At 66.7% G+C, this 226,375-nt stretch carries 213 protein-coding genes, 4 tRNA genes and 10 pseudogenes (2 of these 227 running past the window's edge); 122 read left to right on the forward strand and 105 right to left on the reverse strand.

Annotated features, from left to right (window positions below; all coding sequences use genetic code 11):
• The 4 genes in view from OVA31_RS11750 to OVA31_RS11765 are tightly spaced (at most 25 nt apart) and all read right to left on the reverse strand, a layout consistent with a single transcriptional unit that may run on beyond the window.
• Positions 1–214, reverse strand: partial view of a glycosyltransferase gene (locus tag OVA31_RS11750; RefSeq protein ID WP_267631256.1) — the beginning only. 800 nt of this gene lie to the left of the window's left edge; 214 of the gene's 1,014 nt are visible here — the first part of the coding sequence; it begins with the start codon at positions 212–214; its stop codon lies beyond the left edge, outside the window.
• Positions 211–1,020: an ABC transporter ATP-binding protein gene (locus OVA31_RS11755; protein WP_164309553.1), complete on the reverse strand. Its 810-nt coding sequence runs from the start codon at positions 1,018–1,020 to the stop codon at positions 211–213. The genes OVA31_RS11750 and OVA31_RS11755 overlap by 4 nt, the downstream gene beginning before the upstream one ends.
• 12 nt (positions 1,021–1,032) lie before the next feature.
• Positions 1,033–1,896, reverse strand: coding sequence for an ABC transporter permease (locus tag OVA31_RS11760; RefSeq protein ID WP_164309554.1), 864 nt, complete (start codon positions 1,894–1,896; stop codon positions 1,033–1,035).
• A 25-nt stretch (positions 1,897–1,921) separates the two neighbouring features.
• A complete protein-coding gene (locus tag OVA31_RS11765; RefSeq protein ID WP_267631257.1) occupies positions 1,922–2,461 on the reverse strand; it encodes a bacterial proteasome activator family protein in 540 nt (179 codons plus the stop codon).
• A 63-nt stretch (positions 2,462–2,524) separates the two neighbouring features.
• On the opposite strand from OVA31_RS11765, the pseudogene OVA31_RS11770 reads away from it, so the two are divergent.
• Positions 2,525–3,722 (forward strand): annotated as a pseudogene (locus tag OVA31_RS11770) (aminotransferase class V-fold PLP-dependent enzyme).
• A gap of 111 nt (positions 3,723–3,833) precedes the next feature.
• Complete coding sequence (locus OVA31_RS11775; RefSeq protein ID WP_267631258.1) at positions 3,834–4,304, forward strand: MarR family winged helix-turn-helix transcriptional regulator; 471 nt, start codon at positions 3,834–3,836, stop codon at positions 4,302–4,304.
• Positions 4,305–4,341: 37 nt separating this feature from the next.
• Here the strand turns inward: OVA31_RS11775 and OVA31_RS11780 are convergent, their stop codons facing one another.
• Positions 4,342–5,307: an NAD(P)H-quinone oxidoreductase gene (locus tag OVA31_RS11780; protein ID WP_267631259.1), complete on the reverse strand. Its 966-nt coding sequence runs from the start codon at positions 5,305–5,307 to the stop codon at positions 4,342–4,344.
• A 52-nt stretch (positions 5,308–5,359) separates the two neighbouring features.
• Here OVA31_RS11780 and OVA31_RS11785 point away from each other — a divergent pair, with 52 nt between their 5' ends.
• The 3 genes from OVA31_RS11785 (at position 5,360) to OVA31_RS11795 (ending at position 7,307) form a co-directional block, all read left to right on the forward strand.
• A complete protein-coding gene (locus OVA31_RS11785) occupies positions 5,360–5,818 on the forward strand; it encodes a MarR family winged helix-turn-helix transcriptional regulator (protein WP_267631260.1) in 459 nt (152 codons plus the stop codon).
• A gap of 12 nt (positions 5,819–5,830) precedes the next feature.
• Positions 5,831–5,915 (forward strand) — tRNA-Ser (locus OVA31_RS11790).
• Positions 5,916–6,086: 171 nt separating this feature from the next.
• Positions 6,087–7,307 (forward strand): multidrug effflux MFS transporter, encoded by a 1,221-nt coding sequence (locus OVA31_RS11795; protein WP_267631261.1) that lies wholly within the window; start codon positions 6,087–6,089, stop codon positions 7,305–7,307.
• Here OVA31_RS11795 and OVA31_RS11800 read toward each other — a convergent pair.
• Both OVA31_RS11800 and OVA31_RS11805 read right to left on the reverse strand, forming a co-directional pair.
• On the reverse strand, positions 7,300–7,947 hold the full coding sequence (locus OVA31_RS11800; protein ID WP_267631262.1) for a DUF5701 family protein: 648 nt from the start codon (positions 7,945–7,947) through the stop codon (positions 7,300–7,302). The two genes, OVA31_RS11795 and OVA31_RS11800, sit on opposite strands and share 8 nt — an antisense overlap.
• A gap of 56 nt (positions 7,948–8,003) precedes the next feature.
• Positions 8,004–8,819 (reverse strand): class I SAM-dependent methyltransferase, encoded by an 816-nt coding sequence (locus OVA31_RS11805; RefSeq protein ID WP_267631263.1) that lies wholly within the window; start codon positions 8,817–8,819, stop codon positions 8,004–8,006.
• Between the two features lie 154 nt (positions 8,820–8,973).
• Here OVA31_RS11805 and OVA31_RS11810 point away from each other — a divergent pair, with 154 nt between their 5' ends.
• Positions 8,974–9,648: a winged helix-turn-helix transcriptional regulator gene (locus OVA31_RS11810; RefSeq protein WP_267631264.1), complete on the forward strand. Its 675-nt coding sequence runs from the start codon at positions 8,974–8,976 to the stop codon at positions 9,646–9,648.
• A 24-nt stretch (positions 9,649–9,672) separates the two neighbouring features.
• Here OVA31_RS11810 and OVA31_RS11815 read toward each other — a convergent pair whose 3' ends face one another.
• Positions 9,673–10,695, reverse strand: coding sequence for a magnesium transporter CorA family protein (locus OVA31_RS11815; protein ID WP_267631265.1), 1,023 nt, complete (start codon positions 10,693–10,695; stop codon positions 9,673–9,675).
• 42 nt (positions 10,696–10,737) lie between these two features.
• Between OVA31_RS11815 and OVA31_RS11820 the strand changes: the two genes are divergently transcribed.
• Together OVA31_RS11820 and OVA31_RS11825 are read left to right on the forward strand one after the other, a co-directional pair.
• Positions 10,738–11,856: an acyltransferase family protein gene (locus tag OVA31_RS11820; RefSeq protein WP_267631266.1), complete on the forward strand. Its 1,119-nt coding sequence runs from the start codon at positions 10,738–10,740 to the stop codon at positions 11,854–11,856.
• A 54-nt stretch (positions 11,857–11,910) separates the two neighbouring features.
• Positions 11,911–13,152 carry a hypothetical protein gene (locus OVA31_RS11825; protein ID WP_267631267.1) on the forward strand — a complete coding sequence of 414 codons (1,242 nt, stop codon included), beginning with the start codon at positions 11,911–11,913 and terminating at the stop codon, positions 13,150–13,152.
• 27 nt (positions 13,153–13,179) lie between these two features.
• Here OVA31_RS11825 and OVA31_RS24685 read toward each other — a convergent pair.
• Both OVA31_RS24685 and OVA31_RS24690 read right to left on the reverse strand, forming a co-directional pair.
• A pseudogene (locus OVA31_RS24685) lies at positions 13,180–13,473 on the reverse strand (acyl-CoA thioesterase); the annotation flags it as partial.
• A gap of 282 nt (positions 13,474–13,755) precedes the next feature.
• Positions 13,756–13,947: pseudogene (locus tag OVA31_RS24690) on the reverse strand (acyl-CoA thioesterase); the annotation flags it as partial.
• Between the two features lie 205 nt (positions 13,948–14,152).
• On the opposite strand from OVA31_RS24690, the gene OVA31_RS11835 reads away from it, so the two are divergent.
• Positions 14,153–15,136, forward strand: a complete 984-nt coding sequence (locus OVA31_RS11835; RefSeq protein ID WP_420714175.1) for an alpha/beta hydrolase — start codon at positions 14,153–14,155, stop codon at positions 15,134–15,136.
• 25 nt (positions 15,137–15,161) lie between these two features.
• On the opposite strand, the gene hisC is transcribed toward OVA31_RS11835, so the two are convergent.
• Positions 15,162–16,226 (reverse strand): histidinol-phosphate transaminase, encoded by a 1,065-nt coding sequence (hisC, locus tag OVA31_RS11840; RefSeq protein WP_267631269.1) that lies wholly within the window; start codon positions 16,224–16,226, stop codon positions 15,162–15,164.
• A 109-nt stretch (positions 16,227–16,335) separates the two neighbouring features.
• On the opposite strand from hisC, the gene OVA31_RS11845 reads away from it, so the two are divergent.
• Both OVA31_RS11845 and OVA31_RS11850 read left to right on the forward strand, forming a co-directional pair.
• Positions 16,336–16,424 (forward strand) — tRNA-Ser (locus tag OVA31_RS11845).
• A 100-nt stretch (positions 16,425–16,524) separates the two neighbouring features.
• Positions 16,525–16,597, forward strand: a tRNA-Arg gene (locus tag OVA31_RS11850).
• A 39-nt stretch (positions 16,598–16,636) separates the two neighbouring features.
• Here OVA31_RS11850 and OVA31_RS11855 read toward each other — a convergent pair.
• On the reverse strand, positions 16,637–17,512 hold the full coding sequence (locus OVA31_RS11855; RefSeq protein ID WP_267631270.1) for a bile acid:sodium symporter family protein: 876 nt from the start codon (positions 17,510–17,512) through the stop codon (positions 16,637–16,639).
• Positions 17,513–17,658: 146 nt separating this feature from the next.
• On the opposite strand from OVA31_RS11855, the gene OVA31_RS11860 reads away from it, so the two are divergent.
• The 5 genes from OVA31_RS11860 (at position 17,659) to OVA31_RS11880 (ending at position 22,301) form a co-directional block, all read left to right on the forward strand.
• The gene (locus tag OVA31_RS11860; protein WP_267631271.1) at positions 17,659–18,081 is read left to right on the forward strand and encodes an NUDIX hydrolase; all 423 of its coding nucleotides are present in this window, start codon (positions 17,659–17,661) and stop codon (positions 18,079–18,081) included.
• 101 nt (positions 18,082–18,182) lie between these two features.
• Entirely contained in the window at positions 18,183–18,983 is an 801-nt protein-coding gene (gene aqpZ, locus OVA31_RS11865) for an aquaporin Z (protein ID WP_267631272.1), read from the forward strand.
• Between the two features lie 72 nt (positions 18,984–19,055).
• Positions 19,056–20,753 (forward strand): cation:proton antiporter, encoded by a 1,698-nt coding sequence (locus OVA31_RS11870; protein ID WP_267631273.1) that lies wholly within the window; start codon positions 19,056–19,058, stop codon positions 20,751–20,753.
• A gap of 110 nt (positions 20,754–20,863) precedes the next feature.
• Positions 20,864–21,598, forward strand: a complete 735-nt coding sequence (locus OVA31_RS11875) for a hypothetical protein (protein WP_267631274.1) — start codon at positions 20,864–20,866, stop codon at positions 21,596–21,598.
• Positions 21,599–21,677: 79 nt separating this feature from the next.
• Complete coding sequence (locus OVA31_RS11880) at positions 21,678–22,301, forward strand: putative glycolipid-binding domain-containing protein (protein ID WP_420714176.1); 624 nt, start codon at positions 21,678–21,680, stop codon at positions 22,299–22,301.
• A gap of 1 nt (position 22,302) precedes the next feature.
• Here the strand turns inward: OVA31_RS11880 and OVA31_RS11885 are convergent, their stop codons facing one another.
• Positions 22,303–23,277, reverse strand: coding sequence for a prephenate dehydrogenase (locus OVA31_RS11885; RefSeq protein WP_267631275.1), 975 nt, complete (start codon positions 23,275–23,277; stop codon positions 22,303–22,305).
• 91 nt (positions 23,278–23,368) lie between these two features.
• Between OVA31_RS11885 and OVA31_RS11890 the strand changes: the two genes are divergently transcribed.
• The 5 genes from OVA31_RS11890 to OVA31_RS11910 all read left to right on the forward strand — a co-directional run bounded on the left by OVA31_RS11890 (position 23,369) and on the right by OVA31_RS11910 (position 25,263).
• Positions 23,369–23,914 carry a tRNA adenosine deaminase-associated protein gene (locus tag OVA31_RS11890; RefSeq protein WP_267631276.1) on the forward strand — a complete coding sequence of 182 codons (546 nt, stop codon included), beginning with the start codon at positions 23,369–23,371 and terminating at the stop codon, positions 23,912–23,914.
• A gap of 41 nt (positions 23,915–23,955) precedes the next feature.
• Positions 23,956–24,396 carry a nucleoside deaminase gene (locus OVA31_RS11895; protein WP_267631277.1) on the forward strand — a complete coding sequence of 147 codons (441 nt, stop codon included), beginning with the start codon at positions 23,956–23,958 and terminating at the stop codon, positions 24,394–24,396.
• A gap of 123 nt (positions 24,397–24,519) precedes the next feature.
• Positions 24,520–24,789, forward strand: coding sequence for a hypothetical protein (locus tag OVA31_RS11900; protein ID WP_267631278.1), 270 nt, complete (start codon positions 24,520–24,522; stop codon positions 24,787–24,789).
• Positions 24,790–24,899: 110 nt separating this feature from the next.
• A complete protein-coding gene (locus OVA31_RS11905) occupies positions 24,900–25,109 on the forward strand; it encodes a CsbD family protein (RefSeq protein WP_267631279.1) in 210 nt (69 codons plus the stop codon).
• 66 nt (positions 25,110–25,175) lie between these two features.
• Positions 25,176–25,263 (forward strand) — tRNA-Ser (locus OVA31_RS11910).
• Between the two features lie 152 nt (positions 25,264–25,415).
• On the opposite strand, the gene nuoN is transcribed toward OVA31_RS11910, so the two are convergent.
• From nuoN to OVA31_RS11985, 15 genes and pseudogenes are all read right to left on the reverse strand, one after another.
• Entirely contained in the window at positions 25,416–27,092 is a 1,677-nt protein-coding gene (nuoN, locus tag OVA31_RS11915) for an NADH-quinone oxidoreductase subunit NuoN (protein WP_267631280.1), read from the reverse strand.
• Positions 27,089–28,714 (reverse strand): NADH-quinone oxidoreductase subunit M, encoded by a 1,626-nt coding sequence (locus tag OVA31_RS11920; RefSeq protein WP_267631281.1) that lies wholly within the window; start codon positions 28,712–28,714, stop codon positions 27,089–27,091. The genes nuoN and OVA31_RS11920 overlap by 4 nt, the downstream gene beginning before the upstream one ends.
• Positions 28,715–28,716: 2 nt before the next feature.
• Positions 28,717–30,615: an NADH-quinone oxidoreductase subunit L gene (gene nuoL / locus OVA31_RS11925; protein WP_267631282.1), complete on the reverse strand. Its 1,899-nt coding sequence runs from the start codon at positions 30,613–30,615 to the stop codon at positions 28,717–28,719.
• Positions 30,616–30,625: 10 nt separating this feature from the next.
• Complete coding sequence (gene nuoK, locus OVA31_RS11930) at positions 30,626–30,925, reverse strand: NADH-quinone oxidoreductase subunit NuoK (RefSeq protein ID WP_267631283.1); 300 nt, start codon at positions 30,923–30,925, stop codon at positions 30,626–30,628.
• Positions 30,922–31,767 carry an NADH-quinone oxidoreductase subunit J gene (locus OVA31_RS11935; RefSeq protein ID WP_420714177.1) on the reverse strand — a complete coding sequence of 282 codons (846 nt, stop codon included), beginning with the start codon at positions 31,765–31,767 and terminating at the stop codon, positions 30,922–30,924. Before OVA31_RS11935 ends, nuoK begins: the two co-directional genes overlap by 4 nt.
• Positions 31,764–32,300: an NADH-quinone oxidoreductase subunit NuoI gene (gene nuoI, locus OVA31_RS11940; RefSeq protein WP_267631284.1), complete on the reverse strand. Its 537-nt coding sequence runs from the start codon at positions 32,298–32,300 to the stop codon at positions 31,764–31,766. The genes OVA31_RS11935 and nuoI overlap by 4 nt, the downstream gene beginning before the upstream one ends.
• Complete coding sequence (gene nuoH / locus OVA31_RS11945) at positions 32,293–33,663, reverse strand: NADH-quinone oxidoreductase subunit NuoH (RefSeq protein WP_267631285.1); 1,371 nt, start codon at positions 33,661–33,663, stop codon at positions 32,293–32,295. The genes nuoI and nuoH overlap by 8 nt, the downstream gene beginning before the upstream one ends.
• Positions 33,660–36,080, reverse strand: coding sequence for an NADH-quinone oxidoreductase subunit G (locus OVA31_RS11950; RefSeq protein ID WP_267631286.1), 2,421 nt, complete (start codon positions 36,078–36,080; stop codon positions 33,660–33,662). The genes nuoH and OVA31_RS11950 overlap by 4 nt, the downstream gene beginning before the upstream one ends.
• Positions 36,077–38,100 (reverse strand): annotated as a pseudogene (gene nuoF / locus OVA31_RS11955) (NADH-quinone oxidoreductase subunit NuoF). Before nuoF ends, OVA31_RS11950 begins: the two are co-directional and overlap by 4 nt.
• Positions 38,097–39,452 carry an NADH dehydrogenase (quinone) subunit D gene (gene nuoD / locus OVA31_RS11960; RefSeq protein ID WP_267631287.1) on the reverse strand — a complete coding sequence of 452 codons (1,356 nt, stop codon included), beginning with the start codon at positions 39,450–39,452 and terminating at the stop codon, positions 38,097–38,099. The pseudogene nuoF and the gene nuoD overlap by 4 nt, the downstream one beginning before the upstream one ends.
• The gene (locus OVA31_RS11965; protein WP_267631288.1) at positions 39,452–40,195 is read right to left on the reverse strand and encodes an NADH-quinone oxidoreductase subunit C; all 744 of its coding nucleotides are present in this window, start codon (positions 40,193–40,195) and stop codon (positions 39,452–39,454) included. Before OVA31_RS11965 ends, nuoD begins: the two co-directional genes overlap by 1 nt.
• On the reverse strand, positions 40,192–40,746 hold the full coding sequence (locus OVA31_RS11970) for a NuoB/complex I 20 kDa subunit family protein (RefSeq protein ID WP_267631289.1): 555 nt from the start codon (positions 40,744–40,746) through the stop codon (positions 40,192–40,194). The genes OVA31_RS11965 and OVA31_RS11970 overlap by 4 nt, the downstream gene beginning before the upstream one ends.
• Before the next feature lie 70 nt (positions 40,747–40,816).
• Complete coding sequence (locus OVA31_RS11975; protein WP_267631290.1) at positions 40,817–41,230, reverse strand: NADH-quinone oxidoreductase subunit A; 414 nt, start codon at positions 41,228–41,230, stop codon at positions 40,817–40,819.
• A gap of 83 nt (positions 41,231–41,313) precedes the next feature.
• Positions 41,314–41,727, reverse strand: a complete 414-nt coding sequence (locus tag OVA31_RS11980; protein WP_267631291.1) for a hypothetical protein — start codon at positions 41,725–41,727, stop codon at positions 41,314–41,316.
• Positions 41,728–41,871: 144 nt separating this feature from the next.
• A complete protein-coding gene (locus OVA31_RS11985; protein ID WP_267631292.1) occupies positions 41,872–42,951 on the reverse strand; it encodes a D-alanine--D-alanine ligase family protein in 1,080 nt (359 codons plus the stop codon).
• 61 nt (positions 42,952–43,012) lie between these two features.
• On the opposite strand from OVA31_RS11985, the gene OVA31_RS11990 reads away from it, so the two are divergent.
• Positions 43,013–44,332, forward strand: coding sequence for a UDP-N-acetylmuramoyl-tripeptide--D-alanyl-D-alanine ligase (locus OVA31_RS11990; RefSeq protein ID WP_267631293.1), 1,320 nt, complete (start codon positions 43,013–43,015; stop codon positions 44,330–44,332).
• Positions 44,333–44,488: 156 nt separating this feature from the next.
• Here OVA31_RS11990 and OVA31_RS11995 read toward each other — a convergent pair whose 3' ends face one another.
• Together OVA31_RS11995 and OVA31_RS12000 are read right to left on the reverse strand one after the other, a co-directional pair.
• Positions 44,489–45,265 (reverse strand): MerR family transcriptional regulator, encoded by a 777-nt coding sequence (locus OVA31_RS11995; RefSeq protein WP_267631294.1) that lies wholly within the window; start codon positions 45,263–45,265, stop codon positions 44,489–44,491.
• A 43-nt stretch (positions 45,266–45,308) separates the two neighbouring features.
• The gene (locus OVA31_RS12000) at positions 45,309–45,740 is read right to left on the reverse strand and encodes a hypothetical protein (RefSeq protein ID WP_267631295.1); all 432 of its coding nucleotides are present in this window, start codon (positions 45,738–45,740) and stop codon (positions 45,309–45,311) included.
• Positions 45,741–45,814: 74 nt separating this feature from the next.
• Between OVA31_RS12000 and tgt the strand changes: the two genes are divergently transcribed.
• Positions 45,815–47,086 (forward strand): tRNA guanosine(34) transglycosylase Tgt, encoded by a 1,272-nt coding sequence (tgt, locus tag OVA31_RS12005; RefSeq protein ID WP_267631296.1) that lies wholly within the window; start codon positions 45,815–45,817, stop codon positions 47,084–47,086.
• Positions 47,087–47,102: 16 nt separating this feature from the next.
• Here tgt and OVA31_RS12010 read toward each other — a convergent pair whose 3' ends face one another.
• Positions 47,103–47,963: an LLM class F420-dependent oxidoreductase gene (locus tag OVA31_RS12010; protein WP_267631297.1), complete on the reverse strand. Its 861-nt coding sequence runs from the start codon at positions 47,961–47,963 to the stop codon at positions 47,103–47,105.
• A gap of 278 nt (positions 47,964–48,241) precedes the next feature.
• On the opposite strand from OVA31_RS12010, the gene OVA31_RS12015 reads away from it, so the two are divergent.
• Both OVA31_RS12015 and OVA31_RS12020 read left to right on the forward strand, forming a co-directional pair.
• A complete protein-coding gene (locus OVA31_RS12015; protein WP_267631298.1) occupies positions 48,242–49,624 on the forward strand; it encodes a hemolysin family protein in 1,383 nt (460 codons plus the stop codon).
• Positions 49,621–50,661, forward strand: a complete 1,041-nt coding sequence (locus tag OVA31_RS12020; protein ID WP_267631299.1) for a hemolysin family protein — start codon at positions 49,621–49,623, stop codon at positions 50,659–50,661. Before OVA31_RS12015 ends, OVA31_RS12020 begins: the two co-directional genes overlap by 4 nt.
• An 82-nt stretch (positions 50,662–50,743) precedes the next feature.
• Here the strand turns inward: OVA31_RS12020 and gluQRS are convergent, their stop codons facing one another.
• Positions 50,744–51,667, reverse strand: a complete 924-nt coding sequence (gene gluQRS, locus OVA31_RS12025; protein ID WP_267631300.1) for a tRNA glutamyl-Q(34) synthetase GluQRS — start codon at positions 51,665–51,667, stop codon at positions 50,744–50,746.
• A 92-nt stretch (positions 51,668–51,759) separates the two neighbouring features.
• On the opposite strand from gluQRS, the gene OVA31_RS12030 reads away from it, so the two are divergent.
• Together OVA31_RS12030 and OVA31_RS12035 are read left to right on the forward strand one after the other, a co-directional pair.
• Positions 51,760–52,815 carry an ATP-dependent DNA ligase gene (locus OVA31_RS12030; protein WP_267631301.1) on the forward strand — a complete coding sequence of 352 codons (1,056 nt, stop codon included), beginning with the start codon at positions 51,760–51,762 and terminating at the stop codon, positions 52,813–52,815.
• Between the two features lies 1 nt (position 52,816).
• Complete coding sequence (locus OVA31_RS12035) at positions 52,817–53,881, forward strand: DNA polymerase domain-containing protein (RefSeq protein ID WP_267631302.1); 1,065 nt, start codon at positions 52,817–52,819, stop codon at positions 53,879–53,881.
• A gap of 90 nt (positions 53,882–53,971) precedes the next feature.
• Here OVA31_RS12035 and OVA31_RS12040 read toward each other — a convergent pair.
• The 3 genes and pseudogenes from OVA31_RS12040 to OVA31_RS12050 form a co-directional block, all read right to left on the reverse strand.
• A pseudogene (locus tag OVA31_RS12040) lies at positions 53,972–54,718 on the reverse strand (sodium:calcium antiporter).
• Between the two features lie 28 nt (positions 54,719–54,746).
• On the reverse strand, positions 54,747–55,379 hold the full coding sequence (locus OVA31_RS12045) for an SRPBCC family protein (RefSeq protein WP_267631303.1): 633 nt from the start codon (positions 55,377–55,379) through the stop codon (positions 54,747–54,749).
• 63 nt (positions 55,380–55,442) lie between these two features.
• Positions 55,443–55,661, reverse strand: coding sequence for an alkyl sulfatase C-terminal domain-containing protein (locus tag OVA31_RS12050; protein WP_324290234.1), 219 nt, complete (start codon positions 55,659–55,661; stop codon positions 55,443–55,445).
• A 294-nt stretch (positions 55,662–55,955) separates the two neighbouring features.
• Here OVA31_RS12050 and OVA31_RS12055 point away from each other — a divergent pair, with 294 nt between their 5' ends.
• Positions 55,956–57,962 (forward strand): aconitate hydratase, encoded by a 2,007-nt coding sequence (locus tag OVA31_RS12055; RefSeq protein ID WP_267631304.1) that lies wholly within the window; start codon positions 55,956–55,958, stop codon positions 57,960–57,962.
• Between the two features lie 9 nt (positions 57,963–57,971).
• Here the strand turns inward: OVA31_RS12055 and OVA31_RS12060 are convergent.
• From OVA31_RS12060 to OVA31_RS12070, 3 genes and pseudogenes are all read right to left on the reverse strand, one after another.
• Positions 57,972–58,887, reverse strand: a pseudogene (locus OVA31_RS12060) (NADP-dependent oxidoreductase).
• 129 nt (positions 58,888–59,016) lie between these two features.
• Positions 59,017–60,105, reverse strand: a complete 1,089-nt coding sequence (locus tag OVA31_RS12065) for an inositol-3-phosphate synthase (protein ID WP_267631305.1) — start codon at positions 60,103–60,105, stop codon at positions 59,017–59,019.
• Positions 60,098–60,796: a PadR family transcriptional regulator gene (locus OVA31_RS12070; RefSeq protein WP_267631306.1), complete on the reverse strand. Its 699-nt coding sequence runs from the start codon at positions 60,794–60,796 to the stop codon at positions 60,098–60,100. The genes OVA31_RS12065 and OVA31_RS12070 overlap by 8 nt, the downstream gene beginning before the upstream one ends.
• Positions 60,797–60,968: 172 nt before the next feature.
• On the opposite strand from OVA31_RS12070, the gene OVA31_RS12075 reads away from it, so the two are divergent.
• From OVA31_RS12075 to OVA31_RS12090, 4 genes and pseudogenes are all read left to right on the forward strand, one after another.
• Complete coding sequence (locus OVA31_RS12075; protein WP_164309611.1) at positions 60,969–61,358, forward strand: DUF5318 family protein; 390 nt, start codon at positions 60,969–60,971, stop codon at positions 61,356–61,358.
• 159 nt (positions 61,359–61,517) lie between these two features.
• On the forward strand, positions 61,518–63,824 hold the full coding sequence (locus tag OVA31_RS12080) for a transglycosylase domain-containing protein (RefSeq protein WP_267631307.1): 2,307 nt from the start codon (positions 61,518–61,520) through the stop codon (positions 63,822–63,824).
• A gap of 61 nt (positions 63,825–63,885) precedes the next feature.
• A pseudogene (locus OVA31_RS12085) lies at positions 63,886–65,503 on the forward strand (glycosyltransferase family 87 protein).
• Positions 65,504–65,635: 132 nt separating this feature from the next.
• Positions 65,636–66,031 (forward strand): HNH endonuclease, encoded by a 396-nt coding sequence (locus OVA31_RS12090; protein WP_267631308.1) that lies wholly within the window; start codon positions 65,636–65,638, stop codon positions 66,029–66,031.
• A 16-nt stretch (positions 66,032–66,047) separates the two neighbouring features.
• Here the strand turns inward: OVA31_RS12090 and OVA31_RS12095 are convergent, their stop codons facing one another.
• Both OVA31_RS12095 and OVA31_RS12100 read right to left on the reverse strand, forming a co-directional pair.
• Positions 66,048–66,635, reverse strand: a complete 588-nt coding sequence (locus OVA31_RS12095) for a GNAT family N-acetyltransferase (RefSeq protein WP_267631309.1) — start codon at positions 66,633–66,635, stop codon at positions 66,048–66,050.
• A complete protein-coding gene (locus tag OVA31_RS12100; RefSeq protein WP_267631310.1) occupies positions 66,632–68,080 on the reverse strand; it encodes a hypothetical protein in 1,449 nt (482 codons plus the stop codon). The genes OVA31_RS12095 and OVA31_RS12100 overlap by 4 nt, the downstream gene beginning before the upstream one ends.
• A 238-nt stretch (positions 68,081–68,318) precedes the next feature.
• Between OVA31_RS12100 and rpsF the strand changes: the two genes are divergently transcribed.
• The 5 genes from rpsF to OVA31_RS12125 all read left to right on the forward strand — a co-directional run bounded on the left by rpsF (position 68,319) and on the right by OVA31_RS12125 (position 70,521).
• Entirely contained in the window at positions 68,319–68,600 is a 282-nt protein-coding gene (rpsF, locus tag OVA31_RS12105) for a 30S ribosomal protein S6 (protein ID WP_161060865.1), read from the forward strand.
• 125 nt (positions 68,601–68,725) lie between these two features.
• The gene (locus tag OVA31_RS12110) at positions 68,726–69,235 is read left to right on the forward strand and encodes a single-stranded DNA-binding protein (protein WP_267631311.1); all 510 of its coding nucleotides are present in this window, start codon (positions 68,726–68,728) and stop codon (positions 69,233–69,235) included.
• A gap of 18 nt (positions 69,236–69,253) precedes the next feature.
• The gene (gene rpsR / locus OVA31_RS12115) at positions 69,254–69,511 is read left to right on the forward strand and encodes a 30S ribosomal protein S18 (RefSeq protein WP_267631312.1); all 258 of its coding nucleotides are present in this window, start codon (positions 69,254–69,256) and stop codon (positions 69,509–69,511) included.
• Positions 69,512–69,528: 17 nt separating this feature from the next.
• Positions 69,529–69,981: a 50S ribosomal protein L9 gene (gene rplI, locus OVA31_RS12120; protein WP_267631313.1), complete on the forward strand. Its 453-nt coding sequence runs from the start codon at positions 69,529–69,531 to the stop codon at positions 69,979–69,981.
• Between the two features lie 282 nt (positions 69,982–70,263).
• Positions 70,264–70,521, forward strand: a complete 258-nt coding sequence (locus OVA31_RS12125; protein ID WP_267631314.1) for a hypothetical protein — start codon at positions 70,264–70,266, stop codon at positions 70,519–70,521.
• 55 nt (positions 70,522–70,576) lie between these two features.
• On the opposite strand, the gene OVA31_RS12130 is transcribed toward OVA31_RS12125, so the two are convergent.
• Positions 70,577–71,224: a hypothetical protein gene (locus OVA31_RS12130; RefSeq protein WP_420714178.1), complete on the reverse strand. Its 648-nt coding sequence runs from the start codon at positions 71,222–71,224 to the stop codon at positions 70,577–70,579.
• Positions 71,225–71,793: 569 nt separating this feature from the next.
• Here OVA31_RS12130 and OVA31_RS12135 point away from each other — a divergent pair.
• Together OVA31_RS12135 and OVA31_RS12140 are read left to right on the forward strand one after the other, a co-directional pair.
• Positions 71,794–75,318 carry a replicative DNA helicase gene (locus tag OVA31_RS12135; protein WP_420714179.1) on the forward strand — a complete coding sequence of 1,175 codons (3,525 nt, stop codon included), beginning with the start codon at positions 71,794–71,796 and terminating at the stop codon, positions 75,316–75,318.
• Positions 75,319–75,600: 282 nt separating this feature from the next.
• Entirely contained in the window at positions 75,601–76,536 is a 936-nt protein-coding gene (locus OVA31_RS12140) for an NADP-dependent oxidoreductase (RefSeq protein ID WP_267631316.1), read from the forward strand.
• Positions 76,537–76,655: 119 nt separating this feature from the next.
• Here OVA31_RS12140 and OVA31_RS12145 read toward each other — a convergent pair whose 3' ends face one another.
• The 3 genes from OVA31_RS12145 to OVA31_RS12155 form a co-directional block, all read right to left on the reverse strand.
• Positions 76,656–76,892 (reverse strand): CsbD family protein, encoded by a 237-nt coding sequence (locus OVA31_RS12145; protein WP_267631317.1) that lies wholly within the window; start codon positions 76,890–76,892, stop codon positions 76,656–76,658.
• Positions 76,893–77,246: 354 nt separating this feature from the next.
• Positions 77,247–77,630, reverse strand: coding sequence for a histone-like nucleoid-structuring protein Lsr2 (locus OVA31_RS12150; protein WP_267631318.1), 384 nt, complete (start codon positions 77,628–77,630; stop codon positions 77,247–77,249).
• A gap of 121 nt (positions 77,631–77,751) precedes the next feature.
• Positions 77,752–78,633, reverse strand: a complete 882-nt coding sequence (locus OVA31_RS12155; RefSeq protein WP_267631319.1) for an alpha/beta fold hydrolase — start codon at positions 78,631–78,633, stop codon at positions 77,752–77,754.
• 62 nt (positions 78,634–78,695) lie between these two features.
• Between OVA31_RS12155 and OVA31_RS12160 the strand changes: the two genes are divergently transcribed.
• Positions 78,696–79,163, forward strand: a complete 468-nt coding sequence (locus tag OVA31_RS12160) for an SRPBCC family protein (protein WP_267631320.1) — start codon at positions 78,696–78,698, stop codon at positions 79,161–79,163.
• A 13-nt stretch (positions 79,164–79,176) separates the two neighbouring features.
• On the opposite strand, the gene OVA31_RS12165 is transcribed toward OVA31_RS12160, so the two are convergent.
• The 3 genes from OVA31_RS12165 to OVA31_RS12175 form a co-directional block, all read right to left on the reverse strand.
• Positions 79,177–79,968 (reverse strand): SHOCT domain-containing protein, encoded by a 792-nt coding sequence (locus OVA31_RS12165; RefSeq protein WP_267631321.1) that lies wholly within the window; start codon positions 79,966–79,968, stop codon positions 79,177–79,179.
• A 68-nt stretch (positions 79,969–80,036) separates the two neighbouring features.
• Complete coding sequence (locus OVA31_RS12170) at positions 80,037–81,146, reverse strand: alpha/beta hydrolase (protein WP_267631322.1); 1,110 nt, start codon at positions 81,144–81,146, stop codon at positions 80,037–80,039.
• A gap of 78 nt (positions 81,147–81,224) precedes the next feature.
• Positions 81,225–81,866 carry a TetR/AcrR family transcriptional regulator gene (locus OVA31_RS12175; protein ID WP_267631323.1) on the reverse strand — a complete coding sequence of 214 codons (642 nt, stop codon included), beginning with the start codon at positions 81,864–81,866 and terminating at the stop codon, positions 81,225–81,227.
• Positions 81,867–81,952: 86 nt separating this feature from the next.
• Between OVA31_RS12175 and OVA31_RS12180 the strand changes: the two genes are divergently transcribed.
• The 6 genes from OVA31_RS12180 (at position 81,953) to OVA31_RS12205 (ending at position 89,161) form a co-directional block, all read left to right on the forward strand.
• Positions 81,953–82,516: a VOC family protein gene (locus tag OVA31_RS12180; protein WP_267631324.1), complete on the forward strand. Its 564-nt coding sequence runs from the start codon at positions 81,953–81,955 to the stop codon at positions 82,514–82,516.
• 16 nt (positions 82,517–82,532) lie between these two features.
• A complete protein-coding gene (locus OVA31_RS12185) occupies positions 82,533–84,080 on the forward strand; it encodes an AMP-binding protein (protein WP_267631325.1) in 1,548 nt (515 codons plus the stop codon).
• 7 nt (positions 84,081–84,087) lie between these two features.
• Complete coding sequence (locus OVA31_RS12190; RefSeq protein ID WP_267631326.1) at positions 84,088–85,254, forward strand: enolase C-terminal domain-like protein; 1,167 nt, start codon at positions 84,088–84,090, stop codon at positions 85,252–85,254.
• Positions 85,255–85,258: 4 nt separating this feature from the next.
• Positions 85,259–86,197 carry a ketopantoate reductase family protein gene (locus OVA31_RS12195; protein ID WP_267631327.1) on the forward strand — a complete coding sequence of 313 codons (939 nt, stop codon included), beginning with the start codon at positions 85,259–85,261 and terminating at the stop codon, positions 86,195–86,197.
• Between the two features lie 66 nt (positions 86,198–86,263).
• Complete coding sequence (locus OVA31_RS12200; protein ID WP_267631328.1) at positions 86,264–87,823, forward strand: class I adenylate-forming enzyme family protein; 1,560 nt, start codon at positions 86,264–86,266, stop codon at positions 87,821–87,823.
• Between the two features lie 21 nt (positions 87,824–87,844).
• A complete protein-coding gene (locus OVA31_RS12205) occupies positions 87,845–89,161 on the forward strand; it encodes a DUF1254 domain-containing protein (protein ID WP_267631329.1) in 1,317 nt (438 codons plus the stop codon).
• A 16-nt stretch (positions 89,162–89,177) separates the two neighbouring features.
• Here OVA31_RS12205 and OVA31_RS12210 read toward each other — a convergent pair whose 3' ends face one another.
• Complete coding sequence (locus OVA31_RS12210; RefSeq protein ID WP_267631330.1) at positions 89,178–89,951, reverse strand: class I SAM-dependent methyltransferase; 774 nt, start codon at positions 89,949–89,951, stop codon at positions 89,178–89,180.
• Between the two features lie 143 nt (positions 89,952–90,094).
• On the opposite strand from OVA31_RS12210, the gene OVA31_RS12215 reads away from it, so the two are divergent.
• The 3 genes from OVA31_RS12215 (at position 90,095) to OVA31_RS12225 (ending at position 93,163) form a co-directional block, all read left to right on the forward strand.
• Positions 90,095–91,003, forward strand: a complete 909-nt coding sequence (locus tag OVA31_RS12215) for a LysR family transcriptional regulator (RefSeq protein ID WP_267631331.1) — start codon at positions 90,095–90,097, stop codon at positions 91,001–91,003.
• Positions 91,004–91,112: 109 nt separating this feature from the next.
• Positions 91,113–92,093 (forward strand): alpha/beta hydrolase, encoded by a 981-nt coding sequence (locus OVA31_RS12220; protein ID WP_267631332.1) that lies wholly within the window; start codon positions 91,113–91,115, stop codon positions 92,091–92,093.
• The gene (locus OVA31_RS12225; RefSeq protein WP_267631333.1) at positions 92,090–93,163 is read left to right on the forward strand and encodes a quercetin 2,3-dioxygenase; all 1,074 of its coding nucleotides are present in this window, start codon (positions 92,090–92,092) and stop codon (positions 93,161–93,163) included. Before OVA31_RS12220 ends, OVA31_RS12225 begins: the two co-directional genes overlap by 4 nt.
• 19 nt (positions 93,164–93,182) lie before the next feature.
• Here the strand turns inward: OVA31_RS12225 and OVA31_RS12230 are convergent, their stop codons facing one another.
• Genes OVA31_RS12230 through OVA31_RS12255 form a run of 6 tightly spaced genes read right to left on the reverse strand, consistent with a single transcriptional unit; the run spans position 93,183 to position 99,424 of the window.
• Entirely contained in the window at positions 93,183–93,620 is a 438-nt protein-coding gene (locus OVA31_RS12230; protein ID WP_267631334.1) for a HEAT repeat domain-containing protein, read from the reverse strand.
• Positions 93,621–93,675: 55 nt separating this feature from the next.
• Positions 93,676–95,352 carry a class I adenylate-forming enzyme family protein gene (locus OVA31_RS12235; RefSeq protein WP_267631335.1) on the reverse strand — a complete coding sequence of 559 codons (1,677 nt, stop codon included), beginning with the start codon at positions 95,350–95,352 and terminating at the stop codon, positions 93,676–93,678.
• Positions 95,353–95,410: 58 nt separating this feature from the next.
• Positions 95,411–96,757, reverse strand: a complete 1,347-nt coding sequence (locus OVA31_RS12240) for an MFS transporter (protein ID WP_267631336.1) — start codon at positions 96,755–96,757, stop codon at positions 95,411–95,413.
• Positions 96,754–97,290 carry a 3-isopropylmalate dehydratase gene (locus tag OVA31_RS12245; RefSeq protein ID WP_267626931.1) on the reverse strand — a complete coding sequence of 179 codons (537 nt, stop codon included), beginning with the start codon at positions 97,288–97,290 and terminating at the stop codon, positions 96,754–96,756. The genes OVA31_RS12240 and OVA31_RS12245 overlap by 4 nt, the downstream gene beginning before the upstream one ends.
• Positions 97,287–98,543, reverse strand: a complete 1,257-nt coding sequence (locus OVA31_RS12250) for a 3-isopropylmalate dehydratase large subunit (protein ID WP_267626932.1) — start codon at positions 98,541–98,543, stop codon at positions 97,287–97,289. Before OVA31_RS12250 ends, OVA31_RS12245 begins: the two co-directional genes overlap by 4 nt.
• A gap of 5 nt (positions 98,544–98,548) precedes the next feature.
• Entirely contained in the window at positions 98,549–99,424 is an 876-nt protein-coding gene (locus OVA31_RS12255; protein WP_267631498.1) for an isocitrate lyase/PEP mutase family protein, read from the reverse strand.
• 189 nt (positions 99,425–99,613) lie between these two features.
• On the opposite strand from OVA31_RS12255, the gene OVA31_RS12260 reads away from it, so the two are divergent.
• Together OVA31_RS12260 and OVA31_RS12265 are read left to right on the forward strand one after the other, a co-directional pair.
• A complete protein-coding gene (locus OVA31_RS12260; RefSeq protein WP_324290087.1) occupies positions 99,614–100,366 on the forward strand; it encodes an IclR family transcriptional regulator in 753 nt (250 codons plus the stop codon).
• Positions 100,367–100,908: 542 nt separating this feature from the next.
• A complete protein-coding gene (locus OVA31_RS12265) occupies positions 100,909–101,535 on the forward strand; it encodes a transglycosylase SLT domain-containing protein (protein ID WP_267626934.1) in 627 nt (208 codons plus the stop codon).
• 103 nt (positions 101,536–101,638) lie between these two features.
• Here the strand turns inward: OVA31_RS12265 and OVA31_RS12270 are convergent, their stop codons facing one another.
• The 3 genes from OVA31_RS12270 to OVA31_RS12280 form a co-directional block, all read right to left on the reverse strand.
• On the reverse strand, positions 101,639–102,424 hold the full coding sequence (locus tag OVA31_RS12270; protein WP_267626935.1) for an SDR family NAD(P)-dependent oxidoreductase: 786 nt from the start codon (positions 102,422–102,424) through the stop codon (positions 101,639–101,641).
• On the reverse strand, positions 102,421–103,158 hold the full coding sequence (locus OVA31_RS12275; RefSeq protein ID WP_267626936.1) for an SDR family NAD(P)-dependent oxidoreductase: 738 nt from the start codon (positions 103,156–103,158) through the stop codon (positions 102,421–102,423). Before OVA31_RS12275 ends, OVA31_RS12270 begins: the two co-directional genes overlap by 4 nt.
• Before the next feature lie 103 nt (positions 103,159–103,261).
• Complete coding sequence (locus OVA31_RS12280) at positions 103,262–104,197, reverse strand: LysR family transcriptional regulator (RefSeq protein WP_267626937.1); 936 nt, start codon at positions 104,195–104,197, stop codon at positions 103,262–103,264.
• Positions 104,198–104,285: 88 nt separating this feature from the next.
• Between OVA31_RS12280 and OVA31_RS12285 the strand changes: the two genes are divergently transcribed.
• The 6 genes from OVA31_RS12285 to OVA31_RS12310 all read left to right on the forward strand — a co-directional run bounded on the left by OVA31_RS12285 (position 104,286) and on the right by OVA31_RS12310 (position 111,596).
• A complete protein-coding gene (locus tag OVA31_RS12285) occupies positions 104,286–105,407 on the forward strand; it encodes an FAD-dependent monooxygenase (RefSeq protein ID WP_267626938.1) in 1,122 nt (373 codons plus the stop codon).
• A gap of 33 nt (positions 105,408–105,440) precedes the next feature.
• Positions 105,441–106,418: a VOC family protein gene (locus tag OVA31_RS12290; protein ID WP_267626939.1), complete on the forward strand. Its 978-nt coding sequence runs from the start codon at positions 105,441–105,443 to the stop codon at positions 106,416–106,418.
• Between the two features lie 40 nt (positions 106,419–106,458).
• On the forward strand, positions 106,459–107,481 hold the full coding sequence (locus tag OVA31_RS12295; protein WP_267626940.1) for a fumarylacetoacetate hydrolase family protein: 1,023 nt from the start codon (positions 106,459–106,461) through the stop codon (positions 107,479–107,481).
• Positions 107,471–108,469, forward strand: a complete 999-nt coding sequence (locus tag OVA31_RS12300; RefSeq protein WP_267626942.1) for a cyclase family protein — start codon at positions 107,471–107,473, stop codon at positions 108,467–108,469. Before OVA31_RS12295 ends, OVA31_RS12300 begins: the two co-directional genes overlap by 11 nt.
• A gap of 95 nt (positions 108,470–108,564) precedes the next feature.
• The gene (locus OVA31_RS12305; protein ID WP_267626944.1) at positions 108,565–109,737 is read left to right on the forward strand and encodes an alpha/beta hydrolase family protein; all 1,173 of its coding nucleotides are present in this window, start codon (positions 108,565–108,567) and stop codon (positions 109,735–109,737) included.
• 116 nt (positions 109,738–109,853) lie between these two features.
• On the forward strand, positions 109,854–111,596 hold the full coding sequence (locus tag OVA31_RS12310; RefSeq protein ID WP_267626945.1) for an HNH endonuclease signature motif containing protein: 1,743 nt from the start codon (positions 109,854–109,856) through the stop codon (positions 111,594–111,596).
• Between the two features lie 43 nt (positions 111,597–111,639).
• On the opposite strand, the gene helR is transcribed toward OVA31_RS12310, so the two are convergent.
• From helR to OVA31_RS12360, 10 genes are all read right to left on the reverse strand, one after another.
• Positions 111,640–113,793 carry an RNA polymerase recycling motor ATPase HelR gene (gene helR, locus OVA31_RS12315; protein WP_267626946.1) on the reverse strand — a complete coding sequence of 718 codons (2,154 nt, stop codon included), beginning with the start codon at positions 113,791–113,793 and terminating at the stop codon, positions 111,640–111,642.
• A 253-nt stretch (positions 113,794–114,046) separates the two neighbouring features.
• Entirely contained in the window at positions 114,047–115,630 is a 1,584-nt protein-coding gene (locus OVA31_RS12320) for a GMC oxidoreductase (RefSeq protein ID WP_267626947.1), read from the reverse strand.
• Positions 115,631–116,001: 371 nt separating this feature from the next.
• A complete protein-coding gene (locus OVA31_RS12325) occupies positions 116,002–116,658 on the reverse strand; it encodes a TetR/AcrR family transcriptional regulator (protein ID WP_267626949.1) in 657 nt (218 codons plus the stop codon).
• 9 nt (positions 116,659–116,667) lie between these two features.
• Positions 116,668–117,987 carry a competence/damage-inducible protein A gene (locus OVA31_RS12330; RefSeq protein ID WP_267626950.1) on the reverse strand — a complete coding sequence of 440 codons (1,320 nt, stop codon included), beginning with the start codon at positions 117,985–117,987 and terminating at the stop codon, positions 116,668–116,670.
• Positions 117,988–118,046: 59 nt separating this feature from the next.
• Positions 118,047–118,859, reverse strand: a complete 813-nt coding sequence (locus OVA31_RS12335) for an IclR family transcriptional regulator (RefSeq protein ID WP_267626951.1) — start codon at positions 118,857–118,859, stop codon at positions 118,047–118,049.
• 68 nt (positions 118,860–118,927) lie between these two features.
• Positions 118,928–120,100 (reverse strand): aromatic ring-hydroxylating oxygenase subunit alpha, encoded by a 1,173-nt coding sequence (locus OVA31_RS12340; RefSeq protein WP_267626952.1) that lies wholly within the window; start codon positions 120,098–120,100, stop codon positions 118,928–118,930.
• A complete protein-coding gene (solA, locus tag OVA31_RS12345) occupies positions 120,097–121,239 on the reverse strand; it encodes an N-methyl-L-tryptophan oxidase (protein ID WP_267626954.1) in 1,143 nt (380 codons plus the stop codon). Before solA ends, OVA31_RS12340 begins: the two co-directional genes overlap by 4 nt.
• A 2-nt stretch (positions 121,240–121,241) precedes the next feature.
• The gene (locus OVA31_RS12350; RefSeq protein WP_267626955.1) at positions 121,242–123,704 is read right to left on the reverse strand and encodes a GcvT family protein; all 2,463 of its coding nucleotides are present in this window, start codon (positions 123,702–123,704) and stop codon (positions 121,242–121,244) included.
• A 120-nt stretch (positions 123,705–123,824) separates the two neighbouring features.
• Complete coding sequence (locus OVA31_RS12355; protein ID WP_267626956.1) at positions 123,825–124,079, reverse strand: acyl carrier protein; 255 nt, start codon at positions 124,077–124,079, stop codon at positions 123,825–123,827.
• A gap of 134 nt (positions 124,080–124,213) precedes the next feature.
• Positions 124,214–125,071, reverse strand: coding sequence for an LLM class flavin-dependent oxidoreductase (locus OVA31_RS12360; RefSeq protein ID WP_267626957.1), 858 nt, complete (start codon positions 125,069–125,071; stop codon positions 124,214–124,216).
• Positions 125,072–125,166: 95 nt separating this feature from the next.
• On the opposite strand from OVA31_RS12360, the gene OVA31_RS12365 reads away from it, so the two are divergent.
• The 4 genes from OVA31_RS12365 to OVA31_RS12380 are packed head-to-tail and all read left to right on the forward strand — an operon-like array spanning position 125,167 to position 128,353.
• Positions 125,167–125,892 carry a hypothetical protein gene (locus OVA31_RS12365; protein ID WP_267626958.1) on the forward strand — a complete coding sequence of 242 codons (726 nt, stop codon included), beginning with the start codon at positions 125,167–125,169 and terminating at the stop codon, positions 125,890–125,892.
• 42 nt (positions 125,893–125,934) lie between these two features.
• Positions 125,935–126,411: a glutathione peroxidase gene (locus tag OVA31_RS12370; RefSeq protein WP_267626959.1), complete on the forward strand. Its 477-nt coding sequence runs from the start codon at positions 125,935–125,937 to the stop codon at positions 126,409–126,411.
• Between the two features lie 47 nt (positions 126,412–126,458).
• Positions 126,459–127,100 (forward strand): GntR family transcriptional regulator, encoded by a 642-nt coding sequence (locus OVA31_RS12375; RefSeq protein ID WP_267626960.1) that lies wholly within the window; start codon positions 126,459–126,461, stop codon positions 127,098–127,100.
• The gene (locus OVA31_RS12380; protein WP_267626961.1) at positions 127,097–128,353 is read left to right on the forward strand and encodes an MFS transporter; all 1,257 of its coding nucleotides are present in this window, start codon (positions 127,097–127,099) and stop codon (positions 128,351–128,353) included. The genes OVA31_RS12375 and OVA31_RS12380 overlap by 4 nt, the downstream gene beginning before the upstream one ends.
• Here the strand turns inward: OVA31_RS12380 and OVA31_RS12385 are convergent.
• A complete protein-coding gene (locus OVA31_RS12385) occupies positions 128,310–128,906 on the reverse strand; it encodes a TetR/AcrR family transcriptional regulator (protein WP_267626962.1) in 597 nt (198 codons plus the stop codon). The genes OVA31_RS12380 and OVA31_RS12385 overlap by 44 nt on opposite strands.
• A 93-nt stretch (positions 128,907–128,999) precedes the next feature.
• Between OVA31_RS12385 and OVA31_RS12390 the strand changes: the two genes are divergently transcribed.
• The gene (locus OVA31_RS12390) at positions 129,000–130,010 is read left to right on the forward strand and encodes a hypothetical protein (protein WP_267626963.1); all 1,011 of its coding nucleotides are present in this window, start codon (positions 129,000–129,002) and stop codon (positions 130,008–130,010) included.
• Positions 130,011–130,062: 52 nt separating this feature from the next.
• On the opposite strand, the gene OVA31_RS12395 is transcribed toward OVA31_RS12390, so the two are convergent.
• Positions 130,063–131,286, reverse strand: a complete 1,224-nt coding sequence (locus OVA31_RS12395) for an NAD(P)/FAD-dependent oxidoreductase (RefSeq protein WP_267626964.1) — start codon at positions 131,284–131,286, stop codon at positions 130,063–130,065.
• Between the two features lie 113 nt (positions 131,287–131,399).
• Positions 131,400–132,590 (reverse strand): ROK family transcriptional regulator, encoded by a 1,191-nt coding sequence (locus OVA31_RS12400; protein WP_267626965.1) that lies wholly within the window; start codon positions 132,588–132,590, stop codon positions 131,400–131,402.
• Positions 132,591–132,641: 51 nt separating this feature from the next.
• Here OVA31_RS12400 and OVA31_RS12405 point away from each other — a divergent pair, with 51 nt between their 5' ends.
• The 6 genes and pseudogenes from OVA31_RS12405 to OVA31_RS12430 all read left to right on the forward strand — a co-directional run bounded on the left by OVA31_RS12405 (position 132,642) and on the right by OVA31_RS12430 (position 139,206).
• On the forward strand, positions 132,642–133,826 hold the full coding sequence (locus OVA31_RS12405) for an MFS transporter (protein WP_267626966.1): 1,185 nt from the start codon (positions 132,642–132,644) through the stop codon (positions 133,824–133,826).
• Between the two features lie 170 nt (positions 133,827–133,996).
• Entirely contained in the window at positions 133,997–135,019 is a 1,023-nt protein-coding gene (locus tag OVA31_RS12410) for a polyprenyl synthetase family protein (protein WP_267626967.1), read from the forward strand.
• A gap of 61 nt (positions 135,020–135,080) precedes the next feature.
• Entirely contained in the window at positions 135,081–135,749 is a 669-nt protein-coding gene (locus OVA31_RS12415; RefSeq protein WP_267631499.1) for a monooxygenase, read from the forward strand.
• 92 nt (positions 135,750–135,841) lie between these two features.
• Positions 135,842–136,584, forward strand: a pseudogene (locus OVA31_RS12420) (carotenoid biosynthesis protein).
• Positions 136,574–137,707 carry a glycosyltransferase gene (locus OVA31_RS12425; protein ID WP_267626968.1) on the forward strand — a complete coding sequence of 378 codons (1,134 nt, stop codon included), beginning with the start codon at positions 136,574–136,576 and terminating at the stop codon, positions 137,705–137,707. Before OVA31_RS12420 ends, OVA31_RS12425 begins: the two are co-directional and overlap by 11 nt.
• Positions 137,704–139,206, forward strand: a complete 1,503-nt coding sequence (locus tag OVA31_RS12430; protein WP_267626970.1) for a phytoene desaturase family protein — start codon at positions 137,704–137,706, stop codon at positions 139,204–139,206. Before OVA31_RS12425 ends, OVA31_RS12430 begins: the two co-directional genes overlap by 4 nt.
• Positions 139,207–139,256: 50 nt before the next feature.
• Here OVA31_RS12430 and crtI read toward each other — a convergent pair whose 3' ends face one another.
• The 5 genes from crtI to OVA31_RS12455 form a co-directional block, all read right to left on the reverse strand.
• Positions 139,257–140,840: a phytoene desaturase family protein gene (crtI, locus tag OVA31_RS12435; protein ID WP_267626972.1), complete on the reverse strand. Its 1,584-nt coding sequence runs from the start codon at positions 140,838–140,840 to the stop codon at positions 139,257–139,259.
• Positions 140,837–141,745, reverse strand: coding sequence for a phytoene/squalene synthase family protein (locus tag OVA31_RS12440; protein WP_267631500.1), 909 nt, complete (start codon positions 141,743–141,745; stop codon positions 140,837–140,839). Before OVA31_RS12440 ends, crtI begins: the two co-directional genes overlap by 4 nt.
• Positions 141,746–141,753: 8 nt before the next feature.
• On the reverse strand, positions 141,754–142,293 hold the full coding sequence (idi, locus tag OVA31_RS12445; protein WP_267626974.1) for an isopentenyl-diphosphate Delta-isomerase: 540 nt from the start codon (positions 142,291–142,293) through the stop codon (positions 141,754–141,756).
• Between the two features lie 139 nt (positions 142,294–142,432).
• Positions 142,433–143,470 carry an acyl-CoA dehydrogenase family protein gene (locus OVA31_RS12450; protein ID WP_420714014.1) on the reverse strand — a complete coding sequence of 346 codons (1,038 nt, stop codon included), beginning with the start codon at positions 143,468–143,470 and terminating at the stop codon, positions 142,433–142,435.
• Positions 143,470–144,621 (reverse strand): acyl-CoA dehydrogenase family protein, encoded by a 1,152-nt coding sequence (locus OVA31_RS12455; protein ID WP_267626975.1) that lies wholly within the window; start codon positions 144,619–144,621, stop codon positions 143,470–143,472. Before OVA31_RS12455 ends, OVA31_RS12450 begins: the two co-directional genes overlap by 1 nt.
• Positions 144,622–144,741: 120 nt before the next feature.
• Here OVA31_RS12455 and OVA31_RS12460 point away from each other — a divergent pair, with 120 nt between their 5' ends.
• On the forward strand, positions 144,742–145,929 hold the full coding sequence (locus tag OVA31_RS12460; protein ID WP_267626976.1) for a hypothetical protein: 1,188 nt from the start codon (positions 144,742–144,744) through the stop codon (positions 145,927–145,929).
• A 20-nt stretch (positions 145,930–145,949) separates the two neighbouring features.
• Positions 145,950–147,176 carry a sulfotransferase family protein gene (locus OVA31_RS12465; protein ID WP_267626977.1) on the forward strand — a complete coding sequence of 409 codons (1,227 nt, stop codon included), beginning with the start codon at positions 145,950–145,952 and terminating at the stop codon, positions 147,174–147,176.
• A 109-nt stretch (positions 147,177–147,285) separates the two neighbouring features.
• Here OVA31_RS12465 and OVA31_RS12470 read toward each other — a convergent pair whose 3' ends face one another.
• Complete coding sequence (locus OVA31_RS12470) at positions 147,286–148,155, reverse strand: SDR family NAD(P)-dependent oxidoreductase (protein WP_267626979.1); 870 nt, start codon at positions 148,153–148,155, stop codon at positions 147,286–147,288.
• A 60-nt stretch (positions 148,156–148,215) separates the two neighbouring features.
• Between OVA31_RS12470 and OVA31_RS12475 the strand changes: the two genes are divergently transcribed.
• The gene (locus OVA31_RS12475; RefSeq protein WP_267626980.1) at positions 148,216–149,457 is read left to right on the forward strand and encodes an oxygenase MpaB family protein; all 1,242 of its coding nucleotides are present in this window, start codon (positions 148,216–148,218) and stop codon (positions 149,455–149,457) included.
• An 8-nt stretch (positions 149,458–149,465) separates the two neighbouring features.
• Here OVA31_RS12475 and OVA31_RS12480 read toward each other — a convergent pair whose 3' ends face one another.
• Both OVA31_RS12480 and OVA31_RS12485 read right to left on the reverse strand, forming a co-directional pair.
• Complete coding sequence (locus tag OVA31_RS12480) at positions 149,466–149,969, reverse strand: methylated-DNA--[protein]-cysteine S-methyltransferase (protein WP_267626981.1); 504 nt, start codon at positions 149,967–149,969, stop codon at positions 149,466–149,468.
• A gap of 398 nt (positions 149,970–150,367) precedes the next feature.
• Positions 150,368–150,799 carry a MarR family winged helix-turn-helix transcriptional regulator gene (locus OVA31_RS12485; protein ID WP_267626982.1) on the reverse strand — a complete coding sequence of 144 codons (432 nt, stop codon included), beginning with the start codon at positions 150,797–150,799 and terminating at the stop codon, positions 150,368–150,370.
• 213 nt (positions 150,800–151,012) lie between these two features.
• On the opposite strand from OVA31_RS12485, the gene OVA31_RS12490 reads away from it, so the two are divergent.
• A complete protein-coding gene (locus OVA31_RS12490) occupies positions 151,013–151,762 on the forward strand; it encodes a DsbA family oxidoreductase (RefSeq protein ID WP_267626983.1) in 750 nt (249 codons plus the stop codon).
• Between the two features lie 153 nt (positions 151,763–151,915).
• The gene (locus tag OVA31_RS12495; protein ID WP_267626984.1) at positions 151,916–153,934 is read left to right on the forward strand and encodes an OPT family oligopeptide transporter; all 2,019 of its coding nucleotides are present in this window, start codon (positions 151,916–151,918) and stop codon (positions 153,932–153,934) included.
• Positions 153,935–153,954: 20 nt separating this feature from the next.
• Here the strand turns inward: OVA31_RS12495 and OVA31_RS12500 are convergent, their stop codons facing one another.
• Positions 153,955–155,280: an aspartate aminotransferase family protein gene (locus OVA31_RS12500; RefSeq protein WP_267626985.1), complete on the reverse strand. Its 1,326-nt coding sequence runs from the start codon at positions 155,278–155,280 to the stop codon at positions 153,955–153,957.
• Between the two features lie 105 nt (positions 155,281–155,385).
• Here OVA31_RS12500 and OVA31_RS12505 point away from each other — a divergent pair, with 105 nt between their 5' ends.
• The gene (locus OVA31_RS12505; protein ID WP_267626986.1) at positions 155,386–156,162 is read left to right on the forward strand and encodes a crotonase/enoyl-CoA hydratase family protein; all 777 of its coding nucleotides are present in this window, start codon (positions 155,386–155,388) and stop codon (positions 156,160–156,162) included.
• A gap of 88 nt (positions 156,163–156,250) precedes the next feature.
• A complete protein-coding gene (locus OVA31_RS12510) occupies positions 156,251–156,754 on the forward strand; it encodes a dihydrofolate reductase family protein (RefSeq protein ID WP_267626987.1) in 504 nt (167 codons plus the stop codon).
• On the opposite strand, the gene OVA31_RS12515 is transcribed toward OVA31_RS12510, so the two are convergent.
• On the reverse strand, positions 156,751–157,617 hold the full coding sequence (locus tag OVA31_RS12515; protein ID WP_267626988.1) for a ribokinase: 867 nt from the start codon (positions 157,615–157,617) through the stop codon (positions 156,751–156,753). The genes OVA31_RS12510 and OVA31_RS12515 overlap by 4 nt on opposite strands.
• A gap of 203 nt (positions 157,618–157,820) precedes the next feature.
• On the opposite strand from OVA31_RS12515, the gene OVA31_RS12520 reads away from it, so the two are divergent.
• From OVA31_RS12520 to OVA31_RS12610, 19 genes are all read left to right on the forward strand, one after another.
• Complete coding sequence (locus tag OVA31_RS12520) at positions 157,821–158,207, forward strand: cupin domain-containing protein (protein ID WP_267626989.1); 387 nt, start codon at positions 157,821–157,823, stop codon at positions 158,205–158,207.
• A gap of 6 nt (positions 158,208–158,213) precedes the next feature.
• Entirely contained in the window at positions 158,214–158,762 is a 549-nt protein-coding gene (locus OVA31_RS12525; protein WP_267626990.1) for a dimethylamine monooxygenase subunit DmmA family protein, read from the forward strand.
• On the forward strand, positions 158,759–159,691 hold the full coding sequence (locus tag OVA31_RS12530) for a PDR/VanB family oxidoreductase (RefSeq protein ID WP_267626991.1): 933 nt from the start codon (positions 158,759–158,761) through the stop codon (positions 159,689–159,691). Before OVA31_RS12525 ends, OVA31_RS12530 begins: the two co-directional genes overlap by 4 nt.
• On the forward strand, positions 159,688–161,208 hold the full coding sequence (locus OVA31_RS12535) for a heme-dependent oxidative N-demethylase family protein (RefSeq protein WP_267626992.1): 1,521 nt from the start codon (positions 159,688–159,690) through the stop codon (positions 161,206–161,208). Before OVA31_RS12530 ends, OVA31_RS12535 begins: the two co-directional genes overlap by 4 nt.
• Complete coding sequence (locus tag OVA31_RS12540) at positions 161,205–162,197, forward strand: PDR/VanB family oxidoreductase (protein ID WP_420714015.1); 993 nt, start codon at positions 161,205–161,207, stop codon at positions 162,195–162,197. The genes OVA31_RS12535 and OVA31_RS12540 overlap by 4 nt, the downstream gene beginning before the upstream one ends.
• On the forward strand, positions 162,194–163,222 hold the full coding sequence (locus OVA31_RS12545) for a heme-dependent oxidative N-demethylase family protein (protein ID WP_267626993.1): 1,029 nt from the start codon (positions 162,194–162,196) through the stop codon (positions 163,220–163,222). The genes OVA31_RS12540 and OVA31_RS12545 overlap by 4 nt, the downstream gene beginning before the upstream one ends.
• A 66-nt stretch (positions 163,223–163,288) precedes the next feature.
• On the forward strand, positions 163,289–164,647 hold the full coding sequence (locus OVA31_RS12550) for an ammonium transporter (RefSeq protein ID WP_267626994.1): 1,359 nt from the start codon (positions 163,289–163,291) through the stop codon (positions 164,645–164,647).
• 196 nt (positions 164,648–164,843) lie between these two features.
• A complete protein-coding gene (gene glnT, locus OVA31_RS12555) occupies positions 164,844–166,190 on the forward strand; it encodes a type III glutamate--ammonia ligase (protein WP_267631503.1) in 1,347 nt (448 codons plus the stop codon).
• A gap of 19 nt (positions 166,191–166,209) precedes the next feature.
• Positions 166,210–167,109: a glutamine amidotransferase gene (locus tag OVA31_RS12560; protein ID WP_267626995.1), complete on the forward strand. Its 900-nt coding sequence runs from the start codon at positions 166,210–166,212 to the stop codon at positions 167,107–167,109.
• On the forward strand, positions 167,097–167,792 hold the full coding sequence (locus OVA31_RS12565) for a protein glxC (RefSeq protein WP_267626996.1): 696 nt from the start codon (positions 167,097–167,099) through the stop codon (positions 167,790–167,792). Before OVA31_RS12560 ends, OVA31_RS12565 begins: the two co-directional genes overlap by 13 nt.
• A gap of 168 nt (positions 167,793–167,960) precedes the next feature.
• On the forward strand, positions 167,961–169,313 hold the full coding sequence (locus tag OVA31_RS12570; protein WP_267626997.1) for an FMN-binding glutamate synthase family protein: 1,353 nt from the start codon (positions 167,961–167,963) through the stop codon (positions 169,311–169,313).
• Positions 169,310–170,509, forward strand: coding sequence for an NAD(P)/FAD-dependent oxidoreductase (locus tag OVA31_RS12575; RefSeq protein ID WP_267626998.1), 1,200 nt, complete (start codon positions 169,310–169,312; stop codon positions 170,507–170,509). Before OVA31_RS12570 ends, OVA31_RS12575 begins: the two co-directional genes overlap by 4 nt.
• Before the next feature lie 284 nt (positions 170,510–170,793).
• The gene (locus tag OVA31_RS12580) at positions 170,794–171,630 is read left to right on the forward strand and encodes a type IV toxin-antitoxin system AbiEi family antitoxin domain-containing protein (RefSeq protein ID WP_267626999.1); all 837 of its coding nucleotides are present in this window, start codon (positions 170,794–170,796) and stop codon (positions 171,628–171,630) included.
• 277 nt (positions 171,631–171,907) lie between these two features.
• Entirely contained in the window at positions 171,908–173,086 is a 1,179-nt protein-coding gene (locus OVA31_RS12585; RefSeq protein WP_267627000.1) for a 4-hydroxybenzoate 3-monooxygenase, read from the forward strand.
• Positions 173,071–173,910 carry a protocatechuate 3,4-dioxygenase subunit beta gene (gene pcaH / locus OVA31_RS12590; protein WP_267627001.1) on the forward strand — a complete coding sequence of 280 codons (840 nt, stop codon included), beginning with the start codon at positions 173,071–173,073 and terminating at the stop codon, positions 173,908–173,910. The genes OVA31_RS12585 and pcaH overlap by 16 nt, the downstream gene beginning before the upstream one ends.
• Complete coding sequence (gene pcaG, locus OVA31_RS12595) at positions 173,907–174,461, forward strand: protocatechuate 3,4-dioxygenase subunit alpha (RefSeq protein WP_267627002.1); 555 nt, start codon at positions 173,907–173,909, stop codon at positions 174,459–174,461. Before pcaH ends, pcaG begins: the two co-directional genes overlap by 4 nt.
• A gap of 3 nt (positions 174,462–174,464) precedes the next feature.
• Positions 174,465–175,691, forward strand: coding sequence for a lyase family protein (locus OVA31_RS12600; RefSeq protein WP_267627003.1), 1,227 nt, complete (start codon positions 174,465–174,467; stop codon positions 175,689–175,691).
• Positions 175,691–176,071 (forward strand): 4-carboxymuconolactone decarboxylase, encoded by a 381-nt coding sequence (gene pcaC / locus OVA31_RS12605; protein ID WP_267627004.1) that lies wholly within the window; start codon positions 175,691–175,693, stop codon positions 176,069–176,071. Before OVA31_RS12600 ends, pcaC begins: the two co-directional genes overlap by 1 nt.
• A gap of 46 nt (positions 176,072–176,117) precedes the next feature.
• Complete coding sequence (locus tag OVA31_RS12610; RefSeq protein WP_267627005.1) at positions 176,118–176,876, forward strand: IclR family transcriptional regulator; 759 nt, start codon at positions 176,118–176,120, stop codon at positions 176,874–176,876.
• A gap of 125 nt (positions 176,877–177,001) precedes the next feature.
• Here OVA31_RS12610 and OVA31_RS12615 read toward each other — a convergent pair whose 3' ends face one another.
• Positions 177,002–178,066, reverse strand: coding sequence for an alpha/beta hydrolase (locus OVA31_RS12615; RefSeq protein ID WP_267627006.1), 1,065 nt, complete (start codon positions 178,064–178,066; stop codon positions 177,002–177,004).
• A 92-nt stretch (positions 178,067–178,158) separates the two neighbouring features.
• Here OVA31_RS12615 and OVA31_RS12620 point away from each other — a divergent pair, with 92 nt between their 5' ends.
• Positions 178,159–178,509 (forward strand): DUF2568 domain-containing protein, encoded by a 351-nt coding sequence (locus tag OVA31_RS12620; protein WP_267627007.1) that lies wholly within the window; start codon positions 178,159–178,161, stop codon positions 178,507–178,509.
• Between the two features lie 18 nt (positions 178,510–178,527).
• Here OVA31_RS12620 and OVA31_RS12625 read toward each other — a convergent pair whose 3' ends face one another.
• Positions 178,528–179,679 carry a serine hydrolase domain-containing protein gene (locus tag OVA31_RS12625; RefSeq protein WP_267627008.1) on the reverse strand — a complete coding sequence of 384 codons (1,152 nt, stop codon included), beginning with the start codon at positions 179,677–179,679 and terminating at the stop codon, positions 178,528–178,530.
• A gap of 190 nt (positions 179,680–179,869) precedes the next feature.
• Between OVA31_RS12625 and OVA31_RS12630 the strand changes: the two genes are divergently transcribed.
• The 4 genes from OVA31_RS12630 (at position 179,870) to OVA31_RS12645 (ending at position 182,961) form a co-directional block, all read left to right on the forward strand.
• Positions 179,870–180,673: an SDR family NAD(P)-dependent oxidoreductase gene (locus OVA31_RS12630; protein ID WP_267627009.1), complete on the forward strand. Its 804-nt coding sequence runs from the start codon at positions 179,870–179,872 to the stop codon at positions 180,671–180,673.
• A complete protein-coding gene (locus OVA31_RS12635) occupies positions 180,670–181,527 on the forward strand; it encodes an LLM class F420-dependent oxidoreductase (protein ID WP_267627010.1) in 858 nt (285 codons plus the stop codon). Before OVA31_RS12630 ends, OVA31_RS12635 begins: the two co-directional genes overlap by 4 nt.
• Before the next feature lie 10 nt (positions 181,528–181,537).
• On the forward strand, positions 181,538–182,065 hold the full coding sequence (locus OVA31_RS12640; RefSeq protein ID WP_267627011.1) for a nuclear transport factor 2 family protein: 528 nt from the start codon (positions 181,538–181,540) through the stop codon (positions 182,063–182,065).
• Positions 182,066–182,238: 173 nt separating this feature from the next.
• On the forward strand, positions 182,239–182,961 hold the full coding sequence (locus OVA31_RS12645) for a dienelactone hydrolase family protein (protein WP_267627012.1): 723 nt from the start codon (positions 182,239–182,241) through the stop codon (positions 182,959–182,961).
• Between the two features lie 16 nt (positions 182,962–182,977).
• Here OVA31_RS12645 and OVA31_RS12650 read toward each other — a convergent pair whose 3' ends face one another.
• From OVA31_RS12650 to OVA31_RS12670, 5 genes are all read right to left on the reverse strand, one after another.
• Positions 182,978–184,126 carry an acyl-CoA dehydrogenase family protein gene (locus OVA31_RS12650; RefSeq protein WP_267627013.1) on the reverse strand — a complete coding sequence of 383 codons (1,149 nt, stop codon included), beginning with the start codon at positions 184,124–184,126 and terminating at the stop codon, positions 182,978–182,980.
• A gap of 40 nt (positions 184,127–184,166) precedes the next feature.
• A complete protein-coding gene (locus OVA31_RS12655) occupies positions 184,167–184,829 on the reverse strand; it encodes a TetR/AcrR family transcriptional regulator (protein WP_420714017.1) in 663 nt (220 codons plus the stop codon).
• Positions 184,804–185,997 carry a thiolase family protein gene (locus OVA31_RS12660; RefSeq protein WP_267627015.1) on the reverse strand — a complete coding sequence of 398 codons (1,194 nt, stop codon included), beginning with the start codon at positions 185,995–185,997 and terminating at the stop codon, positions 184,804–184,806. Before OVA31_RS12660 ends, OVA31_RS12655 begins: the two co-directional genes overlap by 26 nt.
• Positions 185,998–186,167: 170 nt before the next feature.
• Positions 186,168–186,488 carry a putative quinol monooxygenase gene (locus OVA31_RS12665; protein ID WP_164308087.1) on the reverse strand — a complete coding sequence of 107 codons (321 nt, stop codon included), beginning with the start codon at positions 186,486–186,488 and terminating at the stop codon, positions 186,168–186,170.
• Positions 186,489–186,598: 110 nt separating this feature from the next.
• Complete coding sequence (locus OVA31_RS12670) at positions 186,599–187,234, reverse strand: TetR/AcrR family transcriptional regulator (RefSeq protein ID WP_267627016.1); 636 nt, start codon at positions 187,232–187,234, stop codon at positions 186,599–186,601.
• A gap of 117 nt (positions 187,235–187,351) precedes the next feature.
• On the opposite strand from OVA31_RS12670, the gene OVA31_RS12675 reads away from it, so the two are divergent.
• From OVA31_RS12675 to OVA31_RS12685, 3 genes are read left to right on the forward strand one after another with little or no spacing between them, the layout of a single operon-like run.
• A complete protein-coding gene (locus OVA31_RS12675) occupies positions 187,352–188,419 on the forward strand; it encodes a Rieske 2Fe-2S domain-containing protein (protein WP_267627017.1) in 1,068 nt (355 codons plus the stop codon).
• Positions 188,416–189,501, forward strand: coding sequence for a dihydrodipicolinate reductase (locus OVA31_RS12680; RefSeq protein WP_267627018.1), 1,086 nt, complete (start codon positions 188,416–188,418; stop codon positions 189,499–189,501). Before OVA31_RS12675 ends, OVA31_RS12680 begins: the two co-directional genes overlap by 4 nt.
• A gap of 29 nt (positions 189,502–189,530) precedes the next feature.
• The gene (locus tag OVA31_RS12685; protein ID WP_267627019.1) at positions 189,531–190,016 is read left to right on the forward strand and encodes a PPOX class F420-dependent oxidoreductase; all 486 of its coding nucleotides are present in this window, start codon (positions 189,531–189,533) and stop codon (positions 190,014–190,016) included.
• A 30-nt stretch (positions 190,017–190,046) separates the two neighbouring features.
• Here the strand turns inward: OVA31_RS12685 and OVA31_RS12690 are convergent, their stop codons facing one another.
• A complete protein-coding gene (locus tag OVA31_RS12690; protein ID WP_267627020.1) occupies positions 190,047–190,610 on the reverse strand; it encodes a type 1 glutamine amidotransferase domain-containing protein in 564 nt (187 codons plus the stop codon).
• 135 nt (positions 190,611–190,745) lie between these two features.
• Here OVA31_RS12690 and OVA31_RS12695 point away from each other — a divergent pair.
• Positions 190,746–191,837, forward strand: a pseudogene (locus OVA31_RS12695) (NAD(P)/FAD-dependent oxidoreductase).
• A gap of 93 nt (positions 191,838–191,930) precedes the next feature.
• Here OVA31_RS12695 and OVA31_RS12700 read toward each other — a convergent pair.
• Positions 191,931–193,160 (reverse strand): PucR family transcriptional regulator, encoded by a 1,230-nt coding sequence (locus OVA31_RS12700; RefSeq protein ID WP_267627021.1) that lies wholly within the window; start codon positions 193,158–193,160, stop codon positions 191,931–191,933.
• A 119-nt stretch (positions 193,161–193,279) separates the two neighbouring features.
• On the opposite strand from OVA31_RS12700, the gene OVA31_RS12705 reads away from it, so the two are divergent.
• Positions 193,280–194,773 carry a flavin-containing monooxygenase gene (locus OVA31_RS12705; RefSeq protein ID WP_267627022.1) on the forward strand — a complete coding sequence of 498 codons (1,494 nt, stop codon included), beginning with the start codon at positions 193,280–193,282 and terminating at the stop codon, positions 194,771–194,773.
• A 27-nt stretch (positions 194,774–194,800) separates the two neighbouring features.
• Here the strand turns inward: OVA31_RS12705 and OVA31_RS12710 are convergent, their stop codons facing one another.
• Positions 194,801–195,343, reverse strand: coding sequence for a hypothetical protein (locus OVA31_RS12710; protein ID WP_267627023.1), 543 nt, complete (start codon positions 195,341–195,343; stop codon positions 194,801–194,803).
• 29 nt (positions 195,344–195,372) lie between these two features.
• Between OVA31_RS12710 and OVA31_RS12715 the strand changes: the two genes are divergently transcribed.
• The 3 genes from OVA31_RS12715 to OVA31_RS12725 all read left to right on the forward strand — a co-directional run bounded on the left by OVA31_RS12715 (position 195,373) and on the right by OVA31_RS12725 (position 197,610).
• The gene (locus OVA31_RS12715; RefSeq protein WP_267627024.1) at positions 195,373–195,669 is read left to right on the forward strand and encodes a hypothetical protein; all 297 of its coding nucleotides are present in this window, start codon (positions 195,373–195,375) and stop codon (positions 195,667–195,669) included.
• Between the two features lie 56 nt (positions 195,670–195,725).
• Positions 195,726–197,048 carry an NAD(P)/FAD-dependent oxidoreductase gene (locus tag OVA31_RS12720; RefSeq protein ID WP_267627025.1) on the forward strand — a complete coding sequence of 441 codons (1,323 nt, stop codon included), beginning with the start codon at positions 195,726–195,728 and terminating at the stop codon, positions 197,046–197,048.
• 217 nt (positions 197,049–197,265) lie between these two features.
• Positions 197,266–197,610: a hypothetical protein gene (locus tag OVA31_RS12725; protein ID WP_267627026.1), complete on the forward strand. Its 345-nt coding sequence runs from the start codon at positions 197,266–197,268 to the stop codon at positions 197,608–197,610.
• Between the two features lie 10 nt (positions 197,611–197,620).
• Here OVA31_RS12725 and OVA31_RS12730 read toward each other — a convergent pair whose 3' ends face one another.
• The 3 genes from OVA31_RS12730 to OVA31_RS12740 form a co-directional block, all read right to left on the reverse strand.
• Positions 197,621–197,806: a hypothetical protein gene (locus OVA31_RS12730; RefSeq protein ID WP_267627027.1), complete on the reverse strand. Its 186-nt coding sequence runs from the start codon at positions 197,804–197,806 to the stop codon at positions 197,621–197,623.
• Between the two features lie 56 nt (positions 197,807–197,862).
• Complete coding sequence (locus OVA31_RS12735; protein WP_267627028.1) at positions 197,863–199,131, reverse strand: HNH endonuclease; 1,269 nt, start codon at positions 199,129–199,131, stop codon at positions 197,863–197,865.
• A 252-nt stretch (positions 199,132–199,383) separates the two neighbouring features.
• Entirely contained in the window at positions 199,384–200,166 is a 783-nt protein-coding gene (locus OVA31_RS12740) for a sulfite exporter TauE/SafE family protein (protein ID WP_267627029.1), read from the reverse strand.
• Positions 200,167–200,238: 72 nt separating this feature from the next.
• Here OVA31_RS12740 and OVA31_RS12745 point away from each other — a divergent pair, with 72 nt between their 5' ends.
• Together OVA31_RS12745 and OVA31_RS12750 are read left to right on the forward strand one after the other, a co-directional pair.
• Positions 200,239–200,661, forward strand: a complete 423-nt coding sequence (locus tag OVA31_RS12745) for a CoA-binding protein (protein ID WP_267627030.1) — start codon at positions 200,239–200,241, stop codon at positions 200,659–200,661.
• A gap of 34 nt (positions 200,662–200,695) precedes the next feature.
• A complete protein-coding gene (locus OVA31_RS12750) occupies positions 200,696–201,466 on the forward strand; it encodes a hypothetical protein (protein WP_420714019.1) in 771 nt (256 codons plus the stop codon).
• Here the strand turns inward: OVA31_RS12750 and OVA31_RS12755 are convergent.
• Positions 201,451–202,338, reverse strand: coding sequence for a LysR family transcriptional regulator (locus OVA31_RS12755; RefSeq protein WP_267627032.1), 888 nt, complete (start codon positions 202,336–202,338; stop codon positions 201,451–201,453). The two genes, OVA31_RS12750 and OVA31_RS12755, sit on opposite strands and share 16 nt — an antisense overlap.
• Before the next feature lie 98 nt (positions 202,339–202,436).
• On the opposite strand from OVA31_RS12755, the gene OVA31_RS12760 reads away from it, so the two are divergent.
• From OVA31_RS12760 to OVA31_RS24755, 5 genes and pseudogenes are all read left to right on the forward strand, one after another.
• Positions 202,437–202,814, forward strand: coding sequence for a YybH family protein (locus tag OVA31_RS12760; protein ID WP_267627033.1), 378 nt, complete (start codon positions 202,437–202,439; stop codon positions 202,812–202,814).
• A 78-nt stretch (positions 202,815–202,892) separates the two neighbouring features.
• Entirely contained in the window at positions 202,893–203,357 is a 465-nt protein-coding gene (locus OVA31_RS12765) for a MarR family winged helix-turn-helix transcriptional regulator (protein WP_267627034.1), read from the forward strand.
• Positions 203,358–203,458: 101 nt separating this feature from the next.
• Complete coding sequence (locus OVA31_RS12770; protein WP_267627035.1) at positions 203,459–203,995, forward strand: hypothetical protein; 537 nt, start codon at positions 203,459–203,461, stop codon at positions 203,993–203,995.
• 71 nt (positions 203,996–204,066) lie between these two features.
• Complete coding sequence (locus OVA31_RS12775) at positions 204,067–204,546, forward strand: hypothetical protein (RefSeq protein ID WP_267627036.1); 480 nt, start codon at positions 204,067–204,069, stop codon at positions 204,544–204,546.
• A pseudogene (locus OVA31_RS24755) lies at positions 204,543–205,929 on the forward strand (chloride channel protein). Before OVA31_RS12775 ends, OVA31_RS24755 begins: the two are co-directional and overlap by 4 nt.
• 20 nt (positions 205,930–205,949) lie before the next feature.
• On the opposite strand, the gene OVA31_RS12785 reads toward OVA31_RS24755, so the two are convergent.
• From OVA31_RS12785 to OVA31_RS12795, 3 genes are all read right to left on the reverse strand, one after another.
• On the reverse strand, positions 205,950–206,480 hold the full coding sequence (locus tag OVA31_RS12785) for a DUF1697 domain-containing protein (protein ID WP_267627037.1): 531 nt from the start codon (positions 206,478–206,480) through the stop codon (positions 205,950–205,952).
• 366 nt (positions 206,481–206,846) lie between these two features.
• Positions 206,847–208,109: a DUF4185 domain-containing protein gene (locus OVA31_RS12790; protein WP_267627038.1), complete on the reverse strand. Its 1,263-nt coding sequence runs from the start codon at positions 208,107–208,109 to the stop codon at positions 206,847–206,849.
• A 153-nt stretch (positions 208,110–208,262) separates the two neighbouring features.
• Entirely contained in the window at positions 208,263–209,387 is a 1,125-nt protein-coding gene (locus tag OVA31_RS12795) for a citrate/2-methylcitrate synthase (protein ID WP_267627039.1), read from the reverse strand.
• A gap of 99 nt (positions 209,388–209,486) precedes the next feature.
• On the opposite strand from OVA31_RS12795, the gene OVA31_RS12800 reads away from it, so the two are divergent.
• Positions 209,487–210,707: a citrate synthase gene (locus OVA31_RS12800; protein ID WP_267627040.1), complete on the forward strand. Its 1,221-nt coding sequence runs from the start codon at positions 209,487–209,489 to the stop codon at positions 210,705–210,707.
• Between the two features lie 25 nt (positions 210,708–210,732).
• Here OVA31_RS12800 and OVA31_RS12805 read toward each other — a convergent pair whose 3' ends face one another.
• Positions 210,733–211,503 carry a methyltransferase domain-containing protein gene (locus OVA31_RS12805; protein ID WP_267627041.1) on the reverse strand — a complete coding sequence of 257 codons (771 nt, stop codon included), beginning with the start codon at positions 211,501–211,503 and terminating at the stop codon, positions 210,733–210,735.
• Positions 211,504–211,652: 149 nt separating this feature from the next.
• Between OVA31_RS12805 and rnhA the strand changes: the two genes are divergently transcribed.
• From rnhA to OVA31_RS12830, 5 genes are all read left to right on the forward strand, one after another.
• On the forward strand, positions 211,653–212,114 hold the full coding sequence (rnhA, locus tag OVA31_RS12810) for a ribonuclease HI (protein WP_420714210.1): 462 nt from the start codon (positions 211,653–211,655) through the stop codon (positions 212,112–212,114).
• Entirely contained in the window at positions 212,111–213,025 is a 915-nt protein-coding gene (locus OVA31_RS12815) for a D-isomer specific 2-hydroxyacid dehydrogenase family protein (RefSeq protein WP_267627042.1), read from the forward strand. Before rnhA ends, OVA31_RS12815 begins: the two co-directional genes overlap by 4 nt.
• A 63-nt stretch (positions 213,026–213,088) precedes the next feature.
• Entirely contained in the window at positions 213,089–213,556 is a 468-nt protein-coding gene (locus OVA31_RS12820; protein ID WP_267627043.1) for a MerR family transcriptional regulator, read from the forward strand.
• The gene (locus OVA31_RS12825; protein WP_267627044.1) at positions 213,553–214,599 is read left to right on the forward strand and encodes an aldo/keto reductase; all 1,047 of its coding nucleotides are present in this window, start codon (positions 213,553–213,555) and stop codon (positions 214,597–214,599) included. Before OVA31_RS12820 ends, OVA31_RS12825 begins: the two co-directional genes overlap by 4 nt.
• A gap of 54 nt (positions 214,600–214,653) precedes the next feature.
• On the forward strand, positions 214,654–215,445 hold the full coding sequence (locus tag OVA31_RS12830) for an SDR family oxidoreductase (protein ID WP_267627045.1): 792 nt from the start codon (positions 214,654–214,656) through the stop codon (positions 215,443–215,445).
• A 139-nt stretch (positions 215,446–215,584) separates the two neighbouring features.
• Here OVA31_RS12830 and OVA31_RS12835 read toward each other — a convergent pair whose 3' ends face one another.
• Positions 215,585–216,154, reverse strand: coding sequence for a YdeI/OmpD-associated family protein (locus OVA31_RS12835; RefSeq protein WP_267627046.1), 570 nt, complete (start codon positions 216,152–216,154; stop codon positions 215,585–215,587).
• An 89-nt stretch (positions 216,155–216,243) separates the two neighbouring features.
• On the opposite strand from OVA31_RS12835, the gene OVA31_RS12840 reads away from it, so the two are divergent.
• Positions 216,244–216,870, forward strand: a complete 627-nt coding sequence (locus OVA31_RS12840) for a hypothetical protein (protein ID WP_267631505.1) — start codon at positions 216,244–216,246, stop codon at positions 216,868–216,870.
• 48 nt (positions 216,871–216,918) lie between these two features.
• Here the strand turns inward: OVA31_RS12840 and OVA31_RS12845 are convergent, their stop codons facing one another.
• From OVA31_RS12845 to OVA31_RS12870, 6 genes are all read right to left on the reverse strand, one after another.
• A complete protein-coding gene (locus OVA31_RS12845) occupies positions 216,919–218,859 on the reverse strand; it encodes an ABC transporter ATP-binding protein (protein WP_267627047.1) in 1,941 nt (646 codons plus the stop codon).
• On the reverse strand, positions 218,856–220,589 hold the full coding sequence (locus tag OVA31_RS12850; protein ID WP_267627048.1) for an ABC transporter ATP-binding protein: 1,734 nt from the start codon (positions 220,587–220,589) through the stop codon (positions 218,856–218,858). The genes OVA31_RS12845 and OVA31_RS12850 overlap by 4 nt, the downstream gene beginning before the upstream one ends.
• Positions 220,590–220,682: 93 nt before the next feature.
• Positions 220,683–221,492: a family 1 encapsulin nanocompartment shell protein gene (locus OVA31_RS12855; protein ID WP_164308118.1), complete on the reverse strand. Its 810-nt coding sequence runs from the start codon at positions 221,490–221,492 to the stop codon at positions 220,683–220,685.
• A 43-nt stretch (positions 221,493–221,535) separates the two neighbouring features.
• Complete coding sequence (locus OVA31_RS12860) at positions 221,536–222,570, reverse strand: Dyp-type peroxidase (RefSeq protein ID WP_267627049.1); 1,035 nt, start codon at positions 222,568–222,570, stop codon at positions 221,536–221,538.
• A 93-nt stretch (positions 222,571–222,663) separates the two neighbouring features.
• Positions 222,664–224,325, reverse strand: a complete 1,662-nt coding sequence (locus OVA31_RS12865; protein WP_267627050.1) for an FAD-binding dehydrogenase — start codon at positions 224,323–224,325, stop codon at positions 222,664–222,666.
• Positions 224,326–224,415: 90 nt separating this feature from the next.
• Entirely contained in the window at positions 224,416–225,903 is a 1,488-nt protein-coding gene (locus tag OVA31_RS12870) for an amidase (protein ID WP_267627051.1), read from the reverse strand.
• Positions 225,904–226,265: 362 nt separating this feature from the next.
• Between OVA31_RS12870 and OVA31_RS12875 the strand changes: the two genes are divergently transcribed.
• Positions 226,266–226,375, forward strand: partial view of an alpha/beta hydrolase gene (locus OVA31_RS12875; protein WP_267627052.1) — the beginning only. Its footprint extends 847 nt past the window's final position; 110 of the gene's 957 nt are visible here — the first part of the coding sequence; it begins with the start codon at positions 226,266–226,268; its stop codon lies beyond the right edge, outside the window.

A 226,375-nucleotide genomic window follows, 5' to 3' on the forward strand; every position in this document is an offset into this window, starting at 1 on the left:
AGCCCCCCGCACCGCCGAGGTTGCGTTGCGAACCGAGATAGGTCGTCGGAATCGGTTGTCCGGCCACGAGTTCCGCGACCTCCGGTTCGTCGGCGTTGTCCACCACGATCAGGTGGTCGACGGGACGGTCCTGGTTGGCGACCACGGCCAGCGAACCGGCGAGGAGTCCGACCCGGCGGTGGGTGACGACCACCGCGATCACGCGGTCGGTCATGCGCCCGGTGCCTCGAGCTCGGCGAGAACCTTGCGGACGTGAGCTGCTGCGGCCGGGCCCTCGTAGGCGCCGACGACGTCTTCGATGCCGCCCTCCATCCGGACCTGACCATGGTCGATCCAGAGCGCGCGGTCGCAGAGCTGCGCGAGGAACTCGTTGGAGTGGCTGGCGAACACGAGGATCCCGGATCGTTCGACCAGCGCCTGCAGACGAGTGCGTGCCTTTTTCATGAAGTCCGCGTCCACCGCGCCGATGCCTTCGTCGAGGATGAGGATCTCCGGGTCGATGCTGGTGACCACGCCAAGCGCCACGCGCACCCGCATGCCGGTGGAGTATGTCCGCAGCGGCATCTGCAGATAGTCACCGAGCTCGGTGAACTCGGCGATGTCGTCGATCTTCTTCAGCATCGCCTTGCGGGTCATCCCGAGGAACATGCCGCGGATGATGATGTTCTCGTAGCCGGAGATCTCGGGGTCCATGCCGACGCCGAGGTCGAAGACCGGGGCCACCCGCCCGCTCACCCGGCACGATCCGCGGGTGGGCTCGTAGATGCCCGACAGCAGGCGCAGCAGTGTCGACTTACCCGCACCGTTGTGCCCGACGAGCCCGACCCGGTCGCCGTGCTGCAGGTGCAGATCGATGTTCTTGAGCGCCTCCACCACCACGACGTTCGACTCGGTGGAACCGATCACGCCGCCGGCCGCGCCCATCACGGACTTCTTCAGTGAACGGGTCTTGGCGTCGAAGATCGGGAAGTCGACGCACGCCCCCCACGTGTCAACGCGAACTCTGTCCTCAGGTGCCATCTCTCGCCCGTCCTAAACCCAATACGCCACGCGGGCTCGATAATTGCGCATCACCAGCATGGCCAACAGCCAGCCGACCGCGGTACAGCCGATCACGATCGCCCAGTGGTAGAACGCCACCGACTGGCCCAGCAGTGGGCCGCGGGAGATCTCGAGGTAGTGGAACATCGGGTTGAGCTCGACGAGCTTCAATCGCGGCGACTTGTCGCCGGCCGCGGTGTTCCCGAGACTCTGGGTGCTCCAGATGATCGGCGTCATGAAGAACACCAGCTGCACGACGGTGGTGAGGAGCTGGCCGATGTCGCGGAATCGGGTGGAGAGGATGCCGAAGACGATGGACACCCACACCGAATTGAGCACGAAGAGGACGATGGCCGGGAACACCAGCAGCACCGACCAATGGATCGGCGGCGGAAAGATCACGAAGATCAGCACGATGATCACGACGTTGTGCGCGAAGATGATCAGCTGCCGCCACACCACGCGATAGACGTGCACGCTCACCGGTGCGGGTATCTGCTTGATCAGCCCCTCGTTCTTGGAGAACACCTCGGCACCCTCGAGGATCGAACTCTGGATGAAGTTCCAGAAGATGAAGCCGAGCGCCACGTAGGGCAGGAAGACCTTGATGTCCATCCCGAAGAGCTCGCCGTAGAGCAGACCCATGGCAACCGCGGTGACGCCGGTCGCGATGGTGATCCACAACGGACCGAGCACCGACCGCCGATACCGCTGCTTGATGTCCTGCCACCCGAGATGAAGCCACAGCTCGGAGGTGGTCAGGCCGTCGCGGAGATCCTTCACCGCCCGACGGAGCGTGCGGGAATCGGACACCGCCGGTGCTGGGGGTACCTCGCTGTTGACTACCGATGACACGGGGACTCAGCATACAAGCGGGGCATCAGAGGTATTGCCCCGTGCTGGGTCCGTGCGGTCCGCCGCCGGTCACGACGCCGGGAGGGAGCGCTCCCTGCCGCATTTGTTCGAGTTGTGCGCGGGCCGCCATCTGCTGGGCGAAAAGCGCGGTCTGGATACCGTGGAACAGGCCCTCCAGCCAGCCCACGAGCTGGGCCTGGGCGATCCGTAGCTCCGCGTCCGAGGGCGTCCCGTTGTCGGTGAAGGGCAGCGCCAGCCGCTCGAGTTCCTCGCGCAGCTCGGGGGCGAGACCGTCCTCGAGTTCCCGGATCGACGATTCGTGGATCTCGCGGAGCCGGTTGCGGCTGGCCTCGTCGAGTGGAGCCGCCCGCACCTCCTCGAGCAGTTGCTTGATCATGGTGCCGATCCGCATCACCTTGGCCGGCTGTTCCACCATGTCGGCGACGCTGCTGCCGTCACCGTCGGCGTCGCCGCCGGACTGCCCCCCGACGACGATCACGTTCTCCGGCTCCTCGCCGGGAACGCCGGTGCGTGGGTCGCTGCCTCCGAACGGTCCAGATGTCATGCCACCATTGTGCCGAAGGACGTGTGTCGGTGGTCGTGCTACCCCATGTCTATCGTGAGAGCCATGGCCTTCGACGTCGCACACGTGCGTGGATTGTTTCCCTCGCTCGGTGACGGCTGGATTCATCTCGATCCGCAGGCCGGTCTGCAGATACCGGACTCGGTCGCGTCCGCCGTGTCGAAAGGATTTCGGCAGCTCGGGGCGGCACCCGGTGGCGTGTACCCGGCTGCTCGGGCATCCGCCGAGGTGGTCGACGGTGCCCGCAGGGCGATCGCGGACCTGATGGCCGCCGATTCCGCGGCGGTGGTCCTCGGTCCGTCGAGGTCGGCGTTGGTGAGCGGCCTCGCGGATGCGATGCCGGTCTCGTCCTGGCTGGGCGGCAACGTGGTGCTCAGCCGCCAGGACGACGAACCCAACATCGTGCCCTGGCTGCGCGTCGCCGACCGGCACGGCGCCCGGACCCGGTGGGCGGAGGTGGACGGTCGAGACCGGCGCCCTGCCGACCTGGCAGTACCGGGATCTGATCGACGAGCGGACCAACGTCGTCGCGGTGACCCTGGCGTCGTCGACCGTCGGTGCGATCACCGACGTCGGCGCGATCGCGACCAGTACGCGTGCCGCCGGTGCGCTCCTGGTGGTCGACGCGACCAGCGCTGCGCCCTATCTTCCGCTCGACATCAGCGAATTGGGTGCCGACGTGCTGATCGTCTCCGCCGAACGCTGGGGTGGGCCGCGTGTGGCCGCGATGGGATTCCGCAGCGCCGCCGCCATGGATCGCCTGCGTTCCCTGGCGATGGATCCGCGCGCCGTCGGGCCGGCACGGTTGGAGCCCGAGCCGCATCAGGGAGCCCTGCTGGCCGGACTCGTCGCGTCCGTGGAACACCTCGCCGCCCTCGACGACGATGCGATCGGAAAGCGTCGCCGCCGGCTCGTGACCGCGCTCGACGGCGTGAACGAATACCTGCGGCGGCTCACTTTCTATCTGACCACCACCCTGCAGCACCTCAACCAGGTCAGCCTGGTGGGCACCGTGGAGGATCGTGTCCCGGCAGTGAGCTTCACCTTCGACGGCGTCAGTGCGGACAAGGTGGTGAGGCGGCTCGCCGACAACGGGATCTGTGCCCTCGCGGACGTGCCGAGTCGTGCGCTGACCCGCCTGGGGGCTGGTGATTTCGGCGGCGCGGTCACGGTGGGTCTCGGGCCCTACTCCACCCCCTATGAGGTGGATCACCTCGCGCGTGCGCTGGGGTCGCTCGGCTGAACGACGCGAGTTGGTCAATTGTCTGAGAAGTGGGTCACCTGACTCGCAATTCGGCATCGCGGCCATTAAGTTTACGACAATGAAGGTTGTCGCGATTTCGGCTGTGCACTGATGCGCGCCGATTCCGGAGCGGCCGATCAGGCCTTGAGTTCCACGGAGCTGGATATCTGGCGGGCCGTGGTCAAGGGTGGCTGGGGTCTGCTGGCGGAGATCAACACTGCGATGTCGGCCGAGGGGATGTCCCAGGCCGATCTGCGCGTGCTCGAGGCGCTCGGCGATTCCCACACGCGTGGCATCAGTGAGCTCGCCGCAGACGTGCACATGACGGTGAGTACCGTGTCGCGGCAGATCGCGCGGCTCATCGCCGACGGCCTGGTCGAGCGGGTCGAATGCGGGACCGACGCCCGGCATCGGTACGTCCGCATCACCGAATGCGGTCTGGCTGCGCGGGATCGGCATGTGTCGGTACGCAACGACCTGATCCGGCGGCTCGTGGTCGACCGGGTGACGGCCGACGAGTACCAGACTCTCGGAGAGGTGTTCCGCAAGATCAACGGTGGGCTGTCGGACCTGCCGGAGTGATCGCCGCGTGCTCGCCCACATTGTGCGACGACGCGCGTCACTCCATCGTCAGCAGCACCTTGCCGATCGCGTCGCCACTGTCGAGGCGTGCATGTGCGGCCTCGACGTCGTCGAGCGGGAACGTCGAGTCGACGATCGGACGAACCGTCCCCTCGTCGATGAGCGGCCAGGTGACCCGTCGGGTCGTCGCGACCACCTCCGCCTTGGAGCCCGCGCCCTCGACGGGGCGGGACCGCAGCATCGTGCCGTGGACGGCGGCGCGTTTGGAGAGCAGTGTGCCGATCGGCAATTCGGCCTTGATCCCGCCCTGCATCCCGATGATCACCAGCCGTCCACCGGTTCGCAGCGCCTTGACGTTCCGCTCGAGATAGGCCGCACCCATGATGTCGAGGATGACGTCGGCGCCGCCGCTGTCGCGGACGACCCGGACGAAGTCGTCGGTCGAGTAGTTGATCAGGATGTCGGCGCCGAGATCCTGGCAGCGGGCGAGCTTGTCGGAGGTGCGAGCGGTGACCGCGACCCTGATCCCCAGCGCATGGGCGACCTGGGTCGCGTGGGTGCCGATGCCGCTCGATCCGCCGTGGATCAGCAGCAACTCACCGGTGTCCAGGTGCGCGGTGTCGAACAGGTTCGACGCCACGGTGCAGGCGACCTCGGGCAATGCGGCAGCGGAGGTCAGGTCGACGCCCAGGGGCTTCGGCAGCACCTGCACGGCAGGCACGGCCACCTTCTCGGCGTAGCCACCACCGGCCAGCAGGGCGCACACCTCGTCGCCGATCGACCAGTTCGAGACGTTCCGTCCGACCGCGGAGATCCGCCCCGACACCTCGAGGCCGAGCGTGTCGACCGCACCGGGCGGTGGCGGATAGTGACCGGCTCGCTGGAGGAGATCGGCCCGATTGACTCCCGCGGCGACGACGTCGATGACCACTTCGGTCGGCTCGGGCTCCGGGTCGGGCAGGGCGGTCACGGAGAGCTGGTCGGTTCCGGCTATGGCGCGCACGTGCCGATGCTGTCACAATCTGCGAGATCGGGTCGGGGAGACAGGGGAGGACATGCCCGCACCTGAGGGGTTGTCGGAGGAGGAGATGCGCGCCTGGCTGGCCGTTCTGGTCGGCACGATGCGGCTGATCAATCACCTCGACGAACGGCTGACCGCCGACAACGGGATCAGCTATGCGGAGTATCGGACGATGGTCTCCATCGCGCGGGAGGGGCCGCAGCGGATGTCGGAGCTCGCCCAAGAGGGAATGGTCTCCCGCAGCGGTATCAGCCGCTTGGTCGCGCGGCTGGTGGCTCTCGGCTACGTCGAACAGTTCACCGAGGACTCCGATGGACGCAGTCGGCTCGTCCGGCTGACCGACTCCGGACGCGGCCTGGCGGCGGCAGCGACCACCGATCACATCGCGCGGATTCGCAGGCACCTTTTCGACCGGATCGACGAGGGTGAAGTGCGTACGCTCGAGTCGGTGTTCGGCAAGGTCGATGCGAGTCTGACGGGCCCGTTCCAGTAGCCTCGTCGTCAGGGAAGCGTGGCAGAGCGGCCGAATGCACTCGCCTTGAAAGCGAGCGTGGGTAAAACCACCGGGGGTTCAAATCCCTCCGCTTCCGCGTCAAGCGTCGGGACCGAGCTCATCCGCGAATCAGCCACCTCGACTCGACGAATCCACCTTCATTCGCAACGAAGGTGGATTCACCGACCCGAGGTGTCTCGCCGGGCGGATGAGCGTGACTGCCGGGTACGCATCACCTACGACTGATCGCCGACACTATCGTTTCCGCGTGACCACGACCACGACCCGCGACGGCCTGGGGCCGCGGCTGCTCCTGGCCCTGGCGCTGCTCTCGGCAACCGCGCCGATAGCGACGGATCTCTACCTCCCGTCCTTCCTGGAGGTCAAGGAATCGCTCCACACCGACGCCACGTCCGTGCAGCTGACACTCACGGCGTTCCTGGTGGGGGTCGCGGTCGGGCAGGTGCTGTGGGGTCCGGTCTCGGACCGCTACGGCAGGCGTCGCCCGCTGCTGATCGGCTCGGCCGCCGCGGTTCTCGCGGGCATCGTGGTGGTGGCGGCACCGACCATCGAGGTTCTCATCGCCGCCCGCTTCATCCAGGCCGTTGCGGCGGCGGCGGGCATGGTCATCGCCCGGGCCATCATCGCCGACCTCTTGGTCGGGTTCGCCGGCGCACGATCGATGACGCTGATGATGACCATCCAGAGTCTCGCCCCGGTGATCGCACCCGTTGTCGGGGGTGTCCTGGCCGGGCATGTCTCGTGGCGTGGCGTCCTCGCGGTGATCCTGGCGGCCACCGTGGTGCAGCTCATCATGGCGGTGACGTCCGTTCCGGAGACCCTCGCCGCGACGGACCGCGCGCCACGCCTCGGCTACCGCGACCTGCTCGGCCGGTTCCGGCGGCCGGCATTCCTCGCCTACGTCTTCACCCAGGCCTTCGCGTTCGGCTCGCTCATGGCCTACATCTCGAGCTCGTCGTTCGTCTATCAGCGGGTACTGGGCACGTCATCGGTGGTCTACGGACTGTGTTTCGCGGTGAACGCGCTGGGGATGACCATCGCGGGTCTGGTGGCCGCCCGACTGTCCCGCAGGCGCGTGCACCCGGCTCACACGATCCGGATCGCGGTGCCGGTGTTGCTTGTCGCGTCGGGGTGCGTGCTCGGTGCGGCACTCTCACCGGTGCCGGTCCTGCTCGTCGTGCCGCTTTTCGTGGCAGTGACGTCCGTCGGCTTCGTGATGGGCAACAGCGCGGCGCTCGCGATGGAACACACCCGCGATGCAGCAGGCGCCGGGAGCGCCGTGCTGGGCGGTCTGATGTTTCTCGTCGGCGGTGTGGTCTCGCCCCTCGGCGGTCTCGCAGGCGACGACACCGCCGTCCCGATGGCCTGCGTGATGGTCTGCTCCGCCGTGGTGGCGCAGATCTGTTTTGTCGCTGCCCGACGACACGCGGCCCGTCATCCGGAGGGGGAGGCGGCCTTCGTCAGCTGATGGCCCGACGATCCGCTGCCGAGGCGAACCCCAGCCACGTGTGGCGATTACCCGCCCAGCACCAGCCGACCTTCGGCGCGCCCTTGCGCTCGCGTCCGTCCCTGCCGGTGCCCCCGGAGATCCAGATCGCCGGGGTGCGGGCGTCGAGGCGTCCGTCCCGCTTCCGCAGCCGAGAGCCGATGGTCATGAAGCACCGATTCGGCTCGAGCTGTCTGGGCTGCTGCAGGAGCCAGGCGATCCCTTCGCCGATCGTCAGCGGGGTGCGGGCAGCGCCGGTGATCGCCGGGAGCGCCTCGTCGGGACTCCAGTTCGCCATCTCGTCGCCGCGATCGATGCCGGTGACCAGGTAGAACGGGCCCATCGGTGGATCGATGCCCGTGATCGGTGTGAACTCGTCGAGGTCGGTCATGTCGACGACGACGAATCCGGGTTTGTCGGCACGGGTGAGCAGTGTTGCGGCCGCCGATGGCGCGAGGAGTTCCGGGTGTGGGACGAGCAGAGCGTTGCCGGTGTCGGCCGCGGCTGCCGCGGCGTCGATGATCGATGCGTCGTCGATGCCGGCGAGTCGCGCGACGCCGAGGTCGACGAGGCGACGGGCCTGTGTCGGGAGGTCGGGCAGGTGAACGGTCGTCGTATCCACCTGCCCGATCATAGCCGCAGTGTGGGAATTGTTGTCCCTCAGCGTAATCTGGTCGTCTAGCCGGCGACGGTGCCGGTGACCAGCAGGTACTCCCAGGCCATCTGTCCGTCGGCGATGTGGTCGTCGGCCAAGGCTGCCATCGCGGCGTCGAGTTCCGCAACCCGTGTCGGATCGTCGCCGATCGCCTTGTAGGTCGCGATGGTCGGTCCGTATGTCGCCTTGAAGAAGTCCCGGAATGCGGCACCGTCGGCGAATCGACTGATCGGGACCGTCTCGGTGGTGGCGGTGACGTCGTGGATGCGATCGCCGAACAGGGTGCGGACATGGTCGGCGTCTCCCCACAGCACACCGGGGCTCGCGCCGGGAGGTGGCGGCGGTGCGTAGGGCTTCATGACGGAGAACAACTGGCCGATGAAGCCGGTGGGCGTCCAGTTGATCAGGCCGATCCGACCACCGGGCCGACAGACCCGGATCAGTTCGTCGGCGCAGCGCTGATGATGCGGCGCGAACATCACGCCGACACACGAGACGGCGACGTCGAAGGTGCCCTGGTCGAATGGCAGGTCCTCGGCGTCGGCAGTGCGCCAGATGATTCCGAGATCGGGTGCCCGAGACTCGCCGATCTCCAGCAGTTCGGGGGTGAGGTCGGTCGCGACGACGTGTGCCCCGGTCCGCGCGGCCGGGATGGCCACATTGCCTGCGCCCGCGGCGATGTCGACCACTCGGTCGTCGGGGCCGATCGCGGCGGCATCGGCGAGGCGCGGGCCCAGCGCCGCGATCACATCGGCGACGGCCGGGTAATCGCCGGACGCCCAGAGTGCGCGGTGCTTGTTCTTCAGCGCCTGGTCGGTGGTGATGTTGTCGATGGACATGGTGTCTCCTCGATCGGAATGAATGACGCAGTCAGCATCGCGCTGCGGCGTCTGTCGATCCAGGCCAGGAAATGAACCGGTGGTGGTACTGAATCTGTACTGGTCATCGTCGCGGTCCGGGTGTGTACTTGATGCACCGAGGGAAGGGGTCCCGATGACCTCCTATGGACAATTCTGCCCGGTCGCCAAGGCGATGGAGCTGCTCGATGAGCGCTGGACGATCCTTGTCGTTCGTGAACTCCTCTTGGGCAGTAGGCATTTCAACGAACTCCGGCGGGGCGTGCCCAAGATGTCGCCTGCGTTGCTGACCAAGCGGCTGCGCGGGCTCGAACGCGCGGGAGTGGTGCGACGATCCGAGGTCGGCGGTCGGTCGGTATACACATTGACCGACAAGGGCGAGGAACTCACCGAGGTGGTGACCGCCCTGAGCGCCTGGGGTACGCGCTGGATCGGGGAGCTCGGCGACGCCGACCTGGACCCGCATCTGTTGATGTGGGACATCCACCGCACCGTGCCCATCGACCGCTGGCCCCGACGGCGCACCATGGTGGAGTTCAACTTTCGCGATGTCATCGGCAAGGAGGGCTCGTGGTGGCTGGTGGTCAGCGACGGCGAGGCCCAGGTCTGCGATTTCAATCCCGGCTATGACGTCGACGCCACCGTCGTCACCGATCTGCGCACCCTCACCGAGGTGTGGCGCGGTGACATCGACTGGCGAACCGGCCTGCGCGACGACCGGATAACGGTTCTGGCGCCGTCGGACGTGCGGCGCGACGTGCCGGACTGGATCGGTCAGAGCATGGCGTCGGCGATCCCGCGTCCCGCCTGACATCCACTCGGATATGGTTGCGGCTCAGAGGTAGTCGCGCCGGCGGAAGCTGAGGTAGAGACCTACCACGATTGCCACGATCAGCACGGTGCTGGTGACGAATCCGATGGTGTGGTCGTAGCCCGGGTACGGCACGTTCTGGCCGTAGAACCCGGTGATCGCCGTCGGTACGGCGATGATCGCGGCCCACGCCGTCAGCTTCTTCATCACCGTGTTGAGCCGTGCGTCCGCGAGTGACAGGTTGGTCTCGAAGATCGTGGTGACCATGTCGCGCAACGACTCCGTCCACTCCGCCGCGCGCAGCGCGTGGTCGTAGAGGTCGGAGAAGTGTGGATCGAGCTCGGGAGGAGCCTTGTTCTCGAATCGCCGACGCTGGATACCTCCGATGACCTCCCGCATCGGCAGGACCACCCGCCGCAGCAGCACCAGATCCTTGCGGAGATCGTAGGTCTGACGCTGGAGTGCGCGACCCGCGACCCGCTCGTCGAAGAGCAGTCCCTCGAGGTCTTCCATCGCGTCGTCGAGTTGCTGGACCGCATCGAAATGACCGTCGACGACGACGTCGAGAAGTCCGTGCAGCAACGCCCCGATCCCGTATTGCTCGCCACCGATGTCGTCCCACCGCTGCACCACCGTGTCGATGTCGAAATCGGCGGTCCGTCGAACGGTGATCAGCGCATTACCTTTGACGAACACCGAGATGCGATGCAGATCAAATGCTTTGGCCTGTTCGGCCGGTGACTTCTGGGCTTCGGGCCGCTGGTCGGTGTCCGCGCCCTTCAGTACGACGGCATAGACCATCAGGAAGGTGTGGTGGGCGTACGCGACGGTCTTGACCCGTTCCGCGGTGGCCGTGGTGTCCTCGATCGCGAAGGGGTCGAGGTCGAGTTCGTCGGCGAGGGTCGCCATCGTCTCGCTGGTGGGGCATTCCAGGTCGGCCCAGACGAGCAGATCGGAATCCTCGAGGCAGTCGGAGACCTTGCTCAGCTCGAATCCGTCGACCTTTTCGCCGTCGCGCCAGATCTGTCCGCGGATTCGTTCCGACATGGCCCGCATTCTGCCACCGGGGCCGGATGGCAGGATCGCAGCATGGCCGCGCGGATCCCATCTCTCACCGGAATCCGGACCGTGGCGGCGCTCTCGGTCTGCCTCACCCACGCCGCTTTCTGGACGGGCCACTACACCGATGACTTCCTCGGCAGACTCATGTCGCGCTTCGAGGTCGGCGTCGCCATCTTCTTCGTGTTGTCCGGATACCTGCTGTTCTCGCCGTGGGTGACCGCGCTCGCCGAGGGGCGCGGCGCACCGTCGGCCGGGCGCTACTTCTGGCACCGGGCGCGACGCATCCTGCCGGCCTACTGGATCACGGTCGTGGTGGTGTATGCCCTCTACCTCTTCTACGAACCCGCCGACGCGTCGCCGACCGGCACCGGGTGGTCCGGCTTCCTGCGCAACATGACGCTCACCCAGGTCTATGGGTTCGGCCACCTGCACTCCGGTCTCACGCAGATGTGGAGTCTGGCCGCGGAGGTGGTCTTCTACCTGGTGCTGCCACCGATCGCGTGGCTCGTCGTATCAGTGGTCTGTCGTCGACGATGGCGTCCGGATCTGCTGATCGTCGGGTTGCTGGCGCTGCTGCTGGTGTCGCCGATCTGGTCGGTGGTGGTCGCCGGCAGCGCCGGGGTCGATGTGACCGCGCGACTGTGGGCACCGGCGTTCTTCGGCTGGTTCGTCGCGGGGATGCTGCTCGCGGTGTGCGTGTACCTGATCCGACGCTGGGATGCGACGGTGTCGGTGGCGATCGCGGTGGGAGCGTTCGTGCTGTCGGCGACCTCGATCGCCGGTGAACCCACCATCACCCCGACCACCGCGTCGGCGACGGTCGTCAAGCACCTGCTCTACCTGGTGATCGCCGTCGGCCTGATCGGCCCGCTGACCGTTCGCGATCAGTCGGACTGGTGGGCCCGGGTGTGCGGGAGTCGTCCGATGGTGTGGCTCGGCGAGATCTCGTACGAGTTCTTCCTCGTGCATGTCGTGGTGCTGGAGATCGTCATGGACGTGCTCGGCTTCGGTGTGTTCAGCGGGTCGATGCCGATCGCGTTCCTCGCCGCGACCGCGGTCAGCATTCCGGTCGCCTGGCTGCTGCACCGCCTCACCGCACCGCTGTGGCGTGCTCGTACGCCCGGGCTGTCCCACAGTCGCGGGTAGCATCGACGGTGACGTCCGGACGGTGACCGGACGGGGAAATCGAGGGACATTCGTATGGTCGACAACCGGCGTCGTGGTCTCCCGGCCACGGGCACGACGAGTGACGAGATCCGGTCGTGGTGCGACCAGTCGCGCCTGCCCGGTGATCGCCCCGAATTGTCCGACACCGCAGCGATTCTCGTCGCCTCCGGTTTCCTGACACCATCCGGCCGGGCCATCCTGGTGCGCCGCATCTCCACGGGCCTGCCGGTGCCGGTGCTCCACAGCGGGTTCGGCGACCTCCGGCGGTTGGGGAGAGCGATCGCGCAGAGCGAGCATCAGCTGGCCAACCCGATGATGCCGAGCGTGGTGGCAGCGGTGATGCGCAATCGAGTGAACGGTCTGCATCGTCGGCGCGACGACGCCCGGAAACTGATCGTGACCGCCAAGGGCGTGTTCGCCGGTGGGACCCGGGCCATCCGCCGCGAGCGCCGCGAGAACGTGTACCTCGAGATCGAGGAGCGCGAACGACTCTTCGCCGGGCTGATGTGCACCCCGACTCCCGACGCGAACACGTCGGGCTACATGCGGCGGGCCGGTACCGCGGCCATGGATCGCCTCGCGGGCGTCGTCGGCCAGGTCGCTGCGAAGTCGGGCTACCCGCAGGCGGGCGAGTGGGCCAACCAGATCCTGGTGCCCGACCAGGAGGGCGCCTCGACGGCACCGCTGGGCACCCCGGGGTCGGTGACCTTTGTCGACGGCTACGAGACCCTGTTGTTCGTCGCGGGACATTTCTACGACCGGATCGTGCGAAATCCCGCCTGGCTGTCCGACCATTTCGAGATCCAGCGCACGCAGGTGAATCTCCATGCCGAGCTGGCGGAGATCGCCGCCGACGTGATCGCGCTGCGCGCCGTGCGGATCGACCTCGATCGCGCCAAGCGCAACGGCGGGTTCGATCGGTCCTTCGCCGAGCACATCGACCGCCGGGAGGCGGCGCTGCGTCCTGTGTGGACCGAACTGATCGACCGGGTTCAGGCGCTCGGCGAGGTGGCCGCCGTCGTGGAATCGGCCGCGGTGGAACTGCGGGTGCTCGCCGAGTACGACCGCGCCAGCACGATCGACGACCGGATCGACGATCTCATCGCGCGTTCGGGTGACCGGGAGATCTCGGTGGACAACGCCAAGCGACTCACCGAACAGGTGCGCAGCGGCGAAGAGCAACTCCGGATCTATCGGGACGTGTTGCAGGGCAACATCGCTCGGATATCCCCGGCGGTACCGCGGGAACTCCCGGCCCGCTACGAGCCGTCCTGAGTCCGGCCCGCGCCCGGTACCGGGGCTTCACCGCGACCAGGACCGCAGGTACTCCTTCTCCGTCGGCGTGAGGCGCCGCAGGGTGTGCGCCTCGATGTCGACGACAGCCATCTGTGTACTCGCGACGCAGGCCGCCTTCGCCGACGGCTCGTCGCCGGACGCGCGGATCTCGTAGCCGATGGTGAAGTCGACCGACCGCGACCCCTTGATCCACATGCCGACCCGTAGCGGTGAGTCGTCGTGGCGCAGCTGACGCTGATAGCGGATCTCGACGTGCACGATCATCGCACTCATGATCAGCGAGGCGTACTCCCCGCTCGCGATATTCGGCCCGCTCGCTTCGCTCCCGGCGCTCGCACTATTCGGCCCGCTCGCTTCGCTCCCGGCGCTCGCACTATTCGGCCCGCTCGCTTCGCTCCCGGCGCTCGCACTATTCGGCCCGCTCGCTTCGCTCCCGGCGCTCGCACTATTCGGCCCGCTCGCTTCGCTCCCGGCGCTCGCACTATTCGGCCCGCTCGCTTCGCTCCCGGCGCTCGCACTATTCGGCCCGCTCGCTTCGCTCCCGGCGCTCGCACTATTCGGCCCGCTCGCTTCGCTCCCGGCGCCGGCCGACAGCAGCCATTCGATGCGCGCCTCCTCCATGAGCGTCACCATGCGGGCATGGTTGATGTGACCGAACGCGTCCATGTCCGACCAGCGAACGCCCACCTCGGCGACGAATGCGAAGCCGCCGGGGCCGAGTCCTGCACCGGTCTCGGCTGCGGTGCCATCGGGGTCGTCGGGGGCCGGAGTCATCGCATCCGCCTTTCGGGAAGTCGTCGAACAGTGGTCGTATCCGCACCGAACCCCGCTTTGGGGTTACGCGAGACGGTTACTCATCAGTACTCTGTCAGGAGGAGGATGCGGTGCCAGGGGGAAACCGCACTATCGATGTTTGCGATGCCCGCGACGACGATGTCGGCGGGTGGATGCAGCCGTGGTGTGTGCAGTGAGGGAGAAGATGCGGAAGTCGAGCCGTTGGGCGGCGGTGGTCGCCTCACTGATGGTCGCTGTGGTCGGTACCTCGGGGGTGGCGCACGCCGACGACCTCAAGGCAGCGCAGATCTCGAAGTCGTCGAAGCTGAGCCCGGAGCGCACCGACATCTGGGTGAATTCACCGGCCATGGGCGGCAAGGTCAAGGTGTCGGTGCTGACCCCTCGCTACGGCAGCGGTCCGCGCTCCACCGTGTACTTGCTCGACGGGGCAGACGCCGGCGAGGACGTCAGTGACTGGATCACCAAGGGCCGGGCGGGCAAGTTCTTCGCCGACAAGAACGTCAACGTTGTCCTGCCCACCGGCGGTGCCGGCAGTTTCTACACCAATTGGGTGCATCGCGACGCCAAGATCGGCAAGCCCCAGTGGGAGACCTTTCTCGCCAAGGAGTTGCCGCCGCTGATCGACGCCAAGTTCGACGGCACCGGCCGCAACGCCGTCATCGGGCTCTCGATGGGTGGCCAGTCGGCCTTCACGCTGGCGTTCCGGCATCCGAGTCTCTACTCGGGGATCGCGTCGCTGAGCGGATGCCCGCCGGTGTCCGGCCCGGTGAACGAGAGCTATGTGCGCACCACCGTCGCGAAGTCCGGTGGTGACGCCACCAACATGTGGGGCCCGTTCGGCTCCGCCAACTGGGACGCGCACGACCCCAGCAGGCACCTCGACAAGCTGCGCGGCAAGAACATCTTCATCTCCGCGGGCTCGGGGGCGGTCGGCCCGCTGGACCTCACCGCGCCCTACGACCCGAAGGACGGCCCACGGTCGGCCGTCACCGCCGCCGGCTCGGCGCTGGAACTCGGTGCATGGCGCTGCTCGCTCGAGTTCGCCGCGACCCTGCGCGCGAACAACGTCCCCTTCACCGACGGATTCCGGGTGATCGGTACCCACAACTGGGTCTACTGGGAGCGGGATCTGCCGGTGGCCTGGCCGACCATCTCGCAGGGCCTCTAGCCGGCCGGGAACATCCGCCTGCGGGTCACGCCTTCTGGCGCCACTGCTCCGCGAAGCGCAGGAAGATGTCGTCCTCGGCGGGATTGGTGACCGTGACCCGGACGCCGTCCTCGGCGAACGGCCGCACCACCACTCCGGCCTCGACGGCTGCCCCGGCGAAATCCATCGTCGCGTCGCCGAGTTCGAGCCAGACGAAATTGGCCTGCGAATCGGGCACGCGATAGCCGAGGTCCCGCAGTCGCCCGGTCACCCGGGTGCGTTCGGACACCACGGCGTCGGTCCGCGCCAGCAACTCGTCCCCGGCCTCGAGGCACGCCAACGCGGCGTGCTGGGCCAGGCTGTTCACCGAGAACGGGACGTGCACCTTGCCGAGTGCGGTGATCACCTCGGGATCGCCGATCGCGTAGCCGACCCGCAGTCCGGCCAGCCCATAGGCCTTGGAGAACGTCCGCAGCACCACCAGGTTGCCGAACTCGCGGCAGAGCTCCACGGCGTCGTAGGCCTGTGTGGGGCCGAGCCGCAGGTATTCGAAATACGCCTCGTCGAGCGCCACGATGATGTCGGAGGGGACAGCGCGCAGGAACTCCCGCAATGCGTCCGCCTCGACGACGGTGCCGGTCGGATTGTTCGGGTTGCAGACGAAGATCAGTCGCGTGCGGTCGGTGATCGCCGCGGCCATCGCCGGGAGGTCGTAGGTGAGATCGGCGGTCAGCGGCACCTGGACCGGGGTCGCGCCCGTCACCCGTGTCGCGAGCGGATACGTCTCGAAGGACCGCCACCCGAACAACACCTCGTCACCGGGCCCACTGGTGATGGTGATCAGGTTCTGGCAGAGGATCACCGAGCCGCAGCCCACCTGCACCTGATCTTCGGTCACCCCGAGGTTCTTCGCCAGGTTGGCGGTCAGCTCGACCATGCCGTTGTCGGGATAGCGGTTCGCCGACCCGGCGGCCGCGACGATCGCGTCGAGGACGCTGGGCAGCGGCCCTTCGGTGACCTCGTTGCTCGCCAGCTTCACGGCGCCGGGAAAGGTCTTGCCGGGCACGTAGACGGGCAGATCGTCGAGGTCTGGACGGATGCGCAGGGTCACCCGTCAAATGTAGGTGCACCGCACGTGAACGGCCAAAATGGTCGCGGTTTGCTTACCGCTGCGACGAGTGTGTAATCTTTCGCTTCGGCAGTTCGAAAGGACTCCGCGAGGAGGCGTGCCAGAGCGGCCGAATGGGACTCACTGCTAATGAGTTGTCTCGCTAACACGGGACCGGAGGTTCAAATCCTCTCGCCTCCGCCGAACCGCAGTCGCGCCGACTGTGGAAAGGCTCTGCTGTCTCCGACAGTGGAGAATGCCTCTGCTGTCTCCGACAGCGGGAGTTACAACTGAAGACCACGCGCCCGTAGCTCAACGGATAGAGCATCTGACTACGGATCAGAAGGTTTGGGGTTCGAATCCCTACGGGCGCACAGAACGAGAACCCCGGCTCCGGCCGGGGTTCTCGCGTTTCAGGGGGCCTCGGCGGTCGTCCGAATCCGCCCGATCCTCGTGACCACCACGCCGAAGAGGATCGCGAGGGGGAACATCACGATCCCGTAGACGGCCGGGGCCACCGACATCTCCGAGCTGTCGAGCACGGTGAGCGTGACGGCGAGCGCGAGGGTCGCGTTGTGCAATCCGATCTCGAACCCGCCTGCGATGCACTGCGCGGCGGACAGACCCGCAAGTCTGGGGACCACGTATCCGATCGTGAGCGACAGGGCACAGAAGATCGCGGTCACCGCGCCGGCCTCGGCGGCGTACTCCAACGCCCGGTCCTCGCCGAGCAGTGCGCCGAGGACCACCACCACGATCAGGACCACCGAGGCGATCCGTACCGGACGGTCGGCGCGGGCGGCGACGGTCGAGGCACGGGCGCGCACGAACATGCCCAGCGCCACCGGGATCAGCACCAGGGCGAAGACCTGGAGCATCTTGGTCGGCTGCACACCGAGGTTGTCGGCGGAATCGAGAAACCAGGCCACCGAGAGATTGACCACGATCGGCAATGTGACGAGCGCGAGGATCGAGTTGAGGGCCGTCAGGGTGATGTTGAGGGCAACGTCTCCGTGGAACAGATGACTGTAGAGGTTCGCGACGGTGCCACCCGGTGCGGCGGCGAGGGTCATCAGGCCGACGGCGAGCAGGGGTTGCAGACCGAAGGCGATCGCGAGGCCGAAGCCGATCAGCGGGAGCAGCACGACCTGGCAGCCGAGGATGATCGCGACCGCGCGGGGATTCTTCGCGACGCGCCCGAAGTCGGCGACCGAGAGCGACAGACCCAGCCCGAACATGATGACGGCCAGGGCGATCGGCAGCCCGACTGTCGCGAACGACGATTCCATCCCGGCCCCCTCGCGTACGCCGATGCGCGCTGTTCCGTGCCCGGTCGCCCCGTGTGCGACTCTGCCATACCGATTGTCGGAAATGGGTGTTCCCGATGGAACCGCCCGCTGCCCGACTCGGGGCACGGCGCAGTAACATCTCCGGGGTGCCGGGCCCATCCACCATCGTCGTGAGTGGAGTCGTCGTCCGTGATGCCCGCGGCCTTTTGCTCACCGTGCGCAAACGCGGGACGCAGCGGTTCATGCTGCCCGGAGGTAAGCCCGAACAGGGTGAATCGGCGGCTGCGGCGGCAGTTCGGGAGTGTGCCGAGGAGATCGGGCTCGGAGTCGACTTGTTTCGATTGCGTGAATGGGGACGGTTTCGGTCGGCAGCCGCCAACGAGGCCGGATGGGACGTGGTGGCAACGATTTTCGAAGCCGATGTGATCGATCAGGAGATCATCCCGACGGCCGAGATCGACGAGATCCGGTGGCTGGACGTCGATGCCGACATCGTGGCCGATGATCTCGCGCCATTGCTTGTCGACCACGTGATTCCGGCGTTGCGTCGTGCCGGTCACGATTCCTGAACAGATAACAGAGTTTTCGCAGCATTCACCGAAAATCGGGCGGTTTCGGTTACCGTGTGCACGCGGGGGGACCTATGCGCGGACCTAGTGAAAGGATCAGCATGACCTCTCCATCGCCTGCGGCGAAACTCGCAGCGGAGTTCTTCGGTACCTTCTGGCTGGTGTTCGGTGGTTGTGGTAGCGCGATTTACGCCGCAAAGCAGATAGCGCAATCCGACGATGGACAGAGCACTTTTCAGGTCGGTATCGGATTCCTCGGTGTTGCACTTGCATTCGGCCTCACCGTGGTGACCATGGCATATGCGGTCGGGCATATCTCGGGTGCGCATTTCAATCCCGCGATCACTCTCGGTGCAGCTGTGGGTGGACGCCTCCCCTGGAAGGAATTGCCCGGATACTGGATTTCCCAGGTTGTCGGCGGCCTGGTCGCCGGTTTGCTGCTGTTCGTCATCGCGAAAGGGCAACCCGGATTCGAAGCCACCGGGAACATGGCCGCAAACGGTTATGGCGAACATTCGCCGAGCAATTACAACCTCACCTCGGTGTTCATCGCGGAAGTCCTTCTGACGGCGTTCTTCCTCATCGTGGTGCTCGGCGCCACCGACGGGCGTGCCCCCGGGGGCTTCGGACCGCTGGCGATCGGCCTGAGCCTCACCCTGATCCACCTCATCTCCATCCCGATCAGCAACACCTCGGTCAACCCGGCCCGGTCGACGGGTGTCGCCTTCTTCAACGGCAACGGGGCGCCCGGGCAGTTGTGGGTGTTCTGGGTCGCGCCACTGATAGGCGGCATCATCGGCGGTCTGCTCTATCCGTTGCTGTTCGAGAACGGGAAGTTCGCGTTCGGCAACCGCGCCGCCGCCGCCGCTGAGCGGACGGACGTCGACCGCACCACGGCATAGCGAACGGGTGGGGCGGCCCGTCCGCGTCGCCCCACCCGACCACATCGCCCGTGGCCTGGGAGAATCCCGGCCATGGAACTGCTCATCCTGGTCCTCGTCGGCGCGATCATCGTCACCGCGATCGCCGATCGCCGGGGGATGCAGCCGGCGCTGATCATCATCGTGATCGCGCTCGCGGTCTCGTTCATCCCCGGAATGCCGCGCGTCGAACTCGATTCGCACATCCTGCTGACGGTGGTGCTGCCGCCGCTGCTGTACTCGGCGGCGCTGGGTTTCTCGTTCCCGAATTTTCTGCGCAAGCTGAAGCCCATCCTGGGGCTCGGCGTCGCGATGGTCGTCATCACGGCGCTGGCGGTGGGGTGGGTGGCCTCGCTGGTCATCCCCGAGTTCACCTTCATGCTGGCCCTGCTGCTGGGCGCGATCGTCGCGCCACCGGATGCGGTGACCGCGGTGGCCATCGGCCGCAAGCTGGGCCTGCCGAAGCGGCTGATGACCATCCTGACCGGCGAGAGTCTGGTCAACGACGCCGCGGCCCTCTCGCTGTTCGCGATCGCCATCTCGCAGATCGCCGACACCCACTCGTTCATCGGGAACCCGCTGGTCCTGTTCGGTTACAACGCGATACTCGGGCCGATCGTCGGCGCCGTTCTCGGCATACTGACGCTGTGGATCCGCCGGCACCTGCAGAATCCGGCGCTCGAGACGGTGCAGGGTTTCGTGGTGCCGTTCGCCGCGTTCCTGGCGGCCGAGCACCTGCACGCGTCGGGCGTGCTGGCCGTCGTGATCGCCGGTTTCGTGGTGGGCTCCGGCTCGGTTCATGCGGGCTATCAGACCCGGTTGCAGGAGCGGTATGTGTGGAACTCGGTGGACGTGCTGCTCGAGGCCTTCGTGTTCGCCTACATCGGGCTCCAGATGCGATTCATCATCACCGACCTCCGCGACGCGCGGGAGTCGTTGGTGCACATCGCGATGGCGTCGTTGCTGGTGCTGGTGGTGGTCCTGGCGATCCGTCCCATCTGCGTGTTCGCGATGTTCGGCCGAGGTGCGCTGAGTCGTCGGATCGACAGTGCCGTCAACGTCGAGGTACCTGCCAACCCGCGTCGCTCGGTCCGGCGCACGCGTGATCCGGACCGACCGCCCGGGCGCCGTCGACGATGGTCCGAGCGGATCGATCACCGTCCGCTGACCTGGCAGGAGTCCACCGTCGTCGCGTGGACCGGGATGCGTGGCGTGGTCACCCTGGCGGCCGCCTCGGGTATCCCGGTCACCGTCGCCTCGGGTGAGCCGTTCCCGGAGCGATCGGCGATCCAGGCGATCGCCTTCGTCGTCGCCGTCGGGACCATCCTGATCCAGGGGGCGACGCTGCCGTGGATCATCGCGCGACTACACCTCCGCAACGAGGACGAGGAACGCTACGACCACGACCAGACCGTGCGGACGGAGGAGGTGGTGCACGCCGCCGCCGATCAGGTCATCACGGATTTCGTCGACAGCCCGCCCGGTGGACTCGATGCAGCGACCGTCGCCTTCATCATGGAGACGGTGGCCCGCCAGTCCCGCGACGCCGAGGAGATGCCCGACCCGGAAGCGCACACCGCCCGCAACGACGCCTTCGCCACGCTCTATCGCTCGGTGCTGAACGCGCAGCGGGAGGCGCTGGTCGCCGACCGCGACGCCGGCAATCTCGAGGACGAAGCCGTCCGCGCGATGCTGGAACGCCTCGACCTGCAGGAAGCCGGTCTGTCGGCGCGTCTGGAGAGCCGCCTGTAGATCTCGCGGCAGACGCCGTCACGCGGTCGTCGTACTGTCGAAGGTGCGGGTGCGCGCACCCGCTTCCGGCGAGAGTCGGAGTGGGCGACGCGACGGAACGGGAGGCGAGGATGGGACAACCCAGCGGGCCGCCGCCGCGTGCGGGTGACCGCCCGCCGCCCGACGATCTCTACCGGATCCCGCTCTACCCCCATCTCTACCCGCCGCTCGGTTATGCACCGGACGGGCGACCGATCTTCGTGCCCGGTGAGCCGGAACGGCCGTCGGCGCCCCCCGACGGCACGTCGAACGGCCCCGACTCCGGTATCCCGGCCACCGACGCCCCGACCCCCGCTGCGGGCGCCCGGTCCTCCGATCGCCGTCTCGTCGGTGTGCTGGCGATCGTCGCGGTGGCGGCGCTCGGGCTCTTGGCCATGACAGTGGGCCGCGCCGCGCTGCGCGACGACCCTCAGCCCGCGGCGGACCAGCAACTCCCCGTGGTCATCACACAACTTCCCACCGAGCTGCCCACGCAGATGCCCACCGCTCCACCTGGTGGAAACCCCGACGAGGTACCCGGAGACCCGAACTCGCCTGCATCGCCGGTCGGCAAGGAGATCGTCTACGAGGTGACCGCGTCGAGCCCGACCACGATCCTCTACGTCGACGCCGATGGGCTGCGTACGACGATCGGCGCACCGACCACCTGGACGGTCCGTTTCACCGGGACGGGCAATCCGCTGCGGGTCCTGGTCCTCGCCGGAGACGGCGACGCGCAGTGCCTGATCAAGGTCGGCGGCCGGCCGGTGGCCGCGGATCGCATCACCGCGCAGTCGCCCCGCCGAACTGTTTCCTGCCGTGCCTGAGTGACCGACGTCACCGGTCGACGTCCCCATCGCGCGCATCGACTGTGTGCCGAGGCACTCGGGTCGCTACCGTAGATCTGTGAGTTCTTCCCAGACAGCCTCAGACGGCACCACTCCACCGGACGTCATCACGCCGTCGGCCGATCTCAAGACGGTGATCACGTGGCGCGGCGAGTCCTCTGACCGGCTCGAACAGGTGCGCCTGCACGTGACCGGCGCGCGCATCAAGGCGTACGGCCGGATCATCGCAGCCGCCTCGGACGAGCACGAGGCGTTCTCGGCATCGTATGAACTCGTCACCAACGACAGCGGCGTGACCAGGCGTCTGTCGGTTCACCTGCTCCGTGCGAGTGGCGAAACACAACTGGGCATCACCCGTGACGGACAGAACAACTGGCTCGTGCAGACGCCCGAGGGCACCATCAGCAGCGACTTCAACGGTGCCGAGGATGTCGATCTGGCGCTGTCACCGATGTTCAACGCCCTGCCGATCCGTCGTCACGGGTTGCACAACGGCACCGGCGAGATCGACGTGCCGGTTGCCTACCTCTATCTACCGGCAGGCACGGTCGAACCCGCCACGCTGCACTACACCGCGAGCAAGGACTCCATCGCGGTGGTCTCGCCCGTCGTCACCTCGACGTTGACCGTCGACGACAACGGATTCGTGGTGGATTACGCCGGGCTGGCCACCCGGGTCTGAATCACCCGACCCAGACCTTCGCCTGGTGCGCCTGTCGGCGCAGTTCCTGCGCCCAGCCGGGCTCGCCGACCGTGACGCCGGTGATCGGTGCCGGTGCCGCGCCGGCGATCGCCTCGTAGGCGGATCGCGCGCGGTGGCCGTCGTCGACGACGATCTCGACGGTGCCCTTGTCCCGCAGCTCGTCCCGTGCCGCGATCAAACGGTCGATGGTCTCGCTCAGCACGTTCAGCAGGGCGATGCCGTTGGCCTCCAACATGGCTCGCTGCAGCGCTGGTGCGCTGCCCGCCACCCGCGTGCCGTCGCGGAAGCTGCCGGCCGCCAGGCGCAGCGCCAGATCACTTTCCCCCGCCCCGACCGCGGCGGTGACCGCGGCGGTCAGATGCGGCAGATGGGAGATCGCGGCGACCGCGCGATCGTGTGCCCCGGCGGCCGCCGGCACCACGAATGCGCCGGCTGACCGAGCGATGGCGGCCACCGCCAGCCAGTCGTCGGGGTCGGTGTGGTCTTCGGTGGTCACCATCCACATCGCATCGCGGAACAACTCGGGATCTGTTGCGATCCAACCGGATTGGCTGGTGCCCGCCATCGGGTGACCGCCCACGTGACGCACGCCGGGAGCCAGTCGCGCCACCGACTCGGCGACGGCCTGCTTGACGCTGATGACGTCGGTGAGCAGACAGTTCGCGGCGTACTCGGCGATGGCAGGCAGTAGGTCGTCGATGGTGGTCACCGGCGTCGCCAGCACCACGATCGCGTCGTCGGCGGAGGCCTGCCGCAGCGTCGCGGCGAGGTCGGTGGAGGCGCGATAGCCGGCCGCCGTCGCGGCGGACACGGTCTCACCGGACCGGTTGTAACCGTAAGCCGATCGACCAGCGTCGTGCAGTGTGCGCAGCAGTGAACCGCCGATGAGTCCGAGTCCGAGCACACAGACCGGGGGACCGGTGGACGGGTCGGGGTGGGTCGACGCGGCAGTCACCCGTTCAGATTCCCATATGGCCTGATCCGGTGAACAGCGAGCCGGGGACCGAGACTTGGGTGACCCGCGGATTACGGCTACGGTGACCTGCATGGCAGGTGCCGGCGCAGGTGTATCGGGTGGTTCGAACAAGCAGGACGTCACCGACGAGATCGAGGGTTTCGCGGTGGCGGTGGTACGCGACGACGGTGCGTGGAAGGTGAGTGCGCTCAAGCCGTCGGCGTTGCTGACCCTCGACGACGCCGAACGCCAGCTCCGTGAGCTGCGCGCCGCAGGTGCGGTGTTCGGTCTGCTCGACGTCGACGACGAGTTCTTCATCGTGGTGCGGCCCGGGCCGTCGGGCGCACAGCTGCTGATCTCGGACGCCACGGCGGGCATCGATTACGACGTCGCGGCCGACGCCCTCGACGCCATGAACATCGACGTCCCGGATCTCGATCCCGACGAGCTCGACGACATCGACCCCTGGGAAGAGGGCGATCTGGGCATCCTGGCCGATCTGGGGCTGCCGGATGCCGTGATGAGCGTGATCGTCGGGGACACCGACCTCTACGCGGACGAGCAGCTCGGCATGATCGCCGCGCGACTCGGATTCGCCGACGAGCTGTCCAAGGTGCTCGACTCGCTGGGGCATTGACACCTGCCGACGTAGGACCTCCGCGCGCGCTGTGGGAGACCATGATGCGTTCGGCGCTGGCTGCCGCCCGCGACGGCGGGAACGACGACGTGCCGATCGGCGCAGTCGTCTTCGACCCCGATGGCATCGAGCTCGCGCGCGCCGCGAATCGGCGCGAGGCGGACGGCGACCCGACCGCGCATGCCGAGATCCTCGCATTGCGTGCGGCCGCACAGCGTTTCGGTGATGGGTGGCGGTTGCCCGGCTGCACCATCGTGGTGACCGTCGAGCCGTGCACGATGTGCGCCGGGGCGATCACGCTGGCCCGGGTGGGTGCGCTCCTCTTCGGCGCGTGGGAGCCCAAGACGGGCGCTGTGGGCTCGCTCTGGGATGTGGTCCGCGATCCGCGGCTGTCTCACCGGCCACAGGTCGTCGGCGGCATCCTCGAGCCGGACTGTCAGGCCCTGATGATCGATTTCTTCACCGCGCGCCGGACGGACTGACCCCGGGGCGGCTGCGGGGTCAGAATCAGGGTGGAAATCAGGGTTCGCCTGCGACGATGCTCTGGCAGATTGGACATATGGGCGCGACACCCGCCGCGTTCGGAGAATCCATAGGAGACTGACATGTCCGATCCCAGCGACAAGGTCAACGAGGCACTCGAGACCGTCAAGGGCAAAATCAACGATTTCGCCGAGAGCGGCAAGGTCCAGGACGCGGTCGGTACGGCCAAGGACAAGATCAACGAGTTCGCGGCGAGCGACACCGTGCAGGGAGCTGTCGGCACTGCCAAGGAGAAGCTCGGTGAGTTCGCCGAGAACGAGAAGGTCCAGGACGCCCTCTCGACCGCCAAAGACAAGTTCGACGAGATCAAAACCAAGATCACGGATCGCTGACGAGGCTTTGACCAGCAGACCTGGCCCGTCCGGGCCATCCGTGGCACGGTGGGAAGTGCCTTGCAACCGGTGACAACCATGTCCCGGTCACATCAACGAGGAGGCAGTTCATGGGAGTTGCAGACGACGCCAAGAACAAGGCCGAAGAGTTGAAGGGTCGCGGTAAAGAAGCTGCCGGCGACCTCACCGACAATAAAGATCTCAAGGACGAAGGCCGCGGCGACCAAGGTGTCGCGCAAGGCAAGCAGAAGGTCACCGAGGCCGCTGACAAGGTCAAGGGCAAGGTCGATGACGTCAAGGACAAGCTGACCGGGAATTAGCGCACCCGTTCCCCGCTCTGACCAGCCAATTTAGGGCTGAGCGCGTCCTGCGGTACAGTCTTCCGCGGTGGCGTGTCCGAGCGGCCGAAGGTGCAGCACTCGAAATGCTGTGTGCGGTAACCCCGTACCGAGGGTTCAAATCCCTCCGCCACCGCAGCGAACGGCCCCTCATCTGACCAGATGAGGGGCCGTTTTCGTGTGTGTGAGCCCTTCCGCTCTCCAGATACCTCGGTCCGGTCGCATCGCCTTGGTTCCACATGAAGGTGGCTTCCGCGAACAGAGGATGGGTGCGCTGCGGCGACCGGGTCACACGAGGAACTGCGCCGCGTCCCGCGCCAAGTCCAGCAGCGGCTGCGGGAAGATTCCCAGCACGATGGTCACGACGGTGCAGACCGCGATCGACGACGTGGTCAGCACACTCGGCTTCACGACATGCGGCGCGTCGACCGGCACGTCGGCGAAGAACATCGCGACGATGATCCGGATGTAGAAGTAGGCGGCGATCGCGCTGCTGATCACGCCGATCACGACCAGCACGCCGCCTCCGGCGCCGGCGGCCGCCGCGAAGACGTCGAACTTCGCGATGAAGCCGCTCGTCAGCGGGATGCCGGCAAAGGCGAGCAGGAACATCGAGAACATCGCGCCGACAAGCGGATATCTTCTGCCCAGCCCCGCCCATTGGGCGATCTCGGTGGCCTCCCGACCCGACAGATGCGGTCCGGACACCCGATCCGGCTCGCGTACCACCGCGACCGTCGCGAAGGCGCCGAAGGTCGAGAACGCATACGCGGCCAGGTAGAACATCGTCGCCGCGAGGCCCGCGTCGTCGAAGGCGACGAGGCCCAGCAGGATGAACCCGGCATGCGTGATCGACGAGTACGCGAGCATCCGTTTGACGTCGGTTTGCGTGACCGCCATCATCGCCCCGGCCAGCATCGTGGCGATGGCGACCGCCCAGAGTGCCGGTTCCCAATCGTTTTTCAGGTCGGGGAATCCGACGTAGAACACCCGGAGCAGTGCGCCGAAGGCGGCGATCTTGGTGGCCGCGGCCATGAACGCGGTGACCGTCGTCGGCGCGCCTTGGTACACATCGGGAATCCACGAATGGAACGGCACGGCACCGATCTTGAACAACAGGCCGACCGAGAGCAGTCCCAAGGCGATCAGCGGGAGCGTGGTGTCGGTGCCCGGTGCGCCGACGGCCCTGCCGATCGCCCCGAGTTGCAGCGACCCGGTGGCACCGTAGGCGAAGGCGGCGCCGAAGAGGAAGAAGGCCGACGAGAACGCGCCGAGGAGAAAGTACTTGAGCGAAGCCTCCTGCGAGATCAATCGCCGACGACGTGCGAGGCCGCACAGCAGATACAGCGGCAGCGAGAAGACCTCCAGCGCGATGAACATCGTGAGCAGGTCACCGCACGCGGGGAACAGCATCATGCCGCCGACGGCCAACAAGGTGAGGGGGAAGACCTCGGTGGTGATGGCACCGGCCCGGGTCGCCTCGAACTCGGCGTCGGTGTTGGGGACCGATGCGCCCGACGGTGTGAACATGTCGGCGTCGACCGAGTCCAGGGCCGCCTGGGCGGCGGCGCCGGGTCCGTCGCTCACTCGTAGCGTGATCGCCGGTGCCGCGACGACCCGTTCGAGTCGTCGTTCGGCCATGAACGCGATGGCCAGGATCGAGACGAGCAGCAGGAGGCCCTGCAGAAAAAGAGTCGGCCGGTCGATGACGACCGAGCCCGCCATCGCGAACTGGCCGTGGCCGCCGTCCCGTGCCTCCGCGACGGCGACGGCCACCAGCGCGGCAAACGCTGCCACCAGACCGCCGAGCGCGAGAGTGAGTTGGGTGGGATAGCGGAACCTGCGGGGCGCGAATGCCTCCACCAGCACACCGACGACGGCCACCCCGAACACGATCAGCATCGGCGACAACAGGCCGTACTCGATGCTGGGCGGATCGATGGCGGCGAGATACTCGGAGGTCACTTCGGCACCCCTTCCGTCGGTACCCGATCCGTCGGGGCAGTCACCGTGGGACGCGGATCCGGTTCGTGGATGGTGCTCATCGTGTGCGAAACCGCCGGATCGATCAGATCCAGCAACGGTTTCGGATACACCCCGAACACCAGCAGCAGCGCGATCAGCGGGGTCACCACGACGAGTTCCCGGCCGTGCAGGTCACGCATCGACCGGGTCGCCGCTCCCGGCCCCTCGACCTGTCGTGCCGGACCACCCATCATCCGCTGGTACAGCCACAACACATAGATCGCGGACAGCACCAGCGCGCTCGTCGCCACCACCGCGGCGACCGGATATCGGGTGAATGTGCCGATCAGGACCAGGAACTCGCTGATGAACGGAGCGAGCCCGGGCAGGGATAGGGTGGCGAGACCGGCGACGAGGAACGTTCCCGCCAGCATCGGGGCGATCTTCTGCACCCCTCCGTAGTCGGCGATGAGCCGACTGCCACGGCGCGACACCAGGAACCCGGCGATCAGAAACATTGCGGCGGTGGAGATCCCGTGGTTGACCATGTACAGCGTGGAGCCGGTCTGCCCCTGCGTGGTGAGTGCGAAGATGCCCAGGATGATGAATCCGAAGTGGGAGATGGAGGTATAGGCGATGAGCCGCATCACATCGGTCTGCCCGATCGCCAGGATCGCGCCGTACACGATGCCGATGACCGCGAGCGCCGTGATCAGAGGTGCGAAATACCGTGCGGCATCGGGGAATAGCTGCAGACAATAGCGCAGCATCGCGAAGGTGCCGACCTTGTCGACCACCGCCATCATCAGTACGGCGCTGGTCGGGGTGGCGGCAACCGCGGCATCGGGCAGCCACGAATGGAAAGGCCACAGTGGTGCTTTGACCGCGAAGGCGAACATGAAACCGAGGAAGAGGAGCTTCAGCAGGCCGCCCCCGGCGTCGAGCTGTCCCGACGACACGGCATCGACCACCGTCCGCAGGTCGAACGTGCCGCCGCCGTCGGCCCCGAGGCCCGACCGCGCGGTCACCACGTAGAGCCCGATCACCGCGGCCAGCATGATCAGCCCGCCGAAGAGGTTGTACAGCAGGAACTTCACCGCTGCGGCGGACCGGCCCGCGCCGGCACCGAAGCCGCCGATCAGGAAGTACATCGGGATCAGCATCGCCTCGAAGAAGATGTAGAACAGCAGGATGTCGAGGGCGACGAAACTCATCAGCACCATCGCCTCGACCGCCAGGGTCAGCGCGAGATAGGTGTGCGGGCCCTTCTGGCGGCGCCCGGCCGAATGGTCCAGTGAACCGGCGTGATCGGCGTCGTTCCAGCCCGCCAGGATCAGCAGCGGGAGCAGCACCGCGGTGAGGAGTACCAGCACCAGACCGATGCCGTCGAGGCCGAGGGCATACCGGGTGCCGAAGGCGGGAATCCAACTGTGATCCTCGACGAACTGGTAGCGAGCGCCGGTGGTGTCGAAGCCGGTGGCCAGACCCAGCGCGACCGCCAGCGCAGCGACGGAGATGCCCAGCCCGAGCCACTTCGCAACATCCGGCCGGCTACTCGGGATCGCCAGCACCGCAACGGACCCGACCGCCGGTAACAGCCACAAGATGGTCAACCAGGGCATGCTCACAGGACGTTCACCACCATCACCATCGCGACGATCAGGACTGCGCCGGCGAACATCGACAACGCGTATGACCGGACGTAACCGTTCTGCCAGCCACGTATTCGCTGCGACAATGCGCCGACGGTGCGACCGATCCCGGTGGTGAGGCCGTCCACGCCATCATTCTCGACGAGCACGAGCTCCCGGGTCAGTTCTTGTCCCGGCCGCATCAGCAGGTTCTCGTTGACCGCGTCGCCGTACAGGTCGCGGCGCGCGGCCACGGTGAGTGCGGACACGTCCTCCGGTGCGACCTCGGGGACCGGGCGCGTGGCGTACTGCCGCCACGCGAGGCCGATCCCGATCGCGACGACGGCCAGGATCGTCACCGTGACCACCCAAGTCGGCACCGCCAGCTCGTGATGTTCCTCGCCGACAACGGGTTCGAGCCAGTGCACCAGCGAATCCCCCCACGCCAGCAGTGCGCCGGAGACCACCGAACCGATCGCGATGAGGATCATCGGTGCGGTCATCGACCCCGACGACTCGTGCGGGTGAGCGTCTTCACGCCAGCGACGTTCACCGAAGAATGTCAAGAGCATGACCCGCGTCATGTAGAACGCGGTGATCCCGGCGCCCAGCAGCGCGGCACCGCCGAGAAGCCATCCCCCGGCGCCGCCGGAGGCAAAGGCGGCCTCGATGATCGGGTCCTTGGAGAAGAACCCGGCGAACGGCGGCACACCGATGATGGCGAGGTAGCCGAGGCCGAAGGTGACGAACGTGATCGGCATGACCGTGCGCAGTCCTCCGAAGCGTCGCATGTCGGTCTCGTCGTTCATCCCGTGCATCACCGAACCGGCACCGAGGAACAGTCCCGCCTTGAAGAACCCGTGGGTGAGCAGGTGCATGATCGCGAATGCGTAACCGGCGGGACCCAATCCGGTGGCCAGGATCATGTAGCCGATCTGGCTCATCGTCGATGCGGCCAGTGCCTTCTTGATGTCGTCCTTCGCGCAGCCGATGATGGCGCCGAACAACAGGGTGACCGCGCCCACGACGGTGACCCCGACCTGTGCGGCCGGTGCGAGATCGAAGATCGGGTTAGAGCGTGCGATCAGATAGACGCCCGCGGTCACCATCGTCGCGGCATGGATGAGCGCGGACACCGGGGTCGGGCCCTCCATCGCGTCGCCGAGCCATGACTGCAGCGGCACCTGCGCCGATTTGCCGCACGCCGCGAGCAGCAACACGAAACCCAGTGCGGTGAGCACACTCTGGCCTGCCTGGTCGGCGCCGGCGAACACGGTCTCGAAGGAGACCGCCCCGAAGGTGGCGAACATGATCATCAGCGCGACGGCCAGACCGATGTCGCCGACCCGATTCACCACGAACGCCTTCTTCGCGGCGGTCGCCGCCGTCGGCTTGTACTGCCAGAAGCCGATCAGCAGATACGAGGCGAGGCCGACGCCTTCCCATCCGAGGTACAGGCCGAGGTAGTTGTCGGCGAGCACCAGGATCAGCATGGCCGCCAGGAAGAGATTGAGATAGGCGAAGAATCGACGACGGTCGGGGTCGTCGGCCATATAGCCGATCGAGTAGATGTGGATCAGGGACCCGACACCCGTGATCAGCAGGACGAAGCACATCGACAACTGGTCGAGTTGCAGCCCGAAGTCGATCTGCAGCTCGCCCACAGGCACCCAGGAGAACAGGATGTGGTGGACGGCGCGGTCATCGGCGGACCGGCCGAGCATGCCGATGAACATCGCCAGTCCGAGCGCGAAGGATGCGAGAGCCAGAGCGGTGCCGAGGAGATGACCCCACTTGTCGGTCCGACGGGCACCCAGCAGAAGGATCGCCGCGCCGATCAACGGAAGTGCTGGTACCAGCCAGAGGAGATCTGCGGTCGATTCGGTGCTCACCGGTGGTCTCCTACCGTTTCAGCAGATCTGTGCCGTCGACCGAAGCCGACCTGCGGGAGCGGAAGATGGTCATGATGATCGCCAGTCCCACCACCACCTCGGCCGCCGCGACCACCATCGTGAAGAACGCGATCACCTGACCGTCGAAGGAACCGTGCATCCGGGCGAAGGTCACGAAGGCCAGGTTCGCCGCGTTGAGCATCAGCTCGATACACATGAAGACCACGATCGCGTTGCGGCGCAGGAGCACCCCGGCGGCGCCGATCGTGAACAGCAGCGCCGAGAGGTACAGGTAGTTCTCGGGATTCATCGGCCGGCCTTTCCGAGGGCTCGACGGATGCCGTCCGGCTCCGACGTCGGCGGCGCGGCCGCCGGTCGTGGACGCAGAGTCGCGTTCACCGAGAGCTCCGACGGCGTACCGTCGGGCAGCAGTGCGGGGACGTCGACCGCGTTGTGGCGGGCATAGACGCCGGGACTCGGCATCGGCGTCATGTCCACGCCGTTTCGGAACCTCTCCTCCGACAGCTCACGCTGACTTCGCCGTGGCCCGAACCGTTCCCGATGCGCCAGGACCATCGCGCCGAGGGTGGCGGCGATCAGCAGAGCGCCGGTCAGCTCGAACGCCCACAGATATTGGACGAAGATCAGCCGCGCGATCGCCTCGATGTTGCCGTCGGAGCCGGTGCCGGAGACATTCGGCCCGGCCGCCGTCGGCGCACCTGCGAACACCGCCAGCGATGCGTTCGCGATCGCCGCGATCAGCAGGACACCGAAACCGATTCCGAGAACCACTGCGGCGATCCGCTGTCCGCGAAGGGTTTCCACCAGGGAATCCGACGAGTCGACACCGATCAGCATCAGCACGAACAAGAACAGCATCATCACCGCACCGGTGTAGACGACGACTTGGACGACGCCGAGGAACAGCGCGCCCTGCGCGACGTAGAAGACCGCGAGGATGATCATGGTGGTGGCCAGGAAGATGGCCGAGTAGACCGCCTTGGTCGCGAACACCACGCCCAGCGCGCCGGCCACCGCGACCACACCGAGGACCCAGAACTGCACGGCTTCGCCCGTGCTGGTCGCCGGGAGCGCAGCGAGCGGGACCGATGTCGACGTCCGAACCAACTCTGCGGCGAGTGTCGCTGTCACGACTCGTCCTTCGCGATCAGTCGCCCGTCCTTCGACACCTCGCCCCGGTAGTAGCTCTCCTCGGTGGAACCCGGTGCCATGTCGTGGGGTGCCGGGGTCACTCCGGGCTCGAGCGGCGCGAGTAGGCGGTCCTTCTCGTAGATGAGGTCGGCGCGGTTGTCGTCGGCCATCTCGTAGTCGTTGGTCATCGTGAGCGCGAGAGTCGGGCACGCCTCGATACACAGGCCGCAGCCGATGCAGCGCAGGTAGTTGATCTGGTAGACGCGCCCGTAACGCTCACCGGGCGAATACCGCTCCTCGTCGGTGTTGTCGGCACCTTCGACATAGATGGCGTCGGCCGGGCAGGCCCAGGCGCACAGCTCGCAGCCGATGCACTTCTCCAATCCGTCGGGATGCCGGTTGAGCTGGTGCCGCCCGTGATAGCGCGGCGCCGTGGGGGTCTTCTCCTCGGGATACTGCTCGGTGATGGTCGGGGAGAACATCGACGAGAAGGTCACCCCGAGACCGCTCATCGGTTTGAGGAACTCAGGCATCGGTCGTCTCCTTCTCGGGGTCGGATGGAGGTCTGTGGGCGGGTCCGCCCGGAAGTACCTGACCCGGCATCGGAGGCACCGGGAATCCGCCTGCCATCGGGTCGAACGTTTCCCCTGCTGGTCGATCTCGATACGCCGACACGCTTCGCGCGCCGGCTACTCGATCCGGCGGAGTAGCGGCGACGGAGGAGCCGCGTGTTGAGACCTCCGGCGCAGCAGGCAGTTTCATCAGCCGCCAGATGGCGTAGCCGATCAGGGCGGTCACCACGAGTCCGGCGCCCGCCGAGACCAGCGAGCGGACGAGGTCGTCGTCGGAGGAACTGCCGATCGCCGCGCGGATCAGGGCGACCACCATCACCCAGCTCAGGGAGATCGGGATCAGGACCTTCCAGCCCAGGTTCATGAACTGGTCGTAGCGCAGGCGGGGCAGACTGGTTCGCAGCCAGATGAACACGAACAGGAACACCCAGACCTTGATGGTGAACCACACGATCGGCCACCAGCCGGAGTTCGCCCAGTCGAACATGCTGACCGGCCAGGGCGCCTGCCAGCCACCGAGGAACAGGGTGGTGGCGAGTGCCGAGACGGTGACCATGTTGATGTACTCGGCGAGCATGAACATGGCGAACTTGAGCGACGAGTACTCGGTGTGGAATCCGCCGACGAGTTCGCCCTCGGCCTCGGGCAGGTCGAAGGGTGCGCGATTGGTCTCGCCGACCATCGAGATGGCATAGATCACGAACGACGGCAACAGCAGCAGGACATACCAATGATGTTCTTGTGCAGCCACGATGCCCGATGTCGACATGGTGGTCGCATCGAGGAACACCGCGGCGAAGGTGAGCCCCATCGCGATCTCGTAGGAGATCACCTGGGCTGTCGAGCGCAGCCCGCCGAGCAGCGGATAGGTCGAGCCCGACGACCACCCGGCCAGCACGATGCCGTACACGCCCACCGAGGTGATGGCGAGGACGTAGAGCACACCGACCGGGAGGTCGGTGAGTTGCAGCGGGGTCTGGTGCCCGAACACCGACACCATCGGACCGAACGGGATGACCGCGAACGCCATGATCGCCGGCACCACCGCGATGATCGGGGCGAGAAGGTAGATCGGCTTGTCGACGCTCGACGGGATGATGCCCTCTTTGAGCGCCAGCTTCACGCCGTCGGCCAGACTCTGCAGCAGACCGTGCGGGCCGACCCGGTTGGGTCCGATGCGGGTCTGCATCCGCGCCATGATCTTTCGCTCGATCAGGATGGCGGCGAGTGGATTGGCGACCAGGAACGCGAAGACCGCCACCGCCTTGATCAGGATCAGCCACCAGGGATCATGGCCGAAGTCGGCGAGTGTCGGGAAGGTCATCGCACCTCCCGCGTCGCCGCCGGTGCGATGGCCACGACGTCACCGGCCCCGGCCCGCAGGTGCGTGTACACGCCCGCACCTGGTGCGTTCATCGGCACCCAGACGACGCCGTCGGCCATGGGAACGATCTCGAGGGGCAGGATGATCGCGCCGCGATCGGTGCCCACCTCGACGTCGGTGCCCGCCCCGGCCCCGATACCCGCCGCAGTGGTCGGGGACATGCGGGCGACGGGCGCCCGGGCCGTGCCCGCGAGATGTGGTTCACCGTCCTGCATCCGGCCGGCGTCGAGCAGCATCCGCCAGGTGGCGAGCACCGCGCGCCGGGTCTCCGTGCCGCTGCTCGGGCGGTTGGACCTCGGTTCCACCTCGGGCATCGCGGTCCGCGCACCGCGCCACGCACCGATGCGTTCGAGGTCACCACGAATGGCGGTCGTGTCGTCGCAGTGCAGCGTCACCCCCATCTGCTTGGCGAGCGCGTCGAGAACCCGGTGGTCCGAAATGGTCCCGACCTCGGGTAGCGCCGTCGCGAACGGACGGGCGCGCCCTTCCCAGTCGACGAACATGCCGGGTTTCTCCGCTGCCGCGGCGACGGGGAACACCACATCCGCGTATTCGGTGACCGCGCTGCGGCGCATCTCCAGGCTCACCACGAAGTCGGCATCGGCCAGCGCGGCGGTGGCCGACGCCGGATCGGGAAGATCGTCGAGTTCCACTCCGCCGACCACCAGCGCGGAGATCTCCTGACGCAGTGTCGCGTCGAGGATCGCGGCGGTGTCCCGCCCCGGGGTGCTCGGCAGATCGGCGATCTGCCAGGCCATCGCGAGTTCGGTGCGCGCCGACAGATCCGCCACCGGGCGACCGCCCGGCAGGAGGTTCGGCGCCGCTCCCACCTCGACGGCGCCACGTTCGCCTGCGCGGCGCGGAATCCAGGCGAGGCGTGCACCGGTGCGTCGGGCGAGCCGGACTGCGGCGCTGAGACCGCCGGGGACCGCGGCCAACCGTTCACCGACCACGATGACCGACCCCTCGGCGGCGACCGCGTCAGCGGCGGCATCCGAATCGAGCACGGCCGGTTCGTCTCCGGGCGCCGTCGGCACGAGTGTGCCGTTCAACTTCGCCACCCCGGCGCTGCGCAAGGCGGCGACAGCCGTGACCTGCTGGCGGGCGGTGCGCACTGCCCGCCGCATCCGGAGGAAGACGATCGGCGATTCCTCTTCCGGTTCGAAGGCGACGAGCAAGACCGCCGGGGCGACGCCGAGCTCACGGTAGGTCACGTCGTCGGGCCGAGCCGCGATGTGCGTCGCGAGGAAGTCGGTCTCCTCGGCGCTGTGGGCGCGGGCCCGGAAGTCGATGTCGTTGGTGTCGAGAACCGTACGGGCGAAACGCGAATACGCGTAGGCGTCCTCGGCGGTCAGCCGGCCGCCGGTCAGCACCGCGGTCCGTCCACGTGCGGCGGTGAGTCCCTCGGCGGCATGCCGCAGGGCATGCGCCCACGACACCTCCACGAGGGTGCCGTCGGGCCTGCGGATCATCGGCCCGGTCAGCCGGTCGTCGGCGGAGGCGTACGCGAACGCCCACCGGCCCTTGTCGCAGTTCCATTCCTGGTTGACGTCGGGGTCGTCGCCGGCGAGGCGCCGCAACACCTTGCCGCGGCGGTGGTCGGTACGTTGTGCGCATCCGCTCGCACAGTGCTCGCAGACGCTCGGCGACGACACCAGGTCGAACGGACGGGCGCGAAAGCGGTACGCGGTGCTGGTCAGTGCGCCGACCGGGCAGATCTGCACCGTGTTGCCGGAGAAGTACGACTCGAACGGGTCGTCCTGATAGATCGTGACCTGTTGCAGTGCACCACGATCGCCGAAGCCGATGAGCGGGTCACCGGCGATCTGCTCGGAGAAGCGGGTACACCGGGCGCACAGGACACATCGCTCCCGGTCTAGCAGCACCTCCGACGACAACGGCACCGGTTTGGTGAAGGTACGTTTCGCACCGGTGAAGCGTGAATCCCCGCGCCCCGACGACATCGCCTGGTTCTGCAGCGGACATTCACCACCCTTGTCGCACACCGGGCAGTCGAGGGGATGATTGATCAGCAGGAGTTCCATCACGCCGCGCTGGGCCTTCTCGGCCACCTCGGAGCTGCGTTGGGTGTGGACCACCATCCCGTCGGTCACCACCGTGGTGCACGAGGCCAGCGGTTTGCGTTGTCCCTCGACCTCGACCAGACACTGGCGGCAGGCGCCCACCGGATCGAGCAGTGGGTGGTCGCAGAACCGCGGAATCTGTGTCCCGATCATCTCGGCCGCCCGGATCACCAGAGTGCCCGGCGGCACCGAGATCTCGATCCCGTCGATGGTCACCGACACGAGGTCGGGCTTTTTCTGCCCGGTGGCGGTGGAGTCGTCGACGGCGGTCATCGCGCACCTCCTGCGGCGGATACTGATTCGGCGAACAGCGTGGACCGGTGATGATCGAACGGGCAGCCGCCCTCGAAATGTGCCAGGTATTCGTCCCGGAAGTACTCGAGCGAGGAGACGATCGGACTGCCGGCACCGTCACCCAACGCGCAGAACGACTTTCCGACGATGGTATTGGTGATGTCGGTGAGGGTGTCGAGGTCCTCGGGTCGTCCGTCGCCCGCCTCGAGACGCCGCAACAACTGCACCAGCCAGTAGGTGCCCTCCCGGCAGGGTGTGCATTTCCCGCAGGATTCGTGCGCGTAGAACTCGGTCCACCGCAGCACGGCGCGCACCACGCACGTCGTCTCGTCGAAGATCTGCAAGGCCTTGGTGCCGAGCATCGAACCGGCCTCGCCGACCCCCTCGTAGTCGAGGGGCACATCGAGGTGTTCGGCGGTGAGGATGGGTGTCGACGACCCGCCGGGTGTCCAGAACTTCAGCTGATGGCCGGACCGCACACCGCCGGCCCGATCGAGCAACTCCCGCAGCGTGATTCCCAACGGAGCCTCGTACTGACCGGGTCGCGCGACGTGGCCCGACAGCGAGTACAGCGTGAAGCCGGGCGACTTCTCGGTGCCCATCGCCCGGAACCAGTCGACGCCGTTGCGGATGATCGGCGGCACACTCGCGATGGACTCGACGTTGTTGACCACGGTCGGACTCGCGTACAGCCCCGCGACGGCAGGGAACGGGGGACGCAGGCGTGGCTGCCCGCGGCGGCCCTCCAGGGAGTCCAGGAGCGCGGTCTCCTCCCCACAGATGTACGCACCGGCACCGGCGTGGACCACGAGATCGAGATCGAAACCGGACCCCAGGATGTCGGTGCCGAGATAGCCTGCCGCCCTGGCCTCGTCGACGGCGTCGCGCAGCCGCCGCAGCACCGAGGCGACCTCACCGCGCAGATAGATGAAGGCGTGCTCGGCGCGGATCGCGTAGGCGGCGATGATCGCACCTTCGATCAGGGAGTGCGGGGAAGCGAGGATCAACGGGATGTCCTTGCAGGTACCCGGCTCGGACTCATCTGCGTTGACCACCAGGTAGTGCGGTGGTGCCGCCGGATCTGCGGGCGCGTCGGGGTCCTGTTGCGGGATGAACGACCATTTCATGCCGACCGGGAATCCTGCGCCGCCGCGGCCGCGGAGCCCGGATGCCTTGACCAACGCGATGATCTCGTCCGGCGGGGTCGTGAGCGCGGACCGCAGCGCTGCGTAGCCGTTGTGCGATTCGTAGTTCCGCAATGTCCAGGACTCCGGCTCGGACCAGAATCGGCTGAGTACGGGGGTCTCCGCGGGGTCGGTCATACCCTGTCCTCCGTCTCGGGAAGGCCGGCGAGCAGCCGGGCGGTCTGCCGGAACGTGCACACGGTGCCGGTCCCGCGGGCCGGGGTGAGGGGGACGCCTGCGCGGAGATCCTCGACGAGTTCCACGCTGCTGGTCGGGGTCTGGTTGTCGAAGAACTCCCAGTTGACCATCACGACCGGGGCGAAATCGCATGCGGCGTTGCATTCGACGTGTTCGAGGGTGATGCGCCCGTCGGCCGACGTCTCGCCCGCGTCGATGCCGAGGTGGTCCCGGAGCGCGGCGAGGATCTCGTCACCGCCCATGATCGCGCACAGCGTGTTGGTGCAGACGCCGACGAGATACTCGCCGGTCGGCGAGCGGCGGTACATCGAATAGAAGGTGGCGACCGCGGACACCTCGGCCGTGGTCAGTTCCAGTTGGTCTGCGCAGAAGGTCACGCCGGCCCGGGTGATCTGGCCGTCCTCGGATTGCACCAGGTGCAGCAGGGGTAGCAGGGCCGAACGGGACCGGGGGTAGCGGGCGATGATGCCTGCGGCGTCGGCCGAGAGTCGTTCGGCCACTTCGTCGGGGTAGTCGGCGGGGCCGCCGAAGCGGATCGTCGGGTGCGGTGCCGGTATCTCCACCGGAACGCCCTCCGCGGGTGGCGCCGTCAGGTCCACGAACACCGGGTCGGTCATCGGTCAACCCCTCCCATCACCGGGTCGATGCTGGCGACGGCGGTGATCACGTCGGCGACCATGCCGCCCTCGCACATCGCCGCCACCGCCTGCAGATTCGTGAACGACGGATCCCGGTAGTGCACCCGGTACGGTCGTGTGCCGCCGTCGCTCACCATGTGGACCCCCAGTTCGCCGCGTGGGGATTCGACCGCGACGTAGCACTGCCCGGCGGGCACCCGCATCCCCTCGGTCACCAGCTTGAAGTGGTGGATGAGGGCTTCCATGGAGGTGCCCATGATCTTCGCGATGTGTTCGGGCGAGTTGCCGAGGCCGTCGGGTCCGAGGGCGAGGTCGGCCGGCCAGGCGAGCTTCCGGTCGGACACCATCACCGGACCGGGGCGCAGGCGGTCGAGGCATTGCCGGACGATCTTCACCGACTCCTGCATCTCCTTGACCCGGATCAGGTAGCGACCGTAGGAGTCGCAGGTGGTGTCGGTGATGACATCGAACTCGTAATGTTCGTAGCCGCAGTAGGGTTGGGATTTTCGCAGGTCGTGCGGCAGTCCGGTGGACCGGAGCACCGGGCCGGTGATGCCGAGCGCCATGCATCCGGTGAGGTCGAGGTAGCCGACGCTCTGGGTGCGGGCCTTCCAGATGTAGTTCTCGTTGAGCAGGTCCTCGAGTTCGCCCAGTCTCGAGGGCAGGACGTCGAGCAGCGCGGCGACCTTGTCGGCCGCGTCGTCGGGGAGATCCTGTGACACCCCGCCCGGCCGGATGTAGGCGTGGTTCATCCGCAACCCGGTGATGTGCTCGAAGACGTCGAGGATCATCTCCCGTTCGCGGAATCCGAGGAACATCGCCGTCACCGCCCCGAGTTCCATTCCGCCGGTTGCCAACGCGACCAGATGCGATGAGATGCGGTTGAGTTCCATCAGCATCACGCGGATCACGCTCGCGCGCTCCGGGACATCGTCGGTGATGCCGAGCAGGCGTTCGACGCCGAGACAGTAGGCGGTCTCGTTGAAGAACGGCGCGAGATAATCCATCCGCGTGACGAAGGTGACGCCCTGCGTCCAGTTGCGGTACTCCAGGTTCTTCTCGATCCCGGTGTGCAGGTAGCCGATTCCGCAGCGGGCTTCGGTGACGGTCTCGCCCTCGATCTCCAGGATCAGTCGTAGCACGCCGTGGGTTGAGGGGTGCTGCGGACCCATGTTGACCACGATGCGCTCGTCACCGGGTTGCTCGGCGGCCCGTTCCCGCACCGCTGTGACGATCTCGTCCCAGTCCTGGCCGGAGACGGTGTAGGTCTGCGTTGGGTGCACATCCGCGGAACGATGAGAGCCGGTGTTGCCGTGGTCGGTGGTGGTCATCAGTTGTAGGACCTCCGTTGATCGGGCGGTGCGATCCGGGTCCCCTTGTACTCCACGGGAACCCCGCCGAGTGGGTAGTCTTTTCGCTGCGGGTGCCCCTGCCAGTCGTCGGGCATCTGGATTCGGGTCAGGGAGCGGTGACCGTCGAAGACGATGCCGAAGAAGTCGTAGGTCTCGCGTTCGTGCCAGTCATTGGTCGGGTAGATGTCGGTCAGACTCGGTATGTGCGGATCGGCATCGGCGACCGACACCTCGAGCCGCAGGCGGCGATTGTGAGTGATCGAGGCCAGCGGGTACACCGCGTGGAGTTCGCGGTCGCGGTCGTCCGGGTAGTGAACCCCATTGACGCCCAAGCACAATTCGAAACGGAGCGTGTCGCGATTGCGGACCGTCAATGCCACCGCCCGCAGATGATCTCGGTGGACGTGCAGGGTCATCTCGTCGCGGAAGATCACCACTTTGTCGATGGCCTGGCGGTAGTCGGTTCCGGGTAGTTCGTCCAATCCGGCGGCGAGTTCGTCTGCCACGTCGTCGAAGTAGCCGCCGTACGGGCGGTCGGAACTCCCCGGAAGGGTGACGGCCTGCACCAGCCCGCCGTATCCGGAGGTGTCACCGCTGCCCTGCACGCCGAACAGGCCACGGCGTACACCGATCTGCTCGGGTCCGGTCTGCTCGTCTCTCGTCATCTCGCCTGCGGTCCCGGTGGTCGCGGGGGCGGGGTCCTCGGGCCGTTCGGTGTTCATCGGAGCAGCCCCTTCATCTCGATGGTCGGCTTCGCCTGCAGCGCGGCCTGTTCGGCCGCCCAGATCGCCTGCTCGCGGTTGACCCCGAGTGGCATCTCGGCGATCTGCTCATGCAGTTTGAGGATCGCGTTGAGGAGCATCTCGGGCCGGGGCGGACAGCCGGGCAGGTAGATGTCGACCGGGACGACGTGGTCGACACCCTGCACGATCGCGTAGTTGTTGAACATGCCCCCCGACGACGCGCAAACACCCATGGCCAGTACCCATTTGGGTTCGACCATCTGGTCGTAGATCTGGCGCAGCACCGGGGCCATCTTCTGGCTGACGCGGCCGGCGACGATCATCAGGTCGGCCTGCCTCGGCGATGCCCGGAATGCCTCCATCCCGAATCGTGCGAGGTCGTAGCGGCCGGAGGTGGTCGCCATCATCTCGATGGCGCAGCAGGCCAGGCCGAAGGTGGCAGGCCACAACGATCCCTTGCGCATGAACCCGGCCAGATCTTCGACAGTGCTCAGCAGGAAGCCGCTGGGCAGTTTCTCCTCCAGTCCCATGTCGCGAACCTCCTTGCGTGTGCCGGGCAGTCGCTGCGTGCGCCCGACGGGGCGCACGCAGCGGCCATGGTCATTCCCAGGTCAGTCCTCCGCGTCGCCACTCGTAGGCGTAGGCCACCGACACGTTGACGATGAACAGGGCCATGGCGGCGAGTCCGAACCATCCGAGGGAGTCGAAGGCGACGGCCCACGGATAGAGGAAGACGATCTCGATGTCGAAAATGATGAAGAGCATCGCCGTGAGGTAGTACTTCACGGGGATGCGCTGGACCACGCGGTCGGTGATGCGTGGCGTGGTGGTCACCGACGCGCCGCCGGGGGCCAGACTGTGCGATTCGGTGAGCGGTTCGATGCCGCATTCGTACGGTTCCAATTTGGCGCGGTTGTACCGCTTCGGACCGATCAGGATTGCGATGCCGACCGAGAACACCGCAAATCCCATGGCAATTGCCCCGAGAACCATGATCGGGACGTAGGCGTTCATAGGGTGGCTGCTCCCCACATTTGCGGCCTGATGTGAGCTGTGCCACAAGCCTACTAGCGGGGGAGGGGCCGTTGTCGAGCTTTCTACAGTTCGGCGTTTCGGAGCATCTCGACCACCGTGGTCGACAAGGTGATCGGGTCAACCGGCAGCGTCGCGGTGGCGTCGGCCCGTGACCAGTCCGCCAGCCAGCGGTCGTCGGCCCGGCCGAGCAGCACGAGCGTCGGCGGGCACGGATCGATCTCGTCCTTCATCTGCTTCGCCAGCCCCATCCCGCCCGCGGGTGTCGCCTCGCCGTCGAGGATGACCACGTCGATCACGCCGGCATCGAGTTGCGCGAACACCATGGGGGCGGTGGCGACCTCGACGAAACTCAGCTCGGGGAGGCGGGGATCGGGACTGCGGCCGAGTGCGCGGATGACCGCCGCGCGGGTGTCCGAATGATCCGAATAGACCAACACGCGCAGCGCCGAGACGGCATCGCGGGCGGGGTCGGTCACGTCGAGCACATTACCGTCAGATCTCCGCCGACCGTGCGCAGAATCGCGCCGAGCGGGCCCACTTTCCCGCCGAGCGGGTACAGAATCTCGCCGACTGTGCCCGGTTTCCCGCCGAGCGGGTACGGAATCTCGCCGACCGTGCGCTCAGTGCTCCGTGGAGAAGCCGACCCGTCGACGATGGTTGTCGAGCGCCAAGGTGACCAGACGATCGATGAGGTCGGGGTAGCTCAGACCCGAGGCCTCCCACAGCTTGGGATACATGGATGCCGGGGTGAATCCGGGAATCGTGTTGACCTCGTTCAACAGCCAGCCGCGGCCGCCTGCCTCGTAGAAGAAGTCCACGCGGGCCATGCCTGCGCAGCGCAGCGCGGTGAACGACTTGGCCGCGAGTTCGCGGACCTCCCCGGTGACCTCCGCAGGCAGATCGGCAGGGATGACGAGGGCGGCCGCGCCGGTGACGTACTTGTCCTCGTAGTCGTAGAACTCGCTGCCGGGCAGGATCTCGCCGGGGACCGATGCCTCCGGCGCGGTGTTCCCGAGTACGGCCACCTCCACCTCGCGTGCGGTCACGCTCTCCTCGATGATCACCACGTCGTCGTAGCGCAGTGCGAGGTCGATGGACTTGTCCAGTTCGGACGCGTCGTGCGCCTTGGTGATGCCCACCGACGACCCCAGGTTGGCCGGTTTGACGAACAGCGGCAGTCCGAGCTCGTCGATCGCTCGGCCGACGATGGTGTTCGGGTCGTCGATGCCGTCGCGGAACTCGATCCACCGGCACTGCGGGATACCCGCCTGCTCGGCGACGATCTTGGCCATCGCCTTGTCCATGCACAGCGCCGACGACAGCACTCCGGCTCCCACGTACGGCACCTTGAAGAGCTCGAGCATCCCCTGGATGGTGCCGTCCTCGCCGTGCGGTCCGTGTAGGAGCGGCAGTACGACGGTGATCGTCGAGGCATCGAGGTCGCCGCGGATCGCGGCCAGCGGTTCCACCTCGGTGCCGGCGGTCTCCAGCCGATCGGGCAGTTCGCCGCCCTCGGCGAGCGTCGCGATCGCCTTGTCGTTGCGCAGCCACATCCCGTTCTTCGCGATACCGATCGGCACCAGCTCGTACTTGTCGCGATCGGCGGCTGCGAGCACATGGGCCGCGGTGACGCATGAGACGTCGTGTTCTGCGGACACGCCACCGAAGAGGACGACCAGACGCAGCAGGGGTGAAGCCATGGCTGACACGATACGGCCACCACAACCGGCTTACCGGACGTGGTGCTTGTAGCGTTGCGGTGTGCATTTCAGGGCAAGTGAGGTCGCTGCAGCCGTCGCCGGACGGCTCGTCGGCGACGACGTGCAGATCGACGGTGCAGGCATCGACTCCCGGAGCATGCGTCCCGGGCAGCTGTTCGTACCGATCGTCGCGACGCGCGACGGCCACGAGTTCGTGGCGGCCGCAGCGGACGGAGGTGCCTCGGCATATCTGACGTCCCAGGGCACCGATCCCGACATCACGCTCCCCGCGATCACCGTCACCGACACCGCCGCGGCGCTCGCCGACCTCGGCGGGGCGGCGCGCGATCGATTGCCGGAGAGAGTCGTCGGCGTGACCGGCTCGGTGGGCAAGACGTCGACGAAGGATCTGCTCGCGGGAGTTCTCACGACGACGTACCGCACCACTGCCAGCGAGAAATCGTTCAACAACGAGCTCGGGCTGCCCCTCACGCTCGCCGGCGCCCCCGACGACACCGAGGCCGTCGTGGTCGAGATGGGCGCGCGCGGCATCGGGCACATCGACCTGCTGTGCGGCATCGCCCGCCCGACCGTTGGCATCATCACGCGCGTCGAGGGTGTGCATCTGGAACTGTTCGGCGACATCGAGTCCGTCGCCCGCGCCAAGGGCGAGTTGGTGGAGGCGCTGCCGGTGGACGGTCTCGCCGTGCTGAATGCCGACGACGAGCGTGTCGCGGCGATGGCGAACCGGACCGATGCGGGTGTGCTGAGCTTCGGTCTGAGCCCGTCGTCGGACGTGTACGCATCCGACGTCACCCTCGACGATCAGTTGCGCGCCTCGTTCCGCCTGCACACCCCGTGGGGCGAGACCGACGTCCGGCTCGGTGCCCGGGGCGAACACCAGGTGCCGAACGCGCTGGCCGCGGCCGCCGCGGCCGGATGGCTGGGCGTCCCGGTCGACGAGATCCCGAACGGTCTGCTCGGGGCCGCGTTGTCGGGACTGCGGATGGAACTCGTGACCACGCCGGCAGGCGTCACCGTCCTCAACGATGCCTACAACGCCAATCCGACCTCGATGACCGCCGCCCTGCAGTCACTGGCCGCACTCGACGCCCGTCGTCGAGTCGCCGTGCTCGGCACGATGGCCGAACTCGGATCGGATTCCGCTGCCCAGCACGCTGCCATCGCCAAGCGTGCCTACGACCTCGGCATCGAGGTGATCGCCGTCGACGAGTCGCATTACGGCAATGTGGCGCGCCATGTGGCGAACGTCGACGGCGCGCTCGCCGAGCTCTCCGACCTCGCCGCGGGTGATGCGGTGCTCGTGAAGGGCAGTCGGGTCGCGGCCCTCGAACGGGTGGCCACTGCGCTGGGTGCGTGAGCGTTCCTGAAAAGTGCCCCTGAAAAGCGCCCCAGGAAAGCACCCCGGGGCGAGCCGTCATCGACCATGGGTCGTTGCCTCCCCTGAGGAGGGCGCATTTCGGGGGCGCATTTCCGTTTCAGGGAGTCGAGAAAGAGGACGCTGTCGCAGTCGAGATCAGCTTCGCTGCTGCTCGGCATTCGCGACGATGACGTCCCGGACATAGTGCGCGAGCCCCGGCGCCACATCGTCGTAATGCTTGGTGAACCGCGGATCGGCGACGTACATGTTCGCGAGATTCACGTGCATCTCGTGGCCGCAGTCATAGAACTGGTTGATGCCCGCACGATGCTCCTCGGCGAGGGCGTTGGCCTCGGGTGACCCGGGCGCCACACCGGACCGCAGTGCGTCGGCGAGTTTTGCTTCGAGGGCGTCCCCCTCGGCCTTGATCCGGCGCCAGTCATCCTTGCCGAATCGGGCGGTGCGCTTGCCGCTCTGCTCCCAGGCCTCGGAGTCACCCCAGCGTTCCTCGGCTTCGGCGGCGTAGTCGTCGCCGGGCCAGTCCTGCCCGAAGATCTCCGCCTGTTCCTCGGCGGTGAGCTGGATTCCGTTGTCCTTCGCGTCCATCATGTCCTCCACAGCTGCGACCATCCGGTGCAAGCGATTGATCCGGTCGATCAGCCGATCGTGCTGATCACGCAGCTGAGCCGAAGCGTCCACCAACGGATCGTCTAGCAGGGTCGCTATCTGCTCCAGCGAAAAGCCCAGTTCACGGTAGGTCAGGACCCGATGCAGCCGCTCGATGTCGGCGTCGTCGTACACGCGGTAGCCGACGGACGTCCGGTCCGACGGCACCACCAGACCGATCTGGTCGTAATGGTGCAGCGTGCGGACACTGACGCCGGTGAGACGTGCTACCGCGCCGACCGTCCGAGAGGGTTCTGACTCACTCACACCGGACACTGTCGGGCCTCACGTCACGTCAGGGTCAAGTCCGCTACGGCGCGAGCCCGAACTCCTGGTCACCCTTGCTGCACGAGGCCAGGATCCCCGCGGTCTCCGACGGCCCGCATTGCCAGCCGGACACCCGCTGCGGCTGCCCGGTCGCGATCTTCGGGCTGTATTGCGTGGCGACCTGCTGCGCGGTGTCGCAGGAGAGGTCGCCCTGCAGGATCAGGATCCGCAGCGAGCCGTCGGGCCCCTTGGTGGTGCCACATTGGGTGTGGCCGGCGTGGTCGTCGGCGACAGACGTGGTCGGCGAGACCGGCTTCGGTCCGCCCACCACGGATGCGTTCGGGTTCTCCGAGATGGTGGCCGCCGAGGTCTCCGACGACGACGTGGCCTCCTGCTCGCCACCACATGCGGCGAGCACGACACCGGCGAATCCGGCCAGGACAGCGAGTGAGATGCGATGCAGGCTGCTCGACATGTGATCACCGTACCGGGTTCCGGTGGCGCCCCGAATGCCTGCTGGGTTTGGGTTACACCCGCCCACCTGCAAGGATGCATCGGGTGAGTTCCAGCGACACAGCTCTTCCCCCCGACCATTCCTTCACCGTCGGCACGTCGCTGCCCGGCACGATGGGCCGCACCGGTGTCATCGACACCCCGCACGGCCGCATCCACACACCAGCGTTCGTGCCGGTCGGGACCAAGGCCACGGTCAAGACGGTGCTGCCCGAGTCCGTCGAGGCGCTCGGCGCGCAGGCCGTGCTCGCCAACGCCTATCACCTCTATCTGCAGCCGGGGCCCGACATCCTCGACGAGGCCGGCGGGCTCGGCGCCTTCATGAACTGGCGGGGTCCCACCTACACCGACAGTGGCGGATTCCAGGTCATGTCGCTCGGCGTCGGGTTCAAGAAGGTCATCTCGATGGATGCCGCGGGCGAGCAGAACGACGATGCCGTCGCACCCGGCAAGGAACGACTGTCCGCCGTCGACGACGACGGGGTCACCTTCAAATCGCACCTCGACGGCTCGGCGCACCGCTTCACCCCCGAGGTGTCGATGCAGATCCAGCATCAGCTCGGCGCCGACATCATCTTCGCCTTCGACGAGCTGACCACGTTGATGAACACCCGTGCATACCAAGAGAATTCGCTGGAGCGAACCCGGCTGTGGGCGATCCGCTGCCTTGCCGAACACAACCGGCTGTCGCGAGAGCGTGTGCACCGGCCGCAGCAGTCGCTCTGGGGGGTCATCCAGGGCGCCCAGTACGAGGACCTGCGCCGCAAGGCTGCTCGGGATCTCGTGACGATGAGCAAGATGGACCAGGCCGATGGCGGACGGGGCTTCGGCGGGTACGGGATCGGCGGTGCGTTGACGAAAGACGACCTCGGCACCATCGTCGGCTGGGTCAACGAGGAGCTGCCCGAGGACTCGGCAAAGCACCTGCTGGGCATCAGCGAGCCCGACGACATCTTCACCGCCATCGAGAACGGCGCCGACACCTTCGACTGCGTCTCGCCGACCCGGGTCGCCCGCAACGGCGCGATCTACTCGCTCGACGGCCGCTACAACATCACCAATGCGCGGTATCGCAGGGACTTTCGACCGCTCGATCCCGAAGTCGAGAACTACACATCGCAATACAGTCGTGCCTACCTGCACCATCTGTTCAAGGCCAAGGAAGGGCTCGCCGCGACACTCGCGACGCTGCACAACGTGTCGTTCATCGTGACGATGGTCGACCGGGCACGCCAGGCCATCGAGGACGGCAATTACACCGAGTATCGCGACGAGTTCCTGGGGCGGTACTACGCGGGTTCGCGGTAGTCGCGGGACCTGACGATCAGCGGAACCACTTGTCGGCGAGTCCGTCCACCCAGGCGGGCGCGTCACTCGCGTCCTCGGGTGGCGAGGCGACCACGACGAGCTCGTTCACGCCGAGCGCCTCGACCGCCACGAGGTCGTCGACCGAGGGATCACGCAGCGCGACGGCCAGATAGAGCTCATCTCGCGGGCGACCGGATGAGGAGCACAGCTCGGTGACCCGTGCCACGCGCTCGGCAACGGCTTCGACACCGTCGAGATTGAAGCCGTACCACCCGTCGCCCCAGCCGACGACGCGCTCGAGGGCGGTGTCGCTGTTCCCGCCGACGATGATCGGGATGCTCTCCTGCGCGGGAGCGGGTTTGACCCGGATGTCGGTGAACGCGACGAACTCGGAAGTGTACGAGGCGGGTTCATCACGCCAGATGGTGCGCATGGCGTCGACGTAGCTCGCGGTGCGTGCCGCTCGGCGTTCGAAGGGCACACCCAACGCGTCGAACTCCTCGCGCGACCACCCGATGCCGATGCCTGCGGTCAACCGTCCCCCACTGAGGCGGTCCAGCGATGCGAGCTGCTTGGCCATGATCACCGGATTGTGTTCGGGCAGAAGGGCCACGCCGGTCGCCAGCCGGATGGTCGTGGTGGCTGCCGCCGCGAACGACAACGTGATCGTCGGGTCGAGCCAGTCGGCCGCGGCCGGCACGGCGATCTTCCCGTCGGACGTGTAGGGATAGCGGGAGGCCTGATCGTCGACCATCACGACGTGTTCGCCGGACCACAGCGTCGCGAATCCCCGACGTTCGGCCTGTCGCGCGACGGTGTCGATGACCTCGCGGCGAGCGCCTGTTCCGATCCCCAGCGCGTGCAGACCGATGTCCATGGTCTACCCCGCAGTCACCGCGACCAGTGCCGCGCGGGTAGCACGGCCGAAAGCGGATGGGAGCACATCGGAATGATATTTCACGGGAACAGATCTCCCACCCCGATCGTTCGGTTTGCGTAGACCCATCCGACTCGGCACCCTGGGAAGGGTCCAGCCGAGCCCGAACCGAGAGAGACAATGCGACGCGCAAAGCGCCGAAAACGCCGACGACGATCCGGCCACCCCTGCTCGACCCTGCCTGACGACCACCCGGTCGGGGCTGCCCGGAGGTCGTCGTGCTGACCCTTCTCGGCATCGCCGCCGGCATTCTCGTCGTCATCCTCATCACTGCCCTGACCGGCTATTTCGTCGCTCAGGAGTTCGCCTACATGGCGGTCGACCGCTCCCGGCTGAAGGCGCGTGCAGAAGCCGGTGACCCCGCCGCCGCCCGTGCTCTCACGGTCACTCGCCGCACCTCGTTCATGTTGTCCGGCGCCCAGCTCGGCATCACCGTCACCGGCCTGCTGGTCGGCTACGTCGCCGAACCGCTCATCGGCAGTGGGGTCGGCGACCTGCTCGACGACGTCGGCATCCCGGTCGCCGTCGGTGTCGCGATAGGCACCGTGTTCGCCATCCTGTTCTCCACCGTGGTCCAGATGGTGCTCGGCGAACTGTTCCCGAAGAACCTGGCCATCGCACGGCCGGAGCCGGTCGCGCGTCGGCTCGCCGCGTCCACCACCGCCTATCTTGCGGTATTCGGCTGGTTGATTGCGCTGTTCGACAAGTCGTCGAACCTCCTGCTGAAGTTGCTGCGCATCGAGCCGGTCCATGACGTCGAGCATTCGGCCACGCCGCGCGATCTCGAGCACATCGTCGCCGAATCGCGCGACGCCGGGGAACTCCCCGCCGATTTGTCCACCCTGCTCGACCGCGTTCTCGACTTCCCCACGCGCACAGCCGGGCACGCGATGATCCCACGCACCCGAGTGGACAGCATCCGAGCCGACGAGACGGCGTCGACGGTGCTGACCAGGATGAGCTCGGGGCACACCCGGTACCCGGTCGTCGACGACGACGCCGAGGTCATCGGCGTGATCAGGCTGCACGATCTGCTCGACTGGCAGGCCTCCTCGGACGCGGATTCCGCCGCCACCGCGGCGACGCTGTGCCGTCTGGCGGTGATCGTTCCCACGTCCCTGCCGCTGACGGAGGTGCTGACCCGCATTCACGACGCGTCCGACGAGATGGCCGTGGTGATCGACGAGTACGGCGGCTTCGACGGCGTGGTGACGGTCGAGGACATCGCCGAGGAGCTCGTCGGCGAGATCGACGACGAGCACGATCCCGACCTGCCCGACGCTATCGAGCGCACCGACGACGGGTGGCGCATCCGCGGAGACGCACACCTCGACGAGGTGTCGCGAGAGATCGGGCACGAGTTGCCCGACGGCGATCACGAGACGGTCGCGGGCCTGGTCATCAGCGAATTCGGTGACCTGCCCGACGTCGGCGACACGGTGTCGCTGGAGCTGGCGCCCGAGCCCGGGCTGCCGGCCGACGAGGAATCGAGTCCGCGCACGATGACCATCCACGTCCTCGAGGTGGAGCGGCATGTGCCGTCGTCGGTGCTGGTCACCGTCGCGCACTTGCAGGTCGCCGGTAATGGAGGCACCCGATGAGCAACCCGTGGATCGTGGCCGTAGCGACGTTCGCGCTGATCGCGGCGAGTGCCTTCTTCGTCGCCGTCGAGTTCGCGTTGATCGCCGCCCGCCGGCACCGCCTCGAGGATGCGGCCCCGAACAGTCGTTCGGCGCGTGCAGCCCTGCGCAGTGCGTCGGAACTGTCGGTGCTGCTCGCGGGTTCGCAGCTCGGCATCACAGTCTGCACCCTGGCGCTCGGCGCCATCACCAAGCCTGCGGTGCACCACTGGCTGACCCCGGCCTTCGAGACTTGGGGATTGCCGACGTGGTCGGCCGACGTCGCCGGTTTCGTCCTCGCGTTGGTGATCGTGACGTTCCTGCATCTCGTCGTCGGCGAGATGGCCCCGAAGTCGTGGGCCATCGCGCATCCGGAACGTTCGGCCACGCTGTTGGCGATCCCGATGCGGGCGTTCATGTGGCTGACCCGTCCGATCATCGTTCGCCTCAACCGGCTCGCCAACTGGTGTCTGCTCCGGGTCGGTGTCGAGCCGGTGGACCAGCTCGGCGCTGGTCAGGATTCGGAGGCGTTGCGGCATCTCGTCGAGCACTCGGCGACTGTCGGAACGCTGGACGAGCGCTATCACGCGCATCTGACCAGTGCACTCGAACTCGAATCGCTGACCGTCGCCGACGTGACCGGCCACGGCGAGGTCACCGGGGTGCCGCGGGACGCGTCGGCCGAGCAGATCCGTGACGCCTCCCGCCACAGCGGGCGCCGACGACTCCTGGTGCGCGGCAACGGCTCCGCCGACTCGATGATCGATGGTGTCGTGCACGTCCGAGACAGCCTGGCGGCGCCACCCGACGCCATCGCGGCTGATCTCATGCGGCCGGTGCTCTCGCTGGCGTCGACCGTGCCCGTATACGAGGCACTGGCCACGATGCGCGAGACCCGGCAGCACATCGCGACGGTCGTCGACGATGACCGCGTGATCGGCCTGCTCACCCTCGACGACGTACTCGAGCGGCTGCTGGCCACCACGGGTGGATCGGAGCGTGTCCCAGATGACACCTGAGCGAGCAGCGACGTCTCCCGAGGCCGTGACCTCCCGCTGAGGTGTCGTCTGGGACACGCTCCGGCCTTCCTGCTTGTCGAAATCACTCCCACTCGTCAGCCGTCAGAATCCACGGGTCGTGGGGTAGTGCATCGGGGCGGAATCGCTCGACGAGCGTCGCGAGGTCGACCACCTCGCCAGGATCGGCAAGCCACAGCGACTGTGCGATGTGCGAGAGCACCTGTGCCACGGTCACTCCGCGTGCGGCGAGGTCGGTGAGGGTCACCGCGCCGTCGCGTTTGCTCAAGCGAATCCGCTTGGCGTTCAGCACCATCGGCACGTGCGCGTACACCGGGGGGAGATGTCCGAGCAGTGTCGCGAGGTATGCCTGCCGCGGTGCCGACGACAACAGGTCGGCGCCGCGCACCACCTGATCGATCCCCTGAGCAGCGTCATCGACGACGACGGCGAGGTTGTAGGCGGGTGTGCCGTCGTTGCGCTGGACGACGAAGTCGTCGACCATGCCGGTGTAGCGACCGTGCAGGAGGTCGGAGACGGTGAATTCGGGAGTGTCACTGCGAAGTCGGATCGCCGGCGGTCGACCGGCGGCTCGGCGGTCGGCTCGCTCGGCATCGGTGAGCTCGCGACACGTACCCGGGTACGCGCCCTCCGGAGCGTGCGGGGCCGACGGCGCCTCCTGGATCTCCCGCCTCGTGCAGAAGCACTCGAAGGTGCGTCCTGCGTCTCGTAGGCCATCGATCGCGGACTGATACGCGGCCAGGCGCGTCGACTGGTAGACCACCGGTGGGACCCAGTCCATCCCCAGCGCCGTGAGATCCCCGAGTTGCCGACGATCCGCGCCGACGGCGGTCCGGTCCAGATCCTCCATCCGGATGACGAACGAGCGGTCGGTGGTGCGGGCGAACAACCAGGCCAGCACGGCGGTTCGGAGATTGCCGACGTGCAGTTCACCGGACGGCGACGGCGCGTACCGTCCCGCCGGCGGCAAGGTTTCTCCCAGGACCATTGCGCATGACACTAGCGGCCCGCTGGTCGAGCGGTTTGGCGAGCGTAGCGAGTCAGGCGTGTCGAGACTGCTCCGCACGTACCATGAGACGCGTGGACCTCCCGGTAATGCCACCGATCGCGCCGATGCTCGCCAAAGCCGTGACGACGGTTCCCGACCAGCCAGACGGCGATCCGGCGTGGTCGTACGAGCCCAAGTGGGATGGCTTTCGTGCGTTGATCTTTCGTGACGGCGAAGAGGTGGCCATCGGATCGCGCGGCGGCAAGGATCTGGCCCGCTACTTCCCGGAACTCGTCGCCGCGGCCAAGGCGGAGCTACCGGAGAAGGCCGTGGTCGACGGGGAGATCGGGGTACCCGCTCTGATCGGCGAGACCCACCGTCTGGACTGGGACTCGCTCGCCCAACGCATCCACCCAGCCGAATCACGGGTCACCATGCTCGCGGAGAAGACGCCGGCGATCTTCATCGGCTTCGATGCGCTCGCGCTGGGTAGGGCGAGCGTCCTCGATGAGCCGTTTCCGGTCCGTCGCGAGGCGTTGTTGCAGGCAATCGCGCCGGGAGCCGGTGGAGATCGGCGATTGCACGTCAGCCGCGTGACCGCTGATCCGGCGTTGGCGACCGACTGGTTCACCGCCTTCGAGGGCGCAGGCCTCGACGGCGTGGTGGGCAAGAAACTCGACGGCCGATATGTCGAAGGCAAGCGCGAGATGGTCAAGATCAAGCACAAGCGCACTGCCGACTGCGTCGTCTTCGGCTATCGCGTACACAAGAGCGGCACCGGGCTCGGTTCCATGCTTCTCGGTCTCTACGCCGATGGCGAGCTGCGGATGGTCGGCGGCGCCGGGGCGTTCTCCGACGTGAAGCGGATCGAACTGCAGGAGATGTTCGAGCCGATGCGGACCGACCCGGACAAACCGAGCCCGGGCGAACCGACGCGGTGGCGATCGGAGAAGTCGGGCGAGTGGATTCCGATCCGGCCCGAGCTCGTCGTCGAGGTCGCCTACGACCAGATGGAGAACCACCGCTTCCGGCACACCGTGAAGTTCGTGCGGTGGCGCCCCGACCGTGAGCCGGAGAGCTGCACCTACGACCAGCTCGAGGTCCCGCTCACCTATGACCTGCACGATGTGCTGGAAGGAGCTTCCTGACATGCCATCTCGTTCTCCCGCAGAGGAACTCGACGTCGACGGCGTCGCTGTCCGGATGAGCAATCCGGACAAGATCTACTTCCCGGAACTCGGCGAGAACGGTGGTCGCAAACGGGATCTCGTCGCCTACTACCGGGAGATCGCCCTGCAGGGTGCCATCATGACCGCTGTGCGCGACCGTCCGACCTTCCTCCAGCGTTTCCCCGACGGCGTCGAGGGGGAGGAGATCTACCAGAAGCACATCGCGAAGAAGCGGCCCGACCACGTCGAGTCCACACGCATCGTGTTCCCTTCGGGCAGAACAGGTGACGCGATCAAGCCGACCATTCCCGCCGACATCGTGTGGTGCGCCAACCTGGGCACGTTCACCTTCCACAGCTGGCCGACCATCGACCCGGACAACGATCACCCCGACCAGTTGCGCATCGACCTCGATCCGCAACCCGGCACCGACTTCGACGATGTCCGCCGGGTCGCGACCGATGTCCTGGCGCCGCTATTGAATGAGTTGGGCTACACCGGCTTCCCGAAGACATCGGGCGGTCGAGGCATCCACGTGTACGTACCCATCGAGCCGAAATGGGACTTCATCGCCGGTCGCCGAGCGGTGATCGCCCTCGCCCGCGAGATGGAACGTCGCGATCCCGACGGGGTCACCCCGTCATGGTGGAAGGAAGAGCGCGGTGAGCGGATCTTCATCGACTACAACCAGAACGCCCGCGACCGCACCATGGCATCGCCGTACTCGGCCCGCCGCAGTCCCAACGCACGCGTGTCCACGCCGGTCACGTGGGATGAGCTCGCCGACGTGAATCCCGACGACTGCACCATCGCGACGGTTCCGGATCTCGTTGCCCGACGCGGAGATCCGATGGCCGACATCGCCGACCACCGCCGCGGGCTGGAGCCGCTCCTGGAGATGGTGCAGCGCGACGACGGCAACGGACTCGGCGACATGCCCTACCCGCCGAGCTACCCGAAGATGCCCGGCGAGCCACCCCGTGTGCAACCGAGCAAGAAGGTTGCGGCCCACTGGGACGACAAGGGCAACCGCGTCGAGGACTGACTGTCTGATCCCTGAGGAGCGAGCGTGCGAGCGTCTCCTGTTCCCTGAGGAGCGAGCGTCTCGAAGGGTCCGCCCCACACCTGCCCGTTCTCAGGTCCGCAACACCACCACCAACACCAGATACACCACATAGCCCGCCACGAACGCGATCCCTTCGACCCGTGTGATCCGTCGCCCGGTGATGAACACCGGCACACAGATCAGCGCGACGGCCACCATCAGCGGCAGCTCGATACGGATCAGTTCGTCGGTGACGTCGAGCGGCCGGAACAGCGACGTCGCGCCGAGGATGAAGGTCAGGTTGTAGATGCTCGACCCGATGAGATTGCCGATGGCAAGGTCACGTTCGCCGCGGATGGTCGACATCACGGTGGTGACCAGTTCGGGTGCCGACGTCCCGATCGCCACCACCGACGGTGATCGTGTACGCGATGGCGAGTAGGAGCAACACGGCACCATCGAGTCGCGACAGCACGCCGTTTGCTGCCAGCCCCCACAGGAGCAGCGCACTGGCGACCATGACCGGCAGATCGAGCCGGATGGTCTGCGGGCGCAACGCCAACGGCACCATGGCCGCCGAAAGGCCGAGGATCAGAAGGAGGTTGACGATGTTGGTGCCTGCGATGTTGCCGACGGCCAGCGGACCGGCGCCATGTACCGCGGCGTCCATCCCGACGGCGAGTTGGGCAGGCTGGTGCCGATCGACACCACCGTGACGCCCACCAGCATCGGCGAGATGCCGAGACGGGAAGCGATCGCGGACCCGCCCCGGACGAGTCCTTCCGCGCCGGCGACGAGCGCGGCGAGTCCCACGATGACCAGCACGTAGGAGTTCATGCGCTGATTATGCTGCCCGCCGGGCCGTTCAGGTGGTGGCCGTGGCCTCTTGTGTCAGTGTCTCGGCGCGCTCCTTGATGCCGTACAGCATCTTGCGTTCCATGATCAGCGAGCCCGGTTCCATCGGCAGCATGCCGATCCGATCCGTCAGGCGAGGCAGCCGGAATCGGTTACGGCTGATCAGGCGCGTGGTGCTGTCGCCGCACTCGACGAGCGTGAACGCCCACACCCAGTTGCCGTCTTCGGAGCGCGTGGCGAACGCGCGCCCCGGTTCGACGAGCGCCACCCGCATGCGATTGGGGCCGAGTGCGATCACCTCGCCGAGCATCGGATGCTGGAACTCCTCGAGTACGTGATCGGTGCTGTGCATGTGCAGACCGAGGAGGTTCTCGATCCAGTCGTAGGTGTAGGCGCCGCCCCGCGGGTCGGGGCCCATCTGGGCGAGCCACGGGTAGACGTGCTCCGGCCGGGCGGAGATCGTGATCGCTCTCGTCGAGACGCCGTCGGCCTCGGGCAGAAGGTCGTCGCCGGGCAACGTCGCCGCGACCTCGTCATCGGTGGCGCCCCAGGTCAGGATCGGCTGCCGAAGAAGCCGTCCGTAGCCGACCGCTGTAGCACCCACTGCCAATGTCGCGGCCAGGAGGACCCGTGCGGTGTTCATGACCTCAGCATGCGCCGATCGACGTCCGATGTCCTGGGTCCAAGGGCCCTGAAACCTCAGGCTTCACGGCGTGACGATCGGGAACGACGGGTCGAACTCGTCGAGTACTCCGCCGAAGGCGGTCAATATCGAGGAGTCCCCCGACACGTCGATCGTTCCCTCGGCGAGCGCATCGGCCGAGGCAGGCTGCAACAGCACGGAGACGAGCGCGGCCTTGGGGCCACTGATCGTCAGCTGTGTGTCGGCGCTCGTGCCCCGGATCCCAGTGTCGACCGACGAGATTGTCGGGCCGAGTCATTGGCACCGTGCAGAACTCACCGGCGCGCGGTTTTCACTTTTTCGTCGGCATTCATTGATTCGTCTCTGCTGCCGCCGATCGAGGCGCCCCGGCACCGTGGTGGCGCGAACGCCGCCCGGCTGCAACCATGGATGGCAGTCCGAGCGCAACGTCAGATCGCGTCGCAGTGGCCGGGCCCGAGGCGGGCCCCACCGACGGTTCGACGACAGCCCATCTGCTCGGACCCGAGCTGTCGGTAGACGTCGCTGCTGTGCACGACCTGCGGCGAGGAGTGCCTGATGCCCGACAACGTCGCCCGCAAACTCATCGGATCGCATCTCGAGCGTGGCGAGATGACGGCCGGTGAGGAGATCGCGATCCGGATCGATCAGACCCTCACCCAGGACGCCACCGGCACGCTAGTCATGCAGGAACTCGAGGCACTAGGTCTCGACCGGGCCCAGACCGAGGTCAGCGTGCAGTACGTGGATCACAACCTGCTGCAGACCGACGAGAAGAACGCCGAAGATCACGAGTATCTCCGCACGGCCTGCCAACGATTCGGGCTCTGGTTCTCCAAACCCGGAAACGGGGTCTCGCACCCGACCCACATGCAACGGTTCGGTGCGCCGGGCAAGACGATGGTCGGATCCGACTCGCACACCCCGGCGGCCGGGTCGCTCGGGATGCTGGCGATCGGCGTGGGCGGACTCGAGGTCGCGCTGGCGATCGCGGGACACCCGCTCAACATCCGGATGCCGGAGATCTGGGGTGTCCGGCTGGAAGGCGAGTTGCCGCAGTGGTGTTCGGCCAAGGACGTGATCCTCGAGATGCTGCGTCGCCACGACGTGAAGGGCGGCGTCAATCGGATCATCGAGTACCACGGACCGGGTCTGGCGTCGTTGACCGCGATGGACCGCCACGTCATCGCCAACATGGGCGCCGAACTCGGCGCCACCACGACGGTCTTCCCGAGCGACGACGAGGTGCGCGACTTCCTGCGTGCCGAGGGCCGCGAGGACGACTGGACCGAACTGACGGCCGACGACGACGCCGAGTACGACATCTCCGACACCATCGACCTGTCCGGGATCGAACCGCTGATCGCGAAACCGTCGTCACCCGGCAACGTCGTGCCGGTGCGGGAGGTCGCGGGGGAGGAGGTCTCCCAGGTGGTCATCGGTTCGAGCGCGAACCCGGGGCTGCGGGACTTCGCCATCGCCGCAGCCATGATCGATGGCCGACAGACGTCGCCGGAGGTGAGCTTCGACGTGAATCCGACCTCGCGCGAGATCCTCACCGATCTCACCAAGATGGGTTCGACCACACAGCTCGTGATCGGTGGTGCACGCATCCACCAGGCCGGTTGTATGGGATGTATCGGGATGGGGCAGGCGCCGGCGACCGGCCGGAACTCGTTGCGCACCATGCCGCGCAACTTTCCCGGGCGCTCGGGCACCCGGGAGGACTCGGTGTGGCTGTGTTCGCCCGAGACCGCGGCGGCATCGGCGCTCACCGGTCGGATCACCGATCCCCGGGACTGGGCAGCCGACGTCGGCATGACGTACCCGCAGCTCGACTTCCCACGCGAACACTCGATCAACACCGCCATGCTGGTGTCGCCGATCGACGCCGAGGCCGCCGCGAAGGTCGAACCGATCAAGGGCCCGAACATCTCCAGCCTGCCCGAACTCGACGCGCTGCCCGATGTCATCGAGGCGCCCGTCCTGCTGACCGTCGGCGACAACATCTCCACCGACGAGATCTCGCCTGCCGGTGCCCGGGCGCTGCCGTTCCGGTCGAACATCCCGAAGCTGGCCCAGTTCAGCTTCACTCAGGTCGACGAGACCTACCCGAAGCGCGCGGAAGCGGCCGAGAACGGACACATCATCGTCGGCGGCGAGAACTACGGTCAGGGTTCGTCGCGCGAGCACGCGGCCATCGCCCCGCGACATCTCGGCCTGCGGATGGTGATCGCGAAATCCTTTGCGCGCATCCATTGGCAGAACCTGGCGAACTTCGGTGTGCTGGCGGTCGAGTTCGGCGATCCCGCCGACCACGATGCGATCGATCAGGACGACGTCCTGAAGGTGACCGGCCTTCGGGACAGTCTGGGGTCGACGGACGAGCTGACGATCGAGAACGTCACGAAGGGAACGACATTCCCGGTTCGGCACCGCTTGTCGCCTCGGCAGGTCGCCGACGTCCTCGCGGGCGGACTCATCCCGCGGCTGGCCGCCGAGGGGGAGTCCGATGTGCAGGAGGCGAAGGAGACCGTCCTGCAGCACAGTGGCGAGATCAGCTGACGGAGTCGATCAGGGGATCAGCGCGACCTTTCCGCCCGGATGGCCATCACTGACGAACTCGAGCGCAGCACGCGCGTCCGCGAGTGGGAAGGTGCGCGCCACGGGTACGACGAGATCGCCCGCGGCGGCGAGACGTATGAGGCTCGAGCGCACCGCGTCGCGGAACTCGAGGCTCTCCGGCTGCCCTCCGCCCAGCGCGATGAAACCTTCGGCGGAGGCGCGCTGCGCAGACACGACCGTGACGATCCGGGAGCGATCGGCCACCAGCTCGAGCGAGGTGTCGACGGCTTCATCGGTGCCTGCGGCGTGGCGTGGCGGCGCGCACCCGATCGGCCAGTCCGGGGCCGTATTGGACGGGGACACCGCCGAATTCGCGGATCCTTTCGAAGTTCTCCGGCCGCGCGGTGCCGATCACCGTGATTCCGCGCAGTCTGGCGAGCTGTAGAACCGCGACTCCGACCGCGCCGGACGCGGCGTGCAGGAGGACTGTCTCGTCGCGCTCCACGCGCGCCGCGCGGAGCATGTCGGCGGCGGTGCAGCCGGCGAGTAGCAGATTGGCGGCAGACGGTTCATCGAGCGATGCCGGTTTGGCGAACACTTTTTCCGCAGGCACGGTGAGAGCGGTGGCGTAGCCACCCTGGACTCGGAAGGCCAAGACCGCATCGCCGACGGCGCCGCCACCCGAGGCAATCTCGGTGTCGGGGCCGATCTCGAGGATCTGACCGGACACCTCGTAGCCGATGGGGAGCGGGAGCTGTGACGGGTCGGTGCCGCGCTGTGCGTGTTTGAGATCGGCGGGGTTGACGCCTGCCGCCCGCACGCCGATGGTCACCTCACCAGGCCCCGGCGGACCGAGATCGTCGTCGATGAACGCGAAATCGTCGAGACCGCCGAACCCGGTCGCCACCCAGCGTTGAACGCGCATGCTCCCAGGCTAGCGCCGGCCGACCTGGGGCACCGACGAAAATCGTCCCCGTGAGCTTCGTCCGGGGGATATGCCCCCGAACCCCGCTCACGGGGACGATCTCAGTGACTCAGTGACTCAGTGCAGTGATCAGCCCTGGATGAACGTCTCGAGCTGCTGGCGAGCGATATCGTCGGCGAGCTGCTCCGGCGGGCTCTTCATCAGGTAGGCCGAAGCCGGGAGGATCGGGCCGCCGATGCCACGGTCCTTGGCGATCTTCGCGGCGCGCACGGCGTCGATGATGATGCCGGCCGAGTTGGGGGAGTCCCAGACCTCGAGCTTGTACTCGAGGTTCAGCGGCACGTCACCGAAGGCACGACCCTCGAGGCGGACGTAGGCCCACTTGCGGTCGTCGAGCCACGCGACGTGATCCGACGGTCCGATGTGGACGTTCTTGTCCTCGACCTTGCCGGCGAGCGAGCCGGTGAGGTTGGAGGTCACGGCCTGGGTCTTGGAGACCTTCTTGGACTCCAGACGCTCACGCTCGAGCATGTTCTTGAAGTCCATGTTGCCGCCGACGTTGAGCTGGTAGGTGCGGTCCAGCGTCACGCCGCGATCCTCGAACAGCTTCGCCATCACGCGGTGGGTGATGGTGGCACCGACCTGGCTCTTGATGTCGTCGCCGACGATCGGGACACCGGCGTCGGTGAACTTCTGGGCCCACTCGGGGTCGGAGGCGATGAACACCGGCAGGGCGTTGACGAACGCGACGTTCGCATCGATGGCGCACTGCGCATAGAACTTGTCGGCCTGATCCGATCCCACCGGGAGGTAGGAGACCAGCACGTCGACCTCGGCGTCCTTGAGCGTCTGCACGACGTCGACGCCGCTGCCCTCGGCCTCGGTGATGGTCTCGCGGTAGTACTTGCCGAGACCGTCGAGGGTCTGACCGCGCTGCACGGTCACGCCGGTCGGCGGGACGTCGGCGATCTTGATGGTGTTGTTCTCGCTCGCGAAGATCGCGTCGGAGAGGTCGAAACCGACCTTCTTGGCATCGACGTCGAAGGCGGCGACGAACTCGACGTCGCGGACGTGATACTGCCCGAACTTCACGTGCATCAGGCCGGGCACCGAGGCATTCTCGTCGGCGTCCTTGTAGTACTGCACGCCCTGGACCAAGGATGAAGCGCAGTTTCCTACGCCCACAATGGCCACGCGCACCTTATTTGGCTCACCCATGGTCGGGTTCTCCTTCTACTCGGGGCGTCGCAGATCGCTGCGCCACCGGTGTTCTCTGGTGTTCGGTTTCTTCTTGCCCCACGTCGCGGCTCTGCTCTGAGCCGGCAACGTGGAAGTCACTGTCGACGGGGTCCGTGAGCGGATCCCGTCGGTTTTCGGCGTCGGCCTCGTTCTCCGATGCCTCGGCCGCGATCAGCTCGTTCAGCCACCGCACCTCACGCTCACTGGATTCGAGGCTGAGCTGATGGAGCTGGCGGGTGTAGCGGTCGACGGCGCGATTGGAACGGCCGACGATCTCCCGGAGGCCTTCGCGACGCTCTTCCACCTGGCGACGGCGACCTTCCAGGATCCGCATTCTCGCGACGGCCGGTGTTCGGCTGAAGAATGCGAGATGCACTCCGAATCCGTCGTCGGTGTAGTTCTGCGGCCCGGTGTCGGCGACCAGCTCGCTGAAGCGTTCCCGGCCGACGTCGGTGAGCTGATAGACGCGACGACCGCGTCGCACCTTCACCCCGGTCGGCGCTGTTGCCTCGTCGATGATGCCGTCGGCCTGCATACGACGCAGCGTCGGGTAGAGCGACCCGTAGGAGAACGCACGAAACGCGCCGAGCAGGCCGGTGAGGCGTTTTCGCAGCTCATAGCCGTGCATCGGGGATTCGAGGAGTAATCCGAGAATCGCGAGCTCCAACATCGGTGCTCACTCCTTCCCGTTCGACACGTCGCTCTGATGTGATCACCAATGTATCGCAGCGATATAACTCGCGTCTACAGCGGGTGCACCGTGTGGGCGATCAGTTCGACACGCTCTGTCGGGATGACCGTCACACCGACAGCTGCCGGATCGACCACGTACCCTTGAACTCGTGCAACGCCAGATCGTCGACTACGCCCTGCAGAGGAGGTCACGGCTGTCCGATGTCCATTCCGGACGGACCGCCATGGCCGACGTCTGCGATGCGAGTCCGTATCTGCTGCGTGCGGCCAAGTTCCACGGCCGCCCCTCTGATGCGCTCTGCCCGATCTGCCGGAAAGAGCAGGTCACCCTCGTTTCCTGGGTATTCGGCGAGAAGCTCGGGCAGGTGTCGGGTTCGGCCCGCACCAACGACGAGATCGCCGGTCTGGCCACCACCGCCGAAGAGTTCTCGGTGCACGTGGTCGAGGTGTGCCGGACGTGCAGTTGGAACCATCTCGTGCAGTCGTACGTTACGGGTTTGCCACCACGTTCCACGCGCACGCGACGGGTGGCGAAGTAACTGCCCGGGTGCCCGCCCCGCCGCGGATCACCCATCGACCCCGGACGTCCTTTTTGCTTGGATACGTCTGCGTGGGTCACAGTGGGATAACGAATAACGACGGAGAAGGTCTGTGAAAAGCGCTGAATTGGTCGGTCGCGACGATAGGAAGGTGGGTCGATGAGCAGCACACGCGGAACGTCGTCCGCCCCACGCGGCGGCGGCCGGACGCCGCGCGCACAGGCCGACGACCCTGTGCGCCGACGTCACAAGCGGCTCGCCTGGGGCTTCGGGATCATTGGCGCCGTCGTCCCGGCCATCGCGCTGGTGGGCATTTTGGCGTTCATGCTGACGTACTTCGGTGCGTCGGTGCCCGCGCCCGGAGACATCAAGCAGAACCAGGTCGCGACGATCACCTATGACAACGGCAAGACCCTTGCCCGAGTGGTCCCGCCCGAGGGCAACCGCAGCGACGTCAAGATCTCCGACGTCCCCAAATCGATGCAGGATGCGGTGATCGCTGCCGAGGACCGCGAGTTCCGCAGCAATTCGGGCTTCTCGGTCCGCGGCCTGTCCCGCGCCGCGATCGGTCAGGTGACCGGCAACGGTGGTGAGGCCGGTGGCGGTTCGACGATCACCCAGCAGTACGTGAAGAACGCGCTCGTCGGTGACGAGCACAGCTATGAGCGCAAGTTCAAGGAACTCGCGCTCGCGACCAAGATGTCGAACGAGTGGTCCAAAGAAGACATCATGGCCGCCTACCTCAACACGATCTACTTCGGTCGTGGCGCCTACGGCGTGTCCGCGGCGTCGCAGGCCTACTTCCGCAAGGACGTCAAGAACCTCACGCCGGAGGAATCCGCGGTTCTCGCCGCGGCCATCCGCTCGCCCTCGTACTACGACCCTGAGGTCAATCCCGAGGCCGCCGAGGCGCGCTGGAACTACGTGCTCGACGGCATGGTGGCGATCGGATCGATCACCCCGAGTGATCGCGCCGCGATGAAATACCCGAAGGTGCCCAACGCCCGGGCCCAGTCCGACGACACCCCCGGGTCGAACGGTCTCATCAAGCAGCAGGTCCTCGCCGAGCTGGGCCGACTGAACATCTCCGAGCAGCAAGTCCGCACCGAGGGTCTGAAGATCACCACGACCATCAATCCGCAGGCGCAGAAGTCCGCCGTCGAGGCCGCGAACGATCAGCTCAAGGGTGAACCGTCGGACCTGCGGACCTCCGTGGTGTCGGTCGATCCGCGTAGCGGTGGTATCCGTGGCTATTTCGGCGGCAACGATGCCAACGGCTGGGACTACGCCCAGGCCGGATTGCAGACCGGCTCGTCGTTCAAGGTCTTCGCGCTGGTCGCCGCCCTCGAGCAGGGCATCCCGCTCTCGAAGGTCTACAGCTCGGCGCCTTACGACGCGCCCGGAGGGCTGACCGTCGAGAACTCCGACGGCGAGAGCTGTGGATCGTGCAACCTCGCCACCGCGATGAAGATGTCGCTCAACACCGTCTACTACCGCTTGATGATGGATCTAGACGGACAGGCGAAGGCCGTGGCGGCCGCCGCGCACAAGGCAGGCGTCGCGCAGAGCTTCGGTGACATCCAGCAGACTCTGCAGGGCAAGGACGGCAACATCGAAGGTGGCGTGGTCCTCGGTCAGTATCCGTCGCGCGTGCTCGACATGGCGTCCTCGTATGCAACGCTCGCCGCGTCGGGTGTCAAGCACGATCCCTACTTCGTGCAGAAGGTGGAGACCTCCGACGGCGAGGTCCTCTACGACCACCAGGCCAGCCAGGGCGAACGGGTCTTCCCGGCCAAGGTCGCCGACAACGTGACCTCCGCCCTCGAGCCGATCGCCTCGTACTCCAACGGGCACGCTCTCAGCGACCCGAGCCTCGGCTCGCGTCCGTCGGCAGCCAAGACCGGAACCGCCCAGCTCGGCGACACCGGTCAGAACAAGGACGCCTGGATGGTCGGCTACACGCCCCAGCTGTCCACCGCTGTCTGGGTCGGCACCGATGACGGCAGCGCACTCAAGAACTACAGCGGCTCGCCGATCTACGGCAGCATGCTGCCGTCCGACATCTGGCAAGCCACGATGAACGGTGCGCTCGACGGGAAGCCCATCCAGCAGTTCCCCGAGCCCGAGGCCGTCGGCGGTCAGGCAGGTGTCCCCTATGAGCCACCGCCGGTGACCTACGACGACTCGCCGCGAACGCGCTCGCCACGCACCGGCGACGAAGGACCGTCCCAGCGATTCCCCGGCGGCGGTGGCGGTGGTGGCAGCATCACGCTCGCCCCCGGCGTGACGATCCCGCTGCCGGGCAACGCGGCACCGGGAGGCGGCGACAGCGGCCAGGGTGACGGCAACTCCGGCGGCGGCGACACCGGTGGTGGCACGGGTGACGGCGGAGATACCGGCGGCGGTGACACCGGCGGTGGCGATACCGGCGGCGGAGACATTCCGGAGCCCCCTCCGGTCGGCTGAGCCGACAGTCGCCGTGGCGGAGGAGAACTCGACAGGTCCGGAATCCCCGGACACGAATCCGGTGCTCGTCGAGCATGATCCGGTGGCGCCCGAGTCCTGGGATGCTGCGGCCCCGCTCGCGGGAGATCGGCGCATCGACACCGATCGGGTCCTGCCGAGCCGTACCGACGTGGTGGTGCGGGAGGCCTCCGACGTGGTCGGCGGCCCGGTGGGCAGACATGCGGCCATCGGCCGCAGCCGGCTGTGGACGCCGATCCGGGTCCTGTTCCTCCTGGCCCTCTGCGCCATGGCGTTCGGATGGTTCGGCAAGGCCGCCTGTCTCCAGCAGGCGCCCGCCGACGGCAATACCGCGACCGGCACACAATTGCGCCTGGACTGGGACAACCAGCGGCAGTACACCAATCTCTGCTACTCGGACGTGATCGGCCTGTTCGGGGCCGAGAAGCTCGACGACGGCGCTCTTCCGTACCGGACCTATTGGTTCGAGAAGGGCGCCGACGGGCAGCAGGTCAAGCGGTACATGGAGTACCCGGTGGTGACCGGCATGTACATGTACGGCGCGTCCTGGCTTGCGCATCAATGGGATTCGGCGCACGAGAAGTGGGGTGTGCCGGGCGCGCTGGAAGTGGTGCTGTTCTTCGACCTCGCCGCCCTGGGCCTCGCCCTGTTCTGGCTGGTGACCATCTGGGCCACCGCCCTCACCGCACGCACGCGTGTCTGGGCGACCTGGCTGGCGGCGTTGTCGCCGCTGGTGATCGTTCACATCTTCACCAACTTCGATGCCATCGCGATGGCGATGGTGGCACTCGCCATCCTCTTTTGGGCGCGCCGAAAACCGTGGCTGGCAGGTGTTTTCATCGGCCTCGGGACCGCGGCGAAACTCTATCCGGTGTTGCTGCTGGTCGTGTTGCTGATCCTCTGTCTGCGCGCGGGCCGGGTTCGTGAGTTCGCCGCGGCCGCGGCGGCGGCGGTGCTCACGTGGACCGCCGTCAACCTCCCGATCCTGATCCTCTATCCGCAGGGATGGTGGGAGTTCTTCCGGTACAACAGCGATCGTGCGGCCGAGCAGGACAGTCTCTATCGCATCATCAGTGATGCGGGCGGGTTCACCTGGAACACCGACCGTCCTCAATCTGTTATCTCTGGGATTGGTGGTGCTGGTCGTCGTCGGGCTCGGTGCGGTGGGATTGTGCGCACCTCGACGTCCTCGGCTCGCCCAGATGGCGTTCCTGATGGTTGCCGGCTTCCTCCTCGTCAACAAGGTGTGGAGTCCGCAGTACTCGCTGTGGCTGGTCCCGCTTGCGGTGCTGGCCATCCCGCACACGCGTCTGCTGCTCGCCTGGATGGTCGTCGACGCGCTGGTCTGGGTCCCGCGGATGACGCTGTACCTCGATCCCGACCGCCGATGGCTACCGGAGCAATGGTTCACCGCGGCGATCCTGCTGCGGGCCGCGATGGTGCTCGCACTGTGTGCCGTCGTGCTGTGGCAGATCTGGCATCCCGAGGACGACCTCGTCCGCAAACGTTCGGGCGACGGATTCCGGGCGCGGCCCGCAGGCATGCTCGACGACCCGGCGGGCGGCGTCCTCGACGGCGCGCCCGACCGGATCACCATCCCATCGCGCCCACGCACCGCCCGACCGCCGGCGGAACCCGCCCACCCGCCGACAGCAACCTGATTCCCGCCGACAGCAACCCGAATCCCGCCGACAGCAACGCGAATCCCGCCGACAGCAACCCGAATCCTGCCGACAGCAACCTCCGCGTCGTGCCTCACCATCCGGCCGCACTCCTCGGCCTACGATCGGCACATGGCGAGCAGCAACTCCAGGCGGGCGCGGGCTGGGCGCAAACGGCAGCGCCGGATGCGCAACGCCGACAACGACCTCAGTCCCGAGCAATGGCTCGAGATCAAGGCGGCATGGGGCGGGTGCGCCTACTGCGGGCGATCCGGCACCCCGCTGCAACGGGATTGTGTGCAGCCGTTGTCGGTGGGCGGCAGGTACACCGTGCTCAACGTCGTGCCGGCCTGCCGTTCGTGCAACGCCAGCAAATGTAATGCGGAGGTCACCGCGTGGATGCGACGGAAGGGTCTCGACGAAGAGGCGTTCCTCCGACGACTGCGCGCCGTGACGACGGCGTCCGAACTCCAGGATCTCGATCCGCCAGACCTCGACCCGCCTGACCTCGTCGAATCCGAGGCGTAGCGCGGCTGACGCGGTGTCAGCGCTCCTCGGCCGGGATCCGCTCCAGCAAGACCTGTTTCGCCGCGGGCCAGTCGTCGTCGACCAGGGCGTACTGCGCCGTCGTCCGCCAACCGTCCGCGAAGCGTCGATGCTTGCGTAACAGTCCCTCGAAGGTGGCACCCAACTTGGCGATCGCCGCTCGTGACTGTGCGTTGTTCTCGTGGGTGTGCCACACCAGCCGCACCGCCCCGCACTCCTCGAATGCGTGACGCATCAGCAGGAACTTCGCCGTCGGATTGATCGCCGTGCCCTGGGCGCCCTCCGCATAGAATGTGTATCCGATTGCGGTGGTGAGGTTGTCGGCATCGATGTCGTAGAAGCTCGTCGATCCGATCAATCGTCCGTCGGTGTTGTCGACGACGGCGTAGGCCACGCGGCGCGCCGGGTCGGCGAGCGCTGACTCGATCCATGATCGGGCGGAATCGGGGTCCGTGGGCACGGTTGTCCACCGGTAGGCCTCGGGGTTCCTCACCACCTGAGCGAGAGCGGCGACGTCGTCGAAGGTGAACGGCCGCAAGGTCACCCGTCCGGCCGACAGGGTACCCGTGCCCAACCACCCGCTCATGAGCGGGCGACGGCCAGTTCGGGTTCCGGCGAGCTCGTGCGACGACCGAACGACGCCAACGGTTCTCGGAGAGGTGCACGGACGAACGCGACGATCAGGTATGCCAACAACACCGCGTGCACCCACACGCCGACGTTGACCCCGGAGATCACCCACCATTTCATCGGCGAACCCGACGTATAGATGCCGAACAACCGGAAGATCGTCGTATCGAGGATGAAATCGGCGACCAGATAGCCGACGATGACCGGCCAGCGGATCTTCAGCAGCACGAAGAACGGGAGGATCCACAATGTGTACTGCGGCGAGTGCACCTTGTGGAAGAGCATGAACCCGGCGAGCATCGACGCCGAGACCCCGATCCACGGGTACAGCCCATCGCGGCGATATACCCGCCAGCCCAGGTAGACCGCCGTCGCGAACGCCGCGACGATCAGGATCGGCGACAGCAGACCCACCAGCGAGTTGTAGGTGTCGGTCTGGCCGCCCGTGAAGTGACGGAGTCCCCAGTACCAGATCGAATTGGTGTCGACATCCGACTTCCGCTTGCCTTGGAACGAGAGAGCGGCCTTCCACCCGTCGAATCCGAGGACCATGAACGGCAGCTGGACCGCGATGACCGTGAGCGTCGCCGCGGCCGCCACCCACACCGCGCCGACCCAGTCGAGTGTCCTGCGGATCGGGGCTTCACCGCCGAGGCCCGGCGCCGTTCCGTAGGTGAGTACGTAGATCGCCAACGGCAGCACGAAGAAGCCGGGATAGAGCTTCAGACAGAACCCGATGCCGAGCAGGATCGCGGCGAGGATCGCGGCCGTCCGCACGGACAGGCGTCGCTCGCCGGTGCGTGGGCTGATCGTCGAACCCCAGGCCATCACCGCGACCGCGCCGACCGCGGTCGCCACCACGGGCAGTTCCCAGTTGTGGAACGCGTAGAGCACCAGCGGCGGGGTCGCGGCCCACCAGAGAACCGACCAGCGGGTCATCAGCGCCAGCATCACCGTGACGGCGAGGCCGAACGGGACGAGCAACCACACCGAGTGCTGAAAGAACTCGGTGTCGGTGTGCGCGCCGATCGCGCCCAGCCACATGAACATGCCCGACAACACCGGGTACTCGACCACGCCGCCGAACAGTTTGCCGTCCGGGGTGATGCCGCCGTGGATGAACGGGAAGACGTGATTGTTGATGTCGCGTCCGACCCACAGGTACATCAGGTCCGAGTAACAGGGGATGACTGCGTTCGGGTCGCCGACCGGCCAATGCGAACTCCGGCCCTCGGCGAGGAACGGCGGCCCTCCACATACGATCTTCGCCGAATAGCTCCAGAACATGCACAGACAGGTGGTGAGCAGCGAGGTCAGCAGGATCACGGCCATCTGGCCGCGGCCTGCGATGGTGGTGGAGATACGTGACGCCCGCGATGGCGCTCGGCGGACGTCCGACATGCGCTACAGACTAAGTGGTCGCGCACCCACTCACCGACCCCCTATCCCCAGCCGCGATGGTTCCCGTCAGCCGCGCCCCCGGATGACCGTCGCGGCTGACGGGAACCGTCGCGGGTGCGGATGGCGATTTCCCTGGTCAGGGGTACGTCGTGTATCTTGGAGCGGTTGCCGACGCAGGCGACCCTCCTGCCACGGACAGTCCGTGGCCGAACTAGCCCATAGGAGGTGATGTGGTCTTATGCGTCACTACGAATTGATGGTCATTCTCGATCCGAATCTGGACGAGCGCACCGTTGCACCCTCACTGGATACCTTCCTCAACGTTGTCCGTAACGACGGCGGCAAGGTGGACAATGTCGACATCTGGGGCAAGCGCCGTCTTGCCTACGAGATCCTGAAGCACAACGAGGGCATCTATGCCGTCATCGATCTCAACGCCGAGCCCAAGACGGTCACCGAGCTCGACCGTCAGTTGAAGCTCAACGAGTCGGTCCTGCGCACCAAGGTCCTGCGGAAGTAATCCACAGTTCCTCGATCGACACGTAAGCAGTCGGTGCCGGGCTCTAGGGTTGAACGCATAGCGTTGAACCATTGCCCGGTGCACGTCGATCAGCGAGTGCCCAACCACGACCCAAGGGGAGACACATGGCAGGCGACACGGTCATCACCGTTGTAGGCAACCTGACGGCAGACCCGGAGCTCCGGTTCACACCGTCGGGAGCCGCGGTGGCCAACTTCACGGTGGCCTCCACGCCGCGCACCTTCGATCGTCAGACCAATGAGTGGAAGGACGGCGAAGCGCTGTTCCTCCGCTGCAACATCTGGCGCGATGCCGCGGAGAACGTGACCGAGAGTCTGTCCAAGGGAACCCGGGTCGTCGTGCAGGGTCGCCTCAAGCAGCGATCCTTCGAAACCCGTGAGGGCGAGAAGCGCACAGTGGTGGAACTCGAGGTCGACGAGATCGGCCCCTCACTGAAGTACGCAACCGCGAAGGTCAACAAGGCCTCGCGGGGCGGCGGTGGAGGCTTCTCCTCGGGCGGCGGCGGAAGCCGCAGCGGGGGAGGCGGCGGAAGCCAGCAGGTCGCCGACGATCCGTGGGGCAGCGCGCCCGCGAGCGGATCGTTCGGCGGGGGCGACGACGAACCACCTTTCTAGAAACACACTGGAGTACCAATGGCAAAGGCAAAAAGCAGCCGGAAGCCGCGCGTCGAGAAGGTCACCAAGACCAAGGCGTGCAACTTCTGCAAGGACAAGAAGGCTGTCATCGACTACAAGGACACCGCATTGCTGCGGCGCTACCTGTCCGACCGCGGCAAGATCCGTTCGCGTCGCGTCACGGGCAACTGCGTCCAGCACCAGCGCGATGTCGCTGTGGCCGTGAAGAACTCGCGTGAGGTGGCCTTGCTGCCCTTCACCTCGATCGGTCGCTGAGCGGAAAGGGAGCTGACATGAAACTCATCCTTACCGCCGCCGTGGAGAACCTCGGCGAAGCAGGCGACACCGTTGAGGTCAAGGACGGCTACGGCCGCAACTACCTCCTGCCCCGCGGTCTGGCCATCAAGGCCACCCGTGGTGCGCAGAAGCAGGTCGACGGCATCCGTCGTTCCCAGGAGGCCCGCGAGGTCCGCGGTCTCGAGCACGCCAACGAGCTCAAGCAGGCCCTCGAAGGCCTCACCGCGGTCTCGCTGGGTGTCAAGACCCATGACTCGGGCAAGCTCTTCGGTTCGGTGACCGCCGCCGACGTCGCAGGCGCGATCAAGTCGGCCGGTGGACCGGTCGTCGACAAGCGTTCGGTCGAGCTGCCGCAGGGCCACATCAAGGCCACCGGTAGCTACCCCGTCGTCGTGCGTCTGCACCCCGACGTGGAGGCCACTGTCGAGCTGGCCGTCATCGCCGGCTGAGCACACCGACGCAGTACCTGGTACGAGGCCGGGCGGACATGGTCCGCCCGGCCTCGTCGTCTCTCTGGGGCAGGTACGCGCAACCATGAGTAATCCCTCGCGTACGCGTGGGGGAGGACCGCACGACTCGGGTAGTCGACTACGCGTTTCACCTGCGCTGCCGAGACGTAGTTTCGGTGCTACGAGTTCATCAGATCCGGGGGGCCGGATCGACCGCAAAGGAGCGCAACGTCCACGGGACTCGTGAACAACCGATCATGTTCACACCAGGAGGCGTTCGCCATGTTCATCATCTTCGTCATCACCGGCGTGATCGTCTTCGTCCTGCTGTTCTTCCGACTGCCCAGCGTCGACATTCCCGGTTATCAAGCGCGGCAGGCGATTGCGACGCGGGAGCGTGCACTCGAGAAAGCAGCTCGACAACAGGCGCCGGCGTCGGCCAAGGAGGCCGCGCAGGCAGACCGGGCCGCTCGTCCCGCCGGCACCCCTTCGCGCGCGTGGATGTTCGAGTTCGCCACTCAGATGAGGTCGTTTCTCTGAGGCTTCGCCGGTGACCGGTGACTTGCGATGAGCCGCAACGACACCGGCGCAGGGCTCAGCGCGGTGGGGCCGGCGTCGCCGGCAGCTGATTCCAGTACTGCAGTCGTGGCGGCAGATACCGGGGTGCCGGGTTGTTGCTGTGCGCGCTGTCGCCACTGGGGAAGAAGAACTTGTGCCAGCCCGGGGTGAAGATCAGTGCCCGTGAGCCGGTCCGGCAGGCGACGGTGTCGGGTCGGGGAGCGGTGCAGGTGACCCCGCCGATGGTGACCCGCTTGCCGACGGGAAGGGTCGGTGCGCGGAAACCCGACGGCGCACCGAATCGGTAGTTCGACCAGTTGGGTACCCACCAGGGCCCTTGCTGGTCGCCCGAGATCGCTGCACCGCGGACGTCGGGGGGTGCGGTCGCCGGGGTGCCCTGACAGCCGGCGTAGCGGTACGTCGGACCGATCTGGCACAGCCATCGGCCGGCGCGCAGGAATCCGCGACCGTTGTCGGCGTACGCCAGCGGACGGTAGGCGGCCGGGTTGACCGGTTGATATCTCGAGAGGTCGAACTCGACCGGCATCGTCGGTCCCGGCGCCGGTGCTGCCGAAGCCGTGGCCGTACCCAACGGGGCGGCCGTGGCCAGCACGACGGCGACTCCGGCCACGACGAGTTGCTGCCACCGAAGATGTCGACCTCGTGTCGCCCGATACCGCCCCATGGCCAACATTGGAACACGACCCGCGTCGGGGTGGACCGGAACTCCGGAGATTGTGGGACGTTTGTCCACAACCGCCGATCGGGACCACCTCTGAGCAGGTGTAACCCAAGTCACATCGAATGTTTACCGAGTTGTTGGTTGCAGGTGGTTCGGGCTTGACCTGCAACACGCCGAACGACGTGTCCAGCGTGACACGCCGAGACGAATTCTTTGACCTGCTGTGGAAAACTTTCAGTGCACTGACCTGCAGTTACTCAATTGCTCACAGAACAAATCCCCACGCTGTACACAGGGGGTGCACAAGCCACTCGCCAGCGTCCACAGACGGTCCACAGTTTGCTGACAATGTTGTGCACAGCTCCGTTTGAACCGGACACGAAGGTCGCTCTAGTGTGCTCCGACAGTGCCTCTGCGATAGCTCTGGGCGCGCCGCCGGACTTTTGTGTCGGTGGTCGTCGCTATCACGGAGCCAGCACGACCGACGTCGGCGGCGGATGCCGTGGACGCCACACAGAGTCGGACCCACTCGAAGTCGAGTGGTGCAAAGTACTGCGAGAGGTTTGACACGCGTGGCAGTTGTCGATGACCGCGGGCACGACCCAGGACACCTGGAGTCGGTTGCCGGCGGGCGAGCGGGTCGAGGGGACGATGGTGTCCCCGCCCAGGATTTCGGCCGGCAGCCGCCTCAGGATCTGGCTGCGGAGCAGTCGGTGCTGGGCGGCATGTTGCTGTCGAAAGACGCGATTGCCGACGTGGTGGAGAAACTCAGGTCCGGCGACTTCTACCGTCCTGCGCACCAGGCCGTCTACGAAGCGGTCCTCGAGCTCTACGGCAAGGGCGAACCCGCGGACGCGGTGACCGTCGCCAACGAGCTCGAGCGTGCCGGTGAGCTCCGCCGGGTGGGCGGGGCACCCTATCTGCACACGTTGATCTCCACGGTGCCGACAGCCGCCAATGCGGGCTATTACGCGGAGATCGTCGCGGAGAAGGCGATCCTGCGGCGGCTCGTCGAGGCGGGGACCCGCATCGTGCAGTTCGGCTACGCAGGCGCCGACGGCCAGGACGTCGCCGAGGTGGTCGACCGCGCGCAGGCCGAGGTCTACGAGGTCACCGAGCGCCGCACCGCCGAGGACTACGTGCCGCTCGAAGAACTGCTCCAGCCGACCATGGACGAGATCGACTCGATCGCCTCTCGTGGCGGTATCTCGCTCGGCGTGCCCACCGGCTTCGTCGACCTCGACAAGATCACCAACGGTCTGCATCCGGGCCAGATGATCATCGTCGCCGCGCGACCGGGTGTCGGCAAGGCGCTGGCCCTCGACACCCCGCTGCCCACACCGACCGGCTGGACCACGATGGGCAAGGTCGGGGTCGGCGACCTGCTGCTCGACGCCCAGGGCACGCCCACCAAGGTGGTCGCCGCCACCGAGGTGATGACCGAACGCCCGTGCTACGAGGTCGAATTCAACGACGGCACCATCCTGGTCGCCGACGAACAGCACCAGTGGGTGGCCGATATCGACGGCAAACGACAGACCGTCACCACCGATGGGATGCGCGCCCACGTCGGTTGCGCCGTGATCCGCAACACCCGACCGCTGGAATTGCCGCGGAAGCGCTTCGCGTACGGCCCGTACACCGTCGCGGCGCTGGCCGGGATGGCCTTCAACGACCCCGAGATCGCCATGCGGATCGATGCCGAAGGCCCAGTTGACGTGATGACGTTGATGGCCGACCTCGGCGGCCGCATCCCATTCGAATATCTCCGGGGGTCGATCGCGCAGCGTCGAGCACTGCTCGCGGGGTTGCTCGACGCCCGCGCCACGGTCGACGACGACGGCTGGATCACCGTGCCCGCCGCCACGCGGCACATGACCGCCGTCGTCGCCGATCTGGTGGCAGGCCTCGGCTACAACTACAAGCGATCGGTCACCGGCTGGCTGCGGGTGGACGCCGACGACGACGTCTTCACCGTCCATCACAAGGCCATCCGGCACAAGGAACTCCGCCGTCGAGCCGGTGTGCGTCGACTGATCTCCGTGCGGCCGGTGGACAGCGTGCCGGTGCGGTGCGTGCAGGTCGACAACGACGAGCACATGTACCTGGCAGGCGAGGCGATGGTGCCCACGCACAACTCGACGCTCGCCATGGACTTCCTGCGTTCGTGCTCGATCACCAATCACCTGACCAGCGCCATGTTCTCGCTGGAGATGAGCAAGACCGAGATCGTCATGCGCCTGTTGTCGGCGGAGGCGAAGGTGAAACTCGGTGACATGCGCGGCGGCACGATGACCGACGACGACTGGACCCGGCTCGCGCGACGGATGGGCGAGATCTCCGAGGCGCCGCTGTTCATCGACGACTCACCCAACCTGACGATGATGGAGATCCGCGCCAAAGCTCGTCGGCTGAAGCAGCGCCAGGATCTGAAACTCGTTGTGGTGGACTACATGCAGCTGATGACGTCGGGTAAGAAGGTGGAGTCCCGTCAGCAGGAGGTCTCCGAGTTCTCTCGTCAATTGAAGCTGCTCGCAAAGGAACTCGAGGTTCCGGTGGTTGCGATCAGTCAGCTGAACCGTGGACCAGAACAGCGGACGGACAAGAAGCCGCAGGTGTCTGATCTACGTGAGTCGGGGTGCCTGCCTGCTTCTGCGCGAATTCTGCGTGCCGACAACGGTTCTGAGGTCACTCTCGGTGAGCTCATGGCGACCGGTGAGAAGCCTCTGGTGTGGTCGCTGGACCAGCGCATGCGCATGGTGAAACGCCGGATGGTGAAAGTTTTTCCGAGCGGTCGCAAAGAGGTGTTCCGTGTTCGGATGGCGTCCGGACGTGTCATCGAGGCGACGGGTAATCATCCGTTCCAGACTGTCGACGGCTGGATCCCGTTGGAGCAATTGGCTGTCGACGATCGTGTTGCGGCGCCGAGGTGGGTGCCGGAGCCGCGGGACACCGGGTTGATGGCGGAGCAGGAACTTGTGATGCTCGCGCACATGATCGGAGATGGCTCATGCGTCAAGCGTCAGCCGATCCGATATGCGAGTGTCGATGAGGAGAACCTGCAGGCGGTTGAATTCGCGGCTGGATACTTCGGTGTCAAGGCGATTCGCGATGACTACCCCGCCGCGCGCGTGACCACCCTGCGCTTGCGTGCGCCGTATCGGTTGACGCATGGCAAGCGAAACCCTATCGCGGCCTGGCTTGACGACCTCGGATTGTTCGGCTTGCGAAGCTACGAGAAGTTCGTTCCGCCCGTGGTGTTCTCGCTGCCCACGGATCAGGTCGCGTTGTTCCTGCAGCACCTGTGGTCCACAGATGGTTCGGTTCGCTGGGACGAAAAGGCAGGTCAGGGCAGGGTCTATTACGCGACCACGTCACGTCGACTCGCTGACGACATCGCACAGCTGCTGCTCCGGTTCGGAATATACGGACGGATCGTCCGGACCGAGAAGGCCGGCTACCGACCGTGCTGGCACCTCACCATCAACGGTGTGGACAACCAGACGACGTTCCTGGCGAAGGTCGGTGTCTATGGTGCGCGTGGCATCAAGGCGCGTCAGGTTCTTCGAAAGCTGGAGAACGTCGAGGCCAACACCAACGCGGACACGGTCCCGAGGGCCGTGTGGGATCAAGTTCGGACCATGCTGCGCGACAAGGGGATGACCCATCGCGATTTCGCTGCGGCGATGGGTTCACGATTCTGCGGTTCGACGATGTGGAAACACTCGCCGAGTAGGTCGCGCTTGGCGCGGGTCGCGCAGATCCTTCAGAGCGCAGACATCGAGATGCTCGCCACCAACGATGTCTACTGGGACCGAATTGTCGAGATCGAAGGTCTAGGCGAGCAAGATGTGTTCGACGGTACCGTGCCGGGGACCCACAACTTCATCGCCAATGGTCTGTCGCTGCACAATAGTCTCGAGCAGGATGCGGACATGGTGATCCTGCTACATCGACCCGACGCATTCGAACGTGACGACCCGCGTGCAGGCGAGGCGGACATCATATTGGGTAAGCACCGAAACGGTCCAACCGCGACGATAACCGTTGCGCACCAACTGCATTTGAGCAAGTTCGTCGATATGGCGCGGGGGTGAGTCCTTTCACGCGTGGGTTATCGGGCGGGCACGTATCAGCTTACGAAGGCGCGATTCTCTGAAGTCTTTTGACAGACCGCGCGCCTTCGCCGGAGCCGTCGACGACGTCCTCGGAACGCATGGGCAATCACGTCAGCCCAAGTCGCCATGTCGGTTGCCGATCGAGCCGACTCATAGATCGGATATTGGGTAGGCGGCGTCCACTGGATGTGCCGTCTGTCTCGACCTCACTGATCCGTCGCTCTCCGGAATCAATCGGTCGCGGAGCCTGTTGGTCCCGATATGCGAGCAATCACGTATGACCGCTTCGGCGGCTCCGATGTCCTGACGCTCACGGATCTGCCCACGCCCAAGGTGGGTCCCGACTCCGTCCTTGTGCGCGTCCGCGCCTCGAGCGTCAACCCGGTCGACTGGAAGGTCCGCGAGGGGTATCTCGCCGAGATCCTGGATACCGTGTTCCCGGTCGTTCCGGGTTGGGATGTCGCTGGGGTGGTCGAGCAGGTCGGCTTGGACACACCCGAGTTCCAGGTGGGCGACGAGGTGTTCGGCTACGTCCGGAAAGACGTCGTCGGTGGGGAAGTGGCTGGCGGAACGCTGGCCGAGTTCGTCGCGGCGCCGGTGCGCACACTCGCGCACAAGCCGGCCGGGTGGTCGTTCGAGGAAGCTGCGGCCACTCCGCTCGCCGGGCTCACTGCTTTCCAGACGATTCGCCGGGCGGCCCTGCAATCAGGCCACACGGTGCTGGTCCATGCCGCCGCGGGCGGTGTCGGATCGTTCGCGGTGCAGATCGCACGGTCGCTCGGCGCGCGGGTGATCGGCACGGCATCGGAAGCCAATCATGACTACCTCCGAACTCTTGGCGCCGAGCCTGTGACCTACGGAGAGGGACTGATCGACCGCGTACGCGCGCTCGAACCGGAGGGTGTGGACGTCATCCTCGACTACGTGGGTGGTGACGCGCTCGACTCGGTGCCGGACCTCCTGCGCGACGGTGGCACAGTTGCCTCCATCACGGATGCACGGGCACGCGATGAGTTCGGCGGGCAGTACGTCTGGGTGCGGCCCGACGCCGCAGACCTTGCCGAGCTCGCCCGGCTCGGCGAGGCAGGCGAGCTGAAGCCGGAGATCGCCGAGGTGTTCGACCTGGCCGACGCTGCGGGTGCGCACGAGCGCAGCCAGTCCGGCCACGTGCGTGGCAAGGTCGTCGTTCGCGTCTGACGTCGATGCGCCCATCGAATCGGAACGTCGAAGATCCGGTGCGCGGGTGATACCCGCGTACCGGACCTTCGATCTCTCAGGCGTTTGCCGCCAGCATGAGGCGACGACGAAGCAGCGAGCTATTCCTGTTCGCTCCGCTGGCGTTCCTCGTCAACGCGAGCCTCGGCGCGAGCCTTCTCCGCTTCGGCTTCCTTTTCAGCGGCAGTCCGTTGGGATTCTGCCTTGTCTTGTTGCGCTTGGCCTTCGCGCGTCATCGAATCCTGCCCGGTGACCGCGCCGACGGCTTCCTTGGCCTTGCCCTTCGCGTCTTCGACGACGCCCTTGATTCCCTCGGCGGGGCCGCTGTTCTCACTCATGAATGCACTCCTTGCAGTAGCTGGTCACTCGTCGAAGGGCTCAACACCCTTGGAGTCGAGATACCCGACTCGCCACGCCGTCAAACCTGACACCGCGGTTTCTTGCGAAGGATCGGGTCGTGTCAGCGAACACGTCCAGCGGGAAGTGGCGTCAGCGGGCCGGTGGGTGATGCCGGTCAGCGCCGGGATGGGACAGAGATGAGCCTGTCCGCCTGTGGGCCAAACCAGTCTTCCATTGAGCCCTATACCCCGAAATGGGTTGTTGAACAGCTCTGTTCATAGATCGCACTGGTCAGTCGACCCGGCTCGCGACCTCGAGTCCGGCGCTCCTGCGGGGATGACTCCGAGGTCCGCTCAGTGCGCGGCCTCGTAGGCTTCGACGATCTTGGCCGGCACCCGACCGCGACCGGAGACCTCGTAACCGTTGTCGATCGCCCATTCGCGGATGGTGCGCGTCTGTTCTGATGCGACTGGTGCCGGGGCCGGGGTCGTATCGACGGATGCGCGGACGGGTCTGGTCGCCGCTCTGCCGTTGCGCTGCATCTTGTCTGCCTTGGCGATGTATTTGCCCATGTCCCGCTCGAACTTGGCGACGCTGGCCGTGCGCAGGTCCATGCCATATCTGACCGGTTGGCGCCCCGGCAGTTTGACCTCGAACTCGACGCGGTTGAGATCGTCCGCATCGATCGGCTTGCCATCGAGGTCATCAATGAACTCCACGCGTTCTACTTTGGCCATGACTCACCAATCGTCGATATCTGCGGTTGCCGGGTGTTGAGCCTCTACACCCTACTAAAGAGCTCCCGGATTCCCGCTTTCACATTGTTGCGTGAACACACAAATCATTCGCGGGAGGCATTCATTCGTGGGTCAGCACGCGTGCGATCACATCCGCGAGTTGTAGCGGTGCGTCACTCTGTACCGAGTGCCCGGCGTCCTCGATCGTGACGATGTCGGTGGGCCCGGGTCGCGCCCGAAAGCGTTCTGCGTCTTCATCGGTGGTGAAGGGGGACCGGCCACCACGGACCAGCGTCATGGGTGCTGTGGTCGCGCCGAGGTGATCCCAGATCGGTTGCGCCGCTGGAGCTTCCCGGAATCGGTCGTACCGCCACACCCAGCGTCCGTCCGCGCGCCGGCGGGTGTTGTGGATGACGCCGCGACGGATCGATGGCAGCGGCCGGGTGGGTGCGGCCGCGGCGGTGAGTTCGATGATCTCGTCGAGACTGTCGAACTCCTGCGGGCCTTCGATCAAGGCCACCGTGCCGCGTGCCTCCTTTTCGAGTTCGGCTGCACGGTGCGGGGATTCGGGTGTGACGTCGACGATGACGGCCTGTGGCACCAGGTCTGGGGCCGTGGCGGCGAGGCTGATGGCGGTGAGTCCGCCGAGTGACATGCCGACGATCACTTCGGCATCGGGAGCCAGCTTCGCGATGACCGGCGCGACTGCTCGGGCGTTCGGTGCCGGCGTGTAGTCGCCGTCGGCACGCCAGGAGGAGTGGCCATGGCCGGGAAGGTCGATCGCGATCGAAGGTATTCCGAGCGCCAGGAGAACGCTGTCCCAGGTGTGCGCATTCTGCCCGCCACCGTGCAGGAACACTGCGCGCGGACTCGACGAACCCCAGACGAGCGCGCTCACGCCGTGCTCGTCGACCGTCGTGTCTGCGCGCGTGACACCCGGGATGGGGACCCGTAAACCGAGTTCGTCGGCGGCTTCTCCCAGGAGGCTGAACTCGTCATCCACCGGTTCACTGTATCGACTCACATCGACACTTCGGACGGACGCCGGAGCGTAGATTTGGAATCATGGCAGACACAATCGTCACAACCGTCGACTCCGGCCCCCACAAGGTGTCGCGCCGGGTGGTCGTGAACGCCCCCGCCGCCGACATCTTCGGCCTGGTCGCGAACCCGCATCGGCATCCCGAACTGGATGGATCGGGCACTGTGCGCGACACCCCGGTGACCGGGCCCGACGTCCTGAGTCTTGGTGCTAGGTTCGGCGTGGGCATGAAGCAGTTCGGCGTCCCGTACAAGATCACCTCCACCGTGACCGACTTCGACGACGGCAAGGTAGTCGAGTGGCAGCACCCGATGGGACACCGGTGGCGGTGGGAACTGAACGAGACGTCGCCGACCACGACCGAGGTCACGGAGACCTTCGACTACTCGACGATCAAGGTGCCCAAGATCATCGAGATGCTCGGCTACGACAAGAAGAACGGCGCAGGTATCGAGAGCACGCTTCGGGGCCTGGCAGCACGCTTCGCCTGAGGGCCGACTGCGTTCAGAGCCGCGACAACAACTCTGCCTTCTTCGTCGCGAACTCCTCATCGGACAGAATTCCGCGCTGATGCAGTCCTGCCAGTGATTCGATCGCCGAGATGATCGCGGCGGCGTCGTCGGATGGGGCCGCCATGACCGGTTCGGACTGCGGCGGTGCGGACTGCGGCGGTGCCTGATCGCGCAGGTCCTGCGGGGCAGGCGCGGCAACGGGCGTTTCGGCCACCTGCCGGCTCCCCAGCTCTGGCAGGCCCGACACATCGAAGGTGCCCAACTGGCTCGTGAAGGTCACCGATCCGTAGGTGCTGCCGCCCTGCTGCTGTTGGACACCGCCGATGTGATGCTCGCCCGTATCGAAAACCCTTGTGACACCGTTGACTTGGATCGCGAGTCGCCTGGTGCTGGGGAAGATCGCGTAGCGGGCGTCGTTCTGCCCGCCGGACGAGCTCGGGATGCCGAGATCACCCGGCCACCAGTTGTTCGCGGTGAACTGGCCCTGCGGGGACGCGGAGGTGGTCGGGAACACGGTCGTGGTGGCCAGCAGCTGCGACAGATCGCCACACAGCGCATCGACGCGAGCCTTGAGCGCGTTGTCGAACATGTTGCCGACCATCGTCATGCCGCCGCGCATCCATTGTCCGGAGCCGCCGAGTTCGGGGATGGAGAACTGGGCCATCGTGCCGCCGCCGTTGTTCACCGCGAGCAACATGGCCAGCACCGCCTCGCGGGAGAGCCCGTGACGTTGCGCGATGTCGGCGATGGCGCTCTCGGCTTCGGGGGTGACCGATGCATTCATGGTGTGTCTTTCGTTGTCAGGTGTCGGTCACGAGCGTACCCAACCTGCGGGAATGTCGTCCGCCGCGATCAGAACCGCTGGGCGATCCACGCGTCGATGAGATCGGCGACGTCGTCGCGGCCGTTGTTCCCCTGGAAGTAGTGGTCGGTGTCGAACTCGTGGAACGTCTTGTCCGTTGCGCCCAGGCCATCGCGGATCGCGACGGCGTCACTGGGGAACACTCCGGTGTCGCGATCGGCGTTCACCACCAGGGAGGGCACCGTGATCCGCGGCAGGTGGGTGTGGGCGCGGGTGTGCGAATCCTCGAGACTCCACAGCGACAGCCACGTCCGCAACGTGGTGGCCGAGGCGATCCCGAACACGGATTTGTTGGCGCGCTCCGGTGTTCCGGCATAACACCGGTTCGGCTCCCGCTTCGTCGGTTCCAGGGTCGGATCCACCATGCGTGGGTCGGCCCAGGTCCGGGCCACCGAGAAGGGGCGGTCGTGGTATCCCGCCGCTGCCAGTCGTGCGAGTTCGTCCTTGACCCATCGGGTGATCTTGTGGTTACGCGCGGACTGCGCCTCGCGGTATCGCTCGACGAACTCGGTCGAATACGACGGCCCGTTGTCCGGATTGAACAGGTCGAGCGTGGGATCGGTCGCCAGGGGATCGTTCTCGTCGACGACGGAACCATCCATCCATGCGGTCAGCACGTCCGGCCGGCCGAGGTGGGCCGCGCTCGAGATGTACCCGTCGGCGGCGGGGAGATCCTCGACGCCGCGGGCGAGTCGTGAGCCCGCGACAGCTGTGATGGATGGCTGCGACGCCTGCGACTGATAGGCCGCCATCAGCGATCCGCCACCCGAGTTACCCAGCAGCACAACGGTGTCCACGCCTGCCTCTTCGCGCAACCAGCGCACACCGACACCGATCTCGACCAGGGCATGGTCGAGCAGGAAATGTGCTTCATCTCCCCGGAACCGGGTGTTCCAGCCCAGGAACCCGTAGCCTCGCCGCGCCAGATACTCGGCGAGGTAATGCTCGGAGAAATCGATCTGATAATGCGTCGCCATCACGGCAATACGCGGCTTGCGTTGTGACGGAGTGTGATACAGGCCCTGGCACGGATGTCCGCCCGCGCCTGCGCGACCGACGGTTGGGGATTCGAGACCGACAAACGTTTGCTCGATGGGCACGGCAACTCTCCTAGGATACGAATCTGATGTCAGATTCGTATCCTAGCCGGTTCGACGGTGAGCGTCGAGACCCGGATCTCACGCGGACTCGGGTTTCCAGTAGACGGCGTGGTACCAGGCGTCGGCGAGAGTGCTGATGCACCGTTCGTCGTCGACATCCGCTGCGCGGCCGTTCGCGAGGCTGTCGTAACAGAACATGTTCAACATCGACACGATCGCGCGCGCGGTGAGCTCCGCATCGACGCCCGGGCAGTAGCCGTCGGTCTGTGCACGTCCGATTGCCCGGGCGATCACCGTGATCAGTTCTCCACACAGGGAGTCCCACACGCGCGCGAACTCGTCGTTGACCATCGCGAGCTGGAAGACGCCCACCATCTCGGCGAGTCGGTCGCGGTAGGTCTCCCAGTGGGCCCGGACCGACGCGACGATCTGCTCGTACTGATCAGGGTGGGAGTCGTGGATCGCCTGCTCGACTCGGTTGCGGGCCTCTTGCTGGAACTCGCGTGCCCAGTGTTCGAGCAGCGCGTCTTTCGAGTCGTAGTAGTTGTAGAAGGACGCCGGCGACTTTCCGGCCTCGCCGACGATGTCGGCGACCGTCGTCTTCAGGAAGCCTTTCTCCGCGATCACCTTGCGGGCAGCCGTGTGGATTGCCTCGAGGGTCTCGCGGCCGCGCTTGGTCGGCCGGGTCTGCTGTGGTGCCACGGCTTCATTCTGGTCCATCGGGTGCTCCGGGAGTCGAGTGCGGCCTATTCACAGGATACGAATCTGATGTTACATTCGTTTCCTGTCCACGGAGGAGAAACGACATGACAGACAATCCGAGATTCGACGTCCGCGGTTTCAACCACGTCGCGCTGGTGTGCTCCGACATGCAGCGCACGGTCGACTTCTACAGCAATGTGCTCGGTTTCGAACTGGTCAAGACGGTGGAGTTGCCGGGCGGAATGGGCCAGCACTTCTTCTTCGATGCCGGCAACGGCAATTCGCTGGCGTTCTTCTGGTTCGTCGATGCCCAGGACGGAGTGCCGGGCATCTCCGCTCCCGAGGAGAAGCCGGGATTCGGCGAGTGGATCAGTGCGGTGAGCTCGCTGAACCACATTGCGTTCGACGTGCCTGCCGACCGGTTCGAGGAATATCGTCGTTCGCTCAAGACGGCGGGTGTCCGGGTGGGGCCGATCGTCAACCACGACGACAGCCCCAGCCAGATCGCCACCGAGATGCACGACGGCGTCTATGTGCGGTCGTTCTATTTCCAGGACCCTGACGGAATCCTCCTGGAGTTCGCCTGCTGGCTGCGGACTTTCGGCCCACACGACGTCGAGCATGCGCCACGGACCGCGGCGGAGCGTCGTCGCCAGATCAACGCCTGACCCGGGGTAGGCCACCATGGATACGCATCACCTTCGGTCGCTCGGCGCCATGCTCCGGTACTGGGCCGATGTGGCGGCCGAGCAGCCCGCGATCGGCGTCGTCGACGGCCGGTCGCACACCTTCGGGTCGTGGTTTCGGCGTAGCTCTCGGATTGGCTGCGGCCTCGATGATCTCGGCATCGGATCCGGTGATACGGTCGGGTTCCTCGGCAAGGATGCGGTGGTGTGGGGTGAGGTGCTGGTCGCCGCATCGTGTGTCCGCGCCGCCGGGGTACCACTCAACTGGCGGCTGAGCCGTCGAGAGATGTCCGAGACCGTGGCCGACGCCGCACCTTCCGTGATTGTCGTCGAACCGGAATTCCTGCCGCTCCTCGGACAGAATGATCCGGGTGATGGTGTGACGCGGGTGATCGTCGGAGAGGCTGCCCCGATCGCCTACGACACCTGGGTCGACGGGCTGCGAGCATCCGAACCCGAGATGGCGCCTGAATCCGATGACGTCGCGATGATCGTGTACACGTCAGGAACCTCGGGCCGGGCGAAGGGAGTCGAACTCCCGAATCGCGCCATCGCGGCCAACATCGCATCGTCTGCGCCCTGGGACATCAAACCGGGTGACACGGTGATGATTCCGGCTCCGCTGTTCCATGTCTCGGGAACGGGCTGGCTCTTCTACTGCCTCGGTATCGGTGCGGAAGCGCTCTACACCACCGACATCAAGCCGTCGACGGTCCTCGACGTGCTCGCCGGTGGCGGAGTGGACCATGCTCTGACAGTGCCGGCCGTCGTTCACATGCTGATCTCGCACCCGGACGCGCAGGGCAGGGAGTATCCGAACCTCCGGACCCTGATCTACGGGGGCTCGCCGATGGCACCCGCCACGGCCCGCGATGCGATGGCGATCTTCGGATGTGATCTGGTGCAGAGCTATGGGATGACCGAAACCTGCGGTCCCATAACATTTCTCACGCCCGAGGATCATCGTGCCGGCGGCGCGCGACTGGCGGCGGCGGGTCGGGCGGTGTCGGGGGTCGAACTCGTCGTCGCCGATCCGATCGACGGCGCGGTATGCCCGCCCGGTGTGACCGGCGAGGTGCGGACGCGCAGTACCCTCATCATGAACGGGTACCGCAATCGGCCCGATGAACTCGTCAAGGTGCTCACCCCGGACGGCTGGTTCCGTACAGGTGACGCCGGCTACCTGGACGAGGACGGGTACCTCTTTCTCTGCGACCGCATCAAGGACATGATCGTGTCCGGTGGCGAGAACATCTATCCGATCGAGGTCGAGAATGTCTTGCTCGAACATCCGCAGGTGCTGGAGGCGGCGGTGATCGGGGTGCCGGACGAGAAGTGGGGCGAAACCGTGAAAGCCGTCGTCGTCGCACGGGAGCCGTTGGATCCGGGAGAGCTGACGTTGTTCTGTCGGGATCGACTTGCGCACTACAAATGCCCGACCTCGATCGACCTGAGTGATGAACTACCCCGCAACCCGAGCGGGAAGATCCTCAAACGCGAACTGCGTAAGGTCTATTGGTCACAGCACAGCCGATCGATCGCGTGAGGACGAGATGCGCATCGTCGAGATCCGCGAGGTAGCGGTGCCCCTGGAGGGCTCGGTCGCCAACGCCGTCGTCAGCTTCAACCGCCACACCGTCTCGCTCGTCGCCGTCATCACCGACGTGATGCGGCACGGCGTGCCGGTATACGGGGTGGCCTTCAACTCGATCGGCCGGTTTGCGCAAAGCGGGCTTCTCCGTGACCGGATGATTCCGCGGGTGCTCGACGCACCCCCGGATGAACTGCTCGACCCCGACACCGGGATTCTCGATCCCGAACGCGTGCTGCGGAGCGCGCTGGTCGATGAGAAGCCCGGTGGCCACGGCGATCGCGCCTGCGCTGCGGCGGCAATCGAACTGGCCTGCTGGGATCTGCTCGGCAAACTCGCCGACGAGCCCGCATATGCCACCATCGCGCGCGCAGACGGACGGACACCCACCAGGCGGGCGGCCCCGGTGTACGCGGCCGGCGGCTACTACCGGCCCGGCGACGACATCGCACAGCTGCGCGAGGAGATCTCTGGCTACCTGGAGAGCGGGTACCGGGCGGTCAAGATCAAGGTCGGTGGGCTGTCGCTCGACGACGACCTGAGGCGAGTCGACGAGGTGGTGTCGATCGTCGGATCGGGTGGCGCGGTGGCGGTGGACGCCAATGGCCGATTCGGTCGTGAGATGGCGTTGACGTACGCAAAGGCACTGGAGCCCTACCAATTACGGTGGTTCGAAGAACCGGTCGACCCGCTCGACTACGGGGCAACTGCCGACCTGACCGCCACGTACGACGGTGTGCTCGCCACCGGTGAGAATCTCTTCTCCCGGCAGGATGTGGCAAATCTCCTGCGATTCGGCGGTATCCGACCGAACTGCGACATCCTGCAGATGGATGCCGGACTGAGCTACGGGTTGACCGAGTACCGGGCGATGCTGGACCTGATGGAATCGGCGGGCGTCGGTCGCGCGCATGCCGTTCCACACGGTGGTCACCTGATCAACCTGCACATCGTCGGCGGATTGGGACTCGGTGGGTGTGAGGCGTATCCGGGTGTGTTCCAGCCTTTCGGCGGATACAGCAACGGTTGCGCGATCGAGGACGGGACCGTCACCCCGGCTGAATATCCGGGCTTCGGCCTCGAGGCGAAGACCGAACTGGCCGGGCTGATCACGAGATTGGTGGGATGACGCAGTGACAGAGAAACTCTCCATTCTGGTTGTCGGATGCGGCGCGATGGGATCGGTCTATGCCGCGCGGCTGGCGGCCGGTGGTCACGATGTCCACATGCTGGATCGCTCGGCCGAGCACATGGCCGCCATTGCGCGATCGGGACTGACTGTGTCCGGACCCGACGGCGAGGACACGGTAGGAGTGAGGTCTGCATCGACAACCCTGGACGTCGGTCCGGTCGACATGGTGGTCCTCGCGGTCAAGGCGGCCGACGTCGGTGGCGCCGCGAGAACCGTGGTGGGGGCGCTCGGACCGCGTACCGTCGTCGTCACGATCCAGAACGGGCTCGGGTCCGCCGACGAGGTCGCGGATGTCGTCGGTGCCGATCGCCTGGCGGTCGGAATCGCCAGTGGTTTCGGCGCATCACGCCCCGCGCCGGGGCAGGTCCATCACAACGCGATGAAGGCCGTGCGACTGGGTGCGTACGCCGAACTGCCCCGTGAGCGGCTTGATCCCGTGGTAGATGCCTGGCGGGCAGCGGGTTTCGCGACCGAATCCGTGCCGGACATCGTGGCGATGCAGTGGGAGAAGCTCATCTGCAACGTGGCTTACAGTGCGCCGTGCGCATTGACCGGCCTGACCGTCGGCGAAGTGATGACGCATCCGGAATGTGGACCGGTCAGCCGGTCCGCCGCGCGCGAGGCCTGGGAGGTCGCCCGGGCGCTCGGAATCGCCATCACGGTGGACGACCCGGTGGCCCACGTCCAGGACTTCGGCGCCGCGATGCCCGCAGCGAAACCGTCGGCACTTCTGGACGTCGAATCCGGCAGGGTGAGCGAGATCGGTTTCATCAACGGTGCGATCCCGGTGCAGGCGGCCAGGGTGGGGCTCGAGGCGCCGGTGAACGAGACGCTCACGAGACTGGTCCGGACGCGAGAGCTCGCTTGGCACAACGGATGAGATCGACGCCGATGGTGCCCGGACTTCGGCACGCTCGTCGTCATCGCGGTATCTGAAGGAGACCCTGTGCACACCTGGCTACATGTGATCGAATGGCGCGCCACCTGTGACGCCGACATCGTGGCGGTGCGAGACGATCGGCAGTGTCTGAGCTACGGCGAACTCCACGCACGAATCGAGGAGCGTGCCGGCGGGTGGCTGACGCTCGGAGTTCGCTCGGGTGACATTGTCGGGGTGATCGCGCACAACAGCGTGGAGTATGTGTCGAACGTGCTGGCACTGATGCGTCTCGGTGCGATCCCGCTGCTGCTCAACTGGCGGATGCCGGCACCCGAGCTCGCCCGGATCCTCGACGTCTGCCGTCCGCGGGCGGTGTTTGCCGACCCGGTCTCCACCGAGCTGGTGACGATAGGCGACATGCTGACCGTCGTCGACGGAAACCGTGAGGGCGGATGGGTTCCCGTCACCGACCTCGTCGGAGATCCGGGCTCCCGGCCTGTCGAACGGCTGGCGGCGGCAGAGACCGCGGTGCTCATGCACAGCAGCGGAACGACAGGTAATCCCAAGGTCATTCCGTTGGATCACGGGTCTCTCATCCGAAGTCTTGCCGGGTTCGCAATCGAGATCGGAGATCAACGTCCCGGACGATGCCACCTGGCGATGATGCCGCTGTTCCACCTCGCCGGCTTCGCCCAGGCGATGCAGTGCTTCCTCACGGGCGGGAGCCTCACAGTTCATCGAGAGTTCGATGTCGATCGGGTCATCGACGCGGTCGCGGACCAGCAGATCAATTTCTTCACTGCGGCGCCGGCCGTGCTCGAGATCCTCGTCGATGCACTCGAGGGTCGCAGGCGGGGAGCCGACATGTCGAGTCTCATCGAGGTCCAGTACGGTGCAGCACCGATCACCCCCGATCTCCTGATCCGGGCGCAGGCCACGATCTGTCGACGGTTCCGTCAGATCTACGGCAGTACCGAACTACAGGGATTTCTCACCGTGCTCCGCCCCGAGGATCACCGGGCGGACAGCGCCACACTGGCCACCGCAGGTCGGATCACACAGGGCTGGGAGGTGCGGATCAGGACCGCCGACGGAACACCCGCGGCCCCAGGCGAACCCGGCGAGCTGCAGATCCGTGGGGAGAGTCTGGTTCGCGGCTACTGGGGTGACCCGGAGGCGACAGCGGCGTCGTGGACGTCGGATGGCTGGTATCGCAGCGGCGACCTGGGATCGGTGGACTCCGATGGCTATCTCAGCATCGTCGGACGCACGAAGGACATGATCATCAGCGGCGGCGAGAATGTCTACCCCGCCGAGATCGAGCGAGTGATGGCCGGACATCCCGCGGTGCGCGAGGTGGCGGTGGTGGGATGCGACGATCCTCGTTGGGGCGAGGTACCGGTTGCGTTCGTGGTCGCCGTATCCGATGGGACGCAGGCGACGGCGGACGATCTGCTTGCGCATTGCCGGCAGAACCTTGCCGGTTTCAAGTGTCCGAAGGACGTGTACTTCGTGGATACCCTGCCCCGCAATGGAGTCGGAAAGGTGGTGAAAGGGCCGCTTCGGGAGCGTGCCCGATATGGCAGGATAGTCGCGGGGCGGGGTCAGCACGGAGAGCATGGGTGATGCACAGTGGCGGATCATTTGGTGGCAGATGTTGCCGCGGAAGCCTATATCTACGGATTCCCATTGGTGTTCAATCTGGATCAGGTCACCCGGTATGTGACCGAAGGCGTGGGGGCCAATCCGGCGCGGCCGTTCAACACCTTCAGTCACGCCCGAACCCTCGCGGGCCCCGCGGACACCTTCGTCACGATCAACAACGACACGCTGTACTCGATGGCCCAGGTCGACCTTTCGGTCGGGCCCGTGCGACTGCATGTGCCCGACACCGACGGCCGCTACTACGTCCTCCAATTCGTCGACGCGTGGACGAACAACTTTGCCTATGTCGGCCACCGTGCAACCGGCACCAAGGAGGGGAATTTCCTACTGGTTCCCCCGGGATACGACGGAACCGCGGAGGCCGATGAGACCCTGATTCATTTCCCGACCACGGTCGCGTCCATCGTCGGCCGATGGGCCTGCACGGGGGGCGATGACCTGTCGATGGTTCATGCGCTCCAAGATGTCACCACGCTGACTCCGGTGGACGGTGATGCCGACGCCGCGGGTCTGCCCACGCTGTCTGCCGGAGTCCCCGACGAACTGTTGTTCTTCGAAAAACTCCGGCTCTGGTCGCAGGCCTACCCGCCCGCACCGCGCGACGCCGTGATCGAGCGGGGCCTGGGTGAGGTCGGGATCGCTGACCCCGGTGAGACATCGCCGTATGCCGACGCGCGCCCGGACTTCGCCGCGGAACTCGTGGCGGGTCGCAAGACCGGCGAGCGGAATCTGCAGAAAGCATTGACGTCCGGGTCGAGTCCTCAGGTCAACGGGTGGAAGCTGACCTTTCATGCGTTCGACTACAACCTCGACTACTTCGAGGTGGGTGCGCTCGACGATCCGCAGTTCAAGATCGCCGACCCGAAGCTCCGGATCATCGAGCGGGCGGCCGCTGCCAAAGGAGGACTGTGGGGCAATCATCCCTACGAGGCCGCGTACATCATGACCTACGTCGACGATCGAGGTGACCAGCTGCTGGGAAGCCGCAAGTACACAATAACTTTGAATCCCACGCCGCCGGTCGGAGCATTCTGGTCGTTGACCATGTACGACCTTCCCGACTTTTACCTCGTCGACAACCCGATCGATCGATACTCGATCGGCGACCGGACCCCGGGTCTGACTTACGGTGCTGATGGTTCCTTGACGATCGTGATCAGCAACGTGGCCCCCGCCGACACCGCGAACTGGCTGCCGGCCCCCAGCGGTGAGTTCCGCCCAGTGCTCCGGATGTACGAACCCGACCCTGCGGTTCTGCGTGGTGACTACGAGGTGCCGGCCATCACGCGGGTCGACTGAGCCGCGGTCGGCGCCGTCAGCCCAGCTCCAACCCCACCCGCATCTGACCGAACAGGAACACCGCCGTCTCGCCGATCGATTCCTGATATTGCTCGATGACCTCGCCGGCGAAGTGTTTCACCGAGTCGTCGGGTAGGCGGCCGGTCCAATCGGTGGCGCCGACGGTGAACCACTGGGTGAAGGCATCGACTGACTCGAATTGCCAACGCAGGTCGCTGATCTCGATGTCGGAGACGGCGAACCCCGCCGACGTGGCGGACTCGCGAAACCGATCCGGTGTGACGTGCAGATAGGGCGGATCGAAGTCGGTGAAGTACTGCTGCCAGCGTGGCAGGGCGGCCACGTCCATCGCCACGTCTTCGATGCTGCGACGCTCGGTGGCGCAGACGATCTGGATCACTGCCCGTCCGCCGTCGTCCAGGCTGTGCGCGATCTGCGTCAACGCCGCGGGCTGATCGTGAATCCAGTGCAGCATGTTGAAGGAGACCGCGATGTCGAAGTCGCGCTCGAACGGCAGTGCCAGGACGTCGTCGACGTGGAACTGGACACGGAGCTCGTCGGGTGGCACACGAGTGCGGGCCTTGTCGATCATCCGTCGCGATGCGTCGACGCCGACCACCGATCCCGCAGGCAGCCGGTCGGCCAGCTGCATCGTGATGAACCCGTCACCGCAGCCCACGTCGAGGAGCCTCTCGTCGCCCGCGAGGTCGAGACCGCCGATCGATGCCTCGGCCACCATGCGCTGCAGAGCGCTGACATCCGCATAACGATCGCCGTCCCAGTTGACCATGGCTGCTCCTCGACGAGTGCGTGTGACAACCACTCTGCACCAATCGCGGCGCCCGAATCGTGGGATTCGCGAGGTGGACGGCAGCCGTCATCGGACGGCCGATGTGCCACACTGTTCGGTGTCCGCCCAGGTAGGAGGTCATCGTGGATCTCACCGCCGCGCACCTGCGGTACTTTCTCGCAGTTGCCGACGAGCTTCACTTCACTCGCGCTGCCGAGCGGCTGCACATCTCGCCGCCATCGCTGAGTCAACAGATCCAGCAACTCGAGAGACGGGTGGGCGAGCCGCTGTTCGAGCGGACCTCCCGGCACGTCGCGCTCACCGCGCGAGGGGCTGAACTGCTGCCGATGGCCCGCGCCGCGGTGGCTGCGATGGACGATGTCGTCGGGTGGATCGACAGGGGGCGCGAACCACGACGGACCTTTCGGATCGGCATCGCGGCAGCGAGTGAGCTCAGCAATGCATTGCTCGCAACCGTCGTCGAGCGGTACCCGGACGTCGAATGGCAGATTCGCAGCCTCGGACTGACCGAGTCCCTCCCTGCGGTGCAGGAAGGGCAGGTCGACGTCGCGCTGATGTTCAGTCCGCAGATCCCCGAGGTCGACGGGCTGGTGGTGATGCCGCTGTGGTCGGAAGATCGGGTCCTGGTGGTTCACGAGGGGCATCGATTCGCGGACCGCGAGTCACTGAGTCTGGCCGAGACCGACGACGAGACCTTCATCGGAATCCGCGAACTCGGCGGGACCCAGGAGTGGTTCGTCGATCCGCGGCCGGGAGGCAAGCGCCCCAAGATCCTCCCGCTCGCCGCGCATTTCGACGAGGTCCTGCAACTGTGCGCCGCGGGCGTCGGGGTGAACATCTGCGGCTCCGGCGCCGCCCAGACGTATGCCCGGCCCGGGCTGCGCTACATACCCGTCGCCGACCTCCCGCGGGTGACGACATTCCTGTGCTATCAGGCGTCCAGGGCCGACGAACTGGTCGACGCGTTCGCACGACTCGCCGTGGAGGTCGCCGCGCACCGGGATGGACCGCCGGCGCCTGCGGCAGAGTGACAGCGCAGCCCGCGAGGGCGCTGGTCGCATCCATCATGAGGCTGCCCCGAATGATTGTGTGACATTTCCATGTGGACTCCGATCGGGCTCTGCTCACAGACTGGACGGCGTGAGTCCCACTTCTGAGTCCGCCCACCGACGCGACGTGATCTACGCACAGCGTGCCTCCGGCGAGCTACACCTCGATCTGGTCACACCGGCGCAGTCCGCACCCGCCCCGCTCATTGTGTTCGTCCATGGTGGCGGTTGGTTCACCGGCGACCGGACACTGTGCCCGGATCTGAGCGACCACTTCTGCGCGTGCGGGTTCGCCATGGCGAGTATCGACTACCGGTTGTCCGGCGATGCCTTGTTCCCGGCCCAGCTCCATGACGTGCGTGCTGCCATTCGTCATCTCCGCATGAATGCAAGGGAACTCGGACTCGACCCTGCCCGGATCGGTGTCTGGGGAGCATCGGCCGGTGGGCACCTCGCCGCACTGGCAGGCCTGCTCTCGGCAGTCTCGGAGCTACCCGGGGAGGACGCCGCAGACGGGGATGCAGCTGTGCAGGCCGTCGCCGAATCGTACGGGCCGTCGACTCTGGTCGATGGTGATGTCGCGCCGGGTGTGCCGTTGCCGGGAGTCACGTCGGCGGCCGACACGCCTGAGGGCCGACTGATCGGCGGCGATCCGGCCGACCTTCCCGTCGCCGCGCGGGATGCCAGCCCGCGGTACTTCGTCACCTCCGACGCCCCGCCGTTCCAGATCTCCCATGGCACGGGTGACGTGCTGGTCCATCATCGGCACAGCCTGCTCTTGTACGACGCACTGGCCGAGGCGGGAGTCGAGGTCGACCTGTACCTGATCGATGGCTATCAGCATGGATTCCTCAATCCCCCCAACAGGTCTGACGTCCCATCGCCGCCCGTCATGGACAATGGGCGGCTCGATTCCGAAGGACCTGCGCCGGCCCGCCACCTGTCGGCCCGGGGGGAGGAACGCACGGATGAGCGCACCCGCTTCGGGTTCGACGACATCGGTGATTTCTTCACCCGCCACCTCGGCGTCAGCACCGACCTGATCACCACCACCTCAGGAGACAACCGATGACCTCCCCAGCAGACCTCAGCGCCATCCACCGCCTTGCCCCGGTGATCGATGCCCTTCCCGGCGAGGCCGTGCCCTACCGGCTCGCCGACGGGGAGGGGCTGCGGTACGAGGTCGACAATCAACTGTGGACGGTCATCGCCCGCGCTGCCGACACCGGCGGATTGTTCGATGCCGCTTTCATTCTCGGCCCGCGCGGTGCGGGAGCCGGATTCCACAGCCTGTCCGGCCATCAGCGCTCCTATTACGTGTTCGACGGCTGCGCCCAGTTCTGGCTGCCGGGTGAGAGCCGCATCCTCACGCCGGGAGACTCCGTCCACGTGCCACCCGGTGTTCCCGTCGCGTATCGGATGCTCGGCCACATGACCAAGCTCCTGTTCTGGTCCGCTCCCGGCGGAGCGCTTGACGCATTGGCGAACTCGGGAGGAGAGGTCGCGTCCCGGGTGTATTCGGCTGATGGAACGGCCGGTGTACGTCAATCTCCGGAGCAACTGTTCGCACCGTCTGCCGCATCGCTGCACGATCTGCCTCTCGTCTCGGCGAGTGACGCATGGGACGAGGTCCTACCCGACGGCGTCGAAGGATACTTTCTCCGCGCGCACACCGGCGACCGTCGTGCGTGGCCCGACTCCATCAACGCCTACGGTGCGCGTGGCCGCACCACTGGCGGCCGGTACTTCTCGGTACTGACGCTGGGAGGCAAACTCCCGTACATCCCGCAGCACTTCCACCGGCAGCACACCGAGAACTTCTTTGTGTTGGCCGGTCGAGTCTGGTTGTACGCCAACGGTGTCGAGACGTTGCTGACCGCCGGCGACTACCTGCATGCACCGGCCGGGACCATCCACAGCTTCGCATTCGACGCGCACAACACCAAGATGCTCGGCATGCTCACCTCGGACGTCTTCGAGAAATTCTTCGACGTGACCGGTGAGGACACCGACGACGTGGTGCATACCGAGGGGTTGATCAACCCCGGCGACATGATGGCGAAACTCGGCGCCGCGGCCGCTGATCTCGACCTCGAATTCGTCGGTCCGCCACCGGAACGGACCCGCGCAACAGATCTGTGAACAACATCGGTCCCGACGATCAGGGGGTGTCGTCGAGGGCCGTCAACGCACGTTGCGCCGCGGTGTGGACCCGGGGTGTCGGGTCCCGGGTGAGCAGGTGCAGTGTCGGCGTCGCAGAGACGAGCCCGTGTTTTCCGGCGATCTTCGCGACCCATTCACGAACCCGCCAATGCTCGTCGTCGGCGGCGTCGATCACGACGGGCAGCGCCCGGTCATCCCAGACCCAGAACAGGCCGCGCCCGGCCCAGACACGGAGCCAATAGCGCTGATCATCAGGTATCCCTTTGTCGATCAAGCTCGCCCCGGGCGGCCCGCCGAGCGCGACGATGAGGCCGGGGTCGGAATCGTCGCCGTCGAGCATCCTGGCGCAGCCTTCGACAAATCGTTCCCGGCCCCGGAGTCGGCATTCGCGTTCGATGCTCTGGCGAGGGGTCAGCTTCCAGATGCGTTGCGGCACGGATCCAGTGTCGGGCATCGAACCTGAAACATGTCCGTGTCGACGTAGATCGACGTCAGGTCGGGGTGAACTCCTTGTCGCGCAGCGCCCGCCGTCGGATCTTGCCGGATTGCGTCTTCGGCAGCTCCCCTATGATCTGCACAGCTCGGGGTCTCTTGTAAGGCGCAAGTCGAGTGCGTGCGAAAGCCACGAGCTCGTCGACATCGGCGGTCTGTCCGTCCTTGAGGGACACGTACGCGGCGACGGATTCGCCCTGATACTCGTCTGGGATCCCGACAACGGCCGCCTCGAGTACCGCGGGATGCTCGTAGAGGACGTCCTCCACCTCGCGCGGCCACACCTTGTAACCCGACACGTTGATCTGGTCCTTGATGCGATCGACAAGGTAGATCCAGCCCTGCGCATCAGAGATCGCGCTGTCTCCGGTGTGGAGCCGACCCGCGGGCATGGTCGCCTCCGAAGCTTCCGCGTTGCGCCAGTATCCGCGAATCACCTGCGGCCCGACGAGGACGAGTTCGCCCTGTGCGCCGGGCGGCAGGGGACGGCCGTCGGTGTCGACGATCTGGACCTCGACGCCAGGGAGCGGGACGCCGATCGACAGCGTTCCACTGGTCTCATCGACAGGAGCGCTGGTTCCGGGGGGCACCGCGATGACTCCCGACGATGTCTCCGTCATCCCGTATGCGTTGTGGATGTATGGCCCGAAACGCTCGTGGAACCTGGTGACCGTACTGGGCGGAACGGGGGCGCCACCGCTGAAAAGTGCTTTGACGGTGGCGAAATGGTCGGCGGTGGCGTACTCGGAGTTCATCATGGCGTTGAAGGCGGTGATGGAGCCGATGGTGTAGGTCACCGAGTGTTCGCGGAATGCGTCGAGCGCGGTGTCGACCTGGAAGCGCCCGGTGAACACCAGCGCGGTCTGCTCGGACAACGCCAGCGAACCGATGATGACCGCTCCGGTGATGTGGAACAGGGGTGCGAGTGCGAATACGACGTCACCCGGGCTGATCCCGGCGATTCCGGCAAAACTCGTCGTCACCGCGAGCACATTGGCGTGCGAGTTCATCGCGCCCTTCGGCGGTCCGGTGGTGCCGGACGTGTAGGCGAGGAACGCCAGATCGTCGCCGCTCACTGCGACCGTCGGTGGGCGGCTTCCGATCCGCTCTCCGATCAACGTCATCAAGTCGTTGTCGGCGCGCGCGGTATCGGTCATCCCCGGCCGGAAAACCCGTGGATCGTTGCGTGATTGAACATCCGACTCGGCCGTACCCAGCACCCACCGAACCGACGTCCCGACGGCGCTCTGGTGCACGGCCTCGACGTCGCGGTCGGTGGTGATGATCCCGACGGGCTCGGCGTCGGCGAGCAGGGTGGTGAGCTCGCGGCCCCGGTACATGGGATTGAGCAACAATGCGACCCCACCCAGTTTCCAGAGCGCGATCAGGACGAGCGCGTACTGGGGGATGTTCTGCAGGTGGATGCCTACCCGGTCGCCGTGGCCCACTCCGCGTTCGGACAACACGGCGGCCAGTGCATCGGCGAGCGTGTCGGTCTCTCGGACACTGAGGACCGCATCGAAATACATCAGAGCCGCCGCGTCGGGCTCCTCGTCCACACGCCACTCCCACGCCTCGGTGAGAGTGGCGAAACGTGGCTCGAGATCGGGAGACAGTCCCTTCGGGTAGAGAGCGAACCACGGCGGCTCATGGTCCGGTGTCATGTCACTGCTCATCTTTTTCTCCAGGTTGCCTGGCAGGTCTGCCGGTGCCTCAGACTTCGGTCGTCCGGGGTCACGTCGGGAGCGCGGTCTTGCCGGTCTCGCGGATCGTCAGAACCGTCAGGAGTCCGATGATGCACACGCCGATCACCCAATAGGCCGGGGACATACCGCTTCCGGTGGATTCGACCAGCTGAGCAGCCACGTAGGGCGCGGTCCCGCCTGCGGCGATGGTTCCGATGTTGAATCCCAATGACACTCCGGTGTATCGGACCGTGCGCGGAAACAGTTCGGTGAACAACGGAAACGCCGGTACTTGGACGACACCGTTGAGGACCATGTACACGAAGTACACCAATCCGACGACGATGACGCTCGCCGTGGCGCCCAGGATCATGAACGCAGGCACCGCTATCACGAGATAGGCGATATAGCCCCCTGCCAGAACGGGTTTGCGCCCGAACCTGTCCGTCAGCATCCCGCTGAGAGGGAACGTGGCGCACGCCAGGGCAATGCTGATCGCCGATGTCCAGTAGACAGCATCCTTCGAGAAGCCGAGATCGTTGATGAGATAGACACTGAAGTACGTCAATCCGATGTAGCCCGAGCCGTTCATCGCGATCGCCACGCCCACAACCTGGAGTACGGAGATCGGGTTCTTCCTGATGACGTCGAGAAGCGGACTCTTGGTGACTTCCTCCTTGTCGGCCATCTCCTCGAATTCGGGGGTGTCCTCCAACTTCAACCGCACACGGAGGCAGATCAGTGCGAGGGGCAGTGCGAGCAGGAACGGGATGCGCCATCCCCATGCGTCCATCTGCTCGTCGGTGGTGAGGAAGGCGACGATGCCGACGACCGAGGCGGCGACGGCAAAGCCCAGAGTCGACCCGATCGGTGTGAACGAACCGAAGAATCCGCGGCGGTTCGGCGGTGCGGATTCGGCGATGTAGGTGGCCGCGCCACCGACCTCGCCGCCCGCCGAGAACCCCTGTGCGAGTCGCACGATCACCAGCAGTATCGGCGCGATCACACCGACGGAGGAGTGCGTGGGAAGCAGGCCGAGGATGCCACACGCCACGCCCATGCAGACAACGGTGATGACCAGGGCCGACCGACGTCCGCGCCGGTCTCCGAGCCGCCCGAAGAAGATGCCGCCGAGAGGGCGTGCGACGTAGGCGACACCGAAGACGGCGAGGGTGGCCAGGATCGATGCACCGGAAGATTCCGAGGGGAAGAACAGCGGCGCGATGGTGACGGCGAGGAATCCGTACACCGCGAAGTCGTAGTACTCGATGAGTGTGCCGACGCCGCCGGCAATGGCAGCACGCCGGGCCATCGTCTTCGATCTCTGTGGCGACATCCCACCGGCAGGCTTGCCGGCACCCCCGTGGGTGCGAATGGGTTGCTCTACGTTGGTCATTGCATCTGTCCTTGATATTCGCGGGAGTGTTCGGCGAGGAGGAGTTCGTACGAGCCGCCGGCCTCGATGACCTGGACGGTTCGGGCATTCGGCGGCGTCCCGACCAATTCGGCGCCCGATGTACGCAACGTGGCGGCGCGCCAATCCAGCGTCACCGCATCGTCGATCGCCACGGCGGTCGATACACCGGGGATCGTGATGAGTGGCATCCCGTTGAACGTCTCACCGCGCCAGAAGCCGGGGGAGAACGACTCGGCGACGATGGCCGCGATGCCGGCATTGCGGAGCGCGACCATCGGCGGGTAGTGGGGATGCCCGTATCCGAAGTTGCGGCCACCGACGATGATGTCACCTTGCCGAACGCGATCGGCGAACGTGGGATCGTAGGCTGTCATGCACACCGACCGGAGATGATCGGGGTCGTACGACTTGATGTTCGAGACGCCGACCACGAGGTCGATGTCGAAGTCGTCGCCGAAGATCCAGGCGACCTTTCCCTCGATGATGTCGGGGGGCGGTGGGTAAGCACTCATTGAACGGACTCCTGTATCGAGCCACGCAGCGCGCTGGCTGCGACGGTGAACGGTGAGCCCATGTAGATGTTGGCATCAGAGCTCCCCATGCGTCCGGAAATGTTCAGCACGCCGGTCGAGATGCAGTTCTCTCCGGGCTGCAGTGGCTTCTGATAACCGAAGCAGAAGTCGCAGCTGGAAACCGCGATGTTCGCGCCCGAGGCCCTGAGTACGTCCAGGATGCCTTCCTTCTCGGCCTGCTCATAGACTCGCTGTGACGTCGGAACAACATTCAGTTCGACCCCAGGTGCCACGGTTTGTCCATCGAGAACCATTGCGGCGGCACGCAAGTCCTCGATCCGACCGCTTGCACACGAGCCGATGAAAGCCTTCGTGATCGGCGTGCCCGCGAGTTCCTTCGCCGTCTTGGTGTTCGCGACCCGTGCGGAGCCAGGTTCGACGACTCGAGGTGTCAGCGTGGCGAGGTCGATCGTGTGCCGTGCCGCGTAGGAGGCGTCGGAATCGGGATAGACGGGGTCGAAATCACGTCGCGCAACGCTTTTCGCATACGCCAAAGAGGTCTCGTCGGGTTCGAAGATCGCCGACACCGCCCCGGTGAACATCGCCATGCCGCATAGCCCCTGCCGGTGGTCGACCTTCATCGATCTCGCCCCCGGCCCACCGAACTCCATCACCTGGTGGGCGCACCCGTCGGCGCCGACCATCTCGATGATCGAGTGGACGAGGTCGCGGCTGTCCACGCCGGGCGGGAACTCGCCGATCAGATCGAATCGCGTCGTCGCCGGAATGTCGACGAACAACTGCCCGGTGACCCAGGCCTCGATGAGGTCACGGCGGATTCCCCATCCGAGGGCGCCGAACGCTCCGACCCCGCTGATGTGCCCGTCGAAGTGCACCAGGAAATCACCCGGAATCGCCAGTCCGAGTTCGGCTGTCAGCTGGTGGCCGATACCACGTCCCTCGTGTAACTCGATGCCGTAGAACTCGCACCAGTCGCGGGTGACCTGGTGAACCTCGGCCTCTTTGTCGTTGTTCTTCGTCAACATGTGGTCGATGAACACGATGTAGCGATCCGGATCGGCCAGTTCCGTGATGCCGAAATCATCGCGCATCTGGCGGAACATGACGTCGGTGTATCCGGGGAAGTCGTACGCGAGCATTCGCGCGGGACGCACCGCGCAATTGTCGCCGGCGCGGGCTGACTTCTGATCTGTGGTGCGTCCGAGGATCTTCTCGGTCATCGTCTGGCCCATGGCGATCACCGGCTCGCTTCGCTGGGAAGGTACTTGCGCTGCATGGCTTCCACCTCGGGAAAACCGATCAGATCGACGAACTCATGGTGCGCGAGAGCGTCCTTGCTCACCTCGGCGGGTGGTTCGCCCGAGGCGAGGCGCCGGAGTGCTTCTTTGGCGGCACCGGCAGCTGCCATCAGCACCTGGGTCGGCAGCAGCGCCAGACGTACACCGACGCGGTCCAGCACCTCGGGCGTGAAGTCACGCTCGGTCCAGGTCGATGCGGTGAGGGTGGCCATCAGTGGCACGCCCACCTCGTCATGGCAGCGTTCCCACTCGTCGATGGTCTCGAACGTCTTGGTGACCGGCATGATCATGTCCGCTCCCGCATCCACATAGGCCTGTGCCCGGCGAATGGCGTCGTCTCCGCGGGCATCTGTGCGGGCGATGAGCAGGACGTCATCCGGGACCGAGTCGCGGACTGCGCGGATCTTGCCGGTCGCTTCGGCGACGCTGATGAGATCGACAGGGTCGCCGACGCAGATCGGGCACGACTTGGGGGAGACCTGATCCTCCATGAACATTCCCTGTACTCCCGCATCGACGAACTTGCCTGCGGTCCGCGCCGCGTTGACGGCGTTGCCGTACCCGGTGTCGATGTCCGCGACCAGCGGCAATTGTGACGCTTCTCGAATGGTGCGGACGGCCTGCAGGTTCTCGGACATCGTATAGAGCTCAGCGTCGGGCAGACCCAGCGCGGCCGAGATGGCAAATCCCGATGCGCAGAGGGCGCTGAATCCTGCCTGGTCGGCGAGACGGGCGGTCAGCCCGTCCCACACTCCGGGTGCGTAGACGACGCCGCGTGAGGTGAGGTCCTTGAGAGTTGGAGTGTCCAACGTGATCGTCTCCGTTTCGTAATGCGGAATGCGTTTCGCATCTCGATATGGACGGTAAGGTGGCACGGGTCACATGTCAACCCTGTCGGTTCCGACTCTGTTCGTATGATGTCGACACCGATCCACGTCCAACGGAAGTGAGCACCGTCAGTGGCCTCGCCAATCGAGCCCGAATCACACGCAGGCAGAGAAGTCGTGGGAGCTGTCCTCAAAGCCTGCGCGCTGCTCGAGAACTTCGGTGCCGACCGCCCGGTGTGGACGCTGAACGAGCTGACTGCCGCCAGTGGCATGAACAAGACGACGGTGCACCGCCTCATGGCGACATTGATCCACGCAGGCTGGGTCGATCGGACCGGCGAGGGCGCATATCGGATTGCGATGCCGGTTTTCGAGGTCGGCTCTGCCGCCCTGATCAAGCTCGACATACGTTCGGCGGCAAGGCCATTGATGGTCCAGTTGGCCGAAGCATTCGGGGATACGGCTTATCTGATGGTCCCCGCGGAGCAGGGGGCGGTGTGCATCGACCGCCTCGAAGGCAAGAATCCGCTCATCGTTGCCGGGATCAACATCGGGTCGGTGATGCCATATCATGCCGCCGCCGGCCCGATCGTCATGCTTGCCAACTCGGAAGATATTCGCACGCAATGGATTCGCGATGATCTCCCGTCCTTCACCGACCGAACCCTCACGGATGTGGAAGGGCTCACGGCGCATCTCGAGAGTGTGCGTGAGGCGGGGTACTCGGTGAGCGATTCCGACTATCTGGCCGGTGTCGCTGCCGTGGCGGCGCCGATCTTCGGCCGCGCGGGAGCGATCGTGGCATCGATCAGCATCGGCGGCCGGGTCGAGTCGTTTCAAGGCGCGGCCCTCGACGAAAGAGTGGACGGCGTGCTCGACGCCGCTGCGCGGGTCACCAGGGTCATGCAGGCGCTGCCGCAGCAGGGCTGACGAGTCTGCTCCGCGAGGGCGTGGAGCGTGCGCTCAGTAACGAATTCGCCTCGAAACAGCGTCTTCTCTTGACAAGTTTTGTGAGACGGCTCACTGGCGTCTGAAACGATGAAATACCAGCGCACACCTGGTTTTGGCACTGGGTGACACGGATGGCTGGTGCGCATGAGGCGACTTCCAGGTGTCCGTATTTGGGCTTTTCTCAGGTTTGTATATCAATCTGTTATCTGCCACGACAACAGACGTCGAGTCTGTGCAGCACGAGAAAGTCGAGTAGGTATGCGGATCAAGCCCGCATGCGCAACCCGAGGTCTCGCGTCGGCTATCGGGGCCAAGACCGCCACCGTGGCCGTCTGAGCGAAGCTCGGGCCAGACCCTGAATCCAGACGGGTCGGTTGCGTCATGCGTCCGGGACACATCGTCCCGCAGTCAAACAAGTCCATTCACAGCGGTATCCACGTCGCCGGTGCGCCCTCGCGCGTCGGAGGTTGTCCGCTGTCGGCCGATAGACCGGCCGCACAACGCATCAGGAATTCAATCTCATGTTCGTCATCTCCACATCGTTGAAGCATGCCCGCAGCATGTCTCGTAAGCGCTTCGCTCACGCCGTCGGCGCCGCCACCCTCGCGGTCACCGCGGTGGCCACCGTCGGCTCGATCAGCAACGCAGAGCCCGCTCAGGCGGAGAAGCAGCACCATGCCTCGGCAGCGGCGTCAGACAAGCACATCGAAGCGGTCGCCGACACCAGCACGGCGAACAAGCCCAAGCCTGCGCCTGCTCCGGCACCTGTGGTGGCGCCCAAGCCGGTGCCCGCCCCGGCCCCTGCCCCGGCGCCCACGCCTGTGTACGCGAACAACCTCGACGGCTGGATCCGCCAGTCCCTCGACATCCTGGCCAAGAACAACATCCCAGCCAGCTACGACGGGATCATGCGGAACGTGATGCGCGAGTCGACCGGTAACCCGCAGGCCATCAACCTGTATGACTCGAATGCCGCCGCAGGCATCCCGTCCAAGGGCCTGCTGCAGGTGATCGATCCGACCTTCGCCACCTACCACGTGCAGGGCACCAAGTTCGACGTGTGGGACCCGGTCGCGAACATTGTCGCCGCCTGCAATTACGCAGCGCAGACCTATGGATCGATGGACAACGTCAACTCGGCGTACTGACCCGAGCCACGCGACAGGCCTCGACTGACTGGCCGCACCTTCTGTTCCTCTCGGAACATGGGGGTGCGGCCAGAGTCGTTTCGGAAGGCGTCAACGACGGGGATCAGTGCGGGAGTACCGCCGACCAGCCGCCGTCGATCATGAGATTCGTTCCCGTGACGTAACCGGATTCGTCTGAGGCGAGGAAGACCGCATAGCCGACTACGTCGGCGGGGGTGCCGATCCGCCCGAGCGGGATGGCCGAGGCGATCTGGTGCATCGGGTGGCGGTCGTCGAGAAGTGTTGCCTCCGATTGAGCGGTGCGGATCATGCCCGGGCTGATGCAATTGGCGCGGATTCCCGTCGGCGCACCCTCGGCCGCAATCTGTTTCGTCATCGCCACCACGGCGCCCTTCGACGCGGTGTGTGCGAGACGGGAGTTGGTGACCGAGCCGGTCACCCCGGCCGTCGAACCGACGAGGATGATCGATCCGGATCTGCTGGCGGACAAGTACTTCCACGCGTACTTGACCGGCAGGAACACCAAGTCCACCTCGTGGGACATCACGAGATGCCAATCCTCGATGGTGATCTGGTCGACCGGGGCGAACGTGGCGAACCCGGCGTTCGCATAAAGGATGTCGATGCGCCCGGTCACCTCGCCGATACCGGTGATCCAGCGGGCGACCGCGTCCTCGTCGGTGAGGTCGATCGGATGCGCACCGACCATCGTCCCACCTGCAGCGGTGACCAGGTCGACGGTCTCCGCGCCCCGCACACGGTCGATGTCACAGCCGTACACGGTCGCGCCTTCGGCGGCAAAGCGCCGCGCGGCCTCTCGGCCCTGCCCACTCGCGGTTCCGGTGATCACCGCGACCTTGCCATCCAGACGTCCTCGCGCCGTTGTCATCGGCGCACCGCGGAACGTAGGAGGGCATCGGAGATCGACTTGACGCCCCCGTGCGACGTCGCGCCGCCGTCCACCGTGATCTCGGCCCCGGTGGTGTACGCGGCGGCATCCCCCAGGAGATACTCGACTGTTCCCGCGACCTCGTCGGGGCTACCGGCCCGACCGAGGTCGGTCTCGGCGATCGACGATGTACGGAACTCGGTCGGGGCGGATGCGGTCATCGCGGTGTCGATGAAGCCGGGATGCACAATGTTGACTCGAATCCCCTTCTCGCCGAGGGCGAGTGCGGACGTATGCGTGAGTCCCCGCAGTGCCCACTTGCTGGTCGTGTACGCGATCGGATAGTGAGCGGTGAGGGCGGCGATCGAGCCGATGTTGACGATCGAGGCGCCTGGCGGCATCAGCGGGGAGAGGGCCTGGATCGCGAGCATGGGACCGATCACGTTCACCGAATAGGCGGCGCTCATGTCGTCGACCGTCACGGCGTCCAAACGCGCACGGCGAGTGATGCCCGCGCAGTTGACGAGTCCATGAATCCCTTGAACGGCCAGTTCACCTGCCAGGGCGGACCATAGCCCGGGGTCGGTCACGTCGAAGGCACGCACACCGTCGCTCTGGGCAGAGTCGAGTCCGACGACTCGGGCGCCCGAGTCGGCGATTCGCCGGCTGATCGCCGCGCCGATGCCGCCACCGGCACCCGTCACCACGATGGTTCGGCCTGTCAGATCTGTCATCGAGACCTCCTGATCGGCACTCAGGATCGCGGCAACCGCCGATGCTCGGGAAGAAGTGATACCTGATAGGCGATATCGAGACGGCCTATAGGTGATCGACGTGTCAGCGCGCGGCGATCTCCTCGACCACACCCCGCAACCATGCGTGCGCCGGATCGGCGGTGTGAATCGGATGCCACCACAGCGCTTCCTTCAGCGGAGCGATATCGCCGGGGCACGGCATCACCCGCACGCCGTCGATCGGTCGAAGGCGTTCGGCGAGCGACTTCTGCAGAAGGGCGACTCGGCGGGTGCCGGTGACCAGAAAAGGCACGGCCAGAAAGGATTCGACGACGACGTCGATCCTCGGTTCGACGCCGAGGATCTGGAGTTGGCGCAGCGCGGGAGTGAACGCGGTCGGGCCGTGAAAGGTCACCACCCACGGCGATCGCCTCAGGTCGTCGAGGGTCAACTCGTCCCCGATCTCGGCATTGTCCGCCGAACAGACGCAGACCCAGTCATCGGTCGGGAAATCGATCGCAGGCATGCCGGTGATGAATCCGTGTGGCATCACGATGCCGTCGACAGCGCGGAGTGTGTCATCGGCGTGATCGACCGCGTACGGCGTGTTCTGCTCGAGCCGCAACTGCACACCGGGCGCGCGTTCGTGCAGCAATCGGGCGAGTGGTTCGCCCACACGCAGTGCGCCGTAGTCGGTGACCACCAGCGTGAAGGTGCGGTCGGCGGTCTCGGGATCGAACGTCGGGGCGGCGTCGAACACGCGCTGCACGGATTGGATCGCACTCACGACAAGCGGTCTCAGATGCGCTGCCAGAGGCGTGAGCTCGTAGCGATTTCCGGATCGCCTCAGCAGGGGATCGTCGAAGTGCCTGCGCAGTCGTCCCAGGGCGGCACTCGCGCTCGGCTGGCTCACGCCCAGGCGTTCCGCGGCTCGCGAGACATTGCGCTCATCGAGCAGTGTCTCCAGTGCGACCAGCAGGTTCAGGTCCAGGTTGCGCAGTTGCCTCGTTGTCCCTGCGTGCGCACCACTATCACTCATGGCTATACAGCGTATCGGCAACTGAGTATTCCCAAATAGTGATCCCCGCCTCAGTGTGGTTGGCACCACACCAACAGGAGTTGCTGCGATGTCACCACTGAACGTTCTCGTCATCGGCGCCGGCGTCGCCGGCGCCGCGACCGCGATCCTGCTCGCCGAGCGCGGGATCGACGTCGACCTCATCGACGTCAAAGCAGATGTGCCGACCTCGGGGTCGGGGATCACGCTGCAGGGCAATGCCTTGCGCGTTCTTCGTGACCTGGGCGTCTGGGACGAGGCGAGTTCGCACGGCTACTGCTTCGACACACTCGGTTTCCGTGCGCCCGACGGAACCCTGCTCGCAGAACTGCCCGATGCGCGCACCGGCGGTGAGGACCTGCCGGCGACCATGGGCATGTATCGTCCGACGCTCGCACGAATCCTGCTCGAGCACGCTGCGTCGCTCGGAGTGAAGGCGCGGTTCGGTGTCTGCGTCCAGGAACTCGACCGCGACGACACGGGCGTGACCGCGACATTCGAGGACCAGACGAATGGCCGTTACGACCTCGTGGTCGGTGCCGATGGGCTCCGGTCCCGGACCAGGTCCCAGATCGGGATCGACATCGAACCGCAGGGCACCGGCATGGGTATCTGGCGGGTCTTCGCACCGCGACCGGACTCGGTGACCCGTACCGACCTGACGTACGGGGGCACCTGCTACATCGCCGGATACTGCCCGACGGGGCGGGACACGTTGTACGCCTATCTGGTCGAAGACGCCCAGGACCGCAGTGCGCTGACACCGGACGAGGCCCTCGAGACCATGCGGACGTTGGCCGCCGACTATCACGGCCCCTGGGACGACATCCGCGATGGGATGACCGACTCCTCCCGCATCAACTACACCCGCTTCGAATCCCATGTGGTGGACGGCCCGTGGCATCGGGGTCGGGTCGTGCTGATCGGCGACGCCGCGCACAGCTGCCCGCCCACCTTGGCGCAAGGTGCGGCACAGGCATTGGAGGATGCGGCCGTGCTGGCCGACGTGGTCGTGAAGCACCACGACATCGACGATGCCATGTGGGACGAGTTCACCGATCGCCGGCTCGAGCGCGCCAAGGCCGTCGTCGATTCGTCGGTCCAGCTCGGGCGCTGGATGCTCGACCACGAACAGGGCGACGTCCCCGGCCTCATGCATCGAATCAGCGAGATTCTCACCATCCCAGCCTGATTCACCTCTGTCACCGACGATCTGGAGATCATCATGACCACGGACACCATTCACGACACCGACCCTGACGCACCAGCTCGGTACGCGTTCACCCATCTGCGTCACATCGGCATCGCTGTACCCGACCACGACAAGCAGGTCGAGTTCTACACCCAGAACTGGGGCCTTTCCGAGGTCGGCACCGACGGCGACGTCACCTATCTGACCGCTGAAGGGTCGCCCGAGAAATACGCGGTACGGGTTCGCCGATCCGCTGACAAGCGGCTCGACCTCATCTCCTTCGGTGCTGTCGACAACCAGGCCGTCGACGACCTCGCGGCACGCCTTGGCCGTTCCGGCGTCGACCTGATCGGTGAACCCGGCACGCTGCAGACACCTGGCGGGGGTTACGGTTTCCGCTTCTTCGACGTCGACGGCAGGACGATCGAGATCTCCGCGGATGTGGCTGTCCGTGAGCACCGCAAGATCGAAGCGGGGGAATCCATCCCGGTGAAACTGTCGCACGTCGTGATCAACACCCCGGATCCCGAGTCGACGGTCGCCTTCTACGAGCGCCACTTCGGATTCCGTGTGTCGGACATACTCATGCACCCCCGGATGGGTCGGATGATGTGGTTCCTGCGCACCAACGCCATGCATCATTCGCTCGCCATCGCGCGCGGACCGCACGTCGCGCTGCACCACGCGTCTTTCGAGTTGCGCGGCATCGACGAGTACATGCGAGGTACGGGACGGCTGCTGCGATCCGGCACCGAGAAGATCTGGGGCCCAGGACGACACATGGCCGGCAACAACACGTTCTCCTATTTCCTGGACCCCAATGGGAACACGATGGAGTACACCACCGAGCTCGAGGTTCTCGACGAGGACACCTGGCATCCCCACCTGCTCGATTTCACCCGGCCCGAGGTCGCCGACCAGTGGGGCACCGCGAATGCCATGAACGAATTCGTGGCGAGCCGGTCCTTCAACGACCCGGACAAGGGGCTGTTCGTGGCGCCGCCGGTGTGACGCGACACCCCGACAACCACGTGAGAGAGAGGACAACAGCATGAGATTCGCGACCGTCACCGTCGACGGGGACGCGAGCGCCGCGGTGGTCACCGACGACGCCGTGTACCTCCTCGATCAGGGCAGGCAGATGATCGACGTGATCGGGCAGGGCCTCGACGGTGCGTTGGCCGAAGGTGCTCGCGCCGTTGCACGTGGCCGCCGCATCGACCACTCGGATGTCGCGTTCGAGGCTCCCTTGCAACCGCCCAGCATCCGGGACTTCGTCGCGTTCGCCGAACACGTCGAAGGTGTCCGTGCGTCCATGCAGGGGGCAGACGGCGTACCTGACGCCTGGTGTGACGCACCGCATTTCTACTTCACCAATCCGTATGCGGTGGTCGGTCCAAACGCCGTCGTCAGGGCCCCGGGTGGCTCCGAGCAACTCGACTTCGAGCTCGAGGTGGCTGCGGTCGTCGGTACCGCGGGCAGCGATGTCGCGGTCGGTGCGGCCGCCGATCATATCTTCGGCTACACCATCCTGAACGACTGGTCGGCGCGCGATCTGCAGCGACGCGAGATGGAGATCGGACTCGGTCCGGCCAAGGGCAAGGATTTCGCGAACTCGCTCGGCCCGGTCATCGTGACCGCCGACGAGTTCACCGATCACGTCGACGACGACGGGTTTCTGGACCTCGCCTGCACCGCGCGCGTCAACGGTGAGGAGATCGGTTCCGACGTCACCGCCAACATGGGCTGGTCGTTTGCGGCGATGGTGGCTTTCGCCTCGCGCGACAGCGCGGTCCGGCCCGGTGATGTGCTGGGTTCCGGGACCATCGGCAACGGGGGTTGCCTGGCCGAACTATGGGGCCGCCGTGGCACTCTCGACCCATCGCCACTACACCGCGGTGACGTCGTCGAGCTGACCGTCGAGGGCATCGGAACTCTGCGCAACACCATCGGCTCGCCACGGCCGGCAGGCGTGCCGCTGCCGGCACCACGCACCACAGATCAGCAACGTCGCCGGGCCGAGCACGCCGGGCAGTCGCTGACCACGACAGGAGGCATGACACATGACCGCTGAGACCACCCAGCCGTCATCGACGGCCCTGGATCGAACCGACCCTGAAGGCGCGATCGCGGCCGCGGCCGCACGATGCTCCAACTGGGGCCGTTGGGGTGAGGACGACGTCCACGGCACCCTCAACCACATCACCGCCGCCGACCGCCTGCGGGCGGCTGGATTGGTGCGGACCGGGGAGACCCTCAGTCTTGCATTGCCGTTCGACATGGACGGTCCGCAGAAAGGGTGGCGACGACGCACCAATCCGGTGCACACCATGCTCGACACGGGCATCGAGGCGGAGGCCGGGATTCAGGGATTCCCGCACGGCCTCGGTGGGGCCGACGACGTGATCGCCATGCCGCTTCAGTGCTCGACGCAGTGGGATGGGCTCGGCCACATCTTCGATCACGGTCGGGCGTGGAACGGCAGGCGATCCGGTCAGGTGGTGACCTCCGAAGGCGATCGGGTCACCGGCATCGAGACCGCGGCCGGGCGCATGGTGGGCCGCGGAGTACTCCTCGATGTCGGGCGGGAGATCGGCGACGACGGGGAACTACCCGACGGCTTCGCGATCCTGCCCGAGCACCTGGACCGGACGATCGAGGCGCAGGGATCGGATTCGGCCGTCGGGCGCGCCGACTTCGTCTGTGTGCGCACCGGACAGCTCACCCGCGCCCTACGGGACGGATGGGGTGAATACGCCGGAGGCCCTGCTCCAGGTCTGTCGTTCACCACCGCGGATTGGCTGCGCGACCACGAAATCGCCGGGATCACTACCGATACATGGGGATTCGAGGTCCGCCCGAACGAGTTCGACGTCGCTTTCCAGCCATTGCATCAGGTCGTGATCCCTCACATCGGGCTCTACATCGGCGAGATGTGGAACCTCGACGGACTCGCCGCCGCATGCCGGGCGGACGGTCGTTTCGAGTTCATGCTCGTGGCGCCACCGTTGCCGATCACCGGCGCTGTCGGGTCGCCGATCAATCCGATGGCCATCAGGTGAGCCCCCCGTTGGTCGAGTAGCCCGCGAGGTACGAGCGAGCGTATCGAGACCACCTCCACAGCAAAATCTTTCACCACCTCACTCAGGAGTAGACGATGTTCGAATATTTCACCGGCAAGAATTACGTATGGAACTTCGCGGTGGTCGGCGCGCTCAACAGCGGCGGACGAATCGACGAGGTGGACCGGGCCTGCCGCCCGCTCCTCGACATCGCCAAGGGTAACGAGGACGTCGGCACCGTCGACTTCCTGAACTCGTGGACGGCGATGGTCGACCAGTTGGTGTCCGCCGCCGACGACGACGCGAAGAAAGGGCACGCGCGCACGGCCGGGCAGGCGTACGTGCGCGCCGCCAACTATCTGATCACTGCGGAACGTATGCAGCAGGCCGGAACCCCGGAACGGGAAGCAACCTATCAGCGGTGCCTGGACCTGATGGAACTGTCCTTCGAGCTGAACGACCCCCTGACACGTCGTGTGGCAATCCCATTCCGCGACACCACACTCCCGGCGTACTTCACCAAACCCGCGACCACCGACGGCCGGCCGACCCCGGTCATGATCCAGTGGAACGGTCTGGACAGCACCAAGGAGCACATGTACGTCTCGGAGCACAATCAGGAGTTGGCCGCGCGCGGCATCGCGACCCTGATGGTCGACACCCCGGGATCGGGTGAGGCACTGCGCAAGCAGGGACTCACCTCTCAGGTGAACACCGAGGAATGGGCAGCGGCGTGCGTCGACTTCCTGGAGGAGGACCCCACCATCGACGCCTCGCGGATCGGTATCGTCGGCTGGTCGCTCGGTGGCTACTACGCGCCACGTGCCGCCGCATTCGAGAAGCGGCTCGCGCTGTGTGTCGCCTGGGGTGCCAACCACAACTGGGGTCAGGTGCAACGCCGCCGTGTCGAGCGCGAGGGCGAGCGCCCGGTGCCGCACTACTGGGATCACGTCATGTGGGTCTGGGGCGAAACCGACCTCGATGCCTTCCTCGAGATGGCCGACGGCATCCACCTCGACGGTGTCGTCGAGAAGATCGACGTTCCCTTCCTGATCGCACACGGCGCCAACGATCGACAGATCCCAGTGGACTTGGCGCGACGCTCGTTCGATCAGGCGACCAACAGCCCCAAGCGCGAATTGCGCATCTTCACCGCGGACGAGGGCGGTGCCGAACACATCGGCCTCGATGATCTCGGTCATGTGAGTGACTTCGTCGCGAATTGGGTTGCGGACACGTTTGCCGAACTCGACGCTGCGGAGCGGTGACCGGGTGTGGGCATGCAGCGCGTGAACATTGACTGACTGAAGCTCTTGCGCGGGCGCCTCGGATCCCGCTAGAGTTCGAACATGCGTTCGAACGAACGGGATCGGGGGTCCGCCACATGAGCGAGTCCGACTCCGATCGTGCCCATGCGTCTGGTGGTGACGGTGGTGAGGTCGATGTGGCGGCGGTGGCCGGACAGTGGTTGCCGCGGGGCATGTTTCAGCAACATCATCCGCGCAGTCATGACGACCTGCTCGAGCGACAGGCCGAGTTGGCCACGGCCGCCGCGGCGTCGGTCGGTGATCTGCCCGCCGGTGAGAATGTGGTGGAGCTCTACCGCGAGTTCCATCACCTGCTCGACCGCATCGCCGGCGTCGACACCACCAGCGCCTCGCCCGCCGATCTGGTGGCGGTGGCCGCCGAACACGAACGTGCCGCCCGGCGGATGAGTTCGATCGGACACCGCCGGGTCATGGACGTCTGCGACCGCGACGCCCACACCGCCGCCGGCTACCGCTCACTGCACAACTTCATGGCCGAACGGCTGCGCATCGGCGACCTACGCCACCGCAAAGAACAAATGGCCGCGGTCTCGCAGATGTACAACCTGCAGGGCGAATTGCTCGCCCCGCGCTTCCCGCAGACGGCCGCCGCGCTGGCCGACGGCGCGATCGGACCCGACCACGTACACACCATCGTGAACGCCATGGCACGCATCCCGGCCGCGGTGGCACCCGGCCTGGTGGAGGCGGCCGAAGCCAGTCTGGCCTACTTCGCCCGCGACTTCTCCCCGAAAACACTCACCGACCTCGGCGCCCGCATCCTGGGCCACCTCGACCCCGACGGCACCGTGACCGACCAGCGTGACCGCGCCCGCCAACGCCGCCTGCTGCTGAGCAAACAAGACGCCCAACAAATGAGCCGGCTGACCGCCACCCTGGACCCGACCACCCGCGCCATGTTCAACGTCGTACTCGCCGCCTGGGCCGCACCCGGCATGAACAACCCCGACGACACGCAATCACCCACCGGACAACGCGAACACGCCGACCCCGACACCCTCGCCGAGGCCGCCGCCCGCGATGCCCGCACCCCCGAACAACGCAACCACGACGCGTTGCGCGCCCTGCTCGACTACATCCTGAAAAGCGGTGGACTCGGCGACAGTCACCGCGGACTGCCACCCCACCTGATCATCGCGATCACCGAACAGGAACTACGCGAACGGGCCGGCCTCGGCCACACCACCACCGGCGCCACCCTGCCCATCGCCGACATCGTCGAACTCGCCGCCCACGCCGACCTGCACCTGGCCGTATTCGCCGACCACACCCGCGAAGTCCTGCACCTGGGCACCGCGAAACGATTCGCCAACCAAGCCCAACGCCTGGCACTCTTCGCCCGCGACGGCGCCCACTGCACCCACCCCGACTGCGACATGCCGTTCAGCCACACCGACATCCACCACGCCGAACGCGACTGGGCCGACGGCGGCCGCACCGACATCGACGCCCTCGCCGCCGCGTGTCCCACCCACAACCGCATGGTCGGACCCAAACCCGGACAATTCACCACCCACATCGTCGCCGACGGACCCGACGCCGGCCGCCCCGCCTGGACCCGCAACACCGACGGCACCGGACCACCCAACCCACCACGCATCAACCGACGCAACCACATCGCCGACACCCTCCGACACCACCTCGACGACAGCGGACTCTCAGGTGACACCCCCGCACGCCCAAAAGAAGTGGCCCCACCCGACTACCGATACGCCGGACCCATGCGCTTCACCCGACTCGTACACGACGGCATCACAGTCGAAATCCTCACACCAGACGACCTCGACCTGGCCCGGTAGCTGTCGACCTGGTTCACGTGGGCAGCGTCGCGCGTCCGATCATTCATGACGTGCTGCGCAGGATCACCAACTCCTGCGTGGCCCGCGTCATCGCGACGTAGCGATCGACTGCCCCTTCGATGCCGCTCCCGAATCTCTCCGGATCGACGATGACAACCAGGTCGAACTCGAGGCCCTTCGCATGTTCGGGTGTGAGTGAGCGTACTCGTGGCCGCTCGGCGAACGTGGGATCGCCGATGACACAGACGGTTCCCTCGTCGTGTGCGGCCAGCCACCGCTCGAGAATCGCGTCGCGGTCGGCGGTGGGACCCTCGACGACGGGGATGCCGCTGCGACGGATGGACGTGGGGACATTCGCGTCGGGGAGCTCCGCGCGGATGGCCGGTTCGGCGACAGCCATGACCTCCTCCGGCGTTCGGTAGTTCACCGACAGGGACGCCATGGTGACCTCGCGGACCCCGATCCGTTCGAGCCGCTCCTGCCAGCTCTCGGTGAACCCGTGCCGCGCCTGGGCGCGGTCGCCGACCACGGTGAGACTTCGGGAAGGGCAGCGGGACAGCAGCATCTGCCATTCCGCGTCGGTCAGCTCCTGGGCTTCGTCGACGATGATGTGCGCGAACGGCCCGGCGAGGTCATCCGCATCCATTGTCGGAGAGGCAGTCTCATCCACCAGGCTGTTGCGCATATCCGCGCCGCGCAGCATCGGCATCACCCCCTCGCCGTCGTCGTGGGCATGGGCGTCGAGAAGATCGGTCACCACCTGATCCATTCGCTCCCGCTCGGCGGCCAGCACCGACTCACGCCGCCGTCGACGGACCGAGGCCGTCGCATCGCCGAGACGCAGGCGCGCCGCGTCCAGGAGAGGTAGATCCGACACCGTCCACGCGTTCGGAATCCGGCGCTGCAGTTTCCGGACCTCGCCGGGGGACAGGTGGGGAGCGCACATGCGCAGATAGGCGGGAACCGACCACAGGTCCCCGACGAGATCGGCCGCTTCGAGCATCGGCCAGGATCGGTTGAAGGTCGTGACGAGTTCATCGTTCTGCGACAACGACTTACGCAGTCGCGCCTTGGGCACGTCGCCGCCGCTGTGCTTGTCGAGGATGATCGAGACCAGCGACTCCCACACCTCGTCGCGTCCCTCGTTGTGCGGAGTGCCCGGCTCGGGGGCCCCGAATGCCTCCGCCCAGTCGGCAGTGGTGACCCAGACCTCGGACCACGGTGTCTCGACCAGAAGGGGATCGGTGGGCGGCTCCTCGTAGAACCGGACAGCGGGTTCGATTGCCGCGACCATGTCCGCCGACGCCTTGAGACGGGCGACCTCGCGGTCCGTCTCATCCGACGCCGACCTGCCTTCGGGCAACAGATCACGCAGCGTGCAGGTCTGCACACTCTCCTCGCCCAGGGCGGGGAGCACATCCGCGACATAGGCGAGGTAGGGCTCGTGGGGTCCGACGACGAGCACACCTCCCCGGTTGCCGGCGAAACGCGGATCCGCGTACAGGAGGTAGGCCGCCCGGTGCAGCGCGACGACGGTCTTTCCGGTTCCCGGGCCGCCGTCGACGACGAGCGCACCACGCGAACTCGCGCGGATGATGGAGTCCTGGTCTGCGGCGATCGTGCCGAGTACGTCACGCATCCGTGGCGACCGACTGGCGCCGAGGCCTGCGATGAATGCCGAGTCGTCATCGAGGACGACGTGACCGTCGAGACCTTCGGCGGAGAACACCTCGTCCCAGTAATCGCAGATCCGGCCGCGGGCCCACCGGTACCGTCGGCGGCTCACCACACCCATCGGGTCGGCGTGGGTCGCGGCGAAGAACGGTGCCGCGGCGGGCGTGCGCCAGTCGATGAGCAGTTGACGGCCCGTCGCGTCGGTCAGACCGATCCGGCCGATGTACTGGGGCTCGTCACCACCGACGATCACCCGGCCGAGGCAGAGGTCCAGGCTGTAACGGCGCAGTGTCCGCAACCGTTTGCCGAGTTCGTGCACCTCGAGGTCGCGGTCCAACGCCTGGCGGCCGTGACCTCCAGGTGCCTGACGCAGGACGTCGAGGCGTGCGGACAGGTCGGTTATCGATTGCTCCAGGCTGCGTGACATCGCGGCGAAGTGCCGCTCGTCGTCGGCGATGAGCGTGGGGTCGTCTTTGGCAGGATGACGGGTCAGGTCGAACGCACTGGTGGTGCTGGGCGGCATGTGTGGCGGCTCCGGAGGTCGGTGAGGCCGCCGGTGGGGAGCGTCGGATGGCGATTGCCTGTGTGCGTGCGCATCTCGACACCGTCGACGATGACGGCTTCTCCCGCTACGGCGGATTCCTTCTCCCCGGCAGGTGGGGAGGCAACCATTGTGCCCGCCACCCCGGCCCTTGCGGCAAGCCCGGGGCCACGCTATAAGTTGAAAAGGGCGGAGGTGTGATTCCCGCCCTTCTCCGTTCGCCCGATCCCCCCGATCAGATCGTCGTCCCGACGTCCTTTGCGACGATGTTGTCGAGCGCACGCTCGGCGAGCGCCGCGATGGTCATCGACGGATTGCACGCGGCTGCGGTACCGGGAAGCAGCGCGCCGTCGATCACGTAGAGGCCACGCTGGCCGTGCACCCGGCCGTCGAGATCGCAGACCGATCCCATGCACGCACCACCCAGGCTGTGCCACGTGCTGTTGACCACGGCGTTGGTGTCGATGAGTCGCCCGGTCGACCCGGCGATGCGTTTGGCGGTGGGTTCGATGCTATTGAGGTGGATTTTGGAATCACCGTTTTTCGGCCACTTCAGGAAGGCATCGCCGCGTCCCGTGTCGAACGCGAAATGCCCGCGGTCCCGGCTGACTCCGTAGCCGACCATCATGGTGCTGTGTGCGTCGACGGGCATCGGCGGGATGGATGCCTGGATGACGGTGTGGGCTGTGCTCGCGTTCTTCCAGTTCAGCGAGCCGTAAACCACCGGCCCGCCCTGCTCGGTACCGAAGGCGTCAGTAGGGCTGTTCCACACGTAGATCCGGTCCGCGTTCGTGCCCCAGCCGCGTCCGACGGCGTCGGGCAGATCGGGGATACCGCCGTTCGCGGCGGCTCGCACGAGCAGGCGGGTGGTGTGCACGCTGCCGGCGGCCATGACCAGGGTCGGGGTGGTGAGGATCTTCCGTTCGAGGACCTTGCCGGTGAGATCCGTGCGGTCGACGTGCACCTGCCAGTGGCCGTTCGCCGCACGAGCCACGTCGGTGACCTCATGCATCGTCGCGATCGTCAGCAACCCGGTGGCCTCCGCCGCCTTGATGTAGGTGACATCCACGCTGTGCTTGCCGCCGTTGTTCACACCCATGGCGCCGGCGCCGTTGGTGTAGGACGGCTTCATCTTCCCGTGGAGTTCCGCGAGTGCGTAGTCCCAGTCGATCGGCATCGGGATCTTGGAAACGGGAAGTCCCGCGCGGCGGGCGTTCCGGGCGAACACACGTGCGGCGAGATAGTTCTTGCTACGGATCAGGGCATCGGGCGCGGTCTCGATCTGCAGCATCCGGGCCACCCGTGGGTAATACACCCGGTTCAAGGTCTGCCAGTCGAGTTGTTCGGGCAGGTGCTCGTTGAACACGTGCTCGGCGGGTTGCAGGGTCATCCCCTGGTAGACCAGCGATCCGCCGCCGAGACCTGCGGGGGCCAGGGCCGTCATGTTGTCTCCGACGACCGCATCGACGAGACCCAGATAGGGTTCGAATTCGAACTTCGTGCCGAGGATCTGGCCGGTCGACTTGTGCCACAGGAAACGCTTGTCCGGCGCAGTCGCCAGCGGAAAAGTGTTCGAGTTGGGGCCTGTTGGCCATCGCTTTCCGCGTTCGAGCATCAGGACCGGAACACCCGCCGCGGTGAGTCGCAGGGCGGTGACCCCGCCACCGAAACCGGACCCCACCACGATCGCGCGATGATTCTCCCGGGTCAGCCGAACACCTCGGCCGGCTCCTGGCGCAGCTGTGGCCGTGGCGGGGAGAAGGCTCGCGGCTCCGGCCACGGCTGCTCCGGTGAGAAACGAACGTCGGGTCACAGTCATCGGTGAAACTCCTTGAATCGCGCCAGGGTGTGACGTCATGCGGGCAGAGTGAAGGGGCCGTTCCACCGAGGGATGGCGGCCTGCGGGTCTACGCCTGAGCTGTGCCAAGGACCGTTCGACGTTCCCCCGTGGCGATCCCGGCCATCCACGAACCGCGTTCGGCATCAGGACCGCTTGTGCCCCCCCACGCGGATTCGTCTCGGCCGATCGTCTGTTGATCTCGCCCGGCGCGACGATGTCCTCCCCCTCCGCGACCGGCAATCTGCGACGATCAACCTGAAACATGATCAGTCATGTGACTGAGATAAAAAAGCCTTTGCGGCGATACTGTGACCCGGTTCACAACCCGAACGAGCCCGGCGAGTGAGTCGTCAGGGATTCTTCGTCGGAGCGAGCCAGAGGCCGACGGCGGCATCGATCAGGAGATCGCAGTGATCAGACCACCTGTCGGCGATCGTCGATGCTTCTGTCGGCGACTCCTCGATCGATCTCTCGATGTCGGCCAACGAATGGATGATCATGTTCTGGGACATGCTCACCCGTGCATCCATGACGCGTTTGGGAATCGTCGGAAGGACCCGATAGAACCCGGTCATCACCTCGGTGAGCGGGTGTGACACCGCGACGGACTCGTACAGCAGGTATCCGGTCTGCGGATCGGCCGCCATGTGCGCGCAGAACCGTGCGTAGTACGACGTGGCGCCCAGGCTGACCAGGTGTTCGATCTCGGGGCGGATCAGGCATTCGATCCAGTCGCGAACGTCGGTGGCCTCGGCGAGGTCGCCGAGACGCTCGCCCCGGATCACGTCGATCCGGGCGTTGTGCGTCTCGAGGATGGCTCGGATCAGGCCTGTCTTGTCACCGAAGTGATGCCCGACCGCGTAGTTGTTGCCCTGCCCGGCGGCCTTGCTGATCTGTCGACTCGACACGGACGCGATCCCGTGCAGCGCGAACAACCGCTCGGCGGTCTCGAGTAACCGCTCCCGGGTCCGTGCCGTCTGGTCACTACGCGATGCCACCACGAACATGATGATGCCTCATGTTCTGGGGGCGCTGTCGGCCGCGGGCCGTTCGCCAGCCGTGGTCCCGGCCACGCCGTCCGCGATCAGGTGCATCGCGGCGGTGGTGGCGAGTGCACGGACCGCCGCACGATCGCCCGGGAACCGTCTGGTGACGGTCACGGTGGGCCGTCCGGCGAACGCGACACCGAAACAGACCATGCCAACCGGCTTGAATTCGGTCCCGCCGCCCGGGCCGGCAACACCGGTCGTCGACACCGCCGTGTCGGCGTCGAGGCGACGCAGCGCACCCTCGGCCATCGCCGAGGCGACCTGTTCGCTCACGGCACCGTGCTCGGCGATCAGCGCGGCCGGGACGTCGAGGAGACCGGTCTTTGCCTCATTCGCGTACGACACGACGCCACCGACCACATACGCCGACGACCCGGACCGATCGGTCAGGCGTGCTGCGACCATGCCCCCGGTGCAGGATTCCGCGGTCGCGATCCGGCGGCCGGCGAGTGCGGCCGCCACGTGGTCGTCGATCGTCGCGCCGTCGGTCGAGAAGATCTGTCGCGAGTGGCCGGCCATGATCAGCTCCGCGAGCTCCGCGTAGGCGGACGCGTGCTCGGCCGCGAACCGGGTGACCATCTCGAGCTCGCCGTGCCGGAGGCACGTGGTGATCTCGAGTCCGTCGAACCCGGAGATCTGATGGTTGGCGGTCCGCAGCGACTCGGCGAGCTCGGCTTCGGACAGTCCGTATGCGCGGATCGTCTCCTGTCGCATCTCGGTCCGTGCGGACAGCGCCGCGGTCACCGCCGCCGTCTGCAACGCATCGGGCCACATGGCCTGCAGCTCGCGCGGCGGACCCGGAAGGACCAGGATCGCCGGCCGCGCCGTACTTCCGGCGATCGCGACCCCGGGGGCGGTTCCGGTCGGCGGGATCGATTGTGCGCCTTCGGGTACCAGGGCCTGCTTGCGAATCCCGGCACGGGTCGGTCCGGACTCTGCCTCACCGGCGGGGCGACGCTGCCAGCGACGGATGATGTCGGCGATGTGGGCCTCGAGTTCGGTGTCGAGGGACAACTCGAGTCCGCAGAACCCGGCGACCGTCGCAACGGTGAGATCGTCGGCGGTCGGTCCGAGACCGCCGGTGGTGACGATGAGATCGAGATGCTGATCCGCGAGGAAACGCAACTGCGCCACCAGGTCGTCGGGGCGATCACCGCAGACCGTGATGTGTGCGACGTCGACACCCAGCGCCAGCAACCGGGTCGACACCCACGGGCCGTTCAGATCTGTCACCCGGCCCGTCAGGACCTCGGTTCCCGTCACCAGTATTCCTGCGCGAACACTCACGTGACCGAGCCTACTGTGACGATCGCCTGCGGGCGGTCACACCACCGCGGATCAGACGCTCAGCCGCCGTATCCCAGCCGCCGGCTGATCTCCGCGGCGGCAGCCGATGTCAGGTCACCGACCTCCTCGAACGTGGCAGGATCGAGGCGATAGGCGGGGCCGGAGACGCTCAGCGCAGCAACGACATCGCCGTCACCATCGCGGACCGGAGACGCCACCGCGTTGAGGCCGATCTCCAATTCCTCGCGGACGCTGGCCCATCCGCAGTCACGTGCGCGACTCAGCTCGGCGTCCAACTCTTCGAACCCGGTGATCGTGCTCGGGGTGAACACCTCGAGTTGCTCGCCGAGCGCATCCCGGACGGCCGAGGGCGACAAGCCCGACAACAACGCCTTGCCGCTCGACGTGGCGTGGGCCGGGCAGCTCTGACCCACCCACGTGTGCAGGGCGATCTCCGCCGGACCGATGGCCTCGACGATGTTGATGATCCGCGCGCCGTCCAAGATCGCCAGGTTGGTGGTCTCGCCGCTGTGCGCTGCCACTTTGTCGCATACGTCCTGACTGACCTTCGCGAGATCCAGGCGCGCGCTGGTGGCCCCGGCCAGCCGAACAATCGAGAAACCCAACTGGTACTTGCCACGGTCCGAGAGTTGCTCGACGAACCCGCGGGATTCGAGCACCGCTATCAGCCGCGAGACCGTGGACTTGTGGACGCCCAGTTCCTCGGCGATCTCGGTCACCCCTGCGGTCCCCGCTTTTCCGATGATCTCGAGGACGGTGAGGGCGCGGTCGACCGATTGCACTGCTGCGACGGACTTGTCTCCGGCGACGGACTTGTCCCGTGTGCGGGTCCGGTGAGCGCGTTCGGGCATGACGCGGCCAAGCATAGTCGGCTGGCCGGCGGGCCTGGTCAGATCGTCGTGGTCCGATCGCTGACCAGTCATCTTCCCTCGGCCCGGGCGAGTCTCCGTACGGTCCAGGCGTGGAACTCGGCGATGTGATGTTCGGAGGGCACCAGTACGCCACCACGTCGATACGCACGCGAGGCCATCGCGGGCTGGGTCCGTTCACACGCGTCGAAGTCCTGCACGTTGACCCGGTGGAACAGCTCAACCGACCGTTCGACGTCGCGGCCGTGCTCGACGACGTCGGGCATGTACAACCAGTCGCACTCGACGACGGTCCGGTCGGGCGCCATCGGATACATCCGGTGGACGATCACATGATCGGGGACCAGGTTGATGAAGACGGTCGGCCGGATCGTGATCGCGTAGTACCGCCGATCCTGCTCGGGGGTGATCCCGGGGATGGGGGTGAGTCCGGCGCTCCCGTCCACGGTGAATCCCTGGACGCCGTCGGCGAATTCTGCGCCGTGGCCGACGAAGTACTGCGCGGCGAACCCACCGGCGAATTCGGGGAGGACCTCCGTCAGCTCGGGATGGATGGTGGCGCAGTGGTAGCACTCCATGAAGTTCTCGACGATGAGTTTCCAGTTGGCGGCGACGTCGTAGACGACGCGGCGGCCTACGGTGAGTTCGTCGATGTGGTAGCGCTCGATGGCCTCGCGATCGCCGAGTCGCGCCGTGACGACATCGATCACGTCGCTCTCGAACGACGGTGGGTCGTCGGCGAGACAGACCCACGCGTAGCCGAGCCATTGGCGTACGGCCACCTCGACGAGTCCGTACCGCCTGCGGTCGATGGCGTCGCCGCCGTCGTCGGTGAGGGCGCCGAGATTGGGTGCGGCGAAGAGCTTTCCGTCGAGTCGGTAGGTCCATGCGTGGTACGGGCACCGAAGACCACGGGGCGCGACCCCGGCCTCTTCGGTGCACAGCGTCGCTCCGCGGTGGCGGCAGATGTTGAGGAAGGCCCGCAGTTCCCCGTCACGTCCGCGGACCACCAGGACGCTCTCCCGGCCCACCTGGACCTTCCGGAACGCCCCCGGCTTGGTGAGGTCGGCGCTGCGCGCCGCACATATCCACATCGCCTCGAGGATGTTCTCCTGCTCGCCACGGAATATTTCGGTGTCGCAATAGTATTCGCCACCGAGGGTCGGCATGAGCGATCCGGCCGGTGTGGCGTCGAGAGGCGGTGATCCGTCGAAGGTCGTCATGAGGTCACCAGTCGTCGGGGGTCGAACAAGCCGATGGGATGTGCGGTGGTGCCGGAAGTGGCCAGGTCCGCCAGGACCTCACCCACCACGGGCACGAATTTGAATCCATGCCCCGAGAAACCGCATGCGACGGTCACATTGGCCAGTTCCGGGGGCCGGGCGATGACGAAGTGTTCGTCGGGGGTGTTGGAGTACATGCAGGTGGCGGTGTGTACCGCCGGTCCGGACAGGGCGGGGAGCAATTCGGTCACCCGTTGTCGCATCGTGTCGATCTCGTCGGGGTGGACGACGCGGTCGATCGTGTCGGGAGTGCACTCCTGTCCTTTGCGGAAGAACGCGACTTTCACGCCACCGGCCGGACCGTCGATGGCCGGGAAGCCGTAGATCTGTCTACCGTCGGCGTTCTCGCCGATGAAGATCGGCTGACCCTCGAACGGGGCGGTACCGCCCGACGGCTCCAGCCAGTAGAGAACCTGCCGCTCGACGGTGATGGGGATGCCCAGATCGGTGAGCAATTCCGGTGCCCACGCTCCCGGGCAGATGACGAGTTGATCGCCACGGTAGGTGGCGCTCGTCGTCGTGACGGTGACCCCCGACGACTCGTCGCCCCACTCGAGCACCTGCTCGCCGAAATGCAGATCCGCGCCGGCGCGAGCAGCGAGGTCGAGGTGGGCCGCGACGGTCATCTCCGGACGCGCGAAGCCGGCGTTGGCCTCATACAGGGCAACGTCTCCCGACGTCGGGGTGAAGGTGGGGAAGCGTCGGTGGATCTCGTCGGCATCGAGCATCTCGTGCGGCAGATCCCATTCCATCGCGGCACGACGGCTACCGGCCACGGTCAGCGACTCCGGCGGACCCACGAACAACCCGCCGGTCTTGCGATAGACCTCGCGGCCGCTGACGTCGGCCAGCTCCTGCCACAACTCATAGGACCGCAGCAGCAAGGGCACGTACGCGGGATCCTCGAAGTACGACTGCCGGATGATCCGCGAGCCGCCGTGACTGGATCCGCGGTCGTGCGCGGGCGTGTACTTCTCCAGACCGAGGACCCGGTGGCCGCGTCGGGCGAGGTGATAGGCCGCGGCGCTGCCCATTCCGCCGAGACCGACCACGATCATGTCGTAGCTGTCGTCGTTCATGGTCATCTCCGGATCAGGTTCATGGCGGGATCGACCACCGGTTCCGTGTGAACGGTTGCGGTGTAGGTGTGTTCGAGGTAGTCGACCTCGACCGGTGTCCCGATTGGCGTCGTCGCCGGGAGCCAGGCGTACGCGATGCTCCGGCCGATAGTGGCGGAGTAGCCTGCGCTGGTCACATACCCGGCGACGTGGCCGTCGGTGCTGACCGGCTCCTTGCCCAACACCACCGCGGTCGGGTCGTCGAACACGATGCTCTGCAGTCGGAGTGCGGGCTCCTCTCGTGCCTCGAGTGCAGACCTGCCGAGGAAGTCGCCGTTGGTGGCGTTGACGGCAAACCCGACGCCGGCCGCGGCGGGGCTGTGCTCGGTGGTCATGTCGGTGCCCCACGCGCGGTAGCCCTTCTCCATCCGCAGGCTGTTGAACGCGATCCGGCCCGCCGCGATCGCGCGATACGGGCGCCCCGCATCGAACAGCAGATCCCACAGGGCGGCACCGTGCTCGGCATCCGTGTAGATCTCCCAACCGGATTCGCCGACGTAAGACACTCGCAGCATGATGACCGGGATCGAACCGATGGAGGTCTGGTGGGCCCGGAAGTACCCGAAGGCCTCGTGCGAGATGTCCTCTGCGCACAGGGGCGCCACGATGTCGCGGGCGCGTGGTCCCCAGAGCCCGACACCGCAGGTTCGGTCCGTGACGTCGCGGATGGTGACGTCGGCGCGGGCCTTGCCGACGGCCTGATGTCGGGACAGCCAAACGAGATCGAGCGGTCCGTTGGCGCCCACCTGGAAGAGGTCGTCGGACAGGCGGGTGACGGTGAGATCGCTTCGTATGCCGCCGTTCTCGTCGAGCATCAGCGTGTACGTGACCGATCCGACGGACTTGTCGACGTTGTTGGTGGTCATGTACTGCAGGAATTCGCAGGCGCCGGGCCCGGCGATCTGATACCGGGGCAGGGGAGTCATGTCGTAGAGCGCCGCATGTTCGCGTGTCCAGCGCGCCTCGGCGATGGAGATCGGTGACCAGAACCGGCCGGACCAGCTGTCCCGCTCCGCAAATGGGACACCATCTGCGGCGAGCTCGGCAACCAGACCGGAATTGGCCTCGTACCAGGCCGGCCGTTCCCAGCACGCACCCTCGTAGAAGAACGCGCCCAGCTCCTGCTGCCGCGCAAAGAACGGACTCACCCGCAGATCACGTGGCTCACTGCGGTATTGGTGTGGATGGACGATGTCGTAGACCTCTGCGAACGCCTGCGAGCTCGTCGACAGGATGAACTCCGGACTCGTTGCCGCGTTGTCGAACCGGTAGAGGTCGCATTCGTGCACATCGGTTTTCGGTGCACCGTCGACGATCCATTCGGCCAGGGCGCGCGCCACCCCGGCCGAGTGGGTCACCCACACCGCCTCTGCGACCCAGAATCCCGAGAGCTCGCGATGCTCACCCATGATCGAGAAGCCGTCGGGGGTGAAGGAGAAGATGCCGTTGAAACCCTCGTCGACCTTGGTGTCGCCCAGCGTCGGCAATAGGGCGACGCTCTGCGTCCACGCCTCGTCGAAGTCGGCGTCGGTGAACGGCAGCATGGACGGCATGGCCTCACCGGCGGTGTCGGTCAGCAACGTGTCCATCTCCACCGGCATCGGACGATGACCGTAGTAGCCGATACCGAGCCGGTCACCGTGTTCGCGGTAGTAGAGGTCGTGGTCCTGGTGGCGCAGGATCGGCATGTGGGCCTCGCTGCCCTGATCCGCGCAGCCCGCACCCGGTCGGCGCAGTTCGCTGACCTGACCGGTCTTGGCGTACTGGTGCGCCATCGGAACCAGAGGGACGGTCAGTCCCACCTGGCGGCCGAGGCGGGCTCCCCAGAATCCGGCGGCGCAGATCACGATGTCGGCGTCGAATTGCTCGCCTGCGGTGGTCCGCACGCCGACCACCCGGCCCGCACGCGCGAGGACGTCGGCGACCTCCTGATGTCCGATGAATCGTGCGCCGCGGGTCTTCGCGCGCTGGGCCTGCGCCGTTGCCGCGCTGAGCGCTCGGGCAAGACCGTCGGTCGGCGTGTGGAAGCCGCCGTGAATCCGATCGGCGTCGAGCAGCGGGTAGAGCTCGGCGCACTGCCCGGGATCGAGGAGGGTGCCCGGGACTCCCCAGGATCTCGCCCACCCCGCCTTGCGGTGCAGATCCGTCCATCGCTCCTGGGTGGCCGCCACCTCGAGGCCTCCGAGCTGGTCGAAAGCACCGAGTCCGACGAACTTCTCGACGGTGTACCGCGCGAACTCGGTCATCGTCTTGGACGGATTGGTCTGGAAGACGAGTCCGGGTGCGTGGGACGTCGAGCCGCCGGTCGCGAAGAGCGGTCCGCGATCGAGCACGGTGACATCGGTGCAACCGCGGGCGGTGAGCTCGTCGGCGAGTGAGGTGCCGACGATGCCGGCGCCGATGACGAGGATGCGGGGATGGGCCATGCGACGGCTCCTGTTGCGTGTTGAGCAACTACTGCGTGTTACGCAACAGAATGAGCCGTGTGAGGTGCGCTGTCAACCGCTGACACGCGGACGTGAGCAGGCGCGGTGAATGGGCGGCAGTCAGAAACCGATCCGCTGGATGTAGTCGGTGATGTCGTCGACGGTGGCGAGCATCCGGGTGTCCCGATGCGGAATCCGGATGTCGAAGACCTCCTCGAGCTGGACGGTCAGATCGACGGACGAGATCGAGTCGAGGCCGTACTCGGACAGCTGCGTGGCGGGGTCGAGTGCGGTCGGCGGTACCCCCAGCACGTCGGCGACCGCTTGTCGTACCAGGATCGGGACGAGTTCATTCGTCGTGAGTTCCGCTTCCATGCTGCCCTCCCCTGAGCACGTCGGAATGGTGAGTCACTTGACTTACTGCCGACGATACTCGATCTGTGTGGCACGTCACAACCGGGTCGACAGTGCCTTGCCGATGCCGGTTGTCCGGCCGTGCGCACGACAGATCAGGCGAGGCCTCGCTGGGCGATCAGCTCGAGCACCTCCAGGCGTGCGCGGTACGGGTCGGTGTCCCGCGGCCAGTGCACGATCACGTCGGTGAATCCGAGTTCTCCTGCCCGGCCGACGATTTCGTCGAACAGTCCGACGCTCTCCAGCGAGTTCCGGGGAGATGAGTCCACGCTGAGGTACCGGTCGACGGCCTTGCCGTCGGACCGGTCGGCCACGGTCTCCTCGAATATCCGGCAATGACGCGCCACACCGCCGAACCAGTCGTCGAGGTTGTCGGCGCCTGCGCCGGTTGTCACCCATCCGTCTCCGTGACGTGCTGCGAACCGGACCGAGCGGGGACCGTTACCGGCCAGGATCAGCGGGATGCGATCACGGACGGACCCGCCGACGAGTCGCATGTCCCGGACCGAGTAGTACTCACCGTGGTCGCTCACATGATCGTCGGTCAGCATGCGGTCGAGGAGGAGGGTGAACTCCTGCAGCCGGTCGACGCGCTCGCGAACCGTGACGTCGGGTTGCCCGAGGATCGTGTCGTCCGGTGCTCCGCCCGCACCGAGCCCGACCAACAGCCGTCCGTCGGAGATGTCGGCGACGGTCTGCACCTCACGCGCCAGCGACGCCGGATGCCGAAAGTTCGGGGAGATCACAAAGGCGCCGAGGCCGATGCGCGACGTGACTCCCGCAGCGGCGGTCAGGGTCGGGATGCAGGAGAACCATTGCGAATCGGGCAGGCCACCCCACACGAGGTGGTCGTAGGTCCATGCATGGTCGAAACCCATCTCCTCGGCGCGTTGCCACCGGGGACGCGTGTGGCGCCAGGGCTCCTCGGGCAGGATGCAGATGCCGAATCGCATGGTCAGACTCTAGTGCGACGATCGTGCGTCGCACTAGCGTTGAGACGTCCGGCAGCGCCGATCATGGCCTGGTCGCGGGTGGGAACGAGGCTTCGATGAGACGCGGTTCCGCGGTGGTCGTGTCCGTGTTGGTGTGCGTCACCGCGATGGTCCTCGGCTATCAGACGAGCGCCCACGCGGCACCGTTCCGGACGGTGGTTGTCGGGCCCGACCTCGCGGCCTGCCTCGGTGAGCAGACCGCCATGAAGAATGCGTCGTGCGCTGTGGCGCTGACCGATCTGTGGCTCGGGCACCGGGGGCGGGCTTCGGTGGTCCGAGAGACGGTGATGGTTCAGAACCCGGGCGCGGGGTTGTCGTGGAACAGCGAGAACGGTGACGTCTGCGTCTACGCCGAACTCGGGAGATTGATCAATCTCGGGCTCCACCACTGTGACAAGACCACGTTCTTCAATCCTGAGACGGATGCCGCCCTCATCTCGACGCGGAGCCGGGCCGTGACCACCTTCGTCCACGAGTCGAGCCACGGTGTGCAGGAGAGCGTCGGGTTGAGGCCGGTGTCCACCACCGTGTTCGGCCCGGTCGACGAGGTGCGTCGTCTGGAGTTCGCCGGCGACTGCTGGTCGGGTGCCGGGTGGAGTTGGCTGGTCGCCGAGGGTTACCTGTCACCTGCCGATCTGACCCAGGCTGTGGCGTTCATGTACTCATTGCCCGGCCGGCCCACGCACGGCACCGGCGCCGAGCGCGGGCGGGCCTTCGAGCGCGGGATCGCGGAGGGCGCGGCGGCCTGCGATGCGATACTGGGCCGGTCCGCCTACACCTAGACGCATCTGCGTCCTCTGATGCGCGACCACGGGGAGAGATCCATGACCACCGCCTACGACTTCACCGCTGACGACATCGACGGCAACCCGGTTCCGTTGTCCGGCTACGCCGGGCTGCCGCTCCTCGTCGTCAACACCGCCTCGAAGTGCGGTTTCACACCGCAGTACGAAGGGCTCGAGGCCTTGCACCGCAAGTACTCCGACCAGGGGCTGCGGGTGCTCGGATTCCCGTGTGATCAGTTCGCGCACCAGGAACCGGGCGATGCGGACGAGATCAAGAACTTCTGCTCGCTGACCTACGACGTCACGTTCCCGATGTTCGCGAAGATCGACGTCAACGGACCCGAAGCGCATCCGCTCTATGCGTGGCTGCGTTCCGAGAAGCGAGGGCTGCTCGGCGGACGGATCAACTGGAACTTCACCAAGTTCCTCATCGGACGTGACGGCACCGTCGTCGATCGGTTCGCGCCGACCACCAAGCCCGAGAAACTGACCGGGGCGATCGGCGGACTGCTCTGAGATCACCCCTTGCATGCAAGCTTGCATGCAAGGGGTAGGGTGCCCGCATGACCACGACCACCGGGCCCGTCGCCGCCGAGCGCGCGTATGCCCACACCAAGGCTCGGATCATCAGCGGAGACTTGCCCGGAGGTGCGCTGGTGAGCGAGGGTGCGATCGGCGCCGAGCTCGGGATCAGCCGGACCCCCGTCCATGAGGCGTTCCTCTTGCTCAGCGCCGAGCAACTGATCGAACTCGTCTCCCGCAAGGGTGCGATCGTCCGGCCGATGACGCATCGCGAGGCCGAAGACGTCCTGGCCATGCGCAAGGGCATCGAATCGGCGTCGGCGGCCCAGGTGTTCGCGGCCGGTGGTCCCGCCGAACGTTGTGCCGGCCTGTTCGCGGAGAATCTGGAACGGCAGCGTCGTCACGTCGACGCCGGGGACGTGTCCGGGTTCGTCGAGGCCGACGACGACTTCCACGCGCTGATGGTGGAGGCCTCGGGCAATCCGGTGGCTCAACACTTCTACGAGGAGCTGCGGAGTCGCCAGCAGCGTCTGCGCAATCTGCTGCTCCGCGTGGACCCGGCGAATCTGATGTCGTCCTACGACGACCACCGGGAACTCGCGGATTGCTTCCTGCGCGGTGATGCGACGCGATTCGCCGACGCGCTCGACGCCCATCTCGATCGTTACCAGGGGGCGGTATGAGCCTGGAAACGCAACAGCGCTCGACGGCCGTGGACCTCGCGTCCCGCCGCGCGTTGCCGCCGTGGGTTCTCGTGTTCGGGGCGGTGTTCGTCTGTTCGTGGGCGGGCAACCAGTTCAGTCCGATGTTGCTGCTGTACAAGGAGGCCGAGCACTACTCGGCCGGCACGGTCACGAGCTTCCTGGGTGTCTATGTGGCCGGGCTCGCGCCGGCGCTGATCATCGCGGGCGCGGTCTCCGACCACGTCGGCCGACGGATTCCCATGTTCTGGGCCGTCTGCTTCGGTCTCGCCGGGAGCGTGCTCCTCTCGCTGGGCGAACTCGGCTCCGTCCCCATCTATCTCGGCCGCCTGGTGTCGGGTATGACGGTCGGGACGGCGATGGCCGTCGGGACAACCTGGCTCAAGGAGATGTCCGGAGAGCCGTATGACATGACCGCCGACGCCGGCTCAGGCGCGCGCCGTGCATCGCTCGCCTTCACCCTCGGGTCGGCGTTGGGTGCGCTGGTGGCAGGCAGCATCGCGCAGTGGGGGCCGTGGCCAGAGGTGTTGCCCTACGCGATCCATGTGGTGGTTACGCTGCCGTTCCTCTGGCTCGTCCGGCGCCCGCCCGAGACGAGCGCTCCCGACGCGGTTCGCCCGCCTCTGCGGACCCGCCTGTCGGTGCCGTCGGCTCGGCACCGACGATTCCTCCGTGTGGTGGTCGTCTGCGGCCCTTGGCTTTTCGTTGCGTGCGGACTCTCCTACGGGTACCTTCCGGTGCTTCTCGGGGATGCGGCCGGTGGCCTCGGGCTCGCCTACGCGACGGTGCTCAGCGTGATCGCGCTGGTCTCCGGTGCGCTCATCCAGCCGGTGGCCAAGCGAATCGACTCGTCCTCCAGCGCACGTGGAATCGTCGTCTCGCTCGCGACGCTGACCGTCGGCATGCTGGTGATGATGGCAGCGGTGGCGACCGATCAGCTGATCGTCGGTGCGGTGGCGAGCGTGGTCTTCGGGGCCGGCTTCGGAATCGGTCTCGTCTCCGGCCTTCTCGAAGTCCAGCGCATCGCGCCGGCCGCGGACCTGGCCAAGCTCACCGGGGTCTTCTATGCCGTTGCCTACGTGGGGTTCATCGTCCCGACGATCCTCGCGGCGCTGACGCCGCCGTTCACCACCATCGAGCTGCTGACGGCACTCGTCGTGCTGCTGATCATCTCGACCCTGGCGGTGCTCGTCAGCTATCGAAAGCACCTGCCGGTGACCGGCTTGCGGTGGTGAACAACGGGACGATGCAGGTGGTGACGATCTCGGCGATGTCGTCGTCGGACACGCGTCCGTAGACGAGGGTGTCATGGCGCAGCATGGTCAGGGGCACTGCCAGAACCCGTGGTGGCAGCGGCGCGTCACCGAGTTCGCCACGCGCGCGGGCCTGATCGACAATCGGGCCGAGCACCACGCTGATCCGGTCGGAGAACAGTGACTGTCCCCAACCGGGGTCGCTGGGATCGAGGTCGGCCAGGAGCCCGACGACCATCTCCCGTCGGTGGTCGAGGATGTCCCGTCCGCCCCTGAGCGCGAGCTTCAGATCGTCGGCGAGACTGCCGGTGTCGACCGTGAAGGTCAGTTCGATCTGCTCGTCGGCCGCCATCGCGGCGAGCACCATGTGCGCCTTGGTGGCCCAGCGGCGGTAGAGGACCGCCTTGCCCGTGCCTGCCGCCGCCGCGACGCCTTCGTACGTGGTGTTCGCGTACCCGTGCCGATCCACCTGGTCACGCACCGCTTCGAGGATCGCGCGCTCGAGTTCGGCGCCCCGCCGTCGGTGAGCAGGCATCTCCACCTCCACAGAGGAAACGTTGCGTTTCTTATCTGAGAACTCTACACTTCTCTCGTTAGGAAACGAAGCGTCTCTTAGGAGTGGGGTCTCATGGCAATGCCAACATCGGATCGGGCCGGCCAGATGTCCCCACGCAAGATGATCGGTCTGATCGTCGGCATCGCGATCCTGCTGACCCTCATGGTCATCGCGTTCGCCCTCCCGGCCTCGCGGTCGGCGCCCCACGATGTCCCGATCGGCGTGGTCGCTCCGGCGGCACAGGCGGCTCATTTCGAGCAGGGCGCAGACGGATTCGCGGTCACCGCCTACCCCGATCAGGCGGCCGCGACAGACGCGATCCTCGACCGGGAGATCTACGGCGCGGTCGTGTTCGGCGCGAAGGGACCGGAGACGGTGGTGGTGTCGAGTGCCGCGAGTCCGGCGGTTGCCACCTTGTTGGGGACCGTCGGCCAGAGGATGGGTATCACGACGCAACCCGTTGACGTCCAAGGGTTTCCCGCCGACGACCCGAAGGGTGCGGGCCTAGCGGCCGGCGCGCTGCCGCTGGCGCTCGGTGGCTGGATCGGTGCGATGGTGATCATGCTGCTCATCCCCGGCAACGGTGCCCGGCTGGTGGCCGCCGCCGGTGTGTCGGTGGCCGGGGGGCTGGCGTTGGTGGCCACGCTGCAGTTCGTGATCGGCACGTTCGACGGCAACTACTGGGTGACCAGTCTCGCCGCGATGCTGGGCATCGCCGCCACCTGTTTCATGGTTCTGGGTCTGCGTGAGCTCCTCGGCGGCATCGGTCTCGGCATCGCCGCTGTGCTCTTGATCTTCCTGGGCAATCCGCTGTCGGGATTGCAGAGTGCTCCCGAACTGTTGCCCGCCCCGTGGGGGACGCTCGGTCAGTTGCTGCCGCCGGGTGCGACCGGAATGTTGTTGCGCGACGTCGTCTTCTTCGAGGGGCACGGCATCGCGCGGTCGATCGTCGTGCTGTGCTTCTGGCTGGCTCTCGGTCTCGCGCTCTACGGGGCAGGCATGGTTCGCGCACGGCGCAAACGCGACTCGGAGCCTGCCGATCCGGGCACGACGACGGACGGGACCGCGGTGGCGGTGGGCTGAGTACCGCCGGATTCGCCCCGGAGGGCCGGATTCGGGTGCTGCGATCAGCCCATCACGAGATGAGTTCGGCGAGCGCCACATCCGGGTTCGCGAGTGTGGCGGTGTCCACCGACGTCCGGGCCGTGATGAGATCCTTGATCCCTTCGAGCTGATCCCAGATGTTGACCTGCATCCCCGCCAGCACGTGTGATTCGCCGTCGAGCCAGAACACGACAAACTCCCGTCCCGCGACGTCGCCGCGGAACACCACCTGTTCATAGCCGGTCGACAGTCCGGTGTACTCCATGCCCAGGTCGAACTGGTCGGTGAAGAAATACGGGAGATTCGAGTACTCCTCGCTGCCGCCGAGCATGTTGGTGACCGCCACCGCAGGCTGGTTCAGCGCGTTCGCCCAGTGCTCGGTACGCACCCGCGTGTGCAGGAGCGGGTGCTCGGCGTTCGCGATGTCGCCGACCGCGAACACATCGGGATCACTGCTCGCAAGGCCCGCGCCGACGAGCACGCCGCCATCGGCCGTCGCCAGCCCGGCTGCCTCCGCGAGTTCGAGATTGGGGACGGCTCCCGCCGCGATCAGCACCACCTCGGCGTCGACGGTGTCGCCGCCCGCCAGCCGGAGGCCACGCGCGGCGCCGCCCTCGGTGATGATCTCCGCGACCTCGACGCCGGTGCGCAGGTCCACTCCGTGTTCACGATGCAGCTCGGCGAACACCTCGGCGACCTCCGGCCCGAGGGCGCCCAGCAGGGGCTGTGGGGCGAACTCGGCGACGGTCACCTCGGCGCCGCGTTCCCGGGCGCTTGCCGCGACCTCGAGCCCTATCCAACCGCCACCGACGATGGCGACGCGGGTCGTGTCGGTGATCGCATCGCTCAACCGCTGCGCGTCGTCGATGGTCCGCAAGTAGTGGACACCGTCCGCGTCGGCGCCGGGCAGGTCGAGACGACGTGATCGAGAACCGGTGGCCAGCAAGAGTTTGTCGTAGGCGACGGTGCTGCCGTCCGGAAGCCGCACCGACTTGCCCGCGACGTCGAGGTTGTCGATGTCGGTGCCGGGGCGCAGGTCGATCCTGTTGTCCCGATACCAATCTCCATCGTGCACGGTGAAGTCGTGGAGGGTTTTCTTCCCGGCCAGGAACTCCTTGGACAGCGGCGGTCGCTCATAGGGCAGACGCTCTTCGGCGCCGAACAGGATCACGTCTCCGTCGAAATCCTGTGCGCGTAGCGCCTCGGCCGCTTTCGCACCGGCCAGGCCGCCTCCGACGATCACGATGGTGGTCACGAGCATCGCCTCCGTCTTGCATCTGGTGCAGACGATGATCTGCACCGGCTCTCGGGTTCGTGCGTCTGGGCCCGACTCTACTCGCGACGTATGCGATCAGAGGTGTTGTGCGATCAGCGGTCCGCCCACTCGGCGAGCGCGTCGACGGTGGTGATGTGGTCGACGCCGCGCAGCGCCGCGCCGTGCAACGGACCGTCGTCGCCGTGGATTCCGTCGATCACCTCCGGGGGTCGATGCTTACGGAACGACATCAGCCCACCGAGATACGCGGCGTCGAAGGGTTCGCGGGCCGCCGTGCGCAGCGGTGCGGCGAGCCCGCCGAGGGTGACGACGTCGGGATCGTGGATGTTGACCAACCCGGCGATCCCGCGACCGAGGGAGGAGCCGACCAGATCGAAGGTGCGCTGGATCTCTGGCCCGGTTGTGGTGCGGCGCGCATCGAGGAGGTCGTAGGCGTAGCGCAGCGGGTTCTCCGGCGGCGGGTCGCCGCGGTGTCGGGCGAGGGCCCGGCCGTCGACGGTGAGGTCCCAGCACCCGTGGGCGCCACACGGACACAACTCTGCGGGATCGCCGAACGGCACGTGGCCGTACTCGCCTGCGCCGCCGTGTGCGCCGATCACCGGCACACCCTCGACCACCAGCGCGCCACCGAGCCCGACGGCGATGATCAGGTGCAGCGCGGTCCCGACGCCGCGCGCAGATCCGGTGCGTGCCTCGGCCAGACCGGCCAGGGTGGCGTCGTTGCCGACGAGGATCGGGAGCTTGACGTCAGCGGGTGGTTCCGCGATGAGGCCTGACAGGTCGATCTCCGACCAGTCGAGCGGGGTGAACTGGACCAGACGGTCGTCGCGGACCGCACCGGCGACCGACACGGAGACCGCGCGGATTCGCTCGCCGTGTTGCCCGTGGATCGCGCCGACGACGTCGGCGATCTCGGCCAGCACGGGCATCGGGTCCCGGCCCATCCGCGTGGTGCTCGCCGCCACGCGCGGGACACCGTCGAGGTCTGCGGTCGCCACCCGCCATCCGGTGAGACTGAGCTCGACCGCGATCACGAGAGGCCCGGACGGATGTGCATGAAGAACGGTGGTGGGTCTCCCGCGTCCCTGGGCCGGGGCGGGGCTCTCGTCGAGCAGCGCGACGCGGCGCAGTCGAGCCAGCAGCTCGGTCGCGGCGCCGCTGCGGATGCCGAGTTCCTGAGCTGCCGACGCGCGGGTGACACCCGGCTGGGTACGCACCACGTCGATCAGTCGGGCGGCCGTCAGCCAGCGGGCGGCGGTCGGACCGGCGGACGGGATGGCCATCGGGTCATCTTCGCATTTCCAATAAACTCGTATAACGAGTATATTCTCCTGATGCCCGCGACCAGCATCGATCTGGCCGACTCCCGGCACGGAGTCCGCCAGAACGCACCTGCCCTGCTGACCTTGGCGGTCGCCGGGTTCCTCGCGGTGACCACCGAGATGCTGCCCGTGGGTCTGTTGCCCGCCATAGGGGATGCGTTCGGGGTGGGCGACTCGGTCACCGGTCTGCTGGTGACGGTGTTCGCGGTGATGGTTGCCGTCTTCGCGGTGCCGCTGACCATCGCCACCAAACGGTTCGCCCGCAAGAGGCTGATCCTCACCACTGTGGTCGGCTACCTGATCAGCAACCTGCTGATCGCCACCGCGCCGAGTTTCGCCGTCGTGGCCGCGGGGCGGGTGGTCGGTGGGCTGGCGCACGCCCTGTTCTTCTCGGTGTGCATCGGCTACGTCCCGCGGCTCGTCGAGCATCGCCAGGTCGGTCGGGGTCTCGCCGTCGTCGCCGGCGGTACCACGGCGGGGTTCGTCCTCGGCGTGCCGTTGTCGACGGCGCTGGGCTCGGCGATCGGCTGGCGCAACGCATTCGTCACGCTCGCCGTCGTCGCGCTCATCGCCGTCGTCCTCATCGTCCGTTTTCTGCCTGCTGTGAGCGGTGCCGCCGCTGGCCGCCGGATCGAAAAGCCCGGTGCACGCAAAGATCTCGGTGTGGTGGTCACGTCGAACACGCTGACCTTCATCGGTCAGTACACGCTCTACACCTACATCAGTGTCGTACTGCTGGCCGCCGGTGCGCAGGAGTCGTGGATTGGACCACTCCTGCTGCTGTGCGGTATCTGCGGTCTGTTCGGACTCGCGTGCGTTGGCCGCACGATCGATCGTCGTCCGCGGACCACGGTTCTCACCGTCCTGGTGCTGCTGGCGGCGACCATCCTCGCGGTGGGTCTGTCGCACCAGTGGTTGGTCCTGCTGGTCATCGCGATGGCCTTGTGGAACGGTCTGTTCGGCGGGGTGCCGTCGATGTACCAGTCCGCCGCGGTCCGCGCGCTGACGGATGCGCCCGAGGTCGCCGGTGCGTGGATCAACTCGACGTCCAACATCGGCATCGCACTGGGCGCGCTGATCGGTGGTTCGTTGCTCGCGTCGGATTCGGCCACCTTCCACCTCGCGTGTGTGGGTGCTGCGTTCGTGGTCGCCGGGTTGGTGGTCGCGGTCCGGGGAAGACGGGGGTTTCCGGGGTGAACCTCGGCGGGCCTGTCGGTCGTCGTCCACGGTCCGGACACCGCTGACCCATCCACCTCGCGCACGGCTCCGAAATACTTTGCGTGCGACCCTCCGAAGCACTCACCGTGCCATCTGTCCGCGCTGGTCGAGACCGAACGCGTCAAGATCTGACGAGCGTGGAGACGATCGTGCGCGCCCACGTTGCCGACCATGCCCGCCGCCTGGCGCAGATCGACCCTGATCTCGTCCCGGTGACCGAACTGCTGGGAGACATGGCTTCGCGCGGAAAGCGACTTCGTGCCGCATTCTGCCTGGCCGGTGCCCGCGGTGCCGCGGGCGGACCGCTGCCACCGGGCGCGGCCGATGTGGCTTCCGCACTCGAGCTGTTCCACCTCGCCGCATTGGTGCACGACGACGTGATGGATCACAGCGAGCAGCGGCGCGGGCTGCCGACCGTCCATCGCCGCTGCGCCGCCGAGCACCGCCGTGCCGGGTGGTCCGGCGACGCCGACGCCTACGGGGAGGCCGTGGCGATCCTCGTCGGCGACTTCTGCCTGTCCTGGGCGGACGACCTCGTCGACCACGGCTTCGCGGACCACGACCGACGAACACGCATGTCGGGGCGGGCGGTGTGGTCGCAGATGCGGGACGAGACCATCGGGGGTCAGTTCCTCGATGTCCTCGGGCAGGTGCAGCAGACCACCTCGGCGCAGCGGGCCCGCGTCGTCCTGCGCTTCAAGAGCGCGCGGTACACCGTGGGCCATCCCCTTCGGCTCGGTGGCGTACTCGGCGGTGCGGACGAGGAGTTGATGGACTCGTACGAGCGGATCGGACTGACCGCAGGCGAGGCGTTCCAGTTGCGCGACGACGTGCTCGGTGTCTTCGGCGATCCGGAGGTGACCGGTAAACCCGTCGTCGACGACATCCGCGAGGGCAAGCGGACACTGCTCGTCGTGATCGCGTCGGAGCGCGCGAATCCTGTTCAGCGGCAGCATCTCGACCGTCATCTCGGCGATCCGGGACTGACGGAGAAGGACCTCCTCACGGTGCGCGAGATCCTCGCGGACACCGGAGCGGTGGACGTCGTCGAAGACCGGATCGAGGAACTCACGCTCGAGTCACTTCGCATCGTGGACGAATCGACCTCGGACGAGATCACGCGGCTCGCGCTCAGGGATCTGATCGAGCGCTGCGCGTGGCGGCGTGCATGAGATCTGCGCCCGGACGGTCAGGGATGACGTGACGGAATACGACGAGCGGCCGGTTGTCGAGATGCGGATCTGGGGTGTGGAGCGCGTACTGCCCGCGCTGGCCCGGGTGGCGCGCACCCGGTCGGCGATGCGAGGTCTCCCCGGACTCGGATTCGGGAAGATCATGGGTACGGGATCGGCGCGCACCTTCACGCCGCGCGACGCCGATCTGCACCACTGGGCGCTGTTGACGGTGTGCACGGACGCTTCCGCCGCCGAGTCGGCATCGACCGGGGTCATCCGATCCTGGGACTCGGCGTGTTCCGAGCGGCTGCACGTGACGATGCGCCCGCTCGCCTCCCGTGGCCGTTGGGCACGCCAGGAGCCTTTCGGCCCGCAGACGGAGCTCGCCCACCACCCTTGGACGGGACCGGTTGCCGCGATCACCCGGGCGCGTCTGCGCCCGACGCGGGCGATGTCGTTCTGGCGAGCTGTCCCACCCGTCGTCGACGAGCTCGATCGCTCGCCTGGCCTCCGGATGGCACTGGGAATCGGCGAGGCGCCCATCGGATTACAGGGCACCTTCTCGGTGTGGGATTCGAGCGACGACCTCACCGGATTCGCCTACCGCTCACCCCGACATCGTGCCGTCGTGCGGCGTACCGACCCCGCCCGCTGGTACGCGGAGGAATTGTTCACGCGACTCGCGGTGACCGACATCAGTGGAACCTATCGGGGCCAGAGGCCATGATTCCTTTGACCTTTCGACGACGACCCTCGTACGCCGCGGTCTCCGGACCCCACGACACCGTCGTCGGGAAGCGTCTGCCGACGGTCGCATGGATGCTGCTCGCGGCCGGCGTGGCCGCCCAGATCGCCTTCCCGTACACCGACGGTGGCACCCTTGTCCTCACGGTGGCCAGTGTCGCGTGTCTCGCCGCCGCGGTCCTCGCGGATGCGGCGAGCACCCGTGGACGGAAGGCCGCGGTGATCCTACTGCTCGTCGCCGGCGGAGGCGGGCTTCTTGCCGAATCGATCGGTGTCCGCACCGGATTCCCTTTCGGCAGTTATGAGTACACCGGAAATCTGGGAGCGGAGCTTCTCGACGTCCCGATCGTGATCCCGTTCGCCTGGGTCATGATGGCGTGGCCCGCACTTGCCGTGGCCCGCCGCCTGGTGGGACCGCGCCGCCGCTGGGCGACAGCGCTCGTCGGAGCCTGCGCGCTCACGGCGTGGGACATCTTTCTCGATCCGCAGATGGTCGATCAGGGCCACTGGGCGTGGCGGTTCCCGCATCCCGCTCTGCCCGGGGTGGAAGGGATCCCGCTGACCAACTCGCCGGATGGTTCGTCGTGTCGTTTCTCCTGATCGCCGCTCTCGATCATCTCATCGGACACTCGCCGTATGATGCGTTGCCGGTCGCGCTGTATCTGTGGACCTATTTCTCCTCGATGCTTGCGCACGCCGCGTTCTTCGGCCGCCCGCCCGTTGCGGTCGCGGGCGGCCTGCTGATGGGTGCGGTGGCCATCCCGCTACTCGTGTCGGTGCTGCGTGCACGTTCGCCGGGAGGCCGTCGTGCCGCGTGAGATCTGGGAGACAGCAGTGCGATCGGGTAGTGGTATCGCGGTCGCGGCGTTTCTGCAGACGCTGCACAATGCGTCCGTGATCAGGCGTCCGGTCTCGGGAGCGATGCCCCGATCCGAAGCCTTGACGGTCCTGATCCCGATGCGAGACGAGATCGTCAACGTCGCCGACTGCATGGCCGCCGTGCTCGACGGGTGCGACGGTTGGCCCGGTCTGGCACGAGTCGTCGTCCTCGACGACGAATCGACGGACGGCACGTCGGAGGCGCTGGCCGACATCGCCGTTCGCGACCATCGGGTTCGGGTGGTGGCCGGCGAACCGATTCCACCGGGCTGGCTCGGAAAACCGTGGGCGTGTCATCAGTTGTCGCGCTTCGCCGACGACGACGGCGGGGTGCTGATCTTTCTCGACGCCGACGTGCGGGTCGAACGGGATGCGTTCGCCGCATCGGCCGCATTGCTGCGGGCGACCGGACTCCAACTCGTCAGCCCGTACCCGCGCCAAGAGACGCACGGGCCCGTCGAGCGGCTCGTCCAGCCGCTGCTGCAGTGGTCGTGGATGAGCACCCTCCCGCTCCGCCTGGCCGAACGTTCTGCGCGGCCCTCACTCTCGGCGGCCAATGGCCAACTGCTGGTGTGCGATGCCACCGCCTACCGTCGGGCCGGTGGCCATGCATCCGTGCGCGCGGAGATCCTGGAGGACATCGCCCTGCTACGCGCGGTCAAGCGTTCCGGCGGGCGTGGAGTCGTCGTCGAGGGCAGTGAGGTGGCGTCCTGTGCGATGTACGACGGCTGGCGGCAGGTGCGCGATGGCTATCGCAAATCACTGTGGTCGGCGTTCGGGTCGTTGCCCGGCACGATCGCCGTGGTCGCGCTGCTGAACGTCGCCTACGTGGTGCCTGCCGCCGCGATGCTCCGAGGGTCGCGTGTCGGGTTCATCGGCTATCTGGCGGGGGTGGCGTCGCGGGTGATCGTGGCACGAACCACCGCCGGTCGGGTCTGGCCGGATGCCCTCGCCCACCCGTGGTCGATTCTGGCCTTCACCGCCCTGACCGCCGATTCCGTTGTGGCGCACCGACGAGGTTCGCTGACTTGGCGCGGACGCAGTGTGGCGGTGCGCCGATGAGCGACATCATCGTGGTCGGTGCGGGCGTGGGTGGGCTGGCCGCCGCCCTGCGTCTGCGGGCCCGCGGACACCGCGTCACGGTGATGGAACAATCCGGCGAGATCGGCGGGAAGCTCGGGGTGATCGAGACAGACGGTTTCCGGTTCGATACCGGCCCATCCCTGGTCACCATGCCACACGTCCTCGCGGACCTCTTCGAGTCCTCCGGCGTCGCGCTTGCGGACGCGCTCCCGCTGGCCAGGCTCGATGTGGCCGCCCGGTATCGGTTCCCCGACGGCAACCGGCTCGATCTCCCGGGTGAACTGACCGCGATCCCGGATGCGCTCGACGCCGCACTCGGCGCCGGGGCCGGTGCGCAGTGGGCAGCGTTCCTAGCTCGCGCAGAACAGATCTGGGATCTCACCCACGAGGTGTTCCTCGAGTCGCCCCTCGGCGTACGAGCCATGCTGCGGCGGTCCCGGCCTGTCGACATCGCGACCATCGCCCCGTGGCGAACCCTGCGAGGCCTCGGCCGGACGTATCTGTCCGATCCTCGACTGCGAATGCTGTTGGACCGGTACGCCACATACACCGGTTCGGATCCGCGGCGTGCCCCCGCCGCGCTGGCATCGGTGCCCTGGGCCGAACAGTCGTGGGGGTCCTGGTATGTGCCGGGCGGTCTCGGTCGTATCGCAACCGCCATCCGCGATCGGTTCACCGAGCTCGGCGGCGAGGTGCACCTCGACTCCGAGGTGGCCGAGCTCACCGTGGACGGTGACGGGCGCATCGACGGGGTGCGGATGGCCGATGGCCGCGTCCGGAAGACCGATCTCGTGGTCGCCAACGCCGACGCCGGTGAGGTGTACGGCCGACTGCTGAACACCCGGGCGGCACGGCGGGTGTCGGCACGCATCCGACGCGCGACACCATCACTCTCGGGGTTCGTCATCCTGCTCGGGCTCGACGACCCGCCACCGGATCACGCGCATCATCAGATCCTGTTCGCCGAGGACTACGACGCCGAATTCGACGGCGTGTTCGGACGCGGGGCGTTCGGCAGGCACGGCGACCCGCGGCCGGTCGATCGTCCGACGGTGTACATCTCGGCGCCCGACGACCCCGAGATCGTGCCCGGGCCTGGCACGGCATCGTGGTTCGTCCTCGTCAACGCGGCCCGGCACGACCCCCGCAACGGCGTCGACTGGGACGCTCCGGGACTCGCGACGTCCTATGCCGAGCGAGTGTTGTCGGTGATGGCCGCCCGCGGTCTCGACGTCCGTGATCGCATTCGGCATCGCACGATCCTGACCCCGGCCGATCTCGAACGCCGCACCCTGACGCCGGGAGGCTCCATCTACGGTTCGTCGTCCAATGGGCCGCGTTCGGCATTTCTCCGACCGGCCAACGCCTCTCCGGTCCCCGGGCTGTACCTCGTCGGAGGATCGGCGCACCCGGGCGGCGGTCTGCCGTTGGTCATGCTGTCGGCGGCGATCGTCGCCGATCTCATCGGACCGGCCTGAGGAGCGAAGCGTCACCACTTGTTCCCTGAGGAGCGAAGCGTCACGAAGGGTCACGCCGACGGGCCCACCGACCTGTCCCCGCGAATCCTCTTGCGCACCAACTCGGCACTGATGAGGCACATCGGAAGGCCGATGCCCGGGGTGGTACTCGATCCGGCATACAGCAGCCCGTCGACCTTCCGTGACCGGTTCGATGCACGGAAGAACGCGCTCTGCCCGAGGGTGTGGGCGGGCCCGAGTGCGCCACCCGACCACGAGTTCAGATCCTTGACGAAATCGGCCGGGCCCACCGTCCGCCGCACCACGATCCGCTCGGCGAGGTCCGGTATACCCGCCCAGTGCGCGATCAGATCGATGGCCCGGTCTGCGGTCTCCTCGACCAGGCGATCACCGTCCCGGTCGACGCCGCCCGATCCCAGGCCGGGGTCCGGCGGGACCGGCACCAGAAGGAACAGATTCTCGTGGCCGTCTGGCGCCACCGTCGCGTCAGTCGCCGACGGTCGGCAGACGTACAGCGAAGCGGGATCGGGTATCCGGGTGGGCGATTCGAAGATCGCGTCGAAGTTTCCCGTCCAGTCGGTGGAGAAGAGCAGCGTGTGATGACCCAGCTGCGGCGTCGCGCCGCGGATGCCGAGGAATACGAGCACCGCCCCCGGACCGGATACCGCGCGGTCCCACCATGCGTCGGGGAAGGTCTGCAGGGTTCGCGGGAGGAGTCCGGTCTCCACGTGATGCAGGTCGGCCGCGCCCACGACGATATCGGCCGGCAGCTCCTGCTCGACGCCGTCGGTGTCACTGATGCGGACCCCGGTGACCGTTGCCCGAGGGCGCCGGGGGAGGACGCGGGTGCGTGGCGTGGTGAGGATGGCGGTGGCGGCACTTCCGGTGTGTATCTTGACGCCACGCTCGGCGGCCAACGCCGCCAACGCTTCCGGAAGCCGGACGAAGCCGCCTTGGGGGTATCGGACTCCGTCGGCGAGGTCGAGCCAGCTCATCAGCTTGTACATCGCAGGTGTTCGGTCGGGCGAGGAGCCGAGGAACACGGCCGGGTATCCGAGGATCTGTCGGAGCCGAATATCGGAGAATCGTTGTGCCACATGGGCGTCGAGGGTAGTAGTCAACAGGCGCAGTAGCGTTCGTGCATGCTTCAGTATCGGCAGGCCCGCATAGGCGCCCATGGTGTCGAAGTTCGTGTACAGGAATCGTTGCACGGCAAGGTCGTACACGTCACGCGCCGACGCGAGGTAGTCGGCCAGTGCGGTACCGGCGCCCGGCTCGATCGACTCGAAGATCGAGCGGTTGCGGGCCTCGTCGCCGGTGATGTCGACGCTGTCGGCGATGCCCTCGAAGAACACCCGGTAGGCGGGTTCGAGCCGGATGAGGTCGATCTGTTCCTCGGTGGTCGTGCCCAGCAGCCGGAAGAACCGGTCGAAGACCTCCGGCATCAGCCACCAGGACGGACCGGTGTCGAACCGGAATCCGTCCTTCTCCCACGAGCCGGCACGGCCGCCCACGTCGTCGTTCTTCTCCACCACCGTCACGTCGTGACCGTCCTCGGCGAGCAGCGTCGCGGTGGCCAGACCGGCGACCCCGCCGCCGATGACGACGATGCGTCGGGCCGACGTATCGGTCACGCCCTCGATCCCGCCGTCGAGGGGACGCCGCGCCGCGCGGCGGCGACAGCGGCGATGCGCGCTTTGGTCGGTGCCGACACACGGACACGGCTGCGGCAGGCCACCTGGGGCGGGGTGGCGCGCAGGCGTCGTGCGAGCTCGGCGAACAGATCGTGGGCGGTGCAGACCGCGACGCGGGTGCCGCTGGGGAGAAGCGGGATCGCCTGCGCCGCTGCGACGAGGTCTGCGTCGATGTCGTCGAGCCACCGTTTCCAGGCATCGTCCGACGGATGGTCGGCATCCAATCCGATGAGGTACCGGCGGCCGAGATCGTGATCGTCCTGGGCCAGGTCGCGGAGGAAGTTGATCTTCTGGAATGCGGCGCCGAGCCGGCGAGCACCCGGCGCCAGCTGGTCGTAGCGCGCCTTCCGGTGCGGCTGATCCGCCAGAAACGCGTGGACGCACATCAGTCCGACGACTTCTGCCGAACCGTAGATGTAGTCGGCGAGACTGTCCTCGTCGTGGACGGTGCAGTCGAGGTCGGCTCGCATGGACGTGAAGAACGGGTCGACGAGAGCGGCGTCGATCCCGGTGCGCCGGGCGGTCCTCGCGAACGCATGCACGACGAGGTTGGTGCTCCAGCCCGCGGCCAGCGCTGCCGCGACGTCGTCGCCGAGGGCATCGAGCGCGCGGCGACGTTGCGCGACGGATTGGTCGGGCCGGGGTGCGTCGACGATCTCGTCGGCGAGCCGGACGAGTGCATAGATGTTGTGGACGTCGCGTCGGATCGCGGGCGCGAGTAGTCGCGAGGCGAGTCCGAACGAACTCGAGTAGGAGCGGATGACGAGTGCGGCGCTCTGCGTGGCCACGTCGTCGTAGTGGCGGAAGGCCGGCGTCTCCGACTCGTCGGCTCGACCGAGACGCATCACGGGATTCACGACTCCTCCGCGCGATACGGTCTCGGACCGAGGGCATCGACCTGGTCGACAAACCAGGGGCTGAACACCCACGGAGTGCGTCGGGCGGATTCCCAGACGTCGTCGACCGGCGCCCACACCATGTCCATCACCTCGGACGGATTCGGTCGGGGCGTCCCGACCGGGCGTGCCCGGAACACCGGGCAGATCTCGTTCTCCATGACACCGCCGGCGTCGACTGCCCGGTACCGGAAGTCGGGGAGAGCCGGGACGATGTCGGTGACGTCGAGGCCGAGTTCGCGCGGTGCGTACCGTCGCACCGCATCCTCGACGTCTTCGCCGGGGCGCGGATGACCGCAGAACGAGTTGGTCCACGCGCCGGGCCACGTGCGCTTGGTCAATGCCCGGCGGGTCATCAGGATGCGGCCCGCGGAGTCGATGAGATGGCAGGAGAACGCCAGGTGAAGTGGGGTGTCGGCGCCGTGGACACTACCTCGTGGCGCTGTCCCGTCCGGTCGTCCGTCGGCGTCGACGAGCACGACGAGGTCGTCGGTCATGTGACTGCCTCCCTTTTACGGCCCTACGAGATATGGGTCCGGCACTGTGCGGACACCCGTTGTTCGTCACCGACGCCGAATCGGATGGATCGCGTCGCGCACGATCACCGTGTTGCCGGCTCGTCGGGCACTGCGTCGCTCACCCGCTGATGAGTGGCCACAGTCCGTCGGCGCCCGCATCGACGGCGGCATCGGCGACGATCTGCTCCCAGTCGTGGACCGATCCGAACTCCGAACGCCACGCGAGTGCGGCAAGCGTGACCTCGTGCAGGGGATGCACCTGCGTCGTCCCGATGGCGCCGTGGACCTGATGGGCGTTGCGCACCACCGTGGACGTTGCGCGCCCGGTGCACGAGCGCGCCACGGCGACGAGGAATTGCAGGTTCGGTGCGGACCAGTCGGATCGCACGGCTGCGGTGAGAGTGGACTCGGTCGCCGCCTCGGCCAGAGAGGTCTCTGCGGCGATATCGGCAACCAGGCCCGTGACGGCCTGGAATCGGGCGAGGGGCCGACCGAACTGCTCTCGCTCCACGGCGTACCTGCTGGTGAGGTCGAGAGTGCGGTCGAGGGCTGCGCAGGTCTGGACGGCACGCGCCATCGCGCCGCGTAGCCGGAATCGATCGATGACGGTGGTGTCGACGTCGGCTCCGGTGAGGTGATCGAGCTGCGCGACAACGGTATCCCGCGGCTCGCCGGCCACGTTGGTACCCGCGGTGATGTCGAGGTCCGAGGTGTCGACGTCGGCAACCCGATAGCCGCCACCGGACGGCCAGGCGACGACCACTCGCTCCGCGCCTGCGGCCCAGCCCACATGCCGTGCGGTCCCGTGCCGGTCGAGCACACAAGCCGATCGGCGCGCATCGTCGACGGGGAAACCCGCCTCCGACAGCAACCAACCTGCCAGCAGGTCATGCTCGACGACCGGCGTCCGAACCCCGTGGGCGGCCGCGGCGCGCAGCAGTGCTGCCGCGGCGAACCAATCGGCGCCGCTCCCACCGCTTTCCTCTCGGCCCGTGAGGCGGGCGAGTCCGAGCTCGGAGAGTTGTTGCCACAGAACCGGATCCCAGGCGCTCGGATCCCGGTCCGCGGAATCGTCGGTGGCCGCCCGCTGCCGGTGTGCGGCGAACACCGCGGACAGCAGGTCCGCGAGTTCCCGGTCGACGACGGACCCGGACATCAGCGCAGCCCCAATCCGCGGGCGATGACGCCGCGCAGCACCTCGTTGGTGCCGCCGCGCAGAGTGAATCCCGGCCTCTGGACGACGGCGGCATCCACCATCCGATGATGTTCCGCCAGTGCGGGATCGGCGTTGTCGGTCAGCACATCGGCCCAGTCGGCGATGTCGCCCTCGGTGGTGGTGCCCAGCACCTTGACGACTGCGGCAGCGGTGTCGGCGGGTTCGCGGCGGGCGAGGGCGCCTGCGACGGCCGTCGACATCTGATGCAAACCGGCGACCCGTGCGACGAACCGGCCGAGATCGGGGTGACGGGGCAGCGTCTCGTCGCGCATCTGTGCGGCCGTTTCGGCCAGCAGGGGGAAGGTCGACAGAAACCGTTCCGGCCCGCTGCGTTCGAAGGCCAGCTCGGAGGTGACCTGAGCCCACCCGTCGCCGAGGGTGCCGAACAGCTTCGACTCGGGGACGAACACGTCGTCGAGGAGCACTTCATTGAAATGGTGCCGGCCATCCATCGACCGGATCGGACGGATGTCGACGCCGGTGCGATCGAGATCGACGATGAACTGACTCAGTCCGCGATGCCGATGGGCGGTGTCGAGCGGCTCGGACCGAGTGAGACAGATGAACGCTTCGGCGAGATGGGCGCCGGAGGTCCACACCTTGGTCCCGCTGACGGACCAACCCCCGTCGACACGGATCGCCCGGGTGCGGACACTGGCCAGGTCGGAACCCGAGTCGGGTTCGCTCATCCCGATCGCGAAGAAGCAGGTTCCTGCGGCGATCCTCGGGAGATAGTCACGCTTCTGTTCTTCCGTCCCGTACTTCAGCAGCGACGGAACGATCTGCCGATCGGCGATCCAGTGGGCCGCGACCGGCGCGCCCGCGGCCAGGAGTTCCTCGGTGACGACGAACCGTTGCGTCGCGTCGAGGCCATGGCCGCCGTACTCGACCGGCACGGTCATGCCGAGCCATCCGCGCGCGGCCAGGGCACGAGTGAAGTCTTCGTCCCAGCCGGTGAGCCAGCTGTCGACGTCGCGGTCGATCCGACCGGCGGCCCGCTGCTCGTCGACGAACTCCCGCACCTCGAGTCGTAGCGCGTGGTGTTCGGCGGGATCGTCGATGGTCGGCGGGACCAGACGCTGATCGGGCATGTTCTGCACGATAACGGGTGTGGGTGGTGGCGGGGGTCTCGATACGGGACTCACTCCGTTCGTCCCTACCCGACCGGCGGTGGGGTGGATCATGGAGGCACCGATCACGAAAGGTGGGCGATGAACGGGCGAACGATCGCGACAGCCGCACTGGGTCAGTTCAAGAAGGCACGGGTGGCCTATCTCAAGATGCGTGGGCAGACACCCGACAGCGTGGCCGAACAGCGTGTGGCCGCAGGCACCTCGTGGGACGAGTTCTGCGACACCCTGAAATCGGCTGGGGCGGCGATCGTGTTCCCCGGCACGCCCACCGACCCACTGTCCCAGGCCGAGGGCTACCGCTACCTGAGCAGGTTGACGCGGGCCGGACTGGAGGCCTTCGTCGAGTACGCCGATCCGCGGGCGCCGGTGTTGCGACGCATGATCCACGAGACCGCCAAGATGGGGTCGGACAACCCGGACAACCATTACCTGAACGCCACCCTCGACGGCACGCTCGACTATCGCATCACCGGAACCCGCGGCACCGTCGACTATCTCGGATTCGGCACCCAGGAAGGCAATTACGGTGAAGGTGGCCAGATGCCGACCACCGGATACGTGGAGGCGGCGGACCTCGACATCGAGCCCGACGGTCGTTTCGAACTCGTCCTGAGCGCCACCGAGCACGAGGGCAACTGGCTCCCGATGACGTCGGAGACCGGTTTGCTGATCGTCCGTCAGACCTTCGCCGACCGGGCCACCGAGATTCCGGCCGAGTTGCACATCGAACTGCTCGACGGTTCGGCGTCACCCGCGCCGTTGACCTCGGCCCAGCTCGACGCCGGACTCGGCAAGGCGAGCCTCCTCGTCGCAGGCGCGTCGATGCTCTTCGCGAAATGGGCACGCGACTTCCAGAAGCACACCAACGAGTTGCCGATGTTCGACCCGGAGCGCTCCACCAAGGCAGGCGGCGACCCGAACATCATCTACTACCACAGCTATTGGAGGCTGGGGCCGGACGAGGCGCTGGTGATCGAGAGCGAGATCCCGGAATGCGACGGCTGGAACTTCCAGCTGGACAACCACTGGCTCGAGTCCCTCGACTATCGGTATCACCCGATCCATGTCAACAAACACACGGCGACGTACCGGCCCAACGGGTCGGTACGGATCGTGGTCACCCACCGTGACCCCGGGCTGCCGAACTGGATAGACACCACCGGCCACGACTGCGGTGCGATGACCTTTCGGTGGATTCGAGCTGCTACGCATCCGCAGCCGCGTACCCGCGTGGTGGCGGTCTCCGAGCTGTCGCTCTTGGACTGACCTGGAATCCGTGGCACGCCATGACCGCAACCTTCGTCCCGTTCCAGCGCAGGCCGATCCGTGCGATCAACCGGATCGGTGAGCTGCTCGACGGGCATGGCGTGTCGAGCGCGGACCTGTCGGCGGACACCTTACGACGGCGCGCGGCCGAGGACACCGGTCTGGCCTGGATGGCCGATGCCCAGGCCGAGGAAGCGCTCGACGTCCTGTGTGCATCGATGACCGAGGAGGCCAGTCTCAGTACGTTCGGCGCGCTGGTCATCCGTGCCCGCCTGCACGGTCTGCTCACCACTCGGCTGCGTGTCGCAGAGTTGATCCGCATCCATCCGGAGATCACCGCCGCGCCGATCACACCGCCCATCGTGATCGCGGGCCTACAGCGCAGCGGTACCACCATGCTGCACCGCCTCATCGCGGCGGATCCGGAGATCCGCGCAGTGGGGTCGTGGGAGGTCATCCACCTCCTGCCACGCAAGCGGGAGAAGCCCGGCAGGCCGACGGTGCGGGTCGCGCAGACCACGGTGGCCGAATGGGCCCTGCGCTATCTGAACCCGAAATTCTTCGCGATCCACGCCGTCGAGGCCGACGGACCCGAAGAAGATGTTCTGCTGCAGGAGTACTCGCTGCTGTCGCAGGTGCCCGAGGCGATGCTCGACGTCCCATCGTATGCACGATGGCTGCGCACTCAGGACATGCACGGCTCGTATGAGTACCTCAAGATCCTGCTGCAGATCCTGCACCTCCAGAACCCGCGGCCGAACTGGGTACTCAAGACGCCCGCTCACCTCGAACATCTCGACACCCTGCTCGACGTCTTTCCCGACGCCCTCATCGTCCAGACCCATCGCGATCCGTTGCGCACCACGGCATCGTTCTCGAGCATGCTGGCGCACGGCCATTCGATGTTCAGCGATCACGTCGACGCCGAAAGGGTTGCACGGCATTGGCTGTCACTCAACGGCGAGATGGTGAACCGCGCGCTGGACGTGCGGGCGCAGCGGCCGGACGCCTTTCTCGACGTCCGGTACGACGATCTGGTCGAGGACCCGGTCGCCCAGGTGGAGCGCATCTACGCGGCGGCTGATCTCGAACTCACCGACGCCATCCGTGCACGGATGGAGCAACATCGATCCGGGCACAGCCAGCACGCGCACGGCGTGCACAGCTACACCCTCGAAGAGTTCGGCCTCACCGTCGCCGAGGTCGAGACGGTCTATGCAAGATACCGCGCGGAATTCGATCTCTGATCCGCGAGCCTTTCGCTGGTCGAGTAGCGGCGACGAAGGAGCCGCGTATCGAGACCACCTGCGAGACAACACCTGCGGTCTGAGCGATACGCTGCGCAGGCTCAGCGGCTCACAGCGGCCACTTGGCCCCGGTCAGTTCCTCGGCTTTCGCCCACAGCCGACCGGCCACATCGAAATCGCAGGCAGCCGAGGACCTTCCGAAGAGAACCGGGTCGCCTCGGAGCGCCCAGAGGCCGTCCACGCCGACATAGCTGCCCGGTGCGATCGGCTCGGTCAGGCAGTACAGCGTGGTCTGTGCGCCGGCATCGACATCATTCGCGAAGGCAGACGCCGTACTCTGCACCACCTTGTGCGCGACGCCCAGGCCCGGCTTGTTGGAGATGTTGGACGCGACCCACCCGGGCGTGGTGAGCATCGCGGTGACGGGCGAACCCCCGACACGGAGGCGTCGATCGAGTTCGAGGCCCCAGAGCATGACCGCCAGCTTCGACCGCGCGTAGGCGCGCGGCGGGCTCCATCTGGCGCTCGACAGATCGAGATCGTCGGGGTCCAGTTTGGCTCCGCGATGCGCGTCGGAGGCCACGGACACGATCTGCCGTTCGATGCGTGGCAGCAAGAGATTTGTCAGCGCGAAGGGGCCGAGGAAGTTGGTTCCGATACCCATCTCGAAGCCGTCGGCGGTCGTGCGGTGCTGATGGGGAAAGACGCCTGCATTGTTGATCAGATAGTCGATCGGTCCGTCGAGGTTGTCGGCGAAGGCGCGCACCGAGGCCAGGTCGGCGAGGTCGAGTGTGGCCACCTCGCAGTCGCCCCCGAACTCACGAGCCCGTTGCTCGCCGAGTTCCACGTCGCGCACGGCCAGCACCACCCGGAGGCCGGCCCGAGCCAGCGCACGTGCGGTTGCCATGCCCAAACCATTGGTCGCACCGGTCACGACGACGCGTCGCCCGGCGAGAGTTGTCAGTCGGTCATCAGCCATGGTCCGAGCCTAATCGCCGGATGGATTGTCCCTGGTGAGACGAATCGTTAGAATAGTCTCATGTCATCGACGACGCAGACCCCGCCTGCGCCTGTACCGCCCAGGCGGCATCGTTCTGCGGACGCACGCGGCCGCCGGATGGGACGACTCCTCCGTATCTACTGGCGATTGTCAGAGCCGAGCGAGGGAGACCTCGAGGTCCTCGGCCGGCGCCTGATGATGCGCGACGAGCCCGCGGCGGTCTTGGTGCGGGCGATGCGGCTGCCCAAGGAAGACGCGGCACGCGTGACGATGGCCCAGTTCCAGGCCGCGCTCGAAACGGGTGTCACGGATGAGAGCCCGGAGGCCCTGCGGTCCTTCTTCTCCGTGGTCGAGAACACGCCCGACTGGGTCGATCCAGACCTCTGTGAACGCGGCGCCACTGTCTTCCGACGCTTCGGGCAGAACGCCGACGACGTTCTCCTACAGCTTTCGTTGATCGGTGGATATCGCTTCGGTGGGCCGGTCGATCTCCTCGCGGAGACCGGTGGACTCTCGGGGAGCACCACGAGGCGTCGCCTCGGTGAGACCCAGACCTGGGCGATCGCGGTCGGGCAACGGGGCGGAATGGTCCGACACGGTACGGGATGGAAACTCACCGTCCACGTACGGCTGATGCACGCGCTCGTCAACGAGGCCTTCGAACGCAACGGACGCTGGGACAGCACCGAGTGGGGGCTACCGATCAACCAGACCGATCTGGCATCGACCCTGAATCTGTTCAGCGGCGCACTGATGATGGGTGTGCGAGCCCTCGGTGTGCCGATCAGCAAGGAGGATTCACGGGCGCTGATGCATCTCTGGAAGTACGTGGGATGGCTCATCGGCGTGGACGACGACTGGTTGTTCGACGACGAGCGCGACCAACATCAACTCAGCTACGCGATCCTGCTGTCGCAGACCGACGTGACCGACGCCGGTGGGCAGCTCGCTCGGGCGCTCGTCGACGTGCAGGACGAGTTGCACTACCGGTTCGTTCACGGCATCTCGGCCCGGTACACCCGTGAACGTCTCCTCAGCATGCTGGAAGGCTTCCTCGGCGCCGAGGGGATGCGCGATCTGACCCTGCCGCAACGGATTCCGTGGGCATTCGGCACCGCATGGGTCCGGAACACGATCAGTTACCGGCTGATCGGTCCGACGCCCATCGGGGGTCGATATCTGGAATGGCGCGGACAGCGCGCCCGCGATCGCGCCCGCTACCGTCACTTCGGCAATGACGGAGCAGAGATCGGTTCGCTGCCGATCGCCAGACACGGCTGACGAGTCGGTCAGAACAACCGGCCCGCCCGCACCTCTGGTGGCTCTTCCAGTTCGAGGAGCAGGCGCTTGCGCTCCAGCCCGCCGGCATATCCGGTCAGCGAGCCGTCGGCGCCGATCACCCGGTGGCACGGGATGAACACACTGATCGGGTTCTGCCCCAGGGACCGGCCGACGCGTTGCGCGAGGAACTTGTCGCCGAGACGTAGGGCGAGTCGGCCGTAGGTGGTGGTCCGCCCATACGGGATGTCCTGCAGCAGGGCCCAGACGCGCTCGGAGAATTCGTCACCGTCGGCGCGCAACGGCACATCGAAGTCGGTCCGCTCGCCGGCGAGGTACTCCTCGAACTGGGTCACCGCCCGGCTCAACACCGGATCGTGGAGCGGGACGACCCGTTCGCCGAATGCCGAGGTGTCCGCGATCTCGAGGTAGCAGCAGACCAGGACATCGTCGTCGGCGACGAGGGTCGCGTCACCGAGCGACGTCTCGATCACCGCATGTCGTACCGTCTCCATCGCGCACTCCCAGATAGCGTGGGTCCACGGTACGACGCGCCACTGACATCGAGTCCTGGCGGGTGATGGCCGGGGGCAACTACGACGAACACCGATCATTCGTCGCTGGACTGCTCGCGATGCAGCCGGACTCGGTGATCACCGCGAATTATCCTGCGCTGATGCAGAAGCCGCTCGGGAATCGCGCTCCCGCGCGATGACGCGGTATCCACTCGAGCGGGCCGGGCGTGGCGTGGCCCACGGCCGTCACCGATGCCCGCGTAAGCGGGCCTCACTCTACGGGGCGCGCCGGATATCCTCTGCCGCAACAACAGTCGCTCATGAGTTCGCCGACCGTGATCCGACGATCGTGGCGGCGACGGTCCGCGCAGCGCTCGACGCGGCACTTGCCCGGATCGTCATGTTGTGCTCTCGGCGAGACGTCTGAGCAGGTCGGCGAGCTGTCGGACGTCGTCGGGATCCCATCGGGACAATTGGTCTCGCCACTCCGCGAGGGCGGCGAGGGCCACGTCGTCGAAGCGGGCGCGTCCCGTGTCCGTCATGGCCACTACGCGTGCCCGCGCATCGTCCGGATCGGGATGGCGCTCGACGAGACCCAGGCGTACCACGGAGTCGATCTGTCGGGTCAACGTCGACTTCTCCAGTCCCAGCTCGGCCAGCAGGGCAGACATCGGCACGGCGTCGTTGCGAGAGAGCAGGACCAGGAGCGGATAACAGGTCGGATCCAGTTTCGGGTGGATCGCGCGCACGCGGTCTCGGATCTGGATACGACCACGCCGCCAGATGTCGACGAGTTCGGCCTCCAGGTCGGTGATGGGATCCGGGCCCATGGTCGCAGTCGTACCTTCCCCCTCGGCGCGGTCGGCCGGTGCCGACATGTTTCGACGTCGCCATACTCGGACGTCGACATGCTCAGACAGTACCGAGATGCATGAATGCCGGCCGGTGGTCTGCCCGATCCGCGACGGAACATCGGGTGCGCGCGATGCGTTGCACGCAGGGTGTCCGAGGTCAGGAGCCGCGGACGGAGAGGATTGCCTGCCATGACCGTGGCGGTTGACATCTGGACCGACATCAACTGTCCCTTCTGCTACCTGGGGAAGCGACGTTTCGAGGCGGCGCTGGGGGAGTTTCCGCAGCGTGACGGCGTCACGGTGGTGCACCGTTCGTTCGAACTGGACCCGACGCTGGCGCCGGGAACGAGCGCACCCGTCGTCGAACACATAGCTCAGAAGTACGGGATACCGGTGGAGCAGGCGGCGGCGAACGAGCAGGGCATCGCCGCCCAGGCCGGCGACCTCGGACTGGGTTACCGCACGAGTGGCCGCGATTTCGGCAGCAGTTTCGACATGCATCGCCTCCTCCATCACGCCCTTGCCCACGGCAGGCAGGAGGCTCTGCTCGACGCCCTGTACGAGGCGAACTTCGCCGAGGACGAGCCGTTGTTCGGTGATCACGAGCGATTGGTCGAGATCGCGGTCCGCGCCGGACTCGACGAGGCAGGCGTGCGCGCGGTCGTCGACGATCCGGATGCCTACGCGGATGCCGTCCGTCGGGACGAGAGCGAGGCCGCTTCTCTCGGCGCCACCGGCGTGCCGTTCTTCGTCTTCGGCGGCAAGTATGCGGTGTCGGGTGCGCAGCCGCCCGAAACCTTTGCCAGGGCATTGCAACTGGCCTGGGGCGATCAGCTGGTCCCGGTGGGGGTGGAGTCGGCGGACACCTGCGGGCCGGACGGGTGTGCGGTTCCGGACACCGATGCCCGCGGCGCTGACGGTCGGCGCTCTGATGACTGAGTGTCGCGTCTGACCCGATACCGAATCGGGTGATTCGGACCGCCGGAGATTCCGGCGCGGCCGACGCTGGACGGAATCCCTGCGGATCACCGACCCCCCTCCTACAGTTGTGTGAGTCCACAACGCCGAACCGTCGGGTAAGGGGTCGCCGTCATGTCCACGCCAGGCTCCGTCGTGAAGGGTGCCCCGTCCGCGGGGCTCAAAGAACTCACCATCCGCGGGATCATCCTCGGTGGTCTGATCACCTTGGTGTTCACCGCAGCCAACGTCTACCTCGGTCTGAAGGTGGGGCTGACGTTCGCCACCGCCATTCCCGCTGCCGTCATCTCGATGAGCCTGCTGCGGTACTTCGCGGATCACTCCGTCGTCGAGAACAACATCGTGCAGACGATCGCGTCCGCAGCGGGAACGCTGTCGGCGATCATCTTTGTCCTTCCGGGACTCATCATGATCGGTTGGTGGACGGGCTTTCCGTACTGGACGACCGTGGCGGTGTGCCTCATCGGCGGCATCCTCGGCGTGATGTATTCGATCCCGCTGCGCCGTGCCCTGGTGACGGGATCGGATCTCCCATATCCGGAAGGGGCAGCCGCAGCCGAGGTCCTGAAAGTCGGTGACACCGCACAGGGTGCCGAGGAGAACCGGCGCGGTCTACGGGTGATCGTGGTGGGAAGTGTTGTCTCCGCGGTCTTCTCGTTGCTCACCCAGACCAAGCTGATCGCCGGCACGATCTCCGGGACCATTCGGGTCGGTTCGGGTGGAACCATGTTCGGTGCCGGACTGCTGTTCTCGCTGATCGGTGTCGGTCACCTCGTCGGCATCACGGTCGGCATCTCGATGCTGATCGGACTGATCATCTCCTACGGTGTGCTGCTGCCGATCCGGACCTGGGGAGATGTCCCGGTCACCGGTTCCATCGAGGACGTGGTGAGCGATGCCTTCACCAACGATGTCCGATTCATCGGCGCGGGTGCGATTGCGGTGGCGGCGATCTGGACGCTGATCAAGATCATCGGACCGATCGTGCGGGGGATCAGGGCGGCGATTGTCTCGACGCGGGCACGGCGCGCCGGCACCGAGGTCGATCTCACCGAACAGGACATCCCGGTCACCATCGTCTCCGGTGTCATCCTTGCCTCCTTGATTCCCATCGGATTCATGCTCTGGGACTTCGCAACTGGAACGGTGCTACACGGCAGTGCTGCCGGGATCATCACCGTGAGCATCGTCTTCGTCTTTGTCATCGGCCTGGTCGTCGCGTCCGTCTGCGGGTACATGGCCGGGCTGATCGGATCGTCGAACAGCCCGATCTCCGGGGTGGGGATCGTGGTGGTGCTGGTCGCCGCCGTCCTGATCAAGATCACCTTCGGGTCGGCAGATGATTCACAGTCCACCGCACTGGTCGCCTACACGCTCTTCACCGCGGCCATCGTCTTCGGCGTGGCGACCATCTCCAACGACAATCTGCAGGACCTCAAGACCGGTCAGCTCGTCGGCGCGACACCGTGGAAGCAGCAGGTGGCGCTGGTGATCGGCGTCGTGTTCGGTTCTGTGGTCATCCCGCCTGTGCTGCAGCTGATGCAGACGGCGTTCGGGTTCGTGGGGGCGCCGGGAGCAGGCGACGATGCACTACCCGCACCGCAGGCCGGTCTGATCTCGTCACTCGCCGAAGGAGTGTTCGGTGGCGATCTCGACTGGGCGCTGATCGGCGTGGGTGCGTTGATCGGGGCGGCGGTCATCGTCGTCGACGAGGTGCTGGGCAAGACCACGACCAGATTGCGGGTGCCTCCGCTGGCGGTCGGCATGGGAATGTATCTGCCGATGTCGGTCACCCTGGTCATCCCCATCGGCGCCTTCATCGGTCGCGCCTACAACAAATGGGCCGAGCGGACCGGCCGGAATGTGGAGCGCAAGAAGCGCATGGGTGTGCTGCTCGCCACCGGCCTCATCGTCGGTGAGAGCCTGTGGAACGTGGTGTTCGCCGCGATCGTCGCTGCGACCGGCGACGACGCCGTGCTCAACCTCCCGTTCATCGGTGACGGTTGGGAGACCGGCTCGGAGATCCTCGGCGTCGTGTTGTTCGTCCTGGTGGTCGCCGGGCTGTACAAGTGGACCCAGAACTGGGCGTCGAAGGAGTCGGAGCCGGACGCCGCGCAGGATTCGGTGCGGTAGGAGCTCTCCGTCCCCGGGCGCTAGGTGGCGGAGCACTCCCCGATGGCCTGATCGAGTATCTCGAGTCCGGATCGCAATTCGCCGTCGGTGGCGGTCAGGGGAGGTGCGATGCGGAAGATCCCACCCATACCGGGAAGTTGGACCACGTTCATGTGTAGTCCGAGGTCGAAGCAGCGCCTCGTCGCGGCGGCGCCGAGTTCGTCTGCACCGGTTCTGGTCTCGCGATCAGTGACCAATTCGATGCCCTGCATGAGTCCGCGTCCACGAACATCGCCGACCACCTCGTGACGGTCCGCGATCGCGAGAAGGCCGTCTCGCAGGACTGCGCCCGCTTCTCGGGCCCGCGCATCGAGTCCGTCTCGGATGAGCACATCGAGGACCGTGTTGCCGACGGCGGCCGGTAGCGGATCGGAGACGTGGGTGGTGAAGAACAGGAAGCCACGTTCGTGCGCGATCGCCTCGATCTCCGCCGACGTGATGGTCGCGGCGAGAGGGAGGCCGGCGCCGAGGGTCTTCGAGAGGGTGAGGATGTCGGGAACCACGCCGTCGCGCTCGAAGGCGTACCAGTTCCCGGTACGGCACAACCCGGTCTGCGCCTCGTCGAGGATCAGCAGCATGTCGCGCTCGGTGCACTTGTCCTTCAGCGCTCGCAGATATCCGAGGGGCAGGTCGATGACCCCGCCGGAGGAGAGAATGGGCTCGACGATGCAGGCGGCGAGCGAGCCCACCGACTGGGCGTCGATCATCTCGAATCCGTAGTCGAGTTGGCGCTGCCAGTCGAATGATCCGTCGGCCGCCACGAAGTCGGGGCGGTACGCGTTCGGGGTCGGCAGGGCGAGATTGCCTGCCGCCACCGGTCCGTAGCCCTTCCGGCCCGCGCTGTAGGTCGCGGCGGCCGCGGCATGGGTCATGCCATGCCACGAACGTGCGAACGACACGACCTCGTGTCTGCCGGTGACAAGCTTGGCCAACCTGATCGCGGCCTCGTTGGATTCTGCGCCGGTGGTCAACAGCAGGACCTTGTCCAACGGGTCGGGTAGGGAATCGGCGAGCCGCGCCGACAGTTCCACCACCGGCTCGGAGAGCATCCCGCTGAAGAGGTGGTCGAGCGTGCCGATCTGTCGCTGCACCGTCTCGACGATGTCCGGATGTGAATGGCCGAGGATCGCCGACATCTGGCCCGAGGTGAAGTCGAGAAGGGCGCGGCCGGTCACCGTGTACACGTGACTACCCGCCGCACGCCCGATCAGCTCCGGCGAGATCGTGCCGCCGTAGCGCAGCAGGTGACGTTGCGGATCGCCGGCGACCGGGCTCGCGGGCTCGGTGTGGTCACGAGTGCTCGTCATGGTCCAAAGGTACGTCGAGACGAGGGGAGGGCAACTCGAGTGATGGGGATTCTCATCTGGCGTCGTAGGGTGCAATCAGCGACCCCGACGAAAGGCGGCACCACCGTGGACCAACCTCTGGACATCAGCACCGAAGGGGGTGTCTCGGTGTGGACGATCAACCTCCCCGACGTCGGCAACGCCATCACCGGAGCAGATCTGATCGCCGCATTCGAGGATGCCGTGGACGCAGCGAACGCCGACGCCGATGTTCGCGCCGTGATCCTCACCGGCGCGGGCCACATCTTCTCTGCCGGCGGGAATGTCCGGGAAATGGCGGATGAGGAAGGACTGTTCGGCCTCGGCGGCGCTGAGCAACGGTTCGGCTATGCCGATGGGATACAACGGATTCCGCGAGCGATGCTGCGATGCGAGGTGCCGGTGATCGGCGCGGTCAACGGCGCCGCGGTCGGTGCCGGTTGCGATCTGGCGATGATGTGCGATCTGCGTATCGCCGCCGAATCCGCCTTTTTCGCCGAGAGTTTCGTCCAGATCGGACTGATACCCGGCGATGGCGGCTCCTGGTTCCTGCAGCGCGCCATCGGCTACGAACGGGCCGCCGAGATGACCTTCACCGGCGACCGCGTCCACGCCGCCAAGGCCCTCGAGTGGGGCATGGTGAGCCGCGTCGTGCCCGACGGCGAGCTCCTCGACGCAGCCCGGGAACTGGCGGGACGTATCGCGAAGAATCCGCCGCATGCACTGCGCATGGCCAAACGCCTACTCACCGAATCGCGGACCAGCTCGCTCGACACGGTGCTGAATCTGGCGGCCGCGATGCAGCCGCTCGCGCATCAGACGAGTGAGCACAAGGAGCGGGTGGCGCGCTGGTCGAAGCGATGACCTCTTCCGGTTTCGTGGTCGACGCGCGACAATCGTGAGGACCGACGTCACGACATCCGGATGAGGTAGCGCAGTGATTGTCTACGGCATGAACATCTCGGCCGACGGCTACGTCGTCGACGCCGACGGCAACTTCGACTGGTCCCAACCGGCGGACGATGTGTTCGCGTACTGGGTGGGCGCCCAGCAGGAGTCCGCGATGGATGTCTACGGACGCAACCTGTGGGAGACGATGCAGTATTGGGCGGCACCCCCGCCGGAGTCGTCGCCCGCCGAACTCGAGTACGCCGAAGCGTGGCAGAACACACCGCGGATCGTCGTCTCGAGCACGCTGGAGGACGTCGACGGCGCCGACCTGGTGCGCGACATCAGCGGGATCCCCGACCGCGACGGCGAGGTACAGATCGGCGGCGCGACACTGGCCGCGTCGATGCTCGACCGTATCGACGAGTTCCGTCCGGTCGTGTACCCCGTGGCGATCGGCGGTGGCGTGCCGTTCTTCCCGGCGGGTGCGCGATTGGATCTCGAGCTGGTGCAGACGCGGCCGTTCGAGTCCGGCCCGGTGTTGTTCCGGTACGCGCGTCGTCGTTAGCGATCACGCGGCCGCGCAACGAATTCGGTCGCTGCGGCGGCCGCCGGTGCGACCGCGTCGGTCAGCGTCTCACCCCGCGCGAGGTGGCCGGCCAGGATCCCCGCGAACAGATCTCCCGCACCGGTGGTGTCGACGGCCCGCACCTGCTCGACCTCGATGCGACGGATCTCGTCGGGACTGGCGACGACGACTCCCTCGCCGCCCATGGTGATGACCGCCGATCGCGAGTGGTCGAGCAGGCGACGGGCGACGTCCGTGGGATCGTCGGCCGGGTCGCCGCCGGCGTAGAACACGGCCTCGTCCTCGTTGACGATCAACGGGTCCGCGGCACCGATGACGTGCTCGTCGAGGCGGCACACCGGGCTCGGGTTCAGGAGAAACCGACGGTCGTTCGCAATGGCCCACGCCGCCGCGCAGGCCGTGACGTCGAGCGGCGACTCGAGTTGTGTGAGAACGATCTTCGGCATCAACTCGTCGAGTCCGCGTTCCACCTGGCCGGGCGTGAGCGCTGCATTGGCGCCGGTCAGGACGATGATCCGGTTGTCTCCCCGGTCGTCCACCTCGATGATCGCCTGACCGCTGATGCCGTCGACGTGATGGAGATGGCCGAGCTCGACCCCACCGTCGTTCTGGTTCGCGACCAGGCGGTGCGCCGCGTCGTCGTTCCCGACCGCCCCGATCAGTGCCGTGCGAGTCACCCCGGCTGCGGCCAAGGCCTGATTGGCGCCTTTGCCGCCGGGACGCTCCGAGAGCGAGGTGCCCAGGATGGTCTCTCCGGCCCGGGGCATACGACCGACCCGCACGATCACATCCATGTTCAAGGTCCCGACGACCGCGACGTCGATCGGTGACGAGGATTCCATGGCACCGAGTATCCCTGTCGTGCCGCTGGAACAGGACGGTGTCGTGGCACCATCAGTGTGTCCACTGATGGTGGACGGAGTGTTACAACAATAAACGGCGTCGTCATCGCCTGGTAACACGAACCCGGTTTCATCGGATCGAACAAAGTCTACTGCTGTTATTCAGACAGAGGCCGAACCCAATTCGATTCCGGAGGATGCAGATGACCGTCGAGAGCACTGACACCACGACACCGTTCCTGGTCACCAGCGACGCCTGGCAGAACCTGCCCAAGATGCCCGACGCGGAGTATCCGGGCACCGAGGGATTCATCGGCGACGTGTACGAGAACCCGCAGGGCAGCGTGATGTGCTCCGGCTACTTCGAGTTGCGCCACACCGACGACCCGCTCTACTACGAGTACGAATACGACGAGATGAAAGTCGTTCTCGAGGGCGAGTTCCTGTTGGAGAACAAGGAGACCGGACAGACGGCGGTCGCGAAGGCCAAGGACGCGATCTTCTTCCCCAAGGGCTCCAAGATCTACTTCAGCACGCCGAGCTACGCACTGGCCTTCTATGCCGGCCACCGCGACGCCGATCTGCTCTGACGTCCGATGTCGCAGATCGCAGTCTCCAGCATCCCCGTCTGGGCGCGACCCGCGGCGCCGATCGGAGGCGATCTGCCCGAGGTGTCGGGCAGATCGTTCCTCCTCATCGGTGTGGGGGACGGCGCCCTCGTCGAGATCGCGCGGTGGAAGGGCGTACTGCCGGATGACGTCGACCAGCAGGTGTTGACCTTCGCCGAGTCCGATCGGGCGGCATCCGCGCTGCGGACTGAGCTGTCCGCTGCCCGTGTCGGTCTCCGGGTGATCATCATCGGGTCCGTCGGTGCGGCGCTCACCCTGCGCGGCGTCGCCGTGTCCGCGGGCCTCGAGGACGACGAGATCTACGTGACCACAACAGAGGTCGGTGACATCGAGGTCTTCTGTACTCACTGTCGCGACGTGACCCCGACGTCGTCGGCGGTCGGCGACACCGTCGTCTGTGGCGGCTGTGACCGCAACCTGCTCATCTACCACCATGTTTCACGGCGGTCCGGCCGGTACCTCGGCTACCTGATCGACGCGGAGACGGCGGTTCTGCCCCGGGAGTCCGCACAATGAAGCTGGTCGTCACCTCGATCGCCGAGGCCGCCACCGGAGTCCGCGACATCACGTTCGCCGCCCCCGACGGCGCCGAGTTGCCGGGCTTCGTGCCGGGCAGTCACCTCGTCGTCGCGGCGGGCGAGAGGACGAATGCCTACAGCTTGACCTCTGATGGCATGGCGCCACAACACTATTCGATCTCGGTGTTGCGGATCGAGAATGGCGACGGCGGCTCCCGATGGATGCACGACCGTGTGTCGATCGGCGACGTCGTCGACGTCGAACTGCCGCGTAGCGCTTTCTCGCCGGCAGCACGTGCCACCAAACATCTCCTCGTCGCGGGCGGTATCGGTGTGACGCCGATCCTCTCGCATCTGCGGGCGGCACGTCGCTGGGCGCGAGAGGTGCAGGTGCTGTACACATTCCGGGAGGGTCACGCCGCGCACGTCGACGAGGTGGTGGCTCTGGCGGGTCGGCGGGCGGAGTTGTTCGCCGATCGCGTGTCGTTCACCGAACGACTCGCCCTCGTGCTCGCCGACCAGCCGATCGGGACCCATCTGTACGCCTGCGGCCCGGCGGGCATGATCGACCACGTGGTCGAAACGGCGGCCACCGTGGGCTGGCCGGAGTCGAGGATTCACTTCGAACGCTTCGGAGCGGATGTGCTCGACGCCGGTGACCGGTTCGCCGTGCGATTGACCGAATCGGGTACGACACTGGATATCCCATCGGGAACCTCGGTCCTCGAGGCCCTGGAGGACAACGGGCTGACGATTCCCAACCGCTGCCGTCAGGGTGTGTGCGGCGAATGCCGCCTACCTCTGTCGGCCGGAACACCGGTCCACCGGGACCTCTACCTCACCGACGAGGAGAAGGGCCTCGGGGACGCGTTCATGCCATGCGTCTCGCGCGCATCCGAAGGCTCCACACTGGAGGTACCACTGTGACCCTTGCACTTCCCGCGCCGTCGTTGGTCGCCGGGTTCCCGTTCCCGTTCGTCGAGGATCGATACCGCTACAGCACCAACGTCGAGCCCGCCGGGCACACCGTCACGACAGCCGCCGGTCAGTGGGGCGACAGCGTCGTCGACATCGACGACGAGTATCACCGCGAACTCGCCGAGCGTGCTGCGGTACTCGATGCCGACGGCACACGCCACGCGGTGCTGGCGCACATGCGGCCTGCGGCCTGGGACGCGATGCTGACCATCATGCGAGAGCTGGCGACGGCCTACCCCGACGCTTTCACGCTCACTGTCGATGGCGGTGAATGGCATTGGCGGAACGGTCTGCTCGACGTCGAGAGCACCTTCGTCTACGGCGACGACTCGACTCTTCCCGTCGAACCGCTGAGGTACATCTGCGGCCAGATCCAGGAGGATGTGGTGCTGCTCGACCAGCGCGACGGGCAACTGTTCGCCGACGCGGGTGTGGTGACCTTCGCGGCCGACTGGAGCTTCGGCTTCGACGTCGGCATGAGCTTCCTGGAGATCCATGGCCCGGTGCCCCGAGTGCGCAACGAGGGTGTCATCACCCGGGCCCACGAGTTCCTCAAGCGGCTGCAACCCCACGATCCGTATCGCCGGACCAACTGGACTCTGACGATCGGCCGGCGCCTTGACGTCTCCACCGAGCACTATCCCGAGTGGGGGCCGGACCGCGAGATGATCCAGCACGTCGACGACGACACCTTCGGCCGGCTCGTTCACCTACGCGTCGAGGTCCAGCACCTGGTCCGTCTCCCTGATTCCGGTGCGGTGATGTTCCTCATCCGCACGTACATGCTGCCGCTCGAGACCGTCGCCACCGTCGAGTCATGGCGCCTGCGCGCTGCCGAGGTCTTCGATGAACTCCCCGACGACATGGCCGATTACAAGGGCATCATCAAGTACAAGGATCGGGCAGCCGACTGGTTGCGGCAGGCCGGCGCGGTCCCCACAACCACCGCGGCCGTTCCGAGCGGTCACGGACTACCCGTGTGGCCGACGACACCGGAGGCGATCGATCCGACGGGGACGTCGTTCCTGGTGGTCGCGATCGGAGTCGAGCGAATCGTCGGGGAGATTGCTCGCGGTTGGGTCTCGGCGGGCGAGGCGCTCGCTCCGACACGACTCCTGGTGCTCGACTCCCTTGTCGCCGAGGAGGATCGCCGGGAGTTGGCGGCCGCATTGGCAGCCACCCGCAACGGGGTCCGCATCCACATCGTGGGCGGACAGTACGACGTGCTCACGGGACTCGCACTCGCGCGTGCGGCGGGCGCCCTGCCCGACGAGCTCTCGGCGTTCGCGAGTCATACTCGCGACCTGCCGCTCTACTGCGCACATTGCCGCGACACCCATCGTGTCGAGGCTGTGCCGGGCGGCGTCGTCGAGTGCCCCGGTTGTGCGCGACGACTCGAGGTGCACGCGCACCATTCGGCCACGCGAGGAAGCTTTCTCGCCTCGTCGGTCGAGGACTCGCAGTGACGGTCGTCGCCGACCCGAGTACGTCGGCACATCGGCACGCCGGATATGCGACGGGAGTGCGCGCGATGCGGGTGGTCGGCGTCGTGCCGCTGACGCCGTCTATCCGCCACTACCGGTTGGTCCCGGCGGACGGAGGTCCGCTCACACCGTACCGGCCCGGCAGTCACTTGATCGTCACGGCGGGTGACCATCGGAACGCCTATTCCCTCGTCGACGACGGCATGCTGCCGACCAGTTACGGGATCTCGGTGCTGCGCCGCGGGTCCGGTGGAGGTTCGGCCTGGTTGCACGACAACGTGTCCGAAGGAGATGTGCTCTACGCAGAGGGGCCCCGGTCGATGTTCGCGCCGATCTGGGATCAGCGTCACGCCCTTCTGGTGGCGGGCGGCATCGGCATCACACCGATCCTGTCCCATGCGCGGTCGATCGCGCGTCTGGGAGGGACGGCCGACGTCGTCTACTCCTACCGATCCGGCAGCGCGGCGCACCTGCCCGACATCCGGGCGCTGGCCGAGAGTTCGTCGGTCACCCTGTTCGAGGTCACCGGGACGCCGGACACGCAATGGTTGCTCGCCGACCGTCTCGCGAACCAGCCCTTGGGTACCCATGCCTACGCCTGCGGACCGGCCGCGCTGCTCGAGGCGTATCAGAGCGCCGCCCGGGCCGCCGGATGGACCTCGGCCAGGGTGCATCTCGAGCGATTCTCGGCGCCGGACCGGTCTCCGGGAGAACCGTTCCAGGTCACCGTGACGAGTACGGGTGCGGTGATCGACGTGCCATCCGGTGTGTCGCTCCTCCAACGTCTCCTCGACCACGGTGTCACGGTCGCCAACCTCTGCCGTCAGGGCGTGTGCGGCGAGTGCCGCATCGGTGTCCGATCCGGCACCATCGAGCATCGGGACCTCGTGCTCGACGACGACGAGCGAGCCGCGGGCGACAGCATGCTCTGTTGTGTCTCTCGTGGCCTGGACATCGAGGTGGACCTGTGACCGTCACCGACGGACGATCTGAGATCGTTGCGGGCCAGCATCTCTCGGGCCCGGTCGACCACCTGGCCAATCTGCCGTGGCCGTTCCCCGACGACCTCGCGGAGTTCCGGTACAGCGTCAATGTGGAGCCCGCTCGTGTCCCTCGGACCACTCAGGGCGGCGAATGGGGACGACACATCGTGGATCTCGGTGGAGCCGAGTATCCGGCCATCATGGCCGAACGCCGCCGGATACTCGATGCGGACCCGCACCGCATCAAGGTCCGTCGTGGAATGGGGCTGGCCTGCTGGGATCTGCTGCTCTACTACCTGCGTGATCTCTCGATAGGTCATCCCGACGTGATGGAACTGACCGAGTACGGCGATGCCCGATTCCATTGGCGCAACGACCTGCTCGGAACGAGCCAGTACTTCGTGCTGAACGACGATGCGTCCCTGCCCCGCGGTCCGCTCGACTTCCTGGCGCGCGAGGTCCCAGACGACCTGCTGCTGGTGATCGAGCGCGATGGGCGACTGCATTTCGACGCGGGCGCTGTCACATTCGCTGCCGCGTGGTCGGTCTCCTTCGACGTCGGCATGGACATGTACGAGATCCACGCACCGGTGCCGGGGCTGATCCGCGAGGGAGTGGTGGCGCGGGCCGAGCAGTTCCTCCGGCGATTGCCGGCCGATCAGGTCTACCGTCGGGTGAACTGGACTTTGTCGGCGTCGGATTCGCCCACGCTCGACGTGAGTCTCGAAGAGTTGCCGCAGTGGCGGGACGACATCCCCCGAATGGTCGGCGACAAGGACTTCGGGCGCGCTCGCCTGCGCATCGAGCTCGAACACTTCATCCGGCTCCCGATGACGGGTGCCGTCACCTTCAACATCCGTACCTTCATGGCGTCGCTGGAAGAGGTCAGGCGTATCCCGGCGTGGGCCGAGCAACTCGCAACCGTGATCGAGACCCTGAGTGAACCCATCGCCGCCTACAAGGGGTTCCTCGATTACCGCGACGACGTGGTCGCGTACCTCCGCGGGCGCTGACGCCCGAACATCCATCCGCCATCCGTCCACCCGGTCCACCGTCAACTCACACCGAAAGACACACTCATGGAAGCAGTTCTCTCCGCGCACGCGGACCTGTCCTGGATGCTCGCGGCATTCGTCTTCGTCCTGCTCATGTTTCCCGGCCTGGCGCTCTACTACGGCGGCATGGTCGGCGCGCGCAACGTCCTCAACATGATGACGATGGTGCTGGCGACCCTCGGTATCACCTGCGTCCTCTACGTCCTGTTCGGGTACGGGCTGGTCTCCGGGCCGTCGGTGAAGGGCTGGGGGATCATCGGGAACCCGGCCGATTACATCGGACTGGGCAAGTGGATGTCCGACGACGGGTCCGGGGGTATCCAGGTCCTCTACGTCGCCGCCTGGTTCATCCTGTTCGCCGCGATCACCGTGGCGATCGTCGCCAGCGGTGCCGCCGGCCGGATGAAGTTCACCGCGTGGCTGGTGTTCGCACCGATCTGGCTGACACTGGTCTACTTCCCGGTCGCACACTGGGTGTTCGCCGCCGACGGTGACGGCTACAGCGGCGGTTTCCTGTTGAACGACATCAAGATCCACGACTACGCCGGTGGGACCGCGGTGCACATGAACTCCGGTGTCGCGGCCCTCGCGCTGGCTCTGGTGCTCGGTGCACGGCATCGGCGGATGGAACGACCGCACAATGTCCCGCTGGCGTTGCTGGGCGGCGGCATCCTGTGGTTCGGCTGGTTCGGCTTCAATGGAAGCTGCGCGGGCGGCGCAAACTTCCTCACCCAGTTCGTCATCCTCAACACGTTGCTCGCGGGTGGGGCCGGCATGATCGGCTTCTGCATCATCGAGCGCATCCGTGAAGGTCACGTGACGTCTCTGGGCATGATGACCGGAGCCATCGCGGGACTCGTCGGCATCACGCCGTCGGCAAACACGATGAGCCCCGTCGGTGCGCTCGGCGTCGGGATCGTCGCAAGCGCCGTGGTCGCCCTGTGCCTGAGCTTCAAGAGCAAGTTCAAGGTCGACGACACCCTCGACGCGTTCGCCGTGCACGGTATCGGCGGCATCGTCGGCACTCTCTGCATCGTCCTGTTCGCGTCGGGCTCTGCACCGGCGGGGGTCCAGGGCATCCTGTTCGGCGGCGACTTCGGGGTCTTGTGGCGCGAACTCGCCGGCATCGTCATCACCTGCACCTACTCGTTCGTGATGACCTGGCTGATCGCCAAGGCCCTCGACAAGGTCATGGGGTTGCGGGTGGACGAGGAAACCGAGATGACCGGCCTGGACTCGACCATTCACGCCGAGACGGCATATGAGATCCCGGCAGCCGGTGTCGGTCACGGTTCCGGATTGACGGAGGCCATGATCGGGCGGGCCTCGGCGGCCGAGCCGGAGGACGTCACACAACCTTCCCGAGGCCTCGCGACCTCCTGAGTGACCGGTGCACAGCTCCCCTTCCTCCCCTCGCGGGGAGGGAGGGGAGCTCTCTCGTTCCGACCCTCGCAAGCGACACCAACAGCTCACGCCGGCGTAACGGGATCGAAACACCGGGGCTGTCTACTAGAACTAGACAAAGGTTCACAACAGTAGACGTGCTGAACGCATCGCCCTCACCTGGAGAGACATGACCATGACCGACACCCACGACCTCGCCGACCTCTGTGCGGCCGCCGGGACGAAGTTCATCCTGGCCCTCTTCGTCGATCTTCGGGGCAAGCCGTGCGCCAAACTCGTGCCGGTCGAGGCGGTCGACGAACTCGCCACCGACGGTGTGGGTTTCGCCGGCTACGCGGTGGGGGCCATCGGCCAGGAGCCCAAGGATCCCGATCTGATGGCGATCCCGGACACCTCGTCGTTCCTGCCCATCCCGTTCATCAAGGAGGGCCTCGCGATCGTCCACTGCGACCCGCACGTGGAGGGCAAGCCGTGGCCGTTCGCGCCGCGCAACATCCTCAAGTCGCTGGTGGCACAGGCCGCCGACGCCGGGTTCGAGCCATGGGTCGGCGCCGAGGTCGAGTACTTCCTCCTCAAGCGCGGCACCGACGGCTCGCTGATCACCGCCGACGCCGCCGACGACTCCGACCAGCCCTGTTACGACGTTCGCGGGCTGACCCGCATGTACGACCATCTGACCGCCGTGTCGACCGCCATGAATCAGCTCGGGTGGGGCAACTACGCCAACGACCACGAGGACGGCAACGGTCAGTTCGAGCAGAACTTCACGTATGCCGAAGCGCTGACCACGGCTGACCGGGTCATCACGCTGCGCTACCTGCTCTCGACCATCGCCGCCGAACGCGGGATGGTCGCGACCTTCATGCCCAAGCCGTTCGCCGAACGCACCGGCTCCGGGCTGCACCTGCATCTCTCGCTGACGTCGGGCGGGGCGCCGGTGTTCGCGGGCTCGCCGGACGAGGACGAGCGGGGTCTCGGCCTCTCGCCCACCGCTTACGGGTTCGTCGGGGGAGTGCTCGAACACGCGTCTGCCCTGCAGGCGGTGATGGCACCAACGGTCAACTCGTACAAGAGAACCGGCGCCACCGCGACCCGATCGGGCGCATCCTGGGCGCCTCGTCGGCCGACCTATGGCGGCAACGACCGCACGCACTACGTCCGGGTCCCCGACGACCAGCGTGTCGAGCTGCGTGGTGGGGACGGTTCGGCGAACCCCTATCTCGCCATCGCGGCCGCGCTCGGAGCCGGGCTCGACGGCATCAAGCGCAGTCTCGACCCCGGTGCGATCGGCACCTGCCCCGATCATCTCGGAGCCTTGCCGCTCACCCTGTTACACGCCGTTGAAGCCCTCGACGACGATGCGGTGGTCAGCGGGGTGCTGGACGCAGCGGTGCCGGATGACTGGGCCGACGGCAACGCTCCTGTGTCGGAATACTTCTCGCGCCTCAAGCGAGAGGAATTCTTCGCCTGGCATGCCACGGTGTCGCCGTGGGAGATCGACAACTACCTGACCGCCTTCTGACACGAGGAAGAGACAAGACATGTGCGGAATCGTCGGGTTGCACCTGCGCAACCCCGAACTCCATCCCCGGCTGGGGGAATTGCTCAGCGGCATGCTGGGCGAGATGCAGGACCGAGGCGCGGACTCGGCAGGCATCGCCGTCTACGGTGATCCGACCTGGTCCCCACCCGGCCAGGGCTGCGTCTCGATGCTCGAGACCGGTGTCGACGACATCGCCACCGCGGCAGCCGCCGTGAGCGATGCACTCGGATCACCCGTGGCCGCACAGCTGGTGGACAACACCCTCCTGCTGACGGCCGCGTCGGACTCGGAGGAGATCCTCTCGGCGGCGAGATCGGTTTACCCGGACGCTCTCGTCGCCGGATTCGGTGCCGACCTCACCGTCCTCAAAGGAGTCGGCGCGCCCCGTGACCTGGTGCGCGCCTGGGATCTACCGAATGCAACGGGCTGGCAGGGCGTCGGGCACACCCGGATGGCGACCGAATCCGCGGTGACACCGTCGGGTGCGCACCCCTACGCCGTCGGACCGGAGCAATGCCTGGTCCACAACGGCTCCTTCGCCAATCACGCGAGCATCCGCCGCGATCTGCGCGCCGCCGGAATCGAATTCGACAGCGAGAACGACACCGAGGTGGGTGCCCGCTTCGTCGCGCATCAGCTCGCGCAGGGCCGGGACGTCGAGACAGCGCTGAAGGAGGTGTGTGCCACCTTCGACGGCTTTTACACGTTGCTGGTGTCGAATCACGATTCGTTTGCGGTTGTACGTGACGCCATCGCGTGCAAGCCGGCGGTGATCGCCGAGACCGACGACTGGGTCGCCATGGCCAGCGAGTACCGCGCGCTGGCCGATCTGCCCGGTGTCGAGAACGCACGTATCTGGGAACCCGAGCCGGAGGTGGTCTACGCATGGACACGTTGAATCCCAACAACATCTTCGACCTCGCCACCACATCGCTGCGCGACGTCAACGCGGCGCTGCACAGCGACGAGATCGCCGGCGAGATCGTCGTCGAGAACCCGTCGGGTGCGCACAGCGTGGCGGCCGGGGTCAACGCGCCGGTGAAGATCACCGTCAACGGTCATGTCGGTTACTACGCCGCCGGGATGAATCAGAAGGCGGAGGTCGTGATCAACGGCAACGCCGGAACCGGTGTGGCAGAGAACATGATGAGCGGAACCGTGGTGGTCAAGGGCAACGCCTCGCAGTCCGCGGGAGCCACCGCGCACGGTGGCCTGCTCGTGGTCGAGGGCGATGCCGCGGCGAGATGCGGCATCTCGATGAAGGGCGCCGACATCGTCATCGGCGGGAACGTCGGCCACAACAGTGCCTTCATGGCGCAGGCCGGCCGTCTGGTGATCCGCGGGAATGCCGCTGACGGACTGGGTGATTCGATCTATGAGACGCGGATCTACGTTCGCGGGGAGGTCGGGTCGCTCGGTGCGGATTGTGTGTCGAAGCCGATGCGCGCCGAACACCTCGAGGAACTCGCCGGCCTGCTGAAGGCCGCGGGATTCAAGGATGACGACCCCGCGGACTACACCCGCTACGGTTCCGCCCGCGAGCTCTATCACTTCCGCGTCGACAACTCGTCGGCGTACTGACCGCGCGGTGGTCTCGATACGCCACTCACTCCGTTCGCGGCTACTCGACCGGCGGAATGGGCGCGCACACCGCTGATCCCGACCGCCCCCGGACCGCTGATCGAGTAGGCACCGAGCGTAGCGAGGCGCCGTATCGAGATCACCCCCCCCCAACCACCGGAGAACACCATGACCGACAACCTGACCGTCGAACAGCGCGGCCTGCGTGAGTCCGCCACCTTCGACCGCACCACGATCGCCGCCATCCAGCGGGCCGCCGAGACCGGCATCTACGACATCCGCGGGTGGGGTGCCAAACGGAAGCTGCCGCATTTCGACGACCTGCTCTTCCTCGGCGCATCGATGTCGCGCTACCCGCTCGAGGGCTACCGCGAGAAGTGTGACACCGACGTCGTCCTGGGCAGCCGAAACGCGAGATATCCGCTGCACCTGGATATCCCGGTCACCATCGCGGGCATGAGCTTCGGTGCGCTGTCCGGCCGGGCCAAGGAGGCGCTGGGCCGCGGTGCGTCGGAGGTGGGCACCTCCACCACCACCGGTGACGGCGGGATGACCACCGAAGAGCGCGGCCAGTCCAAGAACCTCGTCTACCAGTATCTGCCGTCGCGCTACGGCATGAACCCCGACGACCTGCGTCGCGCCGACGCCATCGAGATCGTGCTCGGTCAGGGCGCCAAGCCCGGCGGCGGAGGAATGTTGCTGGGACAGAAGATCTCCGCACGGGTCGCCGGAATGCGGACCCTCCCCGAGGGGATCGACCAGCGCAGCGCGTCGCGCCATCCCGACTGGACGGGTCCCGACGACCTCGCGATCAAGATCAACGAACTCCGCGAGATCACCGACTGGGAGAAGCCGATCTATGTGAAGGTCGGCGCCAGTCGCACCTACTACGACGTCAAACTCGCCGTGCATTCGGGAGCCGACGTGGTGGTGGTAGACGGCATGCAGGGGGGAACGGCCGCCACCCAGGACGTCTTCATCGAGCATGTGGGCATCCCGACCCTCGCCGCGATCCCGCAGGCGGTGCAGGCTCTTCAGGAACTCGGTGTGCACAGGTCCGGAACGAACGGAAACGGTGGAGTCCAGCTCATCGTCTCCGGTGGCATCCGCAACGGCGCCGATGTCGCGAAGGCTATGGCCCTGGGTGCCGACGCCGTCGCGATCGGCACCGCGGCCTTGATCGCACTCGGCGACAACGACCCTCGTCATGCCGCGGAGTACGAGCAGATCGGATCGGCCGCAGGCTATTACGACGATTTCCAGGACGGCCGTGACCCGGCAGGCATCACCACGCAGGACCCGGACCTGGCCGCACGGTTCGACCCGGTCGAGGGCGGGCGCCGGCTCGCCAACTTCCTGCGGGTGATGACCATGGAGGCCCAGACGATCGCCCGCGCATGCGGCAAGGCGCACATCCGGCATCTGGAACCCGAAGACCTCGTGGCGATCTCGATCGAGGCGTCGGCGATGGCCAGGGTGCCGCTGGCGGGCACGAGCTGGATTCCCGGGGCGGGGCTGTGAACGCACGCGGCGGTGACACCGCATCGATCGTCATCGTCGGAGGCGGGCTGGAAGGAGTCGCCGCCGCGTGGGCGCTCGGTCAGCGGGGTATCACCGACGTCGTCGTGTGTGAACGCGACACCGTCGGCGCCGGGATGACCGGCAAATCGTCGGGGATCGTGCGCTGCCACTACGGCGTGAGTTCGCTTGCCGCGATGGCGGCGACGGGTCTCGAGGTGTTCGAGAAGGCCGAGGAGATCTTCGGTACCGACATCGGGTTCCGCCAGACGGGCTACGTCGTCGGAGTGGGGGCGGCCAACGTCGACAATCTCCGAAAGAGCCTTGCGGCGCAGCGTGAGGTCGGGGTGCAGACCGAGGAGATCGATCGTTCCGACGTCGCTGAGCTCTGGCCGGCCGCCGATCTCGACCCGTTCGCCGCGTTCGGGTGGGAGGAGCGCGGAGGCTATGGCGACGCCTATCAGACCGCCCAGGCGTTCGCTGGGTCGGCGCGTGCCGCAGGCATCCGGATCCGGCAGTCCACCGCGGTGACGAGACTGCTCGTGGACGGCGAGAAGGTCACCGGTGTGCAGCTCGCCGACGGTTCGACGATCTCCGCGGACATCGTCGTCGTCGCGATCGGTGTGTGGACGCGGCCGTTTCTGGCCGCGCACGGCATCGATGTCCCGATCGAGGTGCACAGGGAGCAGATCGTGATGATCCATCCGGGCATCGAACTCGGGCCGGTGCCGGTGTTCTCCGATCTCGTCTCGCTGCAATACGTGCGGCCAGACGTGCGCGGTGAAATCCTCTTCGGCAACAGCGACCTGGCCGAGCTCGAGGACGCCGACGCGGACAATTACCTCAATCGCGCCGACGAGGCCTTCCTCGACCTCACCGTCGACAAGGTCGGCACGCGCTTCCCGGCGTTCACCGACGCGGCGATCACCAGCAGCTATGCCGGATGCTACGACGTGACGCCCGACTGGAACCCGATCATCTCGGCCGGTCCGCTCGACGGCCTGGTCATCGCGGCAGGGTTCAGCGGACACGGTTTCAAGATCTCGCCGGCCGTCGGACGCCTCGTCGCCGACATCGTTGTCGACGGGCACAGTACCGACCCGAGGGTCCCGGAGACCGACTTCCGGCTGTCACGGTTCGCCGAGGGTGATCCGCTCACGTCCCGGTTCCCGTATGTGGGTGCGGGCGAGATGCGCTGACGGGCCCCGCGCCCGGCCCCGGCCCCGCCCTCGCTCCCGGCCCTCGCTCCCGGAAAAGCGCCCCAGAAAAGCGCCCCAGAAATGCGCCCTCTGCAGGCTCGTGGCGGACGATATGTCGACGGCCTTGGTGAGGTGGGTGGATTTCGGGGGCGCTTTTCCGGGAACGGGGGGCCGGGCCCGGGAGGCCGCAGACCCGTTCTCCACAGACTCCGAATGGTCCACAGATCCGCGCGACCACACGTTCTGGACGCTACCGGCGACCTGATGCCCGCGAGACTGACAGCGTGGATTTCGACACGCTGATCGCTCGGTTCGGCGGAGTTGTGTCGACGCGCCAACTGATCCGCGTCGGCTATGACACCGAGGCGATCAGGGCAGCCGCCGACGACGGCACTCTGATCCGGCTCAGGCACGGGTGGTACGCGGTGGCCGCCGCGGACGCTGAGGTCGTGGCAGTGGTGGAAGGCGGTTGTCTCGTCACCTGTGCCTCCGCGCTACGACATCACGGCCTGTGGGTTCCGGAAGGCTACGACGGGTTGCACGCGAGGCTCACTCGCTATGGGCGACGACACGCGCCCGACAGCTGCCGCCGATACGGGCGTCCTACACCGGCGGACGGCGCGATCGATGACGTCGCGACCTCTCTGCAGTACGCGGCGCGATGTCTGGACGAGGAGGGCTTTGTCATTGTCTGTGATTCGGCGATGAACCTCGGAAAGATCACCCCTGACGACCTCGTGGACGAGTTCCGGCGCGGGCCCGAGTCGATCAGGCGGTTGGTCGACAAGTGTGATCGTCGAGCGGCGTCGGGGACCGAGACCGCGGCACGCCTGCGACTGCGCGCGGCCGGGCTGAACGTGCTGGTTCAACACGAGGTGCCGGATGTGGGGTGGGTCGATCTGCTGGTCGGTGAGTGTCTCGCTGTGGAACTCGACAGCCGCGACCACCACACAGGTGTCACGAACTACGAATCGGATCGTCGGCGTGATCGTCTGCTGATCGCCGATGGCTACATCCCGTTGCGGCTCACCTACGGTCAGGTGTTCCGGCACTGGGACACCACCTACGCGGACATTGCGCGGATCATCCGCAAGCGTATCCACCGACGTCGGACCGGGTGAGCGACGAACGTCAGCAAGTGCGCCCTGCGGGGGCGGTCCCACAAAAGCGCCCCAGAAAAGCGCCCTCCTCAAGTCCGCCGCGCCCATAGTGCGTCCGGCTAGCCTCGGACGGGCGCAATTCTGGGGTGCTTTTCTGGGAACTACCCGATGATGACCCGGTACGTGCGGACGGCCCGACGAGGCCGAGTTTCACTCAGTGAAAGCCGCGGGTCGACATTTGTGAGCGCGGACTCATACCGTTCTGAGCATCGCCACAGATCACACGAGCGGAGACGAGATGAGCACTACGACCACGACCCAGGTGGCCATCGTCGGTGGTGGCCCGGCGGGGCTGATGCTGTCGCATCTGCTGCACGTCGCCGGGATCGAGAGCGTGGTCGTCGACAATCGTACGGTCGAGCAGATCGAGACGACGCACCGTGCAGGCATCCTCGAGCGCGACAGCGTCCGACTGCTCGTCGATTCCGGTGTCTCGGACCGCGTCCTCACCGAGGGGCACGAGCACGAGGGGATCTCGCTGAGGTTCGGTGGGGTCAGCCACCGTATCGACTTCCAGAAACTGGCCGGGGCGTCGTGCTGGCTCTACCCACAGACCCAGGTGTTCGTCGATCTACATCGCGCGCGCACGCGGGACGGCGGCGACCTGCGGTACGGCATCACCGACACCGAGGTCAGCGGTGTGCTCGACAGCCCGATCGTCCGCTTCACCGACGCCGACGGCGGACGGCATGAGATCTCGGCCGACCTCGTCGTCGGTGCCGACGGTTCGCGCAGCATCTGTCGGTCCCTCGTCGCCGACGCGCATCAGTACTACCGGGAGTACCCCTTCGCGTGGTTCGGCGTGATGGTGGAGGCGCCGCCGAGCGCCCCGGAACTCATCTACACCCGCTCGGCCCAGGGTTTCGCGCTGATCAGCCAACGGACCGACACCGTGCAGCGCATGTACTTCCAGTGCGATCCCACCGAAGACCCTGCCGAGTGGTCCGACGACCGGATCTGGGAGCAGCTGCACACCCGGCTCGCCGGATCGGACGGATTCCGGTTGAAGGACGGTCCCGTCCTCGAGCGAACAGTGTTGCCGTTCCGGAGCTTTGTGCAGTCACCGATGCGCCATGGCAACCTCCTGCTCGCCGGCGATGCGTCACACACGGTGCCTCCGACGGGTGCCAAGGGTCTCAACCTCGCCCTGTCCGATGTGCGGGTGCTGGCCGAGGAGATCGAGCGTGCCGTGCAGAAGGGCGACGACGACGCTCTCGACAACTACACCGACCGCGCGCTGTCGCGGGTGTGGAAGGCCCAGCACTTCTCCTACTGGATGACCACGATGCTCCACAATTCCTCGGACGCATCGGAATTCGACGAACAGCGCCAACTCGGAGAGCTTCAGTCACTGGTCTCCTCGGAGGCCGGCTCCACCTATCTCGCAGAAGGGTACACAGGATGGCCACACCATTGATCACGGGCGCGGACGAGGAGCCGGAGGTGTTCGACGAGCACGGGCAGATCTCGTCGGACGCCGCGCAGGGTACGCAGCAGCAGATCAGCGACGAGATCGCGCGGATCGGTGCGGATCACGCGTCGTCCCTGTCGGCGGGTGAGGCGCCGGAGACCGCTCCCCGGCTGAACTATCCGCCGTACCGGTCGAGCCTGCTGCGCCACCCCACCAAGAACTTTCACCACTCCGACCCGGAAGGCATCGAACTCTGGTCGCCGGCCTTCGGCCACCGCGACGTCGACCCGCTCGAGGCCGACCTCACGATTGCGCACAACGGCGATCCGATCGGCGAGCGCCTCGTGGTGACCGGACGCGTGCTCGACGGTGACGGACAACCGATCCGCCACCAGCTCGTCGAGGTCTGGCAGGCCAATGCGGCCGGACGTTACATCCACAAGCGTGACCAGCATCCCGCGCCGATCGACCCGAACTTCACCGGCGTGGGCCGCTGCCTCACCGACGACGACGGGTGGTACAAGTTCACCACCATCAAGCCTGGCCCGTACCCGTGGAAGAACCACCACAACGCGTGGCGCCCGGCCCACATCCACTTCTCGGTGTTCGGTACGGCCTTCACTCAGCGGCTGGTCACCCAGATGTACTTTCCGGGTGACCCACTCTTCGCGTTTGACCCGATCTACCAGGCGATCGTCGATCAGCAGGCCCGAGAGCGACTCGTCGCCACCTACGACCACGATCTGACCCAGCACGAATGGTCAACCGGATACCGTTGGGACATCGTGCTCACCGGAAGCCGGCAGACCCCGATGGAGGATGACCAGTGACCCTCGCACCCACGCCGGGCCAGACCGTCGGTCCGTTCTTCCACTACGCTCTGCCGTTCGACGGCGGTGCGGAACTGGTGCAGGCCGGCCACCCCGATCGGATTCGGTTGCATGGCACCGTGTTCGACGGCGCAGGCGATCCGGTGCCGGACGCCCTGATCGAGATATGGCAGGCTGATGGCGCGGGCAACGTCAGCCAGGAGCCCGGATCTCTGCGGCGAGACGGCTTCACGTTCACCGGATTCGGCCGCGTACAGACGGACCGGACGGGCCACTACACCTTCGCGACCCTCGCCCCCGGTGCGGTGTCGCCGGGCGCAGCGCCGTTCTTCGCGGTCTGCGTCTTCGCGCGCGGCCTGCTCGATCGGCTGTTCACGCGGGCCTACCTGCCCGACAGTGCACGCACCCTGGCATCGGATGCGCTGCTCAACTCGGTGCCCGAGGAACGGCGGTCGACCCTGATCGCGACCGCCGAGGACGACGGGTACCGGTTCGACATCCATCTCCAGGGCGAGGGTGAGACCGTCTTCCTCGATCACGGCGGACGATGATCCGTGCCTGATCTCCTCTGGCCCGGCGATCATCATGCCGGTGATATTCTCACCGACGTAGCAATTCTCGACGCCATGCTGCAGGTGGAATCGGCCTGGTCGGCGGCGCTCGTCAAAGCCGGGATCGCGCCGACGGACGCAGTGGTCTCCGTCGACACCCTCCGTGGTCTGATCGCCGACGGCGACATCGAGGGAATCGCCGAGGAAGCGGAATCCGGTGGCAATCCGGTGATCCCGCTCGTCCGGCGGCTACGTGACGGGCTCGGTTCGTCGACGGTCGGCACGTGGCTGCATCGCGGGCTCACCAGCCAGGATGTGATCGACACAGCGCTGATGCTCTGTATTGCAGTGGGTTTCGATGCTGTTCGGATCGAACTCGACGCTCAGGTCGGGGCACTCCTACATCTCGCCGACGACCACCGCCACACGAGGTTGGTGGCACGCACGCTCACCCAACACGCGGTCCCGATGACCTTCGGACTCAAGGCGGCACAATGGCTGCACGGGGTCCTCGATGCCCGCGGGCAGGTCGCGGGTCTGACCTTCCCGGTTCAGATGGGCGGTGCGGCAGGGACATCGGCGGCCGTCGCCGAACTCTCGGGGCGTGGGGCGGATGCGGGTCCGATCGCGGTCCAGACCGGGGCGGTCGCCGCGGACATCCTCGGCCTCGCACCGGTGGCGCCATGGCATTCCGTCCGCACCGCGGTCACACGCAGCGGCGATGCGGCGGTGGGCTGCACCGACGCCTGGGGCCACATCGCCAACGACGTGCTGGTGCTGTCGCGCCCCGAGATCGGCGAGCTGTCCGAAGGTTCCGGCGGCTCGTCGTCGACGATGCCGCACAAGGCCAATCCCGTTCTGTCGGTGCTCATCCGGCGAGCGGCATTGAGCGCCCCGCCGCTCGGTTCCACTCTGCATCTGGCGGCCGCGGATGCCATCGAGGAGCGCACCGCAGGCGCGTGGCACGTCGAGTGGGATGCGCTGCGGACGTTGGTCCGGAGGACCGTCGTCGCGGCGCGGCAGACCAGTCGGCTCGTCGCCGAACTGGACGTCCACGGCGATCGGATGCAGGCGAACCTGGCGGGTGCGGGGGCGGCGGTGACATCGGAACAGGAATCGATGTCGACGGTCGTCGGGCACGCGCCGGGACCGGAGTATCTCGGCGCCACACAGCAATACATCGACGCCCAGCTTGCACGGGCTCGGCGCGTCATAACGGAAGGGGCTTGATGTCCAAGTACGACGATGGAATGGCGGTGCGCCGCGAAGTCCTCGGCGACGCGCATGTCGACAAGGCGACCGCGGCGATCACCGACGTCACACGCGAATTCCAGGAATTCATCACCGAATACGCGTGGGGCAGTATCTGGACCAGGCCGGGACTGGACCGTCGGAGTCGGTCGATGATCACCCTCACCGCACTCATCGCCCGCGGGCACCACGAGGAACTCGCGATGCATCTGCGCGCGGCACTGCGCAACGGGTTGTCGCGCGACGAGATCAAAGAGGTCATTCTGCAGTCGGCGATCTATTGCGGGGTGCCGGACGCCAACACGGCATTCCGGATCGCGGTCGGTGTGTTCGCGGAGGTAGACGAGGCAGCTCGCTGATCGGCTAGCCTGAGTTTCACTGAGTGAAACGACGGGCGGTACGACGATGGCGGGCAACACGGGGAGTCCAGGTCAGTCGGTTGCGGCGCGAGCACTCGCGGTGCTGGGAGCCTTCGACCGCGCGCACCGCGCTCTCACCCTGACGGAGATCGCCGAGCGGGCTCAACTGCCCCTGCCAACTGTTCACCGGCTGGTCCGGGAACTCGAGACGTGGGGCGCACTGACCCGACGCCCGGACAACCGATTCGTCGTCGGTCGGCGGCTGTGGGATCTGGGTCTGCTCGCGCCGATCCAATCGGGGATCCGTGAGATCGCGGCGCCGTTTCTGCAGGACCTCTACGCCGCGACCCTGGCCACGGTGCATCTCGCGGTCCGCGACGAGGCTCAGGTGTTGTACCTGGATCGGCTCTCCGGCCGGGCGTCCGTGCCGGTGGTCAGCCGCGTCGGGAGTCGCTTGCCGTTGCACTGCACCGGCGTCGGCAAAGTCCTCCTCGCACATGCTCCCGACGACATCCGTCGTACCGCGATGGAGGATCTGACGCCGATGACACGGCACACGATCGTCGCGGCGGGTGTCCTCGACCGGCAGCTACGGCAGATCCGCCAGCAGGGCTACGCGACCACGGTCGAGGAGATGACTCTCGGCGCTTGTTCGGTCGCCGTCCCGGTGCGCCGCGGCGACACCGTCGTCGCCGCTCTCGGTGTGGTGGTCCCGACGCTCGGGCGTAACCGGCCGACTCTGGTCGCGGCGGCACAGGTGGCAGCGCGAGGTGTCGGCAGAATGCTGCCCGACACCTCGCCATGACGGTCGGCCATCGCCGCCGATCGTGCACAGAATCGCGCCGATCGTGCGAGCCTTCACGGGTATGCGCACGATGGGCGGGAAACTGCGCACGGTGGGTGGGGAGGTACGCGCGCCCGGCCGCCGAGTCAGGTCGGCGGCTGATCGAGTGCGCTGAGGAACCCGTCGATCCGGGGCCACGTCTGGGCGGCGGCATCCGAACCGGCGATGAGGCCGAGATGGCTGGTCTCGACGGTGGTGAAATGGACGTGCGGTGAATCGCCGAACAACTCGACTCCGTGGTGCGCGCCGGACCAGCTGACGATCGCGTCGCGATGGCTGCCGAACAACTGGATCGGTACCGCGATGGACGTGAGGTCGACGATCCGGCCGTCGAAGTCCAGTACGCCACGGGCGATCTCGTCTCGGTAGACGAGGTTCTCCCACATCTGTTCCGACAACCTGCCCGGATAACCGGGCATCGCGTCCTGGAACCAGTCGATCACCTGCATGCGTGCCAAGGCCTCGGTGTTGTCGGCGTTGCGCAGGATGTAGCCGGGCTTCTTGAGCTCCCGCTGCCATGCCGTCGCGCGGTAGGCACCGCGCACCAGCGGTGCGGGGATGCCGCCCATGCCCTTGAGTGCGAGCCGGACCGGTGTGGCGCCGATTGGCCGGGTCACCTGCTTGACCAGGGGGTAGGGCGGTATCACCGAATAGTTCAACGGGGTGGCGACCGCCGTGACGGACCGCACCGGCAGTTCGGGATGGGCGGCGACGGTGAACAGGGACACGGTGCCGCCGAGGCTCCACGCCACGAGGTCGAGCCCGTCGGCCGCGGACCCGAAGTCGTCGATCACGCGGCCGACCGCCTCGGGGATGATGTCGTCGAAGATGTCCTCGAACCCGAGATGCCGATCGGAGTAGCGCATCTCGCCGAAGTCCACCAGATACGGCACGCGGCCGGTGGAGAGCAGGAAGGCGACCAGCGACATGTCCGGTGACAGGTCGTAGCAGCGGGCCGGGACGGCCAGCGGCGGCACGAGAAGCACTGGGGGCCGGCCTGCCGATCGCGCGGCCGCGAGGTCGGCGTCGGATCCGTATCGCACCAACCGACGATGCGGACCGTCGGCGATGAGTGTGTGCGGGGTCGGTTGATCGTCGACGACGCGTTCACCGCGGGTCAACCGGTACAGGGTGCGGACGCCGTCAAACATGCGTGTGTTCCACCGTCGAGTCAGTCACGTCGTGCGATCCTACGTGGGATGCCGACGTGTCCGGCGGCACAGCATGCGGGAGAGGCGAAGGCATGTATTACCTGGTGGCGTTGCTCGTGTTCCTGGTCGAGCTGGTCGCCGTGGGCGCGTTCGCGTCGCTCGGTCTGGCGTGGTGCGGGACCGGCGTACTCGGCTGGGTCGCCACGGTGGTCCTGTTGGTCGCCGTCATCGCCTTCTGGTCACTCTTCATGGCACCGAAGGCCCCACGTCGATTCCCTACGGTGCCGTATTACCTCGCCAAGGTGGTCATCTATCTGGCCGCGGCGTACGCGCTCTATCGTGCGGCCCCGATTGCCGCCATGATCTTCGTGATCGTCGCCGTCATCTCCGAGCCACTGTTCCACCGTCACAACATCGGTCACGACAGCGTTGCGCGGGGCTGATCACCGCGGACGACCCGATCAGTCGCCGACGGCCGCGAGGATCGCCCGGGCGTAGGCTTCCGAACGGTCCGACCCGATGATGCCCGGCGCCATCTTGTTCATCACGTATGAGACCGTCATCTTCTGCAGGGGGAACATCACCGTCATCGATCCACCCCAGCCGCCCCAGAAGCAGATCCGTTCGTCGGGGAGATACGACAGTGTCGCGGGCTCGGGCAGCCCGTAGCCGATACCCCAACGCAACGGGACGCCGAGGACGAGGTCGACACCGCGTGCCTGCTCGTCGAAGATCTGGTCGATGGTCTTGTCCGACAGCAGGTTCACGCCGTCAACGGTTCCGCCGCGCGAGATCGCCGACATCACGCGCACCAGGGCACGGGCGTTGGTGTGACCGTTCAGGGCGCCCATGTCGGCGCGGCGCCATGGGATCGTGTTGGCGGCACTCGCCTCGGCGATCGGCCCGGTGAACGTCTTGAACATCGGGGAATCGGTCGGTAGCGACGCGATGTCGATCTCCAGTGGTGGTGGCGGGATGATCTCGGCAATGCGGTCGTCGTCGGCCGGGGTGGCACCGATCTGGAGGTCGGCGCCGAGCGGTGTGGCGATCTCGTCGGCCACGAACTGCTTGAGATGCTTGCCGGTCACCCGTCGCACGATCTCCCCGAGCAGGTGTCCGTAGTCCTGTGCGTGATAGCCCGATGCCGTTCCGGGTTCCCACCACGGGGCCTGGCGCGCAAGATGTTCGATCGCGGCGTCCCAGTCGTACATGTCGGCGACGGTGAACGGTTTCTCCCAGCCGGAGACTCCGGAGGTGTGCGCCATGACGTGGCGCACCTCGATGGACTCCTTGCCGTTCTGGGCGAACTCCGGCCAGTAGGTGGCGACCGGGGCGTGCAGATCGACGAGCCCGCGCTCGACGAGCATCAGCACCGACAGCGCGGTGATCTCCTTGGTCGTCGACCACACGTTCACGATCGTGTCGCGCTCCCACGGGAGGGTCTGTGCGGCGTCGCGGTGGCCGCCCCAGATGTCGACCACGACGTCGCCGTCGATGTCGACCGCGATGGCCGCCCCGACCTCCTCGCCCGCGGTGAGTTGCGCGGCGAGCTCGTCGCGCACCCGGTCGAACCGTGGGTCGGTGTGTCCGTGGACCTCGACGATGTCGGACATGGCGGCCTCCTCGCAGGTGGTGGCGGGGCCGCCACACCTGTGCTGACTGTAGATCCGCAGGCCGGTCTGTGGTGGCGGATCGCGAGAGCGGCGCCGGGGGACGACGCGTCGGGTAACGTCCCGACCAAGCATTTGTTCGGGAGCGTTCCGTGATGCCGGGACACCAGCGCCGGATATGAGGAGGTTGCCGATGTTCGATGTGGACCGCTATGGGCCCTGGGCCGTCATTGCCGGCGGATCCGAGGGTGTCGGAGCAGGATTCGCACGTCACCTCGCCGATGCCGGCATCAACCTCGTCCTGATCGCGCGCAAGTCCGGACCACTCGAGGACACCGCGACGGAGATGCGCGGGCGCGGCGTCGAGGTCCGCACCCTGGCGCTCGATCTCACGCAGCCGTCGTCGATCGAGCAGATCGCTGCGGCGACCGACGACATCGACGTCGGTCTGCTGATCTACAACGCGGGCGCCAACAGCTACGGCCGGGCGTTTCTCGATGGTGAGCTCGACGGCTTCCGTTCGGTTCTGGACCTGAACATCACCGGCCAGCTGGCGCTGGTCCATCGGTTCGGCAGGCGGATGCGGAGTGCCGGACGCGGCGGCATCATCCTGGTCGGGTCGATGAGCGGCTACCTCGGCTCACGTGAGCAGAGCGTCTATGGCGGCGTCAAGGCGTTCGGTCGCATCTTCGCGGAATCAATCTGGCTGGAACTCCGCGACCACGGGATCGACGTCCTGGAATTGATTCTCGGCGTCACACGAACACCTGCGATGCAACGTGCCGGACTCGACTTCGACATCCCCGGCATCCGGGTGGCCGAGCCCGACGACGTCGCGGCGGAGGGGCTGGCACATCTGTCCGACGGGCCGGTCTGGGTCGCGGGTGGCAACGGGCGGGCCGTCGAGAAGCGCAACGGGATGGATCGGGCCGACCTGGTACTCGGTGCGGACGAAGCGATGCGGCGAATGCTCCCGCGCGAACGGTCGAACAGATGATGGTTCCGATCGGCGTGAACAGTCCCATCGTGACGCAGTTCCCGGGCGCGCACTCACCGTGGGAGGTCGATGCCGGCATCGACGATCTCGCGCGCATCGCCGCTGCGGCCGATCGCCTCGGCTTCGATCACCTCACGTGTAGCGAGCACGTGGCCGTACCCGTCGCGGTGGCCGACGAGCGAGGTGGCACCTACTGGGATCCGCTGGCCACCTTCGGTTTCCTGGCCGCCCGGACCGAGCGGATTCGGCTCGCGACACAGGTGTTGGTGCTGGGCTACCATCATCCGCTGGAAATCGCCAAGAGATACGGAACCCTCGATGCGATCAGCGGCGGCAGGCTGGTCCTGGGTGTCGGGGTCGGCTCGCTGGAGTCCGAATTCGATCTGCTCGGTGCGTCTTTCGCCGACCGCGGGGACCGCGCCGACGACTCCTTGCGCGCGCTGCGCGCGGCCCTCTCGGCGGAACGTCCGGAATACCATGGCGTACACCATCATTTCGCGGATGTCGTGGTCCGTCCGGCGGCGATGGCAGCGCGCGTGCCGATCTGGGTCGGCGGACGGACCGGCAGGTCGTTGCGACGGGCCGTGGAGCTCGGCGACGGCTGGGTGCCGTTCGGACTCGGCCGTCGCAGGCTCCGCGAGATGCTCGACACCACCGATCGGCGCGAGGGTTTCGATGTGGTGCTCGCGGCGGGAACGGTGGAACCCCTGGCCGAACCGGAGGCCGCGCACGACGCCGTGGCGCGCACGGTCGAAGCAGGTGCGACGATCGTGGACGTCACGATCCGGGCGTCATCGGTCGACCATTACCTCGAACAACTCGAGGCGGCGGCCGAGTTGTTCGAGACGAATTGAGCTGTGGCACATGGATTCGGGTGACGGGACGGAGATCGCCGTGGAAGATCGGGCGCTGGAAGACCGGCTGGCAGCACTCGAGGCACGTGTGCGCCGACTCGAGGATTCCGAGGAGATCACGCAACTGATCGCCTCGTACGGACCGCTGGTCGACGACGGCGACGCCGAGAATGTCGCGCACCTCTGGGACCGACACGGCTCCTACGACGTCGACGGCCTGTCGATGACGGGTCGCGACGACATCGCCGCGATGGTGCGATCGCGTCCCCACCAGGGACTGATCGCCGAAGGTTGCGCCCATCTCCTCGGACCGGTGCGCGTCCACGTCGACGGGGACAGTGCTGTGGCGGTGTGCCATTCACTGCTGATCCGACACCAGGACCACGGCTTCGTGGTCCACCGCGCGACGGCCAACCATTTCACTCTCGACCGGACCGCCGACGGCTGGCGGATCGGGTGCCGCACGAGTCGAGCACTCGACGGGCAGGAGAGTGCCCATCTGCTGCTCGGTGCCGGAGCCCGGGGAGAGCATCCGTGAATTCGGTGGCGCAGGCATGACGCCCACTGCTAACCTCCCGGAGTCCGTGCGAGACAACTCAGGAGGTGGTCACCCGTGAACGTATCGATGTGGGTGCTCCTCTTCGAGGTCACGGTCGGGCGATAGGTCGCCTGAGGAGCGCCGCTACACCAGCACTCCCGAAAGGCACGACCATGCACTTCGTTTCCGAAAAGCGTCTCGACGACGGCACTCTCGAGCGCGATTTCACCCTCGGTGAGATCCCCGGCACCCTGTGGACTCCCGCGGCCTCACCAGCGCCCCTGATCCTGCTCGGCCACCCCGGCGGACTGCGGAAGATGTACCCGCGCCTGGTGGGGCGCGCTCGGAGTTCTGTGGCGAACGGATTCGCCGCGGCCACCATCGAACTCCCCGGGAGCGGTGACCGGCCCCCGTCTCCGGAGGCCGAACAGTCCCGTGCAGATCTGCGCCGGGCGCTGGCGACCGGAGAGCCGGTCGACGAGATCGTCGACCGGCTCGTGCTCCCGCTTGTCGAGAAGGCGGTTCCGGAATGGCAGTGCGTCCTCGACGCATTGCTGTCGCTGCCCGAGATCCGCGGCCCGGTCGGGTACTCGGGCGGAGTGATCGCGATCGGTGTCCGGCTGGCGGCGGTCGAACCGCGCATCGCCGCTGCCGGCCTCTTCGCCGGGAGCTTCGTTCCCCGCGCCACGATCGACGAAGCCCGTCAGATCACGATTCCGCTGCACGTCCTGCTGCAGTGGGACGACGAAGGAAACGACCGGCAGATGGCACTCGACCTGTTCGACGCCTTCGGCTCCCAGGAGAAGACCCTGCAGGCCAACATGGGCGGCCACACGGGCGTCCCCCGGTTCGCGGGAGACGACGCGGCGAGGTTCTTCGTCCGGCATCTGACATGACTGCCGGTCGGGGTGCCTACAGACCCATGTCGCGGCCGATGAGGTCCTTCATGATCTCCGTCGTCCCACCGAAGATGGTCTGGATGCGGGAGTCGGTGTAGGCGCGGGCAACCCGGTACTCGTTCATGTAGCCGTAGCCGCCGTGCAACTGCAGACACTGGTCGATGACCTTCTTGGCCAGCTCGGTGCACCACCACTTGTTCTTGGCGGCATCCACGGCGGTCAGCTCGCCGTCGACCACTGCGCGCAGGCAGCGGTCGATGTACTGCTCGGCGATGTCGAGCTCGGTGGACATCTCGGCCAGGGTGAACCGATTGTGCTGGAAGCTGCCGATCGGTTGCCCGAAAGCCTTGCGGTCCTTGACGTATTGGAGAGTCTCGTCGAAGACTGCGCGGGCGCCGGCGATCGCGCCGAGGCCGATGGAGAGTCGCTCCGACGGCAGATTTGCCATCAGATGATAGAAGCCCCGGCCCTCTTCGCCCAGGAGGTTCTCGACGGGCACGCGCACATCGTTGAAGTGCAGTTCGGCCGTGTCCTGGGCCTTGAGGCCCATCTTGTCGAGCTTGCGTCCGCGCTCGAAGCCTTCCATGCCGCGCTCGACGACGAGCAGCGAGAAGGCCTTGTGGCCTGCGGCGGGATCGGGATTCGTCCGGCAGACCACGACGACGAGATCCGAGTTGATGCCCGCCGAGATGAAGGTCTTGTTGCCGTTGAGGATGTAGTGGTCGCCGTCGAGTGTGGCCGAGGTCTTGATGCCTGCGAGGTCGCTGCCCGCGCCGGGCTCGGTCATCGCGACCGCGAGAATCGTTTCGCCGGTGGCGATCCCGGGCATCCACCGCTTCCGCTGCTCGTCGTCGGCCAGGTTGAGGAAGTACGGGACGAGGACATCGTTCTGCAGGCTCAATCCGGGTGCGGCACCGCCGAAGCGGGCGAACTCCTCGACCACCACAGCATTGAACCGGAAGTCGTCGGTGCCGCCGCCGCCGAACTCCTCCGGAATGTTGAAGCCGAGCAGCCCGGCGTCGCCCGCCTTCTTGTAGACCTCACGATCGATCTGTCCGTTGGCCTCCCACTTCTCCACGTGGGGGGCGCACTCACGGGCCAGGAACTCGCGGGCGGTGGCGCGCAACTGCTCGTGCTCGGACTCGAAGACGGTGCGTTTCATGGTGTTACCTCAACTCCTCGGTGTGGTTCGGGTGGATGTTTCAGTGGTGCGCGGTCGGCCGGGCGCCGACGGCGCGCAACGAGGTCGCGGCGTAGGAGCCCGCCACCTCCGCGGGTGATCGGGTGCCGGACGGGTGGTACCAGGTGGTGACCTCCTGGCAGGCACCGAGCAGATAGCGCAGCGACTCCTTGACATCTCCCTCGATCTGGAAGTCGCCCGAGTCGATGCCGCGTCGCAGGATGTCCTCGAGGAGATCCTCCACCTCGGTGCGCATCCCGACGTAGTGCTGCCGGTGGGGATTGTCGTGGTCGAGATACCTGAGTTCGCGAGCAACACTTGCCAGTTCGAGGTCAGCCGTCATGTGCAGGACGATGGCCTCGACCGCATTCGACAGTTGTTCGGGCGGCGTGCCGGCGTCGCCGATCGCCGCGCGGACCCGACCGAGTACCGAACTCATACCCGCTTCGAGGAGCGCGACCAGGATGCCCTGCTTGTTCTCGTGGTGGTAATAGAGAGTCGGCAGCGAGACCCCGGCTCGAGCCGCGATGTCGCGGATCGAGGTGCCGTGGAAGCCACGATCGTGGAAGGCGTCCTTCGCCGCGGCGAGCGTGCCCGGGAGCGCGATGGGCTCGATCTGGCGCCAATCCCCAGTGGTCACCTCGGCCGCGGCCGAGGTCTCAGACACGTTCGATGATCGTGGCATTCGCCATGCCTGCACCTTCACACATCGTCTGCAGTCCGTAGCGGCCGCCGGTCGCCTCGAGGTGATTGACCAGGGTGCTGAGCAGGCGGGTGCCCGACGATCCGAGTGCATGTCCGAGGGCGATCGCCCCGCCACGCGCGTTCAGCTTGTCCGGGTCGGCACCGAACTCCTGCGCCCACGCGAGCGGTACCGACGCGAACGCCTCGTTGACCTCGTAGGCGTCGAGGTCGTCGATGGACAGGCCGGACCGTTCGAGGATCTTCCGGGTTGCCGGGATGGGCGCGGTGAGCATGAAGACCGGGTCGTCGCCCGCGAGGGAGAACGAGTGGAACCGGGCCCGCGGGGTGAGACCGAGCTTGGACGCCATCGTGTCACTCATGATGAGCGCGGCGGATGCGCCGTCGGTGAGCGGTGACGAGTTGCCCGGCGTGATGTGCCAGTTGATCTCCGGGAACCGCTGCGCATACTCCTCCGAGTAGAAGGACGCCTTGAGTCCGGACAGTTTCTCGGCAGTGGTGGACGCGCGAACGGTCTCGTCGACGGTGTGGGTGGACTTCTCGCCGTCGGCGTTCGCGACGTCGATGGGGATGATCTCCCGGTCGAAAAAGCCGTCGGCGGCGGCCTGTGCGGCACGGCGGTGCGACTCGGCGGCGAAGGCGTCGAGGGCGTCGCGATCGAACTTCCATTTCGCGGCGACGAGTTCGGCGGAGATGCCCTGTCCGACCAGGCCGTCGGGGTAGCGGGCGGCGATGCTGGGGCCGTACGGGTTCTGGCCGGCGACAGTGAATCCCATCGGCACCCGGCTCATCGACTCCACGCCCGCCGCGATCACCACGTCGTAGGCGCCGGCGATGACGCCCTGGGCGGCGAAGTGGGCGGCCTGCTGGCTGGAGCCGCACTGACGGTCGACGGTGGTGGCGGGGACCGACTCCGGGAAGCCCGCCGACAGCAGTGCGGTCCGGGAGATGTTGAGGGCCTGCTCACCGGCCTGTCCGACGCAGCCGCCGATGACGTCGTCGACGAGTGCCGGGTCGATGTCGTTGCGCTCGACCAGGGTGCGGAGGACGTGGGCGAGCAGTTCCACCGGCTGGGTCTCGGAGAGTGCGCCTCCCGGCTTGCCTTTTCCGGAGGCGAGGCGGACTACGTCGACGATGACGGCTTCAGGCATGAGAGTTCCTCCCGGAAACGGATGAGTACGGATCTGCACGCGGCGCCGAGACAACACAGAAGGGCACCGATCTAACGCTCGTTCTACGTGTCTAGCACGGCGGAACCCGCGGAATCAATACTTCCGCGGGTTCCGTTCGCGAGTGGTCGGGACAGACTGTGCTTTTCGGACTAGATCGCGCCGCGGTCCGCGTCCCCGGCCGGTACCGCCGTGAATGTCTTCACGTCGAGCGGGCCGGCGAGCAGGTTGCCGATGGCGGCACCGAGTTCGGTGAGGGCGGGCGCACCGCCGTGGGTGGCGAGGGCGTCCATCGACTCCCACTTCTCGATCATGACCAGGTCGGTCGAGTCGCCGGTGGCCTCGTTCAGCGAGTACTTCACGCACCCGGGTTCCGCGTGGACCTTCGGGATAGCGGCGAGAACGGCATCCTTGACGGCGGCCTCCTCACCGGGTTTGGGGGAGATGGTGGCGACGACGATCACTGGCGACATGCGAGATGGCTCCTTGCGTAGATCTTGATGGTGACGATCACCGTCCGACGTTAGGGCATCGGCGGGTGCTGATGGGCAATACCTCCACAACCGTTGTCCACAGGGGGTTTTCAGTCCGTCCGTGGCTGTTCGAGGTACGCGACGATCGCATTGGTGAGACCCCGACGGGCCTCGTCGAGATCCGAGTACGTGCCTAGCTGCGCTTCGGAGACCATGCCCCGCATCGAGCCGGGGATGAACGCGGCAACCTCGCGGACCCGGACCGGGTCGACGTCGAGGTCTGCAAACGCCTTCTGGCAGGACCGCGCCCAGCTCTCCTTCCAGGAGGCGAGCTCGGCGGCGGTGTTCGGGTAGAGGCGCTCGAGCTCGGCGTGGTCGCGGGGCAGCGCCGCCCGCAGATTCTCGATGGCGCGGGCGTCGACCGATGTCGTCAGACCGACGAACAGCATATCGATGATCTCCGCGACACGTTGGTGCAGCGGCGCCGTGTTGTTCTCGCGATACGGCAGCTCGCCTCGTCGTTCCGCGCTGCGTCGCAGGACGGCCGCCCACAGTCCGTCGACATCGCCGAACTGGTATTTGACGGTGCCCCAGGTGGCGCCGATGTCTTTCGCGATGCGATTGGCGGACACCGATCCGGGGCCGCCCGACGCCAGCGATCTCAGTGCGGCGTCGAGCATTGCCTGACGGGTGGCGACGCCGCGGCGGTTGGTCCGTCGGCCGCTGACGCCCGCTCGGGTGGTCATGCCTGCCGATCCTAGCCGGGTTCGACGATGTTTCGTAGAACCCCCTGTCATTCTTTCGTAGAACCCACTACCATTTTGGATGCCCAGAACTCGGCCGTGCGGGAAAGGACGATCGACATGGCGAAACCGCCCCTGTCCATGGAGCCGACAGGCTGGTTCCAGGTTGCGTGGTCGGCGGAGATCACCGAACGCGACGTGCGCACGATGAAGTACTTCGGCAGGGAGATGGTCGCCTGGCGGTCCGCGTCCGGTGTGGTGTCGGTGTTCGACGCCTATTGCGAACACCTCGGTGCACACCTCGGCTTCGGCGGGCACGTCGAAGGCGAGAACCTCGTGTGCCCGTTCCATGGGTGGGAATGGAACGGCGACGGCCGCAATGTGTGCATCCCGTACGAGAACCGCCCCAACAAGGGCAGGCGGATCCGCAGTTATCCGGTCGTCGAACGGAACGAGGCGGTGTGGATCTGGTACGACGTCGACGGCGGCGCACCGTACTTCGAGGTGCCGGACATCTTCGCGGATTTCGGCGACGGGCGGACGGCGGCCGATTACTACCCACCGGTGCCGGACGCGACATTGTTTCGCGAGGGGCTCGAGATGCATCCGCAGTACGTGATGGAGAACGGGGTCGACTTCGCGCACTTCAAGTTCGTACACAAGACGCCGTTCATGCCGGAGTTCACCCGCCACGACTTCTCCGGACCGGTGTCCTATGTCGACTTCACCATCGCGTTCGACGAAGGTGCGACGCTCGAGAACGCCACCAGCGGAGTCGAATCGATCAACGCGGGCCTCGGCTGCTCGGTCACCAAGAGCTGGGGGATGGTCGACAACCGCACCATGCCGGCGGTGACGCCGGTCGACGAATACACCTCGGACATCAGGTTCACCGTGTGGATCGGCCGCAAGCCGGGCGAGGACGACGGGCCGATGACCAAGTACGGCAAGACGATGGCCGACTTCGTCATCGAGCAGTTCGCGGCCGACATCCACATCTGGTCGCACCAGCGTTACTCGGACCCGCCGGCGTTGTCGCGCAAGGAATACCAAGGTTTCACTGCGCTGCGTGAGTGGGCCGAGCAGTTCTACCCCGACGGCGGACCCGCCGGTCTCGATCCCGCACGGCCCGAGAGTGGCGCTGTTCTCGCGGCGGCTTCATCACGACAGGAAGGCATGACCAGATGAGTACTCCCGACAAGATCCGCGTGTTCCAGGTGGCCACCGGAAATCTGGGCACCGAGATGATCGGGCGCATCCAGAACCATCCCGACCTGGAGCTGGTCGGATTGCATTGCTACACAGCGGACAAGATCGGTCGTGACGCCGGCGAGATCGTCGGACTCGACCCGGTTGGGGTGATCGCGACGGGGTCCGTCGACGAGATCATCGCCGCGAAGCCCGATGTGCTGACCTTCCACGGCGTCTTTCCCGACGAGGACCTCTATGTCCGGGTGCTCGAGGCCGGCATCGACATCGTCACCACGGCGGACTGGATCACCGGCTTCCATCGCAATACCAACCATCCGCATCCGAGTGGCCGCAAGACCACCGAGATCCTCGAAGAGGCTTGTCAGAAGGGCGGTTCCACGTTCTACGGGACCGGCATGAATCCGGGTGCCTGCCAGGTGCTGGGCATCGTCGGCTCGATGGACGTCGCCGACATCGAGAACGTCACGGTCACCGAGTCGGTCGACGTCTCGTGCCACCACTCGGTCGACACGTGGAAGGCGGTCGGATACGGACGCCCGGTGGACGATCCCACGATCCCGGACTCGCTGCGTAAGTACACCGAGGTCTTCGCTGATTCGGTGTACCTGATGGCCGACTGCTTCGACCTCGAACTCGACGAGGTGACCTTCAGCTATGAACTCGGGGCGTGTACCAAGGACATCGATCTCGGGTGGTACAGCCTGCCGCAGGGATCGCTCGGCGGTAGCTACATCAAGTACCAGGGCATGGTCGACGGCGTGGCGCGGGTCGAGTCGCACCTGGAATGGCAGATGACTCCCTACACCGATCCGTCGTGGGACATCAAGGGCTGCTACATCACCCAGGTCACCGGCGATCCGTCGATCTACAGCAAGCACATGATCTTCCCGAAAGCAGGTGTCGACCTGTCCGATCCGTCGTCGTTCGCGTCGATCGGCATGACGGTGACCGGTCTGCCCGCGCTGAACTCCATCAGATCCGTCGTGGCGGCACGACCGGGAATCCTCACCAGCGCGGATATGCCGCTGCGGGGATTCGCGGGACGGTTCAAACTCTGAGGGGTGCTCCCGCGCGTAGGGTCGAAGCCATGGCCAGAACCGTTGCGACGTCTGATTCCGTCGACCGCTCCGCTCTCCTCGACTTCATCCGCCCGCGACATCGGATGGTGCTGAACACCGTCCGCAGCGACGGCACACCTCAGATGTCGCCGGTGTCCGGTGGCGTCGACGACGAGGGCCGGATCGTGATCTCCACATACCCGGGACGGGCCAAGGCGGCCAACGTCCGGCACACCCCGGTGGTGAGTGTGTGCGTGCTGTCGGATGAGTGGAACGGCGCGTGGGTGCAGGTCGACGGCGATGCCGAGGTGCTCGACATGCCCGAGGCCGAGGACGCCCTCGTCGACTACTTCCGCAGCATCTCCGGTGAGCATCCCGACTGGGACGAGTACCGTGCCGCGATGCGGTTGCAGGGCAAGTCGTTGATCCGGGTCACGCCGACCCGATGGGGGCCGGTGGCAACCGGCGGGTTCCCGGCCGACGTCGCGACCAGACTCGACGAGCAGGACGGGTGAGGGGCGGTACCCCGGGGTCCCCGAGTCCGGTCACGTGCGCGCCTTCGCGAACTCGGTCACCAACGAGGCATTGAAGGCGGGCAGGTCGTCGGGCCTGCGGCTGGTGATCAGCGTGTTCGGACCTGACCTGTCCACCACGACCTCCTCGTCGACCCAGGTGCCGCCGGCATTGGTGAGGTCGGTGCGCACGCTCGGGTAGGACGTGAGGGTCCGGCCGCGGACGACGTCGGCCTCGATCAGCGTCCACGGCGCGTGGCAGATTGCGGCGACGGGTCTGCCGGCGTCGAAGAAGCTCTTGATGAATGCCACCGCGCTGTCGACGGTGCGCAGGAAGTCGGGGTTGGCCACTCCGCCGGGCAGGACGAGCGCGTCGTACTCGTCGGCCTTGGTGGTGTCGGTCGTCGCATCGACCGGAAAGGTGTCGGCCTTGTCGAGGTGATCGAACGCCTGGATGGTTCCGCTCGCCGTCGAGACAAGTTTCGGTGTTCCACCGGTTGCCTGGACGGTCTTCCACGGCTCGGTGAGTTCCACCTGTTCGGTGCCTTCGGGTGCCACCAGGAAGGCGACGGTGATTCCGCTGAGTTCTTCGGGCATGACTTGTGTCCTCTCGGCGTGATGGGGAAGGGGCCCCTGACCGCCTGCCGCGCTGTTGGACAGACCCTGCTGATCTCGACCGTACCCCGGTCGCGTGGGCTGTCGAGCCGTAACCGCGGGCGTAGCGTGGTCGCCATGTCTGTCACATCCGATGTCGCCGTCGTCGGAGCCGGGATCATCGGTCTGTCGACGGCATATCAGCTTGCCGAACAAGGTCTTTCGGTCACCGTGTACGAGGCAGGGGTGCCGGGTCGAGGCCAGTCCGCCGGGCAGTCGAGGATCTTTCGCCATGCCCACGACGATCCGCGCCTGATCGCCTTGGCGGTGCGGGCACGTGAGCAGTGACGGAACTGGTCGGATGCGTTCGGCACCCTGCTGGTATCCGACGACGGTGCGCTCGCGCTCGGTGGCACGGTCCCCCGACGGCTGGCCTTGCTCCGGGAGGCGGGCGTTCCCGCCGAGGCGATCGATCGGGGAACATTGCGCGAACTTCTTCCGGCTCTCGCCGACTACGACGGTGACGCGATGCTCGATCCCGGCGGCGGCTCCATCGACACCCGGGCGGCGATCGAGGCGTTGCGGTCGCGATTCGCGGACCGGATCGTCGCCGAACAGGTGATCTCCCTTCATCACCGCGGTGACGGCGTCACCGTGCATGCTCCGACGACGCTCGGTGAGCACGGCGCGGTGGTCATCTGCGCCGGACGTGGCACCGCTGCCCTGGCCCGTGGCGTCGGCCTGGCATTGCCGGTGCGACTCGGCGCACACGTGCGGGTGTCGTTCGCGACTCGCGGGCGTGTGGATCGGCTCCCCACGTTGCAGGACGGGAGTGGTGCGTTCGGTGCCACAGGTGTGTACGCGGCCGCGTACCCGGACCGCTCGGGATACGGGCTGGGACTGTCGGAGAACGTCGAGGCACACGATGACGGCGCAATCGACGACGGCCCTCGTCTCACTCGATTGGCCTCTGCGGCAGCCGAATACGTCGAGCGGGCGTTGCCGGGGATGGACCCGACGCCACGCGATGTCGTGCATTGCTGGGTGACCGGTCTGCCCTGGGGCGACGACGGAGTGGCGATCTGGCGGGAAGGCCGGGTGTTCGCGGTGGCGGGTCACAACTTGTTCAAGCATGCGCCGGTGATCGGAGAGGCCGCGGCAGCCGCGGTACGGGACGGGCGGGTGCCGCCGGGCTTCACCGCCGACGATCGGCTGGGCGCTGCGGGGTGAGGGTTGCTGTGGGCGGGAAACGTGTTGCTGTCGGCGAGGATGGGGTTGCCGTGGGCGGGGATGCGGTTGCTGTCGGCGGGAAAGGCGTTGCTGTCAGCGGTCGTTCGGGCGCCAGCGCAGGATCTCCAGGGCAGCGGCCACGTCGACGAGATTCTCGCCGATCGGTCGGGGGAGGAGCTCGTCGGCTCTGGCCAGACGTCGGATGACGGTGTTGCGGTGGGCATACAGCCGCTCGGCGGTGCGAGAGGTGTTGCACTGCTCGGCAATCCAGGTGCGCACCGTCTCGATCACGTCGCCCTCGGCGACGGCGAGATCGCCGAGGGTGTCGGTGAGGAACTCCTCGGTGGTGGTCGGGTCGGTGGTCAGCAAGGCGACCAGCCGGACATCTTCGTGACGGGCGACCTGCTGTGGGGAGGCCAGCTGCGCGACGAGGCGTTGCGTCGCCAGTGCCTGGAAATGACTGCGGCGGAATCCGTCTAGGTCATGTCCGGGTCGTCCGAAAGCGACACGGACCCGGGGGTGATCGGAGATCGTCCGGATCGTCGGCACGGAGTTCGTCGGCAACCAGATCCACAGGGCCGCGGCGCTCGCGACAACGGTGAGTCGCTCCCGGTGATCGGTCGCCTTGGTCACCGCATCCGCGACGGCCTCGAGATCATGGGCGGCGCCGCTGCCCGCATCGCTCCAGATCACCGCCGCGATGTGCGGACCGCTGAGCCGGTAACCCAGCTGTGTCTGCGCGCGGCTCGCCGGGATCGGTGCGCCCTCGAGGAGCAATGCGACCGTCGCCCGACGTTCGGCGTGGGTCCCACGGGTCAGATCCGCCCGCTCCACCTCCATCCGCGCCGACATCGCCGCGACGGTGTCGTCGATGAACGTCGAGATCGACAACGACGACAGTTCGAGCAGTTCGCGGAGCTCGGCCGGATCGTCGGTGAGGCCGAAACAGATGTCCATCCAGCGGCGCCACGCCACTGTCTGGGCCGTCCGAAAGGAGTCCAGCGAGGATTCACCCAACCCACGTCGTACCAGGTCGCGCGCGGTGTCGAGGATGTCGTCGGTGAGGTTGACCGAGACCCGGCGGCCGGGTTCGTGGATGTTCGCGGCCGCCCAGTGCAGCATGTTGGCGAGGTTGGTGCGGCGTGCGCCTTCGGCGAGTACCGGGTCGTCGGCGACCGTCGTCATCCGGACCCCGCCCAGCGCGGCCGCGTGCATCTCCTCGATCCACTCGTCGGGTGGGTTCAGGGCGGTCTCGGCGCCCCGCCTCAACAGCTCTCGAATCCGTTCCGACGGTCTCGGCCAGTCCGACGTACCGACTGTCATGCGCACAATTCTGCACCATGAGCCTCCGGTCGTTGTTGCACTTTGCCCCTGGCGTCGGGCTGTGTGGCTGCGCATGCTGGTAGGAGCACCATGACCGCGAGCGACCACAGGAGCACCGGGTGACCACTTCGACCACCACCGAGAGCATCGACGTCCTGATCGTCGGTGCCGGGATCTCGGGTATCGGCGCGGCCCGATATCTGACCACCGAGCACCCGGCGAGGTCGTTCGCGATCGTCGAGGCGCGCGCCGCAGCCGGCGGTACTTGGGACCTGTTCCGCTATCCCGGCATCCGGTCGGATTCGGATCTGCACACGTTCGGCTACGAGTTCAAGCCGTGGACGGACAAGCAGGCGATCGCCGATGCCCCACGCATCCTCGACTACCTCCACGAGACCATCGACGAGAACGGCCTCACCGAGCACATCCGGTATCAGCATCGGGTCGTGTCGGCTGCGTGGTCGTCCGACGACGCGCGATGGCTCGTCGAGATCGATCGTGGGGACACCGGTGAACGGACCAGGATCAGTGCCGGCTGGATCTTCTGCGGCTCGGGCTATTACGACTACGACGAGGGTTTCACCCCGGAATTCCAAGGGCGCGAGCGGTTTCAGGGCCAGATCGTGCACCCGCAGCACTGGCCGGAGGACCTCGACTACGCGGGCAAGCGCGTCGTGGTGATCGGCAGTGGCGCGACCGCGGTGACCTTGCTGCCGGCGATGGCCGACGAAGCCGAACACGTCACGATGTTGCAGCGGACACCGACCTACATCATCCCGCTGCCCCGTGAGGACGCCATCGCCAACGCCCTCAAGAAGGTCCTCGGCGACAAGCGCGGATACGCGCTGACCCGGCAGAAGAATGTCGCGCAGCAGCGCCTGCTCTTCGAGCTGTGTCAACGGTTCCCGTCCGTCGCACGCCGGATGATCCGCAAGATCAATGCATCCCAGCTGCCCGAGGGCTATCCGGTGGACACGCATTTCAATCCGCCGTACAACCCGTGGGACCAGCGACTGTGCGTGGTGCCGGATTCTGACCTGTTCCGCACGATCCGCAAGGGCAAGGCGTCGATCGTCACCGACCGGATCGCGACGTTCACCGAGACAGGTGTGCTGCTCGAGAGCGGTGAGGAACTCGAGGCCGACATCGTCGTCACCGCCACCGGCCTCAACATCAAGATCATCGGCGGCATCGACCTCTCCGTCGACGGCAGGCCGGTCTCGTTGCCCGACACGGTGGTCTACCGCGGCATGATGCTCTCGGGGGTCCCCAATTTCGCGCTCGCCATCGGCTATACGAACGCGTCGTGGACGCTCAAGATCGGGTTGCTGTGTGAGTACTTCTGCCAGCTCCTCACCTACCTGGACCGCCACGGATACGACAGTGTCTGGGCCGTCGCCGACCCGGCGATGCCGACCCGACCGCTCCTCGATTTCGGCGCGGGTTATGTGCAGCGCGCGCTGGCGACGCTGCCCAAACAGGGGCCGGAGGCGCCGTGGGTGATGTCGATGAGCTATTACGCCGATCGGCGGTTGCTGCGCGGCGACGTCGAGGACGAACACCTGCACTTCTCCGGTGCACATGATCGGGCGGGTAAGTCCGTCGGCGTGTGACCGGACAGCGTGTGACCGGGCAGCAACTCAGTGGCTGTGCGCCAGCACCTGGATCGCGAGGACCACGAAGCCGATCAGCACGAGCGTGACCAGTGCGGCCAGCTTCTGCCACCAGGTGATCTCGGCCTTGCGAACCGCCAGCCAGCCGATGAGGGCGAGCGTCGCGAGGTAGATGTAGGCGGCGATCAGCAGCGCGGTGTGGAGTTGCAGGACGTCGAGCCACGCGAGGGTGATCAGGATGAGCGGGAAGATCAGCGTGCCGAGAGCGCCGGTGGCGATGCCGACGATGATTCGGAGGTCGTCGCCGACGGGAAAATGCCGGTGCACCGCGAGGTAGGCGATGCCATCGGCGGCGAAACCGGCCAGGACCACCGCGACCACGCCCAGGGCGAGGATCTCGAACGCGTAGGGCGGGTCGTAGTGGTCTGATCCCCGGTACATCACGAGCACGATCGCCAATCCCGTGAAGGCTGCGTAGACGCGCTCCTTGAGGTAACTCACCGCCATGTGTGGAGGGATGTCGACGGGGTTGCCCGAGCTGATCGGATCAGGGGCACCTGGTTCGGTCATGACCATATTGTGGGCCTATTCTGGCCGCCATGAGCGTCAACCCAACAGTCCTGGTCTCATCCGCCGGCCTCGTCGGTGGCTATGCCGCAGCGCGATTCACCGGTCGCCGCGAACTCGGCGGAGTGGTACTTGCCGCTGCGGGCGCCTGGTGCACGCGGGAATGGGCGCGGCAGAGTCCGGTCGCCGCGGCGGGTCTGCTGACCGGATACCTCGGTGCATTCGGCGCTTCGCATCCGCTCGCCAAGAAGATCGGGGCCTGGCCGTCGGTGTTCGCGGTGACCGCTGCAACCGCCGCGAGCACCTATGCGGTGACCCGCAAGGGCTGAGTCGACAACCATGATCGGCCGATCCCCGCGCCTGCGTTCTGGAACAATCGTGAGTTGTGCGCACTAGTAGCGAGACCGGCCGAACCCATGTCGTGATCATCGGTGCCGGATTCGGTGGCCTGCATGCCGCTCGGCGCCTCAAGAAGGCCGATGTCCAGGTCACCGTTGTCGACCGCGGCACGAGCCATCTGTTCCAGCCGTTGCTCTACCAATGTGCGACCGGGCTGCTGTCCCAAGGTGCGATCTCGAGTCCAATCCGGCACCTGCTGCGACGTCAACGCAATGCCAAGGTCGTGCTGGGTGAGGCCAAGAACGTCGATGTGGCCGCGCGGACCGTTGCGGTCGAGCGCCCCGACGGATCGACCATGACGATCCCCTACGACCACCTCGTGGTCGCGGCCGGGATGCGTACCGCCTACCACGGGTGCGACGACTTCGCGGAGTTCGCTCCGGGCATGAAGACCCTCGACGATGCGTTGGCCATCCGCCGCAAGATCATCGGCGCATTCGAGCTGGCCGAGTCCCTCCCGGACGCGACCCAGCGGCGTCCGTGGCTCACGTTCGCGGTTGCCGGGGGCGGTCCGACCGGGGTTGAGCTCGCCGGACAGATCCGCGAACTCGCGACACTGGCGCTCGAGAACGAGTTCCGCAGTATCGATCCCGGTGAGGCGCGAGTCCTCCTGCTGCACGGCGGGGACCGGGTGTTGCCGTCGTTCAGTCCTGCCCTGTCGCGACGTGCGCAGAAGACCCTCGACGACCTCGGGGTCGAGACCCACCTCGGGGTCCATGTGACCGGTGTGACCGCCGACCAGGTGGAGACCACCACCAAGTCGGAGCCGCACGAGGTCACCCATTACGAGGCCAAGACCGCCCTGTGGACCACCGGCGTGGAAGCGGTGCCGTTTGCCCGGGCGCTCGCCCGCGCCCTCGGTGTGGAGCAGGACCGCGGCGGGCGGATTCCGGTCGAGGCGGACCTCTCGGTGCAGGGGCATCCGGAGGTGTGGGTGGTCGGCGACATGAGTTCCCGCGACGAGCTGCCCGGTGTGGCCGAGGTGGCGATGCAGGGTGGACGGCACGTCGGGGCGGTGATCGCCCATCTCGCCGGCGGCGGCACCGACCGAGCCGCATTCCGCTATCACGATCTGGGCAGTGCCGCGTACATCGCCCGTCGGCATGCGGTGGTGCAGGCCGGGAAGTTGCAGCTGTCCGGGTACCTGGGCTGGCTGGCATGGGGTGTCATCCACATCGCCTTTCTCGCCGGGATGCGTAACCGCATGGGCACCGTGATGAATTGGAGTGCGACTCTGCTGACCGACTCCCGACGGGAGCGGGCCATCACGTACGGCGATCCGGAGACAGCTCGCCAGCCGTATCGCTGAGCAGCCGTGTCCCAGATGACACCAGAGCGAGGGACGACGTCGGTGGGTTGCTCGGGGTTGCGCTGAGGTGCCATCTGGGTCAGCGGTCGCGACGGTTGAGGTCAAGTGGTTGTTCGATCGCCGTCGACACGGTGGTCGTGCGAATCCATTACCTCGCAGGTAGTGGATTTGATGACGTCCTCGTCGGAGTATTGAGGTACGGCATCGAGGAGGTCGCATGACATCGCACAGTGATCCTGTCCCGCATCTTGTCCCGGTTCCCACCGCCGCACCGACGGCGTCGAGCCCACGCTGGCTGACGGTCGTCATGCGTTGCGACCGCTGGGGCTCGTACTGGTTCGTGGCGGTGGGGTTCTTCTTCGCGCCGATTCTGCTGATCCTCGCTCCGTGGTCGTTTGCGGTCGCGATCGCGTGGACACTGATCTCGCTGTCCGGCCTGTGGCTCGGGGTTCTCGGGATCTTCATGGCGATAGGACTCGCCAAGGTGCTCCGCGCGGGGGAAGAGATTCCCGAGGAGTACTGGTGGTCGCTGTTGGGCAAGCCTCCGCCGGCGTCTCGGTAGGGACGACCGTTCATCGTGGGTAGGTGATGATCTCCTCTCCGGTGGTCGGGTTGTGCCAGGTGATGGTGCGGTCGGTGTGCATGGTGGGGAGCCATGGTCCGAGGTGTTTGCGGTGGTGGTCGGGGCGGCAGAGCGGGATGATGTTGTCGGGCAGGGTCCAGCCGCCGGCCTGTGGGTCGGCATGGTTGAACTTCACGAGATGGTCGAGCTGACAGTCGTGAGATGGCCTGGTGCAGTACGGGTATCGACATGTCAGATCCCACAACAGGATCTGACTTCGTAACCGTGGCGAGGGTGCGTAAGACAGGGCCCCGGTGGTGGATGCTGATGGCCGCCGTGCCCGGTGGGATCGACCGGTGGTGCGGGGCCGCGGTCGCCGACGACGATCAGCCCCGACGGTCGGCTGTGCGCCTCCTCGGGAACGGCGATCAGCGTGGAGCTCTCGGCGAGGGTTGCCGCCAGTGCGGGGTCGATGGCGCCGTAGCCGCGTAGTCGGGGTACGGCGATGCCGGTGGGATCGGACACGAGTGTCCAGGTGGGCGGGTTCGGCGGTGGTTCGCTGCCTGATTCGGCCTCGGGCACGTCGGCGTCCGTCGAAACACCTTCGGTGCCATACCCGCTCGGATCGACCGGATCTGGCAGGTCCGGGTCAGGTGTGGGGGTGTTCGGGCAGTCGTCGCGTCCGCACCGGCAGGTCAGGGTTTTACCGGGTACACCGGTGATCTCGGCGAAGGCCATCACTCGCTGCTGCCCGAGCCGACGCCGATCGCGGCGGCACAGGCGGGCGGCGATCAACGCGGCGATCCGCTGTGAGAGGTGCACTCCGTCCTCGGCAGGTACACACGCATCGACGTTCATGTGCCCCGACGAATCAGCCTTCACAGTCAGGTTCTGCCACGCCTCGCCAAACCCTTCACGAGCCTGGGCGGCGCCTTCGGGATCGAGGCTGATCACCGCCTCGGCCAACTGATCCCGCAACACCGTGTCCGTGGTGGGTCGCGCCCCCAACTCCAACGCCACATCCTCGAAATCCCAGGTGGGCTCGAGATCGGCGTCGGGGGTGGCGGTGTCGGGCGTATCCGAGTGGTCGGCCGGCGACTCGGGTACCGGGTCGATGACCACTCCCTCCGGTGCGGCCTGAACCGCATACACCATCCTCGACATGCGGTGAGTGCTGAAGTCGCCGGCCAGATAGGCAATCCGGATCTTGGGTAGCCGTTGCAGGGCGTCGCCGAGGTTGAACCAGGTGCCGGCTTTGGTTCGGGAGAATCCCAGCTGCAGGGAGATCTCGCCGACGGCGGCTTTGTCGGCGGCGCCCCGCACCGTCATCTGTTGTGTGGTGCTCAACGACACCAACATGTCGTCATACACCGATTGGCCGAGCCGAAAGGCGCTCAGTAGTGCGCGGGCTTCGTGTTGGCGGCTCGCACGCAGATGTTCGCGTGCGGCAGCGCCGACGGCGGTCGAGGATGCCGACGCGATCGCCGCATCGGCGGCATCGGGATCAGTGCACGAGAACACGACAGCGGGGCCTTCGCAGATCGAAACCGACAGGACACCAACAACATCTGCCCGTCATAGGAAACGACAACCCGCATCACCATCAACTGACAACAGCGTATCCGGACCCACCGACAAGATCGGCTGGCAAGTGTTGGTGGAGGCTTGGTTTCGATACGCACGCTCGTTCCTCGCGGGCTACTCAACCAGCGGGATGAGGCGGGCACGGGCGTTCCTGGCGACCTACTCAACGCGCCGGAGGGGGCGCGACACTCAGGTCGTCAGCAACCGCCACAAACCGATGAGGCCGACCACGACGATCACCGCGCGCAATGCGGCCGGCGACAGTCGCCGCCCGTAACGCGCGCCGAGGACGCCACCGAACAGTGATCCGATCGCGATCAACCCGGCGACCGCCCAGTCGATCCGATCGAAGGCCACCAGTGTGTAGGTGACCGCGGCCACCACGTTGACCACCAGCGAGAGAAGGTTTTTCGCGGCGTTCATCCGCTGCAGGTCGTCGGGGACGATCACGCCGAGTGCACCCATCAGCAGGATGCCCTGGGCGGCAGTGAAGTACCCGCCGTAGACGCCGACCGCGAACGTGGCGGTCACCATCACAGCGATCCGGGGTCCGGTGAGGGTCACGGTGGGGTGATCCGGGCCGACGGAACGATGTCCGACCCATTTCTGGATTCGTGGTTGCGCGACCACCAGGAAGAGCGCGGCGACCAACAGCACCGGCACGATCGCCTCGAAGACCGTCTCGGGCAGATGCAGCAGGAGCCAGCAACCGAGAATGGCCCCGAAGAACGACGCGGGCATCTGCCAGCGGAGCTGCGGCCATTGGCCCGACAACTCGCGTCGATACCCCCAGGTGCCCGAGACCCCGCCGGCGACCAGACCGATCGCGTTGGACATCGTCGCACTCACCGGTGGCACCCCGAACGCGACCAGCGTGGGGAAGGTGATGAGGGTGCCACTGCCGACCACGGCATTGATGGCTCCCGCCCCGACGCCGGCCACGAGCACGGCGAGCAGTTCCCAGGTCGTCACCCAGACGAGAGTGCCCTGCCGGCGATGTCCCGATGTCGCCGGGGTGGCGCCGCGCGACACTAGACTCGACCCATGAGCACAACCGAGGAGGTCGTCGAAACGATCCTGCGTACCTACGACACCATCACCGTCGTCGGTGCCAGCGCCAATCCGTCGAAGGCCGCGAACGAGGTTCCCGCGTACATGGCGGAGCACGGGTGGCGGATCATCCCGGTGAATCCGTATGCCGACGAGATCGTCGGCCAGAAGGTCTACCGCACCCTGGCCGACGTCCCCGAGCAGGTCGGCCTGGTCGACGTGTTCCGTCCCTCCGAGGACGCCGCCGAGGTTGCGCGGCAGGCGGTCGAGGCGGGCGCCACCGCGCTCTGGCTGCAGCTGGGCATCGAATCGGAGGAGGCTCGTGCGATCGCCGAGGATGCCGGGCTGCTCTACGTCGAGGACCGCTGCCTGATCATCGAGCAACGACGCACCGGCCTCGTCGCGCCGAAGTCCTGACCGACGCGCGCCCCGCATCGCGATGCATTTCGACATGGCAGACATCACCGGGGCGCGGCTGCCGCTGTTCCTGCTCTTCCTGTCGTTCGTGGTCACGTTCCTCGTCACGCGTCTCATCACCCGGCTCATCCGGGCCGGTCGAGGTCCGTTCAAGAACAATGTGCGCGGCGGAGTCCACATCCATCACGCGGTGCCCGGCATCATCCTGACCGTGGGCGGCGCGTTCGTCTCGGTGGCGGTCGACGGGTCCTCGCCGGGTGCCGAGATCAGTGCGGTACTGATCGGCATCGGGACGTCGCTGGTGCTCGACGAGTTCGCGCTCATCCTGCACATGCAGGACGTCTACTGGGCGCGCGAGGGACAGCTCTCGGTCCAGGTCGTGTGTCTCACCATCGCGGCACTGGGTTTGTCGGTACTCGGGGTGAACCCGCTGCAGTCCGACGACGACGACAAGGTCTCCGTCGGCCCCTTGGTGCTGTCGGTGAACCTGCCGATCGCCATCGCCTGTCTGCTGATCTGCGTCGCGAAGGGCAAGTACTCGACGGCGGCCATCGGGGCGTTCATCGCGCCGGTGGCGTGGATCGGTGCGATTCGCCTGGCGCGGCCGCGGTCGCGATGGGCGCGCAAACGCTACTCACCGGAGAAGCTGGCCAAGGCGACCGCTCGGGCGACGACGTTCGATTCCCGGTACGGGTCATGGGGACTCGACGTCGAGGACCTCGTCGCAGGTCGACCGACCGGCCAGGATTCGGGTCCTGCCGGCCGAGATCAGCGCACCCCGGGCGAGGTTCAGGACACGGCCTGATCGATGTCGAACCCGAACTCCCGGCGGGCGAGTGCGAGAAAAGCGTGCACCGCGGGCCCGGCGGGCGTGCGCCACACGAAGCCCAGCGAGGCCTGGTCATTCACCCCGCGGATCGGGCGCCCGGTCACGGCGTCGGCGCGCTCGGCGACGATGGACTCGCTCAGCACCCCGATGCCCAACCCGCTCGCGACGAGTTCGACGACGGCATCGGGCGACGACGCCTCCAGGGAGATCCGGATGTCGCCGGCGCCCCGGTCGAACGCGGTCCGGATGCCAGCGCCGCGCGGTAGGCCCACTAACGGTTGGCCGCGTAGATCGCGAAGGGACAGAATATTTTTCGAGCAGAGCGGATGGTCGCGGGGGAGCGCGGCGACCACACGTTCGCGCACCACGGACAGTTCGTCGACACCGTCGGGGAGGTCGCAGGCATAGCCGGCCAGCGCGACGTCGAGTTCGCCGCGCAGCACCCGCGCGACCAGTCCGTCCGAGGCGTCCTCGGTGAGCGACAGTCCCACTCCCGGGTGGCGATCGCGGAAGAGTCCGAGTGTGGTGAACAGTGGTCGGACCGTGCACCCGTCGACCATCCCGACCGACAGGTGGCCGCGCACCACCTGGTTCACCTCGGCCACCGCCTGTCGCACCGACTCGGCTGCGGTCAGTGCGTCACGTGCGGCAGGCAGTGCGGCACGGCCGGCGTCGGTGAGTGTCACCCGACGTCCCGACCGATCGAACAACTCGGCGCCGAGTTCACGTTCGAGCCCGCGGATCTGGGCGCTGATGTTCGGCTGGGTGGTGCGCACCCGCGCCGCCGCGGTGGTGAAACCCGACTCGGCGGCGACCGCGACGAAGTACTCGAGCTGACGGAGTTCCATAATTTGAAATGATAGTCCCGATATCAACAATCAGTTGGACTTCTTAGGTGGGCAGCGCGATGGTGGAGTGACACGAAACGACATCCAGGAGGAGTCACATGTCCGATCGACGCACCACCGAGAGGGCCACCACCCCCGAGGACATCACTCGGTTGTTCGTCGAGTTCTCGAACGCCGGTGAGGCGGACGCCGTCGCATCGCTCTACCACCCGGATGCCGTGATGGCCTACCCGCCGGGCGAGGTGACGCGTGGTCGCGCGGCAATCCGGGAGCTGTGGGCCTCGGTGCTGGCCCACAACCCGACGTTCGTCCCCGAAGCGCCCCTGCCGACGCTGTATTTCGGCGACGACCTGGCGTTGACGTCGACACCTCCCCGCGATGGTGCGGGTGCGCGCGCACAGGTCGTCGCACGGCAGGACGACGGCTCGTGGGTGCGGATCATCGACCAGCCGGAGTTCCAGACACCGACCAGCTGACGCGACGCCGCGAACTGATCGTGCACGACCGAATTGCTCTAGACTCGGGTGAGCACGTGCAGTCGAGAGGTGAGGCGAATGGGCGACAGAGCGACGGTCGACGAGAATCCGCTACTCCTCGAACGTCAGGTCTGCTTTGCCCTCGCCGTCGCCAACCGATCGGTCCTCAAGATCTACCGCCGACTGCTCGAACCGCTCGGCCTCACCCACCCGCAGTACCTCGTGATGCTGGCGCTCTGGGAGACGTCGCCACGGGCGGTCAAGGACATCGGACATGTGCTGCAACTGGATTCGGCGACGTTGTCGCCCTTGCTGAAGCGGCTCGAAGCGTCCGGGCTGGTGATCCGACAGCGCCGCGACGACGACGAGCGCAACGTCGACGTCGCGCTGACCGACACCGGCCGTGACCTGCGCACCAAGGCGCTCGACATCCCGCAGGCCGTGGTCTCGGCACTCGGGTCGGACATGTCCGACCTCGAACAACTACATGCGGTCCTGACCCGGGTGAACGCCGCAGCTCTGCGCGCCGAGTCGGACGGGTGACGAATCGAGGTCGCCAGATGGTCGTCGAGACAGGTCACGCGGTGGGCCCGGCGGTGTTAGCGTCGAACCAGTTGTCGTCGATCGCCGCGAGGAGGCGAATCATGAGCAACTCTCGATGCCGTGTCATGTTGATCACCCTCGGCGTTCTGCTCGCGACAGTGCTCGCAGCGGGCTCCGTGGCCAACGCCCAGATCGATGTCAAACGCGGTCAGACCGGACAGGTGCTGTTGGCCAAACAAGCCGACTGTCGCGTCTCACCGAACGGGCTCACCGCGCGCGACACGTCGTTCACCGTCCTGTCGCCCGATCGGAGCCCAGGTGCCAACATCCGCACCCGGCCGATTCGCCTGATCAACGGACGGGCGGTGCCGATGGCGGGCGTCACCTGGTCGGGCTGGCAGAAACTCCTGCCGAGCAAGCCGGTGCAGTTCCGGGGAGCGAGCGTGTGGACCGGTGACCGGCGCGCGCGCGTGGAAATCGCCCACGTCGTCGAATTCTGGGGACTGCGAGGCGGATTCCTCGGTGCGAAGCTGGCCATCCAGAACCGCTACCTGACCACCAGCAGCAGTTTGCCGGACTTCGGATCGCTCGGTCCGTGGCTGCCGGTCCAGCGGTACTGCCAGGTGCCGCGCCGCTGACGTCGTCCGAGTGCCGGCGGCTAAGGTCGACACATGGCTGAGCCGACGATCGCAGAGACGAGGTGAGCGGCGTGATTGCGATCCTGGTCATCGTGATCACCGTCGTGGTGGCATTGTTCATCCTGGGCGGCGCAGCGTGGTTCGCCTGGGATTCGGACAAACGGGTCAAGAAGTTCGCTCGCTCCACAGATCTGATCCCGGGCAAGCCCGGTCGTGCACCCGTCGAATGGACGTCGGCGACCTCCAAGGAAGCACTGTTGCATCAGCGCGTGCGGTATGCGATCGCCGATGTGCACGCCAATCCGGCGATACCGCATGATGAGGACCTCGTCGCGGCCCGAGATCGCCTCGACGACGCCGTGTTCGACCTCGACGACAAGCTGATCGCCACCGCGGAGGTCGCCGATCAGGAGGACAGGTCGGCCCGCCTGGAGGCCGCCGAATCGGCCATCCTGGTACTCGAAGAACTCCCTCGGAAGCTGTGGGAGGCGCCGAAGGAGACTCAGCTCGCCGACCTCGAGAAGGTGACGTCGGCACTCGTCGGCGCATGACGGCGCAGGGTGATGCGGGCGATCCCGACCACGAGCCGTCTGCCCACGCCGGAGTCACCGAGGACATCCTCACCGGCCGCACGCTCTGGGTCATCCTCGTCCTCGCCGCCATCGCCGGCGCGCTCGCCGGATTCGTGGGCGGTGCCTTCCGGTGGCTCCTCGAACACACCGATCGATGGCGTGGCGACGTGGTCGATTGGGCGCACGGGCATTCGGCGTGGGGGTGGCTGATCCCGATCGCGGTGTCGGCCGTCGCCGCGGCCGGGGCGGCGGCGATCGCCCGATGGCAACCACTCTCCGCGGGGAGCGGCATCCAGCATGTGGAGGCCGTCGACCGCGGGGAATCCGATCCGCCGCCGCTGTCGGTGGTGCCTGCCCGGTTCGTCGGTGGGCTGCTCTCGGTCGGCGTGGCGGGCATGGTCCTCGGCCGTGAAGGCCCCACGGTGCACATGGCGGCCGCGATCGGTGCCGCCGCAGGGCGGCTCGCACACCGTGCGCAGGACGAGATCCGGCTGCTGCAGACGGTGTTGTCGGGGACCGGACTCGCGGTCGCCTTCAATGCGCCGATCAGCGCGGTGTTCTTCATCTTCGAGGAGGTCACCAAGACCTTCCGGTTGCGTGAGGCGATCGTGACGATGGTCGCGGTCGCCATCGGTGTCGGCGCCAGTCGGCTGGTCCTCGGGAACGAGCCGGACTTCACCCACGTCGGATCGGTTGCGACACCGTCATTGACCACGCTGCCGATCTTTGCCGTCTTCGGCCTCGTGGTGGGTCTGCTCGGCGTGGTCTACAACAAGCTGATCCTGGTGTGCCTCGACGGCTTCGACAGGGTCCGGCGTGTACCCGCGATCGTCAAGGCCGGACTCATCGGGGCAGCCGTCGGTGCGCTGCTCTTTGCCGAGCCGGTGGGTGGTGGGTGGCGGCGACGGGCTCGCCGATCTCATCCTGGCGGGACAGCGTTTCGCGCTACCCGTCGTCATCCTCTACGTCGCGGTGCGCTTCATCGCGGGCCCGGTGTCGTACGCGGCAGGCACCCCCGGCGGCATCTTCGCGCCGATTCTGGCGCTCGGCGCACTGCTGGGGCTCATCGCCGGTCGCGTCACCGAGGTGGTGGTGCCGGGACTGCACACGGACCTGACCATAGCGTTCGCGCTGGTCGGCATGTCGACGCTGTTCGCCTCCATCGTGCGGGCGCCGTTCACCGGACTGGTGCTCGTCATCGAGATGACCGCGGTCACCACCGTCACGATCCCGATGCTGATGTCGGGGGCGATGGCTGTGGTGGTCGCCTCGTTGCTGCGCTCACAGCCCATCTACGACGCCCTGCGGGTGCGGATGTTGCGGAAACAGGCTGTGCCAGATCACCCGCCGTCGACGGCCTGATCGGTGATCCGGCCACGGGCTCAGTCCTCGTCGGCGAGGTCGATGAGCTTGCGGACCGTCTTGAGGTTGCGGCCCGTGCCCTGCACTCCCAGGCCTCTGGCGATCACGGGCGCGGTCAGCTTCGAGCCGCCTGCGCCCCCGTCGAATCTGATGTGGAGGTCGTCGCCGATGACAGTGAACTGGTCGTCGCCGAAGGGGCGCTTCTCGAACTCGGCGATCTTCGCGGCGTCAGGTGTACCGGTGAGGCAATACACGTACGAGTACTTCGGGTCGATGACAGCGAAGGGATGGTCCGCCAGGGCGGCGGCGAGGTCGTCGCGGGACCGGCTGATCACCTCCCGCGTATAGCCGAAGCGTTCGGTGATCGCCGCCTCCAGGGCCCGGTCGAATTCGTCGACAGCACCGGGCGGATCACAGAGCAGGTTGCCCGACGCGATGTAGGTGGAGATCTTGGTGGCGCCGAGTTCGGTTGCCATTGCCCGTAGGTCGGCCATCGGGAGTTTCGCGCCGCCCACATTGATCGCACGGATCAGTACCACTCGTCGCGGCATGGTTCTCCTCGGTGGGTGGGCTCGGTCAGATGATGACCGGCCGCGGCGGCGGATCCGGTTGCGGGGGTCCTGGATTCGGCCCCGGTCCGGGCTGTGGTCCCGGTCCCGGTCCCGGTCCCGGTCCTGGTCCCGGCTCGGGTTCGGGACCAGGCTGGGGGATCGGCTCGGGTTCCGGTACCGGGATCGGCGGCTCCGGGGGTGGTTCGGGGATCGGCTCGGGCGCCGGAACCGGTTCCGGTGGCGGCGGCGGAGGTGGGACAGGTTGACCCATGATCACACTCCTCACTGAGTGGCAACTGTTGCCGACGTTACGCCGCCGATCCGACAGCGGCATCGGCATGATTCGTCGACGATCACCGCGAGCTGTCACCGGACCTTCGCCAGATCGGTCCGGATGAGCATGACGTTGTAGTCGTCCCAGCGGGACGCGACGAAATAGAGAGACCGGCCGGTGGACCGTGGATGGATGAAGGGTGCGTAGAGCCCGTGGGCCTGCGCGGCAGGCACGATCACCTTCTCGCCACTCCACGGCCCGACCGGCGTCGGGGAGGTGCGGAGCACGATGTTCCCGGCGCGCTCGGAGAGCATGACGAACCGCTTGAGGTACCCGTTGTAGATGACCGACATCTCGCTCATCGGCTGACGGACGATCGGCACTGCATCGATCGGGCGGGGGGACCACGCCCCGCCGCCCCGGTAGTACTCGTAGCGGTTGAGGTTCAGGATGTCGGCCGGACGGAACCGGGAGACGAAAGCCGCGCCGAGCCGCCCGCTGGGTGTGCCGTACTGGTAGACGTAGCCGCCGGAGCGAAGGAACGCGCCCATCTGGAAACGTCCGTGTCCCTGGGCGAGTTGAGTGATGCCCGGCACGGTCAGTTCGAGGTTGGCCCGGACGGTGTTGTTGTCGGTGGCCCAGGTCTGCCCGTTGTCGCCGGAGATCGCGATCGCCGAGTAATTGGTCACCCACCGGCCGGGGCCGGTCCACTGATGGATCGACATGTAACTCATGAACTGGACGCCGTTGATCGAGATACCGCCGGTCGGGATCTTGCCGACCTCGGTGTTGCGGACCGCGATCGCGTTGAGCATGGGTTGCGCGAAGGTCGGATGCGCAGGCGTCACCGACGCTCCCGACCGGACGGCCCCCGGGATGGCGTTCGGGAATGTGATGCCTTTGTCGAGGTTCGAGTTGCCGTTGCTGCGCAGCATCGTGTTGTGCCGCCACACCATTTGCCCCGCGCATCTGCCCCAGGTGTCGCCGAATGCCATCAGAACCTGCCCGGACCCGTTGTCCCACGGCACGCCGACGTCGGTCGAGGTGATGGAGAACCGCTGGTCGGTGCGGTTGGGGCTGCGCGGTCCGGTCACCCACTGGATCGCCGTGCTCGCCCCGCGGAGCTTGACGAGAGGTCCCTGCGGCTTCTTGCCGCCCGCCCGGTAACTGCCGAAGTCCATGCTGCCGAGGCCGATCTGACTCGACCCGGCGCTCCCGGTGCTGCCGACGTCGCCGCCGTGGAATCCGACGGCGCTACACACCGAGGCATGGGCGGGCGCGGACACCGACACGGCACCGGTGAGCGCCACTGCCGTGATCGTCGTCCCGGTGATGAGCATCCGCCAACCGGACATCGGTACCCCCTGGGGGCTTGTGACAAGTGTCGCCAGTGTTGCAGAAGTCGTCCTTCCTCCACAGGTTGTGAGCCGAACCGAGATTGAGGCGTTACCCGGCCACCGCTCCGGTCGCACCCCAGGACGTGTGTCGGGGGCTCACCTGATCGCTGGTCACAGCGGTGGCGGCCCGACGTATCGCGCACGTGGCCGGATGATCTTGCGGGACCGGGCCTGTTCGGCGATGTTGGCGCACCACCCGACGACGCGGCTCGCCGCGAAGGTGGGGGTGAACATGGACCGCGGCACCCCGCAGGCGTCCATCACCACACCCGCGTAGAACTCGACATTGGCATATCGCGGCTGATCCGGATGGGCCTCGCGCAGCACCTCGACCACCTCGCGTTCCACGTCGACGGCCTGCTCGGCGGTCGGACCGCCGAGTTCGACGGCGATGGACCGCAGCAGTTCCGACCGCGGATCGACGGTCCGGTAGACGGCGTGACCGAAACCCATGATCCGGCGGTGCGCGGATACCTGCTCGCGAGCCCACGCGGCCGCATCACCGTGGCGGGCGATCTCGTCGAGGGCGTCGAGTGCGCGGTCGGGCGCGCCCCCGTGCAGCGGTCCCGAGAAGGCGCCGAGCGCGCCGCAGACCGCTGCATAGACGTCTGCGCCGGTCGACGCGATCACCCGGGCGGTGAACGTGGAGGCGTTGAAACCGTGGTCGACGGTCGCGATCAGGTACTGCTCGATCGCGCGGGAATGGACGGGTTCGGGCCGACGCCCGGTGACCTGATAGAGCCAGTTCGCGGCCACGGAGAGGTCCGGATCGGGAGCGATCGGCTCCTCGCCGATGCGGATTCGGTGCAACGCGGCCAGGATCGTCGGGGTCAGGGCGGCCACCCGCATCGCATCCTGCCGGACCGACTCCGGGTCGCTCTCCCACAGTGGGGCGGCGTGCGCGGCGGGTCCGGCGGCCGACAGCACGGTGCGCAGGCCGGCAAGCGTGTCACGCTCGTCGCCGAGCAGGGCGACGGTGCGGAGCAGGCCGGCGAGTTCGTCGGGCAGCGCGCCCAGCGGCGCAGTCGCAGAACGGAACCGGGACAATTCGGCGCGCGTGGGCAGAGTGCCGTGTACGAACAGGTACCAGACCTCTTCGAAGGTCCGCGTCCGCGCGAGGTCGATCGCCGAGTGTTCGCGATAGTGGTAGAAACCCTCGTTCCCGCGCACGTCGCCGATCTCGGTGTCGGCGACGACGACATTCGCGAGCCCCTCCGGTGCGATCAACTGGTCCATCACGACACCACCTCTCCTGCGTGGCAATCCCGTTCGGTGTGCCATTCGCTCACGATGCGTGATGTTGATCGGTGCGGTCAATGTTGATTTGATCAATATATGGCACGGACGCACACGCGACGATTCCCGAAGCCGATCCACCATGACGGCCGCGACTACCTGACCACCGAGCAGGTGGCGCGGCTCCTCGGTGTCAAGGTGGCCACCGTTTATGCGTACGTGAGTCGAGGGCGGATGACGAGTGTCCGCATCGACGGCGTCGACGGGAGTGTGTTCGCGGTGGAGGAGGTCGAGGGCGTCGTCGAGGGCCGGCCCCGGCGTGCGCCCGCGGGGGTCGTCGAGCGGATTCGGACCCGGCTGACCCTCCTGCAGGACGACCGGCTCTTCTATCGGGGACACGACGTCGTCGACCTGGCCGATCGCGGCTTCGAAGAGGTGGCGAACCTGTTGTGGGACAACGAGGGCGCGTGGCCCTCGGCCGGTGCAGACGCCACGACGACGGCCGTGATCCGAACTGCCGGCGGACCGCGGGCCAGGGGACTCGACCTGATCCGGCTGACGGTCGACGTGCTCGGCGCGCGTGATCCCCACCGGCACCGGCGCGATCCGGCAACGGTCGCCGGCACGGCGGCCAGGGTCATCGGTGCGTGCGTGGACGTCCTGGGTGACGGGACCGGGCACCCGGGATCGATCGCCGAGCGCCTGTGGCCATGCCTCACCGACGACCCGTCGTCGCCGCAGAAGACCGCACAGCTCGACGTCGCTCTCGTACTGCTCGCCGATCACGACATGTCGGCGGGCACCGTGGCGGCGCGGGTGGCGGCGAGCGCGCGCGGCAGCATCTACGCGGTGCTGGGCGCGGGACTCGGCGCGTTCGACGGACCGGTCCACGGCGGTGCGACGACCCTGGCCCACCGTTTTCTCGCGGCCGCGCTCGACGACCCGGCCGGAGCCGTGGCCGAGCACCTCTACCTGGGCAACGACATACCGGGCACCGGCCATGTGGTGTACCGGCATCGGGACCCGAGGGCGGAGCTCCTGATGGACCTGCTGGCGCACTCGGACGGCGGTGACCCGCGGGTGGTGCCTGCCGTGGAGGCGATCCGCGGTCAGCTGCCCGAATCGGCATTCCCCAACTCGGATCTGGCGCTCGCCGCCCTCGCGCTCCGATACCGGATGCGGCCGGACGCCGCGGAGACGATCTTCGCGCTCGCCCGGATGGCCGGCTGGACCGCCCATGCCCTCGAGGAGTACGACGAGCGCCGCCTGCGGTTCCGGCCGGAGGGCGTCTACTCCGGGGTACGGCCTGCCGCGAGGTGATGTTGCACGGCCGGCATCGAGTCGCTCAGGCCGACGGTGCCGCCACCGCGAAGGTCCGCTGGAACGGCAGGACCGTCCCCCAGGCCTTCGCCGGGTAGGCCGCCCGCAGCCGATCCTTGAGTTCGGCGACGAAGACCTCCCGGGAGTCGTCGTCGAGGGCCTTGAGGAACGGTCGCGCGGCCGTCGCGGAGATCCAGTCGTACACCGGGTCGTCGCCGTGCAGCACATGCAGGTAGGTCGTTGACCAGGCATTGGTCGAGTAGCCGCGTTCGGTGAAAAAGGCCAGGTATTCGAGCGGACCGAAGCGCGGAACCCGCCGGACGCCGGATAGCTGCTCGGCGAATCGCGGATCGTCGGCGAGCTCGAGGAGCGACCGGTAGGTGGGGGCCTCGCCGTTGTCGGGAACCTGCAGAGCGAAGACGCCGCCGTCGGTGAGATGTCCCAGCAGGCGCTCGATGACGTCGAACTGGTCGGGCACCCACTGGAACATCGCGTTGGAGACGATCAGGTCGACGGGTTGGTTCGGCGCCCACTCGGACGCCTCCGCGATGTCGTAATTGGCCAGCGCGTCCGTGTTCTCGCGGATGGCCTTGTCGATCATCTCGGCCGACGAATCGATGCCGAGGACCTGCGCCTCGGGCCAGAGCGCGCGCAGGTGGCGGGTGAGATGACCTGGACCGCAACCGAGATCGACGATCGTCGACGGTGCCGTCGGGATCTGCGCGATGAGGTCGAGGTATGGGCGCGCACGGTCGTCGGCGAATTGCAGGTAGCGGTCCGGATCCCAGGTCTGCATGACCCCAGGGTAGTGCGCGCGGGCCGCGACGAGCAGGGTCGAAGGATGACAAATGCGGTCGGCACGACCGCGGAACGGGGTGCAGTACCCTTCGTTGGGTGACAGACGCCGTGTTCGACGACCCGCAGATCGTGACCCCGAGCGACACCGTGACGCCCGGCTCGACCGACGTCGTGGAGATATCCTCCGACGGCGCGTGCCTGGGCAATCCGGGTCCGGGCGGCTGGGGCGCGGTGCTGCGATACCGGCAGCACGAGAAGCGGATCTCCGGCTCGGATCCGGACACCACGAACAACAAGATGGAGCTCACCGGTGCCATCGAGGCACTGGCCGCGCTCACCAAACCGTCGACCGTGATCCTCTACACGGACTCGAGTTATGTCCGCAACGGCATCACCAAATGGGTCGCGGGGTGGCAGCGGAACGGCTGGAAGACCTCCGACAAGAAGCCGGTCAAGAACGCCGACCTGTGGCGGCGCCTGATCGACGAGGAGAAGCGGCACCAGGTCACCTGGAAATGGGTGAAGGGTCACGCAGGCGACCATTACAACGAGATCGCCGACGAACTCGCGACCACGGCTGCCCGGCAGATCGCCGAGGGCCTGCGATGAGTGAGCCGTTGCCGGTCGCCGTCGAACCCACGCCCGATAAGCACCTGGTGGCGGCGGTCGAGGGCGCCGGTGGGCGGGTGGTCGGGATCGACGAGGCTCGCGTGCTCGTGTGGATCGGCACCGGCGCGGAGTTCCCGGACCTGCCCGACCACGTCGAATGGGTGGCCCTGAAGACCGCGGGCATCGAGGAGTTCGTCTCCGCCGGGGTCATCGACAACCGCCGGGTCTGGACCAACGCGTCGGGTTTCTACGCCGAGAACGTCGCAGAGCACGCCCTGACCCTGTTGCTGGCAGGCCTGCGGCAGGTCAACACCGCAGTGCTCAGGCACTGGGACAAAGAGCCGATCGACACCGCGGTCCGCTCGCTGCACGGTTCGACGGTCGCCATCATCGGTGCAGGCGGGATCGCCGCGTCGCTGATCCCGCGCCTGTCCGCGTGCGGTGCCGACGTGATCGCGGTGAACCGGTCCGGCCGACCGGTCGACGGTGCGGCCCTGACGTTGCCGGCCGACCGCACCGGCGAGGTGTGGGGGCAGACCGACCACGTGGTGCTCGCGGCACCGGCGACGGCCGAGACGCGTCACCTCATCAACGCGGACTCGCTGGCCGCGCTCCCCTCCCACGCCTGGGTCGTGAACGTCGCGCGGGGACCGCTGGTCGATCAGGCCGCGCTGGTGGCCGCGCTGCGTGAGGGGCGGATCGGCGGGGCTGCGCTCGACGTCACCGCCCCTGAGCCGCCCGCCGCCGACGACCCGCTCTGGTCACTGCCGAATGTCATCATCACGCCGCACGTCGCGAACCCGTCGTCGGGACTCACCCGCACGATGGCGCCGTGGCTGGCCGAGAACATCCGGCGATTCCTGGCCGGCGAGGAGCTCCTGGCGGTCGTCACGCCGGGCAGCGACTACTGACCGCGAGCCCGTCGACGGCTCGCCCTTGCGTTGGAGTGCGCTCGAAGGCCTAGCGTCGTCTCCATGAGTACAGATCACCTGATGGAGAAGGCGCTCGCGGCGCTGGGTGAACAGGACGGACCGCTGTCCGTCGAGGTCATCCATCAACTGGTGGAGGCCGACGAGATCGACGGCGTCCTCACGATCGCGGAGGCCGCGGACCTGCTCGGCGTCTCCGCGCACACCCTCCGCTACTACGAACGCATCGGCCTCGTGGACGTGCCGCGTGACGGCGTCGGCAACCGGACCTACGACGCCGCGGCAGTCCGGCGCCTCGTGTTTCTCACGCGGATGAGGTTGTCGGGCATGGCCATCCGCGACCTGCAGCACTATGTGGAACTCGTCGACCGCGGTGACGACACGGTCGACGAGCGACTGGAGATGTTGCTCGAGCACCGTGACACGGTGCGCCGTCAGATCGCGGAGCTGACATTGTCGCTCGCCGCAACCGAATACAAGATCGCCACCTACGGAGGGAAGACACAGCCATGAGCCCCGCATCAAACAACCCCGCATCAAACAACCCCGCAGCGAACAACACCGCTTCGACCAACACCGGGATCGCCCGACGACGCATCGGCGACCTGGACGTCTCGGCCATCGGGTTGGGTTGTATGGGAATGAGTTTCGCCTACGGCGAGGTCGATGAGACCGAAGCGCTCGCGACCCTCGATCACGCGATCGACACCGGGGTGAACTTCCTCGACACCGCCGACATGTACGGCCGTGGCGGAGCCAACGAGAAGCTCCTGTCGCGGGTGCTGGCGGAACGTCGCGACGAGGTGGTCCTCGCCACCAAGTTCGGCATCATCACCGATCCGGAGACCGGCTATCCGACCGGTGAGGTGAACGGCTCTCGCGAGTACGTGCGGGCGGCCGTGGATGCGTCGCTGCGCCGTCTCGGCACCGACGTCATCGACCTCTACTACCTGCACCGGGTGGATTCCTCGCGCCCGATCGAGGAGACGGTGGAGGCGATGTCGGAACTGGTGGCGTCGGGCAAGGTGCGTGCGCTCGGACTGTCCGAGGCGAACGCCGAGACGCTGCGTCGTGCTGCCGCGGTCCATCCGATCGCGGCGTTGCAGTCGGAGTGGTCGGTGTTCAGTCGTGACATCGAGGACCTGGACGTGCCCGCCGCCCGCGAGATCGGTGCCGCGATCGTGCCGTACAGTCCGCTGGGCCGGGGCATGCTCACCGGAACGGCGCCGACAGAGCTGTCGGACAACGACTTCCGCCAGACTCTGCCTCGGTGGCAGGGTGACAACCTGACCGAGAACCTCTCGCTCGTCGACGAGGTCCGCGCGGTGGCCCGCGAGGTCGGGGCAACGGCGGGTCAGGTGGCGCTGGCGTGGTTGCTGGCACAGGGCGACGACGTCGTCCCGATCCCCGGCACCAAGCGTCGCCGGTATCTCGACGAGAACGTCGGCGCGGTCGAACTGTCGTTGTCGGTGGATCAGCTCGATCGGCTGGCGGCGCTGCGTCCGGCGGGGGAGCGGTATCCGGATATGGAGTGGGTGTCGGGACGGTCGGGATAGGCGGATCTTCTAGAACGTGTTCCAGTTTTGCGGGATCGGTGGCATCCTCGGGTGGTGATTCTCGACAGATTCCGTATCGATGACAAAGTGGCCGTGGTGACCGGCGCCGGACGTGGCCTCGGTGCCGCCATCGCGGTGGCGTTCGCCGAGGCGGGCGCCGACCTGGTGATCTCCGCCCGCAACGAAGGCGAACTCGACAAGGTCGCCGCGCGTATCCGCGAGGTCGGCCGACGGGCGAAGGTGGTGGCCGCCGACCTCAGCGACCTCGACGCCGCGGCCGGGCTGGCGCAGGCCGCCGTCGACGAGTTCGGCAGGCTCGACATCGTCGTCAACAACGTGGGCGGGGCGCTGCCGAGGCCGCTGATGGACACCAAGCCCAAGCATCTCTCGCAGGCGTTCGACTTCAACGTCTCCAATGCGCACGCGCTGGTGGTCGCGGCGGTGCCGCATCTGCTCGCCAACGCCGACGGCGGGTCGGTCATCAACATCACGTCGATGGTCGGTCGGTCGCCCGGGCGGGCGTATGCCGCGTACGGCACGGCGAAGGGCGCTCTCGCTCAGTACACCCGGCTGGCCGCGATGGACCTCAACCCGAGGATTCGCGTGAACGGCATCGCTCCCGGCGCGATCCTGACGTCGGCGCTCGACATCGTCGCCGATGACGAGAAGATGCGGTCGGAGATCGAGGCGGCCACCCCGTTGCAGCGGCTCGGTGATCCCGAGGACGTCGCGGCCGCGGCGCTCTACCTCGCCTCGCCAGCGGGTTCGTATGTCACGGGCAAGATCCTCGAGGTCGACGGCGGCATCGTCACGCCCAATCTCGATCTGCCGATCCCGGATCTGTAGGTAGCGGGGGCGGCGGTATCGGGTCTCGGGGGGTCTCGATACGCCACTCACTACGTTCGCGGCTACTCGACCGGCGGGTGGGCCGCGGCTACTCGACCGGCGGTGCTGGGGCGCGCGATCAGTCCTTCGGCGGAGGGGCTCAAGGCCGTTCGTTACGTGATGCCTTCTCGACGATGGTCGCGATGCGTTTGCTCTTGGTCGCCTGTTGTTTGGCGAAGGCGATCTGGCTCAACCCGAACTTGCGGGCGCTGGGCGGGAAGGCGTCCCAGTTCGCCCGGGCCTGCGGGACGGCGTCGAGCGCGGCCGCGAGTTCGGGGGACTCGACGAGTGCCTCGGCGTCGTCGAGCAGGGTCCACAGGCCGCGCGCCTTCGCGTCGTCGATCACCGACTGGCCTGCGGGCTGCATCCGGTCCTGGGATATCAGGTCCGTGACCCGTGCCTTGTTCGACGCCGCCCAGGCGCTGTTGCGTCCGCGGCGCGTGAACCACATGCCTCGCCGTGCGTCGTCGATGGTGCGGGTGTGGCCATCAACCCAACCCCAGCAGAGCGCCTCGCGGACCACCTCGTCGTAGTCGAGGGGCTGGTTTCCGGACTCCTTGCGCCAGAACACAAACCAGACACCGCCGGATTTGTCGTGGTTCGCGCGCAGCCAGCTGTGCCACTCGTCGAGGGAGCCGGGGTGCAGGTGTTCGGCGTCGGGGTCTGCCATGGAAGAAGCCTAGGTGACCTCGGTACAGTTGAGGAGTGGGTGAGGTCTTCGCATTTGCCGGTGAGCACTGGTGGCTGGTGTTCCCGATCATGGGTGTGGCGGGCGGCTGGGCCGCACGCGTGGCCGCCTACAACGAGAAGCGTCGCAAGGACAAGATCGAACTGGCCCGGATCAGGGCGTCGGCCCACACCGAGCAACTGCGGATCACCCAGACCAGCAAGGCGTCGATCGCCAAGGTGCTGACACGGCACGACGACGTCGATGCCCGCTGGTTCGGCTACGAACTCGATCTGGCCACCCTCATCGAATATCCGATGATGACCGACCTGCGTGAGCCGCTGACCCTGGCCTTCCATCGGGCGAAGGTGCGCGCAGACGACCTGCGCCCCGCCGACCCCGGCGAGCTCCTCGACCCCGCCGTCTTCGCCGAGTATCGCGATGCCGTCGGCGAGTACGCGACGGCCTTCGACGCCGCCGAGCGCGAGGCCCGCCGCCGCAAGCAGGCCGACTTCTCCCCGGTCGAGCGGGAGCGTCTCGAGCGCGCCCGCCGGCTGGTGGCGGTGGCCGCGGACAGTGCCGCGACACCGGCCGAGCGTCAGGCCGCGTATCGGAAGGCGCGCGCCGAACTCGACGGCCTCATCGCGGTCCCGCCGGCCGCGAGCGAGAGACTCGAGGGCCGGATCGCGGCCGCGCTCGAACCCGGTCGGGAACACTGACTACCCGGAACACGTCCTACCCGGAACGCGTCCTACCCGGAACACGTCCTACGGGGTGACCGACTCTTCTTCCTCGACCTCAGCCGGGCCGGCGAACTGCGAGTTGTAGAGCCGGCAGTAGGCGCCCTGGGCCGCGAGCAGTTGGTCGTGATTGCCCTGCTCGACGATCCGCCCGTCCTCCATCACGACGATCACGTCGGCGTCGCGGACCGTCGAGAGACGGTGTGCGATCACGAAACTCGTGCGGTCGGTGCGGAGGTTGGCCATGGCCTTCTGGATGAGCAGTTCGGTGCGGGTGTCCACCGAGCTGGTGGCCTCGTCGAGGATGAGGATCGTCGGCTTCGCCAGGAACGCACGTGCGATGGTGATCAGCTGTCGCTCACCGGCGCTCACGCCGCCACCCTCCTCGTCGAGGACGGTGTCGTAACCGTCGGGGAGGGTGCGCACGAAGTGATCGACGTGGCTGAGTTCGGCCGCCTCCATGACCTCCGACCGCGACGCCGTCGGATCGCCGTAGGCGATGTTGTCGTAGATCGTGCCGCCGAACAGCCACGAGTCCTGCAGCACCATGCCGGTCCGCTCCCGCAGGTCGTCCCGGGTCATCCGTCGCGAGTCGACCCCATCGACCCGGATGGTGCCGTCGTCGACGTCGTAGAACCTCATGATGAGGTTCACCAGGGTCGTCTTGCCTGCACCGGTGGGCCCGACGATCGCGACCATGTGACCCGGCTGGGCCACCAGCGAGAGGTTCTCGATGAGCGGCTTGTCGTCGGTGTAGCGGAACGACACCTCCTCGAAGGCGATCAGGCCGTGGCCGTGCGTCGGCGACTCCGGGTCGGTGGGATCGGCAGATTCCTCCTCGGCGTCGAGGACGTCGAAGATCCGCTCGGCCGAGGCCACGCCGCTCTGCATCAGGTTGAACATCGACCCGATCTGCGTGAGCGGCTGTGTGAACTGACGTGAGTACTGGATGAACGCCTGCACCTCACCGAGACTCAGCGCGCCCGACGCCACGCGCAGGCCGCCGACGACGGCGATCGCGACGTAGTTCAGGTTCCCCAGGAACATGATGGTCGGCATGATGATCCCGGAGATGAACTGGGCCCGCCAGCTCGATTCGTAGAGCTGTTCGTTGCGGTCGTCGAAGGTGGCCTCGATCTCGTCCTGGCGTCCGAACGCCTTGACCAGCTCGTGTCCGGTGAACGCCTCTTCGACCTGCGCGTTGAGCGCTCCGGTCGACGACCACTGTGCGATGAAGTGGGGTTTGGACCGCTTGGCGATCTGAGTGGTGGCGATGATCGCGAGCGGCACCGTCACGACCGCGATGAGCGCGAGCAGCGGCGAGATCCAGATCATCATCACCAGCAGCGCGATCACGGTCAGCACCGAGTTGAGGAACTGGGCGATGGTCTGCTGCAGGCTCTGCGAGAGGTTGTCGAGGTCGTTGGTGACCCGGCTGAGCAGATCGCCACGCGCCGAGGCGTCGTAGTAGCGCAGCGGCAGCCGATGGACCTTCTCCTCGACCTCTGCGCGCAGGTGCCGGATGGTCCCGACGACGACGATGTTCAGCAGATACGCGGCCAGCCACGCCAGCAGCGACGACCCGACATACAGGATGAGCACGATCACCAGCACCCGGCCGACCGCGGAGAAGTCGACCCCGACACCCGGCGTGACATCCATCGAACTCACCATGTCGGCGAAGGTGTTCTGGCCGCTCTCGCGCATGCCGGCGATCGCCTGGTCCTTGGTGAGTCCGGCGGGCAGCGTCGCACCGATCACCCCGTCGAACACGAGGTCGGTGGCGTTCCCGAGTACGCGGGGTGCCACCGCCGCGAGGATCACCGAAACGACGATGGACGCCAGCACGGTCACGGTGAAGGCCCGGTAAGCGAGCAGCAGGCGGACCAGTCGTTTCACCGACGGGCCGAAGGACCGCGCCTTCTCCGCGGGTGCGCCTGCGAGCGCCGGCCCGCCGGGGCGCGTCATGACGCCTCCTGGATCGCGAGCTGGGATTCGACGATCTCGGCGTAGGTCTCGCAGCTCTCGACGAGGTCGTCGTGACGACCGAGCCCCACCACCCGGCCGCGATTGAGCACGACGATCTGGTCGGCGTCGACGATGGTCGAGACCCGCTGCGCGACCACGATCACCGCGGACTCGCGGGTGGCCGGACGGAGCGCGGCACGCAGCCGGGCGTCGGTGGTCAGGTCGAGGGCGGAGAACGAGTCGTCGAAGAGGTAGACGGCGGGTTTGCGGATCAGTGCGCGGGCGATCGCGAGTCGCTGGCGCTGGCCACCGGACACGGTGGTGCCGCCCTGGGCGACCGTGGTCTCGAGGCCGTCGGGCATCCGCGACACGAAATCCTCGGCCTGGGCGATCCGCAGTGCGGCCCAGATCTCGTCGTCGGTGGCATCGGGTTTTCCGTGGCGGAGATTGGACGCGATGGTCCCGGAGAAGAGGTAGGGCCGCTGGGGTACCAGTCCGACCACCGAGCGGAGTTCGTCCGGGTCGAGTCGGCGGACATCGGTCCCACCGACGAGGACCTCACCGTCGGTGGCGTCGATGAGGCGGGGGATGAGCCCGAGGACCGTGGTCTTGCCGGAGCCGGTCGACCCGACGATGGCGGTCGTGGTGCCCGGTTCCACGCGGAAGGCGATGTCGCGCAACACCGGATCGTCGGCGCCCGGGTAACGGAATTCGGCGCCCCGGAACTCCACGGTGGCGGGATCGCCGGCGAACCCGATCGCCTCGGTCGGCGGTTTCACCGAGGTGTCGGTGTCGAGGACCTCGCAGATGCGTTCGGCGCAGACCGTGGCGCGGGGCGCCATCATCGCCAGGAACGAGGCCATCATCACCGACATCATGATCTGCATCGCGTAGCTCATCATCGCGGTGAGCGCACCGATCTCGACGGTGCCGTCGGACACCGCGTGCCCACCGAACCAGATGATCGCGACGATGGTCACGTTGGTGATGAGCATGACGACCGGGAACATCAGGGCCATCAGGCGGCCGACGCGCAGGGTCGCGTCGGCGAGGCGGTCGTTGGCGACCGAGAAGCGCTGGACCTCGTGGCGTTCGCGCACGAACGCACGGACCACCCGGATGCCGGTGATCTGTTCGCGCAGCACGCGGTTGACCGCGTCGATGCGTTCCTGCATGGCGCGGAATCCCGGGATCATCCGGCCGATGATCAATGCCATGGTGATGCCGAGGATCGGGACCGCGATCGCCAGCACCCACGACAGTCCGGGCGCGACGTGGATGCCCATGACGATGCCGCCGACGCACATGATCGGGGCCATCACCAGGATCGCCGTGCTCATCACCACCAGCAACTGCACCTGCTGGACGTCGTTGGTGGTCCGAGTGATCAGCGACGGCGCGCCGAATCCGCCGATCTCGCGTGCCGAGAAGGTGTTCACCCGGTGCAGGAGGTCGTGGCGGATGTCGCGGCCGACGCCGAGCGCGGCGCGCGCACCGAAGTACTGGGCGGCGATCGTGCAGATCACCTGGGCGACGGAGATGACGAGCATCCAGCCGCCGATGCGCAGGATGTAGTCGGTGTCGCCGCGCGCGACGCCGTCGTCGATGATGTCGGCGTTCAGCGTCGGCAGATAGAGCATCGCCGCGGTCGCGACGAGCTGCAGCGCGACGACGGCGACCATGTTCCGGGGATAGTTCGACAGATACGTGCGGATCAGCCGACTCAACATGACGAGATCACTCCGATGACGCTAGCAACTCCGACCGACGGCCTGCGACCGGATATATCCGACTCCGGCGCCGGGCGGCGCCGACCACCTCGCTCAGCCGGCAAAGGTGAACGGCACCGCGGCTTCCGGTGTGTAGGTGAGGTAGGTGAACGACTCCTTGAAGTAGAGGGTCACCGTGTCGCCGTCGTGCGAGTCGTACCCGATGGAGACGTCCTGGCCGATGTTCAGCTCGAAGTCGCCGCCACGCGTGCTGAGTAGGAAGGCACCGGAGATCGCCGGTGCCCAGACGATCTCGCCGCCGGCGACGAGGAGCCGCTGCAGGTGGTCGCGGATCGGGACGCCGTGGTTCGAGGTCTCGTTGACCAGCGTGTAGACGTCCGCCGACAGCGCCAGCGAGTAGGGACCCTCGACCGATGCGAGCCGCAGTGCGCTGGTCGCCTGGGCGAGGGCCTCCGGGTAGTCGCGCACGTCGGCGGGCAACGCGATCGGCGTGGCCGACGCCGTCGCGCGGATTCCGCTGATCCCGGCGGCCGGGTACCCCTCGAAGATCGCGCGGTCCTCGGCGCGGGCGAGTTCGGCGGCGGCGTCGCGGACGGGATCCCAATCGGAGTCCTTGGAGCCGCGGTCGACGTCGTCGATGGCCTCGCGGGTGACCGTGAACGGCACCTTCAGCTCCACCAGTGACTGGGACTGCCGGGCGAAGGCGAGGATGCCGTCGGCGGGCGAATCGATCTTGGTGCGATGCCCGAGCGTGATCGACGCGACGTCGTTGCCGAGCGGGCCCTTGACGTCGACGAGACGGCGGGCTGCGCTGTTGCGCTTGAACGAGCGGGTCGCCTCCTCCTCGATCTCGGCCCATGCGGCCTCGGATATCGGTGCGAGTTCGCGATGCAGATTGCTCATTGGTGCCTCCTGGAGATGGGCAGGTACGGGGTTCTGATGGTGGTCAACGCAAGGACCCGATGCCGAGTGAACGGTCGGATGATCGGGTGGCGGCGGGTTCCGGCGTCTCGTCGGTGGTGGCGGGCTCGTCCGGTTCGGAGAGCTCCGCCGGGGCCGGCGGCAGGTCCTCGAGGAAGTCGATCGTCGGCGTGAAGAACTGTGCGCCGGTCACCGCGGTGGTGAAGTCGAGGAGTCGGTCGTAGTTCCCGGGCGGATCGCCGATGAACATCTTCCGCAGCATCTCCTCGGTCACGTCCGGACCCGCGGAGTAGGCGATGTAGAAGGTGCCGCGCTCGCCGGCCGCCGAGACGTCGCCGTAGGGCATGTTGTCGCGGACGACGTCGATCTCCTCGCCGTCGTCGTCCTCGACCACGTTGAGCGCGATGTGAGAGTTGGTCGGCTTCACGTCGTCGGACATCTCGACGTTGTCGGTCTTGGTGCGTCCGATCGCCGCTTCCTGGTCCTCGACGGTCAGCCCGTTCCAGGCCTCCAGGTCGGTGACGTAGCGCTGTATCGCGACGTAACTCCCGCCCGCGAAATCCGGGTCCTCGTCGCCGACGGTGATGGCGTCGATGGCCGCCTGGCCGACCGGGTTCTCGGTGCCGTCGACGAATCCGATGAGGTCGCGCAGGTCGAAGTAGCGGAAGCCGTGGACCTCGTCGACGACGGTCACCGCATCACCGAGCGCATCAATGGCCAGGCGGCCGACCTCGAAACAGAGATCCAGCTGATCGGCCTTGATGTGCAGCAGGATGTCGCCGGGCGTGGAGGGTGCGGTGTGCACCGCGCCCTCGTAGGTGACAAACGGACGCAGGGACCCGGGCCGGGGGCCGTCGAAGAGGCGGCCCCACGCCTGCGATCCGACGGAGGCGATCGCCGACAGCGAGGCCTCGGGGGCGCGGGAGGAGACCGCGCGGGCCAGGGTGGGGAGATCCGCCAAGAGGTCGCGGACCGCTCCCTCGCCGCCGTCGTCGATGGTGAGGACGAGGAACAGGGCCGCCTTGGTCTTGCGTGTCAGAATCGTCTGCGGGACCGGCACCAGTTCACTCTAGCGGACCGTCGATCGGCCATGAGCGCAGCGCCCGCGCCCCGAATGGGGAGGCGAGGCAAACCTTTTAGGCCACGACGACGGTCATCCGCGGGCGATCGCGCGGCCTGCGGCGCGGCCGGAGAAGATGCACCCGCCGAGGAAGGTCCCCTCGAGCGCGTTGTAGCCGTGGACACCACCGCCGCCGAACCCGGCGACCTCGCCGGCGGCGAACAGTCCGTCGAACGCGGTGCCGTCGGGGCGCATCACCTGTGAATCGAGATTGGTCTCCAAACCGCCCAACGTCTTGCGGGTCAGGATGTTCAGCCGCACGGCGATCAGCGGCCCGAACTCCGGGTCGAGGATCCGGTGCGGCTTGGCGACCCGCACGAGCTTGTCGCCCAAGTACTGTCGGGCGTTCGTGATCGCCATCAGCTGAGCGTCTTTGGAGAACTTGTTGTCCATTTCGGCGTCGCGCGCCGACACCACGCGTTCTACGTGCTGCAGGTCCAGCTTCGGGCCTCGCGTGATCGCATTCATCCCGGCCACCAGTTCCGGCAGGGAGTCGCTGACCACGAAATCGACGCCGTGTTTGGTGAACGCGTCCACCGGCCCGGGGGCGCCCTTGGCGAGGCGGCTCTTGGCAGCGAACTTGAGGTCCTTGTTGGTGATGTCGGGGTTCTGCTCGGAGCCGGAGAGCGCGAACTCCTTCTCGATGATGCTCTGGGTCAGGATGAACCACGAGTAGTCGTATCCGGTGGACAGGATCGCCTTCATCGTCGAATTCGTGTCGAAGCCGGGGAAATTCGGTGGTGCCAAACGATTTCCGTTCGCGTCCAACCACAGCGACGACGGTCCCGGGATGATCCGGATGGCGTGGTCCGGCCAGATCGGATCCCAGTTGTGGATGCCTTCGGTGTAGTGCCACATACGATCCCGGTTGACCAGGCTGGCCCCTGCGGACTCGGTGATGCCGAGCATGCGGCCGTCGACGTGGGCCGGGACACCGGAGATCATCGTCTTCGGGGCCGGGCCCAGGCGGTCGGTCGGCCAGTTCTCGCGGATCAGATCATGGTTGTGCCCGATGCCCCCGGAGGTGACGATCACAGCGCCCGCGCGGATCTCGAAGTCGTCGACCACGTCTCGCGACGATGCGACGCCCCGGTCGAGGTCGGTCGGTGCCAGCACCGATCCGGTGACGCCGACGGCGGCGTCACCTTCGATGAGGATGTCGTCCACCCGGTGCCGGAACCGGAACTCCACCAGGCCGCGCTTCTCGGCCTCGAGGACCGGTTCGGCGAAGACGCGCACCACTTCTGGGCCGGTGCCCCAGGTGAGGTGGAAGCGCGGTACCGAGTTGCCGTGGCCGTCGGCGAACCCGCCGCCGCGTTCGGCCCATCCGACGACCGGGGTGATCCGTAGGCCCAGGTCGTGCAGGTACTGCCGTTTTGTCGAGGAGGCGAAGTCGACGTAGGCGCGGGCCCACTGCCGCGGCCAGAAATCCTCGTCGTCACGGTCGAAGCCTGCCGACCCCATCCAGTCCTGTAACGCGAGTTCGGCCGAGTCCTTGATGCCCAGCCGGCGCTGCTCGGGGGTGTCGACCAGGAACAGCCCACCGAGCGACCAGAACGCCTGGCCGCCCAGGTTGTTGCGGTTCTCCTGATCCACGACGATGACCTTGCGGCCTGCCTGGGTGAGCTCGTAGGTCGCGACCAGTCCGGCCAACCCCGATCCGACCACCACCGCATCGGCTTGCTGCTGGCTCACCGCACCCTCCCTCGTATCCGTATGACGTCGAGACTAGCCCCCGCCATGCGACGGGCACCTCGACTTCCCCTGTGTGACCATCTGACGCTCTCAGAGCCGGATGTCGGCGTAGCGATGCACCCAGGGATCGGCCTGTTCGAGCTGGGCGGCCAGCGCGAGCAGGTCGCCGTCGGCGCCGAGGCGGCCGACGAACTGCACACCGAGGGGCAGGCCCGCGACCGTCCAGTGCAGCGGCACGCTGATGGCCGGGCGTCCGGTCAGGTTGGCGAGCTGGGTGTAGGGCACCCAGCCGAGGCTCTGCTCGATGAGGTCGTCGAGGATTCCGGTGCGTGCCAGCAGGTTTCCCGCGTGCAGTTTGGCGATCACCCGGGAGGCGGCCTGCAGCGGCGGGGGCGTGGTGGTGGCGCCGATCGTCAGCGGCGGGGTGGCGAGGGTCGGCGTGAGGAAGTGGTCGTAGGTCTGGTGGAACGTCTCCAGCGAGACCACGTAGTCGTTCACCTTGTTCAGTGCGCTCAGCGCCGCGACCGCACCGGCGGACCGTCCGAGCTCCGCCATCGCGAGGGTGTCGGCCTCGAAGTCACGGTCGGTCGCGCCGGTGAGTGCCCGGGTCTCGTCGACCTCGGTTGCGAGCACCGCGAACCAGACGGTCAGGAAGTCGCGGGCCAGCGCGGCGTCGTCGTAGGGCGGTGCGACCTCCTCGACGTGATGGCCGAGTTCGTCGAGGACCTTCGCGGCGTGTTCGACGGCGGCGACCGCCTCGGGATCCGGGTTCGGATTGATCGCCGACGACACCGAGTAACCGATCCGCAGCCGTGACGGCGGGTCCGCGATCCGGCTGGCGAACGGCGTGCTCGGCGTAGGGGTCGGATAGACCGAGCCGGGCGTCGGCCCGACGATGGCGTCGTAGAGGGCGGCGGCGTCGCGCACCGTCCGCGACACGACCCCCTGGACCGCCATCCCGAACATCGCCTCGCCGGTGGCCGGGCCGAACGGCGACAGGCCGCGCGTGGGTTTGAGTCCGACGAGTCCGTTGCAGGCCGCCGGGATGCGGATCGACCCGCCCCCATCGTTGGCGCCGGCCGCGGGCACGATGCCCGCGGCGACCGCCGCGCCCGAACCGCCGGACGAACCGCCCGGCGTGTGGTCGGTGTTCCAGGGGTTGCGGGCCGGACCCCAGAAGTCGGATTCGGTGATGCCCTTCGCGCCGAACTCGGGGGTGTTGGTCTTGCCGAAGATCACCAGCCCGGCGTCGAGGAACCGACGCACCACATTGGAGTGTTCGGGGGCGATGTGGCGTGCCAGGGAGCGCGAGCCGCTCGACGTCGGGTAGCCCTTGTACTCCTGGGCCAGATCCTTGATCAGGAACGGCACGCCCGCGAACGGACCCGACAGGTCGGGTCCCGCCGCCCGCGCGTCGGCCTCCTCGTCCATCCGGCGGACGATCGCGTTGAGTCGGGGATTCACCGCGTCGGCGCGTTGTCTGGCGAGTGCGAGCAGTTCGGCGGGGGTGACCTCACCCCGGGTGACCAGGTCGGCGAGGGAGGTGGCGTCGAGGCGGAGATACTCGCTCAGGTTCACCGGGCAAACACTACGGCGCGGGGGTGTCCGGTCGGAAGGATCTCGGCGGCGAATCGGTGATGATCACCGTTCATCGAGCAATGCCGTAACGGCGCGATAACGCTGCACGACCGTCCCACTAACGCATCCGATCCATCCGCCGATTCCGCTCGAGTTTGCGCAGGTGGCGCGACCCGGCGGGACGTTATGTCGGGTTGTCGCCGGTCACGGCGTCCGTCCTTGCCTTTGCCGGTGTGTTATCGAGCCGTTACACTGCCTCACGACGGGTATGCGCAGGGCCGACGAGCCATAGAATCCCGTGAGATGACCCCCGTGAGATGACGTGGCCCAGTTCGTGGTCAAGATCGATAAGGACAAAATCAATGCTGACACGCGCCCGTAAGCGCTTGGTCGCCGGACTTGTGGCCGTGGTGGCCGCGACGGGCGTGACCATGGTTGCTGCACCGACGGCTCAGGCGGCCGGTAACACCGA

It is taken from the genome of Gordonia sp. SL306, from assembly GCF_026625785.1.
GTDB lineage: Bacteria > Actinomycetota > Actinomycetes > Mycobacteriales > Mycobacteriaceae > Gordonia.

What these genes read in the sequence shown, in the direction of transcription:
- nuoD (WP_267631287.1), bottom strand. Translation starts at nt 39,452, where the DNA reads ATGACCACCACCGACCACGGCAACACCGGCTCTCATCGTTCCGCGGAT.
- OVA31_RS12520 (WP_267626989.1), top strand. Translation starts at nt 157,821, where the DNA reads ATGACCGTCGAGAGCACTGACACCACGACACCGTTCCTGGTCACCAGC.
- OVA31_RS12390 (WP_267626963.1), top strand. Translation starts at nt 129,000, where the DNA reads ATGGCAATGCCAACATCGGATCGGGCCGGCCAGATGTCCCCACGCAAG.
- OVA31_RS12550 (WP_267626994.1), top strand. Translation starts at nt 163,289, where the DNA reads ATGGAAGCAGTTCTCTCCGCGCACGCGGACCTGTCCTGGATGCTCGCG.
- OVA31_RS12455 (WP_267626975.1), bottom strand. Translation starts at nt 144,621, where the DNA reads ATGCCCGATCAGCGTCTGGTCCCGCCGACCATCGACGATCCCGCCGAA.
- OVA31_RS12090 (WP_267631308.1), top strand. Translation starts at nt 65,636, where the DNA reads ATGGCGAGCAGCAACTCCAGGCGGGCGCGGGCTGGGCGCAAACGGCAG.
- OVA31_RS11820 (WP_267631266.1), top strand. Translation starts at nt 10,738, where the DNA reads ATGGCCGCGCGGATCCCATCTCTCACCGGAATCCGGACCGTGGCGGCG.
- OVA31_RS12845 (WP_267627047.1), bottom strand. Translation starts at nt 218,859, where the DNA reads ATGACGCGCCCCGGCGGGCCGGCGCTCGCAGGCGCACCCGCGGAGAAG.
- OVA31_RS12610 (WP_267627005.1), top strand. Translation starts at nt 176,118, where the DNA reads ATGGCGGGCAACACGGGGAGTCCAGGTCAGTCGGTTGCGGCGCGAGCA.
- OVA31_RS12370 (WP_267626959.1), top strand. Translation starts at nt 125,935, where the DNA reads ATGACCACCGCCTACGACTTCACCGCTGACGACATCGACGGCAACCCG.
- OVA31_RS12210 (WP_267631330.1), bottom strand. Translation starts at nt 89,951, where the DNA reads ATGGTCAACTGGGACGGCGATCGTTATGCGGATGTCAGCGCTCTGCAG.
- OVA31_RS12290 (WP_267626939.1), top strand. Translation starts at nt 105,441, where the DNA reads ATGACCACGGACACCATTCACGACACCGACCCTGACGCACCAGCTCGG.
- rplI (WP_267631313.1), top strand. Translation starts at nt 69,529, where the DNA reads ATGAAACTCATCCTTACCGCCGCCGTGGAGAACCTCGGCGAAGCAGGC.
- OVA31_RS12160 (WP_267631320.1), top strand. Translation starts at nt 78,696, where the DNA reads ATGGCAGACACAATCGTCACAACCGTCGACTCCGGCCCCCACAAGGTG.
- OVA31_RS11950 (WP_267631286.1), bottom strand. Translation starts at nt 36,080, where the DNA reads ATGACCGCCGTCGACGACTCCACCGCCACCGGGCAGAAAAAGCCCGAC.
- OVA31_RS12270 (WP_267626935.1), bottom strand. Translation starts at nt 102,424, where the DNA reads ATGACAACGGCGCGAGGACGTCTGGATGGCAAGGTCGCGGTGATCACC.
- OVA31_RS12375 (WP_267626960.1), top strand. Translation starts at nt 126,459, where the DNA reads ATGACCACGACCACCGGGCCCGTCGCCGCCGAGCGCGCGTATGCCCAC.
- OVA31_RS12035 (WP_267631302.1), top strand. Translation starts at nt 52,817, where the DNA reads ATGCCATCTCGTTCTCCCGCAGAGGAACTCGACGTCGACGGCGTCGCT.
- OVA31_RS12385 (WP_267626962.1), bottom strand. Translation starts at nt 128,906, where the DNA reads ATGCCTGCTCACCGACGGCGGGGCGCCGAACTCGAGCGCGCGATCCTC.
- OVA31_RS12265 (WP_267626934.1), top strand. Translation starts at nt 100,909, where the DNA reads ATGTTCGTCATCTCCACATCGTTGAAGCATGCCCGCAGCATGTCTCGT.
- nuoI (WP_267631284.1), bottom strand. Translation starts at nt 32,300, where the DNA reads ATGCCTGAGTTCCTCAAACCGATGAGCGGTCTCGGGGTGACCTTCTCG.
- OVA31_RS11815 (WP_267631265.1), bottom strand. Translation starts at nt 10,695, where the DNA reads ATGTCGGAACGAATCCGCGGACAGATCTGGCGCGACGGCGAAAAGGTC.
- OVA31_RS11775 (WP_267631258.1), top strand. Translation starts at nt 3,834, where the DNA reads ATGCGCGCCGATTCCGGAGCGGCCGATCAGGCCTTGAGTTCCACGGAG.
- OVA31_RS12790 (WP_267627038.1), bottom strand. Translation starts at nt 208,109, where the DNA reads ATGTCCGGTTGGCGGATGCTCATCACCGGGACGACGATCACGGCAGTG.
- OVA31_RS12150 (WP_267631318.1), bottom strand. Translation starts at nt 77,630, where the DNA reads ATGGCCAAAGTAGAACGCGTGGAGTTCATTGATGACCTCGATGGCAAG.
- OVA31_RS12355 (WP_267626956.1), bottom strand. Translation starts at nt 124,079, where the DNA reads ATGGAAGCGGAACTCACGACGAATGAACTCGTCCCGATCCTGGTACGA.
- OVA31_RS12630 (WP_267627009.1), top strand. Translation starts at nt 179,870, where the DNA reads ATGTTCGATGTGGACCGCTATGGGCCCTGGGCCGTCATTGCCGGCGGA.
- OVA31_RS11975 (WP_267631290.1), bottom strand. Translation starts at nt 41,230, where the DNA reads ATGAACGCCTACGTCCCGATCATGGTTCTCGGGGCAATTGCCATGGGA.
- OVA31_RS12750 (WP_420714019.1), top strand. Translation starts at nt 200,696, where the DNA reads ATGGCAGACATCACCGGGGCGCGGCTGCCGCTGTTCCTGCTCTTCCTG.
- OVA31_RS12670 (WP_267627016.1), bottom strand. Translation starts at nt 187,234, where the DNA reads ATGACCACCCGAGCGGGCGTCAGCGGCCGACGGACCAACCGCCGCGGC.
- OVA31_RS12080 (WP_267631307.1), top strand. Translation starts at nt 61,518, where the DNA reads ATGAGCAGCACACGCGGAACGTCGTCCGCCCCACGCGGCGGCGGCCGG.
- OVA31_RS12650 (WP_267627013.1), bottom strand. Translation starts at nt 184,126, where the DNA reads ATGAAACGCACCGTCTTCGAGTCCGAGCACGAGCAGTTGCGCGCCACC.
- OVA31_RS11890 (WP_267631276.1), top strand. Translation starts at nt 23,369, where the DNA reads ATGGCAGGTGCCGGCGCAGGTGTATCGGGTGGTTCGAACAAGCAGGAC.
- OVA31_RS12660 (WP_267627015.1), bottom strand. Translation starts at nt 185,997, where the DNA reads ATGCCTGAAGCCGTCATCGTCGACGTAGTCCGCCTCGCCTCCGGAAAA.
- OVA31_RS12560 (WP_267626995.1), top strand. Translation starts at nt 166,210, where the DNA reads ATGTGCGGAATCGTCGGGTTGCACCTGCGCAACCCCGAACTCCATCCC.
- OVA31_RS12835 (WP_267627046.1), bottom strand. Translation starts at nt 216,154, where the DNA reads ATGGCAGACCCCGACGCCGAACACCTGCACCCCGGCTCCCTCGACGAG.
- OVA31_RS11875 (WP_267631274.1), top strand. Translation starts at nt 20,864, where the DNA reads ATGGGACAACCCAGCGGGCCGCCGCCGCGTGCGGGTGACCGCCCGCCG.
- OVA31_RS12700 (WP_267627021.1), bottom strand. Translation starts at nt 193,160, where the DNA reads ATGACAGTCGGTACGTCGGACTGGCCGAGACCGTCGGAACGGATTCGA.
- OVA31_RS12245 (WP_267626931.1), bottom strand. Translation starts at nt 97,290, where the DNA reads ATGAGTGCTTACCCACCGCCCCCCGACATCATCGAGGGAAAGGTCGCC.
- OVA31_RS11905 (WP_267631279.1), top strand. Translation starts at nt 24,900, where the DNA reads ATGGGAGTTGCAGACGACGCCAAGAACAAGGCCGAAGAGTTGAAGGGT.
- OVA31_RS12165 (WP_267631321.1), bottom strand. Translation starts at nt 79,968, where the DNA reads ATGAATGCATCGGTCACCCCCGAAGCCGAGAGCGCCATCGCCGACATC.
- OVA31_RS12755 (WP_267627032.1), bottom strand. Translation starts at nt 202,338, where the DNA reads ATGGAACTCCGTCAGCTCGAGTACTTCGTCGCGGTCGCCGCCGAGTCG.
- OVA31_RS12645 (WP_267627012.1), top strand. Translation starts at nt 182,239, where the DNA reads ATGCACTTCGTTTCCGAAAAGCGTCTCGACGACGGCACTCTCGAGCGC.
- OVA31_RS12675 (WP_267627017.1), top strand. Translation starts at nt 187,352, where the DNA reads ATGGCGAAACCGCCCCTGTCCATGGAGCCGACAGGCTGGTTCCAGGTT.
- OVA31_RS12770 (WP_267627035.1), top strand. Translation starts at nt 203,459, where the DNA reads ATGAGCAACTCTCGATGCCGTGTCATGTTGATCACCCTCGGCGTTCTG.
- OVA31_RS12655 (WP_420714017.1), bottom strand. Translation starts at nt 184,829, where the DNA reads ATGCCACGATCATCGAACGTGTCTGAGACCTCGGCCGCGGCCGAGGTG.
- OVA31_RS12140 (WP_267631316.1), top strand. Translation starts at nt 75,601, where the DNA reads ATGCGAGCAATCACGTATGACCGCTTCGGCGGCTCCGATGTCCTGACG.
- OVA31_RS12760 (WP_267627033.1), top strand. Translation starts at nt 202,437, where the DNA reads ATGTCCGATCGACGCACCACCGAGAGGGCCACCACCCCCGAGGACATC.
- OVA31_RS12805 (WP_267627041.1), bottom strand. Translation starts at nt 211,503, where the DNA reads ATGCAGACCTGGGATCCGGACCGCTACCTGCAATTCGCCGACGACCGT.
- OVA31_RS12855 (WP_164308118.1), bottom strand. Translation starts at nt 221,492, where the DNA reads ATGAGCAATCTGCATCGCGAACTCGCACCGATATCCGAGGCCGCATGG.
- OVA31_RS12275 (WP_267626936.1), bottom strand. Translation starts at nt 103,158, where the DNA reads ATGACAGATCTGACAGGCCGAACCATCGTGGTGACGGGTGCCGGTGGC.
- OVA31_RS11755 (WP_164309553.1), bottom strand. Translation starts at nt 1,020, where the DNA reads ATGGCACCTGAGGACAGAGTTCGCGTTGACACGTGGGGGGCGTGCGTC.
- OVA31_RS12475 (WP_267626980.1), top strand. Translation starts at nt 148,216, where the DNA reads ATGTCATCGACGACGCAGACCCCGCCTGCGCCTGTACCGCCCAGGCGG.
- solA (WP_267626954.1), bottom strand. Translation starts at nt 121,239, where the DNA reads ATGAACGACGACAGCTACGACATGATCGTGGTCGGTCTCGGCGGAATG.
- OVA31_RS11985 (WP_267631292.1), bottom strand. Translation starts at nt 42,951, where the DNA reads ATGGCTTCACCCCTGCTGCGTCTGGTCGTCCTCTTCGGTGGCGTGTCC.
- OVA31_RS12495 (WP_267626984.1), top strand. Translation starts at nt 151,916, where the DNA reads ATGTCCACGCCAGGCTCCGTCGTGAAGGGTGCCCCGTCCGCGGGGCTC.
- OVA31_RS12615 (WP_267627006.1), bottom strand. Translation starts at nt 178,066, where the DNA reads ATGTTTGACGGCGTCCGCACCCTGTACCGGTTGACCCGCGGTGAACGC.
- OVA31_RS12010 (WP_267631297.1), bottom strand. Translation starts at nt 47,963, where the DNA reads ATGGACATCGGTCTGCACGCGCTGGGGATCGGAACAGGCGCTCGCCGC.
- OVA31_RS12635 (WP_267627010.1), top strand. Translation starts at nt 180,670, where the DNA reads ATGATGGTTCCGATCGGCGTGAACAGTCCCATCGTGACGCAGTTCCCG.
- OVA31_RS11920 (WP_267631281.1), bottom strand. Translation starts at nt 28,714, where the DNA reads ATGCCCTGGTTGACCATCTTGTGGCTGTTACCGGCGGTCGGGTCCGTT.
- OVA31_RS12145 (WP_267631317.1), bottom strand. Translation starts at nt 76,892, where the DNA reads ATGAGTGAGAACAGCGGCCCCGCCGAGGGAATCAAGGGCGTCGTCGAA.
- OVA31_RS12095 (WP_267631309.1), bottom strand. Translation starts at nt 66,635, where the DNA reads ATGAGCGGGTGGTTGGGCACGGGTACCCTGTCGGCCGGACGGGTGACC.
- OVA31_RS12640 (WP_267627011.1), top strand. Translation starts at nt 181,538, where the DNA reads ATGGATTCGGGTGACGGGACGGAGATCGCCGTGGAAGATCGGGCGCTG.
- OVA31_RS12820 (WP_267627043.1), top strand. Translation starts at nt 213,089, where the DNA reads ATGAGTACAGATCACCTGATGGAGAAGGCGCTCGCGGCGCTGGGTGAA.
- OVA31_RS12365 (WP_267626958.1), top strand. Translation starts at nt 125,167, where the DNA reads ATGAGACGCGGTTCCGCGGTGGTCGTGTCCGTGTTGGTGTGCGTCACC.
- OVA31_RS12225 (WP_267631333.1), top strand. Translation starts at nt 92,090, where the DNA reads ATGACCTCCCCAGCAGACCTCAGCGCCATCCACCGCCTTGCCCCGGTG.
- OVA31_RS12045 (WP_267631303.1), bottom strand. Translation starts at nt 55,379, where the DNA reads ATGAACACCGCACGGGTCCTCCTGGCCGCGACATTGGCAGTGGGTGCT.
- OVA31_RS11965 (WP_267631288.1), bottom strand. Translation starts at nt 40,195, where the DNA reads ATGAACACCGAACGGCCCGAGGACCCCGCCCCCGCGACCACCGGGACC.
- OVA31_RS11900 (WP_267631278.1), top strand. Translation starts at nt 24,520, where the DNA reads ATGTCCGATCCCAGCGACAAGGTCAACGAGGCACTCGAGACCGTCAAG.
- OVA31_RS12110 (WP_267631311.1), top strand. Translation starts at nt 68,726, where the DNA reads ATGGCAGGCGACACGGTCATCACCGTTGTAGGCAACCTGACGGCAGAC.
- OVA31_RS12485 (WP_267626982.1), bottom strand. Translation starts at nt 150,799, where the DNA reads ATGGGCCCGGATCCCATCACCGACCTGGAGGCCGAACTCGTCGACATC.
- OVA31_RS12625 (WP_267627008.1), bottom strand. Translation starts at nt 179,679, where the DNA reads ATGTCCGACATCGTCGAGGTCCACGGACACACCGACCCACGGTTCGAC.
- OVA31_RS11810 (WP_267631264.1), top strand. Translation starts at nt 8,974, where the DNA reads ATGACCTCCTATGGACAATTCTGCCCGGTCGCCAAGGCGATGGAGCTG.
- OVA31_RS12295 (WP_267626940.1), top strand. Translation starts at nt 106,459, where the DNA reads ATGAGATTCGCGACCGTCACCGTCGACGGGGACGCGAGCGCCGCGGTG.
- OVA31_RS12285 (WP_267626938.1), top strand. Translation starts at nt 104,286, where the DNA reads ATGTCACCACTGAACGTTCTCGTCATCGGCGCCGGCGTCGCCGGCGCC.
- OVA31_RS12710 (WP_267627023.1), bottom strand. Translation starts at nt 195,343, where the DNA reads ATGACCGAACCAGGTGCCCCTGATCCGATCAGCTCGGGCAACCCCGTC.
- OVA31_RS12430 (WP_267626970.1), top strand. Translation starts at nt 137,704, where the DNA reads ATGAGCGACATCATCGTGGTCGGTGCGGGCGTGGGTGGGCTGGCCGCC.
- OVA31_RS12525 (WP_267626990.1), top strand. Translation starts at nt 158,214, where the DNA reads ATGTCGCAGATCGCAGTCTCCAGCATCCCCGTCTGGGCGCGACCCGCG.
- OVA31_RS12815 (WP_267627042.1), top strand. Translation starts at nt 212,111, where the DNA reads ATGAGTGAGCCGTTGCCGGTCGCCGTCGAACCCACGCCCGATAAGCAC.
- OVA31_RS12125 (WP_267631314.1), top strand. Translation starts at nt 70,264, where the DNA reads ATGTTCATCATCTTCGTCATCACCGGCGTGATCGTCTTCGTCCTGCTG.
- OVA31_RS12570 (WP_267626997.1), top strand. Translation starts at nt 167,961, where the DNA reads ATGACCGACAACCTGACCGTCGAACAGCGCGGCCTGCGTGAGTCCGCC.
- OVA31_RS12130 (WP_420714178.1), bottom strand. Translation starts at nt 71,224, where the DNA reads ATGGGGCGGTATCGGGCGACACGAGGTCGACATCTTCGGTGGCAGCAA.
- OVA31_RS12340 (WP_267626952.1), bottom strand. Translation starts at nt 120,100, where the DNA reads ATGACGACCTTCGACGGATCACCGCCTCTCGACGCCACACCGGCCGGA.
- OVA31_RS12825 (WP_267627044.1), top strand. Translation starts at nt 213,553, where the DNA reads ATGAGCCCCGCATCAAACAACCCCGCATCAAACAACCCCGCAGCGAAC.
- OVA31_RS12685 (WP_267627019.1), top strand. Translation starts at nt 189,531, where the DNA reads ATGGCCAGAACCGTTGCGACGTCTGATTCCGTCGACCGCTCCGCTCTC.
- OVA31_RS12320 (WP_267626947.1), bottom strand. Translation starts at nt 115,630, where the DNA reads ATGACTGTGACCCGACGTTCGTTTCTCACCGGAGCAGCCGTGGCCGGA.
- OVA31_RS12800 (WP_267627040.1), top strand. Translation starts at nt 209,487, where the DNA reads ATGGCACGGACGCACACGCGACGATTCCCGAAGCCGATCCACCATGAC.
- OVA31_RS12785 (WP_267627037.1), bottom strand. Translation starts at nt 206,480, where the DNA reads ATGCCGCGACGAGTGGTACTGATCCGTGCGATCAATGTGGGCGGCGCG.
- OVA31_RS12725 (WP_267627026.1), top strand. Translation starts at nt 197,266, where the DNA reads ATGACATCGCACAGTGATCCTGTCCCGCATCTTGTCCCGGTTCCCACC.
- OVA31_RS12175 (WP_267631323.1), bottom strand. Translation starts at nt 81,866, where the DNA reads ATGGACCAGAATGAAGCCGTGGCACCACAGCAGACCCGGCCGACCAAG.
- OVA31_RS12190 (WP_267631326.1), top strand. Translation starts at nt 84,088, where the DNA reads ATGCGCATCGTCGAGATCCGCGAGGTAGCGGTGCCCCTGGAGGGCTCG.
- OVA31_RS12765 (WP_267627034.1), top strand. Translation starts at nt 202,893, where the DNA reads ATGGGCGACAGAGCGACGGTCGACGAGAATCCGCTACTCCTCGAACGT.
- OVA31_RS12795 (WP_267627039.1), bottom strand. Translation starts at nt 209,387, where the DNA reads ATGGACCAGTTGATCGCACCGGAGGGGCTCGCGAATGTCGTCGTCGCC.
- OVA31_RS12305 (WP_267626944.1), top strand. Translation starts at nt 108,565, where the DNA reads ATGTTCGAATATTTCACCGGCAAGAATTACGTATGGAACTTCGCGGTG.
- OVA31_RS12380 (WP_267626961.1), top strand. Translation starts at nt 127,097, where the DNA reads ATGAGCCTGGAAACGCAACAGCGCTCGACGGCCGTGGACCTCGCGTCC.
- OVA31_RS11825 (WP_267631267.1), top strand. Translation starts at nt 11,911, where the DNA reads ATGGTCGACAACCGGCGTCGTGGTCTCCCGGCCACGGGCACGACGAGT.
- OVA31_RS12405 (WP_267626966.1), top strand. Translation starts at nt 132,642, where the DNA reads ATGCCCGCGACCAGCATCGATCTGGCCGACTCCCGGCACGGAGTCCGC.
- OVA31_RS12565 (WP_267626996.1), top strand. Translation starts at nt 167,097, where the DNA reads ATGGACACGTTGAATCCCAACAACATCTTCGACCTCGCCACCACATCG.
- OVA31_RS12020 (WP_267631299.1), top strand. Translation starts at nt 49,621, where the DNA reads ATGAGCAACCCGTGGATCGTGGCCGTAGCGACGTTCGCGCTGATCGCG.
- OVA31_RS12715 (WP_267627024.1), top strand. Translation starts at nt 195,373, where the DNA reads ATGAGCGTCAACCCAACAGTCCTGGTCTCATCCGCCGGCCTCGTCGGT.
- OVA31_RS12065 (WP_267631305.1), bottom strand. Translation starts at nt 60,105, where the DNA reads ATGGGTGAGCCAAATAAGGTGCGCGTGGCCATTGTGGGCGTAGGAAAC.
- pcaC (WP_267627004.1), top strand. Translation starts at nt 175,691, where the DNA reads ATGTCCAAGTACGACGATGGAATGGCGGTGCGCCGCGAAGTCCTCGGC.
- OVA31_RS12465 (WP_267626977.1), top strand. Translation starts at nt 145,950, where the DNA reads ATGACCGCAACCTTCGTCCCGTTCCAGCGCAGGCCGATCCGTGCGATC.
- nuoH (WP_267631285.1), bottom strand. Translation starts at nt 33,663, where the DNA reads ATGACCTTCCCGACACTCGCCGACTTCGGCCATGATCCCTGGTGGCTG.
- rpsR (WP_267631312.1), top strand. Translation starts at nt 69,254, where the DNA reads ATGGCAAAGGCAAAAAGCAGCCGGAAGCCGCGCGTCGAGAAGGTCACC.
- gluQRS (WP_267631300.1), bottom strand. Translation starts at nt 51,667, where the DNA reads ATGGTCCTGGGAGAAACCTTGCCGCCGGCGGGACGGTACGCGCCGTCG.
- OVA31_RS12840 (WP_267631505.1), top strand. Translation starts at nt 216,244, where the DNA reads ATGGGTGTGGCGGGCGGCTGGGCCGCACGCGTGGCCGCCTACAACGAG.
- OVA31_RS12185 (WP_267631325.1), top strand. Translation starts at nt 82,533, where the DNA reads ATGGATACGCATCACCTTCGGTCGCTCGGCGCCATGCTCCGGTACTGG.
- OVA31_RS11835 (WP_420714175.1), top strand. Translation starts at nt 14,153, where the DNA reads ATGCGGAAGTCGAGCCGTTGGGCGGCGGTGGTCGCCTCACTGATGGTC.
- OVA31_RS12400 (WP_267626965.1), bottom strand. Translation starts at nt 132,590, where the DNA reads ATGGCCATCCCGTCCGCCGGTCCGACCGCCGCCCGCTGGCTGACGGCC.
- OVA31_RS12415 (WP_267631499.1), top strand. Translation starts at nt 135,081, where the DNA reads ATGCGGATCTGGGGTGTGGAGCGCGTACTGCCCGCGCTGGCCCGGGTG.
- OVA31_RS12325 (WP_267626949.1), bottom strand. Translation starts at nt 116,658, where the DNA reads ATGTTCGTGGTGGCATCGCGTAGTGACCAGACGGCACGGACCCGGGAG.
- OVA31_RS12055 (WP_267631304.1), top strand. Translation starts at nt 55,956, where the DNA reads ATGCCCGACAACGTCGCCCGCAAACTCATCGGATCGCATCTCGAGCGT.
- OVA31_RS12300 (WP_267626942.1), top strand. Translation starts at nt 107,471, where the DNA reads ATGACCGCTGAGACCACCCAGCCGTCATCGACGGCCCTGGATCGAACC.
- OVA31_RS11895 (WP_267631277.1), top strand. Translation starts at nt 23,956, where the DNA reads ATGATGCGTTCGGCGCTGGCTGCCGCCCGCGACGGCGGGAACGACGAC.
- OVA31_RS12180 (WP_267631324.1), top strand. Translation starts at nt 81,953, where the DNA reads ATGACAGACAATCCGAGATTCGACGTCCGCGGTTTCAACCACGTCGCG.
- OVA31_RS11785 (WP_267631260.1), top strand. Translation starts at nt 5,360, where the DNA reads ATGCCCGCACCTGAGGGGTTGTCGGAGGAGGAGATGCGCGCCTGGCTG.
- OVA31_RS12745 (WP_267627030.1), top strand. Translation starts at nt 200,239, where the DNA reads ATGAGCACAACCGAGGAGGTCGTCGAAACGATCCTGCGTACCTACGAC.
- OVA31_RS12360 (WP_267626957.1), bottom strand. Translation starts at nt 125,071, where the DNA reads ATGCGATTCGGCATCTGCATCCTGCCCGAGGAGCCCTGGCGCCACACG.
- idi (WP_267626974.1), bottom strand. Translation starts at nt 142,293, where the DNA reads ATGACCGACGACCTCGTCGTGCTCGTCGACGCCGACGGACGACCGGAC.
- OVA31_RS11855 (WP_267631270.1), bottom strand. Translation starts at nt 17,512, where the DNA reads ATGGAATCGTCGTTCGCGACAGTCGGGCTGCCGATCGCCCTGGCCGTC.
- OVA31_RS12680 (WP_267627018.1), top strand. Translation starts at nt 188,416, where the DNA reads ATGAGTACTCCCGACAAGATCCGCGTGTTCCAGGTGGCCACCGGAAAT.
- OVA31_RS12470 (WP_267626979.1), bottom strand. Translation starts at nt 148,155, where the DNA reads ATGGCTGATGACCGACTGACAACTCTCGCCGGGCGACGCGTCGTCGTG.
- OVA31_RS12335 (WP_267626951.1), bottom strand. Translation starts at nt 118,859, where the DNA reads ATGCCCGAACGCGCTCACCGGACCCGCACACGGGACAAGTCCGTCGCC.
- OVA31_RS12350 (WP_267626955.1), bottom strand. Translation starts at nt 123,704, where the DNA reads ATGGCCCATCCCCGCATCCTCGTCATCGGCGCCGGCATCGTCGGCACC.
- OVA31_RS12620 (WP_267627007.1), top strand. Translation starts at nt 178,159, where the DNA reads ATGTATTACCTGGTGGCGTTGCTCGTGTTCCTGGTCGAGCTGGTCGCC.
- OVA31_RS12280 (WP_267626937.1), bottom strand. Translation starts at nt 104,197, where the DNA reads ATGAGTGATAGTGGTGCGCACGCAGGGACAACGAGGCAACTGCGCAAC.
- glnT (WP_267631503.1), top strand. Translation starts at nt 164,844, where the DNA reads ATGACCGACACCCACGACCTCGCCGACCTCTGTGCGGCCGCCGGGACG.
- OVA31_RS12460 (WP_267626976.1), top strand. Translation starts at nt 144,742, where the DNA reads ATGAACGGGCGAACGATCGCGACAGCCGCACTGGGTCAGTTCAAGAAG.
- OVA31_RS12515 (WP_267626988.1), bottom strand. Translation starts at nt 157,617, where the DNA reads ATGGAATCCTCGTCACCGATCGACGTCGCGGTCGTCGGGACCTTGAAC.
- OVA31_RS12235 (WP_267631335.1), bottom strand. Translation starts at nt 95,352, where the DNA reads ATGAGCAGTGACATGACACCGGACCATGAGCCGCCGTGGTTCGCTCTC.
- OVA31_RS12510 (WP_267626987.1), top strand. Translation starts at nt 156,251, where the DNA reads ATGAACATCTCGGCCGACGGCTACGTCGTCGACGCCGACGGCAACTTC.
- OVA31_RS12440 (WP_267631500.1), bottom strand. Translation starts at nt 141,745, where the DNA reads ATGCGTCTCGGTCGAGCCGACGAGTCGGAGACGCCGGCCTTCCGCCAC.
- OVA31_RS12690 (WP_267627020.1), bottom strand. Translation starts at nt 190,610, where the DNA reads ATGCCCGAAGAACTCAGCGGAATCACCGTCGCCTTCCTGGTGGCACCC.
- OVA31_RS12070 (WP_267631306.1), bottom strand. Translation starts at nt 60,796, where the DNA reads ATGTTGGAGCTCGCGATTCTCGGATTACTCCTCGAATCCCCGATGCAC.
- tgt (WP_267631296.1), top strand. Translation starts at nt 45,815, where the DNA reads ATGCATCGGGTGAGTTCCAGCGACACAGCTCTTCCCCCCGACCATTCC.
- OVA31_RS12250 (WP_267626932.1), bottom strand. Translation starts at nt 98,543, where the DNA reads ATGGGCCAGACGATGACCGAGAAGATCCTCGGACGCACCACAGATCAG.
- OVA31_RS12000 (WP_267631295.1), bottom strand. Translation starts at nt 45,740, where the DNA reads ATGTCGAGCAGCCTGCATCGCATCTCACTCGCTGTCCTGGCCGGATTC.
- OVA31_RS12450 (WP_420714014.1), bottom strand. Translation starts at nt 143,470, where the DNA reads ATGTCCGGGTCCGTCGTCGACCGGGAACTCGCGGACCTGCTGTCCGCG.
- OVA31_RS12310 (WP_267626945.1), top strand. Translation starts at nt 109,854, where the DNA reads ATGAGCGAGTCCGACTCCGATCGTGCCCATGCGTCTGGTGGTGACGGT.
- OVA31_RS11970 (WP_267631289.1), bottom strand. Translation starts at nt 40,746, where the DNA reads ATGGGACTGGAGGAGAAACTGCCCAGCGGCTTCCTGCTGAGCACTGTC.
- OVA31_RS11765 (WP_267631257.1), bottom strand. Translation starts at nt 2,461, where the DNA reads ATGACATCTGGACCGTTCGGAGGCAGCGACCCACGCACCGGCGTTCCC.
- OVA31_RS11805 (WP_267631263.1), bottom strand. Translation starts at nt 8,819, where the DNA reads ATGTCCATCGACAACATCACCACCGACCAGGCGCTGAAGAACAAGCAC.
- helR (WP_267626946.1), bottom strand. Translation starts at nt 113,793, where the DNA reads ATGCCGCCCAGCACCACCAGTGCGTTCGACCTGACCCGTCATCCTGCC.
- OVA31_RS12100 (WP_267631310.1), bottom strand. Translation starts at nt 68,080, where the DNA reads ATGTCGGACGTCCGCCGAGCGCCATCGCGGGCGTCACGTATCTCCACC.
- OVA31_RS12585 (WP_267627000.1), top strand. Translation starts at nt 171,908, where the DNA reads ATGAGCACTACGACCACGACCCAGGTGGCCATCGTCGGTGGTGGCCCG.
- OVA31_RS12240 (WP_267631336.1), bottom strand. Translation starts at nt 96,757, where the DNA reads ATGACCAACGTAGAGCAACCCATTCGCACCCACGGGGGTGCCGGCAAG.
- OVA31_RS12850 (WP_267627048.1), bottom strand. Translation starts at nt 220,589, where the DNA reads ATGTTGAGTCGGCTGATCCGCACGTATCTGTCGAACTATCCCCGGAAC.
- aqpZ (WP_267631272.1), top strand. Translation starts at nt 18,183, where the DNA reads ATGACCTCTCCATCGCCTGCGGCGAAACTCGCAGCGGAGTTCTTCGGT.
- OVA31_RS12530 (WP_267626991.1), top strand. Translation starts at nt 158,759, where the DNA reads ATGAAGCTGGTCGTCACCTCGATCGCCGAGGCCGCCACCGGAGTCCGC.
- OVA31_RS12480 (WP_267626981.1), bottom strand. Translation starts at nt 149,969, where the DNA reads ATGGAGACGGTACGACATGCGGTGATCGAGACGTCGCTCGGTGACGCG.
- nuoK (WP_267631283.1), bottom strand. Translation starts at nt 30,925, where the DNA reads ATGAATCCCGAGAACTACCTGTACCTCTCGGCGCTGCTGTTCACGATC.
- OVA31_RS12500 (WP_267626985.1), bottom strand. Translation starts at nt 155,280, where the DNA reads ATGACGAGCACTCGTGACCACACCGAGCCCGCGAGCCCGGTCGCCGGC.
- OVA31_RS11870 (WP_267631273.1), top strand. Translation starts at nt 19,056, where the DNA reads ATGGAACTGCTCATCCTGGTCCTCGTCGGCGCGATCATCGTCACCGCG.
- rpsF (WP_161060865.1), top strand. Translation starts at nt 68,319, where the DNA reads ATGCGTCACTACGAATTGATGGTCATTCTCGATCCGAATCTGGACGAG.
- OVA31_RS12490 (WP_267626983.1), top strand. Translation starts at nt 151,013, where the DNA reads ATGACCGTGGCGGTTGACATCTGGACCGACATCAACTGTCCCTTCTGC.
- OVA31_RS12665 (WP_164308087.1), bottom strand. Translation starts at nt 186,488, where the DNA reads ATGTCGCCAGTGATCGTCGTCGCCACCATCTCCCCCAAACCCGGTGAG.
- pcaH (WP_267627001.1), top strand. Translation starts at nt 173,071, where the DNA reads ATGGCCACACCATTGATCACGGGCGCGGACGAGGAGCCGGAGGTGTTC.